We start from the raw sequence: 222,017 nt of genomic DNA, 5'->3' as shown, positions 1-222,017 counted from the left end.
TCTCGGGCGTCGCGCGCTCGATTTGGCTTCGGATGACGTCGGTGTTCGAGATGATGCCGACGAGGTTGCCCGCGTCGTCGACGACCGGGAGCTTCTGGATGCCCGACCGGAGGATGACGCGGGCGGCGTCGTTCACGTCCATCTCGGGGTGGGCGACGACGAGGTCCGTCGCCATCACCGTCTCGATGGACTCGTCGTCGTTCGCGAGGAGGATGTCGCGGGCCGTGACGAACCCCTCCGCTTTGCGACCGTCGCAGACGGGAAACCCGTTGTGCCCGTCGCTCTCCGCGATGCGTCGGGCGACGTCCGCGACCGTGTCGGACGGAGAGACGGTCTGGACCTCGCGCGTCATGTACTCCTTGACGGTCGCTTTGGTACTCATCTCCCATCCCATAGGGCCACCGTCGGCAAAAACGTGTGGGCGCTCACTCATCGAGCGGGTACTCGAAGGCGACCTCGGTGTCCAGACTCGGCGTCGGCGTCGCGTGTTCGAGCGTCTCGAATAGCCGCCCGGCGACGATGTCCGTGACGATGGTCACCAGCGATTCCCGAGAGTCGTCGCCCACGTCGTCGAGGATGCCTAACGGAATCTGTGCGCCCGCCATGTCGGCGTGGCCGCCGGCGCTCCCGATGGAGCCGAGGGCGTCACGAAATGCCTCGCCGAGGTCGACCCGCGCTCCTCGGGCGCGGCCGGAGACGTAGACCGTCCCGTCCATCAGGCCGTAGACGACCGTCACCTCGACGCCCTCCATCCCGAGGAGGTGGTCGGCGGCCTGCGCGAGGGCGTCCCGCTCGCGGATATCGCCGACGTTCGACGCGAGGGCGTTCCCCCGGACGTCGCGGTTCGAGATGGCGCGCGCGAGCGTCTCCATCGTCTCGGAGGTGAGACTCGGCGTCTCGACCCGTTCGAGCAGGTCAACGTCGACGTGGGGGATGAGGAAGGCGGCGGCCTCGAAGTCGGCCGTCGAGACCTCCCGCGTGAAGTCGTTGGTGTCGACCTGAATCCCGAACAACAGCGCCGTCGCGACCGTCGTGTCGGGGACGATGCCGAGCCGTTCGAGGTACTCCGCGAGGAGCGTGCTCGTCGCGCCGACGCCGCGCCTGAGGTCCACGTACGCCGCCTCGACCGGCGCGCGCGGCGGGTGGTGGTCGATGACGATGTCGATCGTCGTCTCCGGCGGGAGGCGGTCGTTGACGCCCGGCCGAGAGTGGTCGACGAGCGCGAAACCGGCGTACTCGTCGTCCGCGGGTACCTCGTCGAGGACGCGGAGGTCCAGTTCGAGGAGGTTGACGAGCGCGCGGTTCTCCTGATGAGAGATGTCGCCGAAGTAACACGCTTCGGCGTCGATACCCGCCCGCTCGGCGATGGCTTGTAGCGCCAGCGCCGCGGCGATAGCGTCGGGATCCGGGTTGTCGTGCATCACGACCGCGAGCTTGCCGTCGACGTTTCGGAGGACCCGCATCAGGCGGTTCAGCCGCTCCGTGTGCGACGTGCCGACGGCGTCGAGGATGCGGTCTGTGACCACTCGCCGCGGGTCGATGACCTCGTCGGCGAGGTCGTACACCTCGTCGCGGACCGACGGGTCGGCGTCGTCACCGAGGTAGACGACCAGCGGCGCGTCCGGACAGTGTTCGCTGGCCGCGCGCGCCGCGTCGAGGTTCGACCGCGGAGACTGTCCGCCGACGACGACGAGGTCGACCCCGTCGGGGTAGGTCGACGGGTCGGCGGGGTCGCCCTCTCTCGCGTCGATGCCGTCCGAGCGGAGGTCCTCGGCGCGCCCCTTTCGGTCGGTGACGACCGTCACCGTCCCGCCGCGGCCGGCGAGCTGCTCGACGAGCCCTCCGCCGAGCGACCCGCAACCGAGAACCAGGCGACGTACCATACAGGGACGGTCGAACTCCGGCCGCAAAACCCTACCGTCCTCCCATCCGGCGATGATATTATGTCATGCCACGCCATGACACACATACGATGGAACTCGAGACGCAACTGCTCTCCGAATCGCGAGCCGAGTCGTTCGTCCGAACCTGTCGAACCGTCGTCGGCGACGACCTCAGGAGCGTGACGTACTTCACCCACGACCGCTGCGACCAGATTTACCTCCGGAGCGACCTCGAAGCCGACGCCGACCTCACCGGATTCGTCGAACACGAGACCGACGGGTTCCAGGCGCGGACCGCCTATCGCGGCTCCGAACTCGGCGACTACCGCTACACCGTCCGCGCGTTCGACCACGGCTACCTGACGCGGGTGACCGCCGACGACAAAGGCGTGTTCGTCACGACCGACGGCCTGACGCTCAGGCGATCCGAGGAGCTGGCATCGGCGCTCGGCGAGTTACTTCGCGAATAAAAGAAACCGAAACGGAACCGGGTCGAATCGCCGGAACGCTCAGAAGAGCGCCGCGGCGACGGTCTGGGCCGTCTCGATGACGGGTTGGAAGCCGGGCAGGAGCAGCAGCGTCCCGACCGCGGCGAAGATAATCGCCACGTAGAGACCGACCGGCTGACTGCCGATTTCGAGGGGCTCAGACGGCTCCTCGATCCACATCGCTTTCACGACGCGACTGTAGTAGAACAGCGACAGCGCGCTGTTGACCGCGCCGACCGCGGCGAGCCACCAGAAGCCGGAGCCGATGGCCGACTCGAACAGGGCGTACTTCGAGAAGAAGCCGCCGAACGGCGGGAGCCCCGCGAGCGAGAACATGAAGACGGTCATCGCCGTCGCGGCGACGGGCGCCTTCGACGCGATGCCGTTGTAGTCCTCGAACGTGCGGCCGAGACCCCACTTTTCGACCATGGCGATGAACAGGAACGCGCCCGTGTTCATGAAGCCGTAGACGAGCAGGTGGGCCATGCTCGCGCCGAGGACGTCGCCGTTCGCGGCACCGCCGTCGACGGTGATGGCCGCGAGCCCGATGAGCGCGTAGCCGGCGTGCCCGATGGAGGAGTACGCCAGCATGCGCTTTACGTTCTCTTGGGTCGCCGCCGCGAAGTTGCCGAGCGTCATCGTGACGACGGCGAGCAGCGCGAACAGCAGCGACCAGTCGACGCTCCCGCCGCCGATTGCGGTGACGGTTTCGAGGGGGAACGCGACGGTGAACACGCGGAAGGCGACGGCGAAGCCGGCCGCCTTCGACGCCGACGAGAGGAACGCGCTCACGGGAGCGGGCGCGCCCTCGTAGGCCTCCGGCGCCCAGAAGTGGAACGGGACGGAGGCGGTCTTGAACGCGAAACCGCCGGCGATCATCAGCACGCCGAGGCCGAGGACCCCGACGAGTTCGGTGCCCTCGGCGAGCGTCGCGGCGATTTCCGGGAGCACCAGCGAGCCGGTGACGGCGAACACGAGGCTGATACCGAACGCGAACACCGCCGACGACAGCGCGCCGATGAGGAAGTACTTCAGGCCGGCTTCGATGCTGCCGCGGTCCTTCTTGAGGAACGCGACGAGCGCGTACGACGGCAGGGACGCGAGTTCGAGGCTGACGAAGACGGTCGCCAGCGAGTTCGACATCCCCATGAGCGTCATGCCGGTCGCGGCGAACAGCACGAGGGCGTAGAACTCGCCTTGGTACTGCTGGTCCGCGAGGTAGTCGTACGAGGCGACAGAAACCATCGCGGCGACGCTGGTGAAGATGAGCGTGAAGAACAGGCTCATCCCGTCGACGACGAGCGCGTCGCCGTACAGCGAGATCGCGCCGCCGGTGGACTCCATGCCGGTTCCGCCGATGAGGAACCAGCCGGCGATGCCGCCGGCGGCGAGCGCACCGAGCGTCGCCGTGCCGGCCAAGAGGCCGTTGTTCGTGGAGTCAGGGTCGATGGTGTCGATGAGCAGCAGTGCGAGCCCCGTGAGCGCGAGCACGATGGCGGGAGCCGTCGCCGCCCACTCGGGGAGCGTCTGGAGGGGCGTCATCTAGAACGCACCTCCCAGTTCGAGAATCGGAGTAACCGCGTCCTGAATCATCGTGAAGAAGATGTCCGGAGAGACACCGAGCACGATGGTGAGAAGCAGCAGCACCGCGAGCGGTGCCACGTCGTGGAACGGTGCCTCGGTGATCTCGTAGTCGCCGTCGAACCGGAACGGTCCGAACAGGGTCCGCTGCATCGCGAACAGCAGGTAGCCGGCGACGATGACGATACCGAACATAGCCGCGCCGGTAAACAGCGGCATCGCCTCCATCACCGTGGACTCGAACGCGCCCTTGAAGATGAAGAACTCTGCCGCGAACCCGGCCATGAGCGGGAGGCCCATGTAGCCGAACGCGCCGGCGACGAAGATGCCGGCGGTGACGGGCATCCGGTCGGCCAGTCCGGAGAAGTCAGTCACCATACGCGTGTGGGTCGTGTTGTAGATGACGCCGACGGCCATGAACATCAGGCCGGAGATGAGACCGTGGGCGACCATCTGGAAGGTCGCACCGCCGACGCCGTAGGTGGTGTAGGCGATGAGACCGAGGATGACGTACCCCATCGACGAGACGGAGGAGTACGCGACGATGCGCTTGAGGTCCTGCTGTGCCAGCGCGAGGAGCGCGCCGTAGATGACGCTCGCGACGGCGAGCAGGGCGATGGGCAGCGCGAAGGCGCGCGCCGTCTCCGGCAGCATCGTGAAGTTGAACCGGAGCAGGGCGTACGTACCCATCTTCAGGAGGACCCCGGCCAGCATGACCGACACCGGCGTGGGGGCCTCGACGTGGGCGTCCGGCAGCCACGTGTGAAGCGGGGCGACCGGAACCTTGACCGCGAACCCGAGGAACATCGCGACGAACGCGACCGACGCGAGCGCGCCGGGCGACAGCCCCGCGAAGCTCCCGAGCTGTCCGGCCTGCAACGCCTGCGCGATTTCGGGCAGGCGGAACGACGAGATCGAGTCGCCGAGACCGAACACGAGCGAGATGAACCCGATGAACATCACGAGCGACGCGATGTTCGTGTAGACGAAGAACTTGATCGCCGCGTACTTGCGGCGGGGACCGCCCCAGACGCCGATGAGGAAGTACATCGGCAGGAGCACGGCCTCCCAGAAGATGAACCAGACGAAGAAGTCGAGCGCCGTGAAGACGCCCAGCAGGTTCGCCTCCATCAGGAGCATCAGACCGAAGAACTGGGACTGACGCTCCGAGATGGGCGTCCACGCGCTGACGATAGCGAGCGTCGTGAGAATGGTCGTGAGGACGACGAGCGGCATGCTGATGCCGTCGACGCCGACCATCCAGTGGATGTCGTACTGGCCGAGTTGCAGCCAGGCGACGTCTGTCTCGAACGCGATGTTCCCGCCGAGAAGGGCGTTCCCGCTCGCGTCGTACTGTTGCCACATGTAGAGGCTCCCGACGACGGGAGCCAGACTCAGCGCGAAGGCCGCCTTGCCGGCGTACCGGTCCGGCAGGACGAAGGTGACCAGCGCGGCGAGGAACGTGACTGCGATGAGCGCTTCGATTATCATGCGAACCAACCTCCGAGCAGACCGAGACCGAGAAGGAGCGCGGTCAGACCGAGCGTGAGGAGTGCCGCGTAGTTGCTCACAACGCCGGTCTGAATGCGCTTGACGCGACCGCCGGCGAACAGGCTCACGCTGGAGACGCCGTTGACGACGCCGTCGACGATACCCTGATCGAACTTATCGAGGGCGCGCGAGACGGGCTGGACGACGCCGGTCGCGATCCAGACCTGGTACTCGTCTTGGTAGTAGTTGTTGTACAGGACGGTCTTGATGCTCCCGAGCTTGTCCGTGTGTTCGACGGGCTCGGGGACGTTGTACAGGCGGTAGGCGAGCCCAGCGCCCGCGAGGGCGAGGGCGAGCGAAACCAACCCGGGCGCGATGGAGCCGATGCCGGCCGGGTGGAGTCCCGCGCCGACGCCGCTTTCGAGCACTTCGAGGTAGTGGTGCGAGGTCAGCGAGGTGATGCCGCCGTCGAGCCAGTCGTGGAGGAACGTGAGGTGAATCCCCGTGAGGTCCTCCACCGGGGCCATGTTGACGAGGCCGGTGACGGCCGCGAGCACGCCGAGGACGGCCAGCGGGAACTTGACGTTCCAGCCGAAGCCGTGCGGGTCGCGCGCGGTCTCGCTTCGCGGTTCGCCGTGGAAGGTGAGGAACACCATCCGGAAGGTGTAGAAGCCGGTGAAGAACACGGCGATAAGTCCCATCGCGTACGCGATGAGGAAGATGGTCCCGAGGCCGCCCTCGGTTCCGAGGCCGTGGTTGAGCGCCTCGTAGAGAATCTCGTCTTTCGACCAGAAGCCGGCGAACGGGACGATGCCGGCGAGGGCGAGCGAGCCCGAGAGGAACGCGTAGTACGTCACGGGCATCTTGTCTTTGAGGCCGCCCATGTCCCACATGTTCTCGTTGTGGTGCATCGCGATGATGACCGCACCGGCACCGAGGAACAAGAGCGCCTTGAAGAAGGCGTGGGTGAGCAGGTGGAACGTCGCGGCGACGTAGCCGCCGACGCCGAGCCCGAGCATCATGTAGCCGTACTGGCTGATGGTCGAGTACGCGAGCACCTGCTTGATTTCCTTCTTGACGACGCCCATCGTCGCGGCGAAGAGGGCCGTGAAGCCGCCCACGAGCGCGATGATGGCGAGCGTCGTCGGGGTCAGCGCGTAGAAGCCGTACATCCGGGCGACGAGGTAGACGCCGGCCGCGACCATCGTCGCCGCGTGAATGAGCGCGGAGACGGGGGTCGGACCTTCCATCGCGTCCGGAAGCCACGTGTGCAGGGGGAACTGCGCGGACTTACCGATGACGCCTCCGAGAACGAGGAGGCCGACGACGGTGAACCACGCCTGTTCGCCCATGCCGAGGAACGTGTTGACCGCGTGCTCGCCGTGGAGCGCCTCCTCGGCGAGGACCGGGAACGCCTCGGGGCCGGCGAACGACGCCGAGCCGAACGTCGCGAACACCGCGACGACGCCGATGAGGAAGAAGTAGTCACCGAAGCGGGTGACGAGGAACGCCTTCTTCGCGGCGCTCGGCGGACCCTCCTGGCGGAACCAGAAGCCGATGAGCAGGTAGGAACACAGCCCCACCAGCTCGAAGAACATGAACGCCATGAGGAGGTTGCTGGACACGACGAACGCCAGCATCGACGCGGTGAACAGGCCGAGCCCGGCGTAGTAGCGCGGGAGGCCCGTCTCGCCCTCGTCGTTCATGTAGCCGAGGCTGAAGACGTGGACGAGGAACGCGACGAGCGTCACGATGACGAGCATCATCGACGAAAGCGGGTCGATGAGCAGGCCGAAGTCGAGCGAGACCGCGTCGCCGGCGCCGGTCGCCCACGTGTAGATGTGTTGGTTGTAGGTCTGTCCGCCGCTGACGGCGAAGAACGTCGCGATGGACAGGACGAACGAGCCCGCCGTCGCGCCGATTCCCGCCAGCGCCCCTCCCTTCGGCATGTACCGTCCCGCCCCGAGCGCGATCAGGAACGAGAGGAACGGGAGGAGGACGATGGCCGGAGCGAAGTCTAAGATACCTGCCATAATGTTACCACCTCATCGTGGTCGCGTTGGTCACGTCCACGCCGTCGAAGTTGCGGTACAGTACGAGGATGATGCCGATACCGACCGCCACCTCGGCGGCGGCGAGCGCCATCGTGAACAGCCCGAACGTCTGGCCCGTCACGTTGCCCCAGTAGTAGGAAAAGGCGACGAGGTTGATGTTCGCGGCGTTCAGCATCAGTTCGACCGACATCAGGAACAACAGCGCGTTCCGACGGGTCAAGAGGCCGAAGATGCCGATGCAGAACACGGCGGCCGACAGGACGAGGTAATACTGCGCGGGGACCATCAGTTGTCACCCTCCTCGTCGTCGAACAGCGTCTGCTTGAGTTCCCGACCGCCGTCGGTCAGGATGGTCCGCATCTGCCCCGCGGTGTCCTCGCGGCGAGCGAGGAGCACCGCGCCGGCAAGCGCGGCGACGAGCACGAGGTCGATGATTTCGAACGCGACCAGCATGCTCTCGCCGTCGACGCTTCCGAACCCGAGGTTGAACATCGAATAGCCGATGCTCGCGGTGATGTTTGCTCCCTCTGCGAACCCCTGTGGGTCCGGGAACGACGCGCCGAGGAACACGACCGCCATCACGACGAACAGCGCGACGGCAGCGAGTCCGGGCACGAGGTGCGAACCGAGTTTCAGCTGCGGTTTGGTTGTCATGTACTACTCACCTCCGGATTGATACGCGTCAGCATCACGGCGAACGTGATGAGAATCAGGACCCCGCCGACGTAGACGAGGACCTGCATGGCGGCGAGGAACTCCGCCTGCAACATCACGTAATGCACCGCGACGCTCAAGAGCGCGCCCCCGAGCAGGAGTGCGGAATGCCAGATGTCCCGCACGAGGACGACGCCCAGGCTGCAGCCCACGGTGACGAGGGCGAACAGCGCGAACGCGATGGTTTCATAAACCATTGTGTGTGTCTCCTTGAGATATCCCTTTGAACATTTCGAGAACGTCCTCAGCGTCCGGTAGCGGACGCGGGCTGACGGGACTCGAACGATTCACTCGCGGTCATGTTACTGGTAGTCGACCTCTCCTTCGCCCTCGCCGACCCACGCGTTGCGGTCGGGGTTGCGGGAGTTGAGCGGGTCGATGTCCTTGTACCACGGGACGTTCTTGAGCTGTTCTTTGTTGTAGACGAAGTCGTTTTTCGTGTCCGCCGTGAACTCGAAGTTCTGCGTGAGCAGGATGGCGTCGACGGGGCAGACCTCCTCGCACAGCCGGCAGTAGATACACTGGCCGATGTGGAGGTTGTACTGCTCGCCGTTGCGCTGGTCGTCCTGAACGATCTGAATCGTGTCGTTCGGACAGACGTTCTCACACTGGCGACACCAGATACACCGCTCTTGGCTGAACTTGTGGACGCCGCGGAAACGCGGGCTCACTTCGGGCGCGGTCTCGGGGTACTCGACCGTGAACGTCTGCCCGTCGAGCGCGTGCTTCAGCGTCACTGCCATGCCTTTCAGGATTCCGATCATGCAATCACCCCCACGATGATGGCCGTGAGAACCAGGTTGGCGAAGGAGAGCACGAGCATCCCCTTCCAACCGATTTCGAGGAACTGATCGACGCGAAGGCGCGGCACCGCGGAGCGCGCCCACTGGGTGAACAGGAAGAACGCCCAGATTTTGATGGTGAACCAGACGAATCCGGGAAGCACAGGGCCCGCCGGACCGCCGAGGAACAGGGTCGCCGCGATAGCGCCGCCGAGGAAGATGTGGATGAACTCGCCGAGGTAGATGAGCACGAAGTAGACCGAGGAGTACTCGGTCTGGTACCCGGCGACGATTTCGGTCGGCGCTTCGGGGATGTCGAACGGGTTGCGGCCGACCTCCGCGAGGTTCGCGATGACGAACAGCGCGAACGCGAAGGGGTTGACGAACGCGAACCACGTCGGAATCGTCACGCCGGCGACCGAAAGCAGCGGTTCGGCCTGCACGGCGACGATTTCGCTCATGCGGAGCGAGCCGGCGAAGATGACGACCGAGGCCGCCGTGACGACCAGCGGAATCTCGTAGGCGATGTTCGCCGCGACGGCGCGGAGCGCGCCGATGAGCGAGAACTTGTTGTTCGATGCGTAGCCGGTCATGACGATGCCCAGCGAGGCGATGGACGCCGCGGCGAAGGCGAACGCGAGACCGGTCTCGGGGTCAGCGAGCTGGATGCCGTTGCCCATCGGGATGACGGCGAATCCGAGCAGCGCAGAGAAGGGGATAACCATCGGGGCGAGGTCCCACGCGGGACGGTCGACGCCCTCGGGAACGATGAGTTCCTTCGACAGCAGTCGGACGGCGTCCGTGACGATGGTCAGAAGCCCGAACGGACCGATTCGGTTGACCGCGATGCGGTCGCCGAAGGCGGCCGTGATCTTCCGTTTGGCCCACGGCCCGGCGAACGCCGTCATGATGAGCATGATGTTGGCGACGAGGAACGCGCCGACGAGTCCGCCGACGACGTCACCGAGGACGCCTTCGAGGCCGAGGAGGCCGCTGACCGTGTCCGGAAGGACTGCCTGCAGACTCATTACCGGTCCACCTCTCCGAGAACGATGTCGAGACTGCCGAGCGAGGCAATCATGTCGGGGATGTACTCACCCTCGGACATCTCGGGGAGCGTCTGCAGGTTCGAGAAACACGGGCTGCGAATCTTGAAGCGGGCCGGCTTGTCGGTGCCGTCGGCGCGGATGTAGATGCCGAGTTCGCCCTTCGCACCCTCGACGGCGCGGTAGATCTCCGTGTCCTCTTCGGGTTTGAGCGTGCGCGGAACGTTGGCCTGGATGTTCCGCTCGTCTTCGGGCCAGTCTTCGAGCAGGTCGACGCACTGCTGGATGATCTTGGCCGACTCCTCGACTTCGCGCATGCGCACGAGCAGGCGAGAGAAGTTGTCGCAGCCGTCCTCGACGACGACGTCCCAGTCGAGTTCGTCGTAGTAGCCGTAGGAGTCGTCGCGGCGGAGGTCGTAGTCGATGCCGGAGCCGCGGGCGACCGGGCCGGTCGCGCCGTAGCTCTTTGCGACTTCCGGCGGCAGGACGCCCGTGCCGACCGTACGGGCCTGCAAAATCTCGTTCGAGGTGATCATGTCGTGGTACTCCTCAAGCGCCTGCGGAAGCCCGTCGAGGAAGTCGCGAACCTTCTCGAAGAACTCCTCGCGGGGTTCGGGGAGGTCCCAGACGACGCCGCCGAGCCGGAAGTAGTTGAACATCATGCGCTGACCGGTGAGGTCTTCGAGGATGTTCTGGACGATTTCGCGGTCCCGCATGGCGTACATGAAGATGGCCGTGAAGTCGCCGTACACGTCCAGCGCGAACGTGCCGAGCGCGATCATGTGCGACGCGATTCGGCACAGTTCCGCGCCCATCGTGCGGATGATCTGGGCGTACTCGGGAACCTCGATGTCCGCGAGGTCCTCCGCGGTGCGGGCGTAGGCCCACTCGTTCAGCAGTCCCGCCGAGATGTAGTCCCAGCGGTCGGGGTACGGCATAATCTGGTGCCGGTAGGTCCCCTGCTGGCACATCTGCTCCTCGCAGCGGTGGAGGTAGCCGATGTCGGCGTCGAGGTCGACGACCTGCTCGCCGTCGACGACCGTCTCGACGTGTAGCACGCCGTGGGTCGCCGGGTGGTGGGGACCGATGTTGATGTACATCGTGTTGTTGTCCCCCGCGGCGCGGTGGTCTTCCTCCAGCGGGTTCGCGTGCTCGCGGAGCGTCGCGATCTGCGGGCGGTCCTGGTCGTAGTCCAGCCCGAGCGGGTGGCCCTGCCACGTCTCCGGCAGGAGGATGCGGCGCAGGTCCGGGTGGTCTTCGTACTGGATGCCGACGAGGTCGTACGCCTCCCGTTCGTGCCAGTCGGCCGTCCGGTAGACCGGTTCGGCGGACTGACTGACCGGGTTGTCCTTCGACGTGGGCACGACGACAGAGACCTCGTCGGTCCGGTCGTCGAACTTCGTCAGGTGGTAGACGGACTCGTAGCGGTCCTCGTACTCCTGTGCGGTCACACACGAGAGGTGGTCGAAACCGGCCTCGTCGCGGAGCTTGAACAGCGCGTCTTGGACCTCGTCGGGTCGGATGACGAGGCCGGGCGCGTTCATGTGCTCTTCGCGGCCGACGACGAGGTCGCCGAGCAGGTCGGCGAGTTCGTCGCCGCGACTGACGCCCGATTCGAGTTCCGCGGGCTCGTCGGACTGCTGCTCTTCGAGACTCATGGCGAATCAGCCCAGTTGTACCGCATGACGAGGTCGTCTTCGTCGATCTGCGCGGCGAGTTTGTCGACGATTTCGTCGCGTTCGAGGTCGCCGAACTGCTCCAGTTCGTACGGCTTGACCGTCACCGGGCTGGACTCGCCGTTCGCGATGCGCTCTTGGAGCTTCGCGATCCCGTAGATGAGCGCCTCCGGGCGCGGCGGGCAGCCGGGGATGTGGATGTCCACCGGGATGACCTCCTCTGCGCCCTTGATGACGTTGTAGCCCTCCTGGAACGGGCCGCCGGAAATCGTACACGACCCCATGCCGACGACGAACTTCGGTTCGGGCATCTGGTCGTAGACGCGCTTCATGCGCGGGGCGAACTTCGAGACGATCGTCCCCGGCACGATAATCACGTCGGCCTGTCGCGGCGACGCGCGCGGCACGCCCGCCGCGAACCGGTCCAGGTCGTGTTTGATCGCGTAGGTGTGCATCATCTCGATGCTGCAGCAGGCGATACCGAACTGCAGCATGAACATCGAGGACCCGCGGACCCAGTTCATGAAGTTGTCGAACTTCGTGAGGATGAACGGTGACGAGCCGAAGGCCTCCCGAAGCTTCGAGTTGAACCGGTCGTCCGCCCCCGCCATGCGGGCGTCGCGAGTCTCGGTCTGTACCTGTGTATCGTCCGTGACGAATGGCTTCTGTTCGCTACTCATGCATCTTGCCTCTCTGTCTTACGACGGCTGGCCTGCGGGCTTTTGACCCACTTGACAGCGCCGTTGCGCCACGCCCAGACGAGGCCGACGACGAGGACACCGATGAAAACGAGCATCGGCGTCAGAATCGCCGCCAGCGACGCGCCCTGTTCGAGGGCCGAGCGGTAAATGACCGTCCACGGGAAAATCAGGACGGTCTCGATGTCGAACACGAGGAACAGCAGCGCGACCATGTAGTACTGAATGTTAAACTGGACGCGCGCCGTGCCTGTCGGCACCTCACCACTCTCGTACGTGGCACTCTTTCCTTGTTCCGGTACGCTTGGGCGAAGCAGCGCCGACACCGCCATCATCGCGAGCGGTATGCCGACACCGACCAAGCCCATCGCACCGATTGCAATCCAATCACTCATGCCGTGTCTCCCTGACGTGCGGCGGTTAGAAGCGCTCCCCTATAAACATTGATTTGTGTGTTTCGGGCGCGAGAGAGCTTCTATTTGGAAAATACGCGAGAGACGCCCGGAACCCCGCACGGGCGGGGTTTCGACGCCGATAGCGACCCCACAGGCGCGGAAACGGCCGGGTGGCGACCGGCAGCGAAACGCGGCCCGCTACCGCGACTCGCGGAAGCCGGCGACCCCGAGGTCGTGGAGCGCGGCCGAGGTCTCGGCCACGTCGGAAACGAGCTCCTCGTGGTACTCGACGAGCCGGTCTTCGAGTTCGGGGTGTCCCCGAGAGAGCGCCTGTACCGCCGACAGCGCCGCGTTGAACGACTTGCCGGCGTCGACCGCGACGATGGGCGCGCCCGTCGGCATCCCGATGACCGAGTCGACCGACTTCTCCTGGACGGGGACGCCGACGACCGGAATCGGGTACGCGATGGAGGCGGTCATGTTCGGGAGGTCCGCGGACTTGCCGCCCGCGCCGGCGATGATGACCTCGACGCCGCGGTCGCGCGCGGTGTCGCCGTAGGCGTACATCAGGTCCGGCGTCCGGTGTGCGGAGACGACGTACGTCTCGTAGGTGAACCGCTCCTCGGGCGGCGCGTCGAAGTCCGTCTGCTCGCCGAATCCGAGCGTGTCCAGCGCCTCGTGCGCGCCGGACATCACGTCGAGGTCGGAGTCAGACCCCATGATGATGCCCACGTCGGGCGTCGTCTCGGGGTCGCGGTCGGCGTCGGCCTGTGCGTGCAGTTCGTCGATGAGGTCCCGTTCTGTCGTCATGGTGAATCAGTCGAAGTGCAGTCCGTCGCGGAGCTCGCGTGCGCGTGCGAGAAGCGTTTCGAGGTCGGCGTCGTCGTCGCCGACGGCGGCGAGGTGGCCCATCTTTCGCAGGGGCCGAACCTCGTCTTTGCCGTACCAGTGCAGTGAGACGCCCGATTCGGCGAGAGCGTCGTCGAGGCCGCCGAGTCGCGCCGGCTGGCTCTCGTCGACCGTGCCGAGGACGTTCGCCATCACGGTGGGCGACCGGCGCGTCGTCGCGCCGAGGGGCCACCCGAGGACGGCGCGGACGTGCTGTTCGAACTGCGAGGAGAGCGCGCCCTCGATGGTCCAGTGGCCGGAGTTGTGCGGGCGCGGGGCGACCTCGTTGACGAGCACGTCGCCCGCGGCGGTCTCGAACAGTTCGATGCCGAAGACGCCGCGACCGGGCAGATGCGAGAGCACCTCGCGGGCGACGCGGTCGGCCTCTTCGCGCACCTCGTCTGTCGTCCGCGCCGGGACGATCGTCTCGCGGAGAATCTCCTCTTCGTGGACGTTCTCGCCCACGGGGAACGTCCGAATCTCGTCTTCGCCGCGGACGCCGATGACCGACAGTTCGCGCTCGAAGTCGACGAACGCCTCGGCCATCGCCGGGCCGCCGACCTCCTCGATTGCGGCCTCGGCGTCCTCGGGGTCGGTGACGGGGACGTTCCCGCGGCCGTCGTAGCCGCCGGTCCGGGCTTTCAGCATGACCGAGCCGAACTCGTCGAGCGCGTCGCGGAGGTCCCCCGCGTCGTCGACGCGGTGGAACGGCGGAATCGGGATGCCCGCCTCGCCGAAGGTGTCCTTCTGGACCAGTTTGTCCTCGATGGTCCGCAGCGCGTCGGGCGAGGGGTGGACCGCGATTCCCTCCTCGGCGGCCAACTCGTCGAGCAGGTCGGGGTCGGCGAGCTCGATTTCGAACGTCAGCGCGTCGGCCCGCGCGGCGAGTTCCGCCATCGCCTCGGGGTCGTCGAAGTCGCCGACGATCTGGTCGGCGACGGCCGACGCCGGGCAGTCGGGTGTCGGGTCGAGCACGACGATGTCGACGCCGAGCGGTGCGGCGGCCTCGCCGAGCATGCGCCCGAGCTGGCCCCCACCGACGACGCCGAGCGTGGGTCCGGGTACGGTGACGGTCACAGTCGCGGGTTCAGTACGTCGGTGCATAAACGTTGCCACATTCAGTGTTCAAATGATCACGTCCGTGGATACAATTGGGGAAGGAGACGCGGAACGAGCCGGACGCTCGAACGCGTCGAACGCGAGGGAAAATCGGGGCGGTCGAACGCCGCTGTCCGGCGTCAGCCCCGCGTCTCGTTCGCGGCGTCGAGGGCGTCCTCGTCGATGAACACGACCACGTCCTCGCTCCAGAGTTTGAAGGCGTGCTGGCGCGCGACGTAGCCGTCGAGTTCGGGTTCGAGTTCGGCGCGGTCCCACTCGTAGGCGACGACGACCGGCGGCGCGTCGGCGGTCACCTCGGAGACGTTCGCGTCCGGCGCGCTACTGGTGCGCTCGACGTCCGCGCCCTCGAAGTACCACGGGAGCGGGAGGCGGCTGTGCCACGACGGTCCGCCGAGGGGGTCCGACTCGTTTTCGACGTAGAAGTGGGTCTCGTCGTTGTCCGGCGGGTGCGTACCGTACAGGAGCACGTCCGTCCCGGAGTTGGCGGCCGAGACGCGCTCGACGTCGTCGAGCGTGGCCTGTAAGTCGTTCGCGGGTTGCGCCCACTGGAGCACCTCGCTGTCCTCGTCGGTCGAGGCGTTCCAGTAGTCGACGTTCGCGGCCGCGACGCCGCCGACCGAGGCGACGAGGACGAGCGCCGCGAGGCCGACGCCGACCGTGTCTTTGGCGTCGAGCGCCTGCACGCCGGAGCGGAAGACGAACGCCGCGCCGACCGCGGCGGGAATCGCGAGCGGGACGACCGCGTGGACGACGACCCACGGCGCTTGGATGTCGGTCGCCAGCGGGTAGCCGAAGATGCTCACGACGCCCCAGTAGGTCGCGAAGGCGACGAGCCACCGGATGCGGCCCGCGACGACGCCGTAGCGGTCCACGACGATGCCGACGAGGGCGAAGACGATGAGCACCGGCGCGCCGTAGACGAACGTTTCGAGGAAGTCCTTCAGATACGGGAGGTACTCGTGGGACTGGTGGCTCCCGCCGAGCCAACTGCCGACCATCTCGGAGGCCGCGCCGACGGTCCCGGCTTCGAGAACCGGGAGCATCGGAGCGGAACCGCCGAGCGCGCTCCAGAGGTCGGGCCGCGGCGCGTAGAAGAAGACGAAGACGACGAGGAACGCGAGCAGGCCGCCGAGGACGCCCGCGGCGTATCGAACCGCGCCGTAGCCGAGACTGCCGGCCCCGCGTGCGCGGAGTCGGTCGCGGAGACTCGCCGGTAGCTCCGAAAAGAGGATGTCGCGGGCTGACTCGCCGGCCGAGGTGCGGGCGAGCAGTCGGTGGTCGAAGACGAGGACCGCCGCCCCGAGGAAACACGCGAGGTAGACGACGTAGTTCTCCTTCGTCGCCGACCCGGTCGCAAAGGAGACGCCCGCGGGGACGAGGTACGCGAGGCGGCCGGTGTCGTACGCGCGGACGACGAAACCGAGCGCGACGAACGAGAAGGCGGCCACGAGCACGTCGTTGCGCATGAACCGCGAGTAGTAGATCAAAAGCGGGTTCGCCGCGAGGAAGACCGCGAGCGCGACCATCTCGTCGCGGCGGAGGTGCTCGCGGAACAGCCAGACCGAAAGCGGGAGCAGGCCGCCGACGACGGCCACGGGAAGCCGCGCCGTGAAGTCCGTCGCCGGGAGGACCGCAAAGAGGTAGTCGTTGACGACGGGGAGGAACGGGCCGTGGATGATGGGTCGGTAGGTGAACTCGCCGGTCTCGTGATAGCGCAGAATCCAGTAGCCGACGCGGCCTTCGTCCCAGTGGAAGATGCGGCCGCCGAGGTCGACGAGGCGGACGAGGAGGGCGAGGACCGCCACGCCGAAAACCGCCGGGAGGGCACGGGACCGAGCGACCGTCTCGGTCCCACTGTCAGTACTCATGCCCACCCATCGCCACGCCGTCAATACAACTTTTGTGCTTGGCCGTCGCCGGGGCCAAATTCGGTCGGTGTCGGTAGTTCTTTTATCCGAGACGGGAAGGGTCGGCCATGGTCTCTCTCGGACTCGTCGTGGCCCGATTCAACTCGTCGGTCACGGAGCAGATGGAGGAGGCGGCCCGCGACGCGGCCGCCGAGCGCGACGCGGAGGTCGTCGAAACGATTCAGGTCCCCGGCGCGTACGACTCGCCGCTCGCGGCCGACCGACTCGCCCGCCGCGACGACGTCGACGCCGTCGCGGTCATCGGCGCAATCGTCACCGGCGACACCGACCACGACCGCGTCATCGCCGACGCGACCGCGAAGTCGCTGACAGAGGTCTCGTTGGACCGCGACACGCCGGTCTGTTTCGGCGTCTCCGGCCCCGGAATGAGCGGGGCTGAGGCCCGCGAGCGCGTCAGCAAAGGTGCGGAAGCGGTTTACGCCGCGACCGATATGGTGGAGGCGTTGGCATGAACTTCGATTTCAGCGACCGAGTCGGCCGCGTCGAACCGAGCGCGACGCTCGCCATCTCGAACCTCGCGAGCGAACTGGAAGCGCAGGGCGAAGACGTGGTCGACCTTTCGGTCGGCGCGCCGGACTTCCCCACCCCGGACAACATCACGCAGGCGGCGAAGGACGCGCTCGACGCGGGACACACGAGCTACACCTCGTCGAACGGGATTCCGGAACTCAAGGAAGCCATCGCGGCGAAGCTCCGCGGGAACGGCGTCGACGCCGAGGCCGACGAGGTCATCGTCACGCCCGGCGGCAAGCAGGCGCTGTTCGAGACGTTCCAGACGCTCGTCGACGACGGCGACGAGGTCGTTCTCCTCGACCCCGCGTGGGTCTCCTACGAGGCGATGGTCAAGCTCGCCGGCGGCACGCTCAGCCGCGTCGACCTCGCGCAGCACGACTTCAAGCTCGAACCCGCGCTCGACGAACTCGGCGAGACCGTCTCCGACGAGACGAAGCTCCTCGTCGTCAACTCCCCGTCGAACCCGACCGGCGGCGTGTTCTCCGACGCGGCGCTCGAAGGCGTCCGCGACCTCGCGGTCGAACACGACTTCGCCGTCATCTCCGACGAGATTTACGAGCGCATCGTCTACGACGGCTTCGAGCACACCTCGCTCGGCTCCCTCGACGGGATGGAGGACCGCACCATCACCATCAACGGCTTCTCGAAGGCGTTCTCGATGACCGGCTGGCGGCTCGGCTACCTCCACGCCCCGTCGGACCTCATCGCGCAGGCCGGCAAACTCCACTCGCATTCGGTCTCCTGCGCCGTGAACTTCGTCCAGCACGCCGGCGTCGAGGCGCTCTCGGAGCGCACCGACGACGACGTCGAGGAGATGCGCCAGGCGTTCGAGGAGCGACGCGACATGCTCGTGGACCTCCTCGCCGAACACGACGTCGACGTGGCCGTCCCGAAGGGCGCGTTCTACATGATGCTCCCCGTCGACGACGACGACCAAGCGTGGTGCGAGGGCGCGATTCAGGACGCGAAGGTGGCGACCGTCCCCGGCAGCGCGTTCAACGCGCCGGGCTACGCCCGCATCTCCTACGCCGCGAGCGAAGAGCGACTCCGCGAGGCCATCGAGCGCCTCGCCGAACACGACTACATCTGAGTCGCCCGCGACGACTGATTTTTCGGGGCGACGCATCGAAGTCGCCTGCGTTTCATGATTCTTTACTGAACAGTGTGCTAGTGCTGAACGTGATTTTTGTTGTTGTTTACTATAGTAATCGTTAGAACTTTTTACTCAAAATATCTTGCAAGAGATAATGAACCATCTTGACGAGATTTCCGTCGAGGAATTGCAAGACGCTCTCGACAACGTGGACGGAAAGAAGCCGACACAACGGCTCTTAGCAGCTATCGCGTACAAGAACGGTGTCACGCAGACCGAGCTAGCCCAGTGGTACGATGTTCAACGCCGGACGATCTACAGCTGGCTCAAGCGACTCGACACCAACGAGTCGCTTGAGCAAGCCGTTTCTGATGATAAACGAACTGGAAGGAAGCGAAAACTTTCAGAAACACAGCAAAGCGAATTTCAAGAGACCGTCCACGAACCTCCTGAAGAAGTCGGGCTCGACGCGCCGGCGTGGACGCCGGCGCTTGCCCAAGAGTTTCTCGAGGAAACATACGGCGTCGAGTATTCAATCCCGAGTTGTCGGCGGTTGCTGAAAGAAGCGGGATTGAGTTATCAGAAACCACGCCGGAAAGCTGCCGAAGCTGCTGAAACCGAGCAAGAAGCGTTCTACGAAGAACTCAAAAAAAGCGGCGGGAGATGGACGCCACCGTAGTCTGTATTGACCAAACTAAGAAATCCGTACAAGTCGAGCCGCGTGCCGCGTGGTTTCCGCGCGGCACGCGGCCCTCGGTCGAACTCTCTGGCCAACGCGACTGGACGTGTCTGCTGGGTGCGATCACCGAGGACGGTGATCGCTTCTTCTCACGATTCGAAGAGTACGTTACCGCTGAACACGCGAAACATTTCATTTTAGCACTATGTAAAGAATTTGAAGATGACTTGCTCGTGGTGCTGGACGGAGCGCCGTATTTCCAAGCGTCGGCCGTCACGGACCTAGCGGCCCGTGACGACCTCGCATTCGTGACACTTCCATCGTACTCACCGGAGTTGAATCCGGTCGAAGAATGCTGGAGACAGCTGCAAAAGGCTCTTAGCAACCGCTTCTTTGACTCGCTCGATGAGCTAACAACAGCGATCGACACCGCTCTCGACAAACTCTCTGTTCCTAAAGTGAGCAACTACTTCTAGTGCCTACTATAGGTTAGATTTATGTTCCCGACGGCCAATGTAGCAACCATACATACCGCATTCCGGGTGGGATTTCCGCGGATAAACCGCGTATGTATACGACATACAAACCATGAAACTCAAACAACTATTCGCAGACGACGACGCGGTGTCGCCGGTCATCGGTGTGATTCTGATGGTCGCGATTACCGTCATCCTCGCGGCCGTCATCGGGACGTTCGTGTTGGGACTGGGCGAACAGACCGCGACCGCTCCGCAGGCGAGCTTCAGCTTCGACTACAACCAGAGTAGCGCAGATTACCTCAACATCACCCACGAGAGCGGTGGCGCAATCGACTCGGACCAGCTGAACATCACGACGGGTGTCGGCATCTACGCACCTGATGAAGCAACCGGGGATGCAGCGGAGAGTCGAACCTGGACCGCACTAAACGGTGATACGCAAACCGACGTGACGGCGGGGACCTCGGTCACCATCATACCCGAGGACGGCGAATCGCTCTCCGACCAGACCGTCCGCATCGTCTGGACCGACGAAGCGGGGTCGAGCTCTGCGACCCTCCAGCGGTGGTCCGGCCCCGACGCGTAACGAACCACGAGCCGATTCCGCGATAATCGGCCACCCCGCGGCCGACGACATCTCGATTTTTCATCACCGCATCGCCCCGAGAGTTCCGACTGTCGCACCGCCGCCACCGACAGCCACTGACCGTCTTCCACGCCGGGTCCTCGCCGCCCGAACGCCGGACCGACCGGTGGCCGATGAACTCCCGTCGGCGAAGATACTTATGTGAGTCCGCCACGAGAACTGTCACAGATGCGCGTGCGCGACCTCCCGCTGTCGGCGGCCCTCGTCTCCCACTACGAGTCGAACGGTATCGAGGAGCTGTATCCGCCGCAGGCCGCCGCCGTCGACGCCGGCGTCGCGGCGGGCGGCCGCGTCGTCGCCGCCATTCCGACCGCCAGCGGCAAGACGTTCATCGCGGAACTCGCCATGCTCACCGCCGACGGGCCGGCGCTGTACATCGTCCCGCTTCGCGCGCTCGCCCGCGAGAAGTACGAGACGTTCGACCAACTCCCCGGCGTGAGCGTCGGTATCTCCACCGGCGACTTCGACGCGGCCGAGGAGGAACTCGGCGACCACGACATCGTGGTCGCCACGAGCGAGAAAGTCGACTCCGCGATTCGAAACGGCGCGCCGTGGGTCGAACGGCTCGCCTGCGTCGTCGTCGACGAGGTCCACCTGCTCGGCGCGCCGGGTCGCGGGCCGACGCTCGAAGTGACGCTTTCGACACTCCAGCGCCGCGTCCCCGACCTCCAACTGGTCGCCCTCTCGGCGACCGTCGATAACCCCGAAGCCATCGCCGACTGGCTCGACGCGGACCTCGTCGAGAGCACGTGGCGACCCGTCTCGCTCCGCACCGGCGTCTACGCCGACGAGTCCGTCGAGTTCGACGACGGCACCGACCTCGACGTGGCCGTTCCCCCGACCGGGCCGAACGACGACGAGGCCACCGAAGCGACCGTCGCGCTCGTCGAGGACGCGGTCGAGGCGGGCGGGCAGTGTCTCGCGTTCGTCCGGTCGCGCCGCGAGGCCGAGGCGCTCGCCGACCGCCTCGCCGACGAGGACCTCTCGCCCGCGCCCGCCCTCGGCGACGAACTCGACGAACTCGGGGCCACCGCGACCGGCCGCCAGCTCTCGGAGTGCGCCCGCACCGGCGTCGGCTTCCACCACGCCGGCCTGCGGAGCGCCCACCGCGTCGCCGTCGAGAACGCGTTTCGGGACCGCCGGCTCGCGGTCATCTGCGCGACGCCGACGCTCGCCGCCGGGGTGAACGTCCCCGCTCGCCGGGTCGTCATCCGCGACCAGAAGCGCTACACCGGCGACGCGATGGAGTGGATTCCCGTCCTCGACGTGCACCAGATGTGCGGCCGCGCCGGTCGCCCGCACCTCGACCCGTTCGGCGAGGCCGTCCTCGTCGGCGACGCGGACACGAAGGCGGAACTGTTCGACCGCTACGTCACCGCCGACGCGGAGGCTGTCGACTCGCAGTTCGCCGACCCCGAGGCGCTCCGGACGCACGTCCTCTCGGTCGTCGCCTCCGGGTTCGCCGACAGCCTCGACGGCGTCGCCGACGTGTTCTCGGCGACCTACTACGCCCACCAGAACCCGAACGTCGACCTCGCGGAACTCGTTGCCGACGTGGTCTCGGACCTCGAAACGATGGAGCTCCTCGACGCGTCGGCAGGGTCGCTGTCGGCGACGACGCTGGGCGCACAGACCTCCAGACAGTACGTCTCGCCGACGACCGGGGCGCGCATCGTCTCGGGCATCCGCACCATCGAGGGGATGGCCGACGAGCACGTCACCGCCCGGACCGCCTTGGAAGTCGTCTGCGACACGCCCGACATGCACGACACCTACCTCGGCAACCAAGAGCGGGCGCAGATGTACCAGTACGCCCGGAGCTACGCCGCGGAGTTCACGACCGCGATGCACGACGCCGACCCCTTCGAGGAGTGGCTGACGGCGGTCAAGACCGCCCGCATCCTCCACGAGTGGACCGAGGGCTCGGACATCGAGGAACTCGTCGAGCGCTACCGAATCGGACCGGGCGACGTGGAGTCCCGCGTCGAGCGCGCCGAGTGGTTGCTGGGCGCGGCCGACGCGCTCTGTACCGCCCTCGACACCGACGTGCCCGAGTTCCGCGAGGTCCGGGCGCTGCTGTCGCCCTGACGCGGAGGGTCGAATCCTCGCCGCTCGCCGAACCGTTCCCCTTCGCGTCGAGGGGCCAAAGTCGCTTCGGGATGCCGTTTTAAGCTTCGCGGGAGCGTAGGCGAGGCTATGGGTATCACGTACGAAGACTTCCTCGACCTCGACTACGAACCGACCGACGAGGACCTCGTCTGCACCTTCCGCATCGACCCCGCGACGGGGATGTCGACGGAGGCGGCGGCGAGTCGCGTGGCCTCTGAGTCCTCCAACGGCACGTGGGCGGCCCTCCAGACCGGCACGGACTTCACCGACATGGGCGCGACGACGTTCGACATCGACGGCGATCTGATTCGGGTCGCCTACCCCGCCGGGCTGTTCGAACCCGGCAACATGCCGCAGGTGCTGTCGTGCATCGCCGGCAACATCATGGGCATGAAGGCGGTCGACACGATTCGCCTCCTCGACTGCGAGTGGCCCGAGTCGGTCGTCTCGGCGTACCCCGGCCCGCTGTACGGGTCGTCGGTCCGCGAGGAGATATTCGGCGTCACCGACCGCCCCATCACGGCGACGGTCCCCAAGCCGAAAGTCGGTCTCTCGACGGCCGCCCACGCGCAGGTCGGCTACGACGCGTGGGTCGGCGGCGTCGACCTCCTGAAGGACGACGAGAACCTGACCGACCAGGCGTTCAACCCCTTCTCCGACCGCCTGACCGAGTCGCTGTCGCTCCGCGACGACGCCGAAGACGAGACGGGCGAGACGAAGTCCTACCTCATCAACGTCACCGCCGACACCCGGACGATGCTCGACCGGGTCGACGAGGTGGCCGCGCAGGGCGGCGAGTACGTCATGGTGGACATCATCACCGCGGGGTGGGCGGGCCTCCAGACCGTCCGCGAGCGCACCGAGAAACACGGCATCGCAATCCACGCCCACCGCGCCATGCACGCCGCCTTCGACCGGCTGCCGGCCCACGGCGTCTCGATGCGGGTGCTCGCGCAGATAAGCCGCCTCTGCGGCGTCGACCAACTCCACACCGGAACCGCCGGCCTCGGCAAACTCGCGAACGAGGACACCGTCGGCATCAACGACTGGCTCGCGGGCGACCTCTACGGGACGACCGACGTGCTGCCGGTCGCCTCGGGCGGCCTCCACCCCGGCCTGCTCCCCGACCTGCTCGACGCCACGGGGACGAACGTCTGCGTCCAACTCGGCGGCGGCATCCACGGCCACCCCGACGGCACCCGCGCGGGCGCGGTGGCGCTTCGGTCGGCCATCGACGCCTACGTCGAGGGGCGCTCTATCGCCGAGGCCGCCGAGGAGACGCCCGAACTCGCGGTCGCCCTCGATAAGTGGGGGACCGAGACGCCGCGGTAGAGTCAGCGGTGGCGGCGCGGGGTTCCCCGTGTTCGCAACGTTTGCTATTTCGTGACAACTGTTCGAAATTTATTGAGCGATTACTGCAATACCGAGTGAGCATCGACCCGTTAGTCCGCGTCGTCCCGAATCGGTTCGGCGTTCGAATATCGGAGATAATAATTGGCGCGTGAGTTTTATACGGTCGTTCAGGCAGAGCTAGATTCAGAGCGATTCGGCTACTTCCGGGGTGTTTGGCGCGTATTGGGGGACACCGTGGACTGCCGACATCATCCAAATCATGAAGATACGAACGAAACTTATCGCGCTCTGTCTCGCCATCTCGTTGATTCCCGTGGCGGTCGTGGGGGTCGCAGGCGTACAGGGAATGAATAGCATTGGAAGTTATGCACAAGACCAAAGCGAGGCGACGCTCGAATCGCAGATCACCGGCGACCTGAACCACACCGTCGCCGCCCGGCAAGAGGAGATCCAGAACCTGCTCGACGCCCGCCGAATCGACGCCCTCGCGCTGGCGAACTCGGCGCCGGTGCAGAACTACGAGGCCGCCCGCGCCGGCGAGATGGAACTCGTCCAAGAACAGAGTCAAGCGCAGTTGGGGTACATGGCGCTCCAGATGCGGGCCACCGTCGAGACCACGAAACAGACGGTGCTCGCGAACCAGTACGGCGGACAGGACTGGGAGGACCTCACGCCGGCGCAGCAACGACAGGTGAAAGACCGAGTCGAGGCGCGCATCGCCGGCACGGCGGGAAGCGGCGTCCAACAGGGCGGGACGCTCTCCGACGCGTTCCGACCGGGCTACGTCGGGTCGACCGGCTACGCGTTCGTCCTGAACGGCGACCTCGACTTCGTCGTCCACCACAGCCTCGAAGACGGGGTCAACGCCGTCGACGACGCCGAGATAGCGGCGTTCAATCAGGTCCCATCCGAAATCGAGTCCAACCCCGCCGTCCGCGACGGCGAGGAGTGGGGCATCGTCGAGTACGAGTGGGAAGACACCACTCAGGAGGGCAACCCCGTCGAGGAGAAGTTCGTCGCGTACGCCTACCACGAGGACTTCGACTGGGTGCTCGCGCCGAGCGTCTACTACTACGAGCTGCAGACGGCCGCCGTCGCCGACGCCCGCGGCCAGATTAACGACTCGTTTCGGAGTTACCTCGAAACCCGCACCGTGACCATCGACGGCGAGGAACGCCCCGCCTACGACGAGGTGCTGTTCACCGACGAGAACGGGCAGGGAATCGTCCAAGCGACGCGCACGGACGACGGCATCGCCACCGAGTCGGTGGCCGACACCTCGTTCGCGGACGAGGCGTGGTTCGAGAGCGCGGCCAGGCTTCAGGAAGGCGAAATCCAAGTCAGTGAGGTGGTACCGACCGACGACGGGACCACGGTCTACGTCACCGCGCCGGTCTACCACGAGAACGAACTCACGGGGACCATCACGCTCCAGTTCAACTTCGACCTCCTCAACGTGCTCATCGACGACATCACGGTCGGCGAAACCGGCCACATGAGCGTCGTGAGCGAAGGGGGTGCGCTTCTGACTGACCCGAAGGAATCGCTCGGAACCGTCGAGGGCGAAGTCGCCGAGAACCTCTCTGCCGGTCTCGTCCAGCGCGGCCTCACCACCTACGAGACGGCCGGCGAAAGCGGTGACTCGGCCCGGTACTTCGTCGGGTACGCACCGCTCCACTTCGGCAACGGGCAGTACAAACTCGTCGCGACCGTCCCCGAGTCCGACGTGACGGGACCGGTCGAACAGCTCGGACAGGCGATGAACGACCGCGCAGACACCTCCCGGAACATCATCCTGCTGTTGATGGTCGGCATCGCCGTGGTCGTCGTCGGCGTCGGCTACGCCGCAGCGCGGTACTTCTCGGAGCCGATCGAGGCGCTTCGGGACCGCGCGCAGTCGCTCGCCCGCGGGCGGTTCGACGACGGCGAGGACATCGACGCCAACGACGACGAACTCGGCGAACTCGTCGAGGCGTTCGACGACATGCAGGAGAACCTCCAACGGCAGGTCTCGGCGCTCCGAACCGCGGGGACGGAACTCGGCGACGGCAACCTCGACCAGGACCTCCGGACCGACCTCCCCGGCGAGTTCGGGGCCATCATGTCCGACCTCGACACCGGGATTCAGAAGCTACAGGACGGCTTCGTCGAGGTGCAGTCCGTCGCCGACGAGTTCGCGGCGGTGAGCAACGAGACGGTGTCGAGCGCGAAGGAAATCGAGTCCGCGAGTCAGGAGACCGCGCGGTCGGTCGAGGAAATCGCCCACGGCGCGGAACAGCAGACCGAGCGGCTCCAGACGGTCGCCGACGAGATGAACGACCTCTCTGCGACCATCGAGGAGGTCGCCGCCTCCGCCGACGGCGTCGTCCAGTCCGCCAACGAGGCCGTGTCGCTCGCCGACGAGGGGCGCGAACACGCCGCGGAGGCGACAGACGAGATATCGACCATCGAGACCGAGGCCGACGAGGCGGTCGAGCGGGTCGAAGCCCTCGGCGAGCAGGTGGGCGAAATCAACGAAATCGTCCAGCTCATCAACGACATCGCGGAGCAGACGGACCTGCTCGCGCTCAACGCCTCCATCGAGGCCGCCCGCGCGGGCGAGGCCGGCGAGGGCTTCGCCGTCGTCGCCAACGAGATCAAGGCGCTCGCCAAGGAGGCCAGCCAGGCCACGGACGAGGTCGAGTCCCGAATCGACGAGGTGCGCGAGAGCGCCGACGGCACGGTCGACGACATGCAGTCCATGCAGGAGAGCGTCGAGAGCGGCTCGGAGACCATCGGCAGTGCAATCGAGATGTTCGACCACATCTCCGGGGCGATTCGAGAGGCCGAACACGGCGTCGAGGAGATATCGCAGGCGACCGAGAACCAGGCCGTCTCGACCGAGGAGGTCGTCTCGATGGTCGACGACGTGTCGAGCGTGAGCGAGGAGACCACCTCGGAGACGGCGACGGTCTCTGCGGCGACCGAAGAGCAGACCGCCGCGATAAACGAGGTCACGCGGAACATCCAGCAGGTGTCGGAGTCCGCCCAGTCGCTCAACGATCTCGTCGGCCGCTTCGACGTCGGAAACGGCGGCGGAAGCGAACGCGGCGGCGACGCTCCCGCGTCGGCCGGCACGACCCCCGACGGGTCGCCGCCGCCGGGCCCACAGGCCGTCGCCGACGGCTCGGGTGAGGGGACCGGTCCCTCGCCGTCGGACGACTGAGTCAGCGACCGCGACCCCGTCGCCGACTGCGACGCGACCCGTCGGCCCGACGACGACTACCGGTCTACTTCTCCCATTATCGTGTCGAGACTCCCGAGCGCCGCGATGAGGTCCGGGACGTACTCGCCTTCGGCCATCTCGGGGAGCGCCTGGAGGTTCGAAAACGAGGGGCCGCGAATCTTGAACCGCGCGGGGGTGTCGGTGCCGTCGGCGCGGATGTAGATTCCCAACTCCCCTTTCGCGGCCTCGACGGCGCGGTACACCTCGGTGTCGTCGTCCGGTTTGATGGTTCGCGGGACGTTCGACTGGATAGTCCGTTCGTCCTCGGGCCAGCCTTCGAGCAGGTCGACACACTGAGCGACGATGCTGGCCGACTCCTCGACCTCGCGGAGGCGGACGAGCAGGCGCGCGAAGTTGTCGCAGTCGTCCTCGACGGCGACCGCCCAGTCGAGTTCGTCGTAGTAGCCGTAGGGATCGTCGCGCCGGAGGTCGTAATCGATGCCGGAGCCGCGGGCGACCGGCCCCGTCACGCCGTAGTCCTTCGCCACCTCGGGCGGGAGGATACCGGTGTCGACCGTGCGGGCCTGCAGAATCTCGTTCGCCGTCAGGAGGTCGCGGTACTCGCGTAACTTCTCGGGGAGGCCGTCGACGAACGCCCGGACCTTCTCGAAGAACTCCTCGCGGGGCTCGGGGAGGTCCCAGACGACCCCGCCGAGCCGGAAGTAGTTGAACATCAGCCGCTGACCCGTGAGGTCTTCGAGGATGTTCTGGACGAGTTCGCGGTCCCGCATGGCGTACATGAACGTCGCCGTGAAGTCGCCGATGACGTCGAGGGCGTACGCGCCGACCGCGAGCATGTGCGAGAGGATGCGGCTCAGTTCGGCCGCCAGCGTCCGGAGCACCTGCGCGTACTCGGGCACGTCGATGTCCGCCAGCGCCTCGGCGGTGCGGGCGTAGGCCCACTCGTTCAGGAGGCCGCCGCCGCCCCAGTCCCAGCGGTCGGGGTACGGCATAATCTGGTGTCGGTAGGTTCCCCGCTGGCACATCTGCTCCTCGCAGCGGTGGATGTAGCCGATATCGGGCTCGACGTCGGCGACCTGCTCGCCGTCCAGCGCGACCTGCAGGTGCATCACGCCGTGGGTCGCCGGGTGGTGCGGCCCGATGTTGAGAAGCATCGTGTTCGTGTCCGCGCGGCCGTCCTCGGCCAGCGGGTTCGCGTTCTCGTCGTACCGGACGACTTGGGGGCGCGTCTGGTCGTAGTCCAGCCCGAGCGGGTGGCCCTGCCACGTCTCCGGCAGGAGGATGCGGCGCAGGTCCGGGTGGTCGTCGTACCGGATGCCGACGAGGTCGTACGCCTCCCGTTCGTGCCAGTCAGCCGTCCGAAACACCGGCGCGGCCGATTCGCTCACCGGGTCCGAGCGGGGCGTCGGGACGACGACGCTCGCCTCTCGGGTCGGGTCGTCGTAGGACTTCAGGTGATAGACGGACTCGTAGCGGTCCTCGTACTCCTGTGCGGTCACACACGAGAGATGGTCGAGGCCGAGACCGTCGCGGAGGGCCGAAAGCGACGACTGCACCGCGTCGGGGCGAATCTGCACCGCGGGCGCGTGGACGTGCTCCTCGGTGGCGAGGGCGGCGTCGCCCAACGCCCGCCGGAGCGCGTCGGCGTCGAGGGGACCGGAGGCGTCGTCGGCGGCGGGCGCGGCGGGGTCGTCGTCGGACTCGGGGGGCTGCTGCGGGCGTTCGAGTGACATGGCGGCTGACACCCGTTCGTTCGCCCGGGCGTCGGTTCGGCGTTCTGCCTCACCAGTGCGGCCAGTTTTTATGTCGCGGTCGAATCAACCCGCTGGCATGAAATCCGTCAGGCTTCGCTTCGCGCCCGACGACGAGCAGCTGCACCCGATGCACGAGTTCGTCGCCGACCACGAGGCGTTCGAGCGGACCGAACTCCACCACTGGAACCCGACGGTGACGGACAGGAACACCATCGTCTTCGAGGTGTTCGGCTCCGCCATCGAGGCCTACGAGGCGGCGCTCGCGGAGACAGAGCGCATCCGGTCGTACGAGGTCTCACAGCTCCCCGGCGACTCGTTTTTCATCGTGGTGAACGAGCGACTCGACCCGGCGGGCGCGAGGCAGACGGCGGCCGTCACGCGGGGCGACCTCATCGTCGTCCCGCCGGTCGTCTTCGACGGCGACGGCACGGTGTCGGTGACGCTCGTCGGCACCGACGACACCCTCCAGTCGGCGGTCGAGGAGATGCCCGAGGGCCGCGGTCTGGAAATCGTGCGGGTCCGGGAGTACACGGGGCCGGGGAGCGTTTCGGCCGGGTCGCTGTCGCCCCGCCAGCGCGAGGCCGTCGAGGCCGCCGTCGACTGCGGCTACTACCGCGAGCCGCGGACCGGGTCGGTCGCCGACGTGGCCGCCCGGCTCGACTGCTCGACGAGCACCGCGGCGGAGCACCTGCGAAAGGCGGAGATGAAAGTCATGGGCGACCTCGTCGGCGGGCCGTGACTGCGTGTCGGCCCGCGACGACGGGTCGGGGCCTGCCTATGGTTCGGCTCGCGCCTCCGGTTCCGCCCACGGCTCCGAGGTTCCCTCGCCGAACAGTTCCCGCATCAGGATGACGATGCTCTCGGGCGGGAACTGCCCGCGTTCTGTGACGATGGCGTCGACGTAGCGCGGCGGCGTCACGTCGAACGCGGGGTTCTTGACGGTCGGGTTGCCGAGCTCCGCGAGCGTCTCGTCGTCGACGACCTCCGCGGTGTCGCGCATCTCGATATCGACGGTGTGGCCGGTCATCGTCCCCGGGTGGAGCTTGAGCGTCTGGGCGGCGACCATGATGGGCGTCCCGCGGTCGCGGGCGTTGACCGCGAGCCCGCTCGTTCCGATTTTGTTGACGACGCTCCCGTCGGCCGCGACGGCGTCCGCGCCGACGAGCACGTGGTCCACGTCGTTGAGGTAGCGCCGCGCCGCCGAGTCGACGATGAGCGTGACGGGCACGCCCAGTTCGTCGAGTCGCTTCGCGGTGATGTGGCCCTGATTCCGGGGTCGCGTCTCCTTGACGACGGCCTCGATGTGTTTCCCCTGCTCGACCGCCGCCTCGACGCACGCCAGCGCGTCCGTCGAGTGGCAGTGGGTCATGATGGTGTCGCCGTCGCGGAGGCGGTTCGCGCCGACCTCGCCGAGGTCGGATTGGGCGCGTTCGAGGCGGTCGCAGAACTCGTCGGCCGAGTCGACGACGGTCTGTCGCAGTCCCTCGACGGTCGTGCTCGACGTGCCGCGGAGGACGTACCGGAGGGCGTTGGGGAGGCTCACCGCGGTCGGCCGCGTCTCGTAGAGCGCTCGCGCGGCCGAGCGGAGTTCGGCCCGGAACGCCTCGGCGTCGGCGGCGTCGCTCTCCGTGGCCTGCGTCCGGAGCGCCCGCGCGGCCGCGTCGGCGATGGTCGCCGCGCCGCGAGTCTCCATCGTGTCGATTTCCGTCGCGGTGCGCCGGACCTCGGGATGTACGCGGTCGTCCATGCGGGAACTACGGGCGTCGGACGCAAAAAGGTCGCCGCGGAACCGGCGTTCAGACCCGGTCGACCAGCGCCTCGTCGGGGTGTCGGACCCGGACGGTCTCGACGCGCTCGGTGAGCGCCTTCGCGTCGGCGAGCTTGTCCTCGGACTCGGCGTGGACCGTAAACAGCGTCTCGCCGCTGGCGGCCATCTCGCCGACGCGGCGGTGGAGTTCGAGGCCCGCCCCGGGGTCTCGCGGCGCGCCGGCCCGGCGGGCGACCTCGTTGACGAGGCGGTTGTTGATGTGCGTGACCACGCCGTCGCGGTCGGCTCTGACCGCGACGGTGTGCCGGCCCGGCGAGAGGTCGGCGGCCTCCACGTCGGGGTCGCCGTTCTGCGCGGCGAGTATCCCGCGGAAGGTTTCCTCGGCCTGCCCCGAGTCCAGAATCTCGGCGGCGTCGGCGTCGACGCCGACGGACTCGAACAGCAGGTCGGCGAGGCGGACCGCTTTCATCCGCAGGTCGTTCGGGCCGCCGCCGGCGAGCGTGGCGAGGACCTCGCGGGCTTCGAGCACGGGGCCGACGCCGCGGCCGACCGGGGCGGCCCCGTTCGTGATGGCGCACTCGACGGCCATCCCGAGGTGGTCGCCGACGCGGTTGAAATCCTCCGCGAGTTCGCGCGCCTCGGCGAGGCTCTCGACTTTCGCGCCCTCGCCGTAGGGGATGTCGACGACGACGTTGGTCGAGCCGGCGCTCTTCTTCTTCGAGAGGACGGAGGCGATGAGCTGGCCCTTCGGGTCGATGGAAAGCGGCGTCTCGGCGCGGATGATGCGGTCGTCGACCGGCGAGAGGTTCACCGCGCCGCCCCAGACGAGACAGCCGCCGGTCTCCCCGACGATGTCGCGTATCTCCGCGACGGAGAACTCCACGTCGCAGAGGACCTCCATCGTGTCGGCGGTGCCCGCCGCGGAGGTGACGGCCCGCGAGGAGGTCTTCGGAATCTTCAGCCCCGCCGCGGCGACGATGGAAACGAGAATCGGCGTGACGCGGTTGCCCGCGACGCCCCCGATGGAGTGTTTGTCGGCGATGACCGGCTCCTCCCACGCGATGGTCTCGCCCACGTCGGCCATCGACTCCGTGAGGTGCATCGTCTCTTCGAGGGACAGCCCGTTCGTGTAGGTCGCGGAGACGTACGCCCCGAGTTCCACGTCGGCGAGGCGCTCCTCGTAGATGTCGCGGACGATTCGCGAGAGTTCGTCGGCTTCGAGTTCGATGTCGTCGAGCTTCTTGCGGATGTAGTACACCGAGTCGGGTTGCGGCGCGACCGACACCTCGACCGCGCCTTCGAGGTGGTCGAGGCGGCGCGTCACGCCGAGGGTCCCCTCGGAGACGAGTTCGTCCGTCAGCTCGACGATGCCGATGGTCGTCCCCCCGCCCCGACGCAGTTGGACGCGTTCGAGCGCGTGGACCCCGAGTTCGGCCGCGTCGCTCTCGTTCAGGAGGACCGTCGGCGACCGGGTGCCGATGTCGATGTGCTCGGCGACGAGTTGCATACCCGAAGGTCGGACGAGAGCGTCAATAAATCGACCCCGAGTCCCGGGGACGGAGGACGCTTACGCGAGCTGCGCGTCGACGAGGCCCTTCAGGTCGTCGTAGCCGCGGACGCCGACGAGCTGTTCGACCGCCTCGCCGTCGGCGAAAAGCACCATCGTCGGGACGCCCCGGACCTGGTACTGGGCGGCGAGCTCCTGGTTCGCGTCCACGTCGACCTTGGCGACCGCGGCGTCGGTGTTCTGTGCGAGCTTCTTCACCGTGGGTTCGAGCATCTTGCACGGGCCGCACCAGTCCGCGTAGAAGTCGACGAGCACCACGTCGTTCGAGGCGACGGCGTCTTCCAGCTCTTCTGCGCCGTCGACGTGGATGGGCTCTGCCGGAGAAGCGGCGGCTTCTTTCGCCGCACTCCCGCCGTCTCCGCGGAGCTTGGATTCGAGTTGTTCGCGTTTCTGCTTCCGGATGTCGTTCAGTTCGTCGTCGGACATACCTACCGATACCGGCCGCTACCTAATAACGGTTTTGCACGGTTAGAGCAATAATACCTCGCCGCGAGACCGACGGTAGCACGTGGCTCGGTTCGGAGCGACGTGGCGACGCGCGACCGGACGAAGGAGAAACGGCGGAGAGCGCGACCGCGAGTCACGGGTTGATTCGAAGGCGGTTCGACGGGTTCGGAGGCGGTCTCCCGGACGAGGTCACTCGACGTACAGCGAGTAGGTGATGACCGCGAAGCCGAGGAGCGTCAGCACCGAGTCGAAGAGCAGTCCGGTGGCGAGGTCGACGTTGAGAATCACGTCGAGCGCGCCGCCGAGCATCGCGCCGAGCGTGACGACGCCGAATCCGAGCGCGAGCGCGCGGAGCGACGCCGCACCGGTGTTCCGGTACGCCTTGTAGCTGAAGTAGGTGATGAGCCCGCCGAGCACGAGGATGCCCGTCTTGACGACGATAATCATCGTCGCAATCGTCGGCGAGGCGCTGAGGTGCCCCATCAGGTCTCCCTCCGGACCCGCGACCAGATGTCCGCGAGGCGTTCGTCGGGCGTCTGCTCGGGGCGGCCGACCGCGACGTCGAAGTCGCGGTCCTCGTCGAGGGCGATTCGCACCTCGTCGAAGGCGACCTCGTAGGTCGTCGCGTGGTGACCGTCGGCACGAATCTGGGTCCCCTCGGCGAGGAGCGCCGCCTCGGTGAGCAGGTCCAGCTTCCTGTACGTCGTCGAAAGCGGGATGTCACACGTGTCTGAGATTTCGCTTGCCGTCATGGGTTCTTCGAGTCCTCTGATGATGGCTCGGGCGTCCGCGTCGTCGAGCGCGTCGAGCACCGCCGTCAGTTCGGCCGACTCCATCGCGGACCGGTCGCGCGCCATTACCCAGACTCACCGACGAGAGCCTTATTAACTCTCCGGGTCGGGTTCGTCTCTATCCGCCGCTTCGGGGCCTGTGTCGTACGCGCCCTCCATTCTGAGGGTTCCCGCGCGGGCCAACACCGCGGGCGTTCGACAGACGCCCGGCGCGCCCGTCGCCTGCGGCACCGCGCAGTTGTTGCAGTTCTCGCAGACGACCCGCGTGTCGGCCGAGACGTCGCGGCCGAGCAGTCGCGCCGGGAGTTCCGGTTCGGCGTAGAACGGTCGGGCCATCCCGACCGCGTCGCAGGCGTCGCCGAGCAGTCGGTCGATGTCGCCCCGCTCGCGGATGCCGCCCTCGCAGAGCACGGGCACCGAGACGGCGTCGCGGACGCGGCGACACAGGTCGGCGTTCCACGCCGGGTCGAAGTCGTACCACGCCGCCTCGATTCGGTTGCCGAGCTCGACGAGTCGCGCGCGAAGCGGGCCGCCGAAGGCCGCGGCGTAGCCGTCGCGGTAGCGGTCGTCGCGCCACGCGCGGGCCGGGAACGACCCGCGGACGATGCTCGCGTCCCAGAACACCGACCCCGAGACGGGGACGAGCGCGTCGTAGCCCTCCTCGTCGAGACGGCGACAGATTGCGACCGCGTCGTCCTCGGTCAAGCGTCTGCGGATGCCGGGCGGCGCGGCCGTCTCGGCCGGCACTTTCGTCATGAGCGGCACGTCGCCCGCCCGCGACCGAACCTCGTCGGCGACGACCTCCAGAAACCGGACGCCGTCGCCGAACTCGTCGTTCCGGCGGTTGTAGAACGGCGAGAGGAACTGGTGGACGACGCCCATGTTCGCGCCGGCGACGTGGACCGCGTCGTAGCCGGCGTCGACGGCCATCGCCGCGGAGCGGCCGAAGTCGGCGGCGAGGTCGTACACCTCGTCGGTCGTCATGACGTGCGCGTCGTAGTCGAGAAACCCGAGGGCGTCGAGGAGCCTGAGGAGCCGCGGCGGCCGGGAGACGGCGAGCTGTCGCAGGTCGGGGTGGTCGCGCCGGTACTCGGCGTGCCACGTCTCCATGCTCCGCAGGCCGCCGTACTCCAACTGGACCGCGACGGCCGCGCCGTGGTCGTGGAGTCGCTCCGTCACCGCCGACAGCGACGCCGCGAACTCCGGGTCGGCGATGCGGGTCATCCCCGGCGCGGCACAGCCGCCCGTCTCGCGGACGATGGTCGCGCCCTGACAGACGAGTCCCGCGCCGGCCCGCGCGGCGGGTTCGAGTTCGGCCGCGAGGCGCTCGGGCGCGTCGGGGCCGGTTCCCGCGCATTCGAGCACCGGCGCGCGGTAGAGCCGGTTTCGGAGCGTGAGCCCGCCGATGTCGAGCGGGTCGTCGAGCCGAGGAGTCGCCATGAGAGCAACGTGGCGCGCGAGCGACGTAAATCGAACCGACGCGGCGGTCGGTCGCCGGTCAACCTTCTTCCCCGTCGGTGCCGATGAACGTCCCATGGACCCCGAACCGTTCAGGTACGACTCGGAGGTGCCGCCGGGCGAGGTGCGACACCTCAGGTACGAAATCAGCGAGACGTACCTCGGCGACCCCGTCGAGATACCCGTCACCGTCATCAACGGCGAGCACGGCGGGCCCTCGGTCTTCATGACCGCGGCGCTCCACGGCGACGAACTCAACGGCGTGAAGGTGATGCAGGAGGTCGCGAGCCGGTACAACCCCGCCGATATCCACGGCACCATCGTCTGCATCCACGTGGCGAACGTCCCCGGCTACCTCGCCCAACAGCGTTACATCCCCATCTACGACCTCGACCTGAACCGGTCGTTCCCCGGCCGCGACGGCGCGAACACCGCAGAGCGCATGGCGAACCAGATCTACCGCCGGTTCGTCGAGCCCTGCGACCTCGGCATCGACTTCCACACCTCGACGCGCAACCGGACGACCATGTACCACGTCCGCGCCGACATGAACCGACCCGAGGTCGCCCGCCTCGCGCGGTCGTTCGGCGCGAACCTCATCCTCTCGGGCGAGGCCGAGGCGAGTTCGCTCCGCACCGTCGCCACCAACGACGGGATTCCGACCATCACCGTCGAGATGGGCCGCGCCCACCGCTTCCAGCCCGCGATGGTCGACCGCGCGCTCGACGGCGTCGAGAGCGTCCTCGCCGAGTACGGCGTCCTCCCGGACGAGGCGGTCAGCTGGCCGGGGTGGACCCGCGTCATCGACTCCGCGACCGACAAGACGTGGCTCCGCGCCGACGTGGGCGGCCTCGTCGAGATGCAGTACGGCGACGTGCCGCTGGTCCACGAGGGCGACACCATCTGCACCATCTCGGACCACTTCAAGACGAGAGAAAAGCGCGTCTCTGCGCCCTTTACCGGCCTCGTCGCCGGCGTCCTCCAGAACCCGGTCGCCGCGCCCGGCCACCCGCTTTGTCACCTCGTCAGCGTCGACGACGCGACGCTCCGCGAGATAGAGCGCGAAATCGAGGCCGGCGAGTTCACGGAACGCCCGTGGAGTTAGGCGAGGCGAGATGAGGCGAGGCGACTCGGACGCGGTCGCGTCGCACCCGCCCACTCGGTCAGTCGTCCGCGCCGACCTGCTCGTGGGTGTGGTGGAAAAACCGGACGTGCGGCCGCCCGTCGCGTTCGACCGGCTCGAAGCAGACCCGCCGGTAGCGCTCGTTGTCGAGGAGGTTGACGAGCAGACCGCGGTCGTGGAGCGAAACGGAGTCGTACTGCGTCGAGCAGACCGGACACAGCTCCGGGCCGGCGTCTCCGTTGGCGACTCCGTCGACGTCGATTTCCCCCGCCGACGGGTCCGGGTCGGTCGCGTCGCGCACGTCGCGCGCCACCACGGTTAGGCCTCCACGTCAGGCCAGCCGGTCCATGTCCTCGTCGTCGAGGTCGATGTGCGAGGCCGCCACGTTGTCGCGGAGGTGCGAGACGCTGGACGTGCCGGGGATGGGGAGCATCACGTCCGAGCGGTGCAGGAGCCACGCGAGGGCGATCTGCTGGGGCGTCGCGTCGTGTTTCGCCGCGACCGCGGCGACGGCGTCGGCCCGCTCGCCGAGGTCGCCCGCGCCGAGCGGGTACCACGGGATGAAGCCGATGCCGTACTCCTCGCAGGCGTCGAGGCTCGCCTCGAACTCGCGGTCGCCGACGTTGAAACGGTTCTGGACCGTGGCGATGTCGACGATGTCGCGCGCCTCGTCGAGCTGTTCGACCGAGACGTTCGAGAGGCCGACGTGCCGAATCAGGCCCTCGTCTTTCAGCTCGGCGAGCGCGTGGACCGAGTCCTCGAAGGGGACGTGCGGGTCGGGGCGGTGGAGCTGATAGAGGTCGATGGTGTCCACGCGGAGTCGGTCGAGGCTCCCGAGGACGGCGTTTCGCAGGTAGTCGGGGTCGCCGTTGGGCTTCCACTCGCCGTCGGTGTTGCGGAGCAGGCCGCCCTTCGTGGCGACCACGAGGTCATCGGGGTAGGGTGCGAGCGCGTCGCCGATGAGGCGCTCGGAGACGGCGGGGCCGTAGGAGTCCGCCGTGTCGATGAGGTCGACGCCGTGGACGAGCGACTCGTGGAGGACCTTCTTCGCGTTCTCCACGTCGTCCGGCTCGCCGATGATGTCGTCGCCGGTGATGCGCATCGCGCCGAAGCCGAGTCGGTGAACCGTGAGGTCGCCGCCGATATCGAACGTGCCGCTGGCGTTTTCGAGTCCCATGGATGACAGTTCGTCGCCAGACACGTGTGCGTTTCGCTGGGGGAAATCGACCGCGGCTTCCCGACCGCCGCGACCGCCGAAACCCACACCCCCCGTCGGACCGAACGGTCGCTATGGACCTCCTGTCGATGCGCTGGCGGCACACGCTGTTCGCCCACTGGTCGGTCGCCCCCGAACTCGTGGAGCCGCGACTCCCCGACCGACTCTCGGTGGCCACCCGCGACGGGCGGGCGTGGCTCGGCGTCGTCTCGTTCGACATGACGGACATCCGCCCGCGCGGGTCGCCCGTCGGGTTGGGGTTCCCCGAGGTGAACCTCCGGACCTACGTCGAACCCGCCGACGGCGGCCCCCGCGGCGTCTACTTCTTCACCCTCGACGCCGCGGACCGCCTCGGCGTGACGATGGCCCGACTGGGCTACCGACTCCCGTACCACTACGCGAGCATCTCGGTCGAGGAACGAGACGGCGCGGTCGACTACGAGAGCTACCGGCCGGCGACCGTCGAGACGCCGGAGGCGCGGTTCGAGGCGACCTACCGACCGACCGGCGAGGTCCGAACCCTCGACCCCGGGTCGCTCGACGCGTTCCTCGTCGAGAACTACCGCTTTTACACGGACGACTGGCCCGTCGTCATCGGCGATATCGACCACGACCCGTGGCCGATACAGGACGTCGAAGCCGAGATTCGCGCGAACACGATGTTCGAGGCCTGCGGCTTCGACCACCCCGGCGGCGACCCGATACTCCACTACGCGGCCGCCCTCGACGTGACGGCGAAGCCGCCCGCGGTGCTTCGGTGAGGTCGGTGGATTCGGCGAGGACACTCATTCGCCGCGTGCGCGCTGTCGGGCCGCCTGTCCCGACCGCCCGAAGGTGAAACCTTCAAGCATCGCTGAACTAACCCGACGGACATGGCACTCATCGACACCGTGATGGCAACGCTCCACCTCGTCGTCGGCGGTCTCTGGACGGGGAGCGTCCTCTTTTTCGCGCTCGCCGTGCTGCCGACCGCCCGCGCCGGGAACATCCGCGCCGCCGCGTTCGAATCGGTCGTCTCGCGGCTGACGATGTGGTCCCGCGGGGCCTCGCTCGTGATGTTCGCGACCGGCGGCCACCTCGCGGGCACGCGCTACACCGCCGAGAGCCTGTTCGGCTCCGGCCGCGGCCACCTCGTCCTCGGGATGCTCGCGCTCTGGTTCGTCCTGACCGGCCTCGTCGAAGTCGGCCGGGCCCGCGCGAAAGACGGCCTCGCGGAGAAGAAGGTCCGCACGCCGGCCGAGAAGGCCGCGCCGTTCTACCTCGGTGCCGCGCTCGTCGCCGTTCTCCTCCTCGTCGACGCCGGCCTGCTCCTCAACTGACTCCGGCCTCGACTCCCGAGGGCTCCGTAGAGTATCCATATCTACGTTCGAAAATATATATTCTGTACGACATGTTTATGGGCTCGGTCCGGGTGAGTCCACGTGTATGCACGGGGACGAGACGCGCGCCACCGAGTCGCCGCTTCGAATCGAGCTGTGTCCCGACACCGGGCGGATACGCGTCCGCCGGGAGACCGCGCTGGGGACGTTCACGCGGACCATCGACCGATGAGTCCGGATGCCTCGCCGACCATCGGGGAGACGCCGGTCGGGAGGTCGGCCGAGCGCGGTCCCGGTCCGGTGCTCGCGCGCCTCGCACGACCGGTCTCGGAGACGCCGACCCGACTCGCGGTGGTCGCCGACCCCCACGTCACGCCGACGGGTTCCGGCACGTGGAAAGTCTACCACCGGAGCGAGACGCGGCTTCGGACCGCCGTCTCGACCGTCGCCGACCTCGACGTCGACGCGACGGTCCTGCTCGGCGACCTGACCCGCGACGGCCGCCCCGAGGAGTACGATGCCGTCGACGAAATCCTCCGCGACCTGCCGGGGCCGCGGGTCGCGGTTCCCGGCAACCACGACGTTCCGAAGCGCTGGGACGACTACGACGGCCCGACGCCGGCCGAGTTCGCGGCGCGCTACGCCGACGACGCCCTCCCGTTCGTCCGCCGGGTCGGCGGCGTCGACGTCGTCGGTCTCGACTCCGCCGGCGGCGGTCCGGACCTCCCGCTCACCGACACCCACGAGGGGGCCGTTCCCGACTCCCAACTCCGCTGGCTCGACACGGTCCTCGCTGACGCGACGAACCCCGTCGTCGCCCTCCACCACAACGTCTTCCACCCCCGCCGCCACACCGGCCAGTTCCCCGACGGCGACTTCTACCAGCTCCGCAACGCCGACGAACTCGCCGCGGTGCTCGCGCGCCACGACGTGCCGCTCGTGCTCTCCGGGCACATCCACTGGCCCGCGACGGCCGTGAGAGCCGGCGTCCGCGAACTCATCGCCCCGGCGACCTGCTCGTTTCCGCAGTCGTTCGTCCTCGTCGACGTCGACCGCCGCGGAACGACCGTCCGACTCGTCCCGCTCGCGGGACCGAAGGGCATGGCCGAGGCGTACACGCTCGCCGCCGCCGGGGCCGCCCACGGGCAGGGCATCGCCGCGCACGCCGACCGCGGACAGCTGTCGGCGCTCCCGCTCGTCGACGAGCGGACGCCGCCGAGACGGGTCGTCGGCTCGGACGTTCCGGGGGCGGTTCGATGGCGGTGACCCTCGACCACCTCGACGACGCCCGAAGCGCCCTCCGCGCCGAGCGTCGCCGCTGCGTGGACGAACGCGAGGCGTTCCGGGCGTTCCGCCGTGAGGTCGCCGCGTCGCGGGCGACGGCGTCGACTCCGAATCGGGCCCCCGCGGCCGCGACGCTCGTGGGCCAGCGGGGCGGCCGGACCGGACCCGACGCCGCGCTCTCCGGTCTGCGCCGGAGCTACGAGCGGACCGTGATGTCCGTCCCGCACTACGACGAGGAGTACGGCGACTCCTTCGAGGAGAGCCTCGCGGCCGAGTTCGGCCCGGACGTGGCGACCGCGTTCCGGTCCGCCAGCGTCCTCTCACCGCCGCTCCGGCGCACGATTGCGGCGGCGGCCGCCTCGTCGCTGGACGAGCGCGAGCGGTTCGTCGAAGTCGTCGACGAGGAGGCCGAGTCGGTGGCGTCGATGCGCGACGATATCGAAGCCCTCCTCGGCCGGCTCGGCGACCTCGACCGGACGCCGCTGTCCGAACGCGGCTTCGACCCGCTGTTGGCGCTCTACGAGGAGCTTTCGGCGCTCCGCGAGCGACTCGAAGAACTCGTCGCGGCGCGACAGGAGACGATTTCACACCACCGACGGGCGCTCTCGGCGCTGGTGCCGGACGTGACGGAGTTCTTCTACGCCGACCTGTCGGTCCGGTACCCGGTGCTCGCGACGCTCGCGGCGGTCGGCGCGACGCTCGACACCGCGACCCGACGGGTCGAACGCCGGCTCGCCGCCACCCCGTAAGCCGATTCCGCCCCGGCCACAGTTATTTATCCGTTCGAGGAGACGCCGGAGTATACGATGTTCACGCGCTCGGAGGGATTCCCGTGAATCGCCTCCACCCCCGTATCCGTCTTCTCTGGGTCGCCCGAGCGGTCGTGTTCGCCCTCGTCGCCGGCGGCGTGGCGACCGCGGCGACGCTGTTCGCGCCCGTCTCGATACCCGCGTACGTCCCCGTCGCGGTCGGCGGCGTCGTCCTCGTCGTCGGCGTCGGCTTCGCGCTCCTCCGGTACCGGGCGTGGGGCTACGAGGTCCGCGACGACTCGCTGTACCTCCAGCGCGGCGTCCTCACCAAGGTCAACACCGTCGTCCCGTTCGTCCGGGTCCAGCACGTCGACTCGACCCGCGGCCCGCTCGAACGGCTCGTCGGGCTCGCGTCGACCGTCGTCTACACCGCCGGCTCCCGCGGGGCTGACGTGTCGATTCCGGGGCTGACCCCCGAGGGCGCGGAGGACCTTCAAGACCGACTGAAGCGCCTCGCAATCGCGTCCGAGGGCGACGACGCGGTATGACCCGGCTGTCGCCGCTCTCGGTGCCCTATCGGGCGGTCCAGCGCAGCGCCAGCATCGCCTTCGCGCTCGCGTTCTTCGCCTTTACCGGCGGGACCGCCTTCGGCGGCTTCCTCGGCGGCCTCGGCGCCGTCGCGCTCGTCGGCGTCGCCGTGCTGGGCATCGCCGGCTACGAACTCGCCTACTTCCGCCGGTTCGAGTACGAACTCACGCCGGACACGCTGGACATCCGCTCGGGCGTGTTCTCCCGGCGCAACCGCGAGATTCCCTACCGGCGCATCCAGAACGTCGACATCTCCCGCAACGTCGCCCAGCGGCTGGTCGGCATCGCCGCCGTGAACCTCGAAACCGCCGGCGGCGGCGAGACCGAAGGCAGTCTCCGCTTTGTCAGCTACGAGGAGGCCCGCCGCATCCAGTCGGAGGTCGCCCGCCTGAAGCGCGGGGGCGCCGACGGCGACGCGCCCGAACCCGAACAGGAACTGCTGTTCGAACTGACGCCGCGGGAGTTAGCCATCGTCGGCGCGCTGTCGTTCGACCTCCGGCTCCCCGGTCTCGTCTTCGTGTTCGGGTCGACCGCCTTCCCCATCGTCGCCTCCTACGTCGACGTGCCGGTCCCCGCCGGGAGCGCCGCGGCCGCGGGCGTCGGTATCGTCGCGCTGGTGCTCCTCGTCGCGCTCGTGTCGTGGGCCGCCGGCTTCGCCTCCGCGGTGGTGAACTACTACGGCTTCCGACTGACCCGAGTCGGCGACGAACTCCAGTACGAGCGCGGCCTCCTCCAGCGCTACAACGGGTCGCTTCCCCTCGACAAACTCCAGACGCTCACCGTCGAGGACAACCCCCTGAAGCGGCGGTTCGGCTACGCGACGCTCCTCGTGGAGACGGCGGGCTACGCCCCCGGCGCTGACGGCTCGAACGGGTCGGGACGCGCCGGCCGCGGCTCCGAGGCGGCGATTCCGCTCGCGACCCGCGACCGCGTGCTCGGCCTCGTCGCCGACCTCGAAGGCGTCGAGACGCCGGCGTTCGAGGGGCCGCCGACGCGCATCCGCCGGCGCTACGCCGTCCGGTACTCGCTGGTCCTCGGCGCGGCGACGCTCGCGCTCTACGGGGCGAACCGGTTTCTCCCGCAGGAGATTCCGTGGTTCGTGCCGCTGGCGCTCGTCCCGGTGGCCGTCGTCGCCGGCGCGCTCCAGTGGCGGCACCGCGGCTACGCGCTCACCGAGGACCACTTCGTCACCCGCAACGGCTTCTGGAAGCGCGAGACGCGGTTCGTCCCCTACTACCGCGTGCAGACGGTCATCGAGCGCCGGACGGTTTTCCAGCGCCGCTGGCGCGTCTCGACGGTCACGGCCGACACCGCCGGGAGCATCTCCCTCGTCGGCGGCGACGCGACCGCGGTCGACATCGAAGTCGCCGACGCGGCGGAGCTTCGGGAGACGCTGAACGACCGCCTCCGCGAGGCGCTCTCGGCGCGCCGCGAGGCGCGACGGCAGTCCCGACAGGCCGCGCTCGGTATCCGCGCCGCGGAACCGGACCGCGACGCCGACGCGTCGGATTCGGAGGCGGTCGCCGATGCCGAGGCCGACGTGAGCGAGACGCCCGAGTTCGTCGAGGAGGCCGAGCCGACGACCGGCGACGACGCTGGGGACGCTGACGACGACGAACATGAGGAGCCGGACGACCCCTTCATCTGGGGCGAGTCTGTCGAGGCGGGCGACGACGACACCGAGGCGAGCGACGAGTCGGCCGATGACAGTCGATAGCCGATGGGACCCACCGACGGCGGTGAACATCGCGACGAGCGGGGAGCTATATCGACGCGCGGGTGCAACGTAATCCAATGACGCGAACAGTGCTGGAGTCGCTCTTGGCCGGAAACGCGCGACACGTCGAGCGCCTCGCCGCCGACCACTTCGAGGGCGTCCGCGAGGCGCAGTCGCCGGCGGTCGTCTCGGTGAGCTGTTCGGACTCCCGCGTGCCCGCCGACGCGGTCTGGAGCGCCGACAGGGCCGGCGAGCTGTTCACGTCGGTCAACGTCGGCAACCAAGTGTGGACCGAGGTCGACGGGCGACTCGTCGTCAACGACGCCGTCGGCTACGCCGTCTCGGCGCTCAGGACGACCGACGTGGTCGTCCTCGGTCACACGGGCTGCGGCGCGGTGACGGCCGCCTACGAGACGGTCACCGACGGGAGCGTCGGGAACGTGCCCGCGGCGGTCGAAGCCGCCGTCTCGCGGCTCGTCCCGCTCGTCGAGGAGGCCCGCGAACTCGGCGTGTTCGACGCGGACACGCCGGGCGGCGAGGCGGTCAACCGACTCGTCGAGTACGCGGTCGTCCGGCAGGTGGAGTACCTCACCGAGAGCGACGAGGTGCCCGAATCGACCGACTGCTGGGGGTTCGTCTACGACTTTCAGCGCGTCTACGGCGACGCCGACGGCGCGGCCTACCTCGTCGCGGCCAGCGGCGAGTCGGACCCCGAGGCGCTCGCCGACCTGGTTCCCGAGGGGTTCGAAGAACGCGTGCGGTCGATTCGGTAACAGCGATTAGTGGGTGGTTCGAGTCGGAGAGACTGATTCTGTTGACAACCGTGAGTTCCGGGATGGATAGGGGGACGGCTCATACCGAGCGTATTTTCATAGATTTCACTAGCTACACTCTTATCGCTGGGAACAGTACGTTCACTCGACGATGTCGATAGACAGGGAGACCTTCGAGAACACGAGCGAAGAGGAACTCACGGACCTGTCTGTCCCGGACCAAGTCCTCGGATTCCTCGTCGCCCACGACGACCGGGCGTTCCAGGCCCGCGAAATTGCGACACAGACAGACCTCGACGAGGGGGCGGTAAGCACCGCGTTGACCCGGTTGAAACAACGTGGACTCGTCGAGCACAAGGCGACCTACTGGGCAGTCACGACTGACGAGGACCGGCTGCACTCGTACAGTGGATACGAACGAGCGACGGCGCTGTTCAACGAACAGTTGGGGACCGAGAACAAAGACGAGTGGCAGGAACACGCACCCGAAGAAGCCCATCCGAGTCAGAGGGACGAGGTGTGACGGACGAAGAGAACACCCGACGTACGAACCCGGGGATGTCGTCTTCGGTGACGACCCGTTCAAGGGTAACGAAGACGCGCGGCCGTGGCTCGTCATCTCGAATCACGAGGGACAACCGTTTCACGGCGACCAGTACATCGCGTTGACGTTAACGACAAAGACGTGGCACGAGGATTTCCTCGAAATACCCGAGGCAAGTTGGTCACGTGGAGGCACCCCTGACGATAGTCGCATCGTCCCTTGGGGCGTCCAGTCACTCGGAAGCGGGGATATCGACTACTGGCAAGGAACGCTACGGGATGCAGTCGTCGAGGACGCAGTTCAGTCGTTGATCGGCTACCTCGAATAGCCACTCGTCTGATAACAGCGACGAGATGTGCTGAATCGCGGGCGCGGGTCGGTCATTGGCCAGTCGTCATCTGGACGGGGACCGAGAGTGAGAGATATGGGGATTATTATAAATCCCACAAGGGCTATCACGCTATAAATGGCATATTACTAACACATGAAGTTCATTTACATCGCTATCGCCGGAGCGATTCTTGCACTAATATCGCTCCCACTCGGTCTCATGCTAATTATTGTCGGATTGTCATTGCATTTCTTTCAAAAGTACCACTCTCGCCGTCTCGATGAAGCGGGTGAACGCTAGAAAACCACGAGGATTACTATGCACACCGACCTAACGGCTGTTTCTGGTCGCGTTAAACGAACATCGAAGTCTTGCTGAACTCTCCCGCTATAGTAGCGTTTGCAACTGGTTACACATCTAATCGCACGACAGCGCGCGATTGAGTGTGCATTGACTTGCAAACGCTACTATAGTCTTGCACCTCACTTGTGACAGAAACTGGGGACGAAAACCAGTCGGAGAATACATCAGCGGCCGCTGTTCAGTACGACTCCAAACCTCAGCACCAATTGAGAACGTCAAAAAGCCGGCCAGTTCAGCCTGCCTCTCGATTCGGGCGACCCAGCCCCGCCTATCTCAGTCGTCCCGAGCGTCGTCGATGACGGTCGAGAACTCGCGGGCCGTCTCGGTGATGACCTCGAAGTCGCCGTTTTCGATTGCCTCGTCGTCCATGAGCGCGCCGCCCGCGCCGACGACGACGGCACCGGCGTCGATGTAGTCCGCGGCGTTGTCGAGGCCGACGCCGCCGGTCGGCATCATCGGAATCTGCGGGAGCGGCCCCTTCATGCTCTTGAGGTGGCCGGGACCGAGCGAGGAGGCGGGGAAGACCTTCACGAGGTCCGCGCCCGCGGCGTACGCGTCGGTCGCCTCGGTCGGGGTCATGATGCCCGGCGCGACGAGCGTCCCGTAGCGGTTGCAGGTCTCGACGACGCCCTCGTCGAAGTTCGGCCCGACGACGAACTCCGCGCCGGCCTGGATGGCCGCGTTCGCGGTCGGCGCGTCGAGAACGGTCCCGGCTCCGACGATGGCCTCACGGTCCGAGAAGGACGCCGACACCTCGCGGATGAGGTCCATCGCGTCGGGGTTGTCGGCCGTGATTTCGTAGGCGGTGACGCCGCCCTCGTGGAGCGCGTCGGCCACGTCGATGATGGTGTCCGCGTCCGCGCCGCGCATCACCGCGACGACGCCGCTGTCGGCGAGTCGTTGCATGTCCTCGTGTACGTCGAGTGCGACCATTGCTGTCTCGACGTTTACTACAGATAGTATTAAATTGGGGGCCTCGCGGCATCGCTTCGGTCGCGGGCCGTGGCCGCCGCACCCGACCGGATTGCCGCGGGCGACAGTCGTGTCCGTTGTCACCACGCGACACGCTCAACTCCGTCGGGCGCTAACCCGAGGTGAGCGACGCCCCGGCGGTATGTGCCGCCCCGTCGCACCACCATGCCAACGCACCCCGATTTCGAAGCGCTGTACCGCGACGTCATCCCCTCGGTCGTCTCCGTCTACGTCGGCGGCCGCCGCCGACCCGGCGGGGCGGGAAGCGCCTTCGTCTACGACGACCGGCATCTCGTCACCAACGAGCACGTCTCGCGGTTCGCCGACGCCGGCCGGGTCGAACTCCGATTCGCCGACGGGTCGTGGCGCGTCGGCGAGGTCGTGGGCGCGGACGCCTACACCGACCTCGCCGTCGTCGCCGTCGACGACCTGCCCGACGACGCCGCGGCGCTCCCGCTGGCGGCCGACAACCCCGCGCCGGGGCGGTCGGTCGCCGCGCTCGGCAACCCGCTGGGCCTCGACGGCTCCATCTCCGCGGGCATCGTCTCCGGGGCGAACCGGTCGCTTCCCACCTCGAACGGCTTCGCCATCCCGGACGTGGTCCAGACGGACGCCCCCATCAACCCCGGCAACTCGGGCGGGCCGCTCGTGGGGTTCGCCGGTGAGGGTGGTTCCGAGGCCCACGGCGAGGACGACGCCCCCGCCTACGAGGTCGTCGGCGTCAACCGCGCCAAGCAGGGCGACAACATCGGCTTCGCCGTCTCGCCGGTCATCGCCAATCGCATCCTCCCGGCGCTCGTCGCCGACGGACACTACCGCCACTCGTACCTCCGGGCGCGCACCCTCGACGTGACGCCGACGGTTGCCGAGGCGAACGACCTCGACGCGCCGCACGGCGTCCTCGTCGTCGACGCCGCGGGTTCCGACGGGGACGAAGGCTTCCTCCACGGCTGCCGCGGGACGGCCGACTACCGCGGCACGGAAATCCCCGTCGGCGGCGACGTGCTCGTCGCCATCGAGGGCAACCCGGTCCGCACCCACGAGGAGCTGATGCGCTATCTCATCACCGAGACGCGCCCCGGCGAACCCGTCGCCGTCGGCATCGTCCGCGAGGGCGACCCGCTGACGCTCGTCGTCGAACTCGACGAGCGCCCCGCCGTCGACCGCGACGACCGGAGCGACCGCGGCGGCGGCAGTCGTATCCCCGTGGAGTGAGCGGATCGCGGTCGCACGAGAGAATAGAATTTTGACAGTTCCGGACGAACGTGCGACTGTGCCACCGACATCTACGACACCGGCCGACGGCGGTTCGAACGTCGTTCCGCCGGATAAGTCGCTGTTCGCCGAAATCGCGCCGCTGCGGCTCGCCGTCGGCGTCGTCTTCTGCGCGTTCGCCGTCGGCGCGGTCGCCTTCGGTTGGCTCCCGGCGATGAGCGCCGACGTGGTCGGCATCGCGCTCCTCTGTGTGGTCTTCCTCGCCGGCGGCTTCGTCCCGTTCAACGAGACCCTCGCGTTCTACGTCGCGCAGGCCGCGGCGTTCCTCGTCTGGGGCGCGCTCCGACTGGCGGTCGACGGCTTCGACGTGATTCCCCTCCTGTTGGGCGCGGCCGGAGCCGTCGGCCTCACGGTCTACGGCCGACGGGCGCTCCGTGACGGACTCAGGGCGCTGGTCTGAGTCTGGTCGAGCGACTCCGGCTCCGAGCGAGCGAGTCTGCGCTCACTCTCTGACGGTCAACACCGGCACCTCGGCGAGCCTGACGACCCGTTCGGTCGTGCTCCCCAGAATCGCGTGTTCGAGGCCGGTCCGCCCGTGAGTCGCCATCACCACGAGGTCCGCGTCGGCCTCGGCGACCGCGTCGAGAATCTCCCGGTACGGCACGCCGATGCGGACTTCGGTCTCGCAGTCGACGCCCGCGTCACCGGCGAGCGACGCGACCTCCTCGACGGCCATCTCGGCGGCGTCCCGGAGGCTCGCGCGCACTCGCTCGACCGGCACGTCCGCCGCGGTCCACAGTCCGAGGTCGCCGGCGTCGACGACCGCGAGGACGTGAATCGCCGCGCCGTAGGCGCTCGCGAGGTCGATGGCCCGGCGGGCCGCCGCGCGGGAGCGGGCGCTGCCGTCGGTGGGAACGAGGACGGTGTGGTACATGTCATTCTATTGGTGTTCGAGCGATATCGTCTTTTTCGTCGAATAGACGGCTCTCGGGGCGACGCCGTCGCTCTACGGGTCGAAAACCGGAGAACGGAAGTCAGCGGAGCCGTGGTCGGTCGGTGACGACGCCCTCAGACGCGGGTGCGCGGCTTGGGCGCGACCCGGCGGACGCTCGCGGCGGCCGCGACGAGCAGGCCGCCGAAGAGGACGGACACGAGGAGTTCCGGGGCGACGGTCAGGCCGTCGATGCCGCCGAGGGTCGTAAACAGCGCGTAGCCGGCGATAGCCGTGAGGGCGATGCCGATGACGACCGCGAGGCCGATGCCGGCCTTCATCAGGTCGAGGTTGCTCATGGTCGCTTGGACGTAGGCGGGACGACCGAATATAAACGGAGACTGCTTCTCAACGACCGGGAAACTGGCCGGGTGTCTCCCCCGATATCGCGGGGAGTTTATGGCGATGCGTGGGGTCGGCGCGTGGCGGCGCTTGCGGCGATGACGCGAAAATCGGGTGTCGAAACTGCGAGTCGGGTCGCCGGCTACGCCGCCGACTCCGACCCCTCGCCGTAGAGCCCGTACAGCACGAACAGCAGGGCGAGAAAGAGGAACTCGATGACCGCCACGGCGATGAGCGGGAGCTCCACGTTGAAGAAGCCCGCCACCGTGCGGAGTTCGATGGCGATGGGGACGCTGAACGCGATGAGGATGAGCGCCCGCGCCTTCGTGAGCCTCACGCGACCACCCCCCAGAGGGTGTTGAACGCGCTCGTGACCGTCGTGGTCACGAGGTCGAAGCCGGCCGAGACGGTCGCCGGGACGGGGAGGCCCCCGCCGAACAGCCCGCCGCCGTTCTGGATGATGCCGGCCAGCGGGAGCGTGTACGCGAGCACGACGAGCACCGCCGCGATACCGGTCCACATCGCGAGGTTGTCGAGGACGCGCGGGCTTCCCTCGGGCCCCGAAAGCGGCTCGGGCAGGTGGGAGTCGACCGGCCGGTCGGACTCCTCGCCGAGCGAGGTCAGGAGGATGTTGAACAGGAACAGCACCACGGACAGGAACAGGAGCGTCCCGCCGAGGGCGATCTGCACCCGAAGCTCGAAGATGCTCCCGATGGGCGTCACGAAGTCGAAGTTCTGGTACTGCGGTTCGGCGGTGCGCCGCGGGATGCCGGCGAGGCCGGCGCGGTGCATCGCGTTCGACATGAACACCATGCCGACGAACCACATGATGACCTGCAGGAGCCCGATGGGCCGGCTGTAGAGCTTCGTGCCCGTGACCTGCGGGACGAGCCAGTACGACCCGGCCATCATCGTCAGCGCGACGGCCGTGCCGACGGTGAGGTGGAAGTGCCCCGGCACCCACAGCGTGTTGTGGATGAGGTAGTTGATGTTCATCCCGGCGTTTATCATGCCGGAGAAGCCGCCGGCGGCGAACATCGCGCCCGCGAGCGCCATCCCGGTGAACGCGGGGTCGCGCCACGGGAGCGCGCCGAGCCAGCGGAGGTAGCCCTCACCGCCGCGCTGGCGCGCGCCGTGTTCGATGCTCGCGACGACCGTGAAGGCCGTGAGGAGCGACGGGAGCAGCAGGAACATCGTGTTCGTCATGGCGATGAACTTGAAGCCCTCCGCGATGCCCGGGTCGAGGTACTGGTGGTGAATCCCGACCGGCGTCGAAAGCAGGAGGAACAACACGAACACCACGCGCGCGAGGGGGTCGCTGAACAGCCGCCCGCCCGCGAGCTTGGGGAGCACGGTGTACCAAAGCAGGTACGCCGGCATCAGCCAGAAGTAGACGATGGGGTGGCCGAAGTACCAAAAGAGCGTCCGCGTCAGAAGCGGGTTGACGCTCTCGATGAGGCCGAGCGACCACGGGATGAGGAAGAACACCACCGAGACGGCGACGCCGAGGGTGGAGACGTACCACATGATCATGGTCGTGAGGACCATGAACGTCTGTAGCGGGATGCGCTCGTCCTCGTGGTCCCGCCGCCACGCGCGGTACGAGAGGAACCAGTCAGCGCCGGCGAGCCACGTGCCGACGATGAACATCGCGAGGCCGATGTAGAATATCGGGTGCGCCTGCAGCGGCGCGTAGAACGTGAACAGCACGTCCGCGCTCATGCCGAGGTTCGGGACGAGGCCGCCGAGGATGGCGACCGTGGCCAGAACCGTGCCGGTCGTCATCAGGCCGACCCACGCCCACGAAAACAGCGCGCTTTCGGCGGGTCGGTCGAGGCTCCTGGCGACCGCCCAGTGGAACACCCCACAGAGGAAGAAGATGGTGAAGACGATGGCGAGAAGCACGCCGTGGCCCGTCAGCACCGTGTAGTAGTCCGCCGAGTCGATGACGCGGAGGACGTTCGTGCGGTGAAGCGCCTGAATGAGGCCGAAGAACGCGCCGATGCCGAGCGAGACGAACGCGATGAGGAAACTCGCCTTGACGATGGCCGCCTCGTCTGGGAACTTATCGACGAACTCGCCGCCGCCGGATGCGGCCGCCATCAGTTCTCAGCCTCCCCGTCCGCCTGTTGCTGTTCGTACCAGCTGTCGAATTCCTCTTGTTCCATAACCACAATCTGCCCTTCCATCACGTGGTGGCCGGAGCCGCAGTACTCGTTGCACAGTAACCCGTACTCGCCGGGCTCGCCGAACTCGACGGTGAACTCCGAGACCTGCCCGGGAATCGCCATCGTGTTCGCGTTCGTGCCGACGACTTCGAAGCCGTGGATGACGTCGGCGGCGGTCACGTGGAACGTGACCGTGCTCCCGGCGGGGACGCGGAGCGGCTGCGTCGTGCCGGGTTCGAAGACGAACTGGCGGGCGACGACGTACACGTCGTAGCTGTTCTCGCCGGTCCGCTCGATGCCGGGGTCGCCGAACTTCGGATGCTGGTCGAGCGTCGCCGGGTCGACCGTGCCGCCCTTGTCGTCTATCATGTCGATGCCCGCGCCGGCGGCCCCGTACGTAATCGTCCCGATGAACCCGACGATGAGGACGAGCGCCAGCGCCAACCAGAGTTTCTCGTAGGCGTGAATCTCCATCTATCCCACCACCGTGAGGCCCCGTCCGAGGAACTCGACGAAGTACATGAACACCCACATGCCGATGAGAATCGCCATGTAGATGAGCACGAGCACGAGCGTCCCGACCGGGTCGAAGTCGTCGTGTCCGAGTTCGCGAACGATGCCGTCGTCGGCCGTCCCGACGATAGAATCCACCGGGGGCTCGGCCTGCCCGGAGTCACCTTGGGAATCCGCGTTTGCTGGCACGCCTCCGTCGGTGGAAGTGCGCGCGGCAGAGGACGCGGCTCCCTCTGCTGTCGAATCAACGGCCATACCCGGTCATGAGGAATAACGGGACTTTAACGCAACACCCCATTCCAACGCGGTGGGAATAGGCGAAATCAGAAACATCGTGGTCGCGAATGGACCGATATGGAACTCACGCCACGGCGCGCCGGAACCGTCGCACTGCTCGCGCTCCTGCCAGCGGTCATCTTCGGCGTGACGAAAAACCCCCTCGCGGGCGTCGTCACGGCCGTCAACGTGCTTCTCATCTCCACGGTCATCTTCCTCCTCATGAGTCCGACCGAGGGCGGACACGGCCACGACGGCGACGCCGACCACGAGACCGACGCCGAACACGCCGCCTGAGATGGACGGCGGCATCTCGCTCGGACTGCCCGCCGCGACGCCCGAAGCCGTCGCGTTCCTCCTCGTCGGCCTCTTCGGCGGCGCGCACTGCCTCGGGATGTGCGGCCCGCTCGTCAGCGTCTACGCCGACCGCCTCGCCGACCGCGAGGGCGTGGACAGTCAGTCACTCACGCTCCGGCAGGTCCGCCAACACGCCCTGTTCAACGTCGGCCGGGCGCTGAGCTACGCGGCCATCGGGGCCGTCTTCGCCCTCGTCGGCGGCCTGTTTTTCGACGCGTTCGACTCGGTGGTCGCCGTCGGCAGCGGCGTCCGCGGGGCGACCGGTCTGCTCGTCGGGGCCGCCATCATCCTCACCGGCGTCGGCTACCTCGTCGGGCGGTCGACCGCCATCGACCGGTTCACGCCGGCCGCGGTCACCCGCCTGTTCGGCCGCGTCAGCGGGTGGGCGACCGCCCGCGTCGACAGCCTCGTCGGCGGCCCGCGAATCCTCGGCCTCGGGGCGATTCACGGCCTGCTCCCGTGTCCCATCATCTACCCGGCGTACCTCTACGCCTTCTCGACCGGCGAGCCGCTCCGGGCCGCCGCCCTGCTCGGCCTGCTCGGCCTCGGGACGATACCGACGCTGTTCCTCTACGGGACGCTTCTGGGCCGCGTCTCGGCGCGCCGGCGGGCGACGCTCCACCGGGCGCTCGGGGCGGCGTTCCTCGTCCTCGGCTACATCCCGCTGTCCCACGGCCTGATGCTTCTGGGCGTGTCGGTCCCGCACCTTCACGTTCCCTTCTACCAACCGTTGTGACGATGTCGACCACGACGCGGTCCCGCGGGTCGGCCGGCGGCGACAGCGACGGCGACGGCGCCGGGGGCTGTGACCTCTGCGGGCTCCCGACGCCGACGCCGCCCGTTACCGGCGACGACGTCGACGGCGAGTTCTGCTGTCGCGGCTGTCTCGAAATCACCCGCGCGCTCGGCGACGCCGCGAGCGCCGACCCCGAGACGGTCGAGCGCGAACTCGCGGGCGAGGCCGACGAGGTGCCCGGCGACGCCGAGCGGACCTACATGGCCGTCGACGGGATGCACTGCGCCACCTGCGAGGCGTTCGTCTCGGGCACCGCGCGGACCTGCGAGGGCGTCTACGCCGCGGAAGCCAGCTACGCCAACGACATGGTCCGGGTCACCTACGACCCCGAAACGGCCGATTTAGATGGATTATCGGGGACGCTCGCGCGCTACGGCTACGGCACGCGCGACCCCGAGGAGCGCGAGGCGGCCGAGCGCTCCGACAACCAGGTCGCCCGGTTCGTCATCGGCGGCGGCGTCTTCGGCATGATGGTGATGCTGTGGTACGTCCTGTTTCTGTACCCGACCTACGTCGGCTTTCAGCCGGTGGTCGAACTCGGCGTCTTCGACGGTATCTACATCCTCGGCAACATCTGGGTGATGACCTCCATCGTCCTGTTCTACACCGGCTTTCCCATCCTCCGGGGGGCGCTCGTCAGCCTCCGCGCCGGCCAGCCGAACATGGACCTGCTCGTCTCGCTGGCCGCGACGAGCGCCTACGTCTACTCGACGGCGGCCGTCCTCGTCGGCGAGACCCACGTCTACTTCGACGTGACCGTCGCCATCATCCTCGTCGTCACGCTCGGCAACTACTACGAGGACCGCATCAAGCGGAAGGCCGCCGGGATGCTCTCGGACCTCGCGGCCTCCCGCGTCTCGGAGGCCCGCCGCAGAGTCGCCGGCGACGCCGACGGCTCCGGCGACACCGCCGTCGAGACGGTCGCGCTCGACGCGCTCGAATCGGACGACCTCGTGGAGGTTCGGCCGGGCGAGCGCGTGCCGGTCGACGGGACCGTCCGCGAGGGGACCGCCGCGGTCGACGAGGCGCTCGTCACCGGCGAGTCGATGCCGCGGACGAAGCGCCCCGGCGACGACGTGCTCGGCGGGACCGTCGTCACCGACCGCCCGCTCGTCGTCGCGGTCGGCGAGGACGCGGCGAGCACGCTCGACCGACTGGTCGAACTGCTCTGGGACATCCAGAGCGCCCGCTCGGGCGTCCAGCGCCTCGCCGACAAACTGGCGACCATCTTCGTCCCGACGGTGCTCGTCCTCGCCGCCGTCGCCTTCGGCTGGACGCTCGTCCGCGGCGGCACGCCGACCGAGGCGCTCCTCGTCGGCCTCACTGTCCTCATCGTCTCGTGTCCCTGCGCGCTCGGCCTCGCCACGCCGCTGGCGGTCGCCTCGGGCATCAAGGAGGCCGCGAGCCGGGGCATCGTCGTCGCCTCCGAGGCCGTCTTCGAGGCCGTTCCCGACGTGGACGTGGTCGTCTTCGACAAGACCGGAACGCTCACCGACGGCGACATGGCGGTCCTCCGGGTCGTCGGCGACGGCGAGAACAGTGGAGGCGACGACGGGAGCGAGGCCGGCGACGACGGGAGCGACGCGCTCGCCGCGGCCGCCGCACTCGAACGCTTCTCGGCGCACCCGCTCGCGACCGCCGTCGTCGAGGCGGCCGAAGACCGAATCGAGGCGGGGGACGCGAACGCGGCGATTCCCGACGTCTCGGCCGGCGACGCGACCGTCCACGACCGCGGCGTCTCCGGCGACGTCGACGGCGAGCGCGGGCGCGTCGTCGTCGGCCACCCCTCGCTCCTCCGCGACGAGGGCGTGACGCTCGCGTCGGCCCACGAGGCCGCCGTCGAGGCCGCCCGCGACGAGGGCGCGGTGCCGGTCGTCGTCGGCTGGGGCGGGCGCTCTCGGGCGGTGCTCGTCGTCGGCGACGAACCGCGCGAGGCGTGGGACGACGTGGTCGCCGCCGTCGCCGCGGGGGGCCGCCGCGAGGTCGTGGTCCTCACGGGCGACTCCGAGCGCGCCGCCCGCCGGTTCCGCGACCACCCGGACGTGACAGACGTGTTCGCGGGCGTCCCCCCGGAGGCGAAGGCCGAGACGGTCGAGCGTCTGCGCGCTCGGGGGACCGTGGCGATGGTCGGCGACGGGAGCAACGACGCGCCCGCGCTCGCCGCCGCCGACATCGGCATCGCGCTCGGCACGGGGACGGACATCGCGGGCGACGCCGCCGACGCGGTGCTGGTCGGCCGCGACATCGACGCGATTCCCGAGGTGTTCTCGCTTTCGACCGGGGTGAACCGCCGCATCCGCGGCAACCTCGCGTGGGCGTTCGGCTACAACGCGGTCGCCATCCCGTTGGCCGCCCTCGGCGTGCTCAACCCGCTTTTCGCCGCCGTCGCCATGGGCACGTCGAGCCTGCTCGTCGTCGCCAACTCGGCGCGGTCGCTCGACTGAGTCGCCTTTCCGAGACGGTCGCCGAAAGCGGACCAATCAAGTCGCTCCGTCCCGTCGGGAACGATGATGACAGACGACCCCTTCTCGCTCGCCGTTCCGGAGGGGTGGACCGTCGAGACCGACGTGGACACCGACGAGGCGAGCGCCAAGACCGTCTACGAGTCGCCCGACTCGGACCGGCGGGTCACCATCACCGAGTTCGCGCGGGGGCTGACGCTCTACTGGTGGGTCGACATCTTCGCGTTCGCCGACGGCGAGTGGCACCGCCGCGAGGTGGGCCTCGGCGACTCCTACCGCGACGCCGACGCCGTGAGCGACGCCGCACAGGAGGCGCTCGACCGACTCGCGTCGTCCGGCGAGCGAATCGAGTCGGTGGCCGACGACTGATTTATCACGGTCGCAGAACGACCGGAACGCATGTACCTCGTCGCCTACGACGGCTCTCGACTGGCGAACGCGGCGCTCGACAGAGCCGCGCAGTTCGCGTCGGCCACCGGCCACGACGTGCTCGCGGTCGCCGTCGTCCCCGACGATTCGGCGTACGCCGTCGAGGCGGGGTGGGTCCCGTCGCGGGAGGTGTTCGACCGGCAGACGGTCGTCGGAGAATTCCACAAGACCGCGGTCGACATCGCGCCGTCGGCGTCGTTTCGGGCCGTTTCGGTCGGTCGAGACCCCGCACCGGGGAACATTGTCTCGAAGCTCAGAGCGGTCGCGTCCGAGACGGACGCGGCCGTTGTCTTCGTCGGCAGCGAGAACGCGGGTCGCGTCGTCGTCCCGCTGGTCAGCGTCGGCGGCAACGTCGCCAGCGACGACTCCCACGACGTGCACATCGTCCGCCACGCGCCCCCGGAGATTCACAGGCGGTTCCCGAAGTCGCAGTTCTATCTGCCCTGAGTCGGCGACCCGCGGCCCGCGGTCCGCGGTCCCGCGAACTCGCCTCGTCGCCCCTCGCCGCACCTCGTCGCACCACCGTTTCATGTGACGAGAGCGCGAACGACACGTATGCGAGATATCAGATACGTTTACACCGTCGGGACCGACCCCGAAACGGTCGCCGAACGCCTCGCGGACGCCTCCTCGGGCGTGCTGTCGCTTGCCGACGGCGGCCGCTCCTACGCGATTCCCGCGCACGTCTTCTACGACGCCGAGGAGGGCCGACTCCTGTTCCGCCTGACCGACGACGGCGGAAGCGAGAAGCTCGCGTTCATCGAGGAGACCGAGGAGGCGACGTTCGTCTGCTACGAGGACGCGGGCGAGGACTCGTGGAGCGTCATGGCCCGCGGGGCGATTCGGGTCCTCCCGGACGACGAGCGCCCCGACGCGGCGACCATCAACGAACTGTTCGGCGGCGTCCGCGTGTTCGACGAGGAGGTCGACGATCTCGACTTCCACCTCGTGGAGCTCGAACTCGACGAGCTGACGGGGCGCGAGACCGCCAGATAGTCGCCTCGCGGGCGTCGGCCCCGCGGGGTGTCAGTAGAACCCGACGACCGGCTCGTCGGCGGCGAGCGACGTCGCCACCACGCGCTCCACGCGGGGATGCTCGCAGAGCCACCCGGCGATTTCGTCGGCCGTCTCGGCCAGTCGCTCGTCGTCCACCATGTCGAGGACCGGGACGACCCGCGCCGTCTCTGGCACGTCTTTCATCCCGCCGCGGTCGTTCGCCAGCACGGCGGCCACGTCCCACTCGGATATCGCGTCGCCGACGGCCGTCCCCGACACGTCGGAGACGAGTTCCGGCCGGTGGACGCGCTCGTCGGTGAGCGGTTCGCCCACCACCCGGACGCTGGCGACCGGGCAGACGAGGTCGGCCGTGTCCGGGAGTTGCGGCTCGTCCTCGCCGGGCGCTTTCAGCCAGCGCGAGCGCGCCCCGTCTGCCTTGACGAGCACCTCGTCGTCGGTGGCGCGGGCGATTCGGTCGACCGTCGCCGGGTCGTAACCGCGGTAGCGGTCGGGGCGCTCGCGCTCCCGGACGACGCCCAGCGGCCGGGTCGGCGTCTCGGCAACGGCGGTCTCGGGGGCATCGGTGACGACCACCTCGGCCACCTCGTCGTCGAAGACGGAGATGCGGACGGTGCTCGTGAGCACGCCGTCGAGGTCGCGGGCGAGGTGGGAGAGAAGCGACTGTTTGCCGCCCGCGCCGACGGCGCCGACAGCGCAGACGAGGTCGTCCGGGCCGATGCCGAGGGCGTCGGCGAGCGTCGGGAGCGACGCGGGGGGCGCAGACGGGTCCTCGGTCATCGGCCGCCCTCCACCGACGCGACCGTCACGCGGACGGCGCTGTGTTTGTACTCGGGAATCTTCGCCACCGGGTCGAGCGCGTCGCCGGTCAGCCGGTTCACGAGCGGGTCGACGTAGTGGAACGTGGCGAAGACGGTCCCGCGGCGGACGGCGGGCGTCACCTCGGCCGCCACCGTGACCTCCCCGCGGTCGTTCTCGACGCGGACGGTCGCCCCGTCTTCGATGCCGCGAGCGGCGGCGTCGTCGGGGTGTATCTGCAGGCTGTCCTCGCTGCGCATCCGCATCAGCACGCCCGAGCGTCGGGTGAGCGCGCCGCTGTTGAAGTGCTGGAGGACCCGCCCCGTCACGAGGACGAGCTCGCTGTCGCCGACGGGGTCCGCCGGGTCCACGTGTTCGACAATCCGGAACGGAGCGGTCTTCGACCCCGACTCGAACGCGTCGGCGTGGAGGACGGCGGTCCCCTCGGTCGCGCCCTCGGGGAACGGCCAGCGCTGGCTTCCCGCGCCGATGCCGTCGTACGACATTCCGGCGTAGATGGGCGTCACCCGCCGGAGTTCCTCGAAGACGCCCTCGGGTGTCGCGGGCGCGTCGACCCCGGCCACGCGGGCGGCGAACTCCCGGAGGATATCGAGGTCGGCGCGGGCGTCGCCCGGCGGCGCGACGTTCCGGTTCATCCTGATGACCTGTCGGTCGGTGTTCGTCACCGTCCCCGACTTCTCGGCCCAGACGCTTCCCGGGAGCACCACGTCCGCGAATTCGACCGTCTCGGTCGAGAACACGTCGTGGACGACGCAGAAGTCGAGGGATTCGAACGCCTCGCGGACGCGGTTCGCGTTCGGTTCGGTCACGGCGGGGTTCTCGCCGAAGACGTAGGCCGCCCGCACCTCGTCGCCGAAGCGGTGGGTCGCTTCGACCTCCGTGAGTCCCGGCAGGGCGGGCGGTTCGAACCCCCACGCGTCGGCGACGGCGGCGCGGGCGTCGTCGTCGGTGACGGGCCGGTAGCCCGGCAGGACGTTCGGAAGCGCGCCCACGTCGCCCGCGCCCTGCACGTTGTTCTGCCCGCGGAGCGGGTTGACGCCGGTCCCCGCCTTGCCGACGTTGCCGGTCAGGAGCGGGAGGTTGATGAGCGCCTGCACGTTGTCGGTGCCGCAGTGGTGCTGGCTCATCCCCATCCCGGTGAAGACGGCCGCGCGGCCGGCCTCGCCGTAGGCTCTCGCGGCCGCGCGGAGGTCGTCGGGGTCGACGCCGGCGCGCTCGGCTTCCGCGTCGATATCGAGCCCCGAGAGGTGCTCGCGGAGCGCCTCGAACCCCGTGGTGCGCTCGGCGACGAACGCCTCGTCGACCAGTCCCTCCTCGACGATGACGGCGGCCATCGCGTTGAGAAGCGGGATGTCGAACCCCGGCTTCACCGGGAGGTGGACGTCCGCCGCCTTCGTCGTCTGGTTCTCGCGGGGGTCGACGTGAATCATCGTCGTCCCCGACTTGAGCGCCGGCAACAGGTACGACCGGAAGATGACCGGGTGCTGTTCGGCGGGGTTCGCGCCGGTCACGAGGAACACGTCGGCCTCGCCGAGGTCCGAAAGCGAGTTCGTCATCGCCCCCGCGCCGAAGCGGTCGCCCATCGCCGCGACCGTCGAGGCGTGACAGAGCCGCGCGCAGTTGTCGACGTTGTTCGTCCCGAGCGCCCGCGCCGCCTTCTGGAGCAGGTAGTTCTCCTCGTTCGTGCAGTTCGACGACGAGAAGAAGAAAAGCGAGTCGGGACCGTGGTCCGCGACGACGCGCGAGAACTCGCGTTCGATGCGGTCGAACGCCTCGTCCCACGTCGCCTCGACGAGCCGGCCGTTCACTCGCACCAGCGGGGTGGTCAGCCGCTCGTCGTGTTCGACCACGTCCCACGCCGAAGCCCCCTTCGGACAGAGTTCTCCCCGCGTGTTGACGGGGCCGTTCCATCCCGCGGCGCTCCCGCGGTCGGCGTCGTAGCGGATGCCGCAGCCGACGCCGCAGTACGGACAGACGCTCTCGCTCGATGCCGCCACCCGATTAGACACGCTGACACACCACACACATGGTCGAACGTGCGGCCCGAACGGTATTCATCGTACCGCCGACTGCGGCGGGGTGAAAATCGCCGGTGGACATACGTCGGCTCGTGTCGTTCGGACGAACCGTGTACGAGCAGGCAACCGCGCGTCGGGAGGCCGAGGAAGCGAGCGGACGCGAGGGCGTCCCGTGGCACGCGCTCGAAGGCGGGGCGGCGCTGGAGCGACTCGGGTCGAGCCGCGACGGCCTCGACGCCGACGACGCGGCCCGCCGACTCGACGAACACGGTCCGAACGAACTCGCCGACGAGGAGGGCGTCTCGCCGCTTTCGCTCCTCGTCTCGCAGTTCACCGGGCCGCTCATCCTCCTGCTTTTCGTCGCCGCCGGGCTCTCGCTGGCCGTCGGCCTCCTGCCGGGTCGCGACCCGGGCTACACCGACGCGGCGCTCATCCTGCTCATCCTCCTCGGAAACGGCCTGTTCGGCTTCGTGCAGGACTACCGCGCCGAGCAGGCGCTCGCGTCGCTCCGGGAGATGGCGACGCCGGAGGCGACGGTCCGCCGCGGCGGGTCGATTCGGGCGGTCCCCGCGACCGACGTCGTGCCGGGCGACGTGGTCGTCCTCGAAGCGGGCGACGCCGTCCCCGCCGACGCCCGCATCCTCACCGCGGCCGACTGCCGCGCTGACGAGTCGACGCTGACCGGCGAGAGCGTCCCGGTGGACAAGGCGGCCGAACCGGTCGCGGCCGACGCGGCGCTGGCCGACCGGGGGAGCGTCCTCCACGCCGGGACCACCGTGGTCAGGGGCCGCGCGGAGGCCGTCGTCGTCGCCACCGCGATGGACACCGAACTCGGGGGCATCGCCGACCAACTCGGGCAGGCCCGCCAGCGCGAGACGCCGTTCGAAATCGAGGTGGACCGCCTCGGCCGCCGCATCGGCGTCGGCATCGTCGCGCTCATCCTGCTCATCGCGGCGGTCCAGCTGTTTCTCACCGCGACCGACCCGGTGGTCGTCCTCCTCGTCGCCGTCACGCTCGCCGTCGCGGCCGTCCCCGAGGGCCTCCCGGCTGTCGTCACGCTCACCCTCGCGCTCGGGTCGCGGACGCTCATGGAACGCAACGCGCTCGTCCGCAACCTCGCGGTCGTCGAGAGCCTCGGCGCGGTCGACTACATCGTCACCGACAAGACCGGCACGCTGACCGAAAACCGCATGACCGTCACCCGCGCGTGGCTCCCCGACGACCGGACGGTCGAACTGGACGGTGGCTCGGGGTCGGCCGGGGCCAACTCTGAGGAGGGCGATAGCTCGACCGGACTCGACTCGACAGCCGCGGTCCTGCGGGACCCGGACCCGGCGCTCGCGGCGCTTCTGTCCTGCGGGGCCCGCTGTAACGACACCAAAGAGCTCGACGGCGGCGACCACCGCGGCGACCCCACCGAAGTCGCGCTCGTGACCGCCGCCGCCGACGCGGGCCTCGACGGCTCGCGCGACCCCGACGACAGGCTCCGCGAGGTCCCCTTCACCTCCGAGCGAAAGCGCATGTCGGTCGTCGTCGATGCGTTCGACGCGCCCGGCGGCGGCCCCGTCGCGCTCGTGAAGGGCGCGCCCGAGGAGATTGTCGCGCGGTGCGACCGCGTCCTCGTCGACGGCGGAATCGAGCCGCTCACCGACGAGCGCCGCGAGCGCGTCGAAGCGACCGTGACCGCCTTCGCCGACGACGCGCTCCGCGTGCTCGGGTTCGCCTACGCGCCCGGCGTCGACCCCGACGCCGACGACGAGACGCTCGAATCGGGGCTCGTCTTCCTCGGGCTCCAGGGCATGACCGACCCGGCTCGCGAGCGCGTCGCCGAGGCGGTCGCCGACTGCCGCGACGCCGGGATTCGGGTGACGATGGCGACCGGCGACACCCCGCGGACGGCCCGCGCCATCGCCCGCGAGGTCGGCATCGACGGCGACTCGGTCGTCACCGGGACCGAGGTGGCCGCGATGGACGATGAGGAACTCGGCCGGGTCGTCGAGGAGACGAACGTGTTCGCCCGCGTCGCGCCGGAGCACAAGGTCCGCATCCTCCGGGCGCTCCAGGACGCGGGCTACACGGTGGCGATGACCGGCGACGGCGTCAACGACGCGCCGGCGCTCGGCAACGCCGACGTGGGTATCGCCATGGGCGACCGCGGGACGCAGGTCGCACAGGGCGCGTCGGACGTGGTGCTCCGCGACGACAACTTCGTCACCATCCGCGACGCCATCGCGGAGGGCCGCGGCATCTTCGACAACATCCGCAAGTTCGTCAACTACCTGCTGTCGGCGAACGCCGGCGAGGTGCTCGTCGTCTTCCTCGGGACGCTCCTCGGGGCCGCGCTGTTCCCCGAGGTGTTCGCGTCCGAGTCGGCGCTCGTCATCACGCCCGTCGCGCTCCTGTGGCTCAACCTCGTCACCGACGGCTTCCCCGCGCTCGCGCTCGGCGCGGACCCCAAGTCGAACGACGTGATGCGCAGACCGCCGCGCCCGCGTGACGAAGGCGTCCTCGACCGCCGGACCGTCGCCTCGATTCTCGGTATCGGTGCCGCGCTCACCGCGACCGGACTGGGCGTGTTCTTCTACGCGCTGTCTCGCTCCGGCGACCTCGTCGTCGCCCAGACGGTGCTGTTCACGTTCCTCGTCACCGCCGAGCTGGTCCGCACGCAGTCGGTGCGGCTCCGCTACCGGCTGTCGCCGCTCTCGAACCCGTGGCTCCTCGGCGCGGTCGGCCTGTCGCTCGCGCTCCACCTCGCACTGCTTTACACGCCGGTCGCCGACCTCTTCGGCGTCGTCCCGCTCGGCCTGACCGAGTGGGGCTGGGTCGCGGGCGCGTTCGTCCCGTTCCTCGCCGCGAACCTGTGTCTGGTGTGGCTCAACGACCGGCTGTTCGCTCCGTGAGCGACCCGAGCGCGCCCATGAGTCGGTCGCGGTAGAGGTAGCCGAGGACCGACGCCGCGAGCAGCGCGCCGACGAACACCGCGGTGAGTTCGGCGTTGCCGTCGGCGGCGGCCGCGCCCGCGAGGTTCACGAGCAGGAAACCGGGGAGCCGACCCACGGCCGCGACGAGGACGACCCTCCGAACCGGGATGTCGGTGAGACCGGCTGCGAAGCAGACGGCGTCGTCCGGGAGGCCGGGAACGAGGAAGACCAAAAAGAGGACGGCGAGCCCGTGGGTCTCCATCGCGTCGTCGAACACCGAGAGCGCGTCGGGCGTGATGACGCGCTCGACGTACGGACGGCCGAGCCCGCGCGCGAGAGCGACCGCGAGCGCCGTCCCGAGGACGATGCCGACCATGCTGTAGACTGTCCCCCAGAGCGCGCCGAACAGGTAGCCACTGGCGAACCCGAGGGCCTGTCCGGGGATGGGCGCGACGATGACCTGCGCGATCTGCACGCCGACGAACGCGAGGGGGGCGAGCGCCCCGAATCCGAGGAGCCACGTCCGCAACGCCGCCGGGTCGGCGAGAAACGGGAAGCGGTCGACGAGCGTCGTTCCGACGAGCGCGACGACGGCCACGACGACGGCGGCGAGCGCGAGCGTCCGCCACCGGTCCCGCCGCGATTCGAACAGTTCGGGGACGGATAACACGGGTGAGTACTCGCGCGCCGCGGGGAAAAGCCCGGCGCGCCCCGCGACCCCGCCGAGCCGCCCCCGGAACCGGCGACGCCGCCCCGCCGCTCCCGCGAGTGCTTTTGTGCCAAGAAAGCGTAGTAATATTCGTTATGGAAACGATTCTCGTCGCCGTCGACGGCTCCCCGCTGTCGAAGCGCGCGTTCGAACAGGCCCTCGCGCACGCCGACTCGACGGTCCTCGCCCTGCACGTCATCAACCCGGCCGACCCGGGCTACAGCGCCCCGTTCGACGCGGACATCAGCACGGAACCGCTCCACGGCTCCGAGGAGTGGTACGAGCGGGCGCAGGAGCTCGCGGACGGAATCTTCGAGGAGCTCGCGGCGCTGGCCGACGGGAGCGGGGTCGAACTCGGGACCGAGACGCTCCGCGGCGACCCCGCGCGGACCATCGTCGATTACGCGCGCCGGAAGGGCGTCGACGCGGTCTACCTCGGCGGCCACGGCCGCGCCGGCGAGACGGACCTGCTTTTCGGGAGCGTCGCCGAGTTGGTCGCCGGGCGCGCGCCCATGAGCGTGATGGTCGTTCGCTGACGGCCGCGCTCGCGGCCCCGTGGGTCGTTCCGCGGTCGACCGTCGTTCCTGCCGAATCACTCGTCGTCCGTCACCGGCGGCACGCACAGCACCGGGACGTCCGAGAGCCTGACGACCCGCTCGGCGACGCTCCCGAGCAGGTATCGCTCCAGCCCGCTCGTCCCGTGGGTGCCCATCACCACGAGGTCGATGTCGCGCTCCTCGCCGTAGTCGATGATGGTCTCGTGCGGCAGGCCGACGCGAATCTCCGTCTCGACGGGCACGTCGCGGTCGGCGGCGCGGGCGGCGACGTCGCCGACCGCCGTCTCCCCGCGCGTCCGCGAATCGTCGTCGTCGACGGGGGCGTCCGCGTGGCCGGTTCGAACGTCGACGACGTAGAGGACGTGCAGGGCGGCCCCGTAAGTCGCCGCGAGGTCGACGGCGTACTCGGCCGCGCGGGTCGCGTGGGCGCTCCCGTCGGTGGGGACGAGGATGTGGTCGAACATGTCGTCACAGACGCGCTCCGGGCGAATAAAACCGAACTCGCCCCGGCCACCCACATCGCACTCCGCACCGACCACTCACCCGCCGCGACGCGCTCGCTCGCGTTCCCGATTCCCGGCGGGTGGGAAGAATGAGTTCGGCTTATTCTCGGTCCGACCGTACCCTCTAGCGGGTGGTGAGGAGCATGCAGACCGACGGCGAACGGAGGGTGGAACTGTGGATACGGCCGATTCGGGACGGCCTCGGCGAGGAACACCAAGCGCTGATCGTCCGACTCGAACGTCTCGCCGACGGGGGGGTCGTCGACGACGTGTGCGTCCGCACGTGGGGTCGGAACGTGGACGTGGAGTCCGACCTCGCACCGACGAAGCGAGACGCCGTCGTGCGCGAGCGACTCGCCGAGTGTCGGCACTGGGCGCGAACGGAAGGGGTCGCGCTCCCGACGCTCGACGATAAGGCGACGGTCGGCTCGGGGCGGATGGGCCCCGAACACGACGCGGTCGTCCTCCCGCGGACGCTGGGCATCGTCTTCCGGGGCGACGACATCGAGGCCGTCTACCCCCACGAGCGAGACGAGGGGGCTCGAACGTTCGCCGACTGGGTCGAGACCGCGGAATCGTTCCTCGGCATCGACCACGAACACGTCGAGGTGTGACTCGGGGGCGGGTCGCCACCCGGAACACACGGTGAACCGGGGGGCGAACAGGGAGCGAACCGAGGAACCCGAATTTTTCGAACGCCGAACGCCGAACGCCGAGCACCGCGAGCGGCGCGCCCGCCGGAAGGTGGTCCTCGCGGCGTCCGCGGAGGCCTGCGGCGAAGCGTCACCCTTACTCGGGACCGCGCAGTGGTGGAGATATGAACGTCCCCTGCGTCCGCGTGCCCCGCGAGTCGGGCGAGGCGGCGCGCCGACGCCTCGCCGACGCCGGCCTGCTCGACCACGACCACGAGATTACCGTCTCCGAGGGGACGCTCTACATCCCCGTCGTCGACGCCGACGCCGTCCCCGACGACTTGGCGGTCGTCGACTACGAACCCCCCGCCCGCGAGACCCAGACCACGCCCGCCGACCTGCTCGGCTTCGAACCCTCCTACGAGCGCCTCGGCGACGTCGTCATCCTCGACGAGGACGACCCCGACCGCGCCCGCGACATCGCCGACGCCATCGTCGCCTCCGACCTCAAGGCCGAGACGGTCGTCAACCGCGCCTCGAAGGTCAAAGGCGAACTCCGCGTCCGCGACTGGGACGTGCTCGTCGGCGACTCGACCGAGACGGTCCACCGCGAGTACGGCCACGAGTTCCGCCTCGACATCGACACCGTCTACTTCTCGCCTCGGCTGGCGACCGAGCGCCACCGCGTCGTCGAGGCGGTCCGCGAGGGCGAGCGCGTCTTCGACATGTTCGCCGGCGTCGGCCCGTTCGCCGTCCCGGCCGCCGCCGCGGGCGCGGAGGTCGTCGCCTGCGACCTCAACGAGGCGGCCGTCGCGTACCTCCGCGAGAACGCCGACCGCAACGACGTGGCCGACCGACTCACCGCGATTCACGGCGACGTGCGCGAGGTCGCCGCCGACTACGAGGGCTGGGCCGACCGGCTCATCATGAACCTCCCGCACAGCGCCGACGACTTCCTCGACACCGCCGTCCGCCTCGCGGGCGACGACTGCGTGATTCACCTCTACGACATCCAACACGAGGACGACCCGTTCGGCCCGGGACTCGCCGCCGTCCGCGCCGCCGCCGAACCGACCTACGAGGTCGAGGTCGTGACCGAGCACGTCGTCCGGTCGTACGCCCCCCACGAGTACAACGTCTGTCTCGACGTTCGCCTGACGAAGCGGGCGTGAGCGGGCTGGTGCCGAACGGCAGACACCGGGCTGATTCGCAAGTCTTAATTACGTAACCGGGGTACGGAAGAATGCGTTCGAAAGCCCACCGCGCCGGTGTAGCTCAGCTGGCAGAGCGATTCCTTCGTAAGGAATAGGCCGAGGGTTCAAATCCCTCCACCGGCTCTTTCTGTCGAACGAAGTGAGACGAAGAGCCCTGCGTGGAGGCATTTGAAGCAGGGAGCAAATCGAAGATTTGCGACCGAGGTTCACAATATCCTCCACCGGCTTTTTCAGCGAACTAACTCGTCGAGCACCTCGTGTACCTCGCGCTACGTCCGTTTGGTTCGGATTACAAACTGGAGTCACTTCGACTCGGGCGCTCCGACGCCGTCGCTCGGGAATACAAGGAGTACCCTCGGGAGTTCCCCGATGAGCAACAGTCTGTTTGACCCCACCGAGATAGTGGTTACGGCGACGGCGGCGACTGCCTGCACCGAAGCACCGAGAGCGTGAAGAAGGCGTCCGAGACAGTCGGCGACTACGACGGCCTCAGACCCGCCGAGGAGGTTTCAATCCTGTACGGGTTCCCAAAACCACATATAAACCTCCATTAGGAATAGCATCATTCTCATCCTGTTCACTCGCCTCGTTCTAGTCGATGTCAGCAGAATCAACGGCCAACCTTCTGGACGGGAAGACGGCAGTCGTCACGGGTGCGAGCAAGGGAATCGGGAAGGCTATCGCCGAACTCTTCGCCGAGGAAGGCGCGTCGGTCGTCCTCACCGCCCGCAGCGAGGACACGCTGAACGAGACGGTGAGCGGAATCACGGCCGAGGGACACGAAGCGATTGGCGTCGTCGCCGACGCCGCCGATCCCGAGTCGCCCGAGCGGGTGTTCGACGAGGCGATCGACGCGTTCGGCCAGGTGGATATCATGGTCAACAACGCCGGCTTCGGCGAGATGGTCAGCATCGAGAACACGACCGACGAGCACTTCGAAGACGTCCTCGGGGTCAATCTCTTCGGCGTCTTCCGCCACGCCCGCGAGGCGGTCCAGCACTTCATCCCGCGGGACGAGGGCGTCATCATCAACGTGTCGTCGGTGAACGGCAACACGCCCGTCAACGGCGTCTCCTACACCACGAGCAAGGGTGCAGTGAACACGATGACGAAGCACCTGGCCATGCGGTTCGCCGGCACCGGCATCCGCTGTAACGCCATCGCGCCCGGCGTGACCGACACCGAGGCCGCGAGAGCGTGGAAGAGCGGCGAGCAAGAGGGCGACGACACGATGATGGACGTCACGGAGAAGTACGTCAATCTGGACGTTCCGGAGACGGAACCGCTCGACCAGGCGAACGCCGCGCTCTACCTGGCGAGCGACATGGGCAAGGCGGTCTCCGGGCAGGTCCTACAGGTCGACAACGCCGGCTGGCTCTAGTCGGACTCGCGTGAACAATCAATAACGCAGTCGCAGAACAGTCAGACATGGAGATACGGATAACCGTCGGCGACACGGTGCTCAAGGCCACCTTACTCGACAATGCGACGAGTCGGGACTTCCGCACTCTTTTGCCGCTCACCGCGACACTCCGCGACTACGAGGCCACGGAGAAAGTGTGCGACCTCCCGCGTCGGCTGTCCACCGAGGACGCCCCCGACGGCGTCGACCCCGAGGTCGGGGACATCACCTACTACGCGCCGTGGGGGAACCTCGCGATATTCTATCGGGAGTTCGGCTACGCGTCCGGACTCGTCAAACTCGGCCACATCGAGTCGGGAACCGAGCGACTCGAAAACGTGGACGGCGAGGCCACCGTCACCATCGAACTCGCGGATGAGCCGCCGTCCTGACGCCGATCTCTCCGACCGAACCCGACGCCGCGGCCTCGCCGGCCCAAACGCCGTGGCGTGGTTAGAACGTCAGCCGTTCGAGCAGTCGCTGCGCGAATCCCGGTCGGCGCGAGCCGTGCGGGTAGACGGTTATCGTCGTACACCGCGGGCTCGGAGCGGTCGGTCGGTCGGCGAAGCGGACGTTCCGAAGCCCGCGGTCGGGGGCGCGACGGACCACCACGTCGGGGCGAGTCGGTCGCCCGCCGTCCGCTCTGAGCGACGCGGAGCGAACCGGGACCGAAAGCAGGTTCGAGAGGTCGGCCTGATACTCGTCGACCGTCCGTTCGTGCTGTTCGGTCATCTCCGGGTTCGGCGGGTGCTGGAGCAACAGTTCACTCGCGTTGGCGGCGGCGACGGCCGCCGCGACGCTGACCGCCCGCGGCGGGTACGGCCCGCCGTCTCCGGAGAGCACGACCCGTTCCGGACTGTCGTAGCCGAGGTTATCGACCAAGAGCACGTCGCAGGGAGCGTGGCGGACGACCCAGTCGATTGGGTCGCCGAACAGCCGCGAGCGGAGCCGAAGCGGCTCGTGTTCGGCCACGACGGCGTCGACCCCGCGGCCGCCCGCGAAGTTGACCACCGCGTGTTTCGTGTCGTGGCTCACGATTTCGTCCGCCTCGATGTCGACGTCCAGTTCCGCCGCGAGCGCCTCGATTCGCGCCTCGTACGAGCGGTCCGCGGGCGACTGCGCCGCGGCGTCTTCGGTGAGCGGGACCTGGTCGGGGACCTCCTCGAATCGGACGACGACGACGCGGCCGTCGTCGGGGCGCACGAGGTCGGCGGCGACGCCGACGAGCGACCGCTCGCGCCTGTCGTCGAGGTCCTTCGTGAGCGCGACGAGGACTTCACGAGGCGTCTCGTCCATCGCCGACTCCGTTCGGCTGAGCGCGCTCTGTCCGACTTGCCGGCGAACGGCGTCCGTGACGACGCCCTCGCGGCGCACCCGCGGCCGGGCGTAGAGCACGTACCAGACGACGCTCCCGAGCGTGATGACGACGGCCCCGAGCAGGGCGGTCGAGCCCATCTGCGTCAACAGGAGCGCCGCGGTGACGACGCCGAACGCCTGCACCCACGGGTAGAGCGGCGAGGTGAACTCGGGGTCGTACTCCGCGTTCCCCTCGCGGAAGGCGACGACGGCCACGTTGATGAGGCCGAACACCAGAATCTGGAAGGCGCTGGCGAGCTTGGCGATGTCGAGAATCGGGACGAACGCGATGAGCACCAACAGCACCGCGCCGGTGAGCGTAATCGAGGCGACGGGCGTCCCGAACCGGTCGCTCACCGCCGAGAACGACGGCGGCGCGAGCTTGTCCCGACTCATGGCGAAGGGGTACCGCGACGAGGAGAGCACGCCCGCGTTGGCCGTCGAGACGAGCGCGAGGATGGCCGCGAGGATGACCACGACCACGCCGGCTTGGCCGAGCGTCGACTCGGCGGCGACCGCCATCGGCGTGAGCGACCCGGCGACGCTCCCGGGGTCCGTCACGCCGACCAAGACCGCCACGATAGCGACGTACAGCACCGTGGTGAACGCGAGCGACCCGAGGATGCCGAGCGGGATGTTCCGGCCGGGGTTCTCGACCTCCTCGGCGATGCTCGCGACCTTCGTCACGCCCGCGTAGGAGACGAACACCAGGCCGGTCGCGGCGAGGAGACCGCCGAGACCCGCGTCGAAGAAGCCGGCGTAGTTGGCCTGCTGGACGCTGGGGGCGCTCCCCGCGGCGAACCAGCCGAGGGCGGCCAGCATGACGACGACGATGGCGACCTGCAGGCGACCCGTCTGCTTCGCGCCGACGACGTTGACGAGTATCAACACGGCCGCGAGTCCCAACGCGACGGGCTGGAGCGGGAGGTCGAACAGGAGAAGCAGGTACGGGACGCCGCCGACGAGCGCGAGCGCGCCCTTGAACGACAGGGAGAACCACGTGCCGACGCCGGCGACGGTCCCGAGCAACGGACCCATCCCCCGTTCGATGTAGATGTACGTCCCGCCGGCTTTCGGCATGGCGGTCGCCATCTCGGACTTCGACAGGGCGGCCGGCACGACGAGCAGGCCCGCGAGGGCGTACGCGACTATCACCGCCGGTCCCGCGACTTCGAGCGCCAGCGCGGGCAGGATGAAGATACCGCTGCCGATCATCGCACCGATGCTTATCGCGAAGACCGACGGCAGTCCGAGGTCGCGTTCCAACTCCTTCATACGGCCCCCGCGAGCGTGCCGGACAGGACGGACGTCGCACAGACCGGCTGGTGGCCGGCGTCGGCGAACATCTCGAAACGGTCCGGCGTGTTGACCAACACGACGACGTGCTCGACGTCGAAGCGGGCGCGAACGAGCTGTGCGATAAGCAGGTTCCGGCTGTCCGACGCCGTGGCCACGACGACCGTCGACGCGGCCGCGACGTCGGCTTCCGTCAGAGTTCGGACGTCCGCCGGGTCGCCGCGAACCCCGTCGGTGTCCGACCGATCGTGAAGCTCGTCGACCACGCGGACGGCGCGGCCGTCCGCTCGCAGGTGCCGGGCGACGGCGGTGCCGAGGTGTCCGCCGCCCAAGACGTAGTACGTACGCTGTTCACAGTCCGTGAGTCGCTCGTCTGCGACGGAGTGATTCGACGTCATGTGTGCTGAGTGTGGTGGACCGGAGTTGGCTCCGGCCGTGTGTACACTCCCTTCCGTGACGGAAGTGCTTAAACTAGCGTATTATTTTGACGGGTCGTCAAATAAATCTCCTACAGAAATCAATACGTCATTATATTCTGGGCGACCAGTCAGCGCGTCGGGGACCGCTGCCGGACACGGACACGACGCATGGAACAGACTCATAGTCGCACCGCGTCCAGCATAGGCCACGCATGAAAGACGGCGAGTTAGACTCGGTAGACAGGCGCATCCTCTACTATCTCCAGCAGGACGCCCGAGGAACGTCGTCCAGCGACATCGCGGAGAAGCTCGGTCTCTCGTCGAGCACCGTCAGAACGCGGCTCAACAGGCTCGAAGACACCGGCATCGTTCGCGGCTACCACGTCGACATCGACTACGACCTCGCGGGCTACCCGCTGTACACGAAGATAATCTGTACCGCGCCCGTCCCGGAGCGCTCCGCGTTGGCGAACCGGGCGCGCGACGTCCACGGCGTGACCGCGGTTCGAGAGATAATGACCGGCGAGCGGAACGTGTACGTCAACGCCATCGGGAGGGACCACGACGACCTCAATCGCATCAGCGAAGAGCTCGACGAAGTCGGACTCGACATCGTCGACGAACAGCTCATCCGCGACGAGTTCGTCTGCCCGTATCACGGGTTCCTCGACGAGGACGGCGCTGACCAGTAGGCGACCAGTACACCGCCGTTGGCGACGGCGCGGAGACGCCGGGCCGTCGCGGAATCGGCTCAGAACCCGATGTGCGACGTCGAACTCGGGATGTCGTCGTCGTCTTCCTCGTCGTCTTCGTCCTCTCGCGCCGCGCCCGCGGAGAGATAGGTGTAGTCGTCGTCGGTCAGGAAGACGCCGCCGTCGACGACCGCGATATCCACGTCGGGGAGGCTGGTTCCCGCCGCCTCGCCGTTGTCGCACGCGCCGGAACAGGCGTCGAACATCGACCCGTGTTTCGGACAGATAATCTCGCCGTCGCGCATCGCCGCGCCGGTCCCGCGGTCGAACCGCTGGTTCTCGTGGGTGCAGGTGTTCGGCCACGCTTCGATGCCCGGCTCGTCGTCGCACCGAACGAGAATGAGCTCCTTCGTCCGCGAGTACGCGTCCGCCGCGGTGAACAGATACGACCCGTTTTCGGGGACCTCGTCCACGGCCGCGACTCGTGTTCCGTCGACCATCGGGCGGAGCTATCGAGCGAGCGAAAAAGTAGCTACCGGGTCTATCGCGGCATCCGCTGGGAGAGCGACCGAATCGAGTCCGCCGATTACACCGACGTGAACCGATTCCACACTGCGCGACAGTCGCTACAGAGGAGTCCCGTGAACTCGTCTATCGCGTGCCTTCGGACCGTCGTGTCTCGTCCGCAGCGTTCACACCACATACCCTCTCGTTCGGGGGAATGTCGTATTGTTATGACGCTCATATCCGCCGACTCGACCCCTGAGGCGGCTCGACGGTCAGCACACGCTCAGCGGTCTCCATCGACGTTCACGCCGCAGACGCCCGCCTCGTCGCCCATCCGCTCCACACCGGGCGGGAACCGACCCAACTCCCAGTCGGGGTCGTGTCCCGTCTCCGCGCGGTGCGCCTCGATTCGGAGGCGCGCGTCGGCGAGCTTCGAAAAGCGCTCTTCGAGTCCGCACGTCGGGCAAGAAACCGTCGCACGAGGAGTCGACATCAGTCGAACGGAACACGGGAGGCGAGATAGTTCCGTCGGGTCCGTCCGCGGAGGACGGTGAAAAAGCGGTCGCCGGTGCGGGGAATCAGCCCATGACGAGGCTCATCCACCGGTTGCGCCGCACGAACTCCATGTTCTCCAGGTAGGCGTCGACGCCGAGGATGCGGCCCGCGCCGAACGCGCCGAGGCCGAACAGCAGCACCGCGTAGACGATGTGGTCGTCGACGACCCAGCCGTGGGCCAGCGGCAGGCCGGCGAGAATGCCGCCTTCGAGCGCCGCCGCCCAGTAGAACAGCATCATAATCGCGCCCCAAAAGGCGCTGAAGCGGACGAACGCGCCGAGGATAATCGCCAGCCCGGCCAGCGTCAACCCCCACATGTTCAGCATGTCGATGAGGGGGCTGCCGGCCATCGAACCCCACAGGCCCATCAGGGGGTTCCCCTCGGGGATTCCGTTGGCGAGAAAGCCCGCCGCGGTCCAGTTGTTCGAGGGGTCCGCATCCAGGTAGGTCACGAGCTTCGTGACGCCGCCTTGGAACAGCGTCCACCCCATCACAACTCTGAGCAGGAACAGCGAGTAGCCGACCCAGCGCTCCGAGTAGTCGAACCGCACCGGCCGCCCGAACAGCTCCGTCTCTAGTGTACGACTATCCGTTGACATACGGAGGTAATATTTTCCGGCAAACTACAATAGTGTGTTGGGTAATCTCACGCAATGGGTATCGGCCGACGCGCCGGAGGTCACGCCGCTTATCACCGGCGGCGACAGAACACGGGCATGCTCACGTTCATCGGACTCGGCCTGTACGACGAGCGCTCCGTCACCGTCGAGGGGCGCGAGGCGCTCGCGGACGCCGACCGCGCGTTCGCGGAGTTCTACACGAGTCACCTCGTCGGCGCGACCGTCGAGGAACTCGAAGCGTACCACGGCATCGACATCGAGGTCCGGGACCGCGCCGGCGTCGAACAGGACCCCGGGGCGATACTCGACGCCGCGGAAGACGAACACGTCGCGTTCCTCACCGCCGGGGACACGATGATTTCGACCACGCACGTCGACCTCCGACTCCGCGCGGAAGACCGCGGCATCGAGACGCATCTCATTCACGGCGTAACCGCCCAATCGGCCGCCAGCGGCCTGACGGGGCTTCAGAACTACCGCTTCGGGAAGGCCGTCACGCTCCCGTTTCCGTACGTCCACGGCGGCGACCCGGTGCCGAAAAGCGTCGTCGACTCCCTCGAAGCGAACCGCGACCTCGGCTTACACACGCTCGTCTACCTCGACATCAAGGTCGACTGGGAGGGTCGCCGCGGCGTCGAGGTCGACGGCGACCAGTACATGACCGCCGACTACGCGGCCGAGTTGTTCGCCGAACACTGGGACGGCGACGCCCTCGGCGTGGCGGTCTGCCGGGCCGGGAGCCCGGAGCCCGTCGTCGCCGCCGACCGCCTCTCGGCGCTCGCGGAGCGCGAGTTCGGCGACCCGCTCCACATGCTCGTCATCCCCGGCGAGGTCCACCACGTCGAAGCCGACGCGCTCTCGGCGCTCGGCGGTGCGCCCGAGGAACTGTTCGACGAGAGCTGAGCGGGAGAGGGGTTCGACGACGACTGACCGGGAGACGACGGGAGAAAAGCGAGCCGGTTACGCCCGCCCGTCGAGCCCTAACTCGCTTTTGAGGTCGTACTCCTCGCCGGTCACCATGTAGAGCACGTCCTCGATGACGGTGAGCAGTTCCGGCACTTCGTGGACGACGAGGTAGGTGATGCCGACGAGCGCGACGACCGCGAGCGCCTGGCTGATGATGCGGTCGGAGATGAAAAACGACACCATGTACGGGTCCGACGAGCCGAAGAGAAACAGGATTTCGTCGACGAACAGCTGGAAGTACTGGTTGCCGACCGAGATGGAGATGAACGTCGTCCGAAGCAGATTCAGCGCGTAGATGATGGGGACGGCGATGGCGAGGCCGCGAAGCTTCCGTCGCATCGGGGCCTCGACGGCGGCGATGAGGCCGACGAAGATGGCGATGCTCCCGAGTCCGGTGCAGGCGAGGACGACGGAGATTTCGATTCGGTGAGAGCCCTGCATCCACAGGAACGTGTTCAGATACCCCTGATCACCGAGAATCAGCTGCGGCGAATAGCCGAGCAACTCGGTGAGGAAGCGCGTCTGTGCCGCGACGGTCTCCATGAGGACGCCGCGAGGCGCGGGGACGGTCGCCCCGAGGAGCGTAAACGCGGGAATCGTCTCGAACGGGAGGTAGACCACGCCCATGGCGGCGACGGCGCGCGAGAGGACGAACAGCGAGTCGCGGCCGTTGTAGAGGAGCCAGCCGGCGTACAGCGACGCCGGGACGGCCGCGATGGTCAATAAGCCCTCGATGTAGCTCTTGTGGACGAGCGTGAAATGCGGGATGAGCTGGAGCCAGAAGAGCGCGAACAGCACCCACGCGGCAGTCATCACCCGTCGCCCGAGTTCGCGGTCCCGCCCGTTTGCGACCGCGCCGGCGACGAAGGTTCCGATGGCCACCCACGCGAGGACGTCGGAGAGGAGACCGGGCATACGTATTGGATGCGGTGGACCGATTAAATCCCTTGTCGTTCCGTGCGCCGACTTCCGGTGCAGCCCGGCGGCCCGAACTCACGGCACCGCCGCTGTGCGGACAGTCGGCAGCGATGAAAAATCGGGACGCCGGGGTGTCAGGACCGAGGCGGATTATTCCGGCGACTCGAAGTCGGCCGGGATGACTTCGATCTCGTGGCCGTCGGGGTCCTTCGTGAACGCGAACATGTCGTCGCACGATTCGGGGTCGCGGTAGTCGTCGGCCTCGCGCTCCATGAGCGTCTCCCAGTACTCGTGGAGGTCGTCGGCGCTGACCGCGAGGTGGCCCCACGCGTCGCCCATCTCGTAGCTCCGGCCGTCGTAGTTGTAGGTGAGTTCGACGGCCATCGCCTCTTCGGCCGCGCCCTCGGGCTTCATGAAGTAGTTCGCGAAGGTGTCGGACTCCCAGCGGCCGGTGTGCTCGTAGCCGAACTTGCGGGTCCAGAAGCCGAGCGCCTCGTCGGCGTCCTCGACGCGAATCATGGTGTGGTCGAGGCTCCACTTCGCGCCGTGGTCGCGCTTGACGATTTCGACCTCGTGGCCGTCGGGGTCCTTGACGAACGCGTAGCGACCGCCGCAGGACTCGGGGTCGCGGTAGTCCTCGACGCCCTCGTCCATGAGCTGCTGGTAGGAGGATTCGAGTTCGTCCTCGGGGACGCGGACCGCGATGTGACCCCACGCGTCGCCCATCTCGTAGGTGTTGTCGCCGTGGTTGTAGGTGAGTTCGAGGACCGCGCCCTCCTCGTGGAGGTCCTCGGGGCCGAGGTAGACGTTGGTGAACGTGTCGGCCTCCCAGCGACCCTTCTCCTCGTAGCCGAGGTGGGTCGTGTACCAGTCGAGCGACTCCTCGAGGTCTTCGACGCGAATCATCACGTGGTCGAGGGTTCCGGACATATCCGACAGATGTGTCGCGCCGGCGAAAAACGTACCGAACGCGGAACCGACCGTCGATGGTTGTCACACGCCGTCTACCGGAACTTTCGGTCCGTTGCGTGGTGCATAAGTACTCCCCGAAGGTACGGTTCAGCAGTGTTTCCGGTCCCCAACCCCGTTCGCCTCCTCATCCTCGGCATCGGGCTGGCGCTCGCCCGGGTCGGTCTCCTCGACCGCGAGCGCGCCGTCCGCATCGCCGACCTCTCGTGGCCGCGCATCGTCACCGGCATCGCCCGGATGTCGAAGAACGCCGTCGACGTGGCGATGGTCGGTATCGCGTCCGGGACCGTCGCCATCACCGGCGTCGGGTTCGCCGGGCCGTACTGGGGACTGGCCTTCGCGCTCGGCGGCGGCATCGCGGGCGGGACCATCGCGCTCGTCTCCCAGCGCTTCGGCGCGGACGCGATGGACGAATTGGGGCTCGCGGTCCGGTCGAGCGCGCTGTTGACCGTCGTCGCCACGCTCCCCGTCACGGCCGTCTTCTGGCTGTTCCCCACCGAGCTCATCTCCGTCCTGAGCAGCGACCAAGGAGCCATCGAACTCGGGGCGGCCTACCTCCGAATCGTCGGTCTCGGCGTCCCCTTCGCCGGCTTGAACCTCATCGGGAGCCGCGTCCTCGTCGGCACCGACGACGCGTACACCGCGATGATTCTCCGCGCGAGCGGGGCGGTCATCAACATCGCACTCAACGCGGTGCTCATCTTCGGCCTCGACCTCGGCGTCGAGGGCGCGGCGCTCGGGACCGTCCTCTCGAACGTCGTCGTCACCGGCGCGTTCGCGGTCGGCCTCTCGCGGGGGTCGCTCCCCGGCGTCGGCGCGTTCCCCGTCGTCGTCGACCCGTTCGGCCCCTTCCTCGACACCGAGACGATACGCGACCTCGTCAAAATCGGCGTCCCGGTCATGGGTCGAAGCCTCGTCTGGACCGCCGCCGAGTTCCCGATGCTCGCCATCCTCGACAGCTTCGGCCCGGACGTGGTCGCCGCGTTCGTCATCGTCCGCCGCATCTGGGGGCTCATGAACACCCCCGGCTGGGGCTTCGGGCTGGCGTCGTCGAGCCTCGTCGGGCAGGCGTTGGGCAAGGACGACGAACGGACCGCCGAGGCCTACGGCAACGAGGTCATCCGATACGCCGTCGCCACGTACCTCATCTCCGCGGCGCTCGTGGCGGTGTTCGCCCGGCCCATCGTCCTCGGGTTCGTGGACGACCCGGCCGCCCCGGCGGTCCCCATCGCTATCGACCTCGTCTACGTCGCCTGCCTCGCCGTCATCTTACAGGGCGTCTCCGGCGGCTCCGCGGGCCCGCTCGACGCCAGCGGCGACACGCGCTGGACGTTCGGCAGCCAGTTCGTCGGGATGTTCCTCGGGTCGATTCCGCTCACCTACATCGGCTCTGTCACCTCGCTCGGGCTCACCGGGCTCTATCTGGCGTTCCTCGCCGAGACGACGATTCCGGCGGTGCTGAACTACTACCGGTTCAAAACCGGGACGTGGAAGGCGGTGAGTCGGAGCTACCGACCGAAGACGGCGGCTGACGACTGAGCGAGGCCACGGGCGTCGTTCGGTGTTGTGCTGTCGGTCAGCGCGAGGAGCCGCCGGCATCGCGCTCGCCCGCGCGTGACCGATACAGGAACCCCGCCACGGCCCACAAGAGGACGGTGCCGACCGGCCACGCGGTTCGACCCGGCTGGACCGAAAAGCCGCGGGCGACCGCCAACTGGGTCACGCCGGCGAGGAGGAGTCCGGCCGCGGTGAGTCGAACGTCCTCGCGGCCGAACAGGACGCCCGAGAGCGCGCTCGCCAGCGCGACGAGGTAACAGGCGACGCCGACCGGCCATACGAGGATGTAGTCCGGAAGTCCCATCGTAAAGCGCAGGAAGAAGTCGGTGATGGTCGTCACGCTCCCGGTCGCGGGACCGACGAGACCCCACGGGAACAGGAGCGTGGCGCTCCCGGCGGTGAACGTCTGGACGGACCACGGAACGAGACCGAGGACGAAGACGAGGAGTAGCTGGCGGGGGCGGCGCGCGGGCGACGTCGACGCCGACCGGGCCGCCGGGTCGGTCGTCACCGCTGGGCGATGATGCGGAGCACGTCCTCGTCGGCGAGGACGTGGTCGCGGCCGACCTGCTGGTCGTCGTGTTTCGCGCTCGGCCCGGAGACGCGGGCGAACCGGAACCGCTCGTCGAGCTTGGCACCGAGTTCGTGGATGGCGTCGTCGATGGTGTCGCCCTCGCGGAGGACGAGCGGCTCGTCGTAGTCGACGCCGCGGCCGGGTTTGTCCATGTAGATGCGGATGAGCCCGAGGGCGTCCCAGATCTCCTCTTTGAGCGCGTCGAGGCCCTTCTCGGCCTCGGCGCTGATGAACGTCACCTCGTCGGGGTCGAGGCCGACCTCGCGGAGGTTCTCCTCGACCGTCGGGAGGTAGTCCTTGTCGATGAGGTCGGCCTTGTTGACGGCGACGATAGAGGGCAGGTACACCCGGTTTTTCATGATGCCGTCGACGAGTTCGTCGATGGTCGTCTCGCCGCGGAGCGTCACCTCGGCGTTGACGAAGCCGTGCTCGCGGAGGATGCCCTTGATGGTCTCCTCTTCGAGGTCGACGCTGTCGCTTTTGGTCACGTTGATGCCGCCTTTGCCCTTCTTGTTGATAGAGAGGCTCGGCGGCGACGTGTCGAGTCGAATCTTGTTGTTGTAGAGTTCCTGTTGCAGTCGCTCGTAGCGCTCTATCTCGAACACCGAGAGCAGGAACACGACGAGGTCGGCGGTGCGGACGACAGAAAGGACCTCCTTGCCGCCGCCGCGACCGCCCGCGGCCCCTTCGATGAGGCCGGGCACGTCGAGTATCTGGATGTTCGCGCCCCTGTACTTCAGCATCCCCGGGTTCACGTTGAGCGTGGTGAACTCGTACTCGCCGGTCTCGCTGTCGGCGTTGGTGAGCGCGTTGATGAGCGTCGATTTGCCGACGCTGGGGAAGCCGACGAGCGCGACCGTGGCGTCGCCGGTCTTCTCGACGGCGTACCCTTGGCCGCCGCCTGCCGAACTCTGGTTTTCGAGTTTCTCTTTCAGTTCCGCGAGTTTCGCCTTCAGCCGACCGATGTGCGCCTCGGTCGACTTGTTGTACGGCGTGTTAGATATCTCCTCGCGGATATCTTCGATCTCCTCCTCCAGTCCCATCGTCAACAGTTCCGCCGCGTCCGTCGAAAAACCCTTTCCTTCCGCGCGGCGGGTTCGCCGCGTCGACGCGTCGGGTATCGAGGTAGTCTCGCGTGTGCGAAGAGACGAGTTTCGGCACGGTTATACACGACCCCTTCGACCGCCCGATGAACACCGATGCCCGACCCCCGAACGCTCCGCGACAGCACGCAGATCGTGCTCCCCTGCGACCTCTTGGAGAGCGTGCGCGACGACCTCGAATCGGAGTTCGTCGTCTCCGTCCACCGAGCGAGCGGCGAGACCTGCCGGATTATCGGCAGTCCGGTCGAGATTCGCGCGGTCAGCGACTTCCTCGCTCGACAGGGCATCTCCCTCCGCTAGTCTCGGTTCCGAAGGGCTTGTTACCACACAGTCCAACGGACGGGTATGGACGAAGCGCCGGGACTCTCCGACCAGTACCGCACGGCCAGTCCGTGGCCCGTGTTCATCGCGCTCGGGATTCCCATCTCCGAGCTGGGCCTGTTGTTCAACCTGTTTCCACTCGCCGTCGGCGGGCTGCTCCTGTTCGGCGGGAGCGTCGTCGGCATCCTCAAGGAGTCCGGCTACGTCACCTCGACGATTCGCGCGGTCACCGCGCTTGCGGTCATCTTTCTCGCGTTCGGCGCGGGACTCGCGTTCACCGACATCGCACTCGTTACCCGCGGCTACGCGGTCATCGCGGCCGCGATTCTGCTCGTGGTCGGCGGCGTCGTCTTCGAACTGTTCGTCCGCGAACAGCGACAGACCTTCTGACCGCCGCGGACGACCCCGCGGCCGCTCCGACTCGCCTCGACCGGACGCGAAACCAACAATCTATTTGAACGGCGTCCCCGAGTGTCTCGATATGGCAACCAAGACGTTCGACAAGGAGACCATCCTCGACCTCACGGTCAACATGGTTCCGCTGGCCATCATCCTGTTTTTCGTGGTGGCGTTCACCTTCGTCAATCCGTTTGGGTTCGAATCGCTCACGTCGGGGCTGCAGTACGCGCTCCTCATCGCGCCGTTCGTACTGCTCGCCGCGCTCACCTACCTCTCTGGGAAGGCCATCGCGGGCTCCGAGAAGGAAGGCACCGTCTACGCGCCGGGGCAGGCGACGGTTCCGGGCGCGAAGCCGCTTCACGAACAAGAGAGCGAGGAGGCGGCCGAACTCGAAGAATCGCCGGATGACGACGCCGTCGAAGCCGCGGACGAGACGGCTTAAAGCACCTCGAATCGCAGGGCGGTCCCGAATCTTTCATTACCCTGCACTACTCAGGCACTTCCATGGAGGTTAACGGACAGTTAGCACTGACGGTGCTCATGGGGGTCTTCCTCATCGCCGTCGCCGCGTGGCTCGCGCGGGTCGAAGACTGGCGGTCGTACACCCCGCTCGCGGGCGGAGGCACGGTCGGCGGTACCGCAGAGCAGTACGTCTCGGAGGAGAAACCATCCGGGGTCATCCGTTGGTTGACGACGGTCGACCACAAGGACATCGGGATGCTCTACGGCGCGTACGCGCTCGTCGCGTTCGCCGTGGGGGGTCTCATGGTCGTCCTGATGCGGATTGAACTGGCGGACCCGTCGATGACGCTTATCTCGAACACGTTCTACAACTCGTTGCTCACAAGCCACGGGATTACGATGCTGTTCCTGTTCGGGACGCCCATCATCGCCGCGTTCTCGAACTACTTTATCCCGCTTCTCATCGGCGCGGACGACATGGCGTTCCCGCGTATCAACGCCATCGCCTTCTGGCTCCTACCGCCGGCGGCGCTGCTCATCTGGGCCGGGTTCTTCCCCATCCCGGACGTCATTCCGGCGCAGACGGCCTGGACGATGTACACGCCGCTTTCGGCCGGTGTCGGCTCCGGCAACCAGGTGAACGCCGGCGTCGACCTGATGCTCCTCGGCCTGCACCTCTCGGGTGTCTCGGCCACGATGGGTGCGATCAACTTCATCGCGACCATCTTCACGGAGCGCAACGAGAAGGTCTCGTGGGCGAACCTCGACATCTTCTCGTGGACGATTCTGACCCAGTCCGGTCTCATCCTCTTCGCGTTCCCGCTTCTCGGGAGCGCGATTATGATGCTGCTTTTCGACCGGAACTTCGGCACGATGTTCTTCGATGTCGACGGCGGGGCGATTCTGTGGCAACACCTGTTTTGGTTCTTCGGCCACCCCGAAGTGTACATCCTCGTGTTGCCCCCGATGGGCATCGTGAGCCTCGTGCTCCCGCGCTTCGCGGGCCGTCGGCTCTTCGGGTTCAAGTTCGTCGTCTACTCCACGCTCGCCATCGGCGTCCTCTCGTTCGGCGTCTGGGCGCACCACATGTTCGCGACGGGCATCGACCCCCGACTCCGCGCCTCGTTCATGGCCGTCTCGCTGGCCATCGCGATACCGAGCGCGGTCAAGACGTTCAACTGGATCACGACGATGTGGAACGGGAAGATTCGCCTCACGACGCCGATGCTGTTCTGTATCGGCTTCGTCTCGAACTTCATCATCGGCGGCGTGACGGGCGTCTTCCTCGCGTCGATTCCGGTGGACCTCGTGCTCCACGACACCTACTACGTCGTCGGGCACTTCCACTACATCGTCATGGGAGCCATCGCCTTCGCCGGCTTCGCCGGGCTCTACTACTGGTACCCCATCTACACCGGCCGGATGTATCAGGTCACGCTCGGTAAGTGGCACTTCTGGCTGTCGATGGTCGGGACGAACCTGACGTTCTTCGCGATGATTCTGCTCGGCTACGGCGGCATGCCGCGTCGCTACGCGACCTACCTGCCGCAGTTCGCGACGCTCCATCAGGCCGCCACGGTCGGCGCGCTCATCCTGCTCGCCGGCCAGATCATCTTCGTCTGGAACTTCGTCCAGTCGTGGCTCGAAGGCCGCGAAATCGAAGACGGCGACCCGTGGGACCTCGCCGACGACGACCTCGTCACCGCCGAGTGGACCTGGTTCGAACGCAAACTGGAGACGGCCGTCACCGACGGCGGCGAAGACGAGACCGACCTCGCCACCGACGGCGGGCAGACGGTCGACGACGCGGAGGCGGACTCCGCGGACGACGCGTAACCGACGCCGCTCGACGGCGATTCGGTCGCGGTTCATTTTTCAGACGCTGGGTTCGAGAGCGAACGCGCCCGACGACGCCGACTGTCCGTGCTCGCCGCCGGTGTCGGTCGCTCGCGTGCGTCACGGAGTCCGTCCCGTCAAAGCCGCCGCTCGCGAGGACGGCGACCGCGGCGGAGAGAAGCGACCGCTCTCGGTGGCGGCGACGCGAAAACCGGAGAGAACTCAGACGACGAGGAGGATGCCCGTCGCGAACATCAGTACCGCGATGGCCCCGAGCACGAGTCCGAGGATATCCGTATCCGACATACCTCACTGTTTGCGCGTGCGGCCAAAGGTGCATCGGTACGCGGACGCCGACCCCCGCCGCGACGAGGCGAACGGAAACCCCTAACAGCGTCCGCCCCCGAACGTGAGCCGTGAGTTCGAACGTCGGCGGTCACCGCTTCGTCCTCGGATTGTACGCCGCCCTCGTCGCCGTCGCCGGGGGCGCGGGCTACCTCACCGGAACGTTCGTCTCGGGACTCAGCGCGCCGCGGTTCCTCTTTCTGGTGCCGTTTCCCCCAACGCCCGTCGGCTTCGCGGCCTACGGCGCGCTGACCATCGCGCTCGTCCTCGGTGTCCCGCTCGCGCTCGTGGTCTACGTCTCGGCCGGACTCGACGACGCCTGATTCAGCATTATCGTTCAACACAAATACTAATATCCACTACCGGGACGTGGTAGTATGTACCACGTTGTAATCGGTATCGACGACGACGCGGACCACGCGCTCGCGTGCGTCGAAGAGGTCGCGAAACTCCCCGGCGACCCCGGCGAGAAGGAGGTCACACTCATCCACAGTTTCACCGACAACCCGAGCGGGGCGTCGGCGACGCAGATTCACTCGGTCAGAACGGCGGGCGAGTTCCTCGAAGACCGCGGTATCGAGTACGACGTCAACGAGTCGTCGGGCGACCCCGCAGAGGTCATCATCGAGTTCGCCGACGAGGAGGACGCGGACCTCATCGTCACCGCCGGGCGGAAGCGCTCGCCCGCGGGGAAGGCGCTTTTCGGGAGCGTCACCCAGACGGTGATTCTGAACTCCGACCGGCCCGTCATGGTGACGGGCTCGACGAAGCGGAAAAGCTAGTAGACCCGGTCGAGGACGGCCGCGACCTCGTCGGGGGTCCGACGGCCGGACGCTCGTTCTCGCAGTTCGCCGTCCCGAACACACAGGAGCGTCGGTGCTGACTCGACATCGAAGGACCGACAGAACTCGTCGGCCGCTTCGCCGTCGACGCCGGCAGTCGCGACCCCGTCGGGGACGCGGTCGAGAATCGCGTCGAGGTCCTCCTTCATCGCGTCGCAAGGGTCACAGAAGCGCCGCCACACGAGGACGACCGCGTCCGGACGCGCTTCGAGGTACGATTCGAAGGACTCGTCGTCGAGTTCGTCGAGCGCGCTCGGCACCGGCGACGACGGGGCCATCTCGACGAGCAGCCCCGCCATGACGAAAAGCAGGTCCCGCTCGACGGGCGCGTCGAGAAACGACTTCGCCGCGAGGTAGGCGACCACGTCGGCTCTGGTGACGCCGAACTCGTCGAGTCGCGCCTCGACGTTCTCGGGGGCGACGCCGAAGAGGTCCGAGACGGTCTGGTGGAACTCCTCGGTCGAGACCGCGCCGTAGATGTCGTGGTAGACGGCGAGCGTCTTTTCGAACGCTTCGGTGGTCGAGAGCGTCCCGTCCGGCGCTTCGTCGACCGCGCCGGCCTCGATGAGCGTTTCGAGCGCCGTCTCCGGGTCGACGTCGGCGTCGGTCGCGGCCATCGTCAGACCCCCAGATACCGCTCGCGCGTCTCGTCGTCCTCGCGGAGCTCCTCGGCGCTCCCGTCGAAGACGATGCCGCCCTGATCGATGACGTACGCGCGGTCGGCGAGTTTGATGGCCGCCGCGGCGTTCTGCTCGACGAGGAGGATGGTCGTGCCCGCGTCGCTGATGCGCTCGACCGCGTCCTCCACGTCCTCGATGATCTTCGGCGCGAGCCCCTCGTAGGGCTCGTCGAGGAGCAACAGGTCCGTGTTCTGCTTCAGGGCGCGCGCGATGGCGAGCATCTGCTGTTCGCCGCCGGAGAGCGTCCCCGCGCGCTGGTCTTTCCGCTCGTCTAACCGCGGGAACTGGTCGTAGACCTCCTCGGTCGACATCCCCTTGTGGCCGAACGACAGCGACCGACCCCACGTGTTCGACTTGTTGTTGACGACCTCCGCGAGGTGGAGGTTCTCGGCGACCGAGAGGTTCGGGAAGATGCGCCGCTCCTCGGGCACCAGCGAGATGCCCCGGACGGAGACGTCCTCGGCGGGGACGCCCGTGATGTCGTCGCCCTTGAACCGGATGTGGCCCTCCCGCACGTCGGGCGGCGTCGCCCCGGCGATACACCGGAGCGTGGTGGTCTTGCCCGCGCCGTTGCGGCCGAGGAGCGCGCATATCTCGCCCTCCTCGACGCTCATCGAGAGGTCGCGGATGATGTGGCTCTCGCCGTAGTAGGCGTCGATGGCGTCGATTTCGAGGAGGCTCACAGCTCGACACCTCCGAGGTACGCCTCTTGAACGGCTTCGTTGCCCCGAATCTCGTCGGGGGTGCCCTCGGCGATGATGCCGCCGCGGCTGAGGACGACGATGCGGTCGGAGATGCTGAAGACGATTTCCATGTCGTGTTCGACGAGGACGAACGTGAGCCCGAGGTCGCGTTTGACCTGCTCGATGAGGTCGACCGTCGACTTCGTCTCCTCGGGAGACATGCCGGCGGTCGGTTCGTCCATGAGGAGCAGGTCGGGGTCGCTCGCGAGCGCGATGCCGATTTCGAGGCGACGCTTGTCGCCGTACGGCAGGTCGGTCGCGACGGTGTCCGCGCGGTCCAACAGGCCGACCGAGTCCAGCGTGTCGCGGGCGACGTCGTGGACGTCGCTGAGGCTGTCGCGGTGTTTCAGGAACTCGAACCCGAACGCGCCGCGCTCGGACGCCAGCGCCGCGATTTCCGCGTTCTCCCGGACGGTCAGGTCGGGGAAGATGGAGGCGGTCTGGAACGACTTGGAGACGCCGCGTTGGACCACCTGATGCGGTTCGAGGCCGACGATAGACTCGCCTTTGAACCGGATGTCGCCGCTGGTCGGGTCGAGCCGTCGCGTGATGAGGTTGATGAGCGTCGACTTCCCCGCGCCGTTCGGCCCGATGATGGAGACGCGCTCGTCCTCCTCGACGGTGAGGTTCACGTCGTCGGTGGCGACGAGGCCGCCGAACTCCTTGACGAGGTTCTGGGTTTCGAGGAGCGTCATCGACCGTCACCTCCGTTTCCGAAGCGCGAGCGGACGCGGTTCGCCGCCTTCGAACCGAGGTCGACCGCGAGTTCGCGGAGCCAGTTCAGGATGCCCCACAGGCCGTCGGGGACGACCCAGACGACCACGACGAAGACGAGTCCCAAAAGCAGGTGCCAGTAGAACCCGAAGTCCCGAATCAGCACGATGTCCGTGAAGGGAATCGTCAGCGCTTGGATGGTCTGGACGATGTTCTCGATGTAGAGGTACAGTCCGACGCCGAGGACCGGCCCGAACATCGAGCCCGCGCCGCCGAGAACGGTCATGACGACGATGTCGCCGGACTCCGTCCAGAACAGCGACTGGAGCGGGACGTACGCCCCGTGGATGGTAAAGAGGCTCCCGGCGACGCCCGCGAACGCGCCCGAGATGATGAACGCCATCAGCTTGTAGCGCCAGACGTTGAGACCGACGAACTCGGCGCGCTGTTCGTTCTCGCGGATGGCGCGGAACACCATCCCGTACGGCGAGTTGAGGATGCGGTAGGCGACCGCGACCGCGCCGACGAAGAAGACGCCGACGAAGGCGTAGAACCACGTCCCGAGGAGCATCCCGCCGACGGACGGAACGTCCGCTTCGAGGTGGATGACGCCGAGGAAACTGCCGACCTCGACGCCGGTGAGGCCGTTTTCGCCGTTGGTCAGAAACGCCAGCGGCGACGCGGCCATGTAGTAGAACATCTGGGCGAACGCCAGCGTGAGGATGGAGAAGTAGATGCCGCCCCGGCGGAGCGACAGAAAGCCCAGCACCCACGCGAGCAGCACCGCGAACAGCGTCCCCGAGACGACCATCACGATGGGGTCACCGCTGACGTTCTTGGCGACGATGCCCGCGGCGTACGCCGCGCCGCCCCAGAAGGCCGCGTGGCCGAACGAGAGCAGGCCGGTGTAGCCGAGAAGCAGGTCGAAGCCGATGGCGAAGATGCCCCAGATGAGGATGAGCGTCGCCAGGCTCTGGTAGCCCTGCAGGAACCCCGAGACGACGGGCGCGCGGGCGAAGAGGTACGGGAACACCGCGACGAGGACGGCCGTGATGCCGACGACCGTCCCCTCGCGGCCGCGGAGTTTCTCCCAGCGGCCGAACAGGCTGCCGCCGACCAGCGCGTCCTTCGCGCTCGGATTGGCGTCCTTCTCGCTCATGGCGTCACCTCCTCGTCGCCGAGCAGGCCCTGCGGCCGCGTCAGGAGGACGATGGCCGCGATGGCGTAGAGGCCGACCTGCGACCACGCGGGCGCGAAGGCGACGAGCGCGGCGGTCGTGAGGCCGAAGACGATACCGCCGACGACCGCGCCGGCGATGCTTCCGACCCCGCCGATGACGACGGTCAGGAACGCCGGGACGAGGATGTTCGTCCCGATGGTCGGGTTGACGACGTTCAGCGGGCCGCCGACGACGCCCGCCACCCCGGCGAGCGCCGCGCCGATGCCGAAGACCACGATGTACGGCCGGGTGATTTTGATGCCGAGGAGTCGGACCATCTCCGCGTCGCGGGTCCCGGCGCGAACGACGAGCCCGAAGTCGGTGTACTCGACGAGCAGGTACACGAGCGCCACGAGGACGGCCGTGATGCCGATGACCCAGAGCCGCCACTGCGGGAAGTTACCGACGATTGGCAGCGCGATCGGGCCGGAGACGGGGATGCCGGCGAACGAGCCGACAGAGAGGATTCGCTCGGGCTGTTCGAACGGGAGGCTGTTGCTGCCGAACAGGACGCGAAACAGCTCTTGGACGACGATTGCGAGGCCGAACGTGACGAGAATCTGGTCGGTGTCGGGGCGGTCGTAGAACGCCCGCGCGAGGTACCGCTCCATCAACAGGCCGACCGCGAAGACGAAAAGCGGGACGAAAAGCAGGGCGGCCAAAAAGCCGATGTCGAGCCCGAAGCTCGAAAAGCCCCACTCGGCCAGTTTTCCGTTCGACAGCGGGACGTTCAGCGCGACGAACAGCCCCGTGTAGGTGCCGACGAGGTACAGCGCGCCGTGCGCGAAGTTGACGAACTTGAGCGTGCCGAGGATGATCGAGAGACCGACCGCCAAGAGGACGTAGATAGCCCCCTGCTGCAGTCCGTTGAGCAGGATGACGAGCACGTCCGACAGAAGGCTCATCGACCGCCACCCCCGCGCCAACGGTTCGAGGCGTGTACTACCATGGGTATGCTAATCTTACTCATTTACGTGTGCGTGGTTGTCTGCGATTAACTTTCATTAAGATAACGGTGGGGCGAGTGTCTACTCGTAGGACCCGAGTTCACACTCGGCCGCCGGCCCCGCGTCGCACGCGTAGCCGAGGTCGTCGCGGCTGGTGATGTTGACGATGTTGAAGTACGATCCCTCGCCCTGCTCGGACGCCGGAAGCCCCTGCACGACCGGCACGTCGCGTTGCGCTTGGTGGTCGCACCCGCGCATCGTCTCCGCGCCCATACCGACGTTGTCGTACTCGTAGTCTTCGAGCTGCTTGATGACTTCCGGCGGGTAGAACGTCCCCGCGCGCTCGACGGCGGCGGCGTACTGGAGCGTCTGGGCGTACGCCAACTGGGCGGGACCGGACGGCGTCCGGTCGTACTCGTCTCGGAACGCCTGCGTGAACTCCTGTGACGGCGTGTTGTCTATCTGGGAGTCCCACGCGACGGTGCCGTAGATGCCCTCGATCGCGCCGCCCGCCGCCTCCGCCATCGGGCGGTTGTACAGCGGAACGATGATTTCCATGTCCTCGTCGATGCCGGCGTCGACGGCCTGCTGGACGGAGTTCGCGCCGTCGAGGCCGTAGTGGTTCAAGATGAGCACGTCCGCGCCCGAACTCTGTGCCCCCGAGAGGTACGTCGAATAGTCGGTGGTTCCGAGCGGGGTCGCGACGGAGTCCACCTGCTCCCAGCCGGCGACGTCGGTCATGAACTGCTCCATCGACGCCTGCTGGGTCTGTCCCCAACTGTAGTCGGCGTAGAGCTGGTAGAACGTCAGGTCCTCGCCGTATGCGTCGCGGACGACGGGGGCGAGCGCCTGACCGGTCATGTACGCGTTGAACATCTCCCGGAAGGAGTAGCGGACGCAGTCCTTTCCGGTGGTGTCGTTCGAGTGCGTCAGACAGCACATGAACATGACCTTCTCGTTTTGACACAGCCCCTGGACCGCGATGGCGACCGCCGAAGACGACCCGCCCGAGATCATGATTGCGCCGTCGCGCTGGATCATCCCCGAGGCGGACTGCCGCGCCTGGTCCGCGTCCGTGGCCGTGTCGCCGTCCACGTGGTCGATGGTGTAGCCGAGGACGCCGTCGCCGGAGAGGTCGTCGAACTGCGAGTCGACCCAGCCGCCGCCCTCGTTGAGGTGCTTCACCGCGAGCTGATACGCCCGGAGCTCGTCTTCGCCCTCCGAGGCGTACGGCCCCGACTGCGGGACGTTGAATCCGAACGTGGCCGTGTCGCCCTCGATTGGGAAGTTGCCCAGCGCCGGGTACTCCTCCCCGCCGTCGCCACCATCTCCACCGTCGCCGCCGCCACCGCCGTCGCCACCGTCGCCGTTGCCAGTGTCAGTGTCAGTGTCACCACCCCCGTCGCCTCCGCCAGTACATCCCGCCAGCCCTGCCAAGCCGGCGGTTCCGACAGCACCAGTCGCCTTCAACACGTCTCGTCGATTGAGCGGCTTGCTATCCCGTGCCATAACCACATCGGCGGATACATCCTTAATAATAGTTATGTATGAATTCCCTATTACATGTGGAATCAATCATTATAGACTGGTGCAATCTACGGTAGCATATAAGGTGCTCACGGGGCGACGACCGCCGCCCGGGTCTCGAAGTGAGCTCTCCGCGGCCCGGAACGTGCCACAGACGCAAAATACACGCCGGTGTCGGACTGGCCCGCTGCGTTGGTCCGACCCGCTCGGGCGTCGACGCCGACGAGTCGGCCGCGCGGGCCGTCTCCTCGCGGAACGCGTCGCTCCGATTTCCTCGCGCTGGCGACCGCGCGAGCGGGTCGAACCGCGGGTGACCAACTATCAGAATACTAGATATATATCCCCGAATAGCACCGTTTCAACGCGCTTTCTGTGCGTACACAGACCAGTTAATCTCGTGCCGTCGTGAATGTCCGATTTATAACTAACCCAGCAAAGCGCGAATAACGCGGCAGCCACGCCCGTGGCACCACTATGACAAACGACTCGAACGACGGATTCAGACCGACTCGGCGCTCCGTGCTCCGACTCGGCGCGATGTCGGCGCTCGGCATCGGTATCGGTATCCCCGCGGTCTCCGGCTCCGCGGCGGCGACCATGTGTCCCAAGACGCCCGGCTACTGGGCGAACAACCCGGACTACAGCAGTCCCACCGACAACTGGGCGGTCCTCGGCCCGAGTGCCGACTCGGACTACACCCTCCGCGGCGAAACGAAGACCCACGACGAGTGGCGCGAGTTCCTCGTCGCGCCCACGAAGGGCGATAAGGCGAACATCATGGCGAAACACTACCTCGCCATCGTCCTCAACCTCCGGAACAGACCGGGCGACGACCCGGGATGCACGAGCGACGGCGCGACCATCCAGTACGGCGACTACGCGGGCTACACCATCGAGGAAGTCAAGGCCATGGCCGGTTCGTGGCTCACAAACTCCGCGTGGTCGAACGGCGGCAAACAGACGAGCTGGTACGTCAGCGTCGGCGGCGACATGGTCGACGGCGAGACGCTCAAAGACACCCTCGACGCGTTCAACAACAACCCCGGGTCGCTCGGCCTCGACTGCCCCTGCGACGACCGCTGAACCGCGTTCGCTTCCGAAACGAGACCCCTCGGCCGCGGTTAAGGTCCCGCTACACCCCGAAACGCGGGCTTAACGCGGTCGTTCCTATCCCTCACCCACCATCCGTCCCTCGTCTTCCCACTCGCGCTCGCGCAGTTCGTACTTCTGAATCTTCCCGGTCGCGGTCTTCGGGAGTTCGGCGACGAACTCGATTTCCTTCGGCACCTTGTACGTCGCGATGCGCTCCCGACAGAACTCGATGAGCGCCTCGGCGGTGACGCCCGGCGCGTCGGGGTCGCCGCTCGTCGGCACGACGAACGCCTTCGGCGACTCGCCCCACTCGTCGGACGGGACGGGGATGACCGCCACGTCGGCGACCGCGTCGTGGTCGAACAGCGTGTCCTCCAGTTCGATGCTGGAGATGTTCTCGCCGCCGGAGATGATGATGTCCTTCTTGCGGTCCTGGATGCTGATGAAGCCGTTCTCGTCGACGACCGCGAGGTCGCCCATGTGGTAGTAGCCCTCCAGCCGCGCCGAGAAGGCCGCTTCGGTCTCTTCGGGTTTGTTCCAGTACTTCTCCATCACCTGATTCCCCGCGACGACGATTTCGCCGATGGACTGGTCGTCTCTCGGCACGTCGTTTCCGTCCTCGTCGACGACGCGAACGTCGGTGCCGAGGTAGCCGATGCCCTGTTTCTTCTTCACGCCGAAGCGGTCGTCGCCGTCCCCCAGGTAGCGACCCGCCTCCGAGGTCGTGATGAGCGGGCCGGTCTCGGTGGCCCCGTAGACGTGCATGAGCCGCCAGCCGAACTCGTCTTCGACGGTTCGAATCGTCGCCTCCGGCGGGGCCGCGCCCGCGGTCGCCGCGCGAACGGGGCTCGCGCCGGTCGTCTCGACGCCGCCTTCCTCTCGGTAGCGTTTCATCAGGATGTTCAGCACCGTCGGCGCGGCGCAGAGATACGACACGTCCTCGTCGCGGATGGCGTCCAACACGGCCTCCGCCTCCACCCCGCGGGTGCAGACGTGTTTCGCGCCGTGGCCGGTAATCGCGTAGATGTGGCCCCAGCCGTTGACGTGGAACATCGGGAGCGTCCAGAGGTAGACGTCGCCGTCCGCGATGTCCTGATGCATCGAGATGAGATAGGCGTGAATCGTCTCGGCGCGGTGGGTGCGGCAGACGCCCTTCGGGTCGCCGGTCGTCCCCGAGGTGTAGTTGATGGTGATTATCTCGTCTTCGTCCATCTCGGGGCGCTCGTAGTCGGTCGACTCCGCGACCAACTCGTCGAAATCGAGCCACTCGCCGTCGGTCGACTCCGCGGCCTTCTCGGGGTCGTTCGTGACGAATATCTCGGTCGGAATCTCGTCGCGGACCTCGTCTATCTTCTCGGCGAAGGCGTAGTCGGCGTAGACCGCTGTCACGTCCGCGTCGTTCAGCATGTACTCGAAGTCGGCCGGGACGAGCCGGTAGTTCAGCGGCATGTGGACGGCTCCGAGCTGCATCGACCCGTAGGCGGCTTCGAGGTGGTAGTGCGTGTTGGGGTCGAGCACCGCGACCCGGTCGCCCTTCTCGACGCCGCGGGACTGGAGCGCCGCCGAGAAGCCGTCGGCCCGCTCGCCGAGTTCGTCGTAGGTAAAGCGCTCGCCCGTCGTGGCCACGACCGCCTCCTCGTCCCCGTAGTACCGCCGCGCGCGGTCGAGGAACTCCGTCACCAGGAGTGGTTTCTTCATACGGAGTATCCTTCACTAACGTTCAAAATAAATATGCGGGCTGGTGTCGGACAGAACCTGAATGAGAATGATTGGCACACCGGGTCGCAATATAGCACGTCTCGCGCCGCGGGCGACTATATTACTATACGAACTATACAGGAAAATATCTTGTTCGGAGAGCCCGTAGCGCGCGTATGGCGCTTTCGGACTACACCGGACGCTCGCCGACGGGCCGGGACGAGACGATCGTCCGCGTCGTTCCCCATCGGCTGTGGCGACCGGGCGACGAGCGTGTCGAACCGTGTACCTACAGCGGCGAGGAGATTCGGCTCTCCGAGAAGCACCTCCTCGCCGTGGTGGAACGCGACGGCGTCCGCGAGCGACGCTACTTCCGCGACGAGCAGTCGCTTTCGGCGTGGATGGACGAACCGGAAAATTCGCGGTAGGGCCGACGGCGGCGGCGCCGAGAGTTACTCGGACTCGACCTGCCGCTGAATCGACTCGACGATTTCTGGGTTCCGCAGCGTCGTCGTGTCGCCGAGTTCCTCGCCGTTCGCTATCTCTTCGAGGAGGCGGCGCATAATCTTGCCAGACCGCGTCTTCGGCAGTTCGGGCGTGAACACGACCATCTCGGGGCGAGCGATTGGGCCGATTGCGTCCTCGACGCCCTCGATGATGCGCTGTCGCATCTGGTCGTCTTCCTCCTGTCCCTCCTCGGTGATGACGTAGGCGTAGACGGCCTCGCCTTTCACCTCGTGATTCCCGCCGACGACGGCGGCTTCGGCGACGCCCTCGACGCCCACGATGGCCGACTCTATCTCCATCGTCCCGAGGCGGTGGCCCGAGACGTTGATGACGTCGTCCACGCGCCCGAGGATGGTGATGTAGTCGTCGGCATCGATTTTCGCGCCGTCCTCGGGGAAGTAGACCCAGTCGTCGGGGTCGTTGCTGTCCACGTCGGAGTACTCCTGCCAGTACTCCTGAATGAACCGCTCGTCGTTGTTGTAGAGCGTCCGGAGCATCCCGGGCCACGGCCGATTCACCGTGAGATAGCCCGCGCGCCCGGCGTCGACCCGCTCCCCGCTCGTGTCGACGATTTGGGCGTCGATACCCGGCAGCGGCGGCCCGGCGGAGCCGGGTTTCATCTTCTTGATGCCCGGCAGGGTCGTTATCATCATCCCGCCGGTCTCGGTCTGCCACCACGTGTCCACGACCGGACACTCCTCGTTGCCGATGTGCTTGTAGTACCACTTCCACGCGCGCGGGTTGATGGGTTCGCCGACCGTCCCGAGCAGGCGGAGGCTCGACAGGTCGTGCTGTTCGGGGAACTTGCTGCCCCACTTCATGAACGCGCGAATCGCCGTCGGCGCGGTGTAGAAGATGTCGACCGCGTACTTCTCGATGATGTCCCACAGGCGGTCGCGGTCGGGGAAGTCGGGCGTCCCCTCGTACATCACCGTCGTCGTCCCGAGCGCCATCGGGCCGTAGACGATGTAGGAGTGGCCCGTAATCCAGCCGATGTCGGCCGAACACCAGTAGGTGTCTTCCTTCTCGATGTCGAGGACGGCGTGCGAAGTCCACGCGGCGTACGCGAGGTAGCCGCCGGTGGTGTGTTTGACGCCCTTCGGTTGCCCCGTCGTCCCCGACGTGTACATGAGGAACAGCATGTCCTCGGCGTCGCGCTCGACGGGGTCGACGCGCTCGCCGGCGTGCTCGTCGAGGAGGTCGTCCCAGTCGTGCTGGTTGCCCTTCAGGTCGTGACCGAAGCCGTCGTCGCCGAGGCGGTCGACGACGACCGTCGCGTCGACGCCGTGGTCGACGCCGTCGAGACCCTCGTTGGCCTTGTCGAGGTGGTCGAGCGGGTCGCCGCGGCGGTAGTAGCCGTCGCAGGTGACGAGGAATCGGGAGTCCGCGGAGTTCATCCGCGTCGCCAGCGCGTCGGCCGAGAAGCCGCCGAAGACGACCGAGTGCGGCGCGCCGATGCGGGCGCACGCGAGCATGGCGATTGGCAGCTCGGGAATCATCGGCATGTAGAGCGTGACCACGTCGTCTTCCTCGACGCCGAGGTCGCGCAGGGCCGCCGCGAACTCGTTCACCTCGCGATACAGGTCCTGATAGGTGTACGTCCGCGTCTCGCCGTGCTCGCCCTCCCACTTGATGGCGACGCGGTTCTTGTCGCCGTTTTCGACGTGGCGGTCCACGCAGTTGTACGAGACGTTGAGCTTGCCGCCCGTGAACCACTTGTAGAACGGCGGGTTCGAGTCGTCCAGCACCTCGTCGTACGCTTCGTCCCAGTCGAGCATCTCGGCCGCCCGCTCCCAACAGTCCGGCCAGTTCTCCTCGAACTCGTCGTAGACGGCCGGGTCGGAGACGTTCGCTTGCGCGACGAACTCCTCGGAGGGTTCGAACTCCTCTTGCTCGACCAGCCGTGCCTCCAGTTCGGTGTCTCCGTCTGCCATAGTACGTGTTACCTACACCAATCCTCCATGATAAATCTATGTAGTCCCGAAGTCCGGACGGGGGCGTCATCAGCGGGCGGTCGCCGGGCCGTCGGTCGGTTACGGTCCCCCGTCGACGCGCGGTTCCATCAACCAAAGGTCATGTCATCCCGGTCGGGGATGGCGGTACCGCGTCGGAGCCCTCACATCACGCCGATGGTCTCGCGGTAGGTGCCGTACTCCTCGGCGAACACGTCCATGATTTCGCCCATCGTGACGTACTCCTTGACGGCGTCGACGAGCACCGGCATGACGTTGTCGCCGTCGCGGACCGCCCCGCGGAGGTCGGAGAGCGCGGCGTCGACCGCCGCGTCGTCGCGCTCGTCCTTGACGGCTTCGAGGCGCGCGAGTTGTCTGTCCTGCACCTCGTCTTCGACGTGGAGCAGGTCGGGGCGGGTGTCCTCGTCTGAGGCGTACTTGTTGACGCCGACGACGACCTCCTCGCCGTCTTCGACCCGCGACTGGTACTCGTAGGACGCCTCGCTAATCTCGCGGTGGTAGTAGCCCTCGTCGATGCCGGCGAGGACGCCGTCGCGGACGGAGCCGTCGCCCATCTCCCGAATCTCCTCGATGTAGGCCATCGCCTCGGCCTCGATTTCGTCGGTCAGCGTCTCCACGAAGAAGCTCCCGCCGAGGGGGTCGATAACGTCGGCCGCGCCCGACTCCTCGGCGAGTATCTGCTGGGTTCGAAGCGCGACGGTGACGGCCTCCTCCGAGGGGAGCGCCAGCGCCTCGTCGAAGCTGTTCGTGTGGAGCGACTGCGTGCCGCCGAGGACGCCGGCGAGCGCCTGAATCGTCACGCGGACGACGTTGTTGAGCGGCTGTTGGGCCGTCAGCGACTGCCCCGCGGTCTGGGTGTGGAACTTCAGCTGCGTCGAGCGCTCGTCCTCGGCGTCGTACCACTCCGACATCACGTCGTGGTAGATGCGGCGGGCGGCGCGGAACTTCGCCACCTCCTCGAAGATGGAGTTGTGGGAGTTGAAGAAAAACGACAGCTGGGGGGCGAACTCGTCCACGTCGAGGTCGCGGTCCACCGCGTCTTCGACGTAGGCGAAGCCGTCGGCGAGGGTAAAGGCGAGCTCCTGCACCGCCGTCGACCCGGCCTCGCGGATGTGGTAGCCCGACACCGAGATGGGCCGGATGCGCGGGGTCTCCTCGGCGGCGAACTCGACCGTGTCGGTGACGAGTTTGAGCGACGGTTCGGGTGGAATCACCCACTCCTTCTGCGCGATGAACTCCTTGAGCATGTCGTTCTGGAAGGTGCCGCCGATTCGGTCGCGGGAGACGCCGCGGTTGTCCGCGAGCGCGACGTACATGGCGAAGACGACCGGCGCGGAGGGGTTGATGGTGAAGGAGGTCGTCACCTCGCCGATGTCGATGCCGTCGAACAGCACCTCCATGTCGCGGAGGGTGTCGACCGCGACGCCCTCCTTGCCGACCTCGCCGTCCGAAAGCGGGTCGTCGGAGTCCTTGCCCATGAGCGAGGGCATGTCGAACGCCGTCGAGAGGCCGGTCTGGCCGTTCTCGATGAGGTAGTGGAAGCGCTCGTTGGTCTCTTTGGCCGTGCCGAAGCCGGCGAACTGCCGCATCGTCCACGTCCGCCCGCGGTACATCGTGGGGTACACCCCGCGCGTGTACGGGGCCTCGCCGGGGAAGCCGAGGTCCGACTCGTAGTCGAGGTCGGCGACGTCGGCGGGCGTGTAGAGGTCCCGAACCTCGTGGTTGGAGACGGTGGCGAACCGGTCTTTTCGCTCGCCGCCCTTCTCCACGAACGGGTCGCGGGTCTCCGATTCCCACTCGTCGCGCGCCTCGCGGATAGACGCCAAATCGTCCTCGTCGTACATGTCCACCAATCCGTATGGACGATGATTAAGGATTCGGGTCGGAGTCAGTCCCTCGGTCGGTTCGTCCCGGCCCCGAGGCTTCGACGCACAGACCATCGCACATATCACCCCCGGACCGCCTAGCCCTCGCCATGCACGACCGCGCGACAGCCACAGCGCGCCTCGACGCGGCGACTCAGCCCGCCGCAGGCCCCGACCCCGCGGGAGCCGAGCGCTGACCGATGGCGCTCGTCACGCCCCAGACGACCCGCTGGGTCGCCGCCGCGACGGCGCTCGTCTTCGTCCTCGCCAGCGTCTCCTTCGTCGTCCCCGCCTCCGGGTCCGTCTCGCCGGTCGCCTTCGACGATACGGTCAAGACCGGCGGAACCTCTGTCGACGTTCGCACGGCGGAGGTCGAGGGATTCGAGGTCCCGCTCGCGCAGGTCCACTTCTCGCGGTACCGCTACGTCATCGGCTACTACGACGTTCGCACGGCCGCCGCCGACGTGTCCACGCCCGAGAGCGCCCGCCAGTTCGGCGACCCGCTCGCGGTGTTCGTCACCGACTACGCGACGGTCTCGCCCACGCTCGACGACGACGGCTACCTCCGAACCGAACACAACCGCAACCCCGGCTGGACGAGGGCGTCAGAGGCGTCGTTCGTCGTCGACTCCGGCGCGCGGGTCCCGTCCGGGGCAATCGCCGTCCCGTTTTCCGACGCCGACGCGGCGCGCTCGTTCGCGGACGCCCACGGCGGTGAGGTCGTCGACTGGGCGACGCTCCGCGAGCGCGCCGAGAACCCGCTTTCGTCCCGACTCGACGACTTCGAGTCGGCGGTCGCCGCCCACCGCGAGTGGGCGAACCAGACCACCGCTGCGAGTGATGCGCTGTTCGACCGCCCCGTCTCGACCGTCGTCGGCGAGGACGCGCCGACCGTCGAAGCCGCGGTCGCCTCGGCCCCCGCGAACACGACCGTCTACGTCCCCGAGGGGACCTACTCGGTCGATGCGGTCGAACTGAACCGCTCGGTGACGCTCCGCGGTGCCGGAAGCGAGACGCGACTCGTCGGCGACGGAAACGGGAGCGTCGTCCATCTCAGGGCCGACCGGAGCGCGGTCGGTGACCTCGCCATCTCCGGCGTCGGCGAGGTGGGGACGCGACGGGTCCGCGCCCAAAACGAGTCCGTCGACTGGGACACCCGCGTCGAACTCGCCTACGGCCGCGGCGACGCCGGCGTCGTCCTCGACGGCGCGAACGAGTCGACCGTCCGCGGCGTCGAAATCGACACGCCCGCGAGCGGCGTCATCGCCCGCGAGAGCGCCGACACCGTCGTCGACGGCGTGACCGTCCGCGGGGCCGACGAGCCGTCCGACGGCTTCATGGGCGTCGTCCTCATCGGCGAGCGGGCGGTCGTCCAGGACTCGACGTTCCGCGGCGGCCGCGACGGCGTCTACACCCACCGCGCCGACGGGAGCGTCGTCCGCGACAACCGCATGGAAGACGGCCGCTACGGCGTCCATCAGATGTACACCTCCGAGTCGCTCGTCGCCGACAACGTCGTCCGCGGGGACCGCATCGGCGTCGTCCTCATGACCCGGCCCGTCGGCAACCTCGTGGTCGGAAACGACGTGCGCGAGTCGGACTTCGGGTTCATGCCCGCCGGCAGCGACACCTACGTCGCAGACAACGTGTTCGCCGGCAACGAATACGGCATGGACGTGAGCGGCGACCGGCAGGTGTACGTCGGAAACGTCGTCGCCGGCAACGGGGTCGGCGTCCGCGGGAGTTCGACGTTCCCGACGAACGTCGTCGTCCGAAACGACATCGTCGGCAACGACGTGCGCGTCGAGTCGTCGCTCGGCCCGATGCGGACGTGGACCGCCGGCGGCGCGGGCAACTACTGGGGCGCTCTCCCGCTCGAAGACGCCGACGGCGACGGGGTCTACGACCGGGCGTACCAGCCTTCCGGGCCTGTGGACGCCGAACTCGGCCGCGAACCCGGCGCGCTCGCGCTCTCGGAGTCGCCCGCGGTGCGCGCGCTCCGCCGCGCCCGCGACGCGGTGGCCGGCCTCCGCGGATCCGGCGTGGTCGACGCCGCGCCGCGGACCGACCCGGTTCGACCGGAGACGCTCGCCGCCCTGAACGCGACGGAGGAGACCGATGACTGACGAACCCACGACGATGCCGAATCCAGAATCCGAGAGGACCGCCGAGACCGCTTCCGACGAACCGACGGGCGACAGCGCCGGTCTCGACGCCGACGGACCGGCTATCGCCGCGACCGACCTCGGACACGCCTTCGGCGACGTGCGCGTCCTCGACGGCGTCTCGCTGTCGGTCGCGCCCGGCGAAATCGTCGCGCTCGTCGGCCCCAACGGCTCGGGGAAGTCCACGCTCTTACGGTTTCTCGCGCGGGTCCGCGCGCCAGACGAGGGGACCGTCGCCGTCGGAGCCAGTAACGGACGCGCCCGCGTGGGCTACCTCCCGCAACAGCCCGGCTTCCGCGCCGGCTTCTCCGCGGCCGACACGCTCGAATTCTACGCGCAGTTCGTCGACGAGGACGTGGACGTGGCCGGGGTGCTGGAACGCGTCGGCCTCGCGGACGCCGCCGACCGCCGGGTGGGAGCGCTCTCCGGGGGGATGACGCGCCTGCTCGGCCTCGGGCGGGCGCTCGTCGGCGATCCGGCCGTGGTCGTCCTCGACGAGCCGGCGAGCGGCCTCGACCCCGGCATGGTCGAGCGGCTGTTCGACATCGTCGCGGCCCTCGCCGACGCGGGCGTGGCGGTCGTCCTCTCGTCGCACAACCTCGGTCCCGTCGAGCGGACCGCAGACCGCGTGGTCGTCCTCGACGGCGGGCGGTTCGTCGCCGACGGCGACCCGCGGGCGGTGGTCGAGTCGGTCGGCGCGGCGGACCTCCAGACCGCCTTCGGCGACCTCGTGGCGACCGAGGAGGTGACGGGCAGATGAGCGTCGGCGACCTCGACGGCCTCGGCGACCTGTTCGCCATCGCGGCGCGCGAGCTTCGGACGGTCGTCAGAACTCCGGCGGTCGTCGCGCTCTCCGTCGTCTTCGCGCTGACCGTCGTCGCGGTCGCGGCCGCCGGGTCGGGCGCGCGCGGCGGCTACGTCCCGCTGGTGCTCGATTTGCTCCCGTTCGTGGAGGCGCTCGTCCCGCTTCTCGCCGTCGCGCTCTGCTACCGCGCGGTGCTGTCGGACCGCGAGTCGGGCGAACTCGACGTGCTTCGCACGTTCGACGTGTCCCGGCCGGCCTACGTCGGCGGCGTCTACCTCGGCCGGGGACTCGCGCTCGCGTTCGTCGTCTTCGGGTCGCTCCTCGCCGCGGGCGCGACCGTTCCGGTTCTCTCGCCGCCCGACCCGACGTTCCTCGCGCTGAACGAGGCCGCCGACTCGCCGGTCGCGTTCCTCCGCTTTTCGGTCCTCGCGGTCCTGTTCGCCCTCGCGGTCGCGGCCGTCGCGCTCGCGGTCTCGGCCGCCGCGCGGACCGCCCGGCAGGCAATCGCGTTGGCCGTCGGCCTGCTCGTCGCCTTCGTCGTCGGCGTCGACGCCGCCGCGGTCGCCGGATTGGCCTCGGGGAACCTCGGCATCGACGCAGTGCCCCTCGCGCTCGCGGCGAGTCCGAACGGGGCGTTCCGGTCGCTCGTCCTCGGCGTCGCCGTCGAGACCGACGGGGCGGGCTCGCCGGCCGCGGCGCTCGCTGGCCTCGTCGGCTGGGTCGTCGTCGCGCTCGCGCTCGCGGTGCTGACGGCGTGGCGACCGGTAGAATAGTGTCGCGGGCGGCGCGCGCGAGCCGCTTACCCGAAGTTCTCGACCTTCGCGGCGTCGGCGTCGCCGCCGGCCGCCTCGACGGCGTCGGTCGCGTTCTCGACGAAGTCGGCGAAGCCGTAGACGAACACCTGCTCGCCCTCGTCGCCGGTGAGCGCGTCGGCGACGGCGTCGGCGAGGTCGGACCCGTCGCCGGTGACGACGACGCTCGCGCCGTCGTCGCGGAGCGCGGAGAGCCGTTCCTCGTGCGCGGGCGCGTCGTCGAGGTAGACCACGGCGGCCTCGTTGCCGTCGGCGACCGCGGCCTCGGCGATGCCGACCGCGGGGCCGACGCCGGGCCCGCCCGCGAGGACGACCACGCGCGACTCGCCGTCGTAGTAGCTCCGCCCGAACGGCCCGGAGACCTCGACGTCGTCGCCGGCGACGAGCGAGTCGAGGTGCCGGCTGAACGGCCCGGCCTCCTCGGGGTCGATGCCGACGGTCACCTCGAAGGTGTCGCCGACGCCGGGCGACGACAGCGTGTAGAACCGCGCGTACGACTCGCCGTCGACCTCGGCGGAGAGCTTCACGAACTGGCCCGGTTCGGCCTCGAAGCCGTCGGGCGTCTCGAACTCGATGGCGACCGTGCCGGGGCCGACGTCGCTGACCGCGGCGACGGTGACGATTGCGTCCATGCGACCGGGTTGGTCGCAGGCTCACAAGGGCCTTGCCTTCCCGGACGCGCGCGCCGGGGGCGGGGCGAACCGCGTGAGCCGCCCGAACGGCGTGAACCGGAAATAATTGTCACGAGAGGGCGAAACACACCATGATTGGACATTCGTTCAGTAAACTGCCGCCCGCACACCGTTTGGATAGACAAATGGGCCTCAATAGCGATATATAAATTTGTTCGTGAGATTTCTATCGGTTATCAGTACCGACGTTTAACACCAATTTTCAGAAGGCTTTTGACCCGGCTATGGGTAGATTTCACCCAGCATGCCTGCGGACTTCAACTGGGCCATCGGCGGCGAGGCTGGCGATGGCATAGACTCCACGGGGAAGATTTTCGCTCAGGCACTCTCCCGGGCTGGACGCCACGTGTTCACCTCTAAGGACTTCGCTTCGCGAATCCGGGGCGGATACACGGCGTACAAGGTTCGGACTGCCATCGACCCCGTGCAGAGCGTCGTCGACAGACTCGACGTGCTCATCGCGCTCACACAACGAACAATCGACGAGAACCTCGACGAACTACACGAGGGCTCCGTCATCATCTACGACGGCGACCGCTCCACCATGGCGGACGTCGAAATCCCCGAGGGAATGGTCGGGCTGGACATCCCCCTCAAGGCGCTCGCCGAGGAGGCGGGCGGCGCAATCATGCGCAACGTCGTCGCGCTCGGCGCGGCGTGCGCCGTCGCGGACTTCCCCATCGAGAACCTCGACAGCGCGCTCCAGAAGCGCTTCGGCGGGAAGGGCGAGGCCATCGTCGAGAACAACAAGAAGGCGGCTCGCGCGGGACTCGAATACGTCCACGACGAGTACGACGTCGAGTTCGACTACGACCTCGAAACGACCGACGAGGACTACGTGCTCATCAACGGCGACCAGGCCATCGGCATGGGCGCCATCGCCGCCGGCTGCCGCTTCTACGCCGGCTACCCCATCACGCCGGCGACTGACGTGATGGAGTACCTCACCGGCCGCATCGAACGCTACGGCGGGCACGTCGTGCAGGCGGAAGACGAGCTCGCGGCCATCAACCTCGCGCTCGGTGCGGCGCGCGCCGGCGCGCGGTCGATGACCGCCACGTCCGGTCCGGGTATCGATCTGATGACCGAGACGTTCGGGCTCGTCGCCACCTCCGAGACGCCGCTCGTCATCGTCGACGTGATGCGCTCGGGTCCCTCGACGGGGATGCCGACCAAGCAGGAACAGGGCGACCTCAACATGATGCTCTACGGCGGCCACGGCGAGATTCCGCGGTTCGTCGTCGCGCCGACGAGCATCGACGAGTGCTTCTGGAAGACCGTCGAGGCGTTCAACTTCGCCGAGAAGTACCAGGTTCCGGTGTACGTCGCGGCCGACCTCGCGATGGCGGTCACGGAACAGACGTTCTCCCCCGAGACGTTCGACATGGACGAAGTCGAAATCGACCGCGGCAAGGTCGTCGACGACGACTCCATCGACGAGTGGCTCGACGAGGAAGGTCGCTTCCAGCCGCACGCGCTCACCGACGACGGCGTCAGCCCGCGCGCGTTCCCCGGCACGGAACAGGGCGCGCACATGTCGACGGGGCTCGAACACGACGAGCTCGGTCGGCGGACCGAAGACCGTTCGATGCGCGTCGAGCAGGTCGACAAGCGCGACCGGAAGGTCGAGACCGCAACGGAGACGGAAGACTTCTCGCCGCGCGAGTTCGGCGACGCCGACTCCGACACGCTCATCCTCTCGTGGGGCTCCAACGAGGGCGCGCTCATCGAGGCGCTCGACTTCCTCGAAGAAGACGGCATCGACGTTCGGTTCCTGTCGGTTCCGTACATGTTCCCGCGGCCGGACCTCACCGAGGAGATCGAGGCGGCAGACGAGGTCATCGTCGTCGAGTGTAACGCGACGGGGCAGTTCGCCAACGTCGTCGAGCACGACACATTGACCCGTGTCAAGCGCATTAACAAATACGACGGCGTCCGCTTCAAGGCGGACGAACTCGCAGACGAAATCAAAGCCACCCTCGACGCAGAGGAGGTCTCAGCATGAGCTCAAACGTCCGCTTCACCGACTTCAAGTCAGACAAACAACCGACCTGGTGTCCCGGCTGTGGGGACTTCGGGACGATGAACGGCATCATGAAAGCCCTCGCCAACTCCGGCACCGACCCCGACAACACGTTCATGGTCGCCGGTATCGGCTGTTCCGGGAAAATCGGGACGTACATGCACTCGTACGCCATCCACGGCGTCCACGGGCGCTCGCTCCCGGTCGCCGCCGGCGTCAAGCTGGCGAACCCCGACCTGACCGTCGTCGCCGCCGGCGGCGACGGTGACGGCTACTCCATCGGCGCGGGTCACTTCATCCACGCCGTCCGCCGCAACGTGGACATGGCCTACACCGTCATGGACAACCGCATCTACGGTCTCACCAAGGGACAGGCCTCGCCGACCTCGCGCGAGGACTTCGAGACCTCGACGACGCCCGAAGGGCCCCAGCAGCCCCCGGTCAACCCGCTCGCGCTGTCGCTGGCCGCCGGCGGCACGTTCATCGCGCAGTCGTTCGCGACCGACCACAAGCGCCACGCGGAAATCGTCCAAGAAGCCATCGAGCACGACGGCTTCGGCTTCGTGAACGTGTTCAGTCCCTGTGTCACGTTCAACGACGTGGACACTTACGACTACTTCCGCGACAACCTCGTCGACCTCGCGGACACCGACCACGACCCGACCGACTACGACGCGGCCAAAGAGAAGATTCTCGACTCGTCGAAGGAGTACGAGGGCATCATCTACAAGGACGAAAGCTCCGTCTCCTACGAGGAGAAGTTCGGCGTCGACCAGAACATGTCGGACATCCCGTCGGGCGCGCCCGACGACGCGATGGACCTCGTCCGCGAGTTCTACTAACGACGACCGCCGAACTCGCGGTCGACGCCGCGCCGCCCGCTCACCGAACTTCGACCGTTCTTTCGACCGTCCCCGGATGCTCGACAGCGCCCGCGAGCGCCGCGACCGCCCCGGTCTCGTCCACGTGGGGCCCGTGGACCGCGAGGACGACCACCACGTCGCCGTCGTGTTCGACGGTCGCGAGGTGGAGTCGCACCTCGGCCGTCCCGCCCTCGTAGGCGACCGTCTCGCCGTCGACGGCGGTCTCGCCGGGTTCGACCTCGACCGTCCCCGCGTAGGTGACGAGTTCCGTCTCCGACCCGAGCATCGTGACGTTCCGCGCGCCGACCTCGCGGACGCCGGTGACCTCGGGGGCGTTCCCGAGCGCCTGCGCGTCGGCCAGCAGGTCGAGGCCGCTCGCGACGAGTTCGCGGTTGCCGAGGTTCGAAAGCGGGTTGACCGACTGCCCGGCGACCTCGGCGTTCGGCGACGAGACGACTACGAGGGCCGCGATATCGTCGTCGTCGGTCGTCTTCGAGTATCCGGACACCCAGACCTCCGCGCCGACGGAGCGAGCGGCGGGTCCGACGCCCACGTCGTAGGAAAGCGGGACGGCGGTGCTGTTGCCGTGGACGTAGCCGTGTGCCTCGTAGGCCGACGCGGGAATCGTCGCGGGCTGGGCCGCGAGCGTGGTCGAACCGCCCACCCCGCCGAGGCAACCGGCGAGGGTGACGACGAGCGCGAGCGCGAGAGGGCTGTGCGTGGTTGAGGCATACCCTCTAGAGGCGCGCAGAGAGCATGACGGTCTCGCCGCTGGGAAAAAGAGCCGACCGACCGGGTCGGTCCGAGCGGGACCGAGGGGGTCCGGCCGACCGAGCTGACCGAACCGCCGCCGGGAGTCCCGCCGACCCGCTCGTCACTCCACCGTCTCGATGTTGAGTCGGTAGCGCGTCCCGCAATCGAGACACCGCGCGTCGTCGGACTCGATGAGTTCCGTCACCAGCACCTCGCCGAACTCGCAGTTCGGACACTCGTAGACGAGCGAGTCACCCGCGATGCGGTGTGCGAACGCGTTCGTGTTCTCTTCTGTCAACGGCTCTGATGCGGACGACATTCCAGACCACCGTACGGATATGCTACCACGCACCACATAAACCATCCGCCGCCGAGCGTCGGTCGGCGTCGAGTGACGAACGTCCGAGACCCCGTGTGACACACTCTCAGGCCGTGAAAGCCGGAAATTCGTCCGCCCTTTCGGAACGCCTTTTCAACTCGCGGCCCACCGCTCACCCATGACGGAGAACCCCACCTCAGTAGACGACACACCGCGAGCGAACGGGATGCCGATGCTCGGCCTCGGGACGTGGCAGAACACGGACGCCGACGAGTGTCGCAACGCGGTGCGGACGGCGCTGGAGATGGGCTACCGCCACATCGACACCGCCCAAGCGTACGGCAACGAGGCGGAGGTCGGCGCGGGCATCGCCGCCGCCGACGTCGACCGCGACGACGTGTTCCTCGCGACGAAAGTGTGGATTGACGAGCTCTCTTACGACGACGTCATAGAGAGCACCGAAGCGAGCCTCGAAAAGCTCGGCGTCGACTACGTCGACCTCCTGTACGTCCACTGGCCGTCCCGCGAGTACGACGCCGAAGAGACCCTCGCGGCGTTCGACGAACTCGTCGAACGGGGGCTGACGGAACGCGTCGGTATCTCCAACTTCGAACCCGAACAGCTCCGCGAGGCCGTCGAACTGTCCGAGTCCGGCGTCTTCGCCAACCAAATCGAGATGCATCCGCTCCTCCAACAGGAGGAACTCCGCGAGGTCTGCGCCGAGGCGGACATCGAACTCGTCGCGTACTCGCCGCTGGCCCGCGGGGCGGTGTTCGACGTCGACGTGCTGTCCGATATCGCCGAGAAGCACGACGCGAGCGAGGCCCAGGTGTCGCTGGCGTGGCTCCGCGAGAAGGGGGTCACCGCGATTCCGAAGGCGACGAGCGAGGGACACATCCGCGACAACTGGGAGTCGCTCGCGCTCGAACTCGACGACGAAGACGTCGCGGCCATCGACGCCATCGAGACCGAAGAGCGCCGCATCGACCCCGATTTCGCGCCCTGGTAAGCGACTGAAACCGCGTTTTTCCGGTTCGACGCTCGATTCGTCGTCCGAAGCCGCAACGGATTTGTCGAACGAGTCCCGACAGAATCTCATGGAGTTCGACCTCCCCAAGACAGTCGCGTTGCTCGTCGCGCTCGTCGTCGTCGGAACCGCGGCCCTCGTCGGGATGGACGCGATGGCAACGAGCACGGTCCTGATGATGGTGACGCCGTCGATGCTCGTCTTCGGGGCCGTCTGTCTCGCCCTCGGCGTCAAACACGGCGAGTACCGAGCGTCGACCTAACCACACGGAGGGAGAAAGCGGAACGAAAGGCCCTCAGCTCTCGTTTTCTCGCGGCGCGTCGACCACGTCGTCCAGCGTCTCGTCCGAGACGCTCGCCGAGATGCGGACGCCCACGACGCTCACGACGATACCGGCGACGATGAACATCGCCAGCCGCTGGACCGGCGTGAGCGCGAGTCGCCCGAGGAGTTCGAGGTTCGCCAACTCGCCCTGTCGTTCGAGGAGGAAGCCGGCGAAGCCGCGGACGACCAGCCCGATGGCGACGACGCCGAACGGGAGGTTCATGTACGACGTGGAGACGCGCTCGCTCCCGATGAGTTCGTCCAAGAGGCGACCCGCGCTCGCGGTCAGCGCGGCGAGCGCCAGCCACGGGACGCTGTGGTAGACGAACAGGAGCGACGGGACGAGCACTTCCTCGCTCCCGCCGACGCCGGGCGTCCGAATGGAGAGCGCGCCGAGGAACAGCCCGACGATGGCCAATCCCGCGGCGACCGCGTAGGTGACGACCGACACCTGCCCGGAGTAGAGCGCGTCGCGTATCTGGTCGGGGGCGTCCGAGAGGAACTCGTCGATGGCCAGCCCCTTGTAGAGGAGCACCGCGCCCATCAGGGCGGCGAGGCCGGCCAGCGCGACCTCAGGCGTGAACTGGACGAGAAGTAGCGGGACGAGAAGCAGGCCGACGCCGAGCGGGACGAGTATCGTCGAACGAAGCTCCTCGTCGCCGAGGAACTGCTTGAGCAGGTAGTACGTCGACTCGATGTCGTGGGCCTGCCGGACGACCACGCGGTCGACCGCGTCGACCCGGAGCCTGCTTTCGACGACGGGGACGAGTCGCTCGTCTTCCGCGCTGTCGATGACGATGACCGCGGACTCGACGTCGTACCGCTCGACGAGGTCGTCGAGCTGTCGCGCGACGGCGCGGTCGGCCCCGACGGCGCTGTCGTTCGTCCCCGAGACGACCGCGATTTCGGCGTCCTCGCGGTCGTCTCTGAGCTCGCGCGTCGTCCGCAGCGCCGCCAGCAGGCAGTTGACGCTCGAATCCTCGGGGTCCGCGAGCCCCACGTCCGTCACGAGCGACCTGACGGCTTCCCAGCCGACGACGGGCGTCGAGAGCCCGGACTTCCGGCCGATGTCGTTCGCCCGGTCGACACAGAGGACGAGCGTTGTCACGTGGCAGACGAACGCGGGCGCGGGCTAAAAAGCCTCCCAGTCGTCAGAACCGAAACGAGAAGCCGTCGTCCGCTTCGACCGACGAGGCGAGCCCCGCGCCGAAGGCGTACGCCGCCCCCTCGACGCCGCCGCGGAGGCGGTCCGCGAGGCCGACCTCGGGGGTGAACTCCTCGACCGACACCTCGTCGCGGCCGAGGAGTTCGGCGAGTCGGTCCTCCACGTCGTCGCGGGTACCCAGCGAGTCGACCAGCCCGAGTTCGCGGGCCTCCTCGCCGAGGTAGACGCGGGCCTCCGTGTCGCGGACGACCTGCGGGTCCATGTCGCGACCCTCGGCCACGCGCTCGACGAAGTCGTCGTAGTAGTCGTCGATGAGCCCCTGGAGGTACTCGCGTTCGTCGTCGGTCGGCTCCTTGAGCGCCATCCCGGCGTCCTTGTACTTCCCCGCGGCGAACCGCTCGTAGGAGAGGCCGAGTTTGTCGGCCAACTCCGAGGCGTTGACCGACGAGCCGATGACGCCGATTGAGCCGACGACGCTCACGTCGTGGGACCACAGTTCGTCGCAGCCGCTGGCGATCCAGTAGCCGCCCGAGGCGCAGGTGTCGGTGGCGTAGGCGACCGTCGGCCCGTCGAAGTCGGCGACGGCCCGACGGATGTCGTCGCTCGGCAGCACCTCGCCGCCGGGCGTGTTCAGTTTGACGAGGAGCGCGTCGACGTTTTCGTCGTCGGCCGCGGCGTCTATCTGCTCGACGATGTCGTCGGCGGGCGTGCCGCCGCCGCGACCCGGAACCGGCCCGCCGCCGCCGTCGCGGGAGATCGGCCCTTCGACGGCGACTTCGGCCACGTCGTAGTCGGGGAACGCCGAGGCGGCGAGCCTGCCGCCGACGCGGAGCGCGGCGACGACCGCCCCGATGACCAAGAGGAGCCCCGCGAGGTCGGCGAGCGTGTCGGGGACGCTGTAGAACAGGACCCAGCCGACCGCCGCCGCGACGACGGCGAACACGACCACGATGGTCAGCCGGTAGATGCGCGTGAAGCTATCGGTCACGGTGAATCACTCATGGCTGTCGCTGGGGCTTCGAACGGGATAAAAATGACACGTCGCAAGCGCGACGAAGAGAGAGAAAGTGACCGAAGTTTAGAGCAGACCGGACTTCTGGAGCTTCATCAGGTCCTCGGTTTCGAGGGTCTCGCCCTCTTTGAACTTCTGGTAGATCTCCTCGGCCTCGGCCTTGGCGGCCTCGCGCTCCTCGGCGCGGGAGTCCTTGCGCTGGCGCTCTTCTTTCTTGTCCAGCTCGCGGAGGCGCTTCTGGACGCGGACGAAGTCCTCGTGGTGACGGTCGGCCGCTTCCTGGGCCTCGACGAAGAGCTCGTGCATCTCGTCGGCCTTGTCGCGGATGTCGTCGGCCTCGCGGTAGGCCTCGATCATCTGGTTGTGGTGTTCCTGGGCGTCGTCGGCCAGCTCGGTCACCTTCTGGTGGTGCTGGGACGCCTCGGAGCGGACCTCTTCTGCCTCTTCGATGAGTTCTTCGAGGTCACCGCTCTCTTCGACCTTGTCCTTTTTCTGGCGAAGCTCTTCGCGCTTGTTCTCGATCTTCTCGATGAGCTCGCGCTCGTCTTCGGTCGAGAGGACTTCGGTCTGCTGGCGGAATTCGAGTTGCTCGATCTCCTCTTTGAGCTCGTCGATGTCCTTGCCGTCGTCGAGCTCGAGGTCGCTTTTCATCTCGTCGACCTCGTCGAACAGCTCGTTGGCCTTCGCGTTGAGCTCGTTGCGGCTCTGCTTGTGTTCCTGCACCTGCGAGTTCATCTCGTCGCGCTTCTCGCGGTGCTTCTGGGCTTCGTCGACCTTCTCGCGAGTCTTCGCGTTGAGGTCGTCGCGCTTGGACGCGCGCTCGGAAGCCATCTGGTTTAGTTCGTTGCGGCGGTCACGGAGTTGACCGGCGAGTTTGATGAGTTCGCCTTTCGAGCCGCTCTCGAGCTTTTCGTCTGGGAGATCGATGTTTCGTGCCTCGTCGAGTTCCTGCACGTCGAACTCGCTAAGTACTTCCTGCTTCGTTACCATGCGTAATCAATCCTCGATACCATCACCACTCCGTGCGTGGCGGCTGCTCGTGGGAGTGCGACCGACCGTGGATAAGAATTCCCGATCATTCTGCGTGCGATGCCGCCGGAACGCCGGAGGCGCTCAGGTACATACACATACAGGCGACCAGTTAATAAATACTTCGGTGGAAATTCGGGTGAAAACAGTTACCACACCGCTCGTATCGACCGTATTCACTATGTTAGTCTTTGCCATGGCCATATATAAAGGGGATGCGAACCGTGGGGGCTAAACCGAGTCGGGTCGGATGCCACGCCATGAGAGAGGTCATCCGCGCACGCGGCCACGAGCACGTGCGCGCCGAACACGCGAGCACCTTCGAAGTGACGACGGACGACTGGCTCACGCCCGCGGGCGACTGCATCATCGGCGTCGAGGCCGACCGCACGCCCGCCGACTTCGACTCGGCGTTCGTCGAGGCCTGCCGGTCCCGCGACGCGACTATTGACGTGCACGTCCGCGTGGGCGCGGGCGACGACGCCCACGAGCAGACCGTCAGCGCCCGCGGGCACCCGGACCTCACGTTCGAAGGCGACCGCAGTATCGTCTTCCGCACGAGCGACTACGTGGACGACCGGACGGGCGCGGTCGGCGCGGCCCACGCCGCGGCCGGCTTCGACCGCGACCTCGTCTCGGCGCTCGCCGACGGCGCGGAACTGACCGTCACCATCGACGTCGAGTAACCCCGCGCGAGCGCCAGCTCGGTCGGGGCGAGCCGACGGGACGTGTTTTTCACCGCGCGGTCGTAACCTCCGGACATGCCCGACGAACCCGCAGAGAACATCAGCGGCGGCGCGAACGGCGGCGGCCGAGAGACGGGGTTCGACCCCGCCGACCCCGAGACCGCGACGCGCGCCGAGGTCGTCGTCGACCGGCTCGGCGAGCGCTACTGGCGGAAGGCCTACGGCGGACAGGGCGGCTTCGAGTGTCTCGTCCGAACCATCCTGAGCCAGAACACGAGCGACAAGGCGAGCCAGCCGGCCCACGACGAACTCATGGCGGCGTACGGCGGCGGCGACCTCGCCGAGTCGCTGGCGGCGGCCGACCGCGAGGGCATCGTCGACGCCATCCGCTCCGGCGGGCTCTACAACCAGAAGTCGAAGCTCATCCAAGGCGTCGCAGAGGAGGTGCTGGCCGACTTCGGGAGCGAGGCCGACTTCGACCGCTACGTCCGCGAGGAAGCCCCCTCGACGGTCCGCGACCGCCTCTTGGAGATGAAGGGCGTCGGCCCCAAGACCGCCGACTGCGTCCTCCTCTTCGCTGGCGGCCGCGGCGGCGTCTTCCCCGTCGATACGCACGTCCACCGCATCGCTCGGCGAATCGGCCTCGCGCCCGCCGACGCCGACCACGAGGGTGTTCGGGCGGCGCTCGAACGCGATATCCCCGACGAGAAATGCGGCTTCGGCCACACCGCGATGATTCAGTTCGGCCGCGAGTTCTGCAAGGCACGGAAGCCCGCGTGTCTCGACGGCCCCGAGGCGTGCCCGATGGCCGACGTGTGCGAGATGGTCGGCGTCGACGCGGCGGCGCAGTCCGTCACCGACCCCGCGGCCGCGGACGACTGACTAACAGGACTTCGTTTCGAGCCCGCTCACCGGCGAGCCGTCGTCCTCGTAGCTCGATTCGACGCCCGAGTCGGCGAACATCGGGAGATTCATCGAGTAGTCGTAGACGACGCTGAACCGCGAGAAGGGGTTCGAGAGGAACGCCGCGGCGGGACCGACGCCGTCGAAGGCGACGCCCGCCCGGAGTTGGACGATGGAGTCGTTGCCGACGGAGCCGCTGGCTTCCATCCCGAAGCCGCCCTCGCCGCCGAGGTTCTCGAAGACGGAGAGGAAGACCACGAGGTCGATGCCCGCGCCCTCGCCGCCGATGTCGAACTGGTGGCCCTCGCCGGGGAAACACGGCGAAGTCGGACCGGTCGCGGCGGCCGCGGCGGCGACCGGGGCGGTCGCGACGACGAGAATCACGGCGAGTGTCAGGGGCGCGCGGGTCGCGGCGTTCATACCGTCGCCTCCGGCGCGCTGCTAATTAAGGATACGGCGCGATTCTCAGGGGTGATACCGAACGTCGACAGGAATTCCGAACGTCGATGGGAAACGAGACGGCGGACGCGCGGATCGCCACGCGGCGCGGGCGCGGCGGTTACTCCTCGCCGTCGAGTTGCCGGATAAGCTCGTCGAGGACGGCGTCCGCGCTGGCGAGGTTGGTCGCAAGCGGCGTCTGGTGAACGTCGCAGATGCGGAGCAGCGCGCTGATGTCCGGCTCGTGGGGCTGGGCGGTCAGCGGGTCGCGGAGGAAGATGACGCCGTCGCAGGTCTCGCTGGCTATCTCCGCGCCGATCTGCATGTCGCCGCCGAGCGGCCCGGACTGCTTGCGCTCGATGTCGAGCCCCGTGGCGTCGATGAGTCGCTGACCGGTCGTGCCCGTCGCCATGAGCTCGAAGCGTTCGAGGTCGGCCTGCCGCTCCTCGGCGAACGAGATGAGGTCCGGCTTCTTCTCGTCGTGCGCGATAAGTGCGAGACGCATGGCAACCACTCGTTCGAGAGTCCTGATTAATGTTCGCCAATCGAAGTTCGTTCGCGGGGGTGACTACGCGGTGAACCGACCGACGAGTTCGCGTCCGTCGCCGCCCACGTAGACGAGTTCGACGGTCTCGCCGCTCGCGACGTCGAACGAAATCGAATCGCCCTGTGCGACGGTCCCGTCTGCTCCCGACAGCGACGCCCACGACTGTTCGGTCTCACCGACGACCACAATCATCTCACCCGCCGAAAACGAGTCACCGCCGGCGTGTTCTATCGTCGCCGTGCCGTCGCTGACGCCGGAGTGAAACGACACGGACGGGGCGGGACCAACCCGCTCTCCCGTGCTGAGTACGAAAGTTCCCAACACCCCCGCGAGAACCAGTGCGCCAGCGGTGACGAGGGCAATTCCGACGAGGACGATAGCGATGATAACGGGGATGCTACTCCCGTCCGGTTTGCGGTTGAGAATACTCATCGAGATTCTATCGAGCCGGTGGTATCTATACTAGACAGACAGGAAAGCTGCCGAACGGGAAGCGAGGTCCGTTACTTGAAGCGGAACGTTTCGAGATTCTTCGGCGCGAACGTCCGCATGTTGTAGTCGTGGTAGAGCGCCGACGAGAGGTCCTGGACGGAGCGCTCGTCACCGTGGACGCACAGCACCTTCTCCGGGCGCGGGTTCATCGTCTTGACGAAGTTTTCGAGGCCCTGTCGGTCGGCGTGACCGGAGAAGCCGTCGACCGTCTCGACGTCCATCTTGAGCTTCAGCGTGTCCGACCGGCCCATGCCGTCGCGGCCGTTGACCGGAATCTCGTCCCAGCCGTTCTGGATGCGGCGACCGAGCGTTCCCTGCGCCTGGTAGCCGACGAAGACCAGTCGGGACTTCGGGTCGGGGCCGACGTGGCGGAGCCACGACATGATGGGGCCGCCGGTGACCATCCCGGAGGTCGAGAGGATAATGGCCTGCTCGCCGTCGGCGACGTCCTGGCGCTCCTCTTCGCCGCCGTCGATGTGGTTGAACTCCTCGGCGAGGAACGGGTTTTCGTCCTCGTGGAAGATGCGGTCGCGGAGGTCGTCGCGGAGGTACTCGGGGTAGGTCGTGTGGATGGCCGTCGCCTCCCAGATCATCCCGTCGAGGTGGACGGGCATCTCCGGAATCTTGCCCGAGCGCATCGCCTCTTCGAGGACGAGCATGATCTCCTGGGAGCGACCGACGGCGAACGCGGGAATGACGACCTTGCCGCCGCGGTCGTACGTCTCGTTTATGACCTCGATGAGGCGCTTTTCGGAGTCCTGCTGGTCGGTCTGGTAGTCGTTGCGGCCGCCGTAGGTCGATTCGAGGACGAGCGTCTCCACGCGCGGGAAGTCGTTGACCGCGCCGTTGAACAGGCGGGTGTCCTCGTAGTGGATGTCGCCGGAGAACGCGACGTTGTAGAGGCCGTCGCCGATGTGGAAGTGCGAGACGGCGGAGCCGAGGATGTGACCCGCGTTGTGGAAGGTGAGCTTCACGTCGGGCGCGATGTCGGTCACGTCGCCGTACTCCAGCGGGATGGTGTGCTTGATGGCCTCGCGGACCATCTCGGACTCGTACGGCGGGGTGCGGCCTTCCTTCGAGGCGACGTCGAGGTAGTCGAGCGTGAGCAGACCCATGAGGTCGCGGGTCGGCTCGGTCGTGTAGATGGGGCCGTCGTAGCCGTACTTGAACAGAAGCGGGATGAGCGCCGAGTGGTCGAGGTGAGCGTGGGTGAGGACGACCGCGTCGAGCGAGTTCGCACCCGACCCGAGCGCCTCGGGGACCTGCAGATACGGCACGTCGTCGGAGCCGGGCTTGTCGCCGCAGTCGACGAGGATGCGAGTCTCGGGCGTCGAGACGATAAAGGAGGCGCGGCCGACCTCGCGGCAGCAGCCGAGCGTCGTGATGCGGACCCACTCGTCGTCCGAGAGCTGTTCGCGGTGAATCTGCCGGCCGGTCCGTTCGAGGACGCGGCGGCGGTCCTCGCGTTCCTGCTTCAGGAAGTTGCGGACGTTCGAGACCGTCGAGGACTCGATGGGCGGCGTGCGGACGACTTCGGGCGTCCAGCCGACTTTCTGCGTGATTTCGCGGAGCGTCGAGCCGTGGCGACCGATGACCATCCCCGGCTTCTCGGCCTCGATGACGACTTCGCCGGTGTCGATGTGGAAGTCGAGGTCGGTGACGCCGGCCTCCTCGGGGATGACGCTCAGAATCTTGGGTTCGGCCTCGCGGGGGTCCGACAGCACGTCCGGGTCCGGGCGAACCGTGATCCGCTTTCGGAGCTTACTCGCGAGTTTCCGGATGAGGTCGCCGTTCTGAGCGAACTTCTTCGGGTCGCGCGTGTAGACGACGAGTTCGGGACCCTCGTACTTGACGTCGGAAACCGAGATGTCGCGGGGGAGTTCGTTCGTAATCTCTGCCTTCAGATTCTCGAGTTGTTTATCTACGGAGCTCATAGTTACGAGCGACCCGTCCGGTCCTGCGCCGGCAGGTCTCGGGAACCCCTACCTCAGGAGCGTCGACGCGAGCCGGTTCACGTGTACGAGTGCCAGTCTCGGCCGACTGCGGAGAGAGCATAGTGAACTGAATACGGTTGTATCTCGACTGCGGGAAGAGGTAGGGAAAACCCGCTTACCCGACAGTACCATGTCGCCAGTATAAAACCCTTCGCAAAGCCGAAGCGTCTCGGGGGCGTTCGACGACCATGAACCTCACACCGGCGGCCGTCTCGGCGGAGCACGACTGGGTCCGAGAGCGCGCCGACGTGGTCGTTCCGCTCATCAACGAGACGCGCCGGCGACTCGGCGAGCAGTTCGACACCCGCGTCGGCGAGGTCGACGACGCGGCCTACCGCGACGCGGTCGACGCGGTGTTCGCCGACGGCGAGGTCGGCGTCAACGTCGCGGCCTACGTCCGCATCCTCAAGCAGTTGGACGTGCAGGACGACTACCCGGGCTTCGTCGTCGACGAGGTGCTCGGCCGCGAACTCGCCGCGACCATCGCCGGCGGCGAGCCGCTCCGACTCCTCGCGCAGGCGACGTTCCACTTCGCGGACGTGGCAGTCCACACCGACGGCCCCGCCGGGCGCGACGACCTCGACGCCGCGCTCGCCGCGGGCTTTCAGACGCGCCTGCCGGGCTGGTCGTGGCGCGAGGGGGACTCGCCGTTCGACAGCCGGCGCTGACGGCGGCGCGGTATCGTCGGTGAAAAAACGGAGTTCGGGGCGCTCACCACTCGATTCGGACCGGCTCCGACGGCCGCTCGCGTTCGGCCGTCGGGTCGAGGTCGCGGAGCCGTCCGCGGAACGCGCCGACGCACTCCTCGCACGCGGTCACGTGCGCGAGCACGCCGTTTTCGTACTCCGCCATGACCGCCCGCGGGGTCCGCCGCATCGGTCGCTCCGGTCCCATGCGGCCGACGCCGCGCGACTCGGGGTCACCTAACCCGTCCAGTTTGTCGCCACGCATCGCCGCCCAGCGCGCGTACGACGCGAGCCGGTCGCGGGCGCGCCGCTCGCGCGGGCTCAACTCCCCACCGAGGTCCACGAACCGGTCCCACGTCTCGACCGTGTACTCCGAGACGAGGCCGCGCTCGACGGCGTCGTCCAGTCGCTCGATGACCGGAGTGAACTCCGCGCGCCGGCCGCTCGGAACCCACAGCTCGATTCGGACCGTCCCCTCCCGGGGAGTCGGCCGCTCATCGCTCACAATTGTGTCCATTGTTAGCACGCCAACCACCACGTGCTGGTAGGGCAGCCGGCGATATGTATCTATGCGTCCGCCGGAACCGCCGACCGTCGCCTGCGAGAGACGGTCCGCGCGGCGGAGCGGCGCGCCGGCACCTTCGGGGCGTTTAAGGGTTCGCTGCGGCTACCGATGGGCAATGAGCGACGAGCAGGAACTCGGTATCACCGAGTCGAAGCAGTACAACACCGGCGAGTGGTACGCCGAGGTCGTCCAGAAGGCGGGCCTCGCGAACTACGGCCCGGAGGGCATGAGCGGCTTCATCGTGACTCGCCCGCGCGGCTACGCGCTGTGGGAGTCCATCCAGAACTACCTCGACGGCGAGTTCAAGAAGACGGGCGTCCAGAACGCGTACTTCCCGCTGTTTATCCCCGAGAGCTACCTCGAACGCGAGAAGGACATCGTCGAGGGGTTCGACCCCGAGGTCGCGTGGGTCACCCACGGCGGCCACGAGGAACTCGAAGAGCGCCTCGCCGTCCGCCCGACGTCCGAGTCCATCATCGCGCCCTACATGGCCCGGTGGGTCCGTAGCCACCGGGACCTCCCCCTCCGCGTGAACCAGTGGGCCTCCGTCGTGCGCTGGGAGGCCACGGAGACGAAGCCGTTCTTCCGCACCAAGGAGTTCCTCTGGCAGGAGGGCCACACGGCCCACGAGACCCGCGACGGCGCGTGGGACGAGACGATGACCCGCCTCTCGCAGTACCAGTCGCTCTACGAGGACGTGCTCGCCATCCCCGTGCTCCGCGGCGCGAAGCCGGAACACGACAAGTTCCCCGGCGCGGACACGACGACGACCGTCGAGGCGCTCATGCCCGACGGCAAGTCCGTGCAGGCCGGCACCTCCCACTACCTCGGCACCTCCTTCGCCGAGGCGTTCGACCTCACCTACACGACCGAAGACGAGGACGAAGAACCCGCCCACACGACCTCGTGGGGGCTGTCGTGGCGCTCGCTCGGCGCGCTCATCATGACCCACTCCGACGACCAGGGCCTCGTCCTGCCGCCGACCATCGCGCCCGAGCAGGTCGTCATCGTCCCCATCTGGCAGGCCGACACGCAGGAGAAGGTCCTCGACTACGCCGAGGACATCGCCGACGAGCTCGAAGCCGCCGGCGTCCGCGTCGAACTCGACGCCCGCGACGAGCGCAACCCCGGCTTCAAGTTCAACGAGTGGGAGCTCAAGGGCGTCCCCGTCCGCTTCGAAATCGGCCCCAACGAGGTCGACGACGACGTCGTCACCGCCGTCCACCGCCCCGACGGCGAGTCGGTCGAACTCGACCGCGAGAACATCGCCGAGGCCGTCCAAGAGCAGTTCGACGAGGTGTACGCGAAGCTCTACGCCGCCGCCGAGGAGAACCTCGAAGCGAACGTCCGCGAGGCGTCCGCCCGCAACGAAATTCTCGGGACCATCGGCCAACACGGCGGCTACGTGAAAGCGCCGTGGTGCGGTGACGAGGACTGCGAGGACGAGATCAAGGACCAAATCGCCGCCGAAATCGTCATGGTGCCCCTGAACGACGAGGACGCGGAGATTCACGACGGCGAGGACTGTGCGGTCTGCGGCGACGACGCCGAGGAGACCGCGTACTTCGCGAAATCCTACTGAACCGGCTTCCGAATCGACCTACACGATTATTCATATTTTTCGTCGTCCGTCGAATCATCATTAGTCGACATACTATGTATGGATACATCCTTATATGACATTGTAACACCCTTATGGTTTCAGGAAAAGTTGCTTATGGGGGTAGCTGTACCATTGGCGTATGACCAAGCCACACATAGACGCACCCTTCGCTCAGGGCGGGTTAGCCGACCCGACCGACGAGCGGTCGAACTGCGGCGTTGGGGCCGTCGTAGACCTCGAAAACGGCGCCTCGCACCGCGTCGTCGCAGACAGCCTCGAACTCCTGGAGAACCTTGAGCACCGCGGCACCACGGGCGCTGAAGAGAACACCGGAGACGGGGCGGGCATCCTGTTCCAGCGACCGGACGAGTTCTTCGAATCCGTCCTCGACGGGGAGCTTCCGGACCGCTACGCGGCCGGTTCGGTGTTCATGCCGACCGACGACGAGGTCCGCGAGCGCGTTTCGGCGGTTGTCGAGGAGTCGCTGGCCGACCACGGGCTGTCCGTGTTCGACTGGCGCGACGTGCCGACCGACAACGCAGAGCTCGGCGCGACCGCGCTCGAATCGGAACCGGACGTCTGGCAACTGTTCGTCGAGCCGACCGGCGAGCTGACCGAAGACGAGTTCGACCGAGCGCTGTACCTCGGGCGTCGAGCCGCCGAGAAAGCGGTCGACGACCTCGCCATCGAGGGCGCGGGACGATTCTACGTCTGCTCGCTCGACCGGAAGACCATCGTCTACAAGGGGCTGCTCACGGCCGAACAGCTCCCGAACTACTACCCCGACCTCGGCGACGAGCGGATGGTGACCGAACTCGCGCTCGTTCACGCGCGCTTTTCCACCAACACGCTGGGCGCGTGGCACCTCGCCCACCCGTACCGCCAGGTCATCCACAACGGCGAGATAAACACCATCCGCGGTAACGTCAACTGGATGCGCGCCCGCGAGACGGACCTCCAACACGAGGCGTTCGGCGACGACATCGAGACGCTCAGGCCCATCACGAAGGCCGACCAGTCCGACACCGCGAGCGTCGACAACGCGGTCGAACTGCTCCTCAAGGGCGGTCGCGAGCTCCCGCACGTCCTGCGGATGCTCATCCCCGAGGCGTACCGCAACGACGACGCGATGGACCAGGCGCGCCGCGACTGGTACGACTTCCACGCCTCGCTGGTCGAGCCGTGGGACGGCCCCGCGCTCGTCGCGGCGACTGACGGCGACCGCATCGCCGCCGTCCTCGACCGCAACGGCCTCCGGCCGTGCCGCTACGAGGTGACGACCGACGGCCGCCTCATCGTCGCCAGCGAGGTCGGCGCGCTCGACACCGACCCCGCGGAAATCGAGTCCCGCGGTCGCCTCCAGCCCGGCGAGATTTTCATGGCCGACCCCGAGGAGGGTCGCGTCATCCCCGACGCCGAGGTGTTCGACTCCCTCACCGACGAGAAGTACGGCGAGTGGGTCGACGAACAACAGCGCCACCTCGACGACGTCGCCGGCGAGGTGGATTCCACCTCGCGCGGACAGGTCGAGTCGCTCCGCGCGACGCAGGCCGCGTTCGGCTACACGCACGACCAGCTCAACCACATGATAGAGCCGATGGCCCGCGACGGCAAGGACCCCGTCGGCTCGATGGGCGACGACACGCCGCTTTCGGTGCTGTCGGACCTCAACCGCCCGCTGTTCACGTACTTCAAGCAGCTGTTCGCGCAGGTGTCGAACCCGCCTATCGACTACATCCGCGAGAAGCTCGTGACGAGCCTGGAGTCGCGGCTCGGCTTCCAGCGGAACCTGCTCGACGAGTCGGCCGACCACGCGCGTCAGCTCGTCCTCGACTCGCCGGTTCTCACGGACGCCGAGACGGCGGCCATCAAGGACCTCGACGACGACATGCGCAGCGCCGTCGTCGACACCACCTACGAGAAAGGCGGCGACATCCGGGAGGCCATCGAGGCCGTCCGCAACGAGGCCAAGGAAGTCATCGAAGACGGCGCGGACATCGTCGTCCTCTCCGACCGGAACGTCGGCCCCGACCGCGTCGCCATCCCGAGTCTGCTCGCGACGGGCGCGGTCCACCACAGCCTCGTCCGCAACGGCCTCCGGAACCACGCCGGCCTCGTCGTCGAGTCCGGCGACCCCCGCGAGGTCCACCACCTCGCCACGCTCGTCGGCTACGGCGCGGGCGCGGTGAACCCCTACCTCGCCTACCAGACCATCGAGGACATCGTCGCCGGCCCCGACGGGGCCGACGAGGGCGAGGCCATCGACGCGTACGTCCACGCGCTCGAAGACGGCCTGCTCAAGACGATGGCCAAGATGGGCATCTCGACGGTCGAGAGCTACCGCGGCGCGCAGATTTTCGAAGCCGTCGGCCTCGAATCCGACTTCGTCGCCGAGTACTTCGAGGGCACCGAAATCCGCACCGAGGGAATCGGCCTCGACGTCATCGAGGAGGACCTGCTGACCCGTCACGCCGCCGCCTTCGGCGCGGACCCGAAGCTCGAACGGCAGGGCGAGTACGAGAACCGCTCGGCCGGCATCCACCACGGCTGGAACCCCCAGACCGTCGGCACGCTCCAGCAGTCCGTCCGCACCGGCGACTACGAGAAGTACGAGGAGTTCGCCGAACTGGTCAACGACCAGTCGAAACAGTTGAAGGCGCTCCGCGGGCTGCTCGAATTCGACTCCGACCGCGAGCCCGTGGACATCGACGAGGTCGAACCCGTCGAGGACATCGTCAAGCGCTTCTCGACGGCCGCGATGTCGCTCGGCAGCCTCTCGCCGGAGGCCCACGAGAACAACTCCATCGCGATGAACCGCATCGGCGGCAAGTCCAACTCCGGCGAGGGCGGCGAGCCGCCGGAGCGCTTCGGCACGGAAAAGGAGTGTAACGTCAAGCAGGTCGCCTCCGGCCGCTTCGGCGTCACCTCGGAGTACCTCTCGTCGGCCGACGAGATTCAGATCAAGATGGCGCAGGGCTCGAAGCCCGGCGAGGGCGGCCACCTCCCCGGCAAGAAGGTAAACGAGATGATCGCCCACGTCCGCTACGCGACGCCGGGCGTCGGTCTCATCTCCCCGCCGCCGCTGCACGACATCTACTCCATCGAGGACCTCAAGCAGCTCATCTTCGACCTGAAGTCGGCCAACCCCGACGCCGACATCAACGTCAAGCTCGTCTCCGAGGCCGGCATCGGCACCATCGCCGCCGGCGTCTCGAAGGCGAAAGCCGACGTGGTCCACATCTCGGGCTACGACGGCGGCACCGGCGCGTCGCCGAAGACCTCCATCAAGAACGCGGGGCTCCCGTGGGAACTCGGCCTCGCCGAGGCCAACCAGATGCTCCGCGCGACCGGCCTGCGCTCCCGCATCCGCGTCTCCGTCGACGGCGGCATGAAGACCGGCCGCGACGTGGCCGTCGCCGCCCTCCTCGGCGGCGAGGAGTACGTCTTCGGGACCGCGTCGCTCGTCACCTCGGGCTGCGTGATGGCCCGCCAGTGCCACGAGAACACCTGCCCGGTCGGCGTCGCCACGCAGGACGAGAACCTGCGCCGCCGCTTCCCCGGCGAGCCCGACCACGTCATCAACTACATGACGTTCATCGCGCAGGAGCTCCGCGAGATCATGGCCGACCTCGGCTTCACCTCGCTCGACGAGATGATCGGCCGTCCCTCGCTCCTCCGGCAGGTCGAGACGGACCACGAGAAGGCGAAGCACCTCGACCTCTCGTCGGTGCTGGCCGAGCCCGAGACGGGCGCGCGCCGCAAGACCGAAGACCAGGCCCACGCGGACATCGAGACGCACGTCGACCACAAGCTCATCGACGAGGCCGCCGAGGCCATCGAGGACCGCGAGCCGGTCGTCATCCGCCGCGACCTCTCGAACGTCGACCGCGCGGTCGGCGCGATGCTCTCGAACCGCATCTCCAACGCCCACGGCGGCGAGGGGCTGCCGGACGACACCATCCGCTGTGAGTTCGACGGTATCGCCGGCCAGACGTTCGGCGGCTTCCTCGCCCGCGGCGTCACGATGCGGCTCACCGGGGCCGCGAACGACTACGTCGGCAAGGGGCTCTCCGGCGGCCGCGTCATCGTCGACACGCCCGCCGAGGCCAACTACGAGGCCGCCGAAAACATCCTCATCGGCAACGTCGCCCTCTACGGCGCGACGCAGGGCGAGTGCTACGTCAACGGCCTCGCCGGCGAGCGCTTCGGCGTCCGCAACTCCGGCGTGAAGGCGGTCGTCGAGGGCGTCGGCGACCACGGCTGCGAGTACATGACCGGCGGCGTCGTCGCCGTCCTCGGCGAGACGGGCCGCAACTTCGCCGCGGGGATGTCCGGCGGCGTGGCCTACGTCTACGACCCCGACGAGGAGTTCGCCGCGAAGGCCAACACCGAGATGGTGACGCTCGAAGACCACCTCGACGACAAGGACGAGGCGATGCTCACCCGACTCGTCGAGAACCACCTCGCGTACACCGACTCCGACCGCGCGGCCGAACTGCTCGACGACTGGCAGTCGGTCCTCGGCGACTTCGTGAAGGTGATGCCCGACGCGTACGCCGAGGTCATCGCCGAAGACGGCCGCGAGGACGTTCGCAACGAACTCCCCGCGAAGGCGGGCGCAATCGTCGACGCCGGTGCCGACAAGGTCGGCGCGGCGACGACGAGCGACGACTGAGGACCGACTCGACCGTCAGCGATTGACGTTCCGGTCGCCGTCCCGCGTTTTCCTGCTGTTCGACGTGTTTTTCCGGACTGTTTCGTATCACTTACCGAACAGATAATGATGTGCCGTCCGGGGCCATGTCGGCGTGGATATGTTCGGAGACCACTCGCGGCGGACGCTCCTCGCCACGCTCGGTGCCCTCGCGGCATCCGGCGTCGCCGGCACGTCGCTCGCGGACAGTCACTCGACGCCAGAATCGGACACGGTCACGACCGAGGATTGGTCGCAGTCTCGTGCCGAACCGGGGCGGACCGGCGCGGTCGCTCCCGAATCTGCACCCGACGACGAGTACGCCGACCTGTCGTGGCTCGACGGAACGTGGCATAAGACCAGCGCGAACGAGGTACTCGTCGACGACGGGGCCGTCTTCCAGACGTTCTACACCAACGACAGCACGTTCCGCGGGGGCGTCGTTGCCTACGAGGCCGACACGGGCGAAGAACGTTGGAAATACATTGCCCCGGAGTACGAGTCGGACGTTCCGGGCATCGGTCGGGTGACCGACACGCCAGCCGTGGCAGAAGGGACGCTCTTCGTGACGAGCGAGGCAGGGTACACCGATTCGGACGTCAAGTACGGTGGACTCCACGCGCTCGACCTGGATACCGGCGAGATTAATTGGCAGAAGACACCAGCGGACTACGCGAGTCCGGACGCCAAGTGGCTCGGGACGCCGCTCGTCGCCGACGGCTCCCTCTACGTCCAACACCTGACAAACGCCAGCGCAGACCCGGACCAGCAGGAGTCGGTCATCGCGGAACTCGACCCCGAGAGCGGTGAAGTCGTGTGGCGCTCCGACGCGTCGTACCGGGCCTACCCCTACATCGGCGACGACGAGACCCTCTACGGGATGGCGACGTACACCGACGAGAAGAACGAACTCGTCGCGTGGAACGCGAACGACGGGAGCAGACGGTGGACGGCGGTGGTGGAAGACGGTGTGAGCTTCGTCGACTCGGCCCACAAAAACGGTCGTATCTACCGTTCCTCCGGGAACCGGTTCCGAACGGACGAGATAAACCGCGTCGTCGCACACGGCGACGAGGACGGGAGCGTCGAGTGGGAGACGAGACTCACGCCCGAAGGCGAGGAATCGGCGCGGTTCATCAGCGCGCCGGCCGTCGCCGACGGCACCGTCTACGTCACCACGGCGCTCGACGTGGACTCGGTGGCCCAAGAGGGCGTCCTCTCGACGGTTTACGCGCTCGACGCCGACACCGGAGACGTGCTGTGGACGCACGACACCTCGACGGAACTCCACGGCGACCCGAGCGTCGCCGGCGACACCGTCTACCTCGGCGGGAGCGCCATCCCCAAGTCCATCGGTGACCTCGAACGCGAACGTCGACACCCCACGGTACACGCGCTCTCGACCGAAGACGGGTCCCAGCAGTGGGCCTATCTGATTCGACACGAGCAGGGCGCACCGTCTCGAAAAGCGTCGACGCCGGCGCTCGCGGGCGGCCGAGTCCTCACGGGCTATCTGGAAGAAGAGTCCACCGAGCAAGCCGGGGTGTTCGCCCTCGAAGGGAGTCCGGAGGCACCCGATTCGAGGAACCTCCCGCGCTCCTCGGACGCACCCGTTGCCCGCATCGTCACCGACCCCGAAGACGCCGAGACCGCGGACCTCGACTCCGGAACCACCGTCGGCCTCGACGGGACCGCCTCGACGGGCGAGGTCGAGACCTACGAGTGGCAGTTCGGCGAGGGCGCGTCGTTCCGAGAGCGCGGTTCGACGACCGAGATTACGCTCGACTTCTGTGGGACGCTCGACGTGACGCTCCGCGTCACCGGGTCGGACGGGAACCAGAGCACCGACACCGTCAGTCTCTCTACCGACGGATAGCGGACCCAGCCTTCGACCCCTCCCCGACGCCCCTTTTTTTCACCGACTGCCCGAACTCGACGGCATGCCCCGCGAGTACGACAAACTCGTCCGCGACGACGTCCCTCGAATCATCCGCGAGTCTGGTGAGACGCCCGTCACGCACGTCGCCGAGGGCGATGCGCTCGACCGACGGCTCCGAGCGAAACTGGTCGAAGAAGCCGCGGAGTTCGGCGAAGCCGGGACCGTCAAGAACTCGCAGACGTGTTCGCCGTCGTCGACGCGATACTCGCCCGACGCGACGAAGACCGGGAAACGGTCGAGACGGCGGCGCGAGAGAAAGCGGCCGACTGCGGCGGGTTCGAAGACGGCAGTATCCTCGAACGGGTGGCGTGAGGCCGCGTCGGCTACGCCGACACGCGACTAGACGCAGTCGTCGTCGGTTCCGCCGTCGGTACTTCCGTCGTCTGTCGAGTCGCTTCCGTCGTCCGTGTTCCCGCCGTCGGTCGAGTCGTCGCTGTCGGCGGGACCGACGGAGACGTTCATCTGCGCGTGCGCCTGCCGGCCGTAGATGTCTTCGACGTCCACTTCGACGAGTTCGTACTCGCTGTTGTCGTAGACGACCGTCTCGCTCCTGTCGTCCCCGTCGCCGTCGACGATAGTCGTCGGCCCCTGGAACTCCCAGTTGTACGAGTCGAACTTGCCCTCTCCGGTGACTTCGAAGGTTATCGGTTCCTCCGCCGTCGGGTCTTCGGTGAGGAGTTCGATGCTCGGGTCCAGTTCGCCCTCGCACTCGACGACTCTGAACGTCGTCGTCGCCTCCGCGGTCTGGTCGTACCCGTTGCGAACGACGAGGCTGGCGGTGTACTCACCGATTTCGTACTCGTGTTCCGCCCGGGCGAACCCACCGCCGGATTCCCGGAAGTCGATGGTTCCGTCGCCGTCGTAATCCCACTCGTAGATGAGATTCGCGCGTTCGTCATCGGTGAGGTCCTCGTCGAACTCGACCGCGAACGTCAGCGGGACACAGCTCCCGGGCGTCGTGTGTTCGGGTTCGATGCTCGGCGTCGGTGCCGCGGGCGGGTCGGGGTGCGTCTCGATTGCCTCCCCTTGCGTGAAGAGCATCTCACCGTCGTGGGCCATCGCGTATTCGCCGCCCACGCCGGGTATCCAGTTCCGCAACGCGCCGGACTGTGCGTCGAAGACGGCGATACCGCCAGCGACGTCCATATCGAGGTTGACGTAGAGGTTGTCGTCGGCAATCAGCGGCGGTGCGTTGAATGACACGTCGTATTCAGGGAGCGTTTTGCCGGGTTCGCTCCACCGTTTTTCGCCGGTCGCGGCGTCCAGTGAGACGAGAGTCCCTTCGGTCGTCGTCGCGGCGACCGTCCCCGCACCGACGGCGAGCGTCAGCGCGGGGTCGTAGCCGCCGACGTCCGGAATCTCGTATCGCCACACCGTCTCCCCGGTGCTCGAATCGATGGCGTAGACGGACGTCGTCTCGGCGGTTCCGACGACGAAGACGGTCCCATCGCGGACGCTCACCGACGAGACGCTCGTCGCGTCACTCGCGGACGACCACACCGTCGAGCCGTCAGACGGATTCCGCGCGATAACGCCGGACTCCGTGGGAACGTAGAGCGTCCCATCCGCCACCGCAGGCGACGTGGAACTCCGAATGTTGCTACCGATCCGGTCGTCTTCGAAGCGTCGGAACGTCACGTCACGACGCCACAGTTCCGTTCCATCGGCGACGTCGTAGGCGACGAGGCTATCGGGGTCCCCGTCGTCCGTGGTGTCTTCGCCGACGAAGGCGGTTCCGTCCGCGACGGTTGCGGCGGTGAAAACGGGGGTGTTCGTCCGCCACTGGACCTCGTAGGAACTCGCGTCCCACGCCACGAGCCCCTCGTCCGTCGGGACGAGGAGCGACCCCGCTGCGACCGCTGGCGTCAGTTTGTAGTTCCCGCCCGTACCGCTTCCAATCTCGACGAACGACCCGTCGGTGGTGAACGCGCTGAACTGCCCGTCGCCGAGACGTAACCCCGCGTAGACGACGCCGTCCGCGACGACGACACCCGTGGACGCACCCGGGGCGATTTCGTCGTGCTCGGTGTCTGCCCACGCGTCCCGCATCGCCGTCGCTCCGAGCGAGTCGGTCGCTCTCGATCCGGAGTGCGCCGCGTCGCCCTGTAACTGCGGCCACGCTCCGGAATCCGCTGCGGCGTCGGACCCGTCCGCCGCGAGTGCCTCGCCACCGACGATGGACCCGCCAGCGATGAGTGCCACCGAGGAGAGAGCTGTGCGTCGTGTCAGAGAGGTGCGGTCGTCCGTCACGCCTCTCGATTCAGTCGGGTGACGGTTCATTACACACCCGATAAGTCGGCTGCAACGGTCGGACGCGAATCGCGCGATTCGCCGGACGCGAGGCGTTTCGTCGCGCGTTCCCTCGAACCGGAACCCACCACCGATTCTCGCACGTTTTTCACCGCGCGCGCCCTCGACCGGGACATGGACAACGCACTCGTCATCGGCGGCACGCGGTTCATCGGCCGCCACCTCGTCTCGGAACTCCTCGATAACGGCTACGCGGTGACCATCTTCAACCGCGGGAACCACGACAACCCCTTCGAGGACGACCCGCGCGTCCAGCACGTCCAAGGCGACCGGACTGACGACGAGGCGCTCCGAACCGCGAAACTGACCGTCGACCCCGACGCGGTGTTCGACTGCGTGGCGTACAAGCCCGCCGAAGTCGCCTCCGCGGTCGACGTCTTCGCCGACGTGGACGCCTACGTCTACATCTCAAGCGGCGCGGCCTACGGGAACGAGGTCATCCCGAAGCGCGAAAACGAGACGCCGCTTTGCGGCTGCACCGACGAGCAGGCGGCCGACGACTCGGGCGCGAGCTACGGCCCGCGGAAGGCCGAGGGCGACCGCGTCGTCTTCGAGGCGGCCTCGCGGGGCATCAACGCGATGTCCGTCCGCCCGTGTATCGTCTACGGGCCCGAGGACTACACCGAGCGCCTCGACTACTGGATCGACCGCGTGCTGAACTACGACCGCGTCGTCGTCCCCGGCGACGGGACGAACGTCTGGCACCGCGCCTACGTCGAGGACGTGGCGAGCGCGATGCGAATCGTCGCCGAGGAGGGCGAGGCCGGCGAGGCCTACAACGTCGGCGACAGACGGCTCGTGACGCTCGAAGAGATGGTCGAGGTCATCGCCGACGCCGCGGGCACCGACGTCGAGGTGGTCCACGCGGGCGAGCGCGAACTCGCCGCGGCCGACCTCTCGACGGACGACTTCGTCCTCTACCGCGACTACCCGCACGTCCTCTCGACGGACAAACTCGCCCGCCTCGGCTGGGAGTCCACGCCCGTCGAGGAGGCGATGCGCCGGTCGGTCGCCGACCACCGCGAGAGCGACCGCGACGGCTCCGAACACGACCCCGGCCGCGACGCCGAACAGCGCGTGCTCTCGATTCTCGACACGCTCTGAGACGGGGAGACTCGCTGGAAAAACCGAGGCGACGAGGCGACGACCGCGACGAACTCAGCCGCTGAACTGTCCGTCGTGGTCCATCTCGGGGACCTCCTCTTCGAGCCACTCGCGGAACCACTTGACGCGCTTGAGCCGCTGGTGTGCGAAGCTCTGGGCCGTGTCGGTTTCGAGTCGCGCGGAGGCGTCGCGACCGCGTTCGAAGACGCGCTCGACCATCTCGGCGGCGTCCATGTGGGTCCGCGCCTCGTAGCCCATCCGCAGGAGCATCAGCGCGGTGCCGTTCGCGCCGATTTTGTCGAGGATATCGGCCTCGATGAGACAGCGCGTCTCCAGCGACACGTCCGTCAGCGACCCCTGATACGAGTGGTCGGAGACGACCTGACACACCTGGTCGACGAACGACTCGGGGTAGTCGCCGTGGCTGCTGAGGAACTCGCGGGCGACGCGAGCGCCCTCCTCGGCGTGGACGTCCTGGTCGGCTTCGAGTTTCGAGATGTCGTGAAAGAGGGCGGCCACGCGGACGACGTTCACGTCCGCGCCCTCGCGGTCGGCGATGCGCGTCGCGAGGTCGACGACGTTGAGGATGTGGTTGAACCGGTACTCCGCGGAGTGCCACGGGTACCAGCGCATCCGCCCGCCGTCGTCTTCGTTTTCGACGCTCGCAGAGAGATAGTCCGAGACGAAGCGCTTCATGTCCTCGAACTCGGCGTCGGAGACCGCCGACTCTTTGATTTCAACGCCCACGGCAGAACCTCCGTCGGTGTTGGCACGTGCGTATTCTCATTACACGGAATGAGGGCCGTTCCACTCTTAGGCGTTACGACACCCTGAGTCGCGGGAACCGTGCTCTCGGGCGAACAGACCGGGTCTCGTGGCCGGTGGTGTGAACTCATGCCACATCGGGGAGAGTTAACTCATCGGGCCGCATCGTCTCCGCCGTGACCGACGCACGATACCTCGACGACGCGGAAACACACGAGTTCGAGGCGACCGTCGAAACGGTCCGCGGGAGCGACCGCGTCGTCCTCGACCGGACCTACTTCTACCCGACCGGCGGCGGCCAACCGCACGACACGGGGACGCTCTCGGCGGGCGGGGGCGGTGACGGAGTGACTTGGGACGTGACTGACGTCCGGAAGCGCGACCGAATCGAACACGTCGTCGCGGGCGACGCGCCCGAACCGGGGACGACCGTCATCGGGAGCATCGACGCGGCGCGGCGGCGCGCCCACAGCCGATACCACACGGCCCAGCATCTCCTCTCTGCGGTCCTCCTCGACGAGTTCGACGCCGAGACGACCGGCAACCAACTGTACGCCGACCACGCGCACCTCGACTGCGCCTACGGCCGCTTCGACGACGCCGACCTGCGGACCATCGAGACGCGCCTGAACGACCTCGTCGCGTCCGATCTCCCCGTCCGGTGGTACAGCCTCGACCGCGAGGAGGCCGAGGCGACGCTCGACCCCGAGCGAACCCGCCTGCACCTGCTTCCGGACTCGATTCGCGAGGTCCGAATCGTCGAAATCGGCGACGCGGACGACCCCTTCGACCGAACCGCCTGCGCCGGGACCCACGCCGCGTCGACGGGCGACGTCGGCCCGGTCACCGTCACCGGCCGGACGACCCAAGGCGCGGCGCACGAGCGCGTGAACTTCGTCCTCGAATAACCGATTCGGCCCGACTCCCCACCGACTACCCCGACTGGGTCGCGTCTGTCCGCGCCCGCGGCTCGCAGACCCAGCCCTCGCGGACCGGGACCAGTTCGTAGCCCGCCTCGCGGAGCAGGGCCTTCGCCGCCGCCTCGTCGTGGCTCCCGCGGGCGTCGTGCAGTTCGAAATACACCGTCGGCCGGTGCTCGCGCAGGACCGACTCCGCCCCGCGGAGCACGTTCAACCCGAACCCCTCGACGTCGACTTTCAGGTGGTCCGGTGGCGGGACCGTCCCGGAATCGACGAGCGAGTCGAGCCGCCGCATCGACACCGACTCGGTGTCGACGACCCGCGCCGTCCACGCGCTCGCGTGGTCCCGCGAGAACGAGCCCAGTTCGTCGTAGCTCGACAGGTGGAACTCCCGCGACCCGTCGGCGTCACCGAGGCCGCAGTCGAGGAGGTCGACCCGGTCGCCGAAGTCATTGACCTCGACGTTCGCCCGCAACTGGTCGACGACCTCCGGATGCGGTTCGACGGCGACCACTCGCGCCGCCGACTCGCTGGCCGCGGCCGCGAGGCTGTAGGTCCCCGTGTTCGCGCCCACGTCGACCACGACGTCGCCGCCGTCGAGGTCGAGCAACAGCGCCTGCAAGAGCACGTCCTCGCCGTGGCGGTTGTACAGTTCGTAACTCCTGAAACTCGTCCGCCCGACGTGCTTTTTCGTGGCGACGAGCCGTCGCTCGTAGTTCGCCCGGACGAGCGCGTAGTGGAGGGTGTACGCGAGGTGGCGGACGGCCGACACCGGATGCAGCAGAGACACGTTAGTATACTGTCATTGTGTGGCGGTAAAAGTCGCTCGGCGGAGACGCGACTCTGCGTGTCGTCTGGCCGACGCTTCGAGAGTCGAATCGTGACTACGCGACGCGCTCTTCGCGGTAGGTCGTCGGAGAAGTGTCGAGTAGTCCCGGGCGGATTCGAACCGCCGTCAGCGGCTGTCTTCTCGGCACGCATTGAACCGTACCAATCCAAAGGCCGCTATGATTGGCCACTACACCACGGGACTTCGGTGACGTCGTCCACTCGTCGGTTGTCCGCTGGTAAATGAAAACGCTTCGGTTCCGGTCGGTCGTCGTCGGCGACTAATCGGCGGCTTCCGTCTCCGTCTCGGGTTCCGCACCGCACACGTCGAGATACTCGCAGGCGTCCGTCTCGGGGTCGAAGCAGTCGGGACACTCGGAGTTGCGGTCGATGATGGTGTCGAGTCGCTCCGCGATCATCCCGTCGATGACGGGTTCGAGCTCGCGGGCCTCCGCGCGGAACTCCTCGACGTCGAGGACGTTCGACAGGAAGCGCTCGATGATGCAGTAGGTCTGGAGCGCGTCGCGGGCGCGGACGATTCCCTCGTCGGTGAGGGTAACGCCCTTGTACTTCTCGTGTTCGGCGAGGCCGCGGGATTCGAGCTTGCCGATCATCTCGTTGGCGCTCGCCGGGCTCACCTCCATCATGTCCGCGAGCGCGCCCGTGGCTGCCGGGCCGTTCTCCATCTCCTGCAACAGGTAAATCGCCTTGACGTATTGGTCTGCCGTGTTCATCGTTTCACTCGCGGTCTTCCATGATTTGCGTCACTTCTTCTACGCCCTCGGCCTCCTCCTCGCGAATCGCCGACAGCGTCGCGACGAGTTCCTCGCGGTCGATAGAGAACTGTACCTCGCTCGCCTCGATGGCCTCGATGACGTCGTCGTAGAACTTGTAAGCGGTCTCCTCGTTACAGAGTTGGTCGTAGAGAACGCCGTCGAAGTCCTCGGGTTTCGTCTGGCCGTACTGGGCCTCGACCAGCGCCTCGATCTCCTCGAAGGGGACGCTGTCGACGTCTAAACGCTCGATGACCGCTTCGAGTCGGTTTCGGTGGTCGGCCGACTCCTCGGCGGCGTGCGACAGGAGGTCACGAATCTCTTCGTCGAGTTCCTCGTCGTCGAGCTCTTCGTAGTGGTGGTAGGCGCGCGCCTCCACGACTTCTTCGAGGACGATTCCGATTTGGAGCAACCGAGCGAGTTGGTGGTCCGACGTGACCTGATACCCGACGCTCATCGGCGGCGTCCTCCGTTTGCGTGCGATACCAGCTGAGTCATACTCAGAGGTGAGTCTGTTACGAACTTAAGCGGTTCCCCTTTCGGGTTCCGACTCGTCCGTCTCGGACTCCTCGGGAGTCGTCGGGCCTCTTCGGGCCCGTTCCACGTCCTCGGTCGGCGTCGTGCGGCGACCCATCCAGTGGTAGGTGCCAATTCTGCTGTATCCTTGTTCGTCGACGATTTGCTCGATGACCTTCCGGTCGTCGTCGTCGATAGAGACGACGTGCGCGATAATCTGCCCGGGGACGGTTATCGGGTTCGCGGCCATCCCGATGACGAGTCCCGTGAAGGGTGCTTCGACGACGTGTTCTTCGCGTTTGAAGTGGTCAGAGATGGTACAGACGGAGTTCCCCTCCTCGACGATCGGGTACGGCCCCCAGTCCATGTCTACCCACCCGCCCGCAGTCGACCGAATCCACTTCTTCTCTTTCGGCCCGACGATGCGTTGCCACGCCGGTTCGGTCTCGAACTCCTCGTCTATCAGGCCGAAGTAGGCGAAGAGGTTGTGCAAGTTTTCGAGCGCGAGGTCGACCATCGCCGGTTGGTACCGGTGGGCCTCGCCCATCTCGACGGTGATGGTCGGAATCCCGTCTTCCGACGCGACACGCCGCATCATCCCCTCGGCACCGGCCCCGTCGAGGACGATAGTCGAGCGGAAGGCGTTCGCAACCTCGGCCACTGCGGGGTCGCTCATGTCCGCGCGCGTGTGGAAGATGGTCACTTTGTTCCGCGTCGACGTGTGGAAATCCACACCGATGTCGCAGTTGGAGACGAATCGGTCGTAGATGACCTTGGCGATGCGTTTTCCTTCGTTTCCGTTCTCGGACCCGGGGAACGACCGGTTCAGGTCGCGGTCGTAGATGGGCAGGTACCGCAGGTGCGCGCGGTAGCCCGGCACGTTGAGGACGTGCAGACAGACGATCGTTCCGGACAGTTCCTGTGGGTCGTAGCGGTCTGCCACCTCCTGGACGACTTTTACGCCGTTGACTTCGTCACCGTGCATCGCCGCGCTCACGAACACCCTCGGTCCCTTGTTCGCACCGTTGATGATTGTGACCGGAATCTCTATCGGGTCACCGAGGAAGGACTCCCCCACCTCGTACATGATGTGTCGTTTCTCACCGGGGCGAACCTCGGCGTCGTATCGGAATGACTCTCCGTCGTTGTTGCTTGACATTGTATTCCCTCCGGTTGGACGATTGTACTCCACCCCGGACGGAAGAGAATACGTCGAGTGCGAGCAAAAACATTGGCAGATAGACACTTCCGTGACGGACCGTTATCCGGGAGTATCACGCCGAAACGACAGTTTACCGTCTATCTGTCGCTCCTGCTGGAGAGAATATATATTCAGAAAATAAAACAGCGGGCTATCGGGCGCGTCTCAGCGCAGTCGCGCGGCGATGAGCTCTTCGAGGTCGTCGCGGAACTCGTCGACTTCGATCTCTTCGAGGACGGGTACGAAGAAGCCCTCCACGAGCATGTTACGGGCCTGTTCTTCGGGGACGGACCGAGAGACCATATAGAAGAGGTCCTCGGCGTCGACCTGCCCGACGGAGGCGGCGTGGGACGCCTCGGTGTCGTGGTTGTTGATGATGAGCTTCGGCGATGCGTCGGCCTCGGACTGGTCCGAGAGCATCAGCGTGTTCTCGCGCTGGTAGGAGTTCGTGCTCCACGCGTCGCGGCCGACGTCCTGAACGCCCTCGTACACCGAGCGCGCCTCGTCGTCGAGGACGCCGCGGGTCACGAGGTCGGCCGTCGTGTTCTCGGCTTTGTGCCAGACGCGGGCGTTGACGTCGAGGTGCTGGTCGTCGTGACCGAAAAAGGCGCCGACGATTTTCGTCTCCGACGCCTCGCCGTTGAGTTCGGTCTCGACGTCGCTGCGGGTGAGCCGCGAGCCGAGGTTCCCCTCGATCCAGTTGACCGTCGAGTAGGTGTCGGCGTCGGCGCGCTTGAGCGAGTACGTGTACGTCTCCTCGTCGAGGTTCTGCAGGGAGCCGTACTGAACGTACGAGTTCTCGCCCGCGTCGATTTCGACGAGGTTCGAGAAGTACCGCGCGTCGTCGATGCTGTCGCCGGACTCGATGGCCTCCAGGATGGTGACCGACGAGGACTGCTCGGTGACGACGAGCGTGTGGCTGAACAGCGACCGAGAGTTCATCTCGGCGCGAATCTTCACGTCCTCGGCGTCGACGCCCTCGGGGACGTAGATGAACGTGCCCGTCGTGAACAGCGCCGCCGAGAGGGCGGTGAGGTAGTTCGTCTCGGGGTCGACGACCGAGCCGAAGCGCTCCTCGATGAGGTCGCCGTACTCGTCGAGCGCCTCCGTGAAGGGGAGGACGACGACGCCCTCGGGCGACTCGCGGGTCGTCTCGTCGGCCTGGTTCAGCGGGTCGACGAGCGACTCGAAATCGAGGGCTTCGAGGTTCGTCCAGCGGCGACCGGGCGTCTGGATGACGTCCGGCAGTTCGAGCTCGTCGAGCGCTTCGAGGGCTTGGAGTCGGGCCTCAAGGAGCCACTCCGGCTCGTCCCGTGCGTCCGAAATCTCTCGTACCGTCTCTGCGGACAGGTTCGCGGGAAGTTGCGCACTCATTGGTTATCCGAGGCTACCCTCCATTTCGAGTTCGACGAGTCGGTTGAGTTCGACCGCGTACTCGATGGGCAGTTCCTCCGTGATGGGTTCGATGAACCCGGAGACGATCATCTGCTTCGCGTCGTCGTCGTCGAGACCGCGCGACTGGAGGTAGAAGATGTCCTCGTCGCCGATCTTGCCGACGGTCGCCTCGTGGGCGACGTCGACCTGCGACTCGTTGATCTCCATGTACGGCATCGTGTCCGAGGTGGACTCGTTGTCGAACATGAGCGCGTCACACTCGACCGCGGTCGAGGAGTTCTTCGCGCCGTTGGCGATGTGGACGAGGCCGCGGTAGTTCGTGCGGCCGCCGTCCTTCGAGATGGACTTCGACTCGATGGTCGACTTCGTCTCGGGGGCGTTGTGGTACACCTTCGCGCCGGTGTCGATGTTCTGACCCTCGCCCGCGAAGGCGATGGTGATGTGGTTGTCGGAAGCGCCGCGGCCCTTCAGAATCGAAGCCGGGTAGAGCATGGTGGCCTTCGAGCCCATCGAGCCCGAAATCCACTCCATGCGGCCGCCCTTCTCGACGATGGCGCGCTTGGTGTTGAGGTTGTAGGTGTTCTTCGACCAGTTCTGGACGGTCGAGTACTGGACGTGGGCGTCCTCGCCGACGAACACTTCGACGCCGCCGGAGTGGAGGTTGAACGCGGAGTACTTGGGGGCCGAACAGCCCTCGATGTAGTGGACTTCGGAGCCCTTCTCCGCGACGATGAGCGTGTGCTCGAACTGGCCCATGCCCTCGGAGTTCATGCGGAAGTACGCCTGCACCGGCATCTCGACCGTCACGTCTTCGGGAACGTAGACGAACGAGCCGCCGGACCAGATCGCGCCGTGAAGCGCGGCGAACTTGTTGTCGCTCGGGGGGACGCACTTCGTCATGAAGTACTCCTTGACGATGTCTTCGTGCTCCTGGACCGCCTGGTCCATGTTCATGAAGACGACGCCTTTCTCCTCCCAGCGCTCCTGCATGTTCTGGTAGACGACTTCGGACTCGTACTGGGCGCCGACGCCCGAGAGGGCGTTCTTCTCGGCTTCCGGGATGCCCAGCTTGTCGAAGGTGTCCTTGATGTCGTCCGGCAGGTCGCGCCAGTCGTCGACGCCGCCGCGGACTTCCACGTCGGGTCGGATGTACGGGACGATCTCGTCCACGTCGACCTCGGAGAGGTCCGGCTGGCCGGGCCAGTCGGTCGGCATCGGCATCTTCTGGTACTGCTTGAGCGCGCGAAGGCGGCGCTCTAACATCCACTCGGGCTCGTCTTTGTCCTCCGAAATGACGCGGATGGTCTCTTCGTTGAGACCCTTCTCGGCCACGAACGCGGCCTTCTGCTCCTTCTTGAACTCGAAGCGAGCTTCCGTGTCTGTCTCTTTGAGGTGGTCTTGGTCGGAACTCATGATGTTGGGGGATTACGCGGCTTCGTACACTTCCTCACGGACCCAGTCGTAGCCCTTGTCTTCGAGTTCGGACGCGAGCGAGGCGTCGCCGCTCTTGACGACCTTGCCGTCCAGCATGATGTGGACGTGGTCCGGCTCGACGTATTCGAGGATACGCTGGTAGTGAGTGATCTGGAGGATACCCGTGCCCTGCTCGTCGCGCAGCGCGTTGATACCCTTCGAGACGTCCTGCAGGCGGTCGATGTCGAGACCGGAGTCGATCTCGTCGAGAACCGCAATCGACGGTTCGAGAATCGCGGCCTGAAGGACCTCGTTTTGTTTCTTCTCGCCGCCGGAGAAGCCGGCGTTGAGGTAGCGTTGCATGAACTTCTCGTCCATGTCGAGAAGCTCCATCTTCTCTTTGAGGAGCTTCTGGAACTCGGCGACGCCGACTTCGCCGTCGTCGACGTTACCCTCCATCGGGGAGGTGTCGTAGCCGGCTTCCTCTTCTTCTTCCTCGTCGTCGTCCTCGCCGAAGAGGAGCTCCTCGCGCTCGTCTATCTTCGCGTTGAGCGCGGTGCGGAGGAAGTTCGTCATGGTGACGCCCTCGATTTCCGCGGGGTACTGGAAGCCGAGGAAGATGCCGAGCGCGGCGCGCTCGTTCGGCTCCAGTTCCAGAAGGTTCCACGTGCGGGCGTCGTCCGGAATGTCGAGGTCGCCGAAGTCGCCGTCCTCCAGGTGGAGGAGGATTTCGCCGTCGGTTACCTCGTAGGCGGGGTGCCCGGCGATGATTTTAGAAGTCGTAGACTTGCCGGACCCGTTGGGACCCATCAGCGCGTGGATCTCGCCGGATTTGACTTCCAGGTCGACACCTCGCAGAATCTGCTCACCGTCTTCCTCCGCGACTCGTGCGTGGAGGTTCTTGATCTCGAGAGTTGCCATCGTTGGTTCGTTGCCTCGTACTCGAAGGGTGGGGAGTATCGCCCATAATGCTTGCGCATTCACCCCCGCCACCTTTTGTAGAACGAAAATTTGTTTTCAAATCCAAAAAGAATTGCGCCGGTTCGCGACGCGCGTCCGGGTTTCGGACAGCCGAACAACGTTACGGGCCAGCCACCTATGTAACCGAATATAGTTTCGTTAGTCGCCGATGCGACCGCTCACATGAAGCTGCCGAGGCCGGTCTGTTCCTGCCCGCTTTTCACCTCGTCCCACGACATGCCGAGCGCCTCGATGACGCGGGAGATGGGCCCTTCGAGCGTCTTGGTGAGCATCGTCTCCCAGTCGACTTCGAACGCCTCCGGAATCTGGTCTGCGTACTCGAAGCAGATGACGTCGGGGTCGCGCTTGAATTCGCGGTAGCGGTCGTCGACCTGCGGGTCGAACCCGCCGGACTCCATCTCGCGGAACCACGACGGGTGGACCTTCTTGAGGTAGACCCGCTTCGGCTTCGACCCGCGGCCGAAGTTCGTGCCGAGGAATGCGTTGGCGTACTGCGCCCCGCGGACGTGCGCGGTCGGCGTCTCGTACGCCGAGAGGCGCTTGCCGATGCCGCCGGGGATGCCGACCCGTTCGAGCGGCAGGTTCCCCGACTCGAAGTCGGTGATGATGTCGTGGAGGTAGTCCTTGATGACCTCGGTGTCCTCGCCGTGGACGATCATGTCGATGACGTTCTTCTGGACCTCCTTGGTTATCTGCGCGATGTCCGAGCGCTTGTACTCGAAGCCCGTGATATCGATGTCGTCGACGTCCTTGCCCTCCTTCCAGACGATGTGACCGGCGTAGCGCTTTTTCTTCCCCGCCTGGAAGAACCGCCGGTAGAGCTTCTCGAACTCGATTTGGAAGCGGTGTTCGTCCGCGCCCAACTCGTCGCGCGCGAAGTCGTCGTAGGCGGCGTTGATGTGCTCCTCGATGTCGAACGACTGCTCGATGGCTTCTTCTTTCGACACGTCGGGGCCGAGTTCGAGCATGACGCTGTCGGTGTTGTGAAGGACAATACCTCCAACACCGTCGACGAAGTTTTCGTTTTCTTCGACGCTCAGGTCGTACACGTAGCCGTCGTGGTCGACTTCGGTCAGTACGGGGTCTCGGCCTTTCCGGTAGGAGCCACACGTCCGAATAGTGTACGAGTCTCTGCTGTTGCGATACTTGAGCGAGTGTTTTTGCCCCCGTTGCGTGAGCAACATCGAGAGACCGGCAGCAAGTTCTCGGCTCGTCGTCTCGAAGTCGAAGTTCCGCTGTGCGTACGCTTCGGTGTATCGTGGGAATTCGCGGGACCCGTCGCCTCCGACGAGCAACGTCAGGAACAGGTCTTGCTTCTCCTCAGGAAGGTGGAAGACGAATGAAGGAATCCGTTTACCACGCGACGTCTGCCCTGCGAACTCGCGGAAGAACACAGCCGCGAGTTCGTTCATCATCTGCAGTTTCAGCGTGTCGTCATTGTACGTGACCGACGCGCCGCCTGTGTCCGTTTGATACTCGACGGTTCGCTCCGCTCGTCGGTCGCTCGTAATGATACCGGCGGTCGTGTTCTCGAACAGTCGAGAGTAATCTCGCTGGAGTTGGGCTAGCCACTCACGGTCGGATTCAACGATACTTGCCCCGAATCTCGACGTCGCCGTCTCGCCAGTGGATGCGCTTCCTTCAGGGACGTACGCACCGAGGAGCCGAATGAGTGCTGCACCATCTTCGCTGTCGATATCGACGAATCGTTTGACTTTGACGGTCGAGTCGACGTCTCGGTGGTGCTCGTGGCCGAACCAGACATACTCGTCGTCCGCGTGGATTTGTTTCCGCTTCGTTATCGAATTATCGCTCCCGACGCTCCGTCCGTCCTCGTACTCGCGTTCGTACCCACGAAGGACCTCGTAGACGTCGACCCGCTCGACAGGCTCGACGTCGGGCACCCCGGAGACGCGATACGGCTCCGCCACGTCGTCCGGAGAGACAGTTGTGAGGCCGTCTTCACCGGGGACGACGTACGAGTGGTCTCTCGTCGTCGTCGACTCACCGAACTTGTGTTGGAGGTTCACCACCGGTTTGTCCGTTTTATGGCGAATCGCCTGCGCAATCGGTTGCCACTCCGCCTCTCCATCTTCGTTCACAGAGAGGGCGTCCCACCCGTCGAGCGCTCGGCGAGTCTTCCCGGGAGTGGCACTTGCGACGACGTCCCCGTCGGCAGCGATGAGTACCTCAGATTCAGTCGTTCCGCGGGCAAACAAGTCCTCGATAGGAAGGATTCGAACAGTCCCACCGGGGTCTCTGGCGACGACCGGGCGATCTCCCGTCACGCTGTCGCCGTAGGCCACGTCGTAGCCGATTTGGTTGGCGGCCTGCTCCGTGAACTCGATGACCTTTCGGCCGGTCGCCGTCACCGCCGCGCCCATCTCCTTGTCGTAGAGGCGGAAGCGGTCCCAGCCCAGCACGCCGTACAGCGAGTTCATGATGACCTTCACCGCGGCCTGCTGGCGGTCGAACTGCTCGTACGCCGACGAGCCGGGGTCGTGGGAGTTCCGCAGCGACTTCTTGTCCTCCCGCTCGGTGAGGAGTTCGTCGACCATCTCCCGAATCATGCCGTCCGGTTCCTGCTGGAAGTGCGTCCCGTTGGGCGCGCGGAACGTCTCCCCGTCGTAGCGCTCGGGGTCGACCTTCGTCTCCGGCGACGCGTTGATGGTCACCATGCACATCGGGTACAGCGACTTCAGGTCGAGCACCGTGACGTTCTCCTTGACGCCGGTGATGGGGTCGAAGACGGCCCCGCCCTCGTAGTCCTCCGACTCCTGTTTCCCCTTCGAGGGGAGCGCGAACTCGCCGTGGACCTTGTGGAGCACGTAGATGTCGACGGTGTCGCCGGGCGTCGGCGCGTCTTCGAGCTTACAGCCGACGAACGTCCGCACCTCGTCCCAGAAGGCGATGATGTCCTGTTTCCGGTCGATTTCGACGCACAGCTCCACGTCGCGGAGGTTGTATTCGAGCAGGCGCTCGGGGTCCTCCTCCCAGAGGTCGCCGATGTCGCCCGAGTAGCGCTCCTTGCCCGCGTCGAGTTCGAGTTCGCCGACCGCGTCGAGGCGGTAGGATTCGAGTTCGGTGAACTGGGTGCGCTTGTAGGCGTACAGCAGGTCGAAGACCACGCGGCCCTTGATGTCCGGGCCGCCCCAGCCGCCGCGCCAGACCTCGCCGAGCCGCGACATGCGGTTGTAGTCGAGGTTCAGGTCGGTCGTCGGGTCGACCTCCTCCAACCGGTCGAGGAAGTACGGCGCGTCGAAGTCCTCGAAGTTCCACCCGGTGAGGATGTCGGGGTCGGTCTCCTCGATGTACGCGAGGAAGGCGTCGAGCATCTCGGCCTCCTCGTCGAACGTCCTGACCTCCACGTCCGCGTCCTCCCCGAGAAAGTCGTAGTTCGGCAGCGAGTCGGGGCGCTTGCCGAGGCCGTCTTCGGCGACGGCGTGCCAGACGACGTACTCGTCGCGGTAGGAGTCGTGGCTGGTCAGACAGATAATCGGCTCTTCGCCCTCCTCGGGGAAGCCGTTCCTGTCGTTGACCTCGATGTCGAAGGTGTTCACCCGGAGACTGGCGTCGACGTCCGCGGGCGCGACTTCCTGGTGGGGTATCTGAATCGTTCCGTTGTCGAGACGGCGCACGGGAACGCGGACGCCGCTTTTGATGTCCTTGTCGATGAGCAGGCGGTTCGGGAAGAGGATGTCCGCCTCGTAGTGGTCGAACTCGTCGCGAATCTGGCCGACGTCGCGGGGGGTGCGACCGAATATCTTCGTCAGTTCCTCGCCGCGAATACTCTCGAAACCGTCCTCGGTACCGGTGATTACGTCTTTGTCGAGGGCGTCGTCGTCGAGGCTGTCCGTGGGCGCGTAGAAGTACGGTCGGAACCCGAGCACGCGGACGTGTTCGGTCTCGTCGTCGGCCGTCCGGCCGAAGATGTGAATCACCGGGTACTCGTTGCGGCCCGCCCCTTCGATGGTGTAGTCGACCTGCGTGACGGCCAGTTCGACCGTCCCGTCCGGGTCGGGAAACCGCACCTCGTCCGTGTCGACGACGTCGGAGACGTGCTGGCCGGCGTCGCCGGCGACGATGGCGGCCTCCTCGTCAGGCCGCGCGTCGCCCGCGCCGTCGGCGTCGTTCCCCCCGAAGTCGGTCAGACCCGTCTGCGTCATGCCAGTCGCTTCGGCGGCGCGGCTAAAAACCCCGGCGTTTCCGCGAACCGCACCGCGAATCACGGAAAGACATTTACCCATGTATGACATTCCTTGTCACACGATATGACCGACCACGCAACTCCGGAGCGGTGGGATGGCACGATCGACGGCGACGGACCGACTGGTCCGACGGGAGCCGAGACGGTCGAATCCTACGATATCGACGGTGGCGTGGTGTTCTACGACGCGGAGAACCCACTCGCGTGGGTCGAGGCCACGCGCTCGATGCGCCTCGACGACTGCGCCTGACCCGGCCGAAACGGACACTTTTTCTCGGCACGGCGTCTCGACGCGAGCGTGACGGACGACGAGCGACGCGAGGGGACGCCCTCCACCGACGCGACCGACGGTGACGACGACGCGGAGCGTCCGTCGGAGGACACGGCCTCGACGTTCGACCCGAAAAAACGGCGGGGCGACCGCAGGGCCCACTGGGCCGACCCGGAATCTCGCTGGGGCGATCCGGAACGGGACCTCCCGACGATACCCCGCGTCCGCATTCCCGGCGAAGACGCCAGTACTGGTGACGGCTTCGACGACGCACCGGAGTTCTCGGCCGACGTGAACCCCACCGTCGCACGCCTGTTCTGGGCGAGCGTCGTGCTCGCGAACGTGGGCCTCGCGGGGGTCACTATCGGCCCGATGCTCGTCTACTTCCGCGGCGAAACGCTCCTCGGCGGCGGCATCTTTCTGTTCGGCGCGGTCGCGCTCGTCCGCGTCTACTCCATCTACCGGGAGTTCAAGCGGGGGACGTGGAAGGACGACGAGAGCGACGGGGACGAAAGCGACGACCCGAACGACGACGGAACGAACGACGACGGACCCGCCGAGAGAGAAGACGAGGCGCGCGAACCCGCCGGAGACGCCGCCGAGCGCAACCGCTAACAGTCGTCGCGCCCTTCGGCGACACATATGCGAACCGTCCGCGGACCTGACGGCCGGACGTACCTCCTCGTCAAGCAGTCGAGCGACGCCAGTCGCGTCCGCGACCCGGAGACCGGCGAGGAGCGGCACCTGCCGAACGACGACCTCGAAGCCGTGAGCGGCGAGTCCCCGCTCGAAACCGCCGCGCGCGCGGTCCCCGAATCGGTCCGGCGAATCCTCGTCGCGGTCCCGACCGAGCGCGGTCTCGGCCTGCTCGTCGACCTCGTCGACCGCGGGCCGCTCCCCGTGGTCGACCTCCTCGGGGCCTACGACCTCTGCGAGAGCGACCTTCACGGCCTCCTGACCGAGTTCCGGGTCGCCGGTCTCGTCGCCGAGACCACTGTCTACGGGGAGCGGGGCTACGAGGCGACCGACGCCGCGAGAGAGGGTGTCGAACTGCTGCGGGCGAGCGAATAGGGGACGGACCGGCGGAATCGAACGCCTCAGTCGTCCCCGAGCGCGCTCGCCGAGAGCGTCGGCGCGTCGGTCCGCTCGACCGTCGAGCGGTTCGTCGTCGGGTTCTTCTCCACCCGGACGAGGTCGTCGGCCGCGCCGACCAGTTCGTCGTCGTGGCTGACGATGAGAATCTGCTTGACGCCCCGGTTCTGCATGTCCTCGACGAGGTCGACCAATCGGGAGACGTGGCCGTCGTCGAGGAAGACCGTCGGCTCGTCGAGGATGAGCGGCGGAAGCGGGGCCGCGCCGTCGATTCCCTCGGCGAGGAGCCGGTAGATTGCACAGCGGAGGCTGAGGTTGAACAGGGCGCGCTCGCCGCCCGAGAGCTGTTCGGGTTCGAGCGCGGTGCCGTCTTTCTGGAACACCGTCAGCCCGTACTCGCCGTCGAGTCGGATGCGCGAGTAGGCGTCGTTGGCGTAGACGAGGTCGAACGTCTCGTTGAGCATCCGTTCGAGCACCTCGACGTTGCGCTGGCGAAGCTCCGCCCGGAGGTCGCCGTAGGTCGATTCGAGCGTCGAGACCTCCTCGTGGACCGATTCGAGGGCGTCCACGCGCTCGGCGAGGTGGTCGCGGCGCTCCCGGAGGGCGTCCAACTGTTCGAGTTCGGCCTCGACGCCGCCGACGCGGCTCTGGAGTTCGTCGCGCTTGTCTCGCAGTTCGGGAAGCACTTCGTCCTCGACCCGTTCGAGGTACTCCGCGGCGTTCTCCTTGCGCTGTTTCGCCCCCTCGACGGCCTCCTCGTCGACCGTCTCGCGGAGTTCGTCGCGGCGCTCGCGGCGCTCTCTGAGGTGTTCGCGGCGCTCGCGGTTCACCTCGGCGAGCGTCTCGCGCTTCTCGCGGAGTCGGTCCCGCGCGTCGATTTTCTCGGCCCGCGCGTCGACCAGCGATTCGACGCGGTCGAGGCGGTCGCGCCGCTCATCGAGCGCGTCGAGATCTGATTCGAGCGAGTCGACCGTCTCTGCGACCTCCTCGGCCCGCTCGGCCTGCGTCGTCGCCGCCTCGCGTTTCTCCTCGGCTTCGGCTTCGAGTTCCGCGGCGGCCTCGCGCTTTTCGGCGGCGGCCTCGCGGCGGCTCTCGACGGTCTCCTCGCGGTCGGCGATGCGTTCTTCGACGAGGTCGAGTTTGTCGCGCTGGGAACTCGCGCGGGTCTCGACTTCGACCAGCGCCTCGGCCGCTTCGACGGCCGCCGAGCGCGACTCGACCGCCGATTCGAGCGATTCGCGGTCGCCCTCCAGCGACTCGACCGCGGCCTCGCGCTCGCTGATGGCGTCGACGTGTGGCGACCCCTCGACCGGCTGGCCGCACTCGGGGCACTTGCCCGCGTCGCGGAGGCGCTCGGCCTCGGCCAGGCGCTCGCGCGCGTTCTTCAGTTCGGTCTCCGTCTCCGCGAGCGACTCGCGGGCCTCGGACCGCGCCTCCCGTCGTTCTTCGAGGAGGTCCGCGGCCTCGCCGAGGTCGACGGGGGCGTCTTCGAACCGCGCTTCGGCGTCGTCGAGCGCCGACCGAAGCTCGGCGCGCGTCTCGCGGAACGATTCGAGTTCCCGCTCGGCCTCGGCGGCGGTCTCCGCGTCGGCCTCGGCGGCCTCGCGTTTCTCCGTGGCGCGCGATTCGAGGTCGTCGGCGCGCTCCGCGAGCCGTTCGGCCTGCGTCTCGAACGCCTGCGCCCGCGTCCGCGCATCCGAGAGGTCGTCGCGAAGCTCGGATTCGCGCTCCGAAAGCGCCTCTCGCGCGTCGGCTATCGCCCCGTCGCTCGCGTCGGCGAGGTCGGCCCGGTCGACGGCGTCGTCGATATCCGATTCGAGCTCGTCGGCGGCGGCGTCGAGGTCGCGGATTCGCTCCGAGAGGTCGTCGCGCTTCGTCTCGTCCGCGGAGATTTTCGCGGTCAGGTCCTCGATTGCCGACTCGATTTCGTCGAGTCGCTCCCGCTTTTCGGCGTGTTCGTCGAGCGTCGCCTCGGCGGCGTCGAGCGCCGACTTCGCCTTGTCGCGCTGGGCCTCGTAGTTCGAAATCTCCTCGTCGAGGGAGTCGAGGTCGGATTCGAGCGCGTTGAGCGTCGCGTGGAGGTCCGCGTCCTCCTTGGCCTCGATTTGCGACTCGACGTCTTCGAGGACGCTCCGCTTTTTCGTCAGCACGTCCTCGACCCCGAGCCGGGCGTTGCCGGCGCGCTCGCGGTACGTTTCGAGCTTCCCGAGCTGGAGGAGGTCGTCTATCATGTCCTGGCGCTGGCTCGGCGTCGCGTTGATGAGCTTGTTGACCTCGCCCTGCTGGACGTACGCGCAGTTCACGAACGCCTCGGCGTCCATCCGCAGGAGCGACGCGACGTGCCGTCGAACGTCGCGCGCGCCTTCGACGGTCCCACCGGGGCCGTCGAGGACGCACTTGGCGGTGGTCGCGCGGTCGCCGGAGACGCGAATCCGGCGGTCGATGCGGTACTCGCCGCCGTCGTGGACGAATTCGAGCGCGATTTCGGCGTCGTCCGCGCCCGTCGTCACCACGTCTTCGAGCGTCCCCGCGAGCGCCTTCGAGCCGTAGAGCGCGAAGAAACACGCTTCGAGGAGCGACGACTTGCCGCTGCCGTTGACGCCGTGGATGACCGTGACGCCGTCCCGAAGGTCGAGTTCGGCGTCCTCGTAGGGCTTGAAGTTCCGGATGGCGATGTGGGTGAACCTCACGCGAAATCACCCAGCGAGCTGTCGCGGTTCGCCGCCGGTTCCGCGGCGGCCTCCGAATCGGGTTCGGCGGTCGTTTCCGAATCGGTGTCGGTCGTCGCGTCGGCGTCAGCCAGCTCCGAGTCGGTGTCGGTCGTCGTCTCCGGCTCGGGTTCGGTCTCAGCCGCGTCTTCGGCGGCTTCAACGTCTTCAGCGACCGCCGTATCCGCCGAGTCCCCGCTCTCGCCTTCGCCCTCGCTCTCGGCGGCGACGAAGGCGTCGGGGTCCTCCGAGAGGAGCGATTCGACGCGCTCGCGCACCTCGTCGCGGACGTTCGAGTCGGCGACCGTGCTCGCGCGGACCGTCTCGTCCACGTCGAGGGCGGCGCTCGACAGCCCCATCTCGCGGACCCGCTCGCGCACCGCGTCGTCGGGGTCGGCGAACGTCACGTCCGCCGCCAGTTCGGCGTCGTCGTCGATGTCGCGTTTGTCGTTGACGCGGGCGACGAGCGCGCCCTCCTCGACGGCGAACGATTCGACCGCCGCGGGCGTGACGGCGTCGCCCTCGCCCCGCAGTTCGACGATGACGACCGCGTCTTCGACGTCGAACTCGCGGACGCGCTGACGGACGCGCTCGATGCCCTCGTCGCCGGCGAGGTCGACCTCGACGAACGCGAACGGGCGCGTTTCGAGGGTCCGCCGGCGGATGTCGACCGCGTCGGGCGTGAACTCGACGAGGTTGTACCCGCGGGGGTCGCGCTCGCTCGCACTCGCGCGCTCGGTGGACCCGCAGTAGGTCACCCACGTCCCGCCGAGGTCGGCGGTGTCGGGGACGTGGTTGTCGCCGAGGAGGACCGCGTCGAAGTCGACGTTCGACTCGTCGAGGACGGTTTCCGTCTCCCAGTCGGCGTGCGCGAACGGCGTGAAGAGGCCGTGGGCGACGAGCACCGCGCGGCCGGCGTCGGCGGGTTCGAACCGGTAGTCGAGTTCGTCTCGGCGGGAGCGCGGCACGTGGTCGAGGCCGTAGAACGCAACGTCGCCGACGACGTGGGGGTCGCGCCCGAGCCTCGTCGCCAGTCTGAGGCGCTCGAAGAGGTCGAGCCACTGCCCCCCGCGGGTCGACTCGTGGTTGCCGACGATAGCGAGGAAGGGAATCCCGGCGTCGTCGAGGCGGCGGAGCGCGGCGAGCGTCCCGAGGAGGTCGGGGAGCTCGGGGCGGCGGTCGTGGTAGAGGTCGCCCGCGTGGACGACGGCGTCGACGTCCCCGTCGAGCGCGTCTCCGACGACCCGCTCGAAGGCGTCGAGGAAGTCCTGTCGGCGCTCCGGCGAGTGGTACTGCTGATACCCGATGTGGGTGTCGCCGGTGTGTATCACCCGTGTCATCTATCACTCGGTTCGACACCGCCGCTGAAAACGGTTGTGCGACCGGAGCGGAAGTGGTCGGGGTCCCGCGGTCGTCCCTCGGCGGCACGGGGGTCCCGATTCGACTCGTCGGCCGCATCGGCGAGCGCGGCGCGCAGTCGGTCGAGGTCCGCGAGGAGCGCCCGCCCGGAACGCGCGCAGTCGTGGTGCCCGCGTCGGGCGGCCTCGCCGACCGCTCGGCGGAGCGTCAGTTCGCCGCCGCCGGAGAGAAAGCGGGCGGCGGAAGAAAGCGATTGGAAGGCACCACGCGCGTCGGCGACGACCTCGGCGGGCGGGCGGGCGGCGGGCCGGTCGTCGATATCGGCGTCGGCGTCGGCGAGCGCGGAGAGCGCGCGGCCGACGTCGTCGGGAGCGGGCGAAGACATGCGACGACGTGGCCGCGCGTTCGGACTTAAATGTTGAGCGTGTAGAGTCGCTTGCGCGCGTCGGAGAAGGAAAACCGGGAGTCGACCGCGCCCTCGTCTTCCAGCCGCGAGAGCGCGTATCGGACGGTGCGCGGTGGCAGAAGCGATTCCTCGGCGATCTGACTCTGGGTGAGCGTGTCCTCGTAGTCGAGAATCTTCGCCACCAACTTCGCGCTCGGGGGCATGTCCCGAACCGACGCCCAGCGGTCGTCTGCGTCGGGTTCGGACTCGCGTTCGACTGCTTCCGTAGTGCTCATCGTACGAGACACCAAGAGATGCTATTAGATAATATTTGCTATCCAGATTTATTACTGATAGAAATTTATGTGACGTGTGTCAGACTCGTCATCCGGGCGGGAGACGCGCCCTAGGCGGCGAATCCCTCACACACCCGAAGCCTCTTATGAACCTGCACCCTATGCCGGATGATGACCGATACTGTGGACGACGTCGACCTCCCCTACGACAAGGACTCGGCGTCGCAGCAGGAGAAGATCACCGCCCTTCAAGAGCGGCTCGAAGTTCTCGAAACGCAGAACGAGGAGATGCGCGACAAGCTCCTCGACACGAACGCCGAGAACAACAAGTATCAACAGAAGCTTGAGCGGCTTACCCACGAGAACAAGAAGCTCAAGCAGTCGCCGCTCTTCGTTGCGACGGTTCAGGAAATCACCGACGAGGGGGTCATCATCAAGCAGCACGGTAACAACCAAGAGGCCCTCACCGAAGTGACAGACGAGATGCGCGAGGAGCTCGAACCCGACGCGCGCGTCGCCGTGAACAACTCTCTCTCCATCGTCAAGCGGCTCGACAAGGAGACGGACGTCCGGGCGCGCGTGATGCAGGTCGAACACAGCCCCGACGTGACCTACGAGGACATCGGCGGACTCGAAGAGCAGATGCAGGAGGTCCGCGAGACGGTCGAGATGCCGCTCGACCGCCCCGAGATGTTCGAGAAGGTGGGCATCGACCCGCCGTCCGGCGTGCTCCTGTACGGCCCGCCGGGCACCGGGAAGACGATGCTCGCCAAGGCCGTCGCCAACCAGACGAACGCCTCGTTCATCAAGATGGCCGGCTCCGAGTTGGTGCACAAGTTCATCGGCGAGGGCGCGAAGCTCGTCCGCGACCTGTTCGAGGTCGCCCGCGAGAACGAGCCCGCCGTCATCTTCATCGACGAGATCGACGCCATCGCCTCGAAGCGCACGGACTCGAAGACCTCCGGCGACGCCGAGGTCCAGCGCACGATGATGCAACTGCTCGCCGAGATGGACGGCTTCGACGAGCGCGGCAACATCCGCATCATCGCGGCGACCAACCGCTTCGACATGCTCGACCCCGCGATTCTCCGGCCCGGTCGGTTCGACCGCCTCATCGAGGTGCCCAAGCCGAACGAGGACGGCCGCGAGATCATCTTCCAGATCCACACCCGGAAGATGAACGTCTCCGACGACGTGGACTTCGTCGAACTCGCCGAGATGGCCGACAACGCCTCCGGTGCCGACATCAAGGCCGTCTGTACGGAGGCGGGGATGTTCGCCATCCGCGACGACCGCACGGAGATATTCATGCAGGACTTCCTCGACGCCTGGGAGAAGATTCAGCAGGAATCCTCGGACGAGGCGGAAGTCTCGCGCGCGTTCGCGTAACCGACGCGCGAGCCACGTTTTCGTTCCGCCCGAGTTCGCGTTTCGACTCCGTTCGAATTCACTTTTCGCGCGACGCCGACCGCGGAGTGGCTACGCGGCGAACGCGAAGTACGGCAGGACGAAAAGCGCGAGGAACATCGCGGCGAGGATGAGACCGTACCCGCCGAGCGTCGCGGCCGCGGTCAGCCACGATTCGCGTCGGCCGGGGAGTTCGAGCGCGGACATACCCGGTCGGTCGCGGTCGTGAATCATAAATCGTCGGTATTTCGGCTCCGGCGATCGGCCCAACCCGAACGACTGAAACCGACCGGGTCGAACCCACGGGCATGGGCACGCCACTCGAAAGCCGCGAGGCGCAGGCCGAGGAGGTCCTCGACCGACTGTACGAGGAGTACCCCGACACCACCATCTCGCTTTCCTACTCGAACCGCCTCGAACTGCTCATCGCCGTCATGCTCTCGGCGCAGTGTACCGACGAGCGCGTCAACAAGGTCACCGCGGAGCTGTTCGAGAAGTACGACGACGCCGCGGACTACGCCGCCGCCGACCAAGAAGAGCTGGCCGACGACATCAGCTCCATCACCTACTACAACAACAAGGCGAAGTACATCCGCTCCGCGTGCGCGGACATCATCGAAAAGCACGACGGCGAGGTTCCGGACACCATGTCCGCGCTGACCGACCTCGCCGGCGTCGGCCGGAAGACCGCGAACGTCGTCCTCCAGCACGGCCACGACATCGTCGAGGGCATCGTCGTCGACACTCACGTCCAGCGGCTCTCGCGCCGCCTCGGCCTCACGGAAGAAGAGTACCCCGAACGAATCGAGGAGGACCTGATGCCGGTCGTCCCCGAGCGCGACTGGCAGCAGTTCACCCACCTGTTCATCAGCCACGGCCGGGCCGTCTGCGACGCGCGCAACCCCGACTGCGACGCGTGCGTGCTCGAAGACGTCTGTCCCTCCTCGAAGCGCGACCACGACGTCGACCTCGCCAGCGGCGAGGCGTGGTGAGCGCTCAGCCCAACACGTAGCCGCTCAGGTAGCGATAGATGCCGAGCAGCCACGCGAGAATCCAGAAGACGACGTAGCCGAAGACGCCGACCCGCAGGCGGCCGCGCCACGCGCCCATGTTCTCGTGGAGGTCGTCGAGCGACACGTCCGGGTCCGGGTCGCGGTAGAGGTCGGCCTCCCACTTGGCCTGGAAGATGCGGACGATGCCCGTGAGCGCGAAGACGAGCATCGCGTACGCCTGCAGGCCGAGAATCGCGTGGAGGGCGCTGAGCCCGTTGAGCTGCTGAAAGAGCCGCGGGAGCATCCACGTGACGACCGGGACCGTGTTCAACACGAGCCCGGGGAAGATTATCTTGAGGTGGTAGACGAGCACGTCCCACGACACCGTCTCGGCGTCGATCATTATCCACGCGCCGTAGAGGTAAAACGGAAAGCTGGCCGTGACGGTGATCGCGGCGAGCGTGGCGAGGGTCGTCTCGTCTGCCATCGCACGGCGTTGGGACCCGGTCGGCCTAAAGGGACCGATGCGCGGCGCTCCGTTCGAGCGCTGGACCACTCGGCGGACTCCGAGCGCCGGGGTCGACGCCCCGGGTTCGAGCGCCGGACCAACTGGACGCCACGTTTCGGAGCGTCGCACGGCGAGCCACACGCGACGAGGCGCGGTTCGGGGTCGGAACACGTTTACCGGCGTGGACCCTACTCCGGGGCGATGTCAGACTCGTCTTCCGCCCCGGCCGACGACGACACGTCGCCGGACGCGGACGCCGACGCCGCGATGTCCGACGCGGAGCTCGCGGCCCTCCGCGAGGAGGTCGAAGCCAAGTACGACTTCGAGAACTTCGGCCCGGCCGACATGGCGAAGATGACCCCCGAGGAGTGGGACGCCGCGTTCGACCCCGACTCGTGGGTCGTCGGCGAGGAGCTACTCGACCGCGTCGAACAGGAGCTCCGCTACCGCGTCGCGATTCGCGAGGTGTTCGCCGTCCTCGAACGCGTGACCGAAGACGGCGAGCCCCGGATTCTCGCGTACTCCGACGAGGGCTACGCCGTCGTCTACCCCGACGGGAGCGTCGAGGGCGAAGGCACCGTGCTCCGCGACGTGAAACCGACCGTCGCGCTCTGCTCGATGGAGGACTTCGAGGTGAACAACGCGCCCGAGACTGTCAGGCTCCCCGAACCCGACGAGGTCGCACAGGGAACCGGCGACTTCGGGAATCGGATGCTCCAAATCGTCGCGTTCGGCCAGTTGCTCGGCGGCTTCGCGCTCATCGGCGCGTGGCTCGTCCTCCCCGACCTCGATTCGATTATCGCGCCGCTCGCCGGGCTGGGCTTCCTCGTCATCGGCATCTTCCTCTTCGTCGTCGTCGCGAACGCCCGCTTGTCCGACCGCTTCCGCGCCGAGGAGTACCGCGACCGTCTCCGCGTCATGGGGCTCGAAGGCGACTCGCGGCCCGAGTTCGTGCCCGCGTTCGACGGGGACGAAACCGCCGCGCCGTTAATCGAGCCCCCCGAGCGAGACGCCCACAGTTCTGAGGGCTGAGGCTGACGCGAACCCGCCTCGCAAACACCCTCCGTGACGGCATAGTCGGTGGGTTTAAGCGCATCCCATCCTGACGAACGACCGTATGAAAAGGCGGGAGTTTCTCCGAACGGCTGGCGGTGCGACAGCCGCCGCGACCGCTGCCGCCGGGACCGCTGCTGCGCAGGAAGGCGGCGGTGGAGCGCAGGTTCAACCCGACTTCGGTGGCCACCTCGACGGCGTCGACGGAGGCTACGAAGACCTCCGCGGCCAAAGCGAGGTCACAATCGAAGTCGGCGCGTCCGGCAACGGCGGGAACCTTGCGTTCGCACCGGCTGGCATCTGGATCGACACCGGTACGACCGTGACGTGGGAGTGGACCGGCGAAGGCGGCGGCCACAACGTCGTCGCGAGCGAGGGCGCGTCGCTCGACTCCGGCGCGGCCGTCTCCGAGGCCGGAAGCACCTACGAGTTCACCTTCGAGAACGGTGGTATCACGAAGTACCACTGCGTGCCTCACGAGGCGCTCGGCATGCTCGGGGCAGTCGCCGTCGGCGGCGACGTGGCGACGGTGAGCACCGGCGGTGGCGGCGAGAAGGAACTGGACGAACTCGGCGTCCCGATTCAGGCACACTGGGTCGGGTCGGCGACGATTCTGGGCATCCTCGTCACCGTCATCTACACGTTCTTCATCTTGAAGTACGGCGAGTCCCCAAATACGGGTAACACTGGAGGTGGCGAATAATGTCCTCGACCGGCAGTACGTACGGCGACATTCACCGATACGAACCGGCGCGAGAGAGCACCGCCGCGGCCATCGCAATCGTCCTCCTGACGATTATCGAGGTCGTGTTCGTGTTCCTCTTCACGTACGGCTTCGTCTCAGGCTGGGGACTGAGGGACACGGGGAACATGTTCCTCGGCGGCATCCTCGCCGTCGTCTTCGTGGACCTCGCGTTCATCCTCGCGCTGTACCGCAAGGAGTTCCTCCCCGACGTGATGATCGTCAAAAAGCGGCGTCGCAAGTGGGAAGACCTCTACGTCCGCGAGGAGGACGCCGACGGTGTCACCCTCAGCAGCGACGACGCGTGGGAACAGGTCAAGCGCGCGGTGTACCCCTACTACAAGCGATAAACAATGAGTCTCGAACGCAAAGACGACTACGACCACAAGGCCTGGATGAAAAAGAAGGACCTCACCCCGGTCGAGGCCACCTTCCTCACCACGCTCATCTGGCTGGATAAGCGACTCCGCATCGTCGATTATCTGGAACTTCTGGAGACGCTCTACTACCGAGTCAACCTCCAGATGCCGAAGAGCCACACCGAGCAGTACAACCTCGACAACAAGTTCTGGTACTGGTATCCGCTGTACACGCTCGGGTTGTTCTCGACGCTCGCGTACGTCGTCGCGGCGATTAGCGGGGCCCTTCTCGGGTTCTACTACTCGCCCGCGACGACCGGCGACCCGACCACGGCCTACAACAGTATCGAGTTCATCATGCGCGACCTGCAGTTCGGCTTCATGCTCCGCTCCGTCCACCGCTGGTCGGCGCAGGTCATGGTCGCGGCCGTGTTCCTACACATGCTCCGTGTCTACTTCACGGGGTCGTACAAGGAACCCCGCGAGCTGAACTGGCTCCTCGGCATCGTCCTGATCAGCCTGACGATGGTGTTCGGGTACACCGGATACCTCCTGCCGTGGGACCAGCTCGCGTTCTGGGCCGGTCAGATCGGCGTCGAGATGGCGCTGTCGGTTCCGCTCGCCGGCGAGTGGGTCGCACAGCTCCTGTTCGGCGGCTTCTCGCTGGGCCAGTCGACGCTACAGCGCATGTACATCATTCACGTGTTCCTGCTCCCGTTCGTCGTGACGACGCTCATCGCGATTCACATCGGTATCGTGTGGGTGCAGGGCATCGCGGAGCCGCACTGAGGTGACAACTATGAGCGACAACGAACCCGAAAACGAGGAGATTCGATCCGACGGCGCGGGCATCGTGGCCCCGGACGACGAGACGCCGACGTGGAGCGAGCGCAAGGCTCGCAAGACCGGCCTCTCTCGGCTTACCTACGAGTACTTCGAGCGCGCACGCCGCGAAGACCAGGACCTCCGCACGGAGTCCGACTACGTCGAACGCGACGTGCTCGCGTTCCCCACGTGGCCCCACGAGACCGTCCGCAACCTCTCTATCGCGTCGTTCTTCGTCGGGATGATCCTGTTCCTCTCGGCGACGATGCCGCCGCACATCGGGGCCCCGGCGAACCCGTCGACCACGCCGGCGGTCATCCTGCCCGACTGGTATCTCTACTGGTCGTTCGGCCTGCTCAAACTCGGCCCCCTCAACCCCGAGATCGCCATTCTGGGCGATCAGATGCTGATGGCCGACCGCACGTACGGCGTGCTGGCGAACGTCGTCGTCGTGGGCTTCATCGCCATCGTGCCCTTCCTGAACAAGGGCTCGGCCCGACGCCCCGTCGAGCAGCCGTTCTGGTCGGCGGTCGGCGTCTTCGGCGTGGTGTTCGCGCTGACCATCTCGCTTCTGGCCATCAAGAACCTCATGCCCATGAACGTCGACCTGCTGTTCGACCTGACGTTCCTGCTCCCGTTCGTCTTCGGGACCATCACCTACGCGGTGCTGAAGACGATGCGCGAGGGGTACATGTACAACCTCAACCGCCGCTACTACCGGCTTCGTCCGCCGAAATAGAGCGGAACCACTACCACCTGTCCCCTCTTAGCGCCACCAATGACAGACAGCGACGCGACCGACCGACTCCGCGAGAGCGACGAGACGCGGCGCGGCCGCCGCGACATCGTCGTTCCCATGCGGCTCTACAAGACGATCACCGTCTTTTCGACGCTCATCGCCGTCGTCAGCGTGGTCCTCGGATTCGTCTTCCTCGACGCCGCGACGCTCCAAGTGAGCGCCCTCCGCGCGGTCGTCGCCGCCGCGCTCGGCGCGCTCGGCATCGGCGTCGCCGACGGCCTCCTCAGCACGGCGCTCGCGGTCGTCGGGCTGAGCGTCATCGCGTTCGGCGCGGTCGTCTACACGCTCGGGACCCGATTCCGCGCCCGAGGAATGGGAAAGTCTCAAGAGGACTCCGGCGAAGACTCGAACAATGGCTGACGAATTCATCAAGGGACTGGGTATCCTGACCGGGTCCGGACTCGCGTGGCTGGTGCTCGCGTCGTGGTACCGGACGAGCAGTTTCGAGAGCAGCAAACAGCTCATCGAGCCGCTGTCGTCCGGCGCGACCGAGGGACTGTTCAACGTCATCGGCGTCACGCTGATGGACGTGTTCCTCTGGTTCGCGCTCCTCGGCGCGCTCACCTTCTGGGTGCTCATCCCCGCGGGCCACCAGATCATGTCCGCGCTCGAAGAGCGCCGCAACGCGCAGTAAGCCGGCCGAGGCGCGGTCAGTTCTCCTCTCATCTCGATTCGAGTCGCGGAAGAACCCCCTCACGATAGCGGTCGCGCTTCGGTCGACCTACCGCGTCGGATTGGAAAAACTCTAATGAGTCTCGCCCCGACGGTCCTGTATGCACCCACTACAGTTCCTCGTCCCGCTCGATCAGTTGACGGCGGTCGAACCGATCGTCCCGCACCTGGCGCTCGCGCTCGTGCTCGCTAACTTCGCGACGCGCTTTCTCGCCCATCGGTCGCACGTCCGGCAGGCCGAGGAGGGTGGCGAGGAGGCCGTCTCTCGGTACCTCCCGCACTCGATTACGTCGGGCGCGGTCGTGTTGGCCTCGTTCCTCTATCTGCTCGTCGAACCGCACGGCGGCATGGTGCTGACCGTGCTGGTCGTCGGGATGTTCGTCACCGACTTCTTCGAGTTCGAAGCGCGCAAAGTCGAGGCTCGGACGGACAAGCCGCTCGAACGCCCGAACGGGTCGCTCGTCGCCGCGACGCTCGTGCTGTTGTACGCCGCGTTCCAGAGCCTGTTTTTCGTCGTCTCGGACTACTGGAATCTCATCGTCTAAGCACGCGACGCAGTCTTCTCCGCGTCGCCGCGCTCGCATCGCTCACGAGGAACACGTATTTTCGCCGCGTCGAGCGTCGCCGCTCGGCGACGGCGTCGAACCGCCCCGCGCTCACTCGACGAGAATCGGGACGCTCCCGTCGCGGTCGATGACCACCGACTCGAACGGGCGTATCTCCCGGACGACCTCGTCGTCGGCGACGAGCGAGACGGGCGCGTCGTCGCGTTCGACCGACAGTCTAACCGGGGGTTGGAGGACCCACGAGTTCGTCTGGGTCGCGTAGGGCGAGACGGGAACGACGGCCAGCCCGGCGGCGGGGCCGACGACCGCACCGCCCGCGGCGCGCGCGTAGCCGGAGCTCCCGAGCGGGGTGGCGACGACGACGCCGTCGGCGCGGAACTCGTCGACCGGCGTCCAGCGCGCCGCCGCGCGCGACTCGTCGGTCGGGTCCGTCGAGAAGGGGACCGCCGTCTCCGCGTGGGCGACGCCGTACTCGGAGATGTGCGCCGGCTCGCTCGTGACGAGCATCGCGTCGAAGAGCGCGCGCGCCGACGAGCCCTCGCCGACCGAGAGCGTCGGGTGGTCGACGACGCGGCCGCCGCCGGCGACGAACGCGGACAGCCGCGACTCCAGTTCGTGCCGCTTTGGCGACCACGGCGCGGCGCAGTCGACGGGGACGACCGGACACGACCACTCGGCACCGAGCGCGACCGCCGAGAGCGCCGACTCGCCGACCGCGACGACGGCGTCCGCGTCGGCGGGCTCCGGCTCGACCGACGCACCGGCCGCTCTGACGGCGGTGGCGACCGAGTCGTCACCGACGATACCGAATCTCATCGTCGTCCACCCGCGGCGAGCCCCCGTAGCATCGTCCCGTGCTACGCCGCCGCGAATAAAAGCCCTCGTGGTTCGGTCCGGCGGTGGGAAAGAGAGATTCCGCGGACCGTCCGCGTCGCCGACGCCTCAGAACGGCCAGTCGCCGGTGACTTTCATGCCTTCCGCTTGGTCTTCGGCTTCGAGCGCCGCCGCGATGTCCGCGGGGTCGGCGTGGGGTATCTCGCGGTCGGCGTCGGCGAGCTCGACGGTCAGTTCCGTGAGGAGAATCGCCTGCTCGCGGAGCGTCCGCGACTCCAGTTTCTCGATGGTGTCGGCGTGGGTGTGGCCCCAGCCGCGGCCGCGGCCCTCCTTTTCGCTGCCGACCATGTACGCCGGGACGCCGCGGGCGACGAACGGCCAGTGGTCGCTGTGGGGGAGCTGTTCGGGGAGCGTCGAGACGTCGTGGTCGAACCGCTCGGCGACGGCGTCGGCGGCGGCTTCGAGCTCGTCGAAGCCGTGGGTGGTGAGCTTGAGCGTCCGCCCGGCGACGACGCCGTCGTTGTTGACGATGGCCTTCACGTCGCTCCGAGCGTCGCCGAGGCGGTCGGCCTCGTACCCGGAGCCGACGAGGCCGACTTCCTCCGCGCCGAAGCAGACGAAGCGGACGCGCGTGTCGAGTTCGTCCTCGCGGGCGGCGAGCGCGCGGGCGACTTCGACCACCATCGCGGTGCCCGCGCCGTTGTCCATCGCGCCCTCGGCGATGTCGTGAGCGTCGAGGTGGCTCGTGACGAGCACCTCATCGTCGGTGTCGGGGCCGAGTTCGGCGTGGACGTTCCCGCTTTCGGCCGCGGGCGTCTCGCAGGTCACGTCGACGGTCACCTCGTCGCCGTCGAACCGACGGCGGAGGCGCGCGCCGACCTCCTTGCTCACGCCGACGGCGGGGATGTCGCCGATGGGGGCCTCTGCGGTGCCGACGCTCCCCGTGGGCGGGAGTTGGCCGGGGACGTGGTTGGCGAAGACGAACGCGGCCGCGCCGGCCTCGACGGCGTAGTAGTACTTCTCGCGGCGGTGGATGAAGCGGTCGTAGTGGTCGGGGACCGTCGTGGAGACGACGACGACCTTCCCCGAGAGGTCGCGGTCGAAGTCCTCGGGCAGGCCGTAGCCGAGGTCGACCAGTTCGCCGCTCGCGGTGCCGGCGGGACTGCGCGGGAGCGCGATGCAGTCCTGCGTGGTGTCGGCGGCGTAGACGGCGCTGTCGCCGCGCTCCCAGCCCTGAATCTCGAAGGGGTTGATGCGGACGTTCCGCGCGCCGACGCGGTCGAGGGCGTCTCGGGTCGCCTCCATCGCCTCTCGCTCGCCGGGCGAGCCGGTCATCCGGTTGCCGATGTCGACGAGTCGCTCCAGGTGGTTCCAGCCGACCTCGCTGGTGAACGTGTCGCCTATCCAGTCACTCATAGTGGACCGTCTCGCGGGGCCGTGGTAACCGTTGCGATGGGTCGAAAACGAGCGTCAGTCGAGGGCGAAAACCGACCGACGTCGATGGGGACCGCGGCCCGCCGGGTCGCGGCCGCGAGCGCGGGAATGAGAGGGACGAGGCGCGGGGCGGACCGCGGGCGAGCGGCAGGTTCAAGGACCATCTATCACGTACGTTCATTCATGACCGACGTGCGAATCGCCGGGGTCGGACTGACGAAGTTCGGCAGTCACCCCGAGCGAACCGGCCGCGACCTGTTCGCGGAGGCCGCCCTCGCCGCCCGCGAGGACGCCGGCGTCTCCCGCGACGACTACGAGGAACTCTTCTACGGCAACTTCATGGGCGAACTCGCCGAGAAGCAGGGCCATCAGGGGCCGGTCATGGCCGAGGCCGCCGGCCTCGACTGCCCCGCGACCCGCTACGAGCAGGCCTGCGCCTCCGCGGGCGTCGCCTTCCGGCAGGCCGTCGCGACGATTCGGAGCGGCGCGGCCGACGTGGTCCTCGCCGGCGGCATGGAGCGCATGAACAACCTCGGCACCGCCGAGGTGACCCAGTCGCTCGCCATCGCCGCGGACGAGCTGTTCGAGGTCCGCGCGGGGGTCACGTTCCCCGGCGCGTACGCGCTCATGGCCCGCGCGTACTTCGACGCCTTCGGCGGCGACAGCGAGGACCTCGCGCATATCGCGGTGAAGAACCACGCCAACGCGATGCAGAACGACTACGCGCAGTTCCACCGCGAAATCACGGTCGACGACGCGCTCGAAAGCCCGGTCGTCGCCGACCCGCTTTCCCTCTACGACGCCTGTCCCATCACCGACGGCGCGAGCGCGGTCGTCCTCGTCAGCGACGACTACGCCGAGCGCCACGGCCTCGACGCGCCCGTCACCGTCACCGGGTCGGGACAGGGCGGCGACAAGGCCGCACTTCAGGACAGACCCCACCTCGCGCGGACGCCCGCCGCGACGAACGCCGCCGACGCCGCCTACGCCGACGCCGGCATCGGCCCCGAGGACGTTGACGTGGCCGAGGTCCACGACTGTTTCACCATCGCCGAGGTGCTCGCGCTCGAATCGCTCGGCCTCTACGACCGCGGCGAGGGCGTCGGCGCGGCCGCCCGCGGCGAGACGACCCGCGACGGCGACCTCCCGGTGAACCTCTCGGGCGGCCTCAAGGCGAAGGGCCACCCGGTCGGCGCGACGGGAACCGCCCAAATCGTCGAGATGACGAAGCTCCTGCGCGGCGACCACGGCAACAGCGACGCCGTCCCCGACGCTCGGGTCGGCGTCACCCACAACGCGGGCGGGACCGTCGCCAGCGCGGTCGTCCACGTCCTGGAGGTGGACCGATGACCGACACCGGCTACGACGAGTGGCTGGCCGCAGTCGCGGACGGCGAGGGCTACTACCTCGCGTGTCCCGACGGTCACGGGTCGCTCCCGCCGCGGCGCTCCTGCCCGCACTGCGGCGCAGCCGAGTTGACCGAGGAACCGCTCCCCGGGACGGGCGAGATACTCACCTTCACCGAGGTGCACGTCCCCGCGCCGGAGTTCGCCGACGAAGCGCCCTACGTGACGGCCATCGCGTCGTTCGGCCCGGTCAAACTCACGGGCGTCGTCCGCGACCTGCCCGCCGACGAGGTCGACCTCGGCAGGGCCGTCTCGGTCGGCACGGGCACGAACGCGACCACCGGCGAGCAGTTGCTCGTGTTCCGACCCGCGAGCGAGTAGCGCCGCACCGCTGCACGTTATTTCTCGCGCGCCTCGACGGCCTCCAGCGGCGAGCGCCAGCCGAAGACGTACGAGCCGAGGAGCCACGCCCAGAAGCCGGCCGCGAGGAGCGCGACGGCTCCGTACAGGAACAGCGAGAACAGCGACAGGGAGTCGAGCATCGGTTCAGTTCGGGTGGTTGGTTCGGGTTGGGGTCGGTTCGGCTCGTGGCCGCGGCCGCGGCTTCGGTCCCGCTCAGTCGAGGGCGTTGCGGACGGTGTCGACGAAGGCGTTCGGGAACTCGACGTGCGGGAGCAACATCGCGTCGTCGAAGACGACGAGCCTGCAGTCCGCGGCGTCCGCGAGGTCCCGACCCCGCTTCAGCGGCGTGATGTCGCTCTCGCGGCCCCAGACGAGCGTCGTCGGCGCGTCGAGGGACGACAGCGCCTCCGCGAGGTCGATGTCGGTGTTGAGGTAGCCGGAGATGAACGACGCCGGCGCGAAGCGCGCGCCCTCCTGGTGGGCGGTGCGCCACTCGTACTCCTGCCACTCCTCGCCCGCCTTCTCGGGGTCGTAGTAGCCGTGGTCGGCGTTGAAGTAGCGAATCGACGGCCGGGAGGCGACGACGTTGAAAAGCGCCTCGCCGACGACCGGGGCGCGGACGAGTTCGCGGAGCCACTCCTTGGGGTCGGGGCCGCCGCGCGACGTGGGACAGACGAGGACGAACCGCGAGACCGACACGTCGTCCCGGTCCGCGGCGGCGACGGCGTAGGCCGCGGTGAGCGACGAGGCGAGGACCGCGGGGTCGTCGTACTCGGCGAGGAAGTCGCCGACGAAGTCCTCGTAGAGCGCGGGCGAGTAGTACAGCGCCGGGCGGTCCGACAGGCCGAAGCCGGGGAGGTCCGGCGCGACGACGTGGTACTCCTCTGCGAGGTCGGAAAACACCTCGCGGAACTCGCCGGCCGACCCCGCGGCGTTGATACCGTGGAGGAGGACGAGCGTCGGGTCGTCCTCGTCTCCGGCTTCGACGTACGACACGTCCATGCCGCGCCAGCGGTACGTCCCGTGAGTCCCGGACAGCGGCGGTTCGAGGGGGCCAACGCGCTTCGAGAGGGCCGCGTTGGTCGCGGCGGTGAGACCGACGCCCGCGGCGGCCAGTCCGATGGCTCGTCGGAGTTTCATGTCACGTAGATGGCGCGCGGTGGCCTTAATTCGCCCGCCCGTGGCGGGGTTGCGGGCGAGGGGGCGTCCCGTCCGCGTCCGGGTCGCCTCAACGTCAGTCGTCCCGGTCGTCCAGACACTCCCGGAGCGGTTCGAGCACGTCTTCGGCGACCGCATACGGGTCGGTCTCCTTTTCGACGACGGCCTCGGCGAACTCCTCGACGCCGCCGCGACGGTCGAGTTCGGCTTCGAGGAGCCGGTTCACGTCGCTTCGGAGGAGCTGTCGAATCTCCTCGCCGGCGCGCTTGCGGGCCTTCTCCGCCAACTCGCCGGAGGCGTCGAGGTAGTCGCGGTGGTCGTCCAGCGTCTCGACCAACTCGTCGATTCCCTCGCCGGTCGTGGCGACGGTTTCGAGGACCCGCGGCGTCCAGACGAGCGGTTCGTCGTCGGTGGCGTCGGGGGCGTCAGCGCCGCCTTCCGACTCGGAGCCGCCCGTGTCGGCGTGCCCGCCGTGGTCGCCCCCGTGCCCGGCGTCGTCGAACGCCTCGGCCCCGTGGTGGCCCGTATCGAGGTTCGCCCGCGGGTCGTCGCGGAGGTGAATCATCTCCTGTAGCTCGGCGACGGTGCGCGACGCGCCCTCCATGTCGGCCTTGTTGACGACGAACAGGTCGCCGATTTCGAGGATGCCCGCCTTGAGCATCTGCACGTCGTCGCCGCTGCCGGGTTGGACGAGGACGACGACCGTGTCCGCGGTCTTCACCACGTCCACCTCGTTTTGCCCCGCGCCGACCGTCTCGATGATGATGCGGTCTTTCCCGAAGGCGTCGAGCGCCTTCACGGCGTCCGCGGTGGCGGTCGAGAGGCCGCCGAGCTGGCCGCGGGCGCTCATCGACCGGAAGAACACGTCCATGTCGCCGACGTTCGAGGCCATGCGGATGCGGTCGCCGAGGACGGCCCCGCCGGTGTACGGCGAGGAGGGGTCGACCGCGATGACGCCGACCGTCTCGCCCTGGTCGCGGTAGTGCTTCGCAAGCTTGTCCACGAGCGTGGACTTGCCCGCACCCGGACTGCCCGTGATGCCGACGACGGACGCGCCGCCCGTGTGCGCGTGGAGCTCCGAGACGATGTCCCGATAGCCGGGCGACTGCGACTCGATTTTCGTGATGGCCCGCGCGAGCGCCCGGTGCTCGCCGTCGAGGAGGCGCTCGACGAGGTCGGATTCGACCGCCCGGCTCATCGTCACGGTCGCTCGGGCGCGTGTTCCTTCACGAAGTCGATGGTCTCCTGCATCGGCGTGCCAGGGCCGAAGATGGCGTCGACGCCCTCTTCGAGGAGACCGGGTCGGTCCTCTTCGGGGATGATGCCGCCGACGATGACGAGCGTGTCGTCGAGCGCGCCGTACTCTTCGAGGCCCGCCATCACCTTCGGGACGAGCGTGTTGTGCGCGCCGGAGAGGATAGAGATGCCGAGCACGTCGACGTCCTCTTGGACCGTCGCCTGGATAATCTCGTCCGGGGCGCGGTGCAGCCCCGAGTAGATGACTTCGAATCCCGCGTCGCGGAAGGCGCGAGAGATGACGTGTGCACCGCGGTCGTGGCCGTCCAGTCCCACCTTGGCGATGAGACACCGGATCGTTCGCTGTTCGGAGTCCGCGCTCATAGACGGGGGTTCGGCGTCCCGCGCTTTGACTCTAACGGAAAATAAGGTAGGTCCGGCTCAGTCGTCCGCGGCGGGCGCGCTCCGGACGTACTCGTCGAGGAAATCGGCTATCTGAGAGTACGCCTCGATGCGGTTCTCCAGTTTGGTAAAGCCGTGGCCCTCGTCGTCGAAGATGAGTTCGCGGACGTGGGCGTGTTCCCTCGCCTCCTCGACGAGTTGGTGGGCCTCGCTGACCGGCACCCGCGGGTCGTTCTCGCCGTGGAGGACGAAAAGCGGCGCGCGAATCTTCTCGACGTTGTTGATAGGCGAGATGGATTCGAGGAACTCGCGGTCGTCGTCGAGCGACCCGTACTCCGCCTCGCGGAGTTCGCGCCGCCAGTCGCCCGTGTTTTCGAGGAACGTCACGAAGTTGGCGATGCCGACGATGTCGACGCCGGCGGCCCACAGGTCGGGGTACTCGGTCAGCGCCGCGAGCACCATGAACCCGCCGTACGAGCCGCCCATGGCGACGATTTTGTCCGGGTCGACCGCCGGGTGGTCGTGGAGCCACTCGACGGCGGCCTCGACGTCGGCGACGGAGTCCATCCGCTTTTCCGCGTCGTCGAGGTGGCCGTAGGCCTTCCCGTAGCCCGCGGAGCCGCGGACGTTCGGCTCGAAGTAGGCGTAGCCCCGCGAGAGGAAGTACTGCTTGACCGACGAGAACGACGGCCGGCGCTGGGACTCGGGGCCGCCGTGGATGTCCACGATGACGGGCGTCTCGCCCTCGGGCGACTCCTCGGGGAGCGTGAAGAACGCCGGAATGTCGCGGCCGTCGAACGTCGGATACCGGACGAGTTCGGGCGGGACGAACGTGTCCCGCGGGATACCGGCCGTCGCCGCGAGCGTCCACCGCTCGGCGTCGCCCGTGGCCAACTCGACCACGTAGACGTTGGCGGTGTCGGCGCTGGCGGTGACGGTGACCGCGGCGCGCTCGCCGTCCGGCGAGAACGAGACGCCGCCGGCGACGCCGTTCGGCAGGTCGGGCTGGGGGAGCGCGTCGATGCGGTCGGGCGCGGTGAGTTCGCCGAAGGTGAGTTCCGTGTAGCCCTCGACGTTCCGCGAGTAGACGAGCCGACGCGAGTCGTGGTCGATGCTGATGCCCTCCAGTTCGTGGTCGCCGCCGGTCTCGACGGTCGTGAACTCCCCGGAGGCGAGCTCGTAGCGGACGAGTTCGAGCGTGTCGCTCCCGCGGTCGGTCACCATGTAGACGTTCTCGCCGTCGGGGCCCCACTCGGGGCTCTGGAAGCGAACCGTCCCCTGATGCGGCGTGAGGTGGGTCAGCTCGCCGGTGGCGAGGTCGAGAACGGACACGTCCTGGTCGAAGTTCGAGTACGCCTCCTGGACGATGAGCTTCGAGTCGTCGGGCGAGAACCCGCCGACGGTGAGCCAGCCGTCGCCCTCGTGGACGAGTTCGGCGTCGGTGCCGGTCCCGTCCCGAGCCTGCACGTACACGTCGAAGACGGCGTTGTCGCGGCGGTTCGAGGTGAACGCGAACCGCTCGCCGTCGCGGCTCCAGCCGCCCCAGCGGTGCTTGGCGTCCGGGTGTTCTGTCAGGTTCTCGATGACGCCGGTGTCGGGTTCGAGCCGGAACAACTGCGCGCGCTCGTTGCCGCCGTTGTCCATGCCGAAGGCGACTTCGGGGCGCTCGGGCGACCACGAGGCGAAGGTGACGCGCTCCTCGTAGAACGTCCGCTGTTCGGGCCACGCGCCGGGCGAATCGACCGTCCAGACCTGCGGGACGCCCGTCGTGTCCATGAGGAACGACAGGCGCTCGCCGTCGGCAGAGAACGAGGCGCCGTAGGCGCTCCTGATGTTCAGGTAGCGCTCGATGTCGTACGTTCGCATACCTCGAATTGCCCCGGCGACGAGAAATCGGTTTGGGTGTCAGAAGTCCGAAAGCCGCGCGTCCTCGCGGTCGGTCCAGCCGCGCATCTTCGCGTACGCCTCGGGGTTCGTCGGCACGCCCTCGGTGTTGAGCAGGCGCTCGGGATACAGTTCGAAGGCGATGCCGATGAGCTGGTACTCCAGTTCTTCGAGGTACGGCCGCGTGTCGGGGTACGGCCCCTCGGTGCCGACCGCCCACGGTTCGACCCAGAAGTACACCGGCTCGCGGAGCCGCGGCGGGTCGGTCGAAGCGAACAGCGCGTCCAGCCAGCGGTCGTACTTGCCCGGGCCGTCGCCGCGGAAGGCGGCCGACGAGAGGTCGCCGAAGTGGTAGTAGTTCCCGTAGCCCCAGCGCGCGAGCTTGCCGTCGTTGGTGTCGACGTTCTTCAGGTTGCTGTTGAGGTCGGTGCCGGACGCGCCGAACTTCCCGCACTTGCCGAGGTACCGGGGGACGACCTCGTCGCCGTCGAGGGAGTACATCATGTAGACGAGGCCCCCGTAGCGACCCTCGCGGCGGTCGTAGTCGGCGACGACGCGGCCGCCGGCCTCGCGGAGCCGGCGCTCCATGCGTTCGCCGCGGCGGAGCGTCCGCCGGCCGGAGCGACCGTACGCGATGGTCTCGACGGTCCCGTCGGCGGTCGTCTCGAAAAGTGAAATCGGGTCCGCGGCGTCGACGAAGCGGTCGACGAAGCGGTCCCAGAGCGCGCGTTTGGTCTCGGTCACGCGACGGCCGAACTCAGATGACGCCTTCGGCCTTGAGGCCGGCGATGATGTCGTCGACGAGGCTCTCGGCGTCCTCGTACGGGAAGTCCTGATGCTTACCGAGCTTCGCGGCCAGCTCCATCGCCGTGACGGTCACCTCGTCCGTCTTGAACTTCGTGCCCGGACCGTTCGGGAGCGCGGGGACGAGCGACATCTGGTTCTTCACGGGGAAATCGGCGTTTTCGAACGCGTCCATGAACTGCTCGCGGAGCTGAGATTCGGTGTCGGACATACTGTGTACCTTCGGAGAGAAGTGGAAAAGGGTTCCGGAAAAACAAAGATCATATTTAGAGTTCTTCCGAGACGGCGCGGCGGGCGGTCGCGGTGTCGGCACGACCGCCCGGGACTGATGCACTTATCTACACCGGCAATTCATGCACTCGCATGGACTTCGATTTCGACCGCCTGAAACAGCTCACCGAGACCAGCGGCGTCCCGGGCTACGAGGACCGAATCCGCGCGCTCGTCCGCGAGGACCTCGAAGCGACGACCGACACCGTCCGCGTCGACGCGATGGGCAACGTCGTCGGCACTATCGAGGGCGAGAGCGACTACGAGGTCGCCGTCGCCGCCCACATGGACGAAATCGGCTTCATGGTCCGCCACGTCAACGACGAGGGCTTCCTGCAACTCGACGCCCTCGGCGGCTGGGACCCCCGCGTCCTGAAGGCCCAGCGCGTGACCGTCCACGCGGAAGACGAGGACCTCACCGGCGTCATCGGTTCGGTCCCCCCGCACACGCTGACTGAAGAACAGAAGAAGAAGGAGCCGAAAGTCGAGGACGTGTACGTCGACCTCGGCCTGCCCGCCGACACCGTCGAGGAGACCGTCTCCGTCGGCGACCTCGTGACGATGGAGCAGACGACCGTCCGCATGGGGAACCACGTGACGGGCAAGGCCATCGACGACCGCGTCTGCCTGTTCGCCATGCTTGAGGCCGCCCGGCGCGTCGAGAACCCCGAGGTGACGATTCACTTCGCCGCGACGGTCCAGGAGGAAGTCGGCCTCCGCGGCGCGCAGGCGCTCGGCGTCGACCTCGACCCCGACCTCGCGCTCGGCCTCGACACCACCGTCGCCAACGACGTGCCCGGCTTCGACCCCGCCGACCACGTCACGAAACTCGGCGAGGGCGCGGGCATCAAGCTCAAGGACTCAAGCGCCATCGCCAACCCGAAGGTCCACCGCCGCCTCCAGGACGTGGCCGAGGACAACGACATCGCCTACCAGATGGAACTGCTCCCCGCGGGCGGCACCGACACCGGCGGCTTCCAGAACACCTACGGCGCGAAGCCCGTCGGCGCGATTTCGATGCCGACGCGCTATCTCCACACCGTCACAGAAAGCGTCCACGAGGACGACGTCGTCGCCTACATCGACCTCTTGACGGCGTTCTTGGAGAGCGAGACGGGCGAGTTCGACTACACGCTGTAGACGGTCCCTGTCGGCGACCTCCCGGCGCAGACGCGAACGACGCCGACGGCGGCGCGGCCGACATCGCGGGGATATCCCCCTATATCGAGGCGCGGCACCCCCGACCGGCGGACGAGAACCAAAGTATTCACTACAGGCCCACACCAAGCGGCGGACATGACCGACGGCAACGTGGATATGTCTCGGCGGGCGTTCCTCGGGGCGGCCGCTGGCGGCGCGGCGGTCGCCGCCACTTCCGGAACGGCCGCGGCGCAGACGGAAGAACCAGATTTCGGCGGCCACATCGACGGTATCGACGGAGGCTACGAAGACCTCCGCGGCCAAAGCGAGGTCACCATCGAAGTGGGCGCGGAAGGTAACGGCGGGAACCTCGCGTTCTCCCCCGCCGGCGCCTGGATAGACACCGGCACGACCGTGACCTGGGAGTGGACCGGCGAGGGGGGCGGCCACAACGTCGTCGCGAGCGAGGGCGCGTCGCTCGACTCCGGCGCGGCCGTCTCCGAGGCCGGAAGCACCTACGAATACACCTTCGAGGAGGGCGACGCCGGCATCACGAAGTACCACTGCGTGCCCCACGAGGCGCTCGGCATGCTCGGCGCGGTCGCCGTCGGCGGCGACGTGCCGACCGTCAGCACCGGCGGTGGCGGCGGGTCGAGCCTCCCGCAGGTCCCCGACAGCGCGAAGTCCCTCGGCGTGGCGACGACGTTCGCGATGATCGCGACGCTCGGCCTCGCGTACTTCTTCATGAAGTACGGCGGCGACTACGACGTCCAGGACTGACGCGGCCGTCGCGCCTCTCGATTTTCACCAGTTGCGAGCGGCCGCGCTCGCCCGAGTTCGGTCGTCGCCGCGACAGCCGCCGGCGCGATGGCCGACTCAGAAGAAGCCGTAGTCGTCGCGCTCGGTCTCGTATATCGATTCGTACTGCTCGATGACCCGCCGGAAGTCGTAGGCGGCGAAGTCGTCGTCGACCGTCTCGTGGTCGTACCTGCGGGCGGCGACGATTTCGTCCGCCAGCTCTTGGGGGCTCGTGACGAGCGACCCGCGCTCGCGCCCCTCGACGAGTTCGTGGGCCGACGACCGGGCCTGGTACTCGACGATGGACACACAGCCGCAGGCGAGCGCCCACAGCAGGTTCGTCGCGAACGGTTCGACCGTCGCGGTCTGCGCGAAGACGTGCGCGCCCTTCATGATGGGCACCGCCTCGTCCGCGGGGAGTTCGCCGAGGAACTCGACGCGGTCGTCGATGCGGAGGTCGCGGGCGGTCTGTTCGGCCGTCGAGCGCTCGGGGCCGTCGCCGACGACGACGGCGGACCAGTCTTTGTCGCGGAGCTCCGCGAGCGCGAGGAGGAAGCTCTCGACGTTCGCGTGCTCGTCGAGGTCGCGGGCGTACACCACGTCCGCGCGCTCCTCGGCGTCGGCGCTCCGGACGAGGTCCATGCTGATGGGTTCGGGAACGAGATGGGTGGAGTCGACCGCCGCGCCGAGTTCGCGGACCTGCGTGCGGACCATCTCCGAGGGGACCAAGACGGCGTTCGGGGCCTTCGCCGCCCGCCGGGAGGCCCGCGAGCCGCCGCGGTCGTCGCGGGCCCACCAGTCGGCGACGACCGGCGTCCGGAGGAACCGCGCCGCGGTCCTGACCGCCGTGACGTGCGACGGCGGGTAGCTCGCGACCTGAATCACGTCGGGAGCGACCTCGCGGAGGGCGAAGGGGACGCGGGAGGCGAAGCCGCCGACGGAGGGCGCGTCGGTCACGCGGTGATACGTCACCCCGTCCTGCTTGAACTCGACGACCTCGCCGTCCCACCACCTCGCACAGAGCACCGTGACCTCGTGGTCGCGCTCGGCGAGGAGTTCGGCCGTCCGTCGGAGCCGTCTGGTCGCTCCCGTCTCCTCGTGGTGCGTCGTGTACATCGAGACGAGCGCGACTCGCATATTCGCCGCCACTACGCCGCGCAATAAAAATCCACAGTTTTCGAGGGCGCGACGCGACCGGGAGCCGGAGCGCCGCGGGGGGAAGCGAGACGCGGCGACGCGCCTCAGAGCCCGACGACGGGCGCGAGGAGCGCGCCCGCGGACTCGACCGCGGTGACCGTGTACTCCCAGCTGTAGACGTGGTTGAGAAGCAGGTACGTCACGACGCCGAGCGCGAGCGAGACGAGCCACGCGCTCGCCGCGATGCGGCCGACTTTGCGGTGGGGCGTCTCGGTCCGCAGTTCGCGCTCGGAGTGGGTGATGCCGAGGATGAGCGCGTAGAGGACGACCGGCACCGAGACGATAGAGAGGACGATGTGAATCGCCAGCATCGCCAGGTACGGGTAGTACGCGAACGCGGGGCCGACGAACTCCTTGGTGCCGCCGCCGCCGATTTTCGCGAGGTACATCACGAGGAAGACGAGGATGAGGCCGAACGACGTGACCATCGCGGCCGCGTGCTTGCGGACCTCGTTGCGGCGAATCCAGCGCCAGCCCGCCGCGATGACGAGGACGTTCACCGTGTTCACGACGGCGATGGCGTCCGAGAGGAGGTTCACCTGTGGGAGCGACAGGTCGGGAAAGACCCTCCCGGGGACGACGCCGAGGAACGTCCCGATGACGAGGGCGTACCCGACCACCGAGAGGACGGCGGTCGCGGCCGCGGGGTGTTCCTTCAGGGGGTTGTCTGCGCTCGCAGTTGCCATGACCGGGGGTTGGGAAGGAGCCGTCTTGCCTCTTCGGGTTCGGGACGACGTTTGAGAGTGGTACTACCGAGACTCGACGCAATCCAGCGACTGTGCGAAGTCGACTTGCTTCGGTCGGAACCCCGTGTCACGGTAGAATCGGCGCGCATCCGCGTTTTGCCATTCACAGGAGACCTTGAGGTGGTCGCACCCTCGGTCGCGGGCTATGTCTTTCACTCGTTCGAGGATTTCCGTGCCGTGACCCTGGTTCCGGTACGCTTCATCGACCGCGAGGTTCACGATTCGAAGGGGCTGTGAGTACTGCCGGGACGGGTGATGGCCCTCGCGGAGCGTGACGAACCCGATTGTCTCGCCCTCGTGAACGACGAGGTAGTCGGTGACTGCCTCGTCGTCGAGATGAGCGCGGAAGCCACCGTCGGCGGTTTCGGTGACATCCGCGGCGAGGGCGTTCAGTTCGTCGTGTGCTTCCATCGCTTTCGCGAGCGAATACCAGCGCTCGACGAGCGCGTCGAGGTCCGCTGTGGTGGCTTCGACGAGTTCCATGCTGTGCACCTAGGGCGCTCGCCCTTTACATCACCCAGTCCCGAGAGAACCACGTGTGACGCGAACGTGCTGTCCCACGAGCGAGGCCGGCGGCCGAGTCTCGCGGGTTTTTCCCTCCGGGTTTGTGCGCCGAGCGGTCGCCCCGCGACCCGAGGCGTAAAAAGGTGGGCTTAGATGACGCCGGTGATGGTCGCGGCCTCGATGGCCGCCTCCTCGCTGACGCCGTTACCGAGAATCGTGTAGCGGTCGCGAATCTCGTGGGCGGTCGTGAGCGCCTCGATAATCGTCTCGTCGTCGATGCCGAGTTCGTCGGCGGTCGTCGGCGCGCCCATCGTCGACAGGGCGTCGCGGATGTCGGTCCACTCGCCGCGCGCGCCGCTGTGGAAGTACTCGGTCATGATGGAGCCGACGCCGACCTGGTGGCCGTGGAGGGCGCTCCCGGGAGCGATGCGGTCGAGCTGGTGCGAAAAGAGGTGCTCCGCGCCCGACGCGGGCCGCGAGGAGCCGGCGATGGACATGGCGACCCCCGAGGAGACGAGCGCCTTCGTCACGATCCACGCGGACTCTTCGAGCCCCGGTTTGATGGAGTCGGCGCTGCCGACGAGCATCTCGGCGGTCATCTGCGAGAGCGCGCCCGCGTACTCGGAGTACTCGACGTTCTTCAGGCGGTGGGCGAGCTCCCAGTCTTTGACCGCGGTGTAGTTCGAGATGATGTCGGCGCAGCCGGCGGTCGTGAGCTCCCACGGGGCCTCCGCGAGCAACTCCGTGTCGGCGACGACCGCGAGCGGCGGGTCCGCGGCGACCGAGTGGCGGGTGTCGCCCTCGGGTATCGACGACCGGCCCGAGACGATGCCGTCGTGGCTCGCCGCCGTCGGGACCGAGATGAAGCCGCAGTCGAGGCGGTCGGAGGCCATCTTCGCCACGTCGATGGGCTTGCCGCCGCCGAGAGCGATGAGGTAGCCCGCGTCGGCCTCGCGCGCCGCGTCGACGACGCGCTCGACCGACTCGAAGCTCGCGCGGTCCAGAGAGACGGAGGAGATGCCGTCGAACTGCTCGCGGACCCGGTCGCCGGCGATGCGGTCGGGCGACGGGCTCGTGACGAGAAACGGGTCGCCCGAGAGGTACAGCTCGTCGACCGCGGCCGAGAGGTCGTCGAGCACGCCGTGGCCCTGAAGCACGTTCCGGGGCAGCTTGATCCACGTCGATTTATCGAACATACCCGGAAATCGGCCACGGCGGTTCATAGTGTTTCTCGTCTCGCCGGCCGGAACGACCCTGTCTCGACCGCCTCGGGTGAGGTTCCGTGCGGCGGTTTCGGAGCCCCCGTGTGACAATATCTCAACGTATCGAACCGTAGTTTGATTTATCATTTGTCGCTCCGAAGAAAAGATGCCCGCAGTCGTGCGGGCGGACAACTCATGACACGCAGACGGCAGTTTCTCGCGACGACAGCAGCAGCGCTCTCCGGACTCGCGGTCGTCGGAAGCGGCCCCGCGGCCGCCGCGTCGGTCCCCCACGTCTCGACGCGCGACCACTTCGACGACGACGGCTCGCTCGCGTCCGGCCACGCCGCCCGCGGCTACGACACCTCCGGCGACGTACCCGGCGTCGACGTCGGGTGCGCCGCAGACCTGACCGTGTTCGTCCACGGGTGGGACAAGGACGGCGACGACCCCGAGGCGGCCGCCCTCGACAAGATAGCGTTGGCCGACGCCGAACTCGCCGACGCCGGCTACGGCGGGACGCTCGTCGGCTACACGTGGGACAACGACAAGGGCGGTGGCCTGGACTTCGGCTGGGGCGAGTCGGAAGACATCGCCCAAGGGAACGGCCGCAAGCTCGCGCAGTTCGCCGTCGACCTCAAGGCGGCCTGCCCGGACGCGACCCTCCGGTTCGCCAGCCACTCGCTCGGCGCGCAGGTGGTCTTCAGCGCGCTCCGCACCCTCGACGGCCGAAGCGACTGGACTGACCCGGGCTACGAGGTGGCCACCGTCCATTCGTTCGGGGCCGCGACCGACAACGAGGTTCCGGGCAGAGAGGAGGGACGCGCGACCTACGAGGCCATCCGCGACCGGACCGGCCGCGTTCACAACTACTACAACGAGGCCGACGACGTGCTCCAGTGGGCGTACAACACCATCGAGTTCGATCAGGCGCTCGGCGAGACGGGACTCGAAGACGGCGACACGCCGCCCGCGAACTACACCGACCACGACGTGGAGGGACAGGTCGGCGACGACCACAGCAACTACCTGAACACGATTGCCGACGACATCGTCGGCGACATGTAGCGACCCGCAAACGCATTTTTCCGGGCGTCAGAGCACGAGGGGTCGCACCGCGTCCCAGATGAAGCCGACGAGCGGCCGCACCGCGTCCCAGATGAAGACGACGCCGAAGCCGCCGAGGACGACGGCGCTGACGGCGGCGACGGCCGGCGCGAAGGAGTCGACGCGCTGTTCGGCCGCGACGAGCGCCGCGGGGAAGCCGGTCACCCAGACCGCGATGCCGCCGAAGAAGCCGAGGATGAGCGCCGGGCTTCCCGTCTCCACGACGAGGAGGTTCGCCAGCGACGCCCCGAGATACGGCGTGTGGGCGAGCACGTCGACGGTGCCGGTCTCCAAGAGACCGACGCCGATAGTGAGCCAGAACAGAATCTGGTAGGGATTCGTCAGCGCGAGCACGAACGCCTTCGTGAAGCCCGCGCTGTCGTCGTCGGGGTCGGCGGCCTCGCGGAACGTGGTATCCATCTCCTGTGCCGCGCCGTAGGCGAAGTAGAGCATGAGGACGCCGCCGGCACCGACCATGACGGCCTGCACCGTCGGGAACTGCTGGACGAACGCGACGAGACCGAGCGCCGCGAGGACGAAAAAGAGCGCGTCGGCGCTCATCGCGCCGAGACCGGCGCGAGCGCCCGCGGTCCACCCGCGGACGACGCTCTCCTCGGCGATGACGGCGTTCATCGGGCCGGGCGGCGCGGCGAGCGCCAGGCCGAACACCAACCCGGCACCCAGGGACGGCAGAAGGGTAGACATGGCTCTTTCTTGGGCGCGATGCCGTGAAAAATGGCGCGGAAGCGACGGCGTGGGGGAGTAGACCGCCGAGCGGCCCGCGGGCTGCCGGTCAGACCAGCGCGAGGACCGCGTCGCTGACGGTGCCGACGAGCGTCTCCCAGACCGAAAAGTCGGTGGCGATGTAGAGGAGGGTGTCGGCGGCGAAGAAGGCGAACAGGGCGGCCGCCCCGAGGTACGCCTTGCGCGTGTCGAACCGCCCCGAGAAGCGGTGGAAGAAGTACGCGTTGGCGATGCTCACCGGGATGATAGCGAGCATCTCGCCCGCCCAGATAGCCGAGGTCGCGCCGTACTGCACGGCCAGCCCGATGGTGACGATCTGGGTCTTGTCGCCGAACTCGCCCGCGGCCATCATGGCGAAGATGGGCAGGAAGCCGCCGAAGCCCTGCGTCGACAGTTCGCGGCCGAATACAGTCGGCGCGTCGTCGAACGCGGAGACGCCGCCGTCGGTGGTCGCGGTCTCGCCCCCCGCGGACGCCTCTGGCGCGGAGCGGTAGAGAAGCACCGCGAACGTGGCGAACAGGACGGCGGTGATGGCGTCGAGCGCGGCCGGCGGGAGCGCGCTCTTGAGCGCCTGCCCGAGCATGATTTCGAGGGCCGTCCAGATGGCGAACGCCGACCCCGCGGCCGCGACGACGATCTTGGGGTCGAAGCGGGTCGACAGGCCCGCGATGATGAACTGGACCTTCTCGCCCGGCAGGACCGCGAGTTGGGAGACGAGGGCGACGACGAGAATCTCCCACCAGCCGGTCACGCGGGCGACACCTCCTCGCCGCTCGGCTCGTCGGGCGGTCGGACGCGAATCGTTCGGGCGACGGACTCGGGGAGGCTCTGCTCGCGGCCGCCCTCGCCGACGCGCACGGTCACCATCCCGAACGGGGCGACGTCGGTCACCTCGATGGTCGTGCCGGGCGTGACGCCCGCCTCGGAGAGGTACTCCAACTCCGCGGGGTCGCGGTCGCTGACGCGGGCGACGACGAGGCGGTCGCCCACCTCGCAGTCCGACAGCGCCGACAGCTCCGAGGAGTCCGGCGGCGTGAGGTCGGCGCTCGGAATGGGGTCGCCGTGGGGGTCGACCTCCGGCTCGCCGAGGGCGGCCGCGACCCGCTTTTCGAACTCCTCGCTGATGTGGTGTTCGAGCGCGTCGGCCTCGTCGTGGACCTCGCTCCACGAGTAGTCGAGGTGTTCCGTGAGGTACGCCTCAAGGAGGCGGTGGTGTCGGAGCACTTCGAGCGCGACGGTCTCGCCCTCGGTGGTCAGCTCGACGCCCTTGTACTTCTCGCGGTCGACCAGCCCGCGCTCTTCGAGCTTGCCGACCATGCTCGTCACGGTCGGCGGCGTCTTCCCGAGATACTCCGCGATGTCGGAGGTCGAAACCGGCGGTCCCTGCTCCATCTGGAGCGTGTAGATTGCCTTCAGGTAGTCCTCCATCACGTCGCTCAACATACCACGGATTAGATGCGTCTAAAGGAAAAGTCTGATGGAGGAAACGAGGGCGTTCGAGCGGCGGACCAACCGGCCGAAACGAGATCTTAGACGCCCTGTCCCATCAGGTGACTGCGGAGGATGTCGGCGTTCTTCGTCCCGGACTCGGTGTTGACGACGACGACCGTGTCGTCCGCGTCGAACTCGTCTGCGAGTTCCCACGCGCCGGCGAGCGCGACGCCGCCGGCGGGACCGACTTCGACGCCGGCGGTCTGCGCGGCGGTGACGGCGGATTCGAGCGCGTCGTCGTCGCTGACGGCGACCGCCGCGCCGCCGGACTCGCGGACGGCGCGGAGCGCGAGCGACCCGCCCGCCGGGTCGGGAATCTCCAGTTCGCCGACGATGGTGTCCGGCTGGTTCCACGCCTCGTGGGCGTCGCTGTCGGCCTCCCACGCGGTGGCGACCGGCGAGCAGCCGACCGACTGCGCCGCGACGAGCTTGGGGACCGACTCGACCAGCCCGAGTTCGACGAGGTCGGAAAAGCCCTTGTAGACGCCGTAGGTGAGTTCGCCGGTCGAGACGGGGACGACGACCCAGTCGGGGACCGACCAGTCGAGGCGCTCCGCCACCTCGTAGGCGACGGTCTTCGCGCCGTCGTGGCGGTAGGGGTTGTCGAACTCCTGGAGCGTGTACCAGTCGCTTTTGAGCTGTTCGTGGAGCGCCGAGAGCGCGTCGGGGTAGCGCCCGCCGACGACCTTCATCTGGCCGCCGTGGACGTTCACCATGGCCTTGTTCGGGAACGGCGTCCGCGAGGGGACGAAGCCGTAGGAGCGCGCGTCCACGAGGCCCGCGTAGGAGGCCGCCGACTGCGCGCCGTTGCCGGGCGAGGCGTGCGCGACGACCTCGGCGTCGGCCTCTCGCGCCGCGGTGACGGCGAGCGAGAAGCCGCGGTCGAGGAACGTCCCGGTCGGGTTGCGACCCTCGTCTTTGATGAGAAGCGACCCGACGCCCGCCTCCTCGCCGAGCGCGTCGGCCGAAACGAGCGGCGTCGCGCCCTCGTTGGCCGTCACCGGCTCCGCGAAGGGGAGCAGTTCGCGGTAGCGCCACATCGTGTCGAAGGGGCGCTCGGCGAGCGTCTCGGCGTCCCACTCGACCGCGTCGAGGTCGTAGGCGGGGTCAAGCGGCGCGCCGGCGTCGCTCGCGCCGGTCGCGTCCGCGTCGTACTCGTCGCCGGTCTCCGTGCACACCAGCCCGGAGAAGCTGTCGGACGTCTGCATGGCCGGGGCTTACGGGGGGAGGGACTAAGCCCTTCCCGTCGGCCGATGGCCGCCACCCGTAGCGGCTTTGTGTCGCCCGTCCGAGAGACGAGGTATGGACGATAGCCACATCGCGGTCGTCGGCGCGGGCCTCGCGGGCCTCGTCGCCGCGCGACACCTCGCCGCCGACGGGGCCGACGTGACCGTCGTGGAGCGGCGCGACGGCGTCGGCGGGCGGGTCCGCACCCGGACGAAAGACGGCTTCACGCTCGACCGCGGGTTTCAGGTCCTCTTCACCGACTACCCCGCCGTCCGGCGGGAACTCGACCTCGACGCGCTGGACCTCCGGCGGTTCACGCCCGGCGCGACCATCTGCCGGCCGAGCCGACGCGCGGTGCTGTCGGACCCCCTCCGCGACATCGGCGGCCTGTTCGAGTCCGTCCGCAACCCCGAGGTGACGACGAGCGACAAGCTCCGGACGCTGGCGCTCAGACAGGACGTGAGCACCCGCGACGAGGCGGACATCTTCGCCTCGGCCGACCGGAGCATCCGGTCGTACCTCCGCGACTGGGGCTTCTCGGAGGACTACATCGAGCACTTCGTCGCGCCCTTCTACGGCGGCATCACGCTCGACCGCTCGCTCTCGTCGTCGAAGCGGGTGTTCGAGTACACCTTCAAGATGCTCTCGACGGGGAGCACCGCGGTCCCCGCGGCGGGGATGGGGGCGGTCCCCGAGCAACTCGCCGACGCCGCCCGCGACGAGGGCGCGACTATCCGCCTCGGCGAGCGCGTGGAATCGGTCCAGTCCGACGGCGACGGCGCGGTCGTCGCCACCGGCGACGAGTCGCTCGAAGCCGACGCGGTCGTCGTCGCCACCGACCCCAAGGAGGCGCGCCGGCTGACCGGCGTCGGGTCCATCCCGACCGAGGCCCACGGCTGCGTCACCCAGTACTACACGCTCCCGAGCGGGAGCGGCCTCGACGCGGGCAAGCGCATCATGCTCAACGCGCCGAGTCCCGACCCCAACACGGTCGTCCCGCTTTCGACCGTCGCGCCGGAGTACGCCCCGCCGGGGACGGAACTCCTGAACGCGACGTTCCTCGGCGCGGCCGCACAGGACGAGTCCGAAGAGGAACTGTTCGAGAAGACCCGCCGGACGCTCGAAGCGTGGTACCCCGAGCGCTACTTCGACGACCTCGAACCCCTCCACACCGACTACATCTCCTTCGCGCAGTTCGCGCAACCGCCGGGCGTCCACGAGTCCCTGCCCGACGCCCGCGACGCGCCCGGCCGGGCGTACCTCGCCGGCGACTACACCGCGTGGTCGTCGATTCAGGGCGCGATGCGGAGCGGGAAAGAGGCGGCCGACGCCGTCCGCGACGACCTCTCGTAATCGCGCGCTTCGCCGTCGTTTTTCCACTCGCCGCCCGCCTCGGCACCTCAGAGCAACCGTCGAAGCTTCCCCAGCGGCGGGAACGTGAGGGTCTCGCCCGCGTCCGCGTCGCGGACGAGCGGCCGGAAGACGCTCGCGTCGGTGACGAGCGGCGACTGGAAGTCAAACGCGTGCATCCCGTTTACTTCGACGCCCGCGGCGAGGCGGGTGAACGCCGGGAGCATCAGCACGTCGCCGCCGCGGTAGGCGTCGGGGCCGTAGAGGACGCAGAGCCGCCGCCGCCCCTCGACGGCGAGCGTCGGGTGGTCGTGGCCGACGACGTAGCGGTCGGCGTCGCCGTCGGGGTCGCAGTGGCCGTGGCAGACGAGCGTCCCGTCGGTGAGTCGGTACTCGTCGTGCACGTCGCCCGACCAGACCTCGGCGAGCATCGTGTCGTGGTTGCCGGCGACGAACACCGGGTCGGCACCGGCGTCGTCGCACGTCTCCGCGAGGGTTTCGAGGGCCGCGACGTGGCGCTCGGAGACGCGGTCGAACCGGTGGAGCACGTCGCCGGCGAAGACGACCTCGCGGGGGTCGAACTCGGCGCAGGAGGCTCGCAGGCGCTCGGCGAGGTCGGTCCCCTCGCCGAGCGGGAAGTCGACCGCCGAGGCGTCGGCTCGGCCGACGTGCAGGTCCGCGAGGACGAGCGCGTCGGCGTCGGGGAGGAAGACGGCGCGCTCGCGGACGGAGACGCGTGTCACGACCGAATCGAGGGGCGTCGAAGACAAATCACCACCGAAGGCGCGCGTCGCACCGAAGGCTCCCGAGAGGGCGGTCGAACTCCGTGGTGGAGCAGGGGCCTTTTTAATCGGTGCGTCCCACGTTCGGCACATGAGCGGCGCACTGGAGGACAAGCGCACCGCGACCCGCTTTCGCATCCTCGCCGAGATAGCCGACCGACAGCCGGCGGTGAGTCAGGGCGAAATCGCCGAGGCGGTCGGGGTGACGAGTCAGGCGGTCTCCGAGTACATCCGCGACCTCGTCGAAGACGGGCTCGTCGACAAGCAGGGCCGGTCGCGCTACCGCGTGACGAAAGAGGGCGTCGACTGGCTGTTTCAGGAGGCGCGCGCCCTCCAGCGGTTCGCCGAACACGTCACCGACGACGTGCTGGAGAGCGTCAACGAGGACGCCGCAATCGTCACCGACGACGTGGCGGCCGGCGACACGGTGACGCTGTCGCTCCGAGACGGCCTGCTCCACGCCACGCCCGGCGACGACGGGCCGGCCATCGGCGTCGCCACCACCGACGCCGAGGCGGGCGACGCGGCCAGCGTCACCGGCTTCGAGGGCGTCATCGAGATGGAACCCGGCTCGGTCCGCGTCCTGCAGGTGCCGCCGGCTCGGGTCGCCGAGGACGACGCGGTCGATTCGGGCTCGCTCGCGGCGGCGTGCGACGACGCCGACATCGTCGTCGCCGCGGGCGTCGAGGCCGTCGTCGCCTGCCGCCGCGCGGACGTCGACGTGCGGACGTGGTTCGCGCCGGGCGAGGTCGCCGCCGACGCCGCGGCCCGCGGCCTCGACGCCGCGGTCGTCGCCAGCACGGACGCCGCCGGGCGCGTGACCGACGCGCTCCGCGACGCGGGCGTGCTGTTCGAAGTGACGGAGCCGTAGCTCCGCGTCGGGTTCGATTTTTCTCGCAGTCGGATTCTCAGCCCTCGGCGTGGTCTCGCGCCATCGTGTACGCCTCCCGTAGCTCGCGGAACCGCTCTCGGTCCCCGCCGTGGTCGGGGTGCACGTCTTTCACCCGCGCTCGGTAGGCGTCCTGAACGGCCTCAGAGGAGGCGTTCGCGGGGAGGTCGAGGCGGTCGAAGGCGGCCGACACGGGGTCGTCGAGGTCGGCCAGTTCGGGTTCGATGTCCGGCACGTCGAAGGGGAGGCGGCGGCCGAGTTGGCCGCCGGGCATCTCGTGTTCGCAGAGGACGGCGTAGACGCCCGCGCGTTCGAGGCGGAAGAACGCCTGCGCGTCGAACGTGATGGCGACGCCGCGGTCGGGGAGGAAGAACGCCACGGTCTCGCCGCGGACCGGGCGGTCCTCGACGAACCGCTCGTCGATGGCGGTGAGGTAGTCGCGGATTTCGACGCGGCGGCGGCCCGTCCCGTCGACGCGTGGGCCGCGGGAGACCTCCCGATCCGGAAACACGCGACTGCCGACGACGAAGACGCCGGCGACGACGACGGAGGCGACCGCGCCCGCCGCGAGGCCGACGACGAGCCACGGCGGGAGCAGAAAGACCCACTCCGGAAGCACGCTAGGAGTCACGTGACGAGCGATTATGAACCCCTCGCTGCCCGTAGCGATTTGCCGCGGGAGGGCCTACGGTCGGTATGCGACCGATTCGCTTCGAGGAGGCCGACAGCGCGGAGCGCACCCAGATCGGCGAGGGACTGACGCGGCCGGCCGTCGCCGCCGGGCGACTGGAGACGGGCCGCGCGGAGGGGAAGTACTTCCTGCGGCACGACGACGGCTGTGCGGTCTGCGGGAGGCCGGTCGAAGCCGGGTCGCCGTTCTACCTCGACCCCGACGCCGGCGACGTCCTGTGCGAGGAACACGGCCGGGAACGCCGAGAGGGCTGAGAGCGGCCGTCTCCCCGCTGACGCCGCAATTTCATACTCGGCTTCGAGTGAGTTTTCATTCATACTTGTTTCGTTCGCAAACTTCTTTATCGGGGTGCGGGACCATACGAACATCACATGGCTGTAGTCTGGCTGGACGACGTACGGGCTGACGACCTCGACCTGGTCGGCGGGAAAGGCGCGTCGCTGGGCGAACTAACCGGTGCGGGGCTTCCCGTCCCGCCGGGATTCGTCGTGACGGCGAGCACGTACCGCGCGTTCATCGAGGACGCGGGCATCGACGACGAGCTGTTCGCCGCGGTCGAGGTCGACCACGAGGACTCCGCGGCGCTGCAGGCGGCCCACGAGGCGGCCCACGACCTCATCATGGAAACGCCGATGCCGGACGACGTTCGGGAGGAGATTCTCGACGCTTACCGGAGCGTCGGCGAGGGCGACGCCTTCGTCGCAGTCCGGTCGTCCGCGACGGCCGAGGACCTGCCGGACGCCTCCTTCGCGGGCCAACAGGAGACGTTCCTCAACGTCACCGAGGAGGACCTCCTCGACCGCGTCAAGGAGTGTTGGGCCTCGCTGTTCTCCGAGCGCGCCATCTACTACCGCAACCGCAAGGGCTTCCCCCACGACAAGGTCGACATCGCGGTGGTCGTCCAGCAGATGGTCGACGCCGAGAAGTCCGGCGTGATGTTCACTCGCCACCCCTCGACCGGGAAGAAGGAGATTATCATCGAGGCGGCGTGGGGGCTCGGCGAGGCCGTCGTCTCCGGCACCGTCTCGCCCGACAACTACGTCGTCAGCCGCGAGACCGGCGAGGTCGAGACGGCGACCATCGCGGACAAGAAGACGATGTGCGTCCGCGACGAGGAAAGCGGCGAGACCGTCATGCGCGACGTGCCGAACGACCGACGCCACGAGCGCGTCCTCACCGACGACGAGGTGTCGCGCCTCCTCGAACTCGGCGAACTGGTCGAAGACCACTACGAGAAGCCCCAGGACGTGGAGTGGGCCGTCTACGACGGCGAGGTGTACATGCTCCAGTCGCGCCCGATTACGACCATCGCCGAGGGCGACGACGGCGAGGAAGGCGAAAGCGACAGCGGCGGGAGTTCGCGGGCGACCGCGACCGGCGACGACGTGCTCATCCGCGGCCTCGGCGCGAGCCCCGGCATCGCCTCCGGCCGCGCCCGCATCGTCACCAAACTCGACCACCTCGACCAGGTCGCCGAGGGCGACATCATCGTCACCGAGATGACCATGCCGGACATGGTGCCCGCGATGAAGCGCGCCGCCGGCATCGTCACCGACGAGGGCGGCATGACCTCCCACGCGGCCATCGTCTCCCGCGAACTCGGCGTGCCCGCGGTCGTCGGCACCGGCGACGGGACGAAGACGCTCGAAGACGGCGAGATTATCACCATCGACGGCGACAAGGGGACCATCCGCGAGGGCGAGGAACCCGAGGAGAAACAGCGCCAGCCCGTCGAGGAGGCCCGCCCCAAGACGCCCGTCAAGCCGATGACCGCGACCGAGGTCAAGGTCAACGTCTCCATCCCCGAGGCGGGCGAGCGCGCCGCCGCCACGGGCGCGGACGGCGTCGGCCTGCTCCGCATCGAACACATGGTGCTCACGCTCGGCAAGACGCCCGAGCGGTTCATCGAGCAGAACGGCGAGCGCGCCTACGTCGACGAAATCGTCTCGGGCGTCCGCGAGGTCGCAGAGGAGTTCTACCCGCGGCCGGTGCGCGTCCGCACCCTCGACGCGCCGACCGACGAGTTCCGACAGCTCGAAGGCGGCGAGAACGAGCCGCGCGAGCACAACCCGATGCTCGGCTACCGCGGCATCCGCCGCGGCCTCGACAACCCGAGCGTGTTCCGCCTCGAACTGCAGGCGTTCCGCCGCCTGTTCGACATGGGCTACGACAACCTCGAAGTCATGTTCCCGCTCGTCAACGACGCCGAGGACGTGCTCCGGGCGAAAGAGCACATGCGCGAGGCCGGCATCGACCCCGAAAAGCGCGAGTGGGGCGTCATGATAGAGACGCCCGCGGCGGCGCTCTGCATCGAGGAACTCGCCGACGCCGGCATCGACTTCGCCTCGTTCGGCACGAACGACCTGACGCAGTACACCCTCGCGGTGGACCGCAACAACGAGCACGTCGCCGACATCTACGACGAGCTGCACCCGGCGGTGCTCAAGCTCATCGGCGACACCATCGAGACGTGCCGCGAGGTCGGCGTGAAGACGAGCATCTGCGGGCAGGCCGGCTCGAAGCCCAAGATGGTCCAGTTCCTCGTCGACAAGGGCGTCAGCTCCATCTCGGCCAACATCGACGCCGTCCGCGACGTGCAACACGAGGTCAAGCGCGTCGAACAGCGGCTCCTCCTCGACTCGGTCCGCTGAGGCCAGCCGACGTCGAATCACACGACACACCGGTTTTCACGGGTTCGGCCTCGTGTAGCCGCGTTGCCACCTGTCTTTTTCTCTGCGGCTCACGTATCTTCACGGTGAGAGGCCCTGAAAGACATGTCCACCGCTGTCGATTCCCCCTCCACCACTCAGCCGAACGTAACCGACCGCCTTCGCGCCGTCGTCGTCGCCGTCGTCATCGTCGCCGCCGCCATCGTCCTCGGCGTCGTTCTCACGTTCGCGTTGTTCATCCCGCTGCTCGCGGTGAACGTCGCCATCGATCCGGCGGGGTCGACGTTCCTCATCCTCGCGCTGATACCGTCACAACTCGCCTTCGCGGCCGTCGGTATCCTCGTCGCAATCGGTGTCCTCGACGGTGTCCCGGTTCGTCTACCGACGCGAACAGACCTCAGATGGGTGGCTCTCGGCCTCGTCGGGAGCTTCGCCGCCGTCGCACTGCTCGTCCTCGCATCGACCGTCGTCGACCTCACCCCGGTCCAGTCGGTAGTCGGTGAGGCCGCCGTCGTCGACCCAGAGGTTCTCGTCGCACTCGCGCTTCTCTCTATCCTCGTCATCGCACCCGCCGAAGAGCTGCTGTTCCGCGGTGCCGTTCAGGGCCGCTTGCGCAAGACGTTCGGCCCACTCGGAGCGGTCGTTCTCGCCAGCGCCATCTTCGCGTCGCTCCACGCGTTCAACTTCGTCGGCGGCGGCGTCGTCGTTCTCGTCCCACTTACGGCGTTGTTTCTCGTCGGGTCGGTGTTCGGCTACATCTACGAGCGAACGGAGAACCTCGCAGTTCCCATCGCCGTCCACGGACTGTACAACGCGACACTGTTCCTCTCGTCGTTCGTTCTTGGGTGAGAAACCAGCAGACTACGGCGGTATTCACGCTTGAGATACGCTGTCGTACTGGAGCGGAACCGATATACTGGGTGTGGGTATAATGGGATGCATGCAGCGCGCGGCACCGCAGGAGTTCGACCGCGTCCTCTCTTCGATGTGCACCCGACCGCACCCGGCCGCCCGGAAGGCCGCGGAGCGGTTCCTTGCCACCAACCCCGGCGACCCGGCGACCTATCAGGCCGTCGCCGCCCTCGAAGAAGACGCACTCTCGTACCTCGGCGATATCACCGGCCTCTCGGCCCCCCACGGCTACGTGACGAGCGGCGGGACCGAGGCCAACATCCAGGCCATTCGCGCCGCGCGAAACCACGCCCGCGACGACGACCCGAACGTCGTCGCCCCCGAGAGCATCCACTTCAGCTTCCAGAAGGCCGCCGACGTGCTCGACGTGGAGCTCCGAATCGTCCCCGTCGACGACGACTACCGCGCGAACGTCGCGGCGGTCCGCGAGGCCGTCGACGACCACACCGTCCTCGTCGCCGGCGTCGCCGGCACGACCGAGTTCGGCCGCGTCGACCCGATTCCCGAGTTGACTGCGGTCGCCCACGACGCCGGCGCGCTGATGCACGTCGACGCCGCGTGGGGCGGCTTCGTCCTCCCCTTCACCGACCACGAGTGGTCGTTCGCCCACGCCCCGGTCGACTCGATGACCATCGACCCCCACAAGTACGGGCAGGCGGTCGTCCCCGCCGGCGGCCTGCTGTTCCGCGACAAGTCGGTCGTCGACTCGCTGGCGGTCGACACGCCGTACCTCGAATCCGCGTCGCAGGCGAGCCTCACCGGGACCAGAAGCGGCGCGGGCGTCGCCTCGGCGGCCGCCGCGATGCGCGAGCTCTGGCCCGACGGCTACCGCGACGCCTACGAGCGCCAGCAGGCGAACGCCGACTGGCTCTACGACGAACTCCGTGCCCGCGGCTACGACGCCGTCGAGCCCGAACTCCCGCTCGTCGCCGCGAGCGTCCCCGACGGGGAGTTCGAGTCGCTCCGCGACCTCGGTTGGCGCATCTCGCGGACCGCGAGCGGCGAACTCCGCATCGTCTGCATGCCGCACGTCTCCCGCGAGTCGCTCCGGGCGTTCCTCTCGGACCTCGACGACCTCCGGTCGGGGCCGGCCCGCAACTGAGCCGGTCCGAACCTGAAAACTTACAACCGACTGGCTTCGACCCTCTCGTGTGTCCCTCACCGCGTTCGCATCGCTCGCCGACTTGACCCTCGGGCTGTACCCCGACTTCTCGTGGCTCTCGTCGCTCGTCGAGACGGCCACGGGCTGGGTCGGGTTAGTCATCATCTTCGTCTACTCGTTTCTCATCGCCTTCGCCCTCCCCGGCGTGAGCGAAATCGTTCTCGCCGCGCCGCTCGACCTCGGGCTCCCCTACGGCGCGAAACTCGCGGTCATCATCCTCGTCAGCGGCGCGGGCAAGGCCGCCGGGAGCGTCTTCGCGTTCTATATCGGCCGCCAGACGACGGAGTCGGGCTACGTCGAACGGGCGCTCGAACGGTTGCCCGTCGACGTAATGGGCTGGACCGAGCGCACGGCCGTCCAAATCGCACAGAACTGGGGCTTCGCCGGGCTCGCGGCCGCGCTCTGCGTGCCGGGCTTTCCCGACACGCTCTCGATTTACGCGTTTTCGGTCCTCGAAGACGACTACCTCAGGTTCGCCGCCGCGACGTTCGTCGGCTCCTGCGGCCGCCTCGTCGTGACGGTCATCGGCGTCGGAGCGATTGCGGCGTTCCTCTGAGACTCCCGCGACGTCGTCGAACTCGACGGGACCGCCCGCATCGACGTCACGGCGCTGTTCGGCGGCGCGAAACTCTCCGTCCCGCGGGACTGGAACGTCCGACTGGACGTGTTACCGGTCTTCGGGGCGGCGGAAGACGAACGACCGCGGCGCGAACTCGAACACGAAACCGTCGACCTCGTCGTGAGCGGCGTTTCGGCCTTCGGCGGCGTCTCCATCAAAGACTGAGCGTCGGAGGCGCGTCTTTTATATTCGTCCTCGACCTCCTTCCCGATGTGACCGCGACGGGTCTCCCCGACAACATGCGTATGCGCGCTCCCTTTTAGCCGCGGGTGGACCCGCCTCCGACCGTCGCCTCGGTACCGTGAGACGGCGGTCGGACCCGGCGAACCTCGGGGCAGCATCGCACCGCCAGCCGGACGCATCCGAAGCGGCGGGCTTTAGGCCCGCTTCCGAGATACACGACACATATGAGTCACGAGGACTTCCCCACGGAGAAGCCAGCAGTGGTGACGTGTGGACTGCCGTACGCGAACGGCGACCTCCACATCGGCCACCTCAGAACGTACGTCGGCGGCGACATCTACAGTCGCTCGCTGCGAACACTCGGCCAAAAGACGGCCTTCGTCAGCGGGTCTGACATGCACGGCACGCCCGTCGCCGTCAACGCCGAGAAGGAGGGCGTCACGCCCGAGGAGTTCGCGCTCCGCCACCACGAGAAGTACGAGGCGACGTTCCCCCGCTTCAACATCGAGTTCGACAACTACGGCCACACCCACGACGAGACGAACACCGAACTGACACAGGAAATCGTCCGCACGCTCGAAGCCGAGGGCTACGTCTACGAGAAGGAGATTCCGGTCGCCTACGACCCCGACGCGGACCAGTGGCTCCCCGACCGCTTCGTCGAGGGCGCGTGTCCGTACTGCGGCGCGCACGCCCGCGGCGACGAGTGCGACGAGGGCTGCGGCCGCCACCTCGAACCCGGCGAAATCGAAGCCCCGACCTCGACGCTCACCGGCAACCCCGCGGAGTACCGCGAGCGCAAACACAAGTTCTTCGCGGTCTCCGACCTCCAAGACTACCTCCAGGAGTTCATCGACCGCCTCGAAGGCACCTCGAACGCCCGGAACCAGCCCCGCGAGTGGATCGAGGGCGAACTGCAGGACTGGTGTATCACCCGCGACATGGACTGGGGCATCGACTACCCCGGGGAGGAGGGCGACGACCTCGTGCTGTACGTCTGGGTCGACGCGCCCATCGAGTACGTCTCCTCGACCAAGCAGTACACCGAACGCGTCGGTGCCGATACCTTCGACTGGGAGGCCGCGTGGAAGGACGCGGGCGTCTCCGAATCCGACGCGGGTTCGGAGGCTCGCCGGACGGAGTCCGGCGGTGACATCGTCCACATCATCGGCCGCGACATCATCCAGCACCACACCGTCTTCTGGCCGGCGATGCTCCGCGGCGCGGGCTACGTCGAGCCCCGGGCGGTCATGGCCTCCGGCTTCATCACGCTCAACGGCAAGGGCTTTTCCACCTCGCGCAACCGCGCCGTCTGGGCCGACGAGTACCTCGACGAGGGCTTCCACCCCGACCTGCTGCGGTACTACCTCGCCACCAACGGCGGCTTCCAGCAGGACGTGGACTTCTCGTGGTCGAAGTTCAGAGACCGCGTGAACAGCGAACTCGTCGGCACGGTCGGCAACTTCCTCTACCGGTCGATGCTCTTCGCGTACCGCAACTTCGAGGGGACGCCGGACGCGGCGGTGTCCGAGGAAGTCGAAACCCGCATCGAGGAGGCCATCGACGAGTTCGAAGCCGGCATCAACGACTACTCGGTCCGGAAGTCCGGCAACGCCGCCGTCCGCCTCGCGCAGTTCGGCAACGAGTACATCCAGCGCAACGAGCCGTGGAAGCTCACCGACGAGGACCCCGAGGCCGCGGCGCAGGTCATCCGCGACTGCGTCCAGATTGCGAAGGCCATCGCCGTGCTGTTCTTCCCGGTCGCGCCGGGCAAGATGCAGGCGCTCTGGGAACAGCTCGGCGAGGACGGCTCCGTGACCGACACCGGCGTCGACGACGCCTTCGAGGCCCCGCCGGCGACCTTCGGCGAGCCCGAGGCGCTGTTCGAGAAGATCGAAGCCGAGCGCGTCGAGGAGCTCAACGAGAAGCTCGAAGCGCGCGTGGCCGAGACGGAATCCGAAAGCGACGAGTCCGACGAGGACGCGGAGGAGAACATGGACGCTGACACCGACTCCGATATCGACTTCGAACCCATCGCCGACGACCGCATCAGCTTCGAGGACTTCCAGGACCTCGACCTGCGCGTGGGCGAAATCGTCGCCGCCGAGGGCATCGACGGCGCGGACAAACTCGCCAAGCTCACCGTCGACATCGGCGTCGAAGAGCGCCAGATCGTCGCCGGCATCAAACAGCTCCACGACCTCGACTCGCTTTCCGGGTCGAAGGTCATCATCGTCGCCAACCTCGAACAGGCCGAACTGTTCGGCGTCGAGTCCGACGGGATGCTGTTGGCCGCGGGCGACGAGGCCGACCTCCTGACGACCCACGGCGACGCCGTCCCCGGCACGAAAGTCCAGTAACCGACCGCCCGCGAGGCGACGTTTCGACGCGCCGCTTTCTCCGACGCCGCCCCGTGCCAGACGCGGACCACAGCGCCTAACTGCGCCGACTCCCGAGCGTCGCCCATGCGAATCGGAAGACGGGAAGCGGTCGGAATCGTCGTCGCGCTCGCGGTGCTCGCGGGCGTCGTCGCCGCGGTGACGGGCGGCGGCGCGGGCACGCTGACCGTCGAGCGCGTGGACGAACTCCCGCGGGGACAGGGCGCGGTCGCCTTCGGCAACCTCGACCCCGACCAGCGCGAGACGTTCGAGGAAGCCGTCTCGACCGGCGAACCGGCGGCGCTACCGAACGAGGCGGCGCGAAACGAGTTCGTCGACCCCGGCTACGTCCGGTACGACGGCGGTGTCTACCGGACGACCGTCTCCTCCTGAGCAGACGTTCGGCGCTCGAATCCCGCGCCGAGACCGGAGCCGATTTGAACCATGACGCTGGAGCGCCGGCTATGCGAGTCAGCGTGTTGCTCGCCGCGGCGCTCGTCCTCTCGACGGGCTGTCTCGGCGGCGGAAGCGGGACGGCGAGGCTGAGCGTCACCCGAGTCGACGACCTCCCGCAGGGCGAGGGAGCCGTCTCGTATCAGAACCTCGCGCCTGACCAACAGTCGGCGTTCCGGCAGGCGCTCGGGAACGAGACCGTGACGCTCCGGAAGGGAACGGACAGAAACGAGTTCCGAGAGCCCGGCTACGTCAGATACGACGGAGAAATTTACCAAACGACCATTATAGTTGCGTGATGCCGACCGACCGGTCAGTTCGGTGGGCGAACTATAGAGAGTACGTATGCGAACCCGTTACTCGGCACCGAGTTCATCATCGGGCTTTTTTATCAGTCACTCGTAGGCGATGCCATGAGAAACGCAAAAATCGTCTGCACCCTCGGTCCCGCGTCCTTCGACCGGGAGACGATTCGCGGGCTCGCCGACGCCGGCATGAGCGTCGCCCGGATGAACGCGAGCCACGGCAACGTCGAACACCGGTCCGACGTCATCGACAGCATCCGCGCCGTCGACGACGCGACCGACGAACCGCTCGCGGCCATGCTCGACCTGCAGGGCCCCGAAGTGCGAACCGCCGAAATCGACGAGGACATCTACCTCGAAACCGGGAGCGAGGTCCGCTTCTACGAGGGCGACGACGCCACCCCCGAGGCCGTCGGCCTGTCGTACTCCATCACCGCCGCCGAGGCCGGCGACACCATCCTCCTCGACGACGGCCGCATCGAGGCCACCGTCGAGTACGTCGAGGACGACGCGGTCCACGCGACCATCGTCTCCGGCGGGAAGCTCAGTTCGCGCAAGGGCGTGAACGTCCCCGGCGTCGACCTCGACATCGACCTCATCACCGACTCCGACTACGAGAACCTGAAGCTCGCCGCGGAGAAGGAAGTCGACTACGTCGCCGCCTCGTTCATCCGCGACGCGGAGGACGTCTACACCATCAGCGACACCCTCGAAACCCTCGGCGCGGAGATCCCCATCATCGCCAAAATCGAGCGCGCCGGCGCGGTCGAGAACCTCGACGAAATCATCCAGGCGGCCCACGGCGTGATGGTCGCCCGCGGCGACCTCGGCGTCGAGTGCCCCCTCGAAGAGGTGCCCATCATCCAGAAGCGCACCATCCGCAAAGCGCAGGCCGCGGGCGCGCCGGTCATCACCGCGACCGAGATGCTCGACTCGATGGTCCGCTCGCGCCGCCCGACCCGCGCGGAGGCGTCCGACGTCGCCAACGCCGTCCTCGACGGCACCGACGCCGTGATGCTCTCGGGTGAGACCGCCGTCGGCGACCACCCCGTCCGCGTCGTCGAGACGATGTCCCGTATCGTCGAGGAGGTCGAAGCCAGCCCCGAGTACGACGAGAGCCAAGAACAGCGCGTCCCGACCGCCGACGAGGGCTCCCGCACGGAGGCGCTGGCCCGCTCGGCGCGCTACCTCGCCCGCGACGTGAACGCCGCGGCCGTCGTCGCCGTCTCCGAGTCCGGCTACACCGCCCGGAAGACCGCGAAGTTCCGCCCCGGCGTCCCCGTCGTCGCCGTCACGCCGAACGACCGGACGCGCCGCCAACTCGCCGTCTCGTGGGGCGTCTCGGCGCAGTATGCCGACTACAGCCCGAGCGTCGAGGGCGTCATGGACGACGCGGTCACCGCCGCGCTCGACGCCGGCGTCGCGGAGTCCGGCGACACCATCGTCGTCCTCTCCGGCATGATGACGGAGCTCGAAGGGACGAACACGACGAACATGCTCAAGGTCCACGTCGCCGCCGAGCCCGTCGCCACGGGCCGGAAAATCGTCGGCGGCCGCGTCGCCGGTCCCCTCTACCGCACCGAGGACGGCGACCTCACGGACGTCCCCGAGGGCGCGATTCTCGCGCTGTCGGCCGAGTTCGACGGCGAGTTCAACGGCGACGCCGACAAGCTCGCCGGCATCGTCGACGCCCGCGCGGGCATGACCGGCTACCCCGCGCTCGTCGCGCGCGAGCTCGACATCCCGATGGTGTCGGGCGCGCCGCTTCCGAAGACCATCGCGCAGGGCGCGACCGTCACGCTCCACGCCGAGCGCGGCATCGTCTACGAGGGCGACGTCATCAACCACGACCGCGACAGCCGGTAGGAGTGCGGTAGCCCTTTCCCGACGCGACGCCTACGCACGAATCGATGTCCCGCGCACCCTCTCCCGAGGCCGACGACGACCGCGACGCTGACGGCGACGGCGAGTGGCGCTTCGGCGTCGACGACGTCGGTCCCGACGGCATCATCGACGACGAACCCGAGGTCGAACAGCTCCCCATCGAGCCGGAGTCGCCGCGGGCCGAAAACGTCGCGTTCGTCCTGCTCGGCGTCCTTCTCGCGGTCGGACTCATCGTCGTCACCGTGTTCCCGGGCGCGTTCTGAGCGACCCGCCGGACGCCGACCGCGACCTGTTTCGAGCGCCGAGTTCGGCCGCCGTCTCGTCTCCGACTTTCCGTTTTGATAATCGGGACTGTTGATTTATGTGACCCCGAGGGAAACCACCGCCAACCACCCGACCGGGACGGACGGAATGAACTGCAAAGCGCACCCTCCGCGTCGGTCGCCGCGCCGACTCTCCTCGCGGCGCTCCGGACTCCGACGCCGACGGTCCCGAACCGGGACGGACGCGGCCGCGGCGACGACCCCCCTCCCAGTCGTCGCGCGGCCGCCGGAGCCGGCCGCCGCCGGGACGAACACCGAGACGACAAGATGACACACGACCGACGACGCGGACACGACCGACGACCCGCCCCAACCGAGCCGGAGGGACGCGAACAGTGACGAGACTCGTCGAACTCGACCCGGCGAAGTTCGTCCGGTTCCTCGCGGACCTCTGGACCCAGCGCAACTGGCAGACGAACGTCCAGCCCCGCGGCGAGGGGAGATACCTCGTACAGGGCCAGCGCGGCGACGGCACGAAGGGGCTCATGCTCGCGCTCCCGACCGTCGAGACGACGGTCGAGAAACAGCACGTCAAGGGCTTCGTCGCGCACGCGAAAAAGCGCGATATCGACACCGTCGTCGTCGCCACGCAGGGCGAGTTCGCCGACGCGGTCCGCGGGTTCGCCACGAGCCACGACGTGACGCTGTTCGACCGCGACGAACTCGGCCGGACCGTCGCCGACGAGGGCCTCGAACAGACCGTCAAGCAGTACACCGACGGCGAGGTGTTCGAGACGGCGGAAGTCGAGTTCGGCCTGCCGTTCGACCTGCCCGAACCGGTGGAAGAGGCGCTCGCGTCGCTCCCGATAGCCGCCGCGCGCGAACGACTCGCCGGACTCCTCGGTGACCGCGGCGGCGACAGCGGTGGTGACGGCGACGGCGGAGGCGGAAGTAGCGGTGACGGTGACGGCGGAAGCGGCGGCTGGAAATCCGTCGGGAACACCCTCCGCGACAGACTGCCGTCGTCGGTCGACGACCTGAAATCGGGGTCGCCGCCGAGCGTCCGCGTCGTCGTCGTCGCCGTCCTGTTGCTCGTGCTCGCGCTCGGCTTCGTCGCCGTGCTCGGCCCGATGGTTGACGGTCTCGGCGGACCGACCGGCGGCGGCGGAGACGAAGGCGGCGTCTCCGTCTCCGCCCTCTCGGGTGCGAGCGCCGACTCCGCCGACGTGGTCGCCCGGTGGAACGCCCGGACCGCCGACACGCTTCGGGTGGGCAACCGAACGTACGCCGCGCCGGAGGGAGAGCGGTTCGTCGTCGTCGGACTCAACGCCACGGCCGGAGGCGACGCGCCGGGGTCGCTCCCGCAGTCGGCGCTCGTGTTCGAGTCCGACGGCGTCAGCTACGGCTACCAACCGCTGTCGAACGCGACCGGCTTCCGCAACGGCGGGCTGTTCGCCCCCGACGAGCGCGCGCACGTCTGGACCGTCTTCTCCGTGCCGACGAACGCGACCACCGGGACCGTCTTCGTCCGGCCGACGAACGAGGACTCCGTGGCGTTCGTCCACGACCGGTCGGTCTCGACCGACCCGAACGGCGAGGACTGAGCGGGGAGCGGCCGCTCCCGTTGGACCCGCGCCGCGTTCGACCCTCAATCCTTAATCGGGCGACGGCCCTAGAGCCGGTATGGCATACCCGCCGCTCCCGTTACAGACCGGTCTCGTCAGTCCCGAGACGCTCCCGCTGTTGCTCGTGCTCGCGGGGCTCGGCCTGTCGCTCGCGGAGGCTATCGCCCCCGGCGCGCACTTCGTCGTCCTCGGCGTCGCCCTCCTCGCGGCGGGGCTGGTCGGCCTCTTTATCGCGCCGCTCGCGGGCCCGATAGCACTCGGCCTGCTCGTGTTGGTCTTCGGCGCGCTCGCGCTCTACGGCTACCGGGAGCTCGACATCTACGGCGGCAAGGGAGAGGGGAAGACGAGCGACTCGGACGCGCTGACGGGGAAGATGGGGCGCGTCACGGAGCGCGTCACGCCGACCAGCGGCGAGGTCAAACTCGACGAGGGCGGGTTCAACCCCTACTACGCCGCCCGGTCGGTCCACGGCGAGTTGGAGGTCGGAAGCGAGGTCGTCGTCGTCGACCCCGGCGGCGGCAACGTCGTGACCGTCGAGGGCGTCGGCCCCGGCGAGGACGAAATCGACCGCGAACTCGCCCGCGAGCGGGCGCGACGACGCGAGGAGTCCGCGGAGCGAGACGAAGAACTCGAACGCGAGGGCACGGAAGGCGTCTGACCGAGGCCGCGACGCCGCGGTCGGCCCGAACCGCGTCGACCCGAACCGCCGTTGGCCGCCCCGTCACCCCCGAAACCGTCCGACGTGACGGCCGAACCACACGAATACTTATCATTCTGCCAACCCAAGGCGGGCTTATGGACCTACTTGCCCTCCAGGCGGGGCTGGGTATCGGAGGCGTCGTCGCCGGCCTCCTCGTGCTCGTCCTCGCCATCGTGACGGTGTATCAGATGGTCGAAATCGTGGACGCCTACGAGAAGAAGGCGCTCACGGTGTTCGGGGAGTTCCGCCGGCTCCTCGAACCGGGTATCAACTTCATCCCGCCGTTCGTCTCTCGGACCTACGCGTTCGATATGCGGACCCAGACGCTCGACGTGCCCCGGCAGGAAGCCATCACGCGCGACAACTCGCCGGTCACGGCCGACGCGGTCGTCTACATCAAGGTGATGGACGCGAAGAAGGCGTTCCTCGAAGTCGACGACTACAAGCGCGCCGTCTCCAACCTCGCCCAGACGACGCTCCGGGCCGTCCTCGGCGACATGGAGCTCGACGACACGCTCAACAAGCGCCAGGAGATCAACGCCCGCATCCGCAAGGAACTCGACGAACCGACCGACGAGTGGGGCGTCCGCGTGGAGTCCGTCGAGGTCCGCGAGGTCAACCCCAGCGCCGACGTCCAGCAGGCGATGGAACAGCAGACCTCCGCCGAGCGCCGCCGCCGCGCCATGATTCTCGAAGCGCAGGGTGAGCGCCGCTCCGCCGTCGAACAGGCCGAGGGTGAAAAGCAGTCGAACATCATCCGCGCGCAGGGCGAAAAGCAGTCGCAGATCCTCGAAGCGCAGGGTGACGCCATCTCGACGGTTCTCCGCGCGAAGTCCGCCGAGTCGATGGGCGAACGCGCCATCATCGACAAGGGGATGGAGACGCTCGAACGCATCGGACAGGGCGAGTCGACGACGTTCGTCCTCCCGCAGGAGCTCACGTCGCTCGTGGGTCGCTACGGCAAACAGCTCACCGGCTCCGACGTACAGGACATGGAAGGCCTCTCCAGCAAGCAGTTCGACGAGGAGACCCGCGAGCTCATCGGCCTCGACGACATCGAGGAGATTCTCGGACAGATAGACGAGGCCGCGGAGATGAACGTCGAACAGCTCGAACAGGAGGCGGAGGCCATCAAGGCCGGCGCGGAGGTCAACGACATCAAGTCGCCCGACGAGGTCATCGCCGAGGCCGACGAGAACGAGACCCCCATCAAGTCGTCCGACGAGGTCGTCGCGGAAAGCGAGGGCGCGGACGCCGCGGCCGACGAGTCGGCGGACGCGACCTCCGCGGGCAACGGCCAACCGGCCGCCGACGCCGGCGACGAGGACGACGGCGACGACGAAAGCGAGATGTCCTTCGAGAAGGACCTCGAATAGTCGCGTCGGCGGACCGTCCCGGATTCGGACGGTTGTAAATGCCGAAGCCCTTTTCTTCGCGCCGTCTCGTATGTGGGTGTAGATGTCGAACCGCCGGGTAGACGAAGACAAGCGCGCGACCCTCCGTCGATTCGCCGCGCTCGGGGCCGCCACGCCGCTCGTGGGCCTCGGGGGCGGCGACGACGGCGACGACGACTCGTCCGGGTCGAGCGACGCGCGGGACGCCATCGTCGGCTACGTCGCGTCGACGCCCGGCGCGCACTTCTCGAAGGTCCGCGACGACCTCCAGTTGGGAACCGGTGAGACGCAGTACCACCTCCGGAACCTCGTCGACGACGACACCCTCGAAGTCCGCCGCGACGGCGACTACAAGCGGTTTTTCCCCGCGAGTCGGTTCTCGGAGTTCGAGCAGGTCGCCCTCGGCTACCTGCGCCGCGACACGCCGCGCGGGATGCTCGTCCACCTGCTCCGCGACCCCGACGCGACGGGGAGCGAACTCGCCGACCGACTGGGCGTCTCCCGGGCGACGGTGAGCACCTACGCGAAGGAACTCGACGCCGTGGGTCTCCTCTCCCGGGAGGACGGCTACGCGGTCCGCAACCCCGAGACGCTCATCACGCTCCTGATTCGCTACGCCGACTCGTTCGGCTCCGACGCCGCGGCGTTCGCCGACGACGCGGCCGAACTCATCCGCTTCGACCCCTGACCGGGGCGGGAGTCGGTGACGGCGCTTCTCCGTCGGTTCGGAACACTCAGCGGCGGCGCTGAGACGCGAGAAAACCCAAAAAAGTGGGGTGGAACGACGTGGAGTGGGAGACGACGGCGTTCCGGGCGGGGTGGCGCGAGGGAGGACGCGCCGGAGTGGCCGAGGTGGCCGAGATGCACGCCGAGGAGGGCGTGCGGCGGGGCCGGAGTGAAGCGTCAGCGGGGGGTTCAGACGGTCACCTTCCACGTCGTGCCGGAGGAGTAGCCCCACTTCTCGACGGTCACGTCGAAGTCGCCGTCGAGGATGGGGCGCATGTTCGCGCCGACCTCCTTCGCCGAGAGGTCGAGGTCGTCGGCGATGAGGCGGGACTTGAAGTACGTCTTCGCGCCGGCGTTCGAGCGGAGGTAGTCGAGGATGCGGCGCTGTTTCTCCGAGAGGCTGGGTCTGGCGTCGAGGGCGTCACCCTCGACCGCGGTCGCGGAGGCGGTCGTGCTCATACCTACACAGAGAGACGAGACGCCTATCAGGGGTTTGGTACGGGAGCTTAACACGGCGCTGTCTTGCGATTTTCACCGAAAATAGGGCGTCGGGACGCCCCCACCGAGCCGTCGCAGGTACAGTCGCCTAACACCCGGACGTTCCGAACTGTCCGTCTCACGGACCGTACTTGTTCCAAGACAGAAAATTCATACGCGGATAGCGGCCATACGACGACAATGGGTCGCCCGACAGAACGACGCCCGGCCGCCGCGACCGCGGCCGGCGTCGAAGTGAGCGTCGTCCTCCCCGCCTACAACGAGGCGCGGACCATCGAAAACACGGTCCGCGTCACCGTCGAGACGCTCGAATCGTTCCTCCCCGCCGACGCCTTCGAAGTCATCGTGGCCGAAGACGGCTGCGACGACGAGACGCCGGTGATAGCCGACCGGTTGGCCGCCGAGGACGACCGGATTCGCCACTACCACAGCGACGAGCGCCTCGGCCGCGGCGGCGCGCTCGAACGCGCCTTCGAGGCCGCCGACGGCGACACGCTCGTCTACTTCGACACGGACCTCGCCACGGACATGCGCCACCTCGAAGAGCTGGTCGAGCGCGTCCGCTCCGGCGAGTACGACGCCGCCACCGGGTCGCGCTGGATGCCCGACCGCGTCGCCGACCGCCCGCGGAAACGCGGCGTGCCGAGCCGCGCCTACAACGGGCTGGTCCGGCTGTTCCTCCGCTCTGACCTCCGTGACCACCAGTGCGGCTTCAAGGCGTTCAGCCGCGAGACGTTCGAGGTGCTCCGCGACGACGTGGAGGACAACCACTGGTTTTGGGACACGGAGATGCTCGTCCGCGCCCAGCGCGCGGGCTTGCGGGTCGCCGAGTTCCCCGTCGACTGGGAGCCGAAAGGCGACACGAAAGTCGACCTCGTCCGCGACGTCCTCGGGATGGGGAGCCAGATTCTCCGGACGTGGTGGCAACTGTCGGTCCGGCCGCGCATCACCCGCCGGGTGACCATCGTCGCCGGGTTGCTTCTGACCGTCTTCGCGCTCGCGCTGATGACGCTGTACATCGACCCCTCGGAGGTCATCGCGGTGCTCGGCGACGCCGACCCCGTCCTCGTCGCGGCCGCCGCGATTATCTACGTCGTCTCGTGGCCGCTCCGGGGGATTCGCTACCGCGACATCCTCGGCGAGCTCGGCTACCGCGAGACGGCGGGCTTCCTCACGGGGGCGATATTCATCAGTCAGACCGGGAACCTCGTGTTCCCCGCCCGCGCGGGCGACGCCGTGCGCGCCTACGTCGTGAAGGCGCGGCGGAACATCCCGTACCCCTCGGGCTTCGCGTCGCTCGCGGTCGAGCGCGTCTTCGACCTGCTCACCATCGCGGGGCTCGCGGGCGTCGTCCTCGTCGGCCTCGCCGCGACCGGCGGCCTCGACGACATCGCCACCGTACTGGCGACCGGCGTCAGCGGCGGCTCGGTCGACGTGTCCGCCGACGACGTGCGCACCGTCGCCTACGTCGCCACCGGCGTCGGCGTCGTCGCCATCCTCGGCGTCCTCGGCATCGCGCTGTCGGCCCGCGCGGACCGGAACGTCGTCCGGGCGTTCGTCGGCCGGTTCTCGTCCGACTCCTACGTCGACCTCGTCGCGGGCGTCATCGAGCAGTTCGTCTCCGACCTGCAGGCGGTCGCCGGCAACCGCGCCGCCTTCGGCCGCGTCGGCCTGACGAGCCTCGCCATCTGGACCGTCGACGTGGTGACCGCGGTCGTCGTCCTGCTCGCGCTCGGCGTCGACATCGACCCCGTCGTCCTCGTCGGCGTCTCGTTTTTCGCCGTGAGCGTCGGCAACCTCGCGAAGGTGCTTCCCCTCTCGCCCGGCGGCGTCGGCCTCTACGAAATCGCCTTCACGGTGTTCATGGCCGCGCTCGCGCCGGTCACGCCCGCGGCCGCGCTCGCCGCCGCGGTCCTCGACCACGCCGTGAAAAACGCCGTCACCGTCGTCGGCGGCGTCGCCTCGATGCTGTCGCTCAACGTCTCGCTGACGACCGCGGTCGAAGAAAGCGCGGACGTGCGCGACCGCGAGCGCGAACTCGCCGAGTCGGAGTAACGGGAGTCAGTACAGCTCACACCGGAACGGCGCGAACGCGCCCGTCACGGCCGATTCGAGCGCGTCGGTGCGGGTGAGTCGACCGCCGGTGAACACGCCCGCAGCGCCCTCGTTTTTCGCGATGTCGTCGGTGCCGAGCACGTCGTCCATCACCGGCCCGAGTTCTTCGCCCGCGTCGATTCGGTCCGCGATGCGGGCGGGAAGCGGGAGGCTCGGCCCCGCCGCGCGACCGACGCGCTCGCCGTCGGTCACGGCCGCCCACATCACGAGGTACAGGTCGGTCTCGTCTGTGCCGTCGCCGGCCGAGAAGGTCGCCACGCCGCCTTCGATGCCGACGCCGAGGTCGTAGTCGCCGGCGTCGAGCGCCCGCTCCGCGCGGGTGACCGCGCCCGCGATGGTCTCGTCGTGGCCCGTCGGCTGTTCGGAGACGCCGGAGTCGACGGCGACCGCCGCCACGGAGGCGTCGGGGCAGGTTCGTTCGACCGCGCGCCGCTTCACCGGGTTGCCGCTTCCGACCGCGATGTCCATGTCGGAAGCGCGTCGCCCGGTTATTTCCCTTCGTCGGATTCGGTCGCGGTCGCGGTTGCGGTCGTGGTTGCGGCCGCGGGCTCCCACGGCTCTGGGAGGTCGGCGTCGGGGTGCAACAGCCGCGCGAGTCGGTCGACGCCGGAGACGACGGCCGGACTCGGCTGATTGAGAAGCGAGTCGTCGACGGCGTGGACCGCCGCGTCGAGGTTCCACCCGCGGGCCGCGAACGCCTCGGGGTCGCCGCGCTCGCCCTTCCCGCAGGGGTGGAGCATCACGTGGTCGGGGTCGGCGGCCGCGACGGTCTCGGGGTCGACTTCGGCGGAGCGCTCGCCGGGCGCGACGAACGGGGCGGTGCCGCCGGCGGCGCGGACGAGGTCGGGGACCCAGTTGCCCGCGGCCATCGGCGGGTCTGCCCACTCCTCGCAGTAGACGGTCGGCCGGTCGCGGCCGGCGACCGCGTCGGCGACGCGGTCGAGGTGGTCGCGGCAGTCCTCGGCGAGCGTCGCCCCCGCGCCGGCGTCGCCCGCGGCGTCGCAGACGACGGGGAACGACTCGAACACCTCGTCGAGCGTCGCGGGCGCGACGTGGACCACGCCGTAGCCGCGGTCGCGGGCCGCCGCCGCGACGTCCGACTGGAGGTCGTCGCAGGTGCAGACGGCGTCGGCGTCGAGTTCGTCGACCCGGTCGAAATCGGGGTTCAGCCAGCCGCCGACGGCCGGCTTGTCGGTCGACGAGTGGACGGTCGCCCCGACGACGTGGGCGTCGAGACCGGCGGCGGTGAGAATCGCTGTCGCGCTCGGCGCGAGCGAGACGACGCGGGGATTCGCGGCCATGGGTAGTCGTGGCAACGTCCCGTCGAGAAAAGTATGTGTCGCGTCGGCGGTCGCCGGCGAATCGTCGACGAATGCCGATGCGTCCCCGAATCCATCACGAACCTCAATCACTCGTGCGACGGCCTCGCACGGGGGAACGCCGCCGCTCGCCGAAAGCGATACCAAACCATTTATGCGGTCGTCTGCGGTTGCTGGTGTTACGGACAGCATCCGGGTTCTAGCCGCCTCTAACCACCCATTCCCGGAGCACCCGCCGTCGTATCCATGAGTGAACGAATCTGGACCCGAAACCCCGGCGCACAGGAGCAGGAACGAAACACGCAGAACGGCCGACAGGAGGCCGAGGAACAGGAAGAGACGAAGGGCGACACGCTGCAGTGTCCCGAGTGCGGCGGTCACGTCGTCACCGACGACGAACACGGCGAGACCGTCTGTAACGACTGCGGCCTCGTCGTGACGGCCGACTCCGTCGACCGCGGCCCCGAGTGGCGCGCGTTCGACGCCCGCGAGAAAGACGAGAAGTCCCGCGTCGGCGCGCCGACGACCAACACGATGCACGACAAGGGGCTGTCGACCAACATCGACTGGCGCGACCGCGACGCGTACGGCAACTCTCTCGGCGCGCGCCAGCGCCAGAAGATGCAGCGGCTCCGCAAGTGGAACGAGCGGTTCCGCACCCGCGACTCCAAGGAGCGCAACCTCAAGCAGGCGCTCGGCGAAATCGACCGCATGGCCTCCGCGCTCGGCCTGCCCGAGAACGTCCGCGAGACCGCGTCGGTCATCTACCGCCGCGCGCTCGACGACGACCTCCTGCCGGGTCGTTCCATCGAGGGCGTCGCCACGTCGTGTACCTACGCCGCCGCCCGCATGGCCGGCGTCCCCCGCTCGCTCGACGAAATCGCGGAGGTCTCGCGCGTCGAGAAGAGCGAGGTCGCCCGCACCTACCGCTACATCGCGCGCGAACTCTCGCTGGAGGTCAAGCCCGCCGACCCCGAGCAGTACGTCCCGCGGTTCGCCAGCGAACTCGGCCTCTCCGACGAGTCGAAGATGCGCGCGCGCCAGCTCCTGAAGAACGCCAAGGAGAAGGGCGTCCACTCGGGTAAGTCGCCGGTCGGCCTCGCCGCCGCCGCCGTCTACGCCGCCGCCCTCCTCACCAACGAGAAGACGACGCAGGCCGCCGTCAGCGACGTGGCCGACATCTCCGAGGTCACCATCCGCAACCGGTATCACGAACTCCTCGAAGCCGAGGAGAACCTCGGCCTCGTCTGAGGACCGATTCGGACGCCCGCGCCGGACGACGGTTCGACCCGGACGAAACGACTCGATTTTCGGTTATTCGCCCGCGAGCGGCCGCGCTCGACGCGATGCGCCCCCCGAGACCAACACCGTGCGGACCGGCGACGCCGCGGTGACCGTCCCCGAGCGAGGCGAAGGGTTTTGTTTCGGGGCGAACACGTCCGTACGATGCGCACGACGCACGCCCTCGCGGTGGGCGACGCCGCCGACACCGGACTCGCCGACGAGAGCGTGAACCTCGTCGTCACGTCGCCGCCCTACCCCATGATAGAGATGTGGGACGACCTCTTCTCGGCGCGCGACGACGCCGTCGACGCGGCGCTCGACGCGGGCGACGGGGACGCCGCCTTCGAGGCGATGCACGAACAGCTCGACGCCGTCTGGGACGAGGTGGCCCGCGTGCTCGCGCCCGGCGGGATGGCCTGCGTGAACGTCGGCGACGCGACCCGGAGCCTCGACGGGTCGTTCCGCCAGTACGCCAACCACGCCCGCGTGCTCACCGCGCTCGCCGAGCGCGGGCTGACGCCGCTCCCCGACGCCATCTGGCGCAAGCCGACGAACAGCCTGACGAAGTTCATGGGGTCGGGGACGCTCCCGCCGAACGCCTACGTCACGCTCGAACACGAGTACGTGCTGGTGGTCCGGAAGGGCGACCCGCGGTCGTTCCCGCCGGGCGACGACCGGCGCTACGAGAGCGCCTTCTTCTGGGAAGAGCGCAACCGCTGGTTCTCCGACCTCTGGGAGTTCGGCGGGACCGACCAGCGCCTCGATTCGGGGACCAGAGAGCGCTCGGCGGCGTTCCCCGTCGAACTGCCGCTGCGCCTGATTCGGATGTACTCCGTCTACGGCGACACCGTCTTCGACCCCTTCGTCGGCACCGGGACCACGACGCTGGCGGCCATGCTCGCCGGCCGGGACTCCGTCGGCTACGACCTCGACGCCGACCTCGTCTCGGGGGTCGAACGCCGACTCGACGACCTCCCAGAACGCTCGCGCGCGGAGGTCGAACGCCGACTGGACGCACACAGAGAGTTCGTCGCCGACCGCGACGACCGCCCGGGTCACGACGCCGAACACTACGACTTCCCGGTCGTGACGAAACAGGAGCGTCGCATCCGCCTGTATCGCGTGTCGTCGGTCGAGGCGTCGGCCGACGGGGCGGACCGCGAGTTCGTCGTCGAACACGAGCCGTTCGACGGGCCAGAGGCGGTCGAGGCGTCGGAGCGGCCCGACCGCTCGGAAGACGCGGCGACGACCGACTGAGTTCGGAACGGTCGAATTCGCGCCCCTCAGACGCAAGCAGACGGGCTTCGGTACTGGTTGGTCGACTGTCCGACAATCCAGACGTTTAAGAGCGCGGACGACGACGCCAACGAACAATGCCCGATGCTCGTCGTCGCGCGGTCGTCGCCGCCCTCGTCGGCGTGGTTGGTGCCTCGCTCGGAATCGCCGGGGCCGGCCACGTCTACCTCCGCGAGTGGCGACGCGCGATCGCGTGGTTCACCTTCGTCTTCGGCGCGGCGCTGGTGTTGCTCTCGACGTTCGCCGACCCGGCGACCGTGACGGTGGACTCGCTCCCCAGAGAGGTGCTGTTCCCCGTCCTCGGACTGCTGTTTCTGAGCGCGCTCGACGCCTACCGCGTCGGGCGTCGACCGCGCGGTCGCAACGCGAACGGCGAGCCGACCTGCCCGGTCTGCGGCGGCGAACTCGACCGGAACCTCGACTTCTGTCCGTGGTGTGCGACGGAACTCGAATGGTACACGGTCGAGGGATAGCGAAACCACTCGACTGTCGGCGGTCGGCCTCGAAAAAACGGTTTTCCGAACCTACTTCTCGATGATGCTCTCTTCGACGGCCTCGCCGAAGTGGCGAGCCGTGTCCTCGTAGTAGATGAGCATCTCGTCGCCGGGTTCGAGGTCGGTGACGGCCGTCCGCCCCTCGCGGGTCTCGACCTTGATGGTCTCGGCGTTCTGGAGGAGCGTGGTGACGCGGTCGCCCTCGTAGTCGGCGGAGATGCGGAACATCGGTCGCTTTTCTATCTTCACGCGCCCGACGATGGCCTCGCGGGTGCGTCCGTTCGTGTCGATGAGCTGAACTTCGTCGCCGCTTTCGAGTTCGGAGAGGTAGACGGTGCCGCCGTCGGGAGTCCGCGCGTAGGCGTGGACCGCGCCGGCGTTGACTCTGAACGGCCGAGACGCGACGTACGGGGACTCCGCCGTCTCGGCGTGGACGAAGAACAGGCCGCGAGCCATCGAGCCGACGAGCATCCCCTCGTCGTGGTCCATGATGGTGCCGGTGTCGACGCAGACGCGGTCGGCCATCCCCGTGCGTTCGACCTCCGTGACCTCGGCCCAGACGAGGTCGAGCGATTCGCGTTCGGCCTCGTCGCGGACCTCGACGGTCTTGCGTATCTCGTCGGGGTCGTCGCTGTCGAGGAGGACGCCGTCGGAGCCGAGTTCGAGCGTCTCGAAGGCCGTCTTGGCCTCCTCGGCGGTCGTGACGCCCGCGATGAGGTCGGTCTCCTCGCCGATGCGGGCGATGAGGTTTTCGAGCGGGATGATGGTCCAGTCCTCGCCGATGACGATGGTGTAGTCGCCGTCGCGGGCGGCCTCCTCGGCGAACGCCTCGTAGTCCTTGCTGAGGATGCGGACGTACGAGCCGTTTGCGAGGTCGTCGCCGCGGCGGAGCGTCGTCAGGTCGGCGGACCCGGAGAAGTCCGAGGGGAGTTCGACGGTCGCGTCGCCCTCGCCGCCCTTGCCGACGATGTAGGCGTCGGCGAGCGCCTCGGGCTCGGTGTCGTCTTCCTCTGCTTCCATCACGTGGACGTCCGCGTCGGTTCGGAACGCGGCGATGTTGACGTCGCCGAGTTCGCGCACCCGTTCGACGTCGCCCTCGTCGACGAGAACCCAGTCGACGCCGGCTTCCAGTCCGGCCGTGATGCGTCGCTTCCGCGTCTCCCAGTCGCCGACCGCGTCGTCGGCCTTGAGCCAGACGCTTCGTGTCATTATCGACTTCACTCGGTGGGCGGGCTTGAACGTGGCGAATGAATCAACGGACGGCGAACGGGTCGCGTCGAGACGATGCGGACGCGTTTTTGGAAATTCTGTATCGCACTATGGGGTGTATATAGGGCGAGATGGGGGAACAACGACGATTCAGCACCACTCGGCGCAGTGATGCGAGACGAAGTTCGGTAAGCGAGCGTATCAGGACGCGACGGTAGACTGTGCGAGGGTGGGCGTGTAAATCGGGAACGACCAGCGCGTTGGCTGGCCGACACCACGCATCGACGTTCAGTCTCTCGCGGTCGAGTCGGGATATCACCACTCGGTTCCGGAAGCCAGCCAACTGACACCGATTCGAGGTCGGTCGACTGCCGGCGTTGGAAAATAGTTGAAGCGGGGTCCGGGATTCCGGCCGACTGGCCGCGGTTGCATCCACGGTTCGGAGCGCACGCGACCCGAGATGCCGAACAAAAAAACCCCGGGTCGAGGCCGGAACGAGGCACCTCGGCATCGAAGCGGGAGAGTGTTCGAGTCGTGCACGCGGCAAGGTCGGAGGGCACTCAGTCGCGACGACCCCATCGTTCGAGTCCGCAACCTAATTCGAACCGAGGAAGGGAGAGTGCGAATTCAATCGAATCGATGGAAGCACCGCTCCAGTACGCGCGTGGCGTCGCTCGGCTCCTTCGACCGCAATAAACCAATTACGGCAATATAAAATCAGTCAAAACGCGTCCAGCCCCGTCTGGACCGCGCCGCGCTCGTGGTCGAGGAGCGCGCGCTTCAGGTCGACGCCGCCGGCCGCGGAGAAGCCGCCGAGGGAGTCCGCGCCGACGACGCGGTGACACGGGACGACGAGCGGGACCGGATTCCGCCCGCAGGCCTGGCCGACGGCGACCGCGTGGCTGTCGAGTTCGGCCGCGACCTCGCCGTAGGTTCGCGTTTCGCCGTGCGGAATCGACGCCATGACGCGCATCACCTCGCCGGTAAACGAGTCGGGAAACCGAACGTCTACGTCGAACTCGCGGCGCTCGCCGTCTTCGTACTCGGCGAGTTGGTTTCGGAGCGAGTCGATAGAACAGCCGACGAGTCGGTCGTCGATATCGACCGCGAACCCCCACATCGTGACGCGCATGCTCGGAGTTCGCGCTCGGCGGGTATCTATCTGTAGGCCGTGTCGAAAGAAGCCGAAAAGCGTCGGAACGCCGCGGGCCGGTTACGCCTCGATGCCGAGCCCGGCGCGTTCGAGCGCGGTGTCGGCGTCTGCGTCGTCGTGGATGACGGCGCTGACGGCGCGGGTGATGGCCTCGGGGTTCTCGTGCTGGAAGATGGAGCGACCCATGGAGACGCCGGCCGCGCCGGCGTCCATCGTGCCGCGGACCATCTCGACCGTCTCGCGGTCGGTGCCGCGACTGCCGCCGGCGATGACGACCGGCAGGCGCGTGGCCTCGACGACGCGACCGAAGGAGTCGGCGTCGCCGCTGTAGGCGGTCTTCACCACGTCGGCACCGACTTCCTCGGCGAGGCGGACGGCGTGGGCGAGCGCCTCGGGGTCCTGTTCGTCGATGCCGGGGCCGCGGGCGTAGGACATAGCGAGGACGGGCACGCCGAAGTCGGCGGCGCGGGAACAGAGGTCGGCGAGTTGCGTCATCTGGTCTGGCTCGTAGTCCGAGCCGACGTTGATGTGGAAGGAGACGGCGTCGGCACCGACGCGGAGGGCGTCTTCGACGGTGCCGGTGAGTCGCTTGTCGTTTTCGTCCGGGCCGATGACGGTCGAGCCGTTTACGTGGACGATGTAGCCTTTGCCGTTCTTGTTCGGGTGGACGCGCGGCGCGGTGCCCTTGTGTGTGAGAACGGCGTCCGCGCCGCCGCGCGTGATGCCGTCGATGGTGGATTCGATGTCGACGAGGCCCGTGACCGGGCCGAGGGTGATGCCGTGGTCCATCGGGACGATGAGGTATCGCCCGTCTGTGGAGATGCGGTCGAGTCGTGCGGAGAGTCCGATGTCTGTGTTCATGTATGAGAAAGGGTGGCAGAGCAGTTATGTGCGTTCCGGATGCGGTGGGCGTTGCGACGCGCCTGCGACCGCGCCGTCTTTCAGCTCGCGGGCGAGCGTTTCGAGGCGGTCGGCGACCGTTTCGGCGTCGTCGCCGTTGTCGTGGCCCTCGGCCACGATGTCCACGAGCGCGCTGCCGACGATGATGCCGTCAGCGCCGCTGGCGACGATGCGCTCGGCGTGGTCGCCGCTGCTGATGCCGAAGCCGACCGCCTTGGGCACGTCGTAGTCGGCGAGTCGTTCGAGCGACGAGCCGGTCTGGTCGGAGACGCTCGACTGCGCGCCCGTCGTGCCGAGGCGCGCCTGCACGTAGACGTAGCCCGAGACCCGTTCCATGATGCGGTCGAGGCGGTCGCCGCGGGTCGTCGGCGCGACGATGAACACGAGGTCGAGGCCGAACTCGTCGCAGGCCTCGCGGAGCGGGTCGGCCTCTTCTGCCGGCAGGTCGGGGACGACGAAGCCCTCGATGCCGACCTCGGCCGCCTTCTCGACGAACGGCCGCGGGCCGGTTTCGTCGCCGTAGCGGTAGATGAGGTTGTAGTAGGTCATACAGACCAGCGGCACCGACACGTCGAGGTCCTCGACGAACTCGAAGAAGCGCGTCGGCGTCATCCCGCCTTCGAGCGACCGGACCACCGCGTTCTGGATGGTCGGCCCCTCGGCGATGGGCTCCGAGAACGGAAGCCCGAGTTCGATGACGTCGGCACCCCCGCGTTCGAGCGCCTCGACGTACTGGAGCGATGACTCGTAGTCCGGGTCGCCGGCGGCGAGGTAGGGGACGAACGCCGGGCCGTCGGCGAAGGCGTCTTCGAGCGACATCACAGGCCCCCCGTGAACTCGTCCATGTTCGGCGCGATGTCGACGTCGCGCTCGTAGGTCTCCTCGATGGCCGATTCGAGGTCCTTGTCGCCGCGGCCGGAGACGTTGACCACGACGTACTCGCCGAGGGCGTCCGCTTCCTCGGAGTCGGGCGCGTCGGGACCGACGACCGATTCGAGGTAGCCGAACGCGTGGGCCGACTCCAGCGCGGGGATGATTCCCTCCATCTGCGAGAGCCGGTGGAACGCGGTCAGCGCCTCGTCGTCGTCGACGTTGACGGCGGTGACGCGACCGGTGTCCACGAGATACGCGAGTTCGGGGCCGACGCCGGCGTAGTCGAGACCGGACGACACCGAGTGCGACTCCATAATCTGGCCGTCGCGGTCCTGTAGGAGCCGGGTGCGAGCGCCGTGGAGGATACCCTCCGTACCGGTCGTGAGCGACGCCGAGTTGGGCGCGACGCCGGCTTCCTCGTCCACTTCGAGCGTCGAGCCGCCGGCCTCGACCGCGTAGAGCGCGGTCTCCTCGTCGTCGACGAACTCGGCGAACGCGCCCATCGTGTTCGAGCCGCCGCCCGCGCAGGCGACGACCGCGTCGGGGAGCCGACCCAGCTTCTCTCTGGCCTGCGTGCGGGCCTCCTCGGAGATGACCGACTGGAAGTCCCGGACCATGCTCGGGAACGGGTGCGGGCCGACCACGGAGCCGATGACGTAGTGGGTGTCTTCGACGTTCGTCGCCCAGTCGCGCATCGTCTCGGAGATGGCCTCCTTGAGCGTGCCGCGGCCGACGGTGACGGGGTTCACCTCCGACCCGTTGAGCTTCATCCGGAAGACGTTGGGGCGCTGGCGGTTGATGTCGCGCTCGCCCATGTAAATCTCGCAGGGCATGTCGAGGTGCGCGCAGGCCATCGCCGTGGCGGTGCCGTGTTGGCCCGCGCCGGTCTCGGCGATGATTCGCTCTTTGCCCATGTACTTCGCCAGTAAGACCTGCCCGAGGGCGTTGTTGAGTTTGTGCGCGCCGCCGTGGACGAGGTCCTCGCGCTTGAGGTACACCTCGCGGTCGTAGCGCTCGGAGAGCCGGTCCGCGCGCTGGAGGGGCGTCGGCCGCCCGCCGAAGTCCCGCAGTCGCGCGCGGAAATCGTCCATGAAACCGTCTTCGTTGTTCAGGACGTACCGCTCGTACGCGTCGGTCAGTTCCTCGATGGCCGGCATGAGGGCCTCGGGAACGTACTGTCCGCCGTAGTCGCCGAATTTGCCGTCTGCGCTCATTGTGTGAGTGTCTCCGTGTTCTGTCGCACGTCGCCGTCCATGATGGCCGTCCCGACGAGGAGCGCGTCGGCACCGGCCTCGCGCATCCGCCGCGCGTCGTCGACCGTCTTCACGCCGCTTTCGGCCACGAGGAGCACGTCCTCGGGCGCTTCCGGCGCGAGTTCCTCGAACGTTCCGAGGTCGACTTCGAGTTTCCCGAGGTCGCGGTTGTTGATGCCGACGATGTCGGCGCCGGCCGCGAGCGCCGCCGTGAGTTCCTCGCGCGTGTGGACCTCCACGAGCGGCTGGAAGCCGCGGTCGCGGGCCGCCTCGACGAGGTCCGGCAGGTCCTCGCCGACGAACCGCGCGATGAGGAGCACGAGGTCGGACTCGACGACGTCGAGTTGGCCCTCGTGCATGACGAAGTCCTTGCGGAGGACGGGCACGTCGACGGCCTCGCGGATGCGCCGAAGCGACTCGGCGGAACCGCCGAAGTGCTCGGGTTCGGTGAGGACCGACAGCGCCGTCGCGCCGCCGGCGACCATCTCGCGGGCCAGTTCGACCGGGTCGTCCTCGCGGACGCCCTCGGTCGTCGGACTCGTGGGCTTCACCTCGGCGATGACGGGGACCCGCCCCGCGGCCTCCGTCTCGGCCACGGCCTCGGGGAACGACCGCGCGTCGACCGACACGCGCGTCTCCCCGCCGGGTCGCTCCCGCGCGCTCTCCAAGATGGCGCGCACGTCGGGAGCTAATTCGTCTCCACTAGCGTTCATTGATGTACACTAACGCACGTATCTGTACATAAGACTTGCGTCGGCGGGGACACTCACCGTCTCTCGCGCGCTCGCCCGCGAGCGCGGGCCGTCGAGGGGTTCGAACCCGCACGCCGTCGCCGGAAGGGTCAAGCGTCCGGCGACGGGAGCCGAACGTATGCCCGTCTCGGGAATCTACGCGCGCGAATCGTCGACGCTCGGCCGCCCCGTGCAGGTCGGCGTGGTCAGCGGAAAGGTCATCGACGTCTCGTTTCCGGAGTCGCTGCCGGCGGACGCCGAGTCGGACCACGAGCACCTCGACGCCGTGTTGGCCGCCATCGACCGGGGCGAGACGGACCTCTCGTCGGTCCCAATCGGCCTGACCGTCCCGACCGACCAGCGGAGCGTGCTGGAATCCCTGCGGAACGTCCCGCGGGGCGACACGGTCGACGTGGCCCTGCTCGTCCGCATGTCGGGTCTCGACCCCGAGGACGACGACTCAGAGCGCGTCGTCCGCGAGGCGCTCGCGGCGAACCCGGTCCCGGTCGTCGTCCCCGACCACCGCGTGAAAGACGGCCCGAGCGCCGCGCCCGACGACGTGGTCGAGGCGCTCCGAAAGTCCGAAGGAATCTAATTCTGCGGACTCCCCTCAGAACGGCGTCGCGTCGGTCTCGCGGCGGAGCGCGAGGTAGCCGAGCAGGCCGCCGAGGAGGAACAGCGTGCTCGCGAGTCCGACCGACTGGACGCCGGTCGCGAGTTCGGCGAACTGCGAGAGCCCCGCGAGGACGAAGCCGCCGCCGGCGACGTATTTGAGCCGGCTCTCGATGGGAATTCGGAGCGTAACGACGCCGAGGAGCACCGCCGTCAGCCCGAAGGCGGCGTCGGCCGCGAGTCGGAGCGTCGGGTTCCCCGTGGCGAACGCCGCGACGACGAGCGCCAGATAGCCGATGAGCCCCGCCTGCGTCAACTGCCGCGTGTCGATGTCCATACCGGCTACGCGTGATGCGGACACTTGAACGCATCCCCGACACGGGGCCGCGACGGCGAGCGATTCGGCGGTCGTCGCCGACGCCGACGCGGCGAGACGCCGCTACCAGCCGAACAGCTCGTGGCCCGCGAACTCCAGGGCGTTCACGAGGTAGTGGGCGACGACCACGACCAGCAGGCTCCCCGTGAGGACGAACGCCGCCGCGAGGACGAACCCGAGGAGGCCGGTGACGAGGATGCCGAGCCGACCCTGCGCGCCGTGGCCCGCGCCGAAGGCGGCCGACGATACGGCCGCCAAGAACCACGGCGACACGTCGAAGCCGGCGGCGACCGCCCCCACGAGCGCCCCCCGAAACAGCAGTTCCTCGAAGCCGGCGATGAGCGGAAGCGCGACCGCGAACAGGAACGCCCAGCCCGCGGGTGTCCGCGGCGTCAGCGACTCGCGGACCGCCTCGTCGGGCGCGATGCCGAACCGCTCGCTGACCGTCGACCCGACCCGGTTGGCCCCGTAGAGCGCGATACCGAGTCCGACGCCGACGGCGAGTTTCGTCGGGAGGTCGGTGACGGAGAGGCCGAGCGCCGCGGCCGGCACGCCGGCGTACCACGCCCCGAGACCGAGAAAGCCGCCGAGGAACGCCTGCGAGAGCGCGACGTTGGCGAGCAGGAGGTGCGGCGGGAGGTCGGTGGCGGACGCAGAGCGCTCCGAGACGGCCGAGACGGGAGCAGAGGTGACGCCGGGCGGTGTTCGGTCGGACTCAGAAGCGGTGGTGACGTCAGCGTGAGCGTCGTCCCCAACGTCTCCATCCGCGAGCGTCGGCGACTCGGGCCGCGGGGACGCGTCGGTCGAATCGCCCGAGAAGGAGGCCAGCGAGATGGTATCGGGGTCGCCCGGTCGGTCGGAACCGTCCGGTTCGTCGGGGGTCGAAACGGAGTCGGAGCCGGTCCCCTCAGCGTGCGGGACGCCGCGAGAAAAGTGCGCGAGAGAGAGTAAGACGGCGAGGACGAGGCCGGTGAAGCCCGCGAACGCCGCCCAGTCGGTCATCCGGCGTTACTGCGGGCTGGGGCTGGAGGGCCCTTTGACGCCCTGTCCCTTGTTGAGGGCGGAGCCGGTGATGCTCTTGAGGCGGTCCACGAGCGAGTCCTTCTCGGGTTCGCCTTCGAGGGCGACGTCGAGGACTTCGCTGATGTGCGAGACGGGGATGATGTCGACCATCTCCTTGTACTCGTCTTCGATCATCACGTCCTGCTCGTTGGCGGCGGGGATGATGACCGTCGAACAGCCGGCCTTGGCGGCGGCTTCGATCTTGTGGGTGACGCCGCCGACCGGGAGCACGTCGCCGCGCACCGACAGCGAGCCGGTCATGGCGACCGACTGGTCGATGGGGATGTCCTCCAGCGCGGAGATGACGGCGGTCGCGACCGTGATGGACGCGGAGTCGCCGTCGACGCCCTGCTGGCCGGTCTGGACGAACTGCACGTGTACGTCCATCTCCGAGAGGTCCTGGTTGGAGAACTTCTTGATGATGGCCGAGACGTTCTGGACGGACTCTTCGGCCATCTCCTTGAGCTGGCCGGTCGCGATGACCTGACCGGGGCCCTGCGAGGGCGTGACTTCGGCCATCACGGGGAGCATGATACCGGAGTCTTCGCCCATGACGGCGAGACCGTTGACGCGGCCGGTGACGAAGCCGTCGTTGACCGACAGCTCGTAGTCCTTGCGGCGCTCGATGTACTGGTCCGCGATCTGCTGCTCGATGGAGCGCGCGCGGCGCTTGGCCTGCAGCACGTGGTCGCGGGTGGTCAACTCGGCGTTCTCGCCGCGAGCGATGTCGCCCGCGACGCGGACGAGGCCGCCGAGGTTACGGAATTCGAGGGTGAGGTGGCCCTTGCGGCCGGCGCGGCGACGGGCTTCGAGGATGATCTCCTCGACCGCCTGCTCGGTGAAGTGCGGGAGCCGCCCGTCGTTGGTGACCTCCTGGGCCACGAAGCGCGCGTACTTGCGGCGCATCTCGGGCGTGTCCTGGATGGTGTCGTCCATGTACACCTCGTACCCGTATCCCTTGATGCGGGAGCGGAGCGCGGGGTGCATGTTCTCCATCGCGTCGAGGTTACCCGCGGCGATCATGATGAAGTCCGTCGGGACGGGTTCGGTCTGGACCATCGCGCCCGAGGAGCGCTCGGACTGGCCCGTGATGGAGAACTCGCCCTCCTGGATGGCCGTCATGAGGTGCTGCTGGCTGCGCACGTCGAGGGTGTTTATCTCGTCGATGAACAGGACGCCCTTGTTCGACTTGTGAATCGCGCCGGGTTCGACGCGGTCGTGGCTGGGCGTCTCCATGCCGCCGGACTGGAACGGGTCGTGGCGGACGTCGCCGAGGAGCGCACCCGCGTGGGCGCCCGTCGCGTCCTGGAACGGCGCGGACTTCTGGTCGGCGTTGTTCACGATGAGGTTCGGAATCATCGCGTCGCCGCCGCGCGAGCCGTAGCGGAACGCGAGATAGATGATACCCGCGGCGAGGATGCCGAGCAGCACCTGCCGGGCGATGATGAGCGAGTAGCCCAGCACGACCGCGATGATGATCCACATGAGGAACGAGCGCATCTGGTTGCGCTTGCGTGCCTCTTCTTTGTGCGCCTCGACGATCTGGTCACCTTTGCCCGCGGGGACCGTGCGGACCTTGGGGCGATTGCCGTCGTCGGGGTTGTGGTAGACGAGCACGTCCTGGAGCTCCTCGCGGGGGAGAAGCTCGGACATCGCCTTGGCGAGCATCGACTTCCCCGTCCCCGGGGAGCCGATCATCATGACGTGGCGGCGCTGTTTGGCCGCCTTCATGATGACGTCGCGGGCGTGCTCCTGCCCGATAACTTGGTCGACGAGGCGGTCCGGGACGGGAATCTCGTCGGTCGTCTCTATCTGGAGACCACCGAGGAGGTCGTCTTCGTCCACGTTCTCGGCCACGTCGGCGTCGATTTCGACATCGCTCCCGAGGTCGTCGATCGTCCTCTTGTCGACCTCTTCGGCCTCGTCGTGCTGGAGCGTCCCCCCGTCGTCGACGCCCTCGTCGGAGGGCGCGTCGTCGGGCGAATCCTCCCGCTCGTGGAGGCTGTCGTCGGTGTTCGTATCGTTGCTCATAGAACTGTCGTCGCTACTTCTAACGTGGGCCCTGCGACTGATATACTTTCTCCCCGGATGCATCCGGCGTACCTTGCCGTAACCTCGCGTTTCGACCGCCCTACCACTGGAATACCGGAATTTTCGTAACTCGGCGTATTTATAAGTGGTCCGGACCAACGCCCGACGCATGCGGGGGTTCTACATCGGTCGCTTCCAGCCGTACCACAACGGCCACCATCGAATGGTCGAAGAGATTGCCGCCGAGGTCGACGAGCTCGTCCTCGGCATCGGGTCCGCGGGCGACTCGCACTCGCCGCGGAACCCCTTCACCGCGGGCGAGCGAATCATGATGGTCAACAAGGCCGTCACCGACTTCGACATCACGACCTACGCCGTCCCCATCGAGGACCTCGACCGCAACTCGGTGTGGGTCAGCCACGTCCAGTCGATGTCCCCCGCGTTCGAGGTGGCGTACTCCAACAACCCGCTCGTCATCCAACTGTTCAAGGAGGCGGGCGTCGAGGTCCACCAGTCGCCCATGTTCAACCGCGAGGTGCTGGAGGGCACGGAGGTCCGCCAGCGCATGATAGAGGACCGCGACTGGGAGTCGCTCGTCCCCGACGAGGTGGCCGACGTGGTCCGCGAAATCGACGGTATCGAGCGCCTCCAGCGCGTCACGGCGACCGACGGGGCAGAGCGCGTCGCCGACGGCGAGGACCGCGACCCGAACCCCTGTTGAGATGATCACGCTCGCGTCCGACTTCGGCCTCGCGTACCCGGCCGCGATGAAGGGAGTCGTCCTCTCGCGGACCGACGCGCGACTCGTGGACGTGGCCCACGATCTCCCGCGACAGGACGTTCGCGCGGCCGCCTTCTGGCTCCGCGAGACGCTTCCGTACTTCCCGCCGGCGGTCCACCTCGTCGTAGTCGACCCCGGCGTCGGCACCGACCGCCGCGCGGTCGTCCTTCGGGTCGGCGACCACGTCTTCGTCGGCCCCGACAACGGCGTCCTCCGCCCGCCGGCGAGGCGCGTGTTCGACGCCCTCGACGACGCACCGGTCGAAGCCTACGAAATCGACGTTCCGAACCCCGCGTCGACGACCTTCCACGGGCGGGACGTGTTCGCGCCCGCGGCCGCCGACGCCCACGTCGCGAGCGCGTCGGCGCTGGCGTCGGTCGACCGCTTCGAGCCGATTGCTCTCGACTCGCTCGCCGAGCGCCGCCTCCCCGAGGCGACCGTCTCGGCCGACGGCCGCGAGGCGACGGGCGAGGTGCTCGTCGTCGACGACTTCGGCAACTGCATCACCAACGTTCCGGGGGCGTTCGTCCGCGAGGCGGCCGGCGACCGCGCGACCGTCAACGGCGAGTCGGTGCCGGTCGGTCGCACCTTCGAGGCCGTCCCGCGCGGCGAGAAACTGGTCACCGTCGGCAGTCACGGCAACGTCGAGTGCGACGTGAACCGCGGCCGCGGCGACGAGGCGTTCGGCCTCGCGCCCGGCGACCGCGTCGAACTCCGGGTCGACTGATGGGGACTGCCCTTTTCCTGTCGGCCCCCGCCACTGTCGCCGTCCCCGACGTCGACCCCTTCGCGGTGATGAACGTCGTCGGCCTCCTCGCGTTCGCGGTCGCCGGCGCGCTCAAGGCCGCCGAGGCCGGCCTCGACGTGTTCGGCGTCTCGGTGCTCGGCATCGTGACCGCCCTCGGCGGCGGGACGACCCGCGACGTGCTCGTGGACCGACTGCCCGCGTCGCTGGCGGGGACGGGAGACATGAGCGTCGCGCTCGTCGGCGTCGGCCTCGCAATCGTCCTCATCCACTCGATAGAGGGCCGCGTGCGCGACCACCCGGCGTTCCTGACGACCGACGCGGTCGGGCTGTCGGCGTTCGCGGCGACCGGCGCGCTCGTCGGCGTCGACGCCGGCGTCACGTCGTTCGGCGTCGTCATCCTCGCCACCATCACGGCCGTCGGCGGCGGCTCAATCGCCGATATCCTCATCGGGCGCGTACCGGTCGTCCTCCGCGACGACTTCTACGCGACCCCCGCGGTCGTCGGCGGTCTCGGCTTCCTCGCCGCCCGCGCGGCCGGCGCGCCGACCGGCGTCCCATCGGGGCTGTGCGCCGCGGTCGTCTTCTCGGTGCGGGTGCTCGCGCTCCGATACGACTGGCGGCTCCCGCGGGTCTGAGGCGGGACTGGGAGAGCGCCGAGAACAGACCCCCTACAGCTCGTTTTCGACGCGCCGCTCGGCCGAGCGAACCTCGTCCGCGATGGCCTCGCGCTCGAAGTACAGCACCTCGACGCCGACGACGACCACCGCGAGCGCGAGGACGGTCCAGAACGTCCCGCGTTCGGCGTCGAACAGGTGCCACAGGAGGGCGGTCGCAGAGCCGATTGCGCCGACGGTCCCGACGGCCGGAATCGCGGTCGTCAGGAGGGTCTCGCGCTCGCGGAACGCGAGGAACGAGAGGCCGCCGAAGATACAGATGAACGCGAGCGACGCGAACGAACTGATGGCGTCCAGACTCCCGAGGAACGCGAAGCCGGCCGCGAGCGCGCCGAGCGTCACGAGCGGGCGAATCGGCTCGTCGGCGGACTCGTCGCGGAGGCGACTCGGGAGCAGGTCGTCGGCGACGAGGCGCTTCGAGAGCCGCGCGGAGCTGAACAGCGTGGCGTTGATTGCGCTCCCCGTCGAGAACAGCGCCGCGACCGAGATGAGGACGAACCCGGCCTGCCCGAGGAACGGTCGGGCCGCGACCGCGAGCGCGGTTTCCGCGTGTTGCTGGATGGCGTCGATACCGGCGAGATTGGTCGTGACGAGCGCGACCAGGATGTACAGGCCGGTCGCGCCCGCGATGGAGATGTAAACCGCCTTCCTGACGGTTTCGCGGGGGTCGGCGATGTTCTCCTGGTCGAACAACAGGAGCTCCCACCCCTCGAAGGCGACGAAAGAGACGGCGGCGGCGACGAGCGGGCCGACGCCGAGGTTCGACAGGCCGAAGCCGAGGCCGCCGTGGGTCGCGCCGTAGGCGACGCCGCCGACGCCGAACACGAGCAGGATGGCGACCTTGAGGCCGACAAGCAGGTCTTCGGCCCGGCCGGAGGCGTGCGCCCCGAAGACGTTGAGGCTCACGAACGCGGCGACCGTGAGCGCGGAGACGAACGGCTGTATCGAGACCGACGCGACCGTCGAGACGCCGGTGAGTTCGACGAAGTAGCCGCCGAAGGCGTAGGCGTACATCGCCATCGTCCCGACGTAGCCGAAGACGAACGTCCAACCGACGACGCCCGCGAGCGTCGTGTTGCTGTCGGTGAACCGCTCGACGTAGCCGACGGGCGACCGCGGCGACTCGCACAGCCCGTTTAGCCGGAGCAACGAGTAGCCGGCGCAGGCCGCGAGGACGCCGGCGACGACGAACGCCGCCCACGCGAGGGTTCCGGCCGCGCCGGCGACGACGCCGAGCACGGCGAAGATACCCCCGCCGACCATCCCTCCAATCGCCATCGACACGGCTTCCGGAAGCCCGACTTCGCCGGACATTGGGTGATATTCGACGCTCGCGACGGAAGAACGTAGCGGCAGGGTGACACGGCGCGACGGGCGTCCGCGCGGCGCGACCGCTCGAACACGGAACGGCCGAGCAAAAGCGACACGAAGTGGCCCGGCGGTCCGCGCCGCCGGAGGGTGGATTGGATGGGAGAGTGTGTTCTGCGGACGGTTCGGTTACTTGGCGGCGATGACGTCGTCGATGCGGACGATCATCGTCGCGGCCTCGGTCGCGGACTCGATGGCTTCGCGCTTGACCGCGACGGGGTCGATGACGCCGAGTTCGACGGGGTCGCCGATTTCGCCGGAGCGCCCCGAGGAGATGATGCCGGCGATGCCCTCGTTCTCGTAGCGGGCGCGGAGGTCGACGAGCGCGTCGATGGGGTCCATGCCGGTGTTCTCGGCGAGGGTGCGCGGAAGCGCCTCGACGGCGTCGGCGTAGGACTCGACGGCGAGTTGCTTGCGGCCCTCGATGCCGGCGGCCTCCGAGCGGATGCGGTCGGCGATGGCGATTTCGGTCGCGCCCGCGCCGGGGACGACGCCGCCTTTGTCGATGGCGGCGACGACGACGTCGACGGCGTCTTGGATGGCGCGTTCGAGCTCGTCGACGACGTGTTCGGTGCCGCCGCGGAGGAACAGCGTGACGGCCTTGGCCGCCGCGCCGCCCTCGACGAACGCGAGGTCGTCGTCGCCGAAGGTGCGGATGCTCACGGAGTCGACGCGGCCGAGGTCGGACTCGTCGAGGTCCGAAAGCGAGCCGAGACGCTTCGCGCCGGTCGCGCGGGCGAGGGCGCGAGCGTCGGACTTCTTGACGCTCTTGAACGCGAGGATACCCGCGTCGGCGAGGAAGCCCGCGACGCGGTCGCTGATGGACTTGGTGCAGAACACCACGTCGACGCCGGCGTCCGCGAGGGTCTTCGCGTAGCCGCGGAGTTCGCTGTCCTCGGCGTCGATGGCCGCGGTGAGCTGGTCGACCGAGGTGATGTTGTACTCGGTGTCGACCTCGCCTTTGCGCACGTCGAGTTTCATGTCGAGGACCGCGACGGTCGCGTCGGAGACGGACCGGGGCATGTTCTCGTTGACGGGCTCCTTGTCGAGGACGACGCCCTCGACGAGTTCGGTCGCCGAGGAGGACGCGCCCGTGCGGGTGAGCACGCGGACGTCGTCGCGGTGGAAGGTTCCGTCGCCGTCGCCGTGGACCATCTGGACCGCCTTGACGACGTGTTTGGCGAGCACGTCGGCGGTCACGTCGCCGGTGCCTTTGCCGGTCATCGACGACTCAGCGACCTTCCGGAGCAGGTCGTCGTCGAGGGCCGCGTCGAGGACCATGTCGTCGATGGCGTCCTGCGCGATGCGGGCGGCCTCGGTGTAGCCCTCGACGATAACCGTCGGGTGGAGGTCGTCGTCGAGGAGGTCCTCGGCATGCGCGAGGAGTTCGCCGGTGAGGACGGCCGCGGTGGTCGTGCCGTCGCCGACTTCCTCCTCTTGGGTCTGGGAGACCTCGACGATCATCTGCGCGGCGGGGTGCTCGATGTCCATCTTTTGGAGGATGGTCGCGCCGTCGTTCGTGATGACGACCTCGCCCGAGGAGTCGACGAGCATCTTGTCCATGCCGCGCGGGCCGAGCGTGGTCCGTACGGCTTCGGCGACCGCCTTCCCGGCGCGGATGTTGGAGTCCTGCGCGGAGCGGCCGTGCGTTCGGTTCGTCCCCTCTGCGAGAATGTATAACGGTTGCTGCATTCGTGAAGCCATGTTGAAACCTCAACCGCTATCAACGATTGCAGTTCTATAAATACGTTTCGCCCGGGGTGAGCTACGAAATCGCACGACAGGGCGACGGTTTTTCGAATCCGGAGGAGACAGCCACGACCCGACTCCGCGGCCGCGCGGAGCCCCGCTGAGACGGGCGCGTCGCTACTCGTCGAGGGTGTCGACGGTGAGCGTCCCGTCGCCGAACAGCGAAACGAGATAGCCCGCGTACCGAAACGAGAATCGTCGAGACGGGTCGTGAGAAAGGCGAAAGAGGACGTCGAGCGCTTCGGGGTCGACGCCGATATCCGAGAGGGGCGGGAGTTCGAGTGGATTGAGTTCCGTGGCCGTCGCGACCGCCGAGGCGATGGCGACCGCCACCTCGTCGTACCGGTCGACCGAGGTGACCACCACGGACCCTGCTCCATCTTCGAGCGGGTCGTCCATACAGTCCGAATGGGTAGTCGGCTACCTATTGGTGTGGGTTGACTATGTAACCCGCTATCGCGGCGGTCGCTCGTCTCGAATCCGCTCTGCGAGCGTCCGATAGGCGCGTTTGAGGCGGGCGGCGACCGCCTGCCGAGAGATGCCGAGCTCCGCGCCGAGTTCGTCCAGCGAGGTGTCCCGACGCTCGTCGAAGTAGCCGCGGTCGAGCGCGAGAAGCAGGGCTTCGAGCTGCGTGTCGGTCAGCCGCTCGCTCATCGGTTCCTCCTCGGCCGCGACCGAGCTGATGCGGTCGAACTCGGTGTCGATGCCGTGCGCCGCCCACTCGCGTCTGAGGTCGGTCAGCACGCGGTGTGACGAGACCCGGAGCTTGAGCCACCACGAGTCGGCGGTCGAGAGACACTCCAAGAGAACCGCGTCGCGCTCGATTAACGCGTCGAAGACCGGAATCTGAGAGGCGTCCCACGTGACGCCGTAGAGCGCCCGATCCGAGACGGAACCGACGAGCGTGAGGTCGTCGACGCTCGGAAGCGACCGCACCGCCTCCCCGAACGACGCCGCGTCGGGACCGCGGACCCAGACGAACGACGTCGCCCGCGACGCGGGCGGGACGGAGCGTTCCAGTTCGAGCTCCACGTCGTAACCCTCGACCGCGGAACCGAACGGGAGCGCGGACAGCGGCGCGACGACCTCGGCGATGAGGCACACGCGTGAACGATGGCAATAGCAGGAGAAATAGTTGCGTCTCAGGCTCTCTCCGTACCGTCGTGAAGGAATGAACGTCACGCGCCGGCGAACGAACGACCCGGTACTGTGAGCTCGGTGAAACGACCGCGGCGGATTCTACAACCTATTTGGCGGCGACCGGTGAGTGACTCCACAATGCTGGAGTTGGAACACGGGTTCAGGGTCGTGGACGTGAACGCCCGTCTCGACCCCGACGAGCGGTCGGTCGCGACGCGCGGGCGGGAGATAAGCCCCGAGCGACTGGAGCGCGAACTGCATCAGGCGGGCGTCGTCCGCGCCGTCGTCTCGCCGGGCGCACAGCGGGTCGAGGGGAGCTACCTCCGCCCGAACAACGCGGTCGCCCGGATGAGCGTCGACCGCCCGTTCCTGGCGTTCGCCCGCATCAACGGCCCGCGCGACCCGAGCGGCCGGGCCTCGGCGCGACTCCGGAACTTCAGGTCGTCGCGGGCGGACCACCACGCCGACCCCGACGACATCGAGCAGTACGCCTACGACGACCGCTTCCACGGCTTTTCGCTCGCGCCGGCGGTCGACGGACTCCCCGACGACGAGACGCTCGCGATGCTGGAAGACGTGGGGCTTCCCGTCTTCGTCGAGGGCGGACGGGTCTTCAAACCGAGCGCCGTCGCCGAGTCGCTGCTCGGTCGGTTCCCGGTCATCCTGTCGAGCTTCGGCGGCTTCCCGCTCGACCGCGGGCTGATGGACGAGGCCATCGACCTCCTCGACGACCACGACGACCTCTATCTCGACACGAGTTTCGTCCGCTACCGGAGCGTGCTCGAACGCGCGCTGCTCGAACACCCGGACCGCGTGCTGTTCGGCAGCGGCGCGCCCGAGACCCACCCGAACGTGGGCGTCATGGAGATTCTGACGCTCGACGTGTCGGAAGACGCGCTGGCGAAGGCGTTCTCGAAGAACGCGGCGCGGGTCATCGAGGCGCTCGGCCCCGGAGAACAGTGACGCGAGTCAGCGCCAGTCGTAGCGGGCGACGGCGCGGTCGGCGCGCTTCGACCGACCGTGGGGGTTCCGCGTGCGGGTCCGGTCGCGGGCGCGGGCGACCAACCCGTCGGAGACGCCCGTGGCGATGCCGCCGACCACGTCGCGGCCGGTTCCGGCCCACCCCGAGGGCGTCACCTCCCCTTTCGCGACGCCGAGGGCGGCGTCGACGCCGTCCGAAATCGCGTGTTTCGCCGTCCGCGTGACGGTCCCCGGTCTGACGCCGTAGTTCTTCACGAGTCGATAGGTCAGAGAGCGGTACTTCCAGCCCCAGTCGCGCTCGGAGACGCCGCCGTCGGCCTCGAACTCGCGGCGGACGCACATCTCGGGGGCCCACGCGACGGAGCGGTCGAAGCCGGCGAGGCGGTGGGCCGCGTCGCGCGCGCCGCCCGTCTGGAGGTACTCGTCGAAGCCGTCGAGGGCGTCGATGGCCCCGCGGCGGAACGCGACGTTCCCGCCGTTGAAGTACGTCACCGTGCGGCCGCTGATAGCGCTCCGTTCGGGGGACTCGGTCGTCATGCCGTTGCGGAGCGTCTGGTGCATCGGCCCGGTGACCACGTCGGCGTCGGCGATGCCGGCTTCGAGCGCCGACAGCCACGACGACTCGACGGAGAGGTCGTATCGAAGGAGTGCGACCACGTCGCGGTCGGCGACTTCGAGGCCGGCGTTGCGGGCGACGTTGAGGTTGCGGTCGGAGATTTCGACCAGCACGTCCACGTCGTCGCGCTCTCTCACCATCCCGGTCGTGCCGTCGGCGGAGGGGCCGTTGACGACGACGACTTCCGCGTCGGGGGCGTGCTCGGCCAGCGCGTCGAGGCTGGTGGCGAGCCGGTCCCGACCGTTGAGCGTCGGGAGCACAACCGAGAGGTCCATACCCGACAGTTGCGGTGGACGTACTTAAATGTGAATCGAGAGCCGCGTTAAAATCTGCCGTGAGAACGCCTCACTCGGCGTCGCTCGCCCGCGTCGCCGGTCGGGACGCCTCGTCGGCGGACTCGGCCCGCGCGTCCCAGTACGACACCGACGCGAGATCGTCGCCGAGCGGCGAGTCGCCGACGGCGAGGTCGAGCGAACGGAACGGCTGTGCGATTCCGTTGGGGACCTTCCGGTAGAAGCCGAACGGGATGACGAAGTCGTGGTTCGCGCCCGCGAGGTCGAGTCCCGCGTCGCCGAGCAGTCGCCGCACGTCGCCTTCCGAGTAGAGCCGCGACCCCATCGGGAGCAGCCAGTTGTAGGCCACCCGGAGGCTCCCGTCGTTGAAGGTGTCGAAGAACACCTGCCCTTTCGAGACGCGGGCCATCTCGGCGAGGAACTTCGCCGGGGTGTCCGCGAGGTGGAAAAAGCGCATCGCGAACACCGCGTCGAAGTGGTCGTCCGGGAACGGCAGCCGCGCCGCGTCGCCGCGGAGGAACTCGATGCGGTCGGCGACGCCGGCCCTGCGGGCCTTCTCCCGCCCCTGTACCATCATCGCCCGCGAGATGTCCAGTCCGACGACGTTCGCCCCCTCTTGGGCGAGCATCACGGTGAACCGGCCGGTCCCGCAGGCGATTTCGAGGATGTTCTTGTCCTCGACGGGGCCGAGCGCCGCGAGGACCGCCTCCTTCTCTCGCCGGTCGATGAGGCGACCGCCCTTGGAGAACCGCTTCGAGTCGTACTCCTGGGCGACCTCGTCGGCCTGGTACCACTCCTTTCCTTTCACGCTACGCATACTCGCGGGGGGGACCGTAAAACGGTACTGGATACGCGGTGCGGTAGCGGGGTCCGGCGACCGGTGGGAGTGAGCTTTTCGTCCGCTGAGCGCGTATCATGACATATGCCAACATGTAGAAACTGCGGCGCGACCTGCGAGGCCGACGCGTTAACACGCCACGTCAGCGAGGGGTGGCTCGTCGTCCACTGTCCGGACTGTCACGCGCCGCTGGGAAGCTATCGACTCGGCACTCCCGCGGTCGATACGAGACGAAACGCGGAGTGAGCCGGCTACTCGCGGCCGATTTTCGAACAAACGCGGAATATTAATATGTGTATTATGTGTCTGGATTCTTTTCACACACTTGTAGCTAACTCTTAACACGGAGCAACCGACTGTGACGGGTATGAGCACCACCTCTGCAGAGCCAGATACTGAAGACCTGCTCTCGGAAGCCGAGTTCCGAGAGCGCCTCCGCGAGCTTCCCCCGAGCGCGAAGCTCGTCGCGAAAGTCCTCGAAAGCGACGCGCCCCTCTCGCAGGGCCAACTCGCCGAGGAATCGCTGCTGCCGGACCGCACCGTCCGCTACGCGCTCAACCGTCTCGAAGAGTCTGACCTCGTCGGCTCTCGGTACTCCTTCAAGGACGCGCGAAAGCAGGTCTACTTCCTCAACACGTAAGCGCGCGGTTCGCCGATAGCGCGACAGACCACCGCCCGCGGGGGCGCACTCCCGCAGACCAAGCCACCACTTCTCTCGAACTACCTAACTAATCGGCGAGCGTAGCCGCCGGCATGCATGTCACGCGCGTCTCCGTTCCCGTCGCCACCCGCGCGCCGACCGGCGCGACGAACGCCTACCTCGTCGCCGACGGCGGCGACAGCCTGCTCGTCGACCCCGCGGCCCGCACCGACGAACTGGACGACCTCGTCGCGCGCGAGGGCGTCGACCACCTCGCGGTCACCCACACCCACGGGGACCACGTCGGCGCGGTCGCCGCCTACGCCCGCGAAACCGACGCGACGGTCTGGTGTCGCCGCGGCCGCGAGCGCGCCTTCTCGGCGGCGACCGGGGTCGAACCCGACCGGACGTTCGCCGAGGGGTCGACCCTCTCCGTCGGCGCGGGCGTCGAAGTGCTCGACACGCCGGGGCACGCCCGCGACCACGTGAGCTTCGTCGCCGGCGACGACGTGCTCTGCGGCGACCTCGCGGTGGCCGAGGGGAGCGTCGTCGTGGGCGCGCCCGAGGGCGACGTGCGCGCCTACCTCGTCGCGCTCAGGCGACTCCACGCGCGCGGTCCCGAGCGACTGCTTCCCGGTCACGGCCCCGAAATCACGGCCCCGCGGGCGACGCTCGCGCGACTCGTCGCGCACCGAAACGACCGCGAGCGGGCCGTCCTCGACGCGGTGCTGGCCGGGAACGCGACCCCGGACGCCGTGACCGACGCCGCCTACGACAAGGACGTGTCGGGCGTGCGCGACCTCGCCCGCGCGACGGTCGTCGCGCACATCGAGAAACTCGCCGCCGAGCGGCGGGTTCGCTGGGACCCGGAGGCGGAGCGGGTCGAACCGCGGTAGGGTGCAGGCCGATTCGAGCCCGGACTCCCGCCAAAAACCGCGCCCCTCTTTGGGCTCGCACCCGCATCGCGGGTATGGACCTCGACGCCGAACTGGACCGCGCCCGCGACCTCGACGTGTCGGAACTCGCCGACGCCATCGAGTCCATCGGCTTCGAGTGCACGCGATGCGGAGCCTGCTGTAAGGGCTACGAGGGCGACGACGGCCCCGAACCGCACACCGCGACCGTCTTTCCCGACGAGGTTCGCGCCCTGCAGGACGCCGCCGGAGGCGACTCGGACGGCGAGCCCGGAACTGCGACGGAGTGGCGCGACGTGGCCCGCCCGATGCCCTACGGCCTCGCCGAGGGCGACGACGGCCCCGAGGGCGAGACGTTCGAGTGGGCGCTCCAGACGACCGCCTGCGGCGACTGCCGGTTCTACGAGGAAGACGACGCCGGGAAAGGGGCCTGTCAGGTCCACGCGGACCGACCGCTCATCTGCGAGACCTACCCGTTCAGCGTCGCGCTCGGCGGGACGAGCCAGCCGATGGGCGAGGCCGTCGACGAGGAGGGCGTCGTCCGCGCTCACGAGTGCGAGGGCCTCGGTCGAGACATCTCCCGGGCGGACGCGGAGGAACTGGCGCGGGCGCTGAAAGAGCGGGCGGTTCGAGAGCTACGCGAGGCGCGGGGCGTCACCGAGGCCTACGAGCCGGTCGAGACCGGCCCGGGCGAGGTCGTCGTTCACGACTCGGAGGGCGCGAAACGGCCCGACGGGACGCGGGTTCAGTAGTCGAATCCGCTGACTGCGGTACATCTTTAACACTCCGGCCTGACCACATATTGGAGGTCTTACGGTGGAAATCTCAGATAAACTCCTGTGTCTGTTCAATGCTGACGTTCGCACCGAGGACGACCGTTACGTCGTCGAAATTCCGCGCCGCGAAGTCGAGACCGGGACCGTCGAACCCGGCGAGACCTACCGCGTCGCGCTCATCTCCCGCGAGTCGAACGAACCCGCCGAGTCCGAATCGAACGCCGGACCGACGCCCACGAACGAACCGCAACCGCCCGTCGAAGCCGGCGAACTCCGCTACGTCGAAATCGAGGACATCGGCAAGCAGGGCGACGGCATCGCCCGCGTCGAACGCGGCTACGTCATCATCGTCCCCGGCACCGAAGTCGGCGAGCGCGTGAAAGTCGAAATCACCGAGGTCAAGTCTAACTTCGCCGTCGGCGAAGTCGTCGAAGACGACTTCTGACGGCGCTGTTTTCGCGGTTCGGCTCGTTCTCCGTCACCGTCTTCTCTCGGGAGCGACAGACCACGACTACAAGTGAATCACGCACCACGCTTGCGAGTGAACACGCCGGCCGCGTCGGGCGCGCAGAGAGAGCGCGCTTGCAGGTGAAGAATCAGGTTTCGAGTTTCGAGACGCCTACTGAACGTACTTCGTCACGTCGGCATCGACGCCCACGTCGCCCGCGTCGGCGTAGGGGCGGTTCACCACGATGTCGCCGGCGGTCGAGCGACCGATGCCGGGGATGGCGGTGAGTTCGTCCATCGACGCCTCG

227 protein-coding genes, 2 tRNA genes and 3 pseudogenes (2 of these 232 only partly in view) are annotated in these 222,017 nt (G+C 67.8%); 112 read left to right on the top strand and 120 right to left on the bottom strand.

Annotation, left to right across the window (positions count from 1 at the left end; translation table 11 throughout):
- Positions 1 to 382, bottom strand: the beginning of a protein-coding gene (locus FY251_RS01960) for a CBS domain-containing protein (protein WP_148413219.1). The gene continues 401 nt to the left of window position 1, outside the view; only the first 382 of its 783 coding nucleotides appear in the window; the start codon lies at positions 380 to 382; its stop codon lies beyond the left edge, outside the window.
- Between the two features lie 43 nt (positions 383 to 425).
- Positions 426 to 1,883, bottom strand: coding sequence for a DHH family phosphoesterase (locus FY251_RS01955; protein ID WP_148413218.1), 1,458 nt, complete (start codon positions 1,881 to 1,883; stop codon positions 426 to 428).
- 89 nt (positions 1,884 to 1,972) lie between these two features.
- On the opposite strand from FY251_RS01955, the gene FY251_RS01950 reads away from it, so the two are divergent.
- Positions 1,973 to 2,353 (top strand): hypothetical protein, encoded by a 381-nt coding sequence (locus FY251_RS01950; protein ID WP_148413217.1) that lies wholly within the window; start codon positions 1,973 to 1,975, stop codon positions 2,351 to 2,353.
- A gap of 39 nt (positions 2,354 to 2,392) precedes the next feature.
- On the opposite strand, the gene FY251_RS01945 is transcribed toward FY251_RS01950, so the two are convergent.
- The 14 genes from FY251_RS01945 to FY251_RS01880 all read right to left on the bottom strand — a co-directional run bounded on the left by FY251_RS01945 (position 2,393) and on the right by FY251_RS01880 (position 16,683).
- A complete protein-coding gene (locus tag FY251_RS01945; protein ID WP_148413216.1) occupies positions 2,393 to 3,913 on the bottom strand; it encodes an NADH-quinone oxidoreductase subunit N in 1,521 nt (506 codons plus the stop codon).
- A complete protein-coding gene (locus FY251_RS01940; protein ID WP_148413215.1) occupies positions 3,914 to 5,443 on the bottom strand; it encodes a NuoM family protein in 1,530 nt (509 codons plus the stop codon).
- Complete coding sequence (gene nuoL, locus FY251_RS01935) at positions 5,440 to 7,476, bottom strand: NADH-quinone oxidoreductase subunit L (RefSeq protein ID WP_148413214.1); 2,037 nt, start codon at positions 7,474 to 7,476, stop codon at positions 5,440 to 5,442. The genes FY251_RS01940 and nuoL overlap by 4 nt, the downstream gene beginning before the upstream one ends.
- A gap of 4 nt (positions 7,477 to 7,480) precedes the next feature.
- Positions 7,481 to 7,783 carry an NADH-quinone oxidoreductase subunit NuoK gene (gene nuoK / locus FY251_RS01930; RefSeq protein WP_004043958.1) on the bottom strand — a complete coding sequence of 101 codons (303 nt, stop codon included), beginning with the start codon at positions 7,781 to 7,783 and terminating at the stop codon, positions 7,481 to 7,483.
- Positions 7,783 to 8,151, bottom strand: a complete 369-nt coding sequence (locus tag FY251_RS01925; protein WP_007274753.1) for a hypothetical protein — start codon at positions 8,149 to 8,151, stop codon at positions 7,783 to 7,785. Before FY251_RS01925 ends, nuoK begins: the two co-directional genes overlap by 1 nt.
- Positions 8,148 to 8,408 (bottom strand): NADH-quinone oxidoreductase subunit J, encoded by a 261-nt coding sequence (locus tag FY251_RS01920; protein WP_004043960.1) that lies wholly within the window; start codon positions 8,406 to 8,408, stop codon positions 8,148 to 8,150. Before FY251_RS01920 ends, FY251_RS01925 begins: the two co-directional genes overlap by 4 nt.
- Before the next feature lie 105 nt (positions 8,409 to 8,513).
- Positions 8,514 to 8,975 (bottom strand): NADH-quinone oxidoreductase subunit I, encoded by a 462-nt coding sequence (locus FY251_RS01915; protein WP_004043961.1) that lies wholly within the window; start codon positions 8,973 to 8,975, stop codon positions 8,514 to 8,516.
- Positions 8,972 to 10,021: a complex I subunit 1 family protein gene (locus FY251_RS01910; protein ID WP_148413213.1), complete on the bottom strand. Its 1,050-nt coding sequence runs from the start codon at positions 10,019 to 10,021 to the stop codon at positions 8,972 to 8,974. Before FY251_RS01910 ends, FY251_RS01915 begins: the two co-directional genes overlap by 4 nt.
- Positions 10,021 to 11,697: an NADH-quinone oxidoreductase subunit D gene (locus FY251_RS01905; protein ID WP_148413212.1), complete on the bottom strand. Its 1,677-nt coding sequence runs from the start codon at positions 11,695 to 11,697 to the stop codon at positions 10,021 to 10,023. Before FY251_RS01905 ends, FY251_RS01910 begins: the two co-directional genes overlap by 1 nt.
- A complete protein-coding gene (locus FY251_RS01900) occupies positions 11,694 to 12,395 on the bottom strand; it encodes an NADH-quinone oxidoreductase subunit B (protein ID WP_148413211.1) in 702 nt (233 codons plus the stop codon). Before FY251_RS01900 ends, FY251_RS01905 begins: the two co-directional genes overlap by 4 nt.
- The gene (locus FY251_RS01895) at positions 12,392 to 12,808 is read right to left on the bottom strand and encodes an NADH-quinone oxidoreductase subunit A (protein ID WP_148413210.1); all 417 of its coding nucleotides are present in this window, start codon (positions 12,806 to 12,808) and stop codon (positions 12,392 to 12,394) included. The genes FY251_RS01900 and FY251_RS01895 overlap by 4 nt, the downstream gene beginning before the upstream one ends.
- Before the next feature lie 198 nt (positions 12,809 to 13,006).
- Positions 13,007 to 13,618, bottom strand: coding sequence for a 5-(carboxyamino)imidazole ribonucleotide mutase (purE, locus tag FY251_RS01890; RefSeq protein WP_089778660.1), 612 nt, complete (start codon positions 13,616 to 13,618; stop codon positions 13,007 to 13,009).
- 6 nt (positions 13,619 to 13,624) lie between these two features.
- The gene (locus FY251_RS01885; protein WP_148413209.1) at positions 13,625 to 14,773 is read right to left on the bottom strand and encodes a 5-(carboxyamino)imidazole ribonucleotide synthase; all 1,149 of its coding nucleotides are present in this window, start codon (positions 14,771 to 14,773) and stop codon (positions 13,625 to 13,627) included.
- A gap of 161 nt (positions 14,774 to 14,934) precedes the next feature.
- Positions 14,935 to 16,683 carry a flippase activity-associated protein Agl23 gene (locus FY251_RS01880; protein ID WP_148413208.1) on the bottom strand — a complete coding sequence of 583 codons (1,749 nt, stop codon included), beginning with the start codon at positions 16,681 to 16,683 and terminating at the stop codon, positions 14,935 to 14,937.
- Between the two features lie 107 nt (positions 16,684 to 16,790).
- Between FY251_RS01880 and ribH the strand changes: the two genes are divergently transcribed.
- The 8 genes and pseudogenes from ribH to FY251_RS24205 all read left to right on the top strand — a co-directional run bounded on the left by ribH (position 16,791) and on the right by FY251_RS24205 (position 26,820).
- A complete protein-coding gene (gene ribH, locus FY251_RS01875; RefSeq protein ID WP_148413207.1) occupies positions 16,791 to 17,195 on the top strand; it encodes a 6,7-dimethyl-8-ribityllumazine synthase in 405 nt (134 codons plus the stop codon).
- Positions 17,192 to 18,346, top strand: coding sequence for a pyridoxal phosphate-dependent aminotransferase (locus FY251_RS01870; RefSeq protein WP_148413206.1), 1,155 nt, complete (start codon positions 17,192 to 17,194; stop codon positions 18,344 to 18,346). The genes ribH and FY251_RS01870 overlap by 4 nt, the downstream gene beginning before the upstream one ends.
- A gap of 157 nt (positions 18,347 to 18,503) precedes the next feature.
- A protein-coding gene (locus FY251_RS01865) for an IS630 family transposase (RefSeq protein WP_148413205.1) occupies positions 18,504 to 19,504 on the top strand; the annotation gives its coding sequence in 2 pieces (ribosomal slippage) (positions 18,504 to 18,996 and positions 18,996 to 19,504; 1,002 coding nt in all).
- 112 nt (positions 19,505 to 19,616) lie between these two features.
- Complete coding sequence (locus FY251_RS01860) at positions 19,617 to 20,093, top strand: type IV pilin (protein ID WP_148413204.1); 477 nt, start codon at positions 19,617 to 19,619, stop codon at positions 20,091 to 20,093.
- 228 nt (positions 20,094 to 20,321) lie between these two features.
- Positions 20,322 to 22,241, top strand: coding sequence for a DEAD/DEAH box helicase (locus tag FY251_RS01855; RefSeq protein ID WP_148413203.1), 1,920 nt, complete (start codon positions 20,322 to 20,324; stop codon positions 22,239 to 22,241).
- Between the two features lie 108 nt (positions 22,242 to 22,349).
- Entirely contained in the window at positions 22,350 to 23,594 is a 1,245-nt protein-coding gene (gene rbcL / locus FY251_RS01850; protein ID WP_148413202.1) for a type III ribulose-bisphosphate carboxylase, read from the top strand.
- Positions 23,595 to 23,874: 280 nt separating this feature from the next.
- Positions 23,875 to 25,605: pseudogene (locus FY251_RS24210) on the top strand (cache domain-containing protein); the annotation flags it as partial.
- On the top strand, positions 25,600 to 26,820 hold the full coding sequence (locus tag FY251_RS24205) for a methyl-accepting chemotaxis protein (RefSeq protein ID WP_394349421.1): 1,221 nt from the start codon (positions 25,600 to 25,602) through the stop codon (positions 26,818 to 26,820). The pseudogene FY251_RS24210 and the gene FY251_RS24205, both read left to right, overlap by 6 nt.
- A 56-nt stretch (positions 26,821 to 26,876) precedes the next feature.
- Here the strand turns inward: FY251_RS24205 and FY251_RS01840 are convergent, their stop codons facing one another.
- The gene (locus FY251_RS01840; RefSeq protein WP_148413200.1) at positions 26,877 to 28,574 is read right to left on the bottom strand and encodes an NADH-quinone oxidoreductase subunit D; all 1,698 of its coding nucleotides are present in this window, start codon (positions 28,572 to 28,574) and stop codon (positions 26,877 to 26,879) included.
- Positions 28,575 to 28,671: 97 nt separating this feature from the next.
- Between FY251_RS01840 and FY251_RS01835 the strand changes: the two genes are divergently transcribed.
- The gene (locus FY251_RS01835; RefSeq protein WP_148413199.1) at positions 28,672 to 29,334 is read left to right on the top strand and encodes a helix-turn-helix domain-containing protein; all 663 of its coding nucleotides are present in this window, start codon (positions 28,672 to 28,674) and stop codon (positions 29,332 to 29,334) included.
- A gap of 36 nt (positions 29,335 to 29,370) precedes the next feature.
- Here FY251_RS01835 and FY251_RS01830 read toward each other — a convergent pair whose 3' ends face one another.
- The 6 genes from FY251_RS01830 to FY251_RS01805 all read right to left on the bottom strand — a co-directional run bounded on the left by FY251_RS01830 (position 29,371) and on the right by FY251_RS01805 (position 34,608).
- A complete protein-coding gene (locus tag FY251_RS01830) occupies positions 29,371 to 30,342 on the bottom strand; it encodes a ribose 1,5-bisphosphate isomerase (protein ID WP_148413198.1) in 972 nt (323 codons plus the stop codon).
- Between the two features lie 49 nt (positions 30,343 to 30,391).
- Entirely contained in the window at positions 30,392 to 31,870 is a 1,479-nt protein-coding gene (locus FY251_RS01825; RefSeq protein WP_148413197.1) for an AMP phosphorylase, read from the bottom strand.
- Between the two features lie 60 nt (positions 31,871 to 31,930).
- Complete coding sequence (gene trxA, locus FY251_RS01820; protein ID WP_148413196.1) at positions 31,931 to 32,356, bottom strand: thioredoxin; 426 nt, start codon at positions 32,354 to 32,356, stop codon at positions 31,931 to 31,933.
- 210 nt (positions 32,357 to 32,566) lie between these two features.
- Positions 32,567 to 32,860 (bottom strand): hypothetical protein, encoded by a 294-nt coding sequence (locus tag FY251_RS01815; protein ID WP_148413195.1) that lies wholly within the window; start codon positions 32,858 to 32,860, stop codon positions 32,567 to 32,569.
- Positions 32,860 to 33,234, bottom strand: a complete 375-nt coding sequence (locus FY251_RS01810) for a helix-turn-helix domain-containing protein (RefSeq protein WP_148413194.1) — start codon at positions 33,232 to 33,234, stop codon at positions 32,860 to 32,862. The genes FY251_RS01815 and FY251_RS01810 overlap by 1 nt, the downstream gene beginning before the upstream one ends.
- Before the next feature lie 27 nt (positions 33,235 to 33,261).
- Entirely contained in the window at positions 33,262 to 34,608 is a 1,347-nt protein-coding gene (locus FY251_RS01805) for an NADH:flavin oxidoreductase (protein ID WP_148413193.1), read from the bottom strand.
- Between the two features lie 94 nt (positions 34,609 to 34,702).
- Here FY251_RS01805 and FY251_RS01800 point away from each other — a divergent pair, with 94 nt between their 5' ends.
- Positions 34,703 to 35,731, top strand: a complete 1,029-nt coding sequence (locus FY251_RS01800) for a succinylglutamate desuccinylase/aspartoacylase family protein (protein WP_148413192.1) — start codon at positions 34,703 to 34,705, stop codon at positions 35,729 to 35,731.
- Positions 35,732 to 35,789: 58 nt separating this feature from the next.
- Here the strand turns inward: FY251_RS01800 and FY251_RS01795 are convergent, their stop codons facing one another.
- Both FY251_RS01795 and FY251_RS01790 read right to left on the bottom strand, forming a co-directional pair.
- Positions 35,790 to 36,011: a hypothetical protein gene (locus tag FY251_RS01795; protein WP_148413590.1), complete on the bottom strand. Its 222-nt coding sequence runs from the start codon at positions 36,009 to 36,011 to the stop codon at positions 35,790 to 35,792.
- A 69-nt stretch (positions 36,012 to 36,080) separates the two neighbouring features.
- Positions 36,081 to 36,926 (bottom strand): aldo/keto reductase, encoded by an 846-nt coding sequence (locus FY251_RS01790; RefSeq protein ID WP_148413191.1) that lies wholly within the window; start codon positions 36,924 to 36,926, stop codon positions 36,081 to 36,083.
- Between the two features lie 113 nt (positions 36,927 to 37,039).
- Here FY251_RS01790 and FY251_RS01785 point away from each other — a divergent pair, with 113 nt between their 5' ends.
- The 10 genes and pseudogenes from FY251_RS01785 (at position 37,040) to FY251_RS23005 (ending at position 44,267) form a co-directional block, all read left to right on the top strand.
- Positions 37,040 to 37,726 carry a YqjF family protein gene (locus FY251_RS01785; RefSeq protein ID WP_148413190.1) on the top strand — a complete coding sequence of 229 codons (687 nt, stop codon included), beginning with the start codon at positions 37,040 to 37,042 and terminating at the stop codon, positions 37,724 to 37,726.
- A 111-nt stretch (positions 37,727 to 37,837) separates the two neighbouring features.
- The gene (locus FY251_RS01780; RefSeq protein WP_008573466.1) at positions 37,838 to 38,284 is read left to right on the top strand and encodes a hypothetical protein; all 447 of its coding nucleotides are present in this window, start codon (positions 37,838 to 37,840) and stop codon (positions 38,282 to 38,284) included.
- A gap of 106 nt (positions 38,285 to 38,390) precedes the next feature.
- Positions 38,391 to 38,516, top strand: coding sequence for a hypothetical protein (locus FY251_RS23010; RefSeq protein WP_255516580.1), 126 nt, complete (start codon positions 38,391 to 38,393; stop codon positions 38,514 to 38,516).
- Positions 38,513 to 39,550 carry a metallophosphoesterase gene (locus tag FY251_RS01775; RefSeq protein WP_148413189.1) on the top strand — a complete coding sequence of 346 codons (1,038 nt, stop codon included), beginning with the start codon at positions 38,513 to 38,515 and terminating at the stop codon, positions 39,548 to 39,550. Before FY251_RS23010 ends, FY251_RS01775 begins: the two co-directional genes overlap by 4 nt.
- Complete coding sequence (locus FY251_RS01770; protein WP_148413188.1) at positions 39,541 to 40,317, top strand: hypothetical protein; 777 nt, start codon at positions 39,541 to 39,543, stop codon at positions 40,315 to 40,317. The genes FY251_RS01775 and FY251_RS01770 overlap by 10 nt, the downstream gene beginning before the upstream one ends.
- 83 nt (positions 40,318 to 40,400) lie before the next feature.
- Complete coding sequence (locus FY251_RS01765) at positions 40,401 to 40,865, top strand: PH domain-containing protein (RefSeq protein WP_148413187.1); 465 nt, start codon at positions 40,401 to 40,403, stop codon at positions 40,863 to 40,865.
- Positions 40,862 to 42,622, top strand: coding sequence for a PH domain-containing protein (locus FY251_RS01760; protein ID WP_148413186.1), 1,761 nt, complete (start codon positions 40,862 to 40,864; stop codon positions 42,620 to 42,622). Before FY251_RS01765 ends, FY251_RS01760 begins: the two co-directional genes overlap by 4 nt.
- A 77-nt stretch (positions 42,623 to 42,699) precedes the next feature.
- Complete coding sequence (locus FY251_RS01755; RefSeq protein ID WP_148413185.1) at positions 42,700 to 43,395, top strand: carbonic anhydrase; 696 nt, start codon at positions 42,700 to 42,702, stop codon at positions 43,393 to 43,395.
- Between the two features lie 151 nt (positions 43,396 to 43,546).
- The gene (locus FY251_RS01750) at positions 43,547 to 43,918 is read left to right on the top strand and encodes a helix-turn-helix domain-containing protein (RefSeq protein ID WP_004064181.1); all 372 of its coding nucleotides are present in this window, start codon (positions 43,547 to 43,549) and stop codon (positions 43,916 to 43,918) included.
- Positions 43,915 to 44,267 (top strand): annotated as a pseudogene (locus FY251_RS23005) (type II toxin-antitoxin system PemK/MazF family toxin). The gene FY251_RS01750 and the pseudogene FY251_RS23005 overlap by 4 nt, the downstream one beginning before the upstream one ends.
- Before the next feature lie 639 nt (positions 44,268 to 44,906).
- Here FY251_RS23005 and FY251_RS01740 read toward each other — a convergent pair.
- Positions 44,907 to 45,566: a bifunctional 4-hydroxy-2-oxoglutarate aldolase/2-dehydro-3-deoxy-phosphogluconate aldolase gene (locus FY251_RS01740; protein WP_148413184.1), complete on the bottom strand. Its 660-nt coding sequence runs from the start codon at positions 45,564 to 45,566 to the stop codon at positions 44,907 to 44,909.
- Between the two features lie 204 nt (positions 45,567 to 45,770).
- Between FY251_RS01740 and FY251_RS01735 the strand changes: the two genes are divergently transcribed.
- Together FY251_RS01735 and FY251_RS01730 are read left to right on the top strand one after the other, a co-directional pair.
- On the top strand, positions 45,771 to 46,820 hold the full coding sequence (locus FY251_RS01735) for a S1C family serine protease (RefSeq protein ID WP_148413183.1): 1,050 nt from the start codon (positions 45,771 to 45,773) through the stop codon (positions 46,818 to 46,820).
- Positions 46,821 to 46,878: 58 nt separating this feature from the next.
- The gene (locus FY251_RS01730; protein WP_148413182.1) at positions 46,879 to 47,280 is read left to right on the top strand and encodes a hypothetical protein; all 402 of its coding nucleotides are present in this window, start codon (positions 46,879 to 46,881) and stop codon (positions 47,278 to 47,280) included.
- A 42-nt stretch (positions 47,281 to 47,322) separates the two neighbouring features.
- On the opposite strand, the gene FY251_RS01725 is transcribed toward FY251_RS01730, so the two are convergent.
- The 6 genes from FY251_RS01725 to FY251_RS01700 form a co-directional block, all read right to left on the bottom strand.
- Positions 47,323 to 47,754, bottom strand: coding sequence for a universal stress protein (locus FY251_RS01725; RefSeq protein ID WP_148413181.1), 432 nt, complete (start codon positions 47,752 to 47,754; stop codon positions 47,323 to 47,325).
- Positions 47,755 to 47,888: 134 nt separating this feature from the next.
- Entirely contained in the window at positions 47,889 to 48,110 is a 222-nt protein-coding gene (locus FY251_RS01720) for a hypothetical protein (RefSeq protein WP_148413180.1), read from the bottom strand.
- Between the two features lie 185 nt (positions 48,111 to 48,295).
- A complete protein-coding gene (locus FY251_RS01715; RefSeq protein WP_148413179.1) occupies positions 48,296 to 48,490 on the bottom strand; it encodes a CbaC protein in 195 nt (64 codons plus the stop codon).
- Positions 48,487 to 50,256: a b(o/a)3-type cytochrome-c oxidase subunit 1 gene (locus FY251_RS01710; RefSeq protein WP_148413178.1), complete on the bottom strand. Its 1,770-nt coding sequence runs from the start codon at positions 50,254 to 50,256 to the stop codon at positions 48,487 to 48,489. Before FY251_RS01710 ends, FY251_RS01715 begins: the two co-directional genes overlap by 4 nt.
- Positions 50,256 to 50,795 carry a cytochrome c oxidase subunit II gene (locus tag FY251_RS01705; protein WP_148413177.1) on the bottom strand — a complete coding sequence of 180 codons (540 nt, stop codon included), beginning with the start codon at positions 50,793 to 50,795 and terminating at the stop codon, positions 50,256 to 50,258. The genes FY251_RS01710 and FY251_RS01705 overlap by 1 nt, the downstream gene beginning before the upstream one ends.
- Entirely contained in the window at positions 50,796 to 51,023 is a 228-nt protein-coding gene (locus FY251_RS01700; protein ID WP_089778719.1) for a hypothetical protein, read from the bottom strand.
- Positions 51,024 to 51,188: 165 nt separating this feature from the next.
- Between FY251_RS01700 and FY251_RS01695 the strand changes: the two genes are divergently transcribed.
- The 6 genes from FY251_RS01695 to FY251_RS01670 all read left to right on the top strand — a co-directional run bounded on the left by FY251_RS01695 (position 51,189) and on the right by FY251_RS01670 (position 56,150).
- Positions 51,189 to 51,407, top strand: a complete 219-nt coding sequence (locus FY251_RS01695; RefSeq protein WP_148413176.1) for a hypothetical protein — start codon at positions 51,189 to 51,191, stop codon at positions 51,405 to 51,407.
- A 1-nt stretch (position 51,408) separates the two neighbouring features.
- Entirely contained in the window at positions 51,409 to 52,203 is a 795-nt protein-coding gene (locus FY251_RS01690; protein WP_148413175.1) for a sulfite exporter TauE/SafE family protein, read from the top strand.
- Between the two features lie 2 nt (positions 52,204 to 52,205).
- The gene (locus FY251_RS01685; protein ID WP_148413174.1) at positions 52,206 to 54,707 is read left to right on the top strand and encodes a heavy metal translocating P-type ATPase; all 2,502 of its coding nucleotides are present in this window, start codon (positions 52,206 to 52,208) and stop codon (positions 54,705 to 54,707) included.
- A 66-nt stretch (positions 54,708 to 54,773) separates the two neighbouring features.
- Entirely contained in the window at positions 54,774 to 55,094 is a 321-nt protein-coding gene (locus FY251_RS01680; protein ID WP_148413173.1) for a hypothetical protein, read from the top strand.
- A 30-nt stretch (positions 55,095 to 55,124) separates the two neighbouring features.
- Complete coding sequence (locus tag FY251_RS01675; RefSeq protein WP_148413172.1) at positions 55,125 to 55,601, top strand: universal stress protein; 477 nt, start codon at positions 55,125 to 55,127, stop codon at positions 55,599 to 55,601.
- Between the two features lie 108 nt (positions 55,602 to 55,709).
- A complete protein-coding gene (locus FY251_RS01670) occupies positions 55,710 to 56,150 on the top strand; it encodes a pyridoxamine 5'-phosphate oxidase family protein (RefSeq protein ID WP_148413171.1) in 441 nt (146 codons plus the stop codon).
- 30 nt (positions 56,151 to 56,180) lie between these two features.
- On the opposite strand, the gene yqeC is transcribed toward FY251_RS01670, so the two are convergent.
- Both yqeC and fdhF read right to left on the bottom strand, forming a co-directional pair.
- Positions 56,181 to 56,948, bottom strand: coding sequence for a selenium cofactor biosynthesis protein YqeC (gene yqeC / locus FY251_RS01665; RefSeq protein ID WP_148413170.1), 768 nt, complete (start codon positions 56,946 to 56,948; stop codon positions 56,181 to 56,183).
- A complete protein-coding gene (gene fdhF, locus FY251_RS01660; RefSeq protein WP_148413169.1) occupies positions 56,945 to 58,984 on the bottom strand; it encodes a formate dehydrogenase subunit alpha in 2,040 nt (679 codons plus the stop codon). Before fdhF ends, yqeC begins: the two co-directional genes overlap by 4 nt.
- 95 nt (positions 58,985 to 59,079) lie before the next feature.
- On the opposite strand from fdhF, the gene FY251_RS01655 reads away from it, so the two are divergent.
- The gene (locus FY251_RS01655) at positions 59,080 to 61,905 is read left to right on the top strand and encodes a cation-transporting P-type ATPase (RefSeq protein WP_148413168.1); all 2,826 of its coding nucleotides are present in this window, start codon (positions 59,080 to 59,082) and stop codon (positions 61,903 to 61,905) included.
- Here FY251_RS01655 and FY251_RS01650 read toward each other — a convergent pair.
- A complete protein-coding gene (locus tag FY251_RS01650) occupies positions 61,880 to 62,596 on the bottom strand; it encodes a TVP38/TMEM64 family protein (RefSeq protein WP_148413167.1) in 717 nt (238 codons plus the stop codon). The genes FY251_RS01655 and FY251_RS01650 overlap by 26 nt on opposite strands.
- Positions 62,597 to 62,730: 134 nt before the next feature.
- On the opposite strand from FY251_RS01650, the gene FY251_RS01645 reads away from it, so the two are divergent.
- Entirely contained in the window at positions 62,731 to 63,171 is a 441-nt protein-coding gene (locus tag FY251_RS01645; protein WP_148413166.1) for a universal stress protein, read from the top strand.
- Positions 63,172 to 63,227: 56 nt separating this feature from the next.
- Here the strand turns inward: FY251_RS01645 and FY251_RS01640 are convergent, their stop codons facing one another.
- The gene (locus tag FY251_RS01640; protein WP_148413165.1) at positions 63,228 to 63,656 is read right to left on the bottom strand and encodes a universal stress protein; all 429 of its coding nucleotides are present in this window, start codon (positions 63,654 to 63,656) and stop codon (positions 63,228 to 63,230) included.
- Between FY251_RS01640 and FY251_RS22375 the strand changes: the two genes are divergently transcribed.
- From FY251_RS22375 to FY251_RS01615, 6 genes are all read left to right on the top strand, one after another.
- The gene (locus FY251_RS22375; RefSeq protein WP_187367315.1) at positions 63,645 to 63,788 is read left to right on the top strand and encodes a hypothetical protein; all 144 of its coding nucleotides are present in this window, start codon (positions 63,645 to 63,647) and stop codon (positions 63,786 to 63,788) included. The genes FY251_RS01640 and FY251_RS22375 overlap by 12 nt on opposite strands.
- 50 nt (positions 63,789 to 63,838) lie before the next feature.
- Positions 63,839 to 64,309, top strand: coding sequence for an HTH domain-containing protein (locus FY251_RS01635; RefSeq protein ID WP_148413164.1), 471 nt, complete (start codon positions 63,839 to 63,841; stop codon positions 64,307 to 64,309).
- Positions 64,310 to 64,512: 203 nt separating this feature from the next.
- Positions 64,513 to 65,499 carry a class I SAM-dependent methyltransferase family protein gene (locus tag FY251_RS01630; protein ID WP_148413163.1) on the top strand — a complete coding sequence of 329 codons (987 nt, stop codon included), beginning with the start codon at positions 64,513 to 64,515 and terminating at the stop codon, positions 65,497 to 65,499.
- 92 nt (positions 65,500 to 65,591) lie between these two features.
- Positions 65,592 to 65,664, top strand: a tRNA-Thr gene (locus FY251_RS01625).
- A gap of 475 nt (positions 65,665 to 66,139) precedes the next feature.
- Positions 66,140 to 66,922: an SDR family NAD(P)-dependent oxidoreductase gene (locus tag FY251_RS01620; RefSeq protein WP_148413162.1), complete on the top strand. Its 783-nt coding sequence runs from the start codon at positions 66,140 to 66,142 to the stop codon at positions 66,920 to 66,922.
- Positions 66,923 to 66,969: 47 nt separating this feature from the next.
- Positions 66,970 to 67,335 (top strand): cyclophilin-like fold protein, encoded by a 366-nt coding sequence (locus FY251_RS01615; protein WP_148413161.1) that lies wholly within the window; start codon positions 66,970 to 66,972, stop codon positions 67,333 to 67,335.
- A gap of 61 nt (positions 67,336 to 67,396) precedes the next feature.
- On the opposite strand, the gene FY251_RS01610 is transcribed toward FY251_RS01615, so the two are convergent.
- Together FY251_RS01610 and FY251_RS01605 are read right to left on the bottom strand one after the other, a co-directional pair.
- Positions 67,397 to 69,574, bottom strand: a complete 2,178-nt coding sequence (locus tag FY251_RS01610) for an amino acid permease (RefSeq protein ID WP_148413160.1) — start codon at positions 69,572 to 69,574, stop codon at positions 67,397 to 67,399.
- The gene (locus FY251_RS01605) at positions 69,571 to 69,993 is read right to left on the bottom strand and encodes an NAD-binding protein (protein WP_148413159.1); all 423 of its coding nucleotides are present in this window, start codon (positions 69,991 to 69,993) and stop codon (positions 69,571 to 69,573) included. Before FY251_RS01605 ends, FY251_RS01610 begins: the two co-directional genes overlap by 4 nt.
- A gap of 233 nt (positions 69,994 to 70,226) precedes the next feature.
- Here FY251_RS01605 and FY251_RS01600 point away from each other — a divergent pair, with 233 nt between their 5' ends.
- Positions 70,227 to 70,706, top strand: coding sequence for an Lrp/AsnC family transcriptional regulator (locus FY251_RS01600; RefSeq protein ID WP_148413158.1), 480 nt, complete (start codon positions 70,227 to 70,229; stop codon positions 70,704 to 70,706).
- 59 nt (positions 70,707 to 70,765) lie between these two features.
- Here FY251_RS01600 and FY251_RS01595 read toward each other — a convergent pair whose 3' ends face one another.
- The 3 genes from FY251_RS01595 to FY251_RS01585 all read right to left on the bottom strand — a co-directional run bounded on the left by FY251_RS01595 (position 70,766) and on the right by FY251_RS01585 (position 72,367).
- Positions 70,766 to 71,206, bottom strand: a complete 441-nt coding sequence (locus tag FY251_RS01595; protein WP_148413157.1) for a Rieske (2Fe-2S) protein — start codon at positions 71,204 to 71,206, stop codon at positions 70,766 to 70,768.
- Positions 71,207 to 71,496: 290 nt separating this feature from the next.
- Positions 71,497 to 71,706 carry a hypothetical protein gene (locus tag FY251_RS01590; protein WP_148413156.1) on the bottom strand — a complete coding sequence of 70 codons (210 nt, stop codon included), beginning with the start codon at positions 71,704 to 71,706 and terminating at the stop codon, positions 71,497 to 71,499.
- 85 nt (positions 71,707 to 71,791) lie between these two features.
- Positions 71,792 to 72,367, bottom strand: coding sequence for a DoxX family protein (locus FY251_RS01585; RefSeq protein WP_148413155.1), 576 nt, complete (start codon positions 72,365 to 72,367; stop codon positions 71,792 to 71,794).
- 117 nt (positions 72,368 to 72,484) lie between these two features.
- Here FY251_RS01585 and dph5 point away from each other — a divergent pair, with 117 nt between their 5' ends.
- A complete protein-coding gene (dph5, locus tag FY251_RS01580) occupies positions 72,485 to 73,291 on the top strand; it encodes a diphthine synthase (RefSeq protein ID WP_148413154.1) in 807 nt (268 codons plus the stop codon).
- A gap of 57 nt (positions 73,292 to 73,348) precedes the next feature.
- Here dph5 and artA read toward each other — a convergent pair whose 3' ends face one another.
- Both artA and FY251_RS01570 read right to left on the bottom strand, forming a co-directional pair.
- Complete coding sequence (gene artA, locus FY251_RS01575) at positions 73,349 to 74,269, bottom strand: archaeosortase A (RefSeq protein ID WP_148413153.1); 921 nt, start codon at positions 74,267 to 74,269, stop codon at positions 73,349 to 73,351.
- 153 nt (positions 74,270 to 74,422) lie between these two features.
- Entirely contained in the window at positions 74,423 to 75,202 is a 780-nt protein-coding gene (locus FY251_RS01570) for a VOC family protein (RefSeq protein WP_148413152.1), read from the bottom strand.
- A 135-nt stretch (positions 75,203 to 75,337) separates the two neighbouring features.
- Between FY251_RS01570 and FY251_RS01565 the strand changes: the two genes are divergently transcribed.
- Entirely contained in the window at positions 75,338 to 76,780 is a 1,443-nt protein-coding gene (locus FY251_RS01565) for an MATE family efflux transporter (RefSeq protein WP_148413151.1), read from the top strand.
- A gap of 37 nt (positions 76,781 to 76,817) precedes the next feature.
- Here the strand turns inward: FY251_RS01565 and FY251_RS01560 are convergent, their stop codons facing one another.
- The gene (locus FY251_RS01560) at positions 76,818 to 77,309 is read right to left on the bottom strand and encodes a TIGR04206 family protein (RefSeq protein ID WP_148413150.1); all 492 of its coding nucleotides are present in this window, start codon (positions 77,307 to 77,309) and stop codon (positions 76,818 to 76,820) included.
- On the bottom strand, positions 77,306 to 78,415 hold the full coding sequence (locus FY251_RS01555) for a GTP-binding protein (protein WP_148413149.1): 1,110 nt from the start codon (positions 78,413 to 78,415) through the stop codon (positions 77,306 to 77,308). Before FY251_RS01555 ends, FY251_RS01560 begins: the two co-directional genes overlap by 4 nt.
- A 156-nt stretch (positions 78,416 to 78,571) precedes the next feature.
- Here FY251_RS01555 and FY251_RS01550 point away from each other — a divergent pair, with 156 nt between their 5' ends.
- The 6 genes from FY251_RS01550 to FY251_RS01525 all read left to right on the top strand — a co-directional run bounded on the left by FY251_RS01550 (position 78,572) and on the right by FY251_RS01525 (position 82,620).
- A complete protein-coding gene (locus FY251_RS01550) occupies positions 78,572 to 78,775 on the top strand; it encodes a hypothetical protein (protein WP_148413148.1) in 204 nt (67 codons plus the stop codon).
- A 45-nt stretch (positions 78,776 to 78,820) separates the two neighbouring features.
- Positions 78,821 to 79,186 (top strand): cox cluster protein, encoded by a 366-nt coding sequence (locus tag FY251_RS01545; protein ID WP_148413147.1) that lies wholly within the window; start codon positions 78,821 to 78,823, stop codon positions 79,184 to 79,186.
- A gap of 91 nt (positions 79,187 to 79,277) precedes the next feature.
- Positions 79,278 to 79,637 carry a DUF6684 family protein gene (locus FY251_RS01540; protein WP_042662693.1) on the top strand — a complete coding sequence of 120 codons (360 nt, stop codon included), beginning with the start codon at positions 79,278 to 79,280 and terminating at the stop codon, positions 79,635 to 79,637.
- A gap of 98 nt (positions 79,638 to 79,735) precedes the next feature.
- Positions 79,736 to 81,493: a cbb3-type cytochrome c oxidase subunit I gene (locus FY251_RS01535; protein WP_148413588.1), complete on the top strand. Its 1,758-nt coding sequence runs from the start codon at positions 79,736 to 79,738 to the stop codon at positions 81,491 to 81,493.
- 416 nt (positions 81,494 to 81,909) lie between these two features.
- The gene (locus FY251_RS01530) at positions 81,910 to 82,161 is read left to right on the top strand and encodes a cox cluster protein (RefSeq protein WP_148413146.1); all 252 of its coding nucleotides are present in this window, start codon (positions 81,910 to 81,912) and stop codon (positions 82,159 to 82,161) included.
- A gap of 54 nt (positions 82,162 to 82,215) precedes the next feature.
- Entirely contained in the window at positions 82,216 to 82,620 is a 405-nt protein-coding gene (locus FY251_RS01525; protein WP_148413145.1) for a universal stress protein, read from the top strand.
- Here the strand turns inward: FY251_RS01525 and FY251_RS01520 are convergent.
- The 6 genes from FY251_RS01520 to FY251_RS01495 all read right to left on the bottom strand — a co-directional run bounded on the left by FY251_RS01520 (position 82,617) and on the right by FY251_RS01495 (position 88,420).
- Positions 82,617 to 83,297 (bottom strand): co-chaperone YbbN, encoded by a 681-nt coding sequence (locus FY251_RS01520; protein ID WP_148413144.1) that lies wholly within the window; start codon positions 83,295 to 83,297, stop codon positions 82,617 to 82,619. The genes FY251_RS01525 and FY251_RS01520 overlap by 4 nt on opposite strands.
- A 2-nt stretch (positions 83,298 to 83,299) precedes the next feature.
- A complete protein-coding gene (locus tag FY251_RS01515; protein ID WP_042662683.1) occupies positions 83,300 to 84,043 on the bottom strand; it encodes an ABC transporter ATP-binding protein in 744 nt (247 codons plus the stop codon).
- Complete coding sequence (locus FY251_RS01510) at positions 84,040 to 84,798, bottom strand: ABC transporter ATP-binding protein (RefSeq protein WP_148413143.1); 759 nt, start codon at positions 84,796 to 84,798, stop codon at positions 84,040 to 84,042. The genes FY251_RS01515 and FY251_RS01510 overlap by 4 nt, the downstream gene beginning before the upstream one ends.
- The gene (locus FY251_RS01505; protein WP_148413142.1) at positions 84,795 to 85,976 is read right to left on the bottom strand and encodes a branched-chain amino acid ABC transporter permease; all 1,182 of its coding nucleotides are present in this window, start codon (positions 85,974 to 85,976) and stop codon (positions 84,795 to 84,797) included. The genes FY251_RS01510 and FY251_RS01505 overlap by 4 nt, the downstream gene beginning before the upstream one ends.
- Positions 85,973 to 86,941 (bottom strand): branched-chain amino acid ABC transporter permease, encoded by a 969-nt coding sequence (locus FY251_RS01500; protein WP_042662680.1) that lies wholly within the window; start codon positions 86,939 to 86,941, stop codon positions 85,973 to 85,975. Before FY251_RS01500 ends, FY251_RS01505 begins: the two co-directional genes overlap by 4 nt.
- Positions 86,942 to 87,064: 123 nt before the next feature.
- On the bottom strand, positions 87,065 to 88,420 hold the full coding sequence (locus FY251_RS01495) for a substrate-binding protein (RefSeq protein ID WP_187367334.1): 1,356 nt from the start codon (positions 88,418 to 88,420) through the stop codon (positions 87,065 to 87,067).
- Between the two features lie 564 nt (positions 88,421 to 88,984).
- Between FY251_RS01495 and FY251_RS01490 the strand changes: the two genes are divergently transcribed.
- Positions 88,985 to 89,593, top strand: coding sequence for a Tat pathway signal protein (locus tag FY251_RS01490; protein ID WP_148413141.1), 609 nt, complete (start codon positions 88,985 to 88,987; stop codon positions 89,591 to 89,593).
- 84 nt (positions 89,594 to 89,677) lie between these two features.
- Here FY251_RS01490 and FY251_RS01485 read toward each other — a convergent pair whose 3' ends face one another.
- Positions 89,678 to 91,300 (bottom strand): long-chain-fatty-acid--CoA ligase, encoded by a 1,623-nt coding sequence (locus tag FY251_RS01485; RefSeq protein ID WP_148413140.1) that lies wholly within the window; start codon positions 91,298 to 91,300, stop codon positions 89,678 to 89,680.
- Positions 91,301 to 91,476: 176 nt separating this feature from the next.
- Between FY251_RS01485 and FY251_RS01480 the strand changes: the two genes are divergently transcribed.
- The gene (locus FY251_RS01480; protein ID WP_042662676.1) at positions 91,477 to 91,728 is read left to right on the top strand and encodes a hypothetical protein; all 252 of its coding nucleotides are present in this window, start codon (positions 91,477 to 91,479) and stop codon (positions 91,726 to 91,728) included.
- A 24-nt stretch (positions 91,729 to 91,752) separates the two neighbouring features.
- Here the strand turns inward: FY251_RS01480 and acs are convergent, their stop codons facing one another.
- Both acs and FY251_RS01470 read right to left on the bottom strand, forming a co-directional pair.
- Complete coding sequence (acs, locus tag FY251_RS01475) at positions 91,753 to 93,741, bottom strand: acetate--CoA ligase (RefSeq protein ID WP_148413139.1); 1,989 nt, start codon at positions 93,739 to 93,741, stop codon at positions 91,753 to 91,755.
- A gap of 182 nt (positions 93,742 to 93,923) precedes the next feature.
- Positions 93,924 to 95,624 carry a methylmalonyl-CoA mutase gene (locus FY251_RS01470; protein ID WP_148413138.1) on the bottom strand — a complete coding sequence of 567 codons (1,701 nt, stop codon included), beginning with the start codon at positions 95,622 to 95,624 and terminating at the stop codon, positions 93,924 to 93,926.
- A gap of 221 nt (positions 95,625 to 95,845) precedes the next feature.
- Here FY251_RS01470 and FY251_RS01465 point away from each other — a divergent pair, with 221 nt between their 5' ends.
- Genes FY251_RS01465 through FY251_RS01455 form a run of 3 tightly spaced genes read left to right on the top strand, consistent with a single transcriptional unit; the run spans position 95,846 to position 99,388 of the window.
- Positions 95,846 to 97,771: a NosD domain-containing protein gene (locus FY251_RS01465; RefSeq protein WP_148413137.1), complete on the top strand. Its 1,926-nt coding sequence runs from the start codon at positions 95,846 to 95,848 to the stop codon at positions 97,769 to 97,771.
- Positions 97,764 to 98,570 (top strand): ABC transporter ATP-binding protein, encoded by an 807-nt coding sequence (locus FY251_RS01460; RefSeq protein ID WP_148413136.1) that lies wholly within the window; start codon positions 97,764 to 97,766, stop codon positions 98,568 to 98,570. Before FY251_RS01465 ends, FY251_RS01460 begins: the two co-directional genes overlap by 8 nt.
- Positions 98,567 to 99,388, top strand: coding sequence for an ABC transporter permease (locus tag FY251_RS01455; protein WP_148413135.1), 822 nt, complete (start codon positions 98,567 to 98,569; stop codon positions 99,386 to 99,388). Before FY251_RS01460 ends, FY251_RS01455 begins: the two co-directional genes overlap by 4 nt.
- Positions 99,389 to 99,414: 26 nt before the next feature.
- Here the strand turns inward: FY251_RS01455 and FY251_RS01450 are convergent, their stop codons facing one another.
- The gene (locus FY251_RS01450; RefSeq protein ID WP_148413134.1) at positions 99,415 to 100,059 is read right to left on the bottom strand and encodes an FAD-dependent oxidoreductase; all 645 of its coding nucleotides are present in this window, start codon (positions 100,057 to 100,059) and stop codon (positions 99,415 to 99,417) included.
- A gap of 304 nt (positions 100,060 to 100,363) precedes the next feature.
- On the opposite strand from FY251_RS01450, the gene FY251_RS01445 reads away from it, so the two are divergent.
- Together FY251_RS01445 and FY251_RS01440 are read left to right on the top strand one after the other, a co-directional pair.
- Entirely contained in the window at positions 100,364 to 102,124 is a 1,761-nt protein-coding gene (locus FY251_RS01445; RefSeq protein WP_148413133.1) for a 2-oxoacid:acceptor oxidoreductase subunit alpha, read from the top strand.
- Entirely contained in the window at positions 102,121 to 102,984 is an 864-nt protein-coding gene (locus FY251_RS01440) for a 2-oxoacid:ferredoxin oxidoreductase subunit beta (RefSeq protein ID WP_008573370.1), read from the top strand. The genes FY251_RS01445 and FY251_RS01440 overlap by 4 nt, the downstream gene beginning before the upstream one ends.
- 40 nt (positions 102,985 to 103,024) lie before the next feature.
- Here the strand turns inward: FY251_RS01440 and FY251_RS01435 are convergent, their stop codons facing one another.
- On the bottom strand, positions 103,025 to 103,669 hold the full coding sequence (locus tag FY251_RS01435; RefSeq protein ID WP_255516579.1) for a DUF6517 family protein: 645 nt from the start codon (positions 103,667 to 103,669) through the stop codon (positions 103,025 to 103,027).
- Between the two features lie 210 nt (positions 103,670 to 103,879).
- The gene (locus FY251_RS01430) at positions 103,880 to 104,077 is read right to left on the bottom strand and encodes a hypothetical protein (protein ID WP_042663541.1); all 198 of its coding nucleotides are present in this window, start codon (positions 104,075 to 104,077) and stop codon (positions 103,880 to 103,882) included.
- Positions 104,078 to 104,303: 226 nt separating this feature from the next.
- On the opposite strand from FY251_RS01430, the gene FY251_RS01425 reads away from it, so the two are divergent.
- Together FY251_RS01425 and FY251_RS01420 are read left to right on the top strand one after the other, a co-directional pair.
- Entirely contained in the window at positions 104,304 to 105,086 is a 783-nt protein-coding gene (locus tag FY251_RS01425) for an aldo/keto reductase (RefSeq protein WP_148413586.1), read from the top strand.
- 88 nt (positions 105,087 to 105,174) lie between these two features.
- Complete coding sequence (locus tag FY251_RS01420; RefSeq protein WP_148413132.1) at positions 105,175 to 105,366, top strand: hypothetical protein; 192 nt, start codon at positions 105,175 to 105,177, stop codon at positions 105,364 to 105,366.
- A 33-nt stretch (positions 105,367 to 105,399) separates the two neighbouring features.
- Here the strand turns inward: FY251_RS01420 and FY251_RS01415 are convergent, their stop codons facing one another.
- The 3 genes from FY251_RS01415 to FY251_RS01405 all read right to left on the bottom strand — a co-directional run bounded on the left by FY251_RS01415 (position 105,400) and on the right by FY251_RS01405 (position 108,595).
- Positions 105,400 to 106,536, bottom strand: a complete 1,137-nt coding sequence (locus FY251_RS01415) for a DUF373 family protein (protein ID WP_089778794.1) — start codon at positions 106,534 to 106,536, stop codon at positions 105,400 to 105,402.
- A gap of 43 nt (positions 106,537 to 106,579) precedes the next feature.
- A complete protein-coding gene (gene sppA / locus FY251_RS01410; RefSeq protein ID WP_148413131.1) occupies positions 106,580 to 107,581 on the bottom strand; it encodes a signal peptide peptidase SppA in 1,002 nt (333 codons plus the stop codon).
- A gap of 90 nt (positions 107,582 to 107,671) precedes the next feature.
- Positions 107,672 to 108,595 (bottom strand): coiled-coil protein, encoded by a 924-nt coding sequence (locus FY251_RS01405; RefSeq protein WP_004064289.1) that lies wholly within the window; start codon positions 108,593 to 108,595, stop codon positions 107,672 to 107,674.
- 299 nt (positions 108,596 to 108,894) lie between these two features.
- Here FY251_RS01405 and FY251_RS01400 point away from each other — a divergent pair, with 299 nt between their 5' ends.
- Entirely contained in the window at positions 108,895 to 109,320 is a 426-nt protein-coding gene (locus FY251_RS01400; protein ID WP_148413130.1) for a DUF371 domain-containing protein, read from the top strand.
- 75 nt (positions 109,321 to 109,395) lie between these two features.
- Entirely contained in the window at positions 109,396 to 110,202 is an 807-nt protein-coding gene (gene nth / locus FY251_RS01395) for an endonuclease III (RefSeq protein WP_148413129.1), read from the top strand.
- Here the strand turns inward: nth (FY251_RS01395) and FY251_RS01390 are convergent, their stop codons facing one another.
- From FY251_RS01390 to FY251_RS01375, 4 genes are all read right to left on the bottom strand, one after another.
- Entirely contained in the window at positions 110,203 to 110,643 is a 441-nt protein-coding gene (locus tag FY251_RS01390; RefSeq protein WP_089778802.1) for a hypothetical protein, read from the bottom strand.
- A gap of 139 nt (positions 110,644 to 110,782) precedes the next feature.
- A complete protein-coding gene (locus FY251_RS01385; protein ID WP_004971138.1) occupies positions 110,783 to 111,166 on the bottom strand; it encodes a methylglyoxal synthase in 384 nt (127 codons plus the stop codon).
- Between the two features lie 63 nt (positions 111,167 to 111,229).
- Entirely contained in the window at positions 111,230 to 111,640 is a 411-nt protein-coding gene (locus tag FY251_RS01380; RefSeq protein WP_148413128.1) for a type IV pilin, read from the bottom strand.
- 71 nt (positions 111,641 to 111,711) lie between these two features.
- On the bottom strand, positions 111,712 to 113,634 hold the full coding sequence (locus tag FY251_RS01375) for a beta-CASP ribonuclease aCPSF1 (RefSeq protein WP_089778806.1): 1,923 nt from the start codon (positions 113,632 to 113,634) through the stop codon (positions 111,712 to 111,714).
- Between the two features lie 248 nt (positions 113,635 to 113,882).
- On the opposite strand from FY251_RS01375, the gene FY251_RS01370 reads away from it, so the two are divergent.
- Complete coding sequence (locus FY251_RS01370; protein ID WP_148413127.1) at positions 113,883 to 114,362, top strand: hypothetical protein; 480 nt, start codon at positions 113,883 to 113,885, stop codon at positions 114,360 to 114,362.
- 43 nt (positions 114,363 to 114,405) lie between these two features.
- Here the strand turns inward: FY251_RS01370 and FY251_RS01365 are convergent, their stop codons facing one another.
- On the bottom strand, positions 114,406 to 114,897 hold the full coding sequence (locus FY251_RS01365; RefSeq protein ID WP_148413126.1) for an HTH domain-containing protein: 492 nt from the start codon (positions 114,895 to 114,897) through the stop codon (positions 114,406 to 114,408).
- 163 nt (positions 114,898 to 115,060) lie between these two features.
- Here FY251_RS01365 and proS point away from each other — a divergent pair, with 163 nt between their 5' ends.
- The 4 genes and pseudogenes from proS to FY251_RS01345 all read left to right on the top strand — a co-directional run bounded on the left by proS (position 115,061) and on the right by FY251_RS01345 (position 123,492).
- Positions 115,061 to 116,527: a proline--tRNA ligase gene (gene proS, locus FY251_RS01360; protein ID WP_148413125.1), complete on the top strand. Its 1,467-nt coding sequence runs from the start codon at positions 115,061 to 115,063 to the stop codon at positions 116,525 to 116,527.
- A gap of 160 nt (positions 116,528 to 116,687) precedes the next feature.
- Entirely contained in the window at positions 116,688 to 121,223 is a 4,536-nt protein-coding gene (gene gltB, locus FY251_RS01355; protein WP_148413124.1) for a glutamate synthase large subunit, read from the top strand.
- Positions 121,224 to 121,362: 139 nt separating this feature from the next.
- Positions 121,363 to 123,117, top strand: a complete 1,755-nt coding sequence (locus FY251_RS01350; protein WP_148413123.1) for a PQQ-binding-like beta-propeller repeat protein — start codon at positions 121,363 to 121,365, stop codon at positions 123,115 to 123,117.
- Positions 123,118 to 123,181: 64 nt separating this feature from the next.
- Positions 123,182 to 123,492, top strand: a pseudogene (locus FY251_RS01345) (hypothetical protein).
- Positions 123,493 to 123,519: 27 nt separating this feature from the next.
- Here the strand turns inward: FY251_RS01345 and FY251_RS01340 are convergent.
- On the bottom strand, positions 123,520 to 125,382 hold the full coding sequence (locus FY251_RS01340; RefSeq protein WP_187367314.1) for a PQQ-binding-like beta-propeller repeat protein: 1,863 nt from the start codon (positions 125,380 to 125,382) through the stop codon (positions 123,520 to 123,522).
- A 222-nt stretch (positions 125,383 to 125,604) separates the two neighbouring features.
- Here FY251_RS01340 and FY251_RS01335 point away from each other — a divergent pair, with 222 nt between their 5' ends.
- Positions 125,605 to 126,594 carry an NAD-dependent epimerase/dehydratase family protein gene (locus FY251_RS01335; protein WP_148413121.1) on the top strand — a complete coding sequence of 330 codons (990 nt, stop codon included), beginning with the start codon at positions 125,605 to 125,607 and terminating at the stop codon, positions 126,592 to 126,594.
- A 54-nt stretch (positions 126,595 to 126,648) separates the two neighbouring features.
- On the opposite strand, the gene FY251_RS01330 is transcribed toward FY251_RS01335, so the two are convergent.
- Positions 126,649 to 127,341 (bottom strand): HD domain-containing protein, encoded by a 693-nt coding sequence (locus FY251_RS01330; protein WP_089778822.1) that lies wholly within the window; start codon positions 127,339 to 127,341, stop codon positions 126,649 to 126,651.
- Positions 127,342 to 127,535: 194 nt separating this feature from the next.
- Between FY251_RS01330 and FY251_RS01325 the strand changes: the two genes are divergently transcribed.
- Entirely contained in the window at positions 127,536 to 128,267 is a 732-nt protein-coding gene (locus FY251_RS01325) for an alanyl-tRNA editing protein (protein ID WP_148413120.1), read from the top strand.
- 25 nt (positions 128,268 to 128,292) lie between these two features.
- On the opposite strand, the gene FY251_RS01320 is transcribed toward FY251_RS01325, so the two are convergent.
- From FY251_RS01320 to FY251_RS01280, 9 genes are all read right to left on the bottom strand, one after another.
- Positions 128,293 to 129,051, bottom strand: a complete 759-nt coding sequence (locus FY251_RS01320) for an FkbM family methyltransferase (protein ID WP_148413585.1) — start codon at positions 129,049 to 129,051, stop codon at positions 128,293 to 128,295.
- 157 nt (positions 129,052 to 129,208) lie between these two features.
- Positions 129,209 to 129,312: transfer RNA gene (locus tag FY251_RS01315), tRNA-Gln, on the bottom strand.
- A gap of 76 nt (positions 129,313 to 129,388) precedes the next feature.
- Positions 129,389 to 129,841, bottom strand: a complete 453-nt coding sequence (locus tag FY251_RS01310; RefSeq protein WP_004971151.1) for a metal-dependent transcriptional regulator — start codon at positions 129,839 to 129,841, stop codon at positions 129,389 to 129,391.
- A 4-nt stretch (positions 129,842 to 129,845) separates the two neighbouring features.
- Entirely contained in the window at positions 129,846 to 130,337 is a 492-nt protein-coding gene (locus FY251_RS01305; RefSeq protein WP_148413119.1) for a ferritin-like domain-containing protein, read from the bottom strand.
- Between the two features lie 66 nt (positions 130,338 to 130,403).
- Positions 130,404 to 131,555, bottom strand: coding sequence for a succinylglutamate desuccinylase/aspartoacylase family protein (locus FY251_RS01300; RefSeq protein ID WP_148413118.1), 1,152 nt, complete (start codon positions 131,553 to 131,555; stop codon positions 130,404 to 130,406).
- Positions 131,556 to 131,762: 207 nt separating this feature from the next.
- Positions 131,763 to 132,971 (bottom strand): Fe-S cluster assembly protein SufD, encoded by a 1,209-nt coding sequence (gene sufD, locus FY251_RS01295; RefSeq protein WP_148413117.1) that lies wholly within the window; start codon positions 132,969 to 132,971, stop codon positions 131,763 to 131,765.
- A gap of 3 nt (positions 132,972 to 132,974) precedes the next feature.
- Positions 132,975 to 134,405 carry a Fe-S cluster assembly protein SufB gene (gene sufB, locus FY251_RS01290; protein ID WP_148413116.1) on the bottom strand — a complete coding sequence of 477 codons (1,431 nt, stop codon included), beginning with the start codon at positions 134,403 to 134,405 and terminating at the stop codon, positions 132,975 to 132,977.
- Between the two features lie 12 nt (positions 134,406 to 134,417).
- Complete coding sequence (locus FY251_RS01285; protein WP_148413115.1) at positions 134,418 to 135,326, bottom strand: ABC transporter ATP-binding protein; 909 nt, start codon at positions 135,324 to 135,326, stop codon at positions 134,418 to 134,420.
- Between the two features lie 218 nt (positions 135,327 to 135,544).
- A complete protein-coding gene (locus FY251_RS01280; protein ID WP_148413114.1) occupies positions 135,545 to 139,552 on the bottom strand; it encodes a DNA polymerase domain-containing protein in 4,008 nt (1,335 codons plus the stop codon).
- Between the two features lie 105 nt (positions 139,553 to 139,657).
- On the opposite strand from FY251_RS01280, the gene FY251_RS01275 reads away from it, so the two are divergent.
- From FY251_RS01275 to FY251_RS01265, 3 genes are read left to right on the top strand one after another with little or no spacing between them, the layout of a single operon-like run.
- Positions 139,658 to 139,843, top strand: coding sequence for a hypothetical protein (locus FY251_RS01275; RefSeq protein ID WP_148413113.1), 186 nt, complete (start codon positions 139,658 to 139,660; stop codon positions 139,841 to 139,843).
- A 48-nt stretch (positions 139,844 to 139,891) separates the two neighbouring features.
- The gene (locus tag FY251_RS01270) at positions 139,892 to 140,479 is read left to right on the top strand and encodes a hypothetical protein (protein WP_148413112.1); all 588 of its coding nucleotides are present in this window, start codon (positions 139,892 to 139,894) and stop codon (positions 140,477 to 140,479) included.
- Between the two features lie 27 nt (positions 140,480 to 140,506).
- Complete coding sequence (locus FY251_RS01265) at positions 140,507 to 140,935, top strand: hypothetical protein (RefSeq protein ID WP_148413111.1); 429 nt, start codon at positions 140,507 to 140,509, stop codon at positions 140,933 to 140,935.
- A 26-nt stretch (positions 140,936 to 140,961) separates the two neighbouring features.
- Here FY251_RS01265 and rad50 read toward each other — a convergent pair whose 3' ends face one another.
- Genes rad50 through FY251_RS01245 form a run of 4 tightly spaced genes read right to left on the bottom strand, consistent with a single transcriptional unit; the run spans position 140,962 to position 145,704 of the window.
- Complete coding sequence (gene rad50, locus FY251_RS01260) at positions 140,962 to 143,646, bottom strand: DNA double-strand break repair ATPase Rad50 (RefSeq protein WP_148413110.1); 2,685 nt, start codon at positions 143,644 to 143,646, stop codon at positions 140,962 to 140,964.
- Positions 143,643 to 145,004, bottom strand: coding sequence for a DNA double-strand break repair protein Mre11 (mre11, locus tag FY251_RS01255; RefSeq protein WP_148413109.1), 1,362 nt, complete (start codon positions 145,002 to 145,004; stop codon positions 143,643 to 143,645). Before mre11 ends, rad50 begins: the two co-directional genes overlap by 4 nt.
- Positions 145,001 to 145,408, bottom strand: coding sequence for a hypothetical protein (locus FY251_RS22370; protein ID WP_187367313.1), 408 nt, complete (start codon positions 145,406 to 145,408; stop codon positions 145,001 to 145,003). The genes mre11 and FY251_RS22370 overlap by 4 nt, the downstream gene beginning before the upstream one ends.
- A gap of 26 nt (positions 145,409 to 145,434) precedes the next feature.
- A complete protein-coding gene (locus tag FY251_RS01245; RefSeq protein WP_004044086.1) occupies positions 145,435 to 145,704 on the bottom strand; it encodes a helix-turn-helix domain-containing protein in 270 nt (89 codons plus the stop codon).
- Positions 145,705 to 145,875: 171 nt separating this feature from the next.
- Here FY251_RS01245 and FY251_RS01240 point away from each other — a divergent pair, with 171 nt between their 5' ends.
- Entirely contained in the window at positions 145,876 to 147,093 is a 1,218-nt protein-coding gene (locus tag FY251_RS01240) for a proteasome-activating nucleotidase (RefSeq protein ID WP_148413108.1), read from the top strand.
- A 90-nt stretch (positions 147,094 to 147,183) separates the two neighbouring features.
- On the opposite strand, the gene FY251_RS23000 is transcribed toward FY251_RS01240, so the two are convergent.
- Positions 147,184 to 147,318: a hypothetical protein gene (locus tag FY251_RS23000; protein WP_004972580.1), complete on the bottom strand. Its 135-nt coding sequence runs from the start codon at positions 147,316 to 147,318 to the stop codon at positions 147,184 to 147,186.
- A 101-nt stretch (positions 147,319 to 147,419) separates the two neighbouring features.
- Here FY251_RS23000 and nth (FY251_RS01235) point away from each other — a divergent pair, with 101 nt between their 5' ends.
- Positions 147,420 to 148,103, top strand: a complete 684-nt coding sequence (gene nth, locus FY251_RS01235; RefSeq protein WP_058565861.1) for an endonuclease III — start codon at positions 147,420 to 147,422, stop codon at positions 148,101 to 148,103.
- Between the two features lie 4 nt (positions 148,104 to 148,107).
- On the opposite strand, the gene FY251_RS01230 is transcribed toward nth (FY251_RS01235), so the two are convergent.
- A complete protein-coding gene (locus FY251_RS01230; RefSeq protein WP_148413107.1) occupies positions 148,108 to 148,590 on the bottom strand; it encodes a hypothetical protein in 483 nt (160 codons plus the stop codon).
- Positions 148,591 to 148,812: 222 nt separating this feature from the next.
- On the opposite strand from FY251_RS01230, the gene FY251_RS01225 reads away from it, so the two are divergent.
- The 8 genes from FY251_RS01225 to FY251_RS01190 all read left to right on the top strand — a co-directional run bounded on the left by FY251_RS01225 (position 148,813) and on the right by FY251_RS01190 (position 153,606).
- Positions 148,813 to 149,643, top strand: a complete 831-nt coding sequence (locus FY251_RS01225) for a DUF898 domain-containing protein (protein ID WP_148413106.1) — start codon at positions 148,813 to 148,815, stop codon at positions 149,641 to 149,643.
- A gap of 85 nt (positions 149,644 to 149,728) precedes the next feature.
- On the top strand, positions 149,729 to 150,367 hold the full coding sequence (locus FY251_RS01220; protein WP_148413105.1) for a halocyanin domain-containing protein: 639 nt from the start codon (positions 149,729 to 149,731) through the stop codon (positions 150,365 to 150,367).
- Positions 150,367 to 150,756 carry a hypothetical protein gene (locus FY251_RS01215; protein WP_148413104.1) on the top strand — a complete coding sequence of 130 codons (390 nt, stop codon included), beginning with the start codon at positions 150,367 to 150,369 and terminating at the stop codon, positions 150,754 to 150,756. The genes FY251_RS01220 and FY251_RS01215 overlap by 1 nt, the downstream gene beginning before the upstream one ends.
- Before the next feature lie 3 nt (positions 150,757 to 150,759).
- Positions 150,760 to 151,554: a cytochrome bc complex cytochrome b subunit gene (locus FY251_RS01210; protein ID WP_089778858.1), complete on the top strand. Its 795-nt coding sequence runs from the start codon at positions 150,760 to 150,762 to the stop codon at positions 151,552 to 151,554.
- Positions 151,555 to 151,564: 10 nt separating this feature from the next.
- Complete coding sequence (locus FY251_RS01205; protein ID WP_148413103.1) at positions 151,565 to 152,329, top strand: cytochrome bc complex cytochrome b subunit; 765 nt, start codon at positions 151,565 to 151,567, stop codon at positions 152,327 to 152,329.
- Positions 152,330 to 152,368: 39 nt separating this feature from the next.
- A complete protein-coding gene (locus tag FY251_RS01200) occupies positions 152,369 to 152,749 on the top strand; it encodes a hypothetical protein (protein WP_148413102.1) in 381 nt (126 codons plus the stop codon).
- Positions 152,742 to 153,023 (top strand): hypothetical protein, encoded by a 282-nt coding sequence (locus FY251_RS01195; RefSeq protein WP_148413101.1) that lies wholly within the window; start codon positions 152,742 to 152,744, stop codon positions 153,021 to 153,023. The genes FY251_RS01200 and FY251_RS01195 overlap by 8 nt, the downstream gene beginning before the upstream one ends.
- Before the next feature lie 139 nt (positions 153,024 to 153,162).
- Complete coding sequence (locus FY251_RS01190; protein WP_089778864.1) at positions 153,163 to 153,606, top strand: hypothetical protein; 444 nt, start codon at positions 153,163 to 153,165, stop codon at positions 153,604 to 153,606.
- Positions 153,607 to 153,717: 111 nt separating this feature from the next.
- On the opposite strand, the gene FY251_RS01185 is transcribed toward FY251_RS01190, so the two are convergent.
- Positions 153,718 to 154,443: an NAD(+)/NADH kinase gene (locus tag FY251_RS01185; RefSeq protein WP_148413100.1), complete on the bottom strand. Its 726-nt coding sequence runs from the start codon at positions 154,441 to 154,443 to the stop codon at positions 153,718 to 153,720.
- Between the two features lie 126 nt (positions 154,444 to 154,569).
- Entirely contained in the window at positions 154,570 to 155,877 is a 1,308-nt protein-coding gene (locus FY251_RS01180) for a M28 family peptidase (RefSeq protein WP_148413099.1), read from the bottom strand.
- A gap of 201 nt (positions 155,878 to 156,078) precedes the next feature.
- On the opposite strand from FY251_RS01180, the gene FY251_RS01175 reads away from it, so the two are divergent.
- Both FY251_RS01175 and FY251_RS01170 read left to right on the top strand, forming a co-directional pair.
- Positions 156,079 to 157,245 carry a thiolase domain-containing protein gene (locus tag FY251_RS01175; protein WP_148413098.1) on the top strand — a complete coding sequence of 389 codons (1,167 nt, stop codon included), beginning with the start codon at positions 156,079 to 156,081 and terminating at the stop codon, positions 157,243 to 157,245.
- On the top strand, positions 157,242 to 157,622 hold the full coding sequence (locus FY251_RS01170; RefSeq protein WP_148413097.1) for a Zn-ribbon domain-containing OB-fold protein: 381 nt from the start codon (positions 157,242 to 157,244) through the stop codon (positions 157,620 to 157,622). Before FY251_RS01175 ends, FY251_RS01170 begins: the two co-directional genes overlap by 4 nt.
- A gap of 17 nt (positions 157,623 to 157,639) precedes the next feature.
- On the opposite strand, the gene FY251_RS22365 is transcribed toward FY251_RS01170, so the two are convergent.
- The 7 genes from FY251_RS22365 to FY251_RS01140 form a co-directional block, all read right to left on the bottom strand.
- Positions 157,640 to 157,783, bottom strand: a complete 144-nt coding sequence (locus FY251_RS22365) for a hypothetical protein (protein WP_187367312.1) — start codon at positions 157,781 to 157,783, stop codon at positions 157,640 to 157,642.
- 73 nt (positions 157,784 to 157,856) lie between these two features.
- Positions 157,857 to 158,783: an alpha/beta fold hydrolase gene (locus tag FY251_RS01165; RefSeq protein WP_148413096.1), complete on the bottom strand. Its 927-nt coding sequence runs from the start codon at positions 158,781 to 158,783 to the stop codon at positions 157,857 to 157,859.
- A 94-nt stretch (positions 158,784 to 158,877) separates the two neighbouring features.
- Positions 158,878 to 159,999 (bottom strand): methylmalonyl Co-A mutase-associated GTPase MeaB, encoded by a 1,122-nt coding sequence (meaB, locus tag FY251_RS01160; RefSeq protein WP_148413095.1) that lies wholly within the window; start codon positions 159,997 to 159,999, stop codon positions 158,878 to 158,880.
- 2 nt (positions 160,000 to 160,001) lie between these two features.
- Positions 160,002 to 160,421 carry a cobalamin B12-binding domain-containing protein gene (locus FY251_RS01155; protein ID WP_004044106.1) on the bottom strand — a complete coding sequence of 140 codons (420 nt, stop codon included), beginning with the start codon at positions 160,419 to 160,421 and terminating at the stop codon, positions 160,002 to 160,004.
- 57 nt (positions 160,422 to 160,478) lie between these two features.
- Positions 160,479 to 162,305, bottom strand: coding sequence for a S9 family peptidase (locus FY251_RS01150; RefSeq protein ID WP_148413094.1), 1,827 nt, complete (start codon positions 162,303 to 162,305; stop codon positions 160,479 to 160,481).
- A gap of 39 nt (positions 162,306 to 162,344) precedes the next feature.
- Complete coding sequence (locus FY251_RS01145; RefSeq protein WP_148413093.1) at positions 162,345 to 163,067, bottom strand: hypothetical protein; 723 nt, start codon at positions 163,065 to 163,067, stop codon at positions 162,345 to 162,347.
- 13 nt (positions 163,068 to 163,080) lie between these two features.
- Entirely contained in the window at positions 163,081 to 163,338 is a 258-nt protein-coding gene (locus tag FY251_RS01140; protein WP_004971185.1) for an MTH865 family protein, read from the bottom strand.
- 152 nt (positions 163,339 to 163,490) lie between these two features.
- Between FY251_RS01140 and FY251_RS01135 the strand changes: the two genes are divergently transcribed.
- Both FY251_RS01135 and FY251_RS01130 read left to right on the top strand, forming a co-directional pair.
- Positions 163,491 to 164,537 (top strand): M42 family metallopeptidase, encoded by a 1,047-nt coding sequence (locus tag FY251_RS01135; RefSeq protein WP_148413092.1) that lies wholly within the window; start codon positions 163,491 to 163,493, stop codon positions 164,535 to 164,537.
- A 156-nt stretch (positions 164,538 to 164,693) separates the two neighbouring features.
- Positions 164,694 to 165,317 (top strand): halocyanin domain-containing protein, encoded by a 624-nt coding sequence (locus tag FY251_RS01130; protein ID WP_148413091.1) that lies wholly within the window; start codon positions 164,694 to 164,696, stop codon positions 165,315 to 165,317.
- Positions 165,318 to 165,413: 96 nt separating this feature from the next.
- Here FY251_RS01130 and FY251_RS01125 read toward each other — a convergent pair whose 3' ends face one another.
- The 4 genes from FY251_RS01125 to FY251_RS01110 all read right to left on the bottom strand — a co-directional run bounded on the left by FY251_RS01125 (position 165,414) and on the right by FY251_RS01110 (position 168,978).
- A complete protein-coding gene (locus FY251_RS01125; RefSeq protein ID WP_148413090.1) occupies positions 165,414 to 166,472 on the bottom strand; it encodes a glycosyltransferase family 4 protein in 1,059 nt (352 codons plus the stop codon).
- A gap of 104 nt (positions 166,473 to 166,576) precedes the next feature.
- On the bottom strand, positions 166,577 to 167,218 hold the full coding sequence (locus FY251_RS01120) for a DUF420 domain-containing protein (RefSeq protein ID WP_148413089.1): 642 nt from the start codon (positions 167,216 to 167,218) through the stop codon (positions 166,577 to 166,579).
- A gap of 63 nt (positions 167,219 to 167,281) precedes the next feature.
- Positions 167,282 to 167,761 (bottom strand): GNAT family N-acetyltransferase, encoded by a 480-nt coding sequence (locus tag FY251_RS01115; protein ID WP_148413088.1) that lies wholly within the window; start codon positions 167,759 to 167,761, stop codon positions 167,282 to 167,284.
- A gap of 170 nt (positions 167,762 to 167,931) precedes the next feature.
- Positions 167,932 to 168,978 carry an NAD(P)-dependent glycerol-1-phosphate dehydrogenase gene (locus tag FY251_RS01110; RefSeq protein WP_148413087.1) on the bottom strand — a complete coding sequence of 349 codons (1,047 nt, stop codon included), beginning with the start codon at positions 168,976 to 168,978 and terminating at the stop codon, positions 167,932 to 167,934.
- Positions 168,979 to 169,179: 201 nt separating this feature from the next.
- Here FY251_RS01110 and FY251_RS01105 point away from each other — a divergent pair, with 201 nt between their 5' ends.
- Positions 169,180 to 170,052 (top strand): alpha/beta hydrolase, encoded by an 873-nt coding sequence (locus FY251_RS01105; protein WP_148413086.1) that lies wholly within the window; start codon positions 169,180 to 169,182, stop codon positions 170,050 to 170,052.
- Between the two features lie 27 nt (positions 170,053 to 170,079).
- Here FY251_RS01105 and FY251_RS01100 read toward each other — a convergent pair whose 3' ends face one another.
- From FY251_RS01100 to FY251_RS01085, 4 genes are all read right to left on the bottom strand, one after another.
- A complete protein-coding gene (locus tag FY251_RS01100) occupies positions 170,080 to 170,760 on the bottom strand; it encodes a LysE family translocator (RefSeq protein WP_148413583.1) in 681 nt (226 codons plus the stop codon).
- 124 nt (positions 170,761 to 170,884) lie between these two features.
- Positions 170,885 to 171,586 carry a TMEM165/GDT1 family protein gene (locus FY251_RS01095; protein WP_148413085.1) on the bottom strand — a complete coding sequence of 234 codons (702 nt, stop codon included), beginning with the start codon at positions 171,584 to 171,586 and terminating at the stop codon, positions 170,885 to 170,887.
- Positions 171,583 to 172,278: a metal-dependent transcriptional regulator gene (locus FY251_RS01090; protein ID WP_148413084.1), complete on the bottom strand. Its 696-nt coding sequence runs from the start codon at positions 172,276 to 172,278 to the stop codon at positions 171,583 to 171,585. The genes FY251_RS01095 and FY251_RS01090 overlap by 4 nt, the downstream gene beginning before the upstream one ends.
- 86 nt (positions 172,279 to 172,364) lie before the next feature.
- The gene (locus FY251_RS01085) at positions 172,365 to 173,534 is read right to left on the bottom strand and encodes a threonine synthase (RefSeq protein ID WP_148413083.1); all 1,170 of its coding nucleotides are present in this window, start codon (positions 173,532 to 173,534) and stop codon (positions 172,365 to 172,367) included.
- A 94-nt stretch (positions 173,535 to 173,628) separates the two neighbouring features.
- On the opposite strand from FY251_RS01085, the gene FY251_RS01080 reads away from it, so the two are divergent.
- Positions 173,629 to 174,906, top strand: a complete 1,278-nt coding sequence (locus tag FY251_RS01080; protein WP_148413082.1) for an NAD(P)/FAD-dependent oxidoreductase — start codon at positions 173,629 to 173,631, stop codon at positions 174,904 to 174,906.
- 47 nt (positions 174,907 to 174,953) lie between these two features.
- Here FY251_RS01080 and FY251_RS01075 read toward each other — a convergent pair whose 3' ends face one another.
- The gene (locus FY251_RS01075; protein WP_148413081.1) at positions 174,954 to 175,646 is read right to left on the bottom strand and encodes a metallophosphoesterase; all 693 of its coding nucleotides are present in this window, start codon (positions 175,644 to 175,646) and stop codon (positions 174,954 to 174,956) included.
- Positions 175,647 to 175,776: 130 nt separating this feature from the next.
- On the opposite strand from FY251_RS01075, the gene FY251_RS01070 reads away from it, so the two are divergent.
- Entirely contained in the window at positions 175,777 to 176,556 is a 780-nt protein-coding gene (locus FY251_RS01070) for a MarR family transcriptional regulator (RefSeq protein WP_148413080.1), read from the top strand.
- A 37-nt stretch (positions 176,557 to 176,593) separates the two neighbouring features.
- Here FY251_RS01070 and FY251_RS01065 read toward each other — a convergent pair whose 3' ends face one another.
- On the bottom strand, positions 176,594 to 177,193 hold the full coding sequence (locus FY251_RS01065) for a J domain-containing protein (protein WP_148413079.1): 600 nt from the start codon (positions 177,191 to 177,193) through the stop codon (positions 176,594 to 176,596).
- A 77-nt stretch (positions 177,194 to 177,270) separates the two neighbouring features.
- On the opposite strand from FY251_RS01065, the gene FY251_RS01060 reads away from it, so the two are divergent.
- From FY251_RS01060 to FY251_RS00985, 14 genes are all read left to right on the top strand, one after another.
- Positions 177,271 to 177,519: a hypothetical protein gene (locus FY251_RS01060; RefSeq protein WP_148413078.1), complete on the top strand. Its 249-nt coding sequence runs from the start codon at positions 177,271 to 177,273 to the stop codon at positions 177,517 to 177,519.
- Positions 177,520 to 177,636: 117 nt separating this feature from the next.
- On the top strand, positions 177,637 to 179,916 hold the full coding sequence (gene ppsA / locus FY251_RS01055) for a phosphoenolpyruvate synthase (RefSeq protein WP_148413077.1): 2,280 nt from the start codon (positions 177,637 to 177,639) through the stop codon (positions 179,914 to 179,916).
- A 123-nt stretch (positions 179,917 to 180,039) separates the two neighbouring features.
- Entirely contained in the window at positions 180,040 to 180,783 is a 744-nt protein-coding gene (locus FY251_RS01050) for a CPBP family intramembrane glutamic endopeptidase (protein WP_148413076.1), read from the top strand.
- A gap of 91 nt (positions 180,784 to 180,874) precedes the next feature.
- A complete protein-coding gene (gene mfnA / locus FY251_RS01045) occupies positions 180,875 to 181,948 on the top strand; it encodes a tyrosine decarboxylase MfnA (protein ID WP_148413075.1) in 1,074 nt (357 codons plus the stop codon).
- Positions 181,949 to 181,997: 49 nt separating this feature from the next.
- Positions 181,998 to 182,564, top strand: a complete 567-nt coding sequence (locus FY251_RS01040) for a YqaA family protein (RefSeq protein ID WP_148413074.1) — start codon at positions 181,998 to 182,000, stop codon at positions 182,562 to 182,564.
- 470 nt (positions 182,565 to 183,034) lie between these two features.
- The gene (metG, locus tag FY251_RS01030) at positions 183,035 to 185,170 is read left to right on the top strand and encodes a methionine--tRNA ligase (protein WP_148413073.1); all 2,136 of its coding nucleotides are present in this window, start codon (positions 183,035 to 183,037) and stop codon (positions 185,168 to 185,170) included.
- Positions 185,171 to 185,275: 105 nt separating this feature from the next.
- A complete protein-coding gene (locus FY251_RS01025) occupies positions 185,276 to 185,581 on the top strand; it encodes a hypothetical protein (RefSeq protein ID WP_148413072.1) in 306 nt (101 codons plus the stop codon).
- Between the two features lie 71 nt (positions 185,582 to 185,652).
- Positions 185,653 to 185,940, top strand: coding sequence for a hypothetical protein (locus FY251_RS01020; protein WP_148413071.1), 288 nt, complete (start codon positions 185,653 to 185,655; stop codon positions 185,938 to 185,940).
- 114 nt (positions 185,941 to 186,054) lie between these two features.
- A complete protein-coding gene (gene pyk, locus FY251_RS01015) occupies positions 186,055 to 187,812 on the top strand; it encodes a pyruvate kinase (RefSeq protein WP_148413070.1) in 1,758 nt (585 codons plus the stop codon).
- A 44-nt stretch (positions 187,813 to 187,856) separates the two neighbouring features.
- Positions 187,857 to 188,093 carry a hypothetical protein gene (locus FY251_RS01010; protein ID WP_089778925.1) on the top strand — a complete coding sequence of 79 codons (237 nt, stop codon included), beginning with the start codon at positions 187,857 to 187,859 and terminating at the stop codon, positions 188,091 to 188,093.
- A gap of 395 nt (positions 188,094 to 188,488) precedes the next feature.
- Positions 188,489 to 189,697: a restriction endonuclease gene (locus tag FY251_RS01000; RefSeq protein ID WP_148413068.1), complete on the top strand. Its 1,209-nt coding sequence runs from the start codon at positions 188,489 to 188,491 to the stop codon at positions 189,695 to 189,697.
- A 79-nt stretch (positions 189,698 to 189,776) separates the two neighbouring features.
- A complete protein-coding gene (locus tag FY251_RS00995; protein ID WP_148413067.1) occupies positions 189,777 to 190,376 on the top strand; it encodes an NfeD family protein in 600 nt (199 codons plus the stop codon).
- Positions 190,377 to 190,513: 137 nt separating this feature from the next.
- Positions 190,514 to 191,794, top strand: coding sequence for an SPFH domain-containing protein (locus FY251_RS00990; protein ID WP_148413066.1), 1,281 nt, complete (start codon positions 190,514 to 190,516; stop codon positions 191,792 to 191,794).
- A gap of 82 nt (positions 191,795 to 191,876) precedes the next feature.
- A complete protein-coding gene (locus FY251_RS00985) occupies positions 191,877 to 192,500 on the top strand; it encodes a MarR family transcriptional regulator (protein WP_148413065.1) in 624 nt (207 codons plus the stop codon).
- Positions 192,501 to 192,727: 227 nt separating this feature from the next.
- On the opposite strand, the gene FY251_RS00980 is transcribed toward FY251_RS00985, so the two are convergent.
- Positions 192,728 to 192,997: a hypothetical protein gene (locus FY251_RS00980; protein ID WP_148413064.1), complete on the bottom strand. Its 270-nt coding sequence runs from the start codon at positions 192,995 to 192,997 to the stop codon at positions 192,728 to 192,730.
- A gap of 219 nt (positions 192,998 to 193,216) precedes the next feature.
- On the opposite strand from FY251_RS00980, the gene aglD reads away from it, so the two are divergent.
- Positions 193,217 to 195,091, top strand: a complete 1,875-nt coding sequence (aglD, locus tag FY251_RS00975) for a flippase domain-containing glycosyltransferase AglD (RefSeq protein WP_148413063.1) — start codon at positions 193,217 to 193,219, stop codon at positions 195,089 to 195,091.
- A 6-nt stretch (positions 195,092 to 195,097) separates the two neighbouring features.
- Here the strand turns inward: aglD and yjjX are convergent, their stop codons facing one another.
- Positions 195,098 to 195,619, bottom strand: a complete 522-nt coding sequence (yjjX, locus tag FY251_RS00970) for an inosine/xanthosine triphosphatase (protein WP_089778939.1) — start codon at positions 195,617 to 195,619, stop codon at positions 195,098 to 195,100.
- Between the two features lie 20 nt (positions 195,620 to 195,639).
- Complete coding sequence (locus FY251_RS00965) at positions 195,640 to 196,452, bottom strand: helical backbone metal receptor (protein ID WP_148413062.1); 813 nt, start codon at positions 196,450 to 196,452, stop codon at positions 195,640 to 195,642.
- Between the two features lie 264 nt (positions 196,453 to 196,716).
- On the opposite strand from FY251_RS00965, the gene FY251_RS00960 reads away from it, so the two are divergent.
- From FY251_RS00960 to FY251_RS00950, 3 genes are all read left to right on the top strand, one after another.
- A complete protein-coding gene (locus tag FY251_RS00960) occupies positions 196,717 to 197,721 on the top strand; it encodes a transcription initiation factor IIB family protein (RefSeq protein WP_187367311.1) in 1,005 nt (334 codons plus the stop codon).
- A 195-nt stretch (positions 197,722 to 197,916) separates the two neighbouring features.
- Positions 197,917 to 199,011, top strand: a complete 1,095-nt coding sequence (locus tag FY251_RS00955; protein ID WP_148413061.1) for a site-specific DNA-methyltransferase — start codon at positions 197,917 to 197,919, stop codon at positions 199,009 to 199,011.
- Positions 199,012 to 199,127: 116 nt separating this feature from the next.
- On the top strand, positions 199,128 to 199,523 hold the full coding sequence (locus FY251_RS00950; protein WP_089778942.1) for a hypothetical protein: 396 nt from the start codon (positions 199,128 to 199,130) through the stop codon (positions 199,521 to 199,523).
- 51 nt (positions 199,524 to 199,574) lie between these two features.
- Here FY251_RS00950 and FY251_RS00945 read toward each other — a convergent pair whose 3' ends face one another.
- The 6 genes from FY251_RS00945 to trpC all read right to left on the bottom strand — a co-directional run bounded on the left by FY251_RS00945 (position 199,575) and on the right by trpC (position 205,645).
- Entirely contained in the window at positions 199,575 to 200,753 is a 1,179-nt protein-coding gene (locus FY251_RS00945) for a 3-dehydroquinate synthase II (RefSeq protein ID WP_148413060.1), read from the bottom strand.
- Between the two features lie 721 nt (positions 200,754 to 201,474).
- Entirely contained in the window at positions 201,475 to 201,885 is a 411-nt protein-coding gene (locus FY251_RS00940) for a methylated-DNA--[protein]-cysteine S-methyltransferase (RefSeq protein ID WP_148413059.1), read from the bottom strand.
- A gap of 81 nt (positions 201,886 to 201,966) precedes the next feature.
- Positions 201,967 to 202,767: a 2-amino-3,7-dideoxy-D-threo-hept-6-ulosonate synthase gene (locus tag FY251_RS00935; protein ID WP_148413058.1), complete on the bottom strand. Its 801-nt coding sequence runs from the start codon at positions 202,765 to 202,767 to the stop codon at positions 201,967 to 201,969.
- Between the two features lie 24 nt (positions 202,768 to 202,791).
- Entirely contained in the window at positions 202,792 to 203,625 is an 834-nt protein-coding gene (gene trpA, locus FY251_RS00930) for a tryptophan synthase subunit alpha (RefSeq protein WP_148413057.1), read from the bottom strand.
- Complete coding sequence (gene trpB / locus FY251_RS00925) at positions 203,625 to 204,893, bottom strand: tryptophan synthase subunit beta (RefSeq protein ID WP_148413056.1); 1,269 nt, start codon at positions 204,891 to 204,893, stop codon at positions 203,625 to 203,627. Before trpB ends, trpA begins: the two co-directional genes overlap by 1 nt.
- The gene (trpC, locus tag FY251_RS00920) at positions 204,890 to 205,645 is read right to left on the bottom strand and encodes an indole-3-glycerol phosphate synthase (RefSeq protein ID WP_148413055.1); all 756 of its coding nucleotides are present in this window, start codon (positions 205,643 to 205,645) and stop codon (positions 204,890 to 204,892) included. The genes trpB and trpC overlap by 4 nt, the downstream gene beginning before the upstream one ends.
- 157 nt (positions 205,646 to 205,802) lie before the next feature.
- On the opposite strand from trpC, the gene FY251_RS00915 reads away from it, so the two are divergent.
- Positions 205,803 to 206,258, top strand: coding sequence for an MGMT family protein (locus tag FY251_RS00915; protein ID WP_148413054.1), 456 nt, complete (start codon positions 205,803 to 205,805; stop codon positions 206,256 to 206,258).
- Between the two features lie 15 nt (positions 206,259 to 206,273).
- On the opposite strand, the gene FY251_RS00910 is transcribed toward FY251_RS00915, so the two are convergent.
- The 3 genes from FY251_RS00910 to lonB all read right to left on the bottom strand — a co-directional run bounded on the left by FY251_RS00910 (position 206,274) and on the right by lonB (position 209,744).
- On the bottom strand, positions 206,274 to 206,612 hold the full coding sequence (locus tag FY251_RS00910) for a hypothetical protein (protein ID WP_148413053.1): 339 nt from the start codon (positions 206,610 to 206,612) through the stop codon (positions 206,274 to 206,276).
- Between the two features lie 102 nt (positions 206,613 to 206,714).
- Positions 206,715 to 207,653 (bottom strand): CPBP family intramembrane glutamic endopeptidase, encoded by a 939-nt coding sequence (locus tag FY251_RS00905; protein ID WP_148413052.1) that lies wholly within the window; start codon positions 207,651 to 207,653, stop codon positions 206,715 to 206,717.
- Positions 207,654 to 207,659: 6 nt separating this feature from the next.
- Positions 207,660 to 209,744, bottom strand: coding sequence for an ATP-dependent protease LonB (lonB, locus tag FY251_RS00900; RefSeq protein ID WP_148413051.1), 2,085 nt, complete (start codon positions 209,742 to 209,744; stop codon positions 207,660 to 207,662).
- Between the two features lie 169 nt (positions 209,745 to 209,913).
- Here lonB and FY251_RS00895 point away from each other — a divergent pair, with 169 nt between their 5' ends.
- The 3 genes from FY251_RS00895 to FY251_RS00885 are packed head-to-tail and all read left to right on the top strand — an operon-like array spanning position 209,914 to position 211,908.
- Entirely contained in the window at positions 209,914 to 210,465 is a 552-nt protein-coding gene (locus tag FY251_RS00895; protein ID WP_148413050.1) for a nicotinamide-nucleotide adenylyltransferase, read from the top strand.
- A gap of 1 nt (position 210,466) precedes the next feature.
- Positions 210,467 to 211,252, top strand: coding sequence for an S-adenosyl-l-methionine hydroxide adenosyltransferase family protein (locus tag FY251_RS00890; protein WP_148413049.1), 786 nt, complete (start codon positions 210,467 to 210,469; stop codon positions 211,250 to 211,252).
- The gene (locus FY251_RS00885) at positions 211,252 to 211,908 is read left to right on the top strand and encodes a trimeric intracellular cation channel family protein (protein WP_148413048.1); all 657 of its coding nucleotides are present in this window, start codon (positions 211,252 to 211,254) and stop codon (positions 211,906 to 211,908) included. The genes FY251_RS00890 and FY251_RS00885 overlap by 1 nt, the downstream gene beginning before the upstream one ends.
- 33 nt (positions 211,909 to 211,941) lie before the next feature.
- Here FY251_RS00885 and FY251_RS00880 read toward each other — a convergent pair whose 3' ends face one another.
- The 4 genes from FY251_RS00880 to FY251_RS00865 all read right to left on the bottom strand — a co-directional run bounded on the left by FY251_RS00880 (position 211,942) and on the right by FY251_RS00865 (position 216,168).
- Positions 211,942 to 213,261, bottom strand: coding sequence for an APC family permease (locus tag FY251_RS00880; RefSeq protein WP_148413047.1), 1,320 nt, complete (start codon positions 213,259 to 213,261; stop codon positions 211,942 to 211,944).
- Between the two features lie 183 nt (positions 213,262 to 213,444).
- The gene (thsA, locus tag FY251_RS00875; protein ID WP_148413046.1) at positions 213,445 to 215,007 is read right to left on the bottom strand and encodes a thermosome subunit alpha; all 1,563 of its coding nucleotides are present in this window, start codon (positions 215,005 to 215,007) and stop codon (positions 213,445 to 213,447) included.
- A gap of 174 nt (positions 215,008 to 215,181) precedes the next feature.
- On the bottom strand, positions 215,182 to 215,463 hold the full coding sequence (locus FY251_RS00870; RefSeq protein ID WP_148413045.1) for a HalOD1 output domain-containing protein: 282 nt from the start codon (positions 215,461 to 215,463) through the stop codon (positions 215,182 to 215,184).
- 54 nt (positions 215,464 to 215,517) lie between these two features.
- Positions 215,518 to 216,168 (bottom strand): helix-turn-helix domain-containing protein, encoded by a 651-nt coding sequence (locus FY251_RS00865; protein WP_148413044.1) that lies wholly within the window; start codon positions 216,166 to 216,168, stop codon positions 215,518 to 215,520.
- A 174-nt stretch (positions 216,169 to 216,342) separates the two neighbouring features.
- Between FY251_RS00865 and FY251_RS00860 the strand changes: the two genes are divergently transcribed.
- Positions 216,343 to 217,167: an amidohydrolase family protein gene (locus FY251_RS00860; RefSeq protein ID WP_148413043.1), complete on the top strand. Its 825-nt coding sequence runs from the start codon at positions 216,343 to 216,345 to the stop codon at positions 217,165 to 217,167.
- A gap of 6 nt (positions 217,168 to 217,173) precedes the next feature.
- On the opposite strand, the gene FY251_RS00855 is transcribed toward FY251_RS00860, so the two are convergent.
- Together FY251_RS00855 and FY251_RS00850 are read right to left on the bottom strand one after the other, a co-directional pair.
- Entirely contained in the window at positions 217,174 to 218,076 is a 903-nt protein-coding gene (locus FY251_RS00855) for a glycosyltransferase (RefSeq protein ID WP_148413042.1), read from the bottom strand.
- A gap of 70 nt (positions 218,077 to 218,146) precedes the next feature.
- Positions 218,147 to 218,902, bottom strand: coding sequence for a class I SAM-dependent methyltransferase (locus FY251_RS00850; RefSeq protein WP_187367310.1), 756 nt, complete (start codon positions 218,900 to 218,902; stop codon positions 218,147 to 218,149).
- A 114-nt stretch (positions 218,903 to 219,016) separates the two neighbouring features.
- Here FY251_RS00850 and FY251_RS22360 point away from each other — a divergent pair, with 114 nt between their 5' ends.
- The 5 genes from FY251_RS22360 (at position 219,017) to FY251_RS00830 (ending at position 221,707) form a co-directional block, all read left to right on the top strand.
- Positions 219,017 to 219,178: a hypothetical protein gene (locus tag FY251_RS22360; RefSeq protein ID WP_187367309.1), complete on the top strand. Its 162-nt coding sequence runs from the start codon at positions 219,017 to 219,019 to the stop codon at positions 219,176 to 219,178.
- 121 nt (positions 219,179 to 219,299) lie between these two features.
- Positions 219,300 to 219,572, top strand: coding sequence for a winged helix-turn-helix domain-containing protein (locus FY251_RS00845; RefSeq protein ID WP_004971253.1), 273 nt, complete (start codon positions 219,300 to 219,302; stop codon positions 219,570 to 219,572).
- A 113-nt stretch (positions 219,573 to 219,685) separates the two neighbouring features.
- Positions 219,686 to 220,468: an MBL fold metallo-hydrolase gene (locus FY251_RS00840; protein WP_148413040.1), complete on the top strand. Its 783-nt coding sequence runs from the start codon at positions 219,686 to 219,688 to the stop codon at positions 220,466 to 220,468.
- A 74-nt stretch (positions 220,469 to 220,542) separates the two neighbouring features.
- Positions 220,543 to 221,238, top strand: coding sequence for a YkgJ family cysteine cluster protein (locus FY251_RS00835; RefSeq protein WP_148413039.1), 696 nt, complete (start codon positions 220,543 to 220,545; stop codon positions 221,236 to 221,238).
- A gap of 64 nt (positions 221,239 to 221,302) precedes the next feature.
- The gene (locus tag FY251_RS00830; RefSeq protein WP_089778982.1) at positions 221,303 to 221,707 is read left to right on the top strand and encodes a TRAM domain-containing protein; all 405 of its coding nucleotides are present in this window, start codon (positions 221,303 to 221,305) and stop codon (positions 221,705 to 221,707) included.
- 174 nt (positions 221,708 to 221,881) lie between these two features.
- Here the strand turns inward: FY251_RS00830 and FY251_RS00825 are convergent, their stop codons facing one another.
- Positions 221,882 to 222,017 carry the 3' portion of a radical SAM protein gene (locus FY251_RS00825; protein ID WP_148413038.1) on the bottom strand. The gene runs 1,562 nt beyond the window's last position, so the window shows 136 of its 1,698 coding nt (coding positions 1,563–1,698); the start codon falls outside the window, past its right edge; the stop codon is at positions 221,882 to 221,884.

Source organism: Haloferax sp. KTX1, assembly GCF_902410085.1.
GTDB classification, from domain to species: Archaea; Halobacteriota; Halobacteria; order Halobacteriales; family Haloferacaceae; genus Haloferax; species Haloferax massiliensis.
Note: the sequence above shows the minus strand (reverse complement) of the source record. Positions and strands in the feature narration are given on the sequence as shown.

Bases quoted from the DNA above. Each gene is read 5' to 3' on its own strand.
- FY251_RS01165 (WP_148413096.1), bottom strand. From the start codon at position 158,783: ATGAAACTCCGACGAGCCATCGGACTGGCCGCCGCGGGCGTCGGTCTC.
- FY251_RS01050 (WP_148413076.1), top strand. From the start codon at position 180,040: ATGTCCACCGCTGTCGATTCCCCCTCCACCACTCAGCCGAACGTAACC.
- FY251_RS01385 (WP_004971138.1), bottom strand. From the start codon at position 111,166: ATGCGTCTCGCACTTATCGCGCACGACGAGAAGAAGCCGGACCTCATC.
- FY251_RS01895 (WP_148413210.1), bottom strand. From the start codon at position 12,808: ATGAGTGATTGGATTGCAATCGGTGCGATGGGCTTGGTCGGTGTCGGC.
- FY251_RS01405 (WP_004064289.1), bottom strand. From the start codon at position 108,595: ATGGTAACGAAGCAGGAAGTACTTAGCGAGTTCGACGTGCAGGAACTC.
- FY251_RS01155 (WP_004044106.1), bottom strand. From the start codon at position 160,421: ATGAGCGCGGACTCCGAACAGCGAACGATCCGGTGTCTCATCGCCAAG.
- FY251_RS24205 (WP_394349421.1), top strand. From the start codon at position 25,600: ATGCAGGAGAACCTCCAACGGCAGGTCTCGGCGCTCCGAACCGCGGGG.
- FY251_RS01685 (WP_148413174.1), top strand. From the start codon at position 52,206: ATGTCGACCACGACGCGGTCCCGCGGGTCGGCCGGCGGCGACAGCGAC.
- trxA (WP_148413196.1), bottom strand. From the start codon at position 32,356: ATGTCCGACGACGAACTGAACGACATCCGGAAGCAGAAACGCGAACAA.
- FY251_RS01025 (WP_148413072.1), top strand. From the start codon at position 185,276: ATGCGAATCGGAAGACGGGAAGCGGTCGGAATCGTCGTCGCGCTCGCG.
- FY251_RS01925 (WP_007274753.1), bottom strand. From the start codon at position 8,151: ATGACAACCAAACCGCAGCTGAAACTCGGTTCGCACCTCGTGCCCGGA.
- FY251_RS01915 (WP_004043961.1), bottom strand. From the start codon at position 8,975: ATGATCGGAATCCTGAAAGGCATGGCAGTGACGCTGAAGCACGCGCTC.
- sufB (WP_148413116.1), bottom strand. From the start codon at position 134,405: ATGAGTTCCGACCAAGACCACCTCAAAGAGACAGACACGGAAGCTCGC.
- trpC (WP_148413055.1), bottom strand. From the start codon at position 205,645: ATGAACGCTAGTGGAGACGAATTAGCTCCCGACGTGCGCGCCATCTTG.
- FY251_RS00960 (WP_187367311.1), top strand. From the start codon at position 196,717: ATGAGTGAACGAATCTGGACCCGAAACCCCGGCGCACAGGAGCAGGAA.
- FY251_RS01670 (WP_148413171.1), top strand. From the start codon at position 55,710: ATGCGAGATATCAGATACGTTTACACCGTCGGGACCGACCCCGAAACG.
- FY251_RS01760 (WP_148413186.1), top strand. From the start codon at position 40,862: ATGACCCGGCTGTCGCCGCTCTCGGTGCCCTATCGGGCGGTCCAGCGC.
- FY251_RS01335 (WP_148413121.1), top strand. From the start codon at position 125,605: ATGGACAACGCACTCGTCATCGGCGGCACGCGGTTCATCGGCCGCCAC.
- FY251_RS01070 (WP_148413080.1), top strand. From the start codon at position 175,777: ATGAGCGGCGCACTGGAGGACAAGCGCACCGCGACCCGCTTTCGCATC.
- FY251_RS01545 (WP_148413147.1), top strand. From the start codon at position 78,821: ATGGACGAAGCGCCGGGACTCTCCGACCAGTACCGCACGGCCAGTCCG.
- FY251_RS01220 (WP_148413105.1), top strand. From the start codon at position 149,729: ATGAAAAGGCGGGAGTTTCTCCGAACGGCTGGCGGTGCGACAGCCGCC.
- FY251_RS01440 (WP_008573370.1), top strand. From the start codon at position 102,121: ATGAGCTCAAACGTCCGCTTCACCGACTTCAAGTCAGACAAACAACCG.
- FY251_RS01465 (WP_148413137.1), top strand. From the start codon at position 95,846: ATGGCGCTCGTCACGCCCCAGACGACCCGCTGGGTCGCCGCCGCGACG.
- mre11 (WP_148413109.1), bottom strand. From the start codon at position 145,004: ATGACACGGGTGATACACACCGGCGACACCCACATCGGGTATCAGCAG.
- FY251_RS01090 (WP_148413084.1), bottom strand. From the start codon at position 172,278: ATGTTGAGCGACGTGATGGAGGACTACCTGAAGGCAATCTACACGCTC.
- FY251_RS01830 (WP_148413198.1), bottom strand. From the start codon at position 30,342: ATGGACGACCGCGTACATCCCGAGGTCCGGCGCACCGCGACGGAAATC.
- FY251_RS00885 (WP_148413048.1), top strand. From the start codon at position 211,252: ATGGGGACTGCCCTTTTCCTGTCGGCCCCCGCCACTGTCGCCGTCCCC.
- FY251_RS01505 (WP_148413142.1), bottom strand. From the start codon at position 85,976: ATGAGCGAGAAGGACGCCAATCCGAGCGCGAAGGACGCGCTGGTCGGC.
- nth (WP_148413129.1), top strand. From the start codon at position 109,396: ATGCCCGACGAACCCGCAGAGAACATCAGCGGCGGCGCGAACGGCGGC.
- FY251_RS01675 (WP_148413172.1), top strand. From the start codon at position 55,125: ATGTACCTCGTCGCCTACGACGGCTCTCGACTGGCGAACGCGGCGCTC.
- FY251_RS00870 (WP_148413045.1), bottom strand. From the start codon at position 215,463: ATGGACGACCCGCTCGAAGATGGAGCAGGGTCCGTGGTGGTCACCTCG.
- metG (WP_148413073.1), top strand. From the start codon at position 183,035: ATGAGTCACGAGGACTTCCCCACGGAGAAGCCAGCAGTGGTGACGTGT.
- FY251_RS00840 (WP_148413040.1), top strand. From the start codon at position 219,686: ATGCATGTCACGCGCGTCTCCGTTCCCGTCGCCACCCGCGCGCCGACC.
- FY251_RS01790 (WP_148413191.1), bottom strand. From the start codon at position 36,926: ATGGGACTCGAAAACGCCAGCGGCACGTTCGATATCGGCGGCGACCTC.
- FY251_RS01835 (WP_148413199.1), top strand. From the start codon at position 28,672: ATGAAATCCGTCAGGCTTCGCTTCGCGCCCGACGACGAGCAGCTGCAC.
- FY251_RS01230 (WP_148413107.1), bottom strand. From the start codon at position 148,590: ATGGCAGACGAGACGACCCTCGCCACGCTCGCCGCGATCACCGTCACG.
- FY251_RS01105 (WP_148413086.1), top strand. From the start codon at position 169,180: ATGACACGCAGACGGCAGTTTCTCGCGACGACAGCAGCAGCGCTCTCC.
- FY251_RS01460 (WP_148413136.1), top strand. From the start codon at position 97,764: ATGACTGACGAACCCACGACGATGCCGAATCCAGAATCCGAGAGGACC.
- FY251_RS01780 (WP_008573466.1), top strand. From the start codon at position 37,838: ATGGCACTCATCGACACCGTGATGGCAACGCTCCACCTCGTCGTCGGC.
- sufD (WP_148413117.1), bottom strand. From the start codon at position 132,971: ATGAGTGCGCAACTTCCCGCGAACCTGTCCGCAGAGACGGTACGAGAG.
- FY251_RS01905 (WP_148413212.1), bottom strand. From the start codon at position 11,697: ATGAGTCTCGAAGAGCAGCAGTCCGACGAGCCCGCGGAACTCGAATCG.
- yjjX (WP_089778939.1), bottom strand. From the start codon at position 195,619: ATGGACATCGCGGTCGGAAGCGGCAACCCGGTGAAGCGGCGCGCGGTC.
- FY251_RS01840 (WP_148413200.1), bottom strand. From the start codon at position 28,574: ATGTCACTCGAACGCCCGCAGCAGCCCCCCGAGTCCGACGACGACCCC.
- FY251_RS01500 (WP_042662680.1), bottom strand. From the start codon at position 86,941: ATGAGCCTTCTGTCGGACGTGCTCGTCATCCTGCTCAACGGACTGCAG.
- artA (WP_148413153.1), bottom strand. From the start codon at position 74,269: ATGCCCGGTCTCCTCTCCGACGTCCTCGCGTGGGTGGCCATCGGAACC.
- nth (WP_058565861.1), top strand. From the start codon at position 147,420: ATGGGCACGCCACTCGAAAGCCGCGAGGCGCAGGCCGAGGAGGTCCTC.
- gltB (WP_148413124.1), top strand. From the start codon at position 116,688: ATGACCAAGCCACACATAGACGCACCCTTCGCTCAGGGCGGGTTAGCC.
- FY251_RS01770 (WP_148413188.1), top strand. From the start codon at position 39,541: ATGGCGGTGACCCTCGACCACCTCGACGACGCCCGAAGCGCCCTCCGC.
- FY251_RS01805 (WP_148413193.1), bottom strand. From the start codon at position 34,608: ATGGCGACTCCTCGGCTCGACGACCCGCTCGACATCGGCGGGCTCACG.
- FY251_RS00985 (WP_148413065.1), top strand. From the start codon at position 191,877: ATGTCGAACCGCCGGGTAGACGAAGACAAGCGCGCGACCCTCCGTCGA.
- dph5 (WP_148413154.1), top strand. From the start codon at position 72,485: ATGCTCACGTTCATCGGACTCGGCCTGTACGACGAGCGCTCCGTCACC.
- ribH (WP_148413207.1), top strand. From the start codon at position 16,791: ATGGTCTCTCTCGGACTCGTCGTGGCCCGATTCAACTCGTCGGTCACG.
- FY251_RS01600 (WP_148413158.1), top strand. From the start codon at position 70,227: ATGAAAGACGGCGAGTTAGACTCGGTAGACAGGCGCATCCTCTACTAT.
- FY251_RS00940 (WP_148413059.1), bottom strand. From the start codon at position 201,885: ATGCGCGTCACGATGTGGGGGTTCGCGGTCGATATCGACGACCGACTC.
- FY251_RS23000 (WP_004972580.1), bottom strand. From the start codon at position 147,318: ATGTCCGCGCTCGAACTCCCCGGCCGACGCGAATCGTGGCTGACCGCG.
- FY251_RS00835 (WP_148413039.1), top strand. From the start codon at position 220,543: ATGGACCTCGACGCCGAACTGGACCGCGCCCGCGACCTCGACGTGTCG.
- FY251_RS01240 (WP_148413108.1), top strand. From the start codon at position 145,876: ATGACCGATACTGTGGACGACGTCGACCTCCCCTACGACAAGGACTCG.
- FY251_RS00845 (WP_004971253.1), top strand. From the start codon at position 219,300: ATGAGCACCACCTCTGCAGAGCCAGATACTGAAGACCTGCTCTCGGAA.
- FY251_RS01815 (WP_148413195.1), bottom strand. From the start codon at position 32,860: ATGGGGCACCTCAGCGCCTCGCCGACGATTGCGACGATGATTATCGTC.
- thsA (WP_148413046.1), bottom strand. From the start codon at position 215,007: ATGCAGCAACCGTTATACATTCTCGCAGAGGGGACGAACCGAACGCAC.
- FY251_RS01205 (WP_148413103.1), top strand. From the start codon at position 151,565: ATGAGCGACAACGAACCCGAAAACGAGGAGATTCGATCCGACGGCGCG.
- FY251_RS01485 (WP_148413140.1), bottom strand. From the start codon at position 91,300: ATGAAGAAACCACTCCTGGTGACGGAGTTCCTCGACCGCGCGCGGCGG.
- FY251_RS01430 (WP_042663541.1), bottom strand. From the start codon at position 104,077: ATGTCGTCCGCATCAGAGCCGTTGACAGAAGAGAACACGAACGCGTTC.
- FY251_RS01870 (WP_148413206.1), top strand. From the start codon at position 17,192: ATGAACTTCGATTTCAGCGACCGAGTCGGCCGCGTCGAACCGAGCGCG.
- FY251_RS01370 (WP_148413127.1), top strand. From the start codon at position 113,883: ATGAACCTCACACCGGCGGCCGTCTCGGCGGAGCACGACTGGGTCCGA.
- FY251_RS00995 (WP_148413067.1), top strand. From the start codon at position 189,777: ATGGCATACCCGCCGCTCCCGTTACAGACCGGTCTCGTCAGTCCCGAG.
- proS (WP_148413125.1), top strand. From the start codon at position 115,061: ATGAGCGACGAGCAGGAACTCGGTATCACCGAGTCGAAGCAGTACAAC.
- FY251_RS01910 (WP_148413213.1), bottom strand. From the start codon at position 10,021: ATGAGTCTGCAGGCAGTCCTTCCGGACACGGTCAGCGGCCTCCTCGGC.
- acs (WP_148413139.1), bottom strand. From the start codon at position 93,741: ATGGCAGACGGAGACACCGAACTGGAGGCACGGCTGGTCGAGCAAGAG.
- FY251_RS01470 (WP_148413138.1), bottom strand. From the start codon at position 95,624: ATGTACGACGAGGACGATTTGGCGTCTATCCGCGAGGCGCGCGACGAG.
- FY251_RS01720 (WP_148413180.1), bottom strand. From the start codon at position 48,110: ATGAGCAACCTCGACCTGATGAAGGCCGGCATCGGCCTCGCGGTCGTC.
- FY251_RS00935 (WP_148413058.1), bottom strand. From the start codon at position 202,767: ATGAACACAGACATCGGACTCTCCGCACGACTCGACCGCATCTCCACA.
- FY251_RS00860 (WP_148413043.1), top strand. From the start codon at position 216,343: ATGCTGGAGTTGGAACACGGGTTCAGGGTCGTGGACGTGAACGCCCGT.
- FY251_RS01190 (WP_089778864.1), top strand. From the start codon at position 153,163: ATGCACCCACTACAGTTCCTCGTCCCGCTCGATCAGTTGACGGCGGTC.
- rbcL (WP_148413202.1), top strand. From the start codon at position 22,350: ATGGGTATCACGTACGAAGACTTCCTCGACCTCGACTACGAACCGACC.
- FY251_RS01275 (WP_148413113.1), top strand. From the start codon at position 139,658: ATGACCGACCACGCAACTCCGGAGCGGTGGGATGGCACGATCGACGGC.
- FY251_RS01120 (WP_148413089.1), bottom strand. From the start codon at position 167,218: ATGGCAACTGCGAGCGCAGACAACCCCCTGAAGGAACACCCCGCGGCC.
- FY251_RS01170 (WP_148413097.1), top strand. From the start codon at position 157,242: ATGACCGACACCGGCTACGACGAGTGGCTGGCCGCAGTCGCGGACGGC.
- FY251_RS00895 (WP_148413050.1), top strand. From the start codon at position 209,914: ATGCGGGGGTTCTACATCGGTCGCTTCCAGCCGTACCACAACGGCCAC.
- FY251_RS01635 (WP_148413164.1), top strand. From the start codon at position 63,839: ATGCAGACCGACGGCGAACGGAGGGTGGAACTGTGGATACGGCCGATT.
- purE (WP_089778660.1), bottom strand. From the start codon at position 13,618: ATGACGACAGAACGGGACCTCATCGACGAACTGCACGCACAGGCCGAC.
- FY251_RS01955 (WP_148413218.1), bottom strand. From the start codon at position 1,883: ATGGTACGTCGCCTGGTTCTCGGTTGCGGGTCGCTCGGCGGAGGGCTC.
- FY251_RS01285 (WP_148413115.1), bottom strand. From the start codon at position 135,326: ATGGCAACTCTCGAGATCAAGAACCTCCACGCACGAGTCGCGGAGGAA.
- FY251_RS01620 (WP_148413162.1), top strand. From the start codon at position 66,140: ATGTCAGCAGAATCAACGGCCAACCTTCTGGACGGGAAGACGGCAGTC.
- trpA (WP_148413057.1), bottom strand. From the start codon at position 203,625: ATGTCGCTCGAAGACGCCTTCGCCGACGGCCCGGCGTTCGTCCCCTAC.
- FY251_RS01940 (WP_148413215.1), bottom strand. From the start codon at position 5,443: ATGATAATCGAAGCGCTCATCGCAGTCACGTTCCTCGCCGCGCTGGTC.
- FY251_RS00905 (WP_148413052.1), bottom strand. From the start codon at position 207,653: ATGACCGACTGGGCGGCGTTCGCGGGCTTCACCGGCCTCGTCCTCGCC.
- FY251_RS01200 (WP_148413102.1), top strand. From the start codon at position 152,369: ATGACAGACAGCGACGCGACCGACCGACTCCGCGAGAGCGACGAGACG.
- FY251_RS01380 (WP_148413128.1), bottom strand. From the start codon at position 111,640: ATGAGTATTCTCAACCGCAAACCGGACGGGAGTAGCATCCCCGTTATC.
- FY251_RS01825 (WP_148413197.1), bottom strand. From the start codon at position 31,870: ATGCAACTCGTCGCCGAGCACATCGACATCGGCACCCGGTCGCCGACG.
- FY251_RS00945 (WP_148413060.1), bottom strand. From the start codon at position 200,753: ATGACACGAAGCGTCTGGCTCAAGGCCGACGACGCGGTCGGCGACTGG.
- FY251_RS01640 (WP_148413165.1), bottom strand. From the start codon at position 63,656: ATGTTCGACCACATCCTCGTCCCCACCGACGGGAGCGCCCACGCGACC.
- FY251_RS00880 (WP_148413047.1), bottom strand. From the start codon at position 213,261: ATGTCCGGCGAAGTCGGGCTTCCGGAAGCCGTGTCGATGGCGATTGGA.
- FY251_RS01645 (WP_148413166.1), top strand. From the start codon at position 62,731: ATGGAAACGATTCTCGTCGCCGTCGACGGCTCCCCGCTGTCGAAGCGC.
- FY251_RS01525 (WP_148413145.1), top strand. From the start codon at position 82,216: ATGTACCACGTTGTAATCGGTATCGACGACGACGCGGACCACGCGCTC.
- FY251_RS00910 (WP_148413053.1), bottom strand. From the start codon at position 206,612: ATGGACATCGACACGCGGCAGTTGACGCAGGCGGGGCTCATCGGCTAT.
- FY251_RS01210 (WP_089778858.1), top strand. From the start codon at position 150,760: ATGAGTCTCGAACGCAAAGACGACTACGACCACAAGGCCTGGATGAAA.
- FY251_RS01945 (WP_148413216.1), bottom strand. From the start codon at position 3,913: ATGACGCCCCTCCAGACGCTCCCCGAGTGGGCGGCGACGGCTCCCGCC.
- FY251_RS01725 (WP_148413181.1), bottom strand. From the start codon at position 47,754: ATGTACCACACCGTCCTCGTTCCCACCGACGGCAGCGCCCGCTCCCGC.
- FY251_RS01880 (WP_148413208.1), bottom strand. From the start codon at position 16,683: ATGAGTACTGACAGTGGGACCGAGACGGTCGCTCGGTCCCGTGCCCTC.
- FY251_RS01695 (WP_148413176.1), top strand. From the start codon at position 51,189: ATGGAACTCACGCCACGGCGCGCCGGAACCGTCGCACTGCTCGCGCTC.
- nuoK (WP_004043958.1), bottom strand. From the start codon at position 7,783: ATGGTCCCCGCGCAGTATTACCTCGTCCTGTCGGCCGCCGTGTTCTGC.
- FY251_RS22370 (WP_187367313.1), bottom strand. From the start codon at position 145,408: ATGTCTTCGCCCGCTCCCGACGACGTCGGCCGCGCGCTCTCCGCGCTC.
- FY251_RS01480 (WP_042662676.1), top strand. From the start codon at position 91,477: ATGGCGCTTTCGGACTACACCGGACGCTCGCCGACGGGCCGGGACGAG.
- FY251_RS01800 (WP_148413192.1), top strand. From the start codon at position 34,703: ATGGACCCCGAACCGTTCAGGTACGACTCGGAGGTGCCGCCGGGCGAG.
- FY251_RS01615 (WP_148413161.1), top strand. From the start codon at position 66,970: ATGGAGATACGGATAACCGTCGGCGACACGGTGCTCAAGGCCACCTTA.
- FY251_RS01705 (WP_148413177.1), bottom strand. From the start codon at position 50,795: ATGGAGATTCACGCCTACGAGAAACTCTGGTTGGCGCTGGCGCTCGTC.
- FY251_RS00955 (WP_148413061.1), top strand. From the start codon at position 197,917: ATGCGCACGACGCACGCCCTCGCGGTGGGCGACGCCGCCGACACCGGA.
- FY251_RS01180 (WP_148413099.1), bottom strand. From the start codon at position 155,877: ATGAGTGACTGGATAGGCGACACGTTCACCAGCGAGGTCGGCTGGAAC.
- FY251_RS01310 (WP_004971151.1), bottom strand. From the start codon at position 129,841: ATGAACACGGCAGACCAATACGTCAAGGCGATTTACCTGTTGCAGGAG.
- FY251_RS01305 (WP_148413119.1), bottom strand. From the start codon at position 130,337: ATGAGCGTCGGGTATCAGGTCACGTCGGACCACCAACTCGCTCGGTTG.
- FY251_RS01215 (WP_148413104.1), top strand. From the start codon at position 150,367: ATGTCCTCGACCGGCAGTACGTACGGCGACATTCACCGATACGAACCG.
- FY251_RS01610 (WP_148413160.1), bottom strand. From the start codon at position 69,574: ATGAAGGAGTTGGAACGCGACCTCGGACTGCCGTCGGTCTTCGCGATA.
- FY251_RS01265 (WP_148413111.1), top strand. From the start codon at position 140,507: ATGCGAACCGTCCGCGGACCTGACGGCCGGACGTACCTCCTCGTCAAG.
- FY251_RS01365 (WP_148413126.1), bottom strand. From the start codon at position 114,897: ATGGACACAATTGTGAGCGATGAGCGGCCGACTCCCCGGGAGGGGACG.
- FY251_RS01855 (WP_148413203.1), top strand. From the start codon at position 20,322: ATGCGCGTGCGCGACCTCCCGCTGTCGGCGGCCCTCGTCTCCCACTAC.
- FY251_RS01390 (WP_089778802.1), bottom strand. From the start codon at position 110,643: ATGAACGCCGCGACCCGCGCGCCCCTGACACTCGCCGTGATTCTCGTC.
- FY251_RS01920 (WP_004043960.1), bottom strand. From the start codon at position 8,408: ATGGTTTATGAAACCATCGCGTTCGCGCTGTTCGCCCTCGTCACCGTG.
- FY251_RS01350 (WP_148413123.1), top strand. From the start codon at position 121,363: ATGTTCGGAGACCACTCGCGGCGGACGCTCCTCGCCACGCTCGGTGCC.
- FY251_RS01400 (WP_148413130.1), top strand. From the start codon at position 108,895: ATGAGAGAGGTCATCCGCGCACGCGGCCACGAGCACGTGCGCGCCGAA.
- FY251_RS01535 (WP_148413588.1), top strand. From the start codon at position 79,736: ATGGGGGTCTTCCTCATCGCCGTCGCCGCGTGGCTCGCGCGGGTCGAA.
- FY251_RS01775 (WP_148413189.1), top strand. From the start codon at position 38,513: ATGAGTCCGGATGCCTCGCCGACCATCGGGGAGACGCCGGTCGGGAGG.
- FY251_RS01150 (WP_148413094.1), bottom strand. From the start codon at position 162,305: ATGCGAACGTACGACATCGAGCGCTACCTGAACATCAGGAGCGCCTAC.
- FY251_RS00855 (WP_148413042.1), bottom strand. From the start codon at position 218,076: ATGGACCTCTCGGTTGTGCTCCCGACGCTCAACGGTCGGGACCGGCTC.
- FY251_RS01810 (WP_148413194.1), bottom strand. From the start codon at position 33,234: ATGGCGCGCGACCGGTCCGCGATGGAGTCGGCCGAACTGACGGCGGTG.
- FY251_RS22360 (WP_187367309.1), top strand. From the start codon at position 219,017: ATGCCAACATGTAGAAACTGCGGCGCGACCTGCGAGGCCGACGCGTTA.
- FY251_RS01710 (WP_148413178.1), bottom strand. From the start codon at position 50,256: ATGGCGGCCGCATCCGGCGGCGGCGAGTTCGTCGATAAGTTCCCAGAC.
- FY251_RS01740 (WP_148413184.1), bottom strand. From the start codon at position 45,566: ATGGTCGCACTCGACGTACACGAGGACATGCAACGACTCGCCGACAGC.
- nuoL (WP_148413214.1), bottom strand. From the start codon at position 7,476: ATGGCAGGTATCTTAGACTTCGCTCCGGCCATCGTCCTCCTCCCGTTC.
- FY251_RS01280 (WP_148413114.1), bottom strand. From the start codon at position 139,552: ATGACGCAGACGGGTCTGACCGACTTCGGGGGGAACGACGCCGACGGC.
- FY251_RS01550 (WP_148413148.1), top strand. From the start codon at position 78,572: ATGCCCGACCCCCGAACGCTCCGCGACAGCACGCAGATCGTGCTCCCC.
- mfnA (WP_148413075.1), top strand. From the start codon at position 180,875: ATGCAGCGCGCGGCACCGCAGGAGTTCGACCGCGTCCTCTCTTCGATG.
- aglD (WP_148413063.1), top strand. From the start codon at position 193,217: ATGGGTCGCCCGACAGAACGACGCCCGGCCGCCGCGACCGCGGCCGGC.
- FY251_RS00890 (WP_148413049.1), top strand. From the start codon at position 210,467: ATGATCACGCTCGCGTCCGACTTCGGCCTCGCGTACCCGGCCGCGATG.
- FY251_RS01010 (WP_089778925.1), top strand. From the start codon at position 187,857: ATGTCCCGCGCACCCTCTCCCGAGGCCGACGACGACCGCGACGCTGAC.
- FY251_RS01425 (WP_148413586.1), top strand. From the start codon at position 104,304: ATGCCGATGCTCGGCCTCGGGACGTGGCAGAACACGGACGCCGACGAG.
- FY251_RS01605 (WP_148413159.1), bottom strand. From the start codon at position 69,993: ATGACGTCGAATCACTCCGTCGCAGACGAGCGACTCACGGACTGTGAA.
- FY251_RS01300 (WP_148413118.1), bottom strand. From the start codon at position 131,555: ATGTCAAGCAACAACGACGGAGAGTCATTCCGATACGACGCCGAGGTT.
- FY251_RS00990 (WP_148413066.1), top strand. From the start codon at position 190,514: ATGGACCTACTTGCCCTCCAGGCGGGGCTGGGTATCGGAGGCGTCGTC.
- FY251_RS01590 (WP_148413156.1), bottom strand. From the start codon at position 71,706: ATGTCGACTCCTCGTGCGACGGTTTCTTGCCCGACGTGCGGACTCGAA.
- FY251_RS01110 (WP_148413087.1), bottom strand. From the start codon at position 168,978: ATGTTCGATAAATCGACGTGGATCAAGCTGCCCCGGAACGTGCTTCAG.
- FY251_RS01950 (WP_148413217.1), top strand. From the start codon at position 1,973: ATGGAACTCGAGACGCAACTGCTCTCCGAATCGCGAGCCGAGTCGTTC.
- FY251_RS01595 (WP_148413157.1), bottom strand. From the start codon at position 71,206: ATGGTCGACGGAACACGAGTCGCGGCCGTGGACGAGGTCCCCGAAAAC.
- pyk (WP_148413070.1), top strand. From the start codon at position 186,055: ATGAGAAACGCAAAAATCGTCTGCACCCTCGGTCCCGCGTCCTTCGAC.
- FY251_RS01085 (WP_148413083.1), bottom strand. From the start codon at position 173,534: ATGCAGACGTCCGACAGCTTCTCCGGGCTGGTGTGCACGGAGACCGGC.
- FY251_RS01735 (WP_148413183.1), top strand. From the start codon at position 45,771: ATGCCAACGCACCCCGATTTCGAAGCGCTGTACCGCGACGTCATCCCC.
- FY251_RS01175 (WP_148413098.1), top strand. From the start codon at position 156,079: ATGACCGACGTGCGAATCGCCGGGGTCGGACTGACGAAGTTCGGCAGT.
- FY251_RS01490 (WP_148413141.1), top strand. From the start codon at position 88,985: ATGACAAACGACTCGAACGACGGATTCAGACCGACTCGGCGCTCCGTG.
- FY251_RS00915 (WP_148413054.1), top strand. From the start codon at position 205,803: ATGCCCGTCTCGGGAATCTACGCGCGCGAATCGTCGACGCTCGGCCGC.
- FY251_RS01080 (WP_148413082.1), top strand. From the start codon at position 173,629: ATGGACGATAGCCACATCGCGGTCGTCGGCGCGGGCCTCGCGGGCCTC.
- FY251_RS01130 (WP_148413091.1), top strand. From the start codon at position 164,694: ATGACCGACGGCAACGTGGATATGTCTCGGCGGGCGTTCCTCGGGGCG.
- FY251_RS01020 (WP_148413071.1), top strand. From the start codon at position 185,653: ATGCGAGTCAGCGTGTTGCTCGCCGCGGCGCTCGTCCTCTCGACGGGC.
- FY251_RS01185 (WP_148413100.1), bottom strand. From the start codon at position 154,443: ATGAGATTCGGTATCGTCGGTGACGACTCGGTCGCCACCGCCGTCAGA.
- lonB (WP_148413051.1), bottom strand. From the start codon at position 209,744: ATGAGCAACGATACGAACACCGACGACAGCCTCCACGAGCGGGAGGAT.
- FY251_RS01420 (WP_148413132.1), top strand. From the start codon at position 105,175: ATGGAGTTCGACCTCCCCAAGACAGTCGCGTTGCTCGTCGCGCTCGTC.
- FY251_RS01125 (WP_148413090.1), bottom strand. From the start codon at position 166,472: ATGCGAGTCGCGCTCGTCTCGATGTACACGACGCACCACGAGGAGACG.
- FY251_RS01245 (WP_004044086.1), bottom strand. From the start codon at position 145,704: ATGAGCACTACGGAAGCAGTCGAACGCGAGTCCGAACCCGACGCAGAC.
- trpB (WP_148413056.1), bottom strand. From the start codon at position 204,893: ATGAGCGCAGACGGCAAATTCGGCGACTACGGCGGACAGTACGTTCCC.
- FY251_RS01225 (WP_148413106.1), top strand. From the start codon at position 148,813: ATGTCAGACTCGTCTTCCGCCCCGGCCGACGACGACACGTCGCCGGAC.
- FY251_RS01755 (WP_148413185.1), top strand. From the start codon at position 42,700: ATGACGCGAACAGTGCTGGAGTCGCTCTTGGCCGGAAACGCGCGACAC.
- meaB (WP_148413095.1), bottom strand. From the start codon at position 159,999: ATGAGCCGGGCGGTCGAATCCGACCTCGTCGAGCGCCTCCTCGACGGC.
- FY251_RS01135 (WP_148413092.1), top strand. From the start codon at position 163,491: ATGGACTTCGATTTCGACCGCCTGAAACAGCTCACCGAGACCAGCGGC.
- FY251_RS01540 (WP_042662693.1), top strand. From the start codon at position 79,278: ATGGCAACCAAGACGTTCGACAAGGAGACCATCCTCGACCTCACGGTC.
- FY251_RS01115 (WP_148413088.1), bottom strand. From the start codon at position 167,761: ATGGAACTCGTCGAAGCCACCACAGCGGACCTCGACGCGCTCGTCGAG.
- FY251_RS01680 (WP_148413173.1), top strand. From the start codon at position 54,774: ATGACAGACGACCCCTTCTCGCTCGCCGTTCCGGAGGGGTGGACCGTC.
- FY251_RS01455 (WP_148413135.1), top strand. From the start codon at position 98,567: ATGAGCGTCGGCGACCTCGACGGCCTCGGCGACCTGTTCGCCATCGCG.
- FY251_RS01520 (WP_148413144.1), bottom strand. From the start codon at position 83,297: ATGGCCGCGACCGACGCCGACGTCGACCCGGAGACGGCGCTCGAAACG.
- FY251_RS00965 (WP_148413062.1), bottom strand. From the start codon at position 196,452: ATGGCCGCGAATCCCCGCGTCGTCTCGCTCGCGCCGAGCGCGACAGCG.
- FY251_RS00950 (WP_089778942.1), top strand. From the start codon at position 199,128: ATGCCCGATGCTCGTCGTCGCGCGGTCGTCGCCGCCCTCGTCGGCGTG.
- FY251_RS00980 (WP_148413064.1), bottom strand. From the start codon at position 192,997: ATGAGCACGACCGCCTCCGCGACCGCGGTCGAGGGTGACGCCCTCGAC.
- FY251_RS01900 (WP_148413211.1), bottom strand. From the start codon at position 12,395: ATGAGTAGCGAACAGAAGCCATTCGTCACGGACGATACACAGGTACAG.
- FY251_RS01630 (WP_148413163.1), top strand. From the start codon at position 64,513: ATGAACGTCCCCTGCGTCCGCGTGCCCCGCGAGTCGGGCGAGGCGGCG.
- FY251_RS01375 (WP_089778806.1), bottom strand. From the start codon at position 113,634: ATGAGCTCCGTAGATAAACAACTCGAGAATCTGAAGGCAGAGATTACG.
- yqeC (WP_148413170.1), bottom strand. From the start codon at position 56,948: ATGACCGAGGACCCGTCTGCGCCCCCCGCGTCGCTCCCGACGCTCGCC.
- FY251_RS23010 (WP_255516580.1), top strand. From the start codon at position 38,391: ATGCACGGGGACGAGACGCGCGCCACCGAGTCGCCGCTTCGAATCGAG.
- FY251_RS01860 (WP_148413204.1), top strand. From the start codon at position 19,617: ATGAAACTCAAACAACTATTCGCAGACGACGACGCGGTGTCGCCGGTC.
- FY251_RS01140 (WP_004971185.1), bottom strand. From the start codon at position 163,338: ATGTCCGACACCGAATCTCAGCTCCGCGAGCAGTTCATGGACGCGTTC.
- ppsA (WP_148413077.1), top strand. From the start codon at position 177,637: ATGGCTGTAGTCTGGCTGGACGACGTACGGGCTGACGACCTCGACCTG.
- FY251_RS01785 (WP_148413190.1), top strand. From the start codon at position 37,040: ATGGACCTCCTGTCGATGCGCTGGCGGCACACGCTGTTCGCCCACTGG.
- FY251_RS01585 (WP_148413155.1), bottom strand. From the start codon at position 72,367: ATGTCAACGGATAGTCGTACACTAGAGACGGAGCTGTTCGGGCGGCCG.
- FY251_RS01445 (WP_148413133.1), top strand. From the start codon at position 100,364: ATGCCTGCGGACTTCAACTGGGCCATCGGCGGCGAGGCTGGCGATGGC.
- FY251_RS22365 (WP_187367312.1), bottom strand. From the start codon at position 157,783: ATGCTCGACTCCCTGTCGCTGTTCTCGCTGTTCCTGTACGGAGCCGTC.
- FY251_RS01555 (WP_148413149.1), bottom strand. From the start codon at position 78,415: ATGGGACTGGAGGAGGAGATCGAAGATATCCGCGAGGAGATATCTAAC.
- FY251_RS01510 (WP_148413143.1), bottom strand. From the start codon at position 84,798: ATGACGCTCCTCGAAACCCAGAACCTCGTCAAGGAGTTCGGCGGCCTC.
- FY251_RS01195 (WP_148413101.1), top strand. From the start codon at position 152,742: ATGGCTGACGAATTCATCAAGGGACTGGGTATCCTGACCGGGTCCGGA.
- FY251_RS01450 (WP_148413134.1), bottom strand. From the start codon at position 100,059: ATGGACGCAATCGTCACCGTCGCCGCGGTCAGCGACGTCGGCCCCGGC.
- FY251_RS01750 (WP_004064181.1), top strand. From the start codon at position 43,547: ATGTCGATAGACAGGGAGACCTTCGAGAACACGAGCGAAGAGGAACTC.
- FY251_RS01690 (WP_148413175.1), top strand. From the start codon at position 51,409: ATGGACGGCGGCATCTCGCTCGGACTGCCCGCCGCGACGCCCGAAGCC.
- FY251_RS01060 (WP_148413078.1), top strand. From the start codon at position 177,271: ATGCGACCGATTCGCTTCGAGGAGGCCGACAGCGCGGAGCGCACCCAG.
- FY251_RS01570 (WP_148413152.1), bottom strand. From the start codon at position 75,202: ATGTCCGGAACCCTCGACCACGTGATGATTCGCGTCGAAGACCTCGAG.